This is a genomic window from Amycolatopsis mongoliensis, from assembly GCF_030285665.1.
GTDB lineage: Bacteria > Actinomycetota > Actinomycetes > Mycobacteriales > Pseudonocardiaceae > Amycolatopsis > Amycolatopsis mongoliensis.
In genome coordinates, this window is record NZ_CP127295.1 from 2640695 (window position 1) to 2860890 (window position 220196).

Annotated in this window: 232 protein-coding genes, 2 tRNA genes, 1 other RNA gene and 2 pseudogenes (2 of these 237 running past the window's edge); 115 read left to right on the forward strand and 122 right to left on the reverse strand. The window is 71.0% G+C overall.

Annotated elements, in window-relative coordinates; translation table 11 throughout:
• Window positions 1-279, reverse strand: the 5' portion of a protein-coding gene (locus QRX60_RS12790) for a MarR family winged helix-turn-helix transcriptional regulator (RefSeq protein WP_286000996.1). Its footprint begins 252 nt before the window's first position; only the first 279 of its 531 coding nucleotides appear in the window; its start codon is at window positions 277-279; its stop codon lies off the left edge, out of view.
• Window positions 280-467: 188 nt separating this feature from the next.
• On the opposite strand from QRX60_RS12790, the gene QRX60_RS12795 reads away from it, so the two are divergent.
• Window positions 468-893, forward strand: coding sequence for a PPOX class F420-dependent oxidoreductase (locus tag QRX60_RS12795; protein WP_286000997.1), 426 nt, complete (start codon window positions 468-470; stop codon window positions 891-893).
• An 83-nt stretch (window positions 894-976) separates the two neighbouring features.
• The gene (locus QRX60_RS12800; RefSeq protein ID WP_286000998.1) at window positions 977-2368 is read left to right on the forward strand and encodes an FAD-binding oxidoreductase; all 1392 of its coding nucleotides are present in this window, start codon (window positions 977-979) and stop codon (window positions 2366-2368) included.
• 52 nt (window positions 2369-2420) lie between these two features.
• On the opposite strand, the gene QRX60_RS12805 is transcribed toward QRX60_RS12800, so the two are convergent.
• The 4 genes from QRX60_RS12805 to QRX60_RS12820 form a co-directional block, all read right to left on the reverse strand.
• Window positions 2421-3128 (reverse strand): DedA family protein, encoded by a 708-nt coding sequence (locus QRX60_RS12805; RefSeq protein ID WP_286000999.1) that lies wholly within the window; start codon window positions 3126-3128, stop codon window positions 2421-2423.
• A gap of 45 nt (window positions 3129-3173) precedes the next feature.
• Window positions 3174-3551 (reverse strand): hypothetical protein, encoded by a 378-nt coding sequence (locus QRX60_RS12810; RefSeq protein ID WP_286001000.1) that lies wholly within the window; start codon window positions 3549-3551, stop codon window positions 3174-3176.
• A 23-nt stretch (window positions 3552-3574) separates the two neighbouring features.
• A complete protein-coding gene (nagA, locus tag QRX60_RS12815; protein WP_286003574.1) occupies window positions 3575-4726 on the reverse strand; it encodes an N-acetylglucosamine-6-phosphate deacetylase in 1152 nt (383 codons plus the stop codon).
• A gap of 91 nt (window positions 4727-4817) precedes the next feature.
• Window positions 4818-5390 carry an RNA polymerase sigma factor gene (locus QRX60_RS12820; protein ID WP_199191266.1) on the reverse strand — a complete coding sequence of 191 codons (573 nt, stop codon included), beginning with the start codon at window positions 5388-5390 and terminating at the stop codon, window positions 4818-4820.
• A gap of 219 nt (window positions 5391-5609) precedes the next feature.
• On the opposite strand from QRX60_RS12820, the gene QRX60_RS12825 reads away from it, so the two are divergent.
• The gene (locus tag QRX60_RS12825; RefSeq protein ID WP_286001001.1) at window positions 5610-5894 is read left to right on the forward strand and encodes a YciI family protein; all 285 of its coding nucleotides are present in this window, start codon (window positions 5610-5612) and stop codon (window positions 5892-5894) included.
• Here the strand turns inward: QRX60_RS12825 and QRX60_RS12830 are convergent.
• The 6 genes from QRX60_RS12830 to QRX60_RS12855 all read right to left on the reverse strand — a co-directional run bounded on the left by QRX60_RS12830 (window position 5889) and on the right by QRX60_RS12855 (window position 11726).
• Window positions 5889-6833 carry a PDR/VanB family oxidoreductase gene (locus tag QRX60_RS12830; protein ID WP_408630266.1) on the reverse strand — a complete coding sequence of 315 codons (945 nt, stop codon included), beginning with the start codon at window positions 6831-6833 and terminating at the stop codon, window positions 5889-5891. The genes QRX60_RS12825 and QRX60_RS12830 overlap by 6 nt on opposite strands.
• Before the next feature lie 50 nt (window positions 6834-6883).
• A complete protein-coding gene (locus QRX60_RS12835) occupies window positions 6884-7741 on the reverse strand; it encodes a metal-dependent hydrolase (RefSeq protein WP_286001003.1) in 858 nt (285 codons plus the stop codon).
• Window positions 7738-9210 (reverse strand): flavin-containing monooxygenase, encoded by a 1473-nt coding sequence (locus QRX60_RS12840; protein WP_286001004.1) that lies wholly within the window; start codon window positions 9208-9210, stop codon window positions 7738-7740. The genes QRX60_RS12835 and QRX60_RS12840 overlap by 4 nt, the downstream gene beginning before the upstream one ends.
• Before the next feature lie 81 nt (window positions 9211-9291).
• The gene (locus tag QRX60_RS12845) at window positions 9292-9765 is read right to left on the reverse strand and encodes a pyridoxamine 5'-phosphate oxidase family protein (RefSeq protein ID WP_286001005.1); all 474 of its coding nucleotides are present in this window, start codon (window positions 9763-9765) and stop codon (window positions 9292-9294) included.
• A gap of 10 nt (window positions 9766-9775) precedes the next feature.
• Entirely contained in the window at window positions 9776-10690 is a 915-nt protein-coding gene (locus tag QRX60_RS12850; protein WP_286001006.1) for an SDR family oxidoreductase, read from the reverse strand.
• Between the two features lie 130 nt (window positions 10691-10820).
• Window positions 10821-11726, reverse strand: coding sequence for an aldo/keto reductase (locus tag QRX60_RS12855; RefSeq protein WP_286001007.1), 906 nt, complete (start codon window positions 11724-11726; stop codon window positions 10821-10823).
• Window positions 11727-11789: 63 nt separating this feature from the next.
• Here QRX60_RS12855 and QRX60_RS12860 point away from each other — a divergent pair, with 63 nt between their 5' ends.
• Together QRX60_RS12860 and fbaA are read left to right on the forward strand one after the other, a co-directional pair.
• Window positions 11790-12611: an LLM class F420-dependent oxidoreductase gene (locus QRX60_RS12860; protein WP_286001008.1), complete on the forward strand. Its 822-nt coding sequence runs from the start codon at window positions 11790-11792 to the stop codon at window positions 12609-12611.
• Between the two features lie 154 nt (window positions 12612-12765).
• Window positions 12766-13797, forward strand: coding sequence for a class II fructose-bisphosphate aldolase (gene fbaA / locus QRX60_RS12865; RefSeq protein ID WP_286001009.1), 1032 nt, complete (start codon window positions 12766-12768; stop codon window positions 13795-13797).
• A gap of 48 nt (window positions 13798-13845) precedes the next feature.
• Here the strand turns inward: fbaA and QRX60_RS12870 are convergent, their stop codons facing one another.
• Together QRX60_RS12870 and QRX60_RS12875 are read right to left on the reverse strand one after the other, a co-directional pair.
• Entirely contained in the window at window positions 13846-14568 is a 723-nt protein-coding gene (locus QRX60_RS12870) for an HIRAN domain-containing protein (RefSeq protein ID WP_286001010.1), read from the reverse strand.
• A 353-nt stretch (window positions 14569-14921) separates the two neighbouring features.
• A complete protein-coding gene (locus QRX60_RS12875) occupies window positions 14922-16121 on the reverse strand; it encodes a hypothetical protein (RefSeq protein WP_286001011.1) in 1200 nt (399 codons plus the stop codon).
• A 230-nt stretch (window positions 16122-16351) separates the two neighbouring features.
• Here QRX60_RS12875 and QRX60_RS12880 point away from each other — a divergent pair, with 230 nt between their 5' ends.
• On the forward strand, window positions 16352-16762 hold the full coding sequence (locus QRX60_RS12880; RefSeq protein WP_286001012.1) for a DUF3151 domain-containing protein: 411 nt from the start codon (window positions 16352-16354) through the stop codon (window positions 16760-16762).
• A gap of 70 nt (window positions 16763-16832) precedes the next feature.
• Here the strand turns inward: QRX60_RS12880 and QRX60_RS12885 are convergent, their stop codons facing one another.
• Window positions 16833-18056 carry an alpha/beta fold hydrolase gene (locus QRX60_RS12885; protein WP_286001013.1) on the reverse strand — a complete coding sequence of 408 codons (1224 nt, stop codon included), beginning with the start codon at window positions 18054-18056 and terminating at the stop codon, window positions 16833-16835.
• 88 nt (window positions 18057-18144) lie between these two features.
• Between QRX60_RS12885 and QRX60_RS12890 the strand changes: the two genes are divergently transcribed.
• The gene (locus QRX60_RS12890; protein ID WP_286001014.1) at window positions 18145-18789 is read left to right on the forward strand and encodes a TetR/AcrR family transcriptional regulator; all 645 of its coding nucleotides are present in this window, start codon (window positions 18145-18147) and stop codon (window positions 18787-18789) included.
• Between the two features lie 6 nt (window positions 18790-18795).
• On the opposite strand, the gene QRX60_RS12895 is transcribed toward QRX60_RS12890, so the two are convergent.
• The 4 genes from QRX60_RS12895 to QRX60_RS12910 all read right to left on the reverse strand — a co-directional run bounded on the left by QRX60_RS12895 (window position 18796) and on the right by QRX60_RS12910 (window position 23435).
• Window positions 18796-19902: a GGDEF domain-containing protein gene (locus tag QRX60_RS12895; RefSeq protein ID WP_286003575.1), complete on the reverse strand. Its 1107-nt coding sequence runs from the start codon at window positions 19900-19902 to the stop codon at window positions 18796-18798.
• Between the two features lie 381 nt (window positions 19903-20283).
• The gene (locus QRX60_RS12900) at window positions 20284-21543 is read right to left on the reverse strand and encodes an MFS transporter (protein WP_286001015.1); all 1260 of its coding nucleotides are present in this window, start codon (window positions 21541-21543) and stop codon (window positions 20284-20286) included.
• 323 nt (window positions 21544-21866) lie between these two features.
• The gene (locus tag QRX60_RS12905; protein ID WP_286001016.1) at window positions 21867-23012 is read right to left on the reverse strand and encodes an LLM class flavin-dependent oxidoreductase; all 1146 of its coding nucleotides are present in this window, start codon (window positions 23010-23012) and stop codon (window positions 21867-21869) included.
• A gap of 81 nt (window positions 23013-23093) precedes the next feature.
• Complete coding sequence (locus tag QRX60_RS12910) at window positions 23094-23435, reverse strand: hypothetical protein (protein ID WP_286001017.1); 342 nt, start codon at window positions 23433-23435, stop codon at window positions 23094-23096.
• A gap of 134 nt (window positions 23436-23569) precedes the next feature.
• On the opposite strand from QRX60_RS12910, the gene QRX60_RS12915 reads away from it, so the two are divergent.
• Complete coding sequence (locus tag QRX60_RS12915; protein ID WP_286001018.1) at window positions 23570-25441, forward strand: FAD/NAD(P)-binding protein; 1872 nt, start codon at window positions 23570-23572, stop codon at window positions 25439-25441.
• A gap of 24 nt (window positions 25442-25465) precedes the next feature.
• Here the strand turns inward: QRX60_RS12915 and QRX60_RS12920 are convergent, their stop codons facing one another.
• The 8 genes from QRX60_RS12920 to QRX60_RS12955 all read right to left on the reverse strand — a co-directional run bounded on the left by QRX60_RS12920 (window position 25466) and on the right by QRX60_RS12955 (window position 34080).
• On the reverse strand, window positions 25466-26572 hold the full coding sequence (locus tag QRX60_RS12920; RefSeq protein WP_286001019.1) for a glycosyltransferase: 1107 nt from the start codon (window positions 26570-26572) through the stop codon (window positions 25466-25468).
• Window positions 26573-26588: 16 nt separating this feature from the next.
• Window positions 26589-27482: a glycosyl hydrolase family 18 protein gene (locus QRX60_RS12925; RefSeq protein ID WP_286001020.1), complete on the reverse strand. Its 894-nt coding sequence runs from the start codon at window positions 27480-27482 to the stop codon at window positions 26589-26591.
• A 69-nt stretch (window positions 27483-27551) separates the two neighbouring features.
• On the reverse strand, window positions 27552-29102 hold the full coding sequence (locus QRX60_RS12930) for an ABC transporter ATP-binding protein (RefSeq protein ID WP_286001021.1): 1551 nt from the start codon (window positions 29100-29102) through the stop codon (window positions 27552-27554).
• Entirely contained in the window at window positions 29099-29914 is an 816-nt protein-coding gene (locus tag QRX60_RS12935) for an ABC transporter permease (RefSeq protein ID WP_286001022.1), read from the reverse strand. The genes QRX60_RS12930 and QRX60_RS12935 overlap by 4 nt, the downstream gene beginning before the upstream one ends.
• Entirely contained in the window at window positions 29907-30860 is a 954-nt protein-coding gene (locus QRX60_RS12940; RefSeq protein WP_286001023.1) for an ABC transporter permease, read from the reverse strand. Before QRX60_RS12940 ends, QRX60_RS12935 begins: the two co-directional genes overlap by 8 nt.
• On the reverse strand, window positions 30857-32467 hold the full coding sequence (locus QRX60_RS12945; protein WP_286001024.1) for an ABC transporter substrate-binding protein: 1611 nt from the start codon (window positions 32465-32467) through the stop codon (window positions 30857-30859). The genes QRX60_RS12940 and QRX60_RS12945 overlap by 4 nt, the downstream gene beginning before the upstream one ends.
• Before the next feature lie 189 nt (window positions 32468-32656).
• Complete coding sequence (locus tag QRX60_RS12950; RefSeq protein WP_286001025.1) at window positions 32657-33295, reverse strand: HNH endonuclease family protein; 639 nt, start codon at window positions 33293-33295, stop codon at window positions 32657-32659.
• 140 nt (window positions 33296-33435) lie between these two features.
• Window positions 33436-34080 carry a hypothetical protein gene (locus QRX60_RS12955; protein ID WP_286003576.1) on the reverse strand — a complete coding sequence of 215 codons (645 nt, stop codon included), beginning with the start codon at window positions 34078-34080 and terminating at the stop codon, window positions 33436-33438.
• Window positions 34081-34192: 112 nt separating this feature from the next.
• Here QRX60_RS12955 and QRX60_RS12960 point away from each other — a divergent pair, with 112 nt between their 5' ends.
• A complete protein-coding gene (locus QRX60_RS12960) occupies window positions 34193-35479 on the forward strand; it encodes an adenylosuccinate synthase (RefSeq protein ID WP_286001026.1) in 1287 nt (428 codons plus the stop codon).
• A gap of 4 nt (window positions 35480-35483) precedes the next feature.
• On the opposite strand, the gene QRX60_RS12965 is transcribed toward QRX60_RS12960, so the two are convergent.
• Entirely contained in the window at window positions 35484-35981 is a 498-nt protein-coding gene (locus tag QRX60_RS12965; protein WP_286001027.1) for an OsmC family protein, read from the reverse strand.
• A 187-nt stretch (window positions 35982-36168) separates the two neighbouring features.
• Here QRX60_RS12965 and QRX60_RS12970 point away from each other — a divergent pair, with 187 nt between their 5' ends.
• Both QRX60_RS12970 and QRX60_RS12975 read left to right on the forward strand, forming a co-directional pair.
• The gene (locus QRX60_RS12970; RefSeq protein WP_286001028.1) at window positions 36169-36411 is read left to right on the forward strand and encodes a hypothetical protein; all 243 of its coding nucleotides are present in this window, start codon (window positions 36169-36171) and stop codon (window positions 36409-36411) included.
• 62 nt (window positions 36412-36473) lie between these two features.
• Entirely contained in the window at window positions 36474-37382 is a 909-nt protein-coding gene (locus QRX60_RS12975; RefSeq protein WP_286001029.1) for a TIGR03564 family F420-dependent LLM class oxidoreductase, read from the forward strand.
• Here QRX60_RS12975 and QRX60_RS12980 read toward each other — a convergent pair.
• Window positions 37363-38997 carry a Na+/H+ antiporter gene (locus QRX60_RS12980; RefSeq protein WP_286001030.1) on the reverse strand — a complete coding sequence of 545 codons (1635 nt, stop codon included), beginning with the start codon at window positions 38995-38997 and terminating at the stop codon, window positions 37363-37365. The genes QRX60_RS12975 and QRX60_RS12980 overlap by 20 nt on opposite strands.
• 149 nt (window positions 38998-39146) lie before the next feature.
• On the opposite strand from QRX60_RS12980, the gene QRX60_RS12985 reads away from it, so the two are divergent.
• Window positions 39147-40385: an MFS transporter gene (locus tag QRX60_RS12985; RefSeq protein WP_286001031.1), complete on the forward strand. Its 1239-nt coding sequence runs from the start codon at window positions 39147-39149 to the stop codon at window positions 40383-40385.
• Window positions 40386-40442: 57 nt separating this feature from the next.
• On the opposite strand, the gene QRX60_RS12990 is transcribed toward QRX60_RS12985, so the two are convergent.
• The 3 genes from QRX60_RS12990 to QRX60_RS13000 all read right to left on the reverse strand — a co-directional run bounded on the left by QRX60_RS12990 (window position 40443) and on the right by QRX60_RS13000 (window position 44154).
• Window positions 40443-41984, reverse strand: coding sequence for an amino acid permease (locus QRX60_RS12990; protein WP_286001032.1), 1542 nt, complete (start codon window positions 41982-41984; stop codon window positions 40443-40445).
• A 71-nt stretch (window positions 41985-42055) separates the two neighbouring features.
• Window positions 42056-42976, reverse strand: a complete 921-nt coding sequence (locus QRX60_RS12995) for a serine hydrolase domain-containing protein (protein WP_286001033.1) — start codon at window positions 42974-42976, stop codon at window positions 42056-42058.
• Between the two features lie 41 nt (window positions 42977-43017).
• A complete protein-coding gene (locus tag QRX60_RS13000; RefSeq protein ID WP_286001034.1) occupies window positions 43018-44154 on the reverse strand; it encodes a glycerophosphodiester phosphodiesterase in 1137 nt (378 codons plus the stop codon).
• Window positions 44155-44533: 379 nt separating this feature from the next.
• On the opposite strand from QRX60_RS13000, the gene purD reads away from it, so the two are divergent.
• From purD to QRX60_RS13045, 9 genes are all read left to right on the forward strand, one after another.
• Entirely contained in the window at window positions 44534-45808 is a 1275-nt protein-coding gene (gene purD / locus QRX60_RS13005) for a phosphoribosylamine--glycine ligase (protein ID WP_286001035.1), read from the forward strand.
• 121 nt (window positions 45809-45929) lie between these two features.
• Window positions 45930-46310, forward strand: coding sequence for a hypothetical protein (locus tag QRX60_RS13010; RefSeq protein ID WP_286001036.1), 381 nt, complete (start codon window positions 45930-45932; stop codon window positions 46308-46310).
• A 28-nt stretch (window positions 46311-46338) separates the two neighbouring features.
• Window positions 46339-46905 carry a DUF3558 domain-containing protein gene (locus QRX60_RS13015; protein WP_286003577.1) on the forward strand — a complete coding sequence of 189 codons (567 nt, stop codon included), beginning with the start codon at window positions 46339-46341 and terminating at the stop codon, window positions 46903-46905.
• A gap of 9 nt (window positions 46906-46914) precedes the next feature.
• Window positions 46915-48486: a hypothetical protein gene (locus tag QRX60_RS13020; RefSeq protein ID WP_286001037.1), complete on the forward strand. Its 1572-nt coding sequence runs from the start codon at window positions 46915-46917 to the stop codon at window positions 48484-48486.
• A 2-nt stretch (window positions 48487-48488) separates the two neighbouring features.
• Entirely contained in the window at window positions 48489-49247 is a 759-nt protein-coding gene (locus QRX60_RS13025; RefSeq protein ID WP_286001038.1) for an ESX secretion-associated protein EspG, read from the forward strand.
• Window positions 49248-49381: 134 nt separating this feature from the next.
• Window positions 49382-49693, forward strand: a complete 312-nt coding sequence (locus QRX60_RS13030) for a hypothetical protein (protein ID WP_286001039.1) — start codon at window positions 49382-49384, stop codon at window positions 49691-49693.
• Window positions 49694-49767: 74 nt separating this feature from the next.
• Window positions 49768-50847 (forward strand): transglycosylase SLT domain-containing protein, encoded by a 1080-nt coding sequence (locus QRX60_RS13035; protein WP_286001040.1) that lies wholly within the window; start codon window positions 49768-49770, stop codon window positions 50845-50847.
• Window positions 50848-50862: 15 nt separating this feature from the next.
• A complete protein-coding gene (locus tag QRX60_RS13040) occupies window positions 50863-52041 on the forward strand; it encodes a pyridoxal phosphate-dependent aminotransferase (protein ID WP_286001041.1) in 1179 nt (392 codons plus the stop codon).
• 101 nt (window positions 52042-52142) lie between these two features.
• A complete protein-coding gene (locus QRX60_RS13045) occupies window positions 52143-52334 on the forward strand; it encodes a hypothetical protein (protein WP_286001042.1) in 192 nt (63 codons plus the stop codon).
• A gap of 1 nt (window position 52335) precedes the next feature.
• On the opposite strand, the gene QRX60_RS13050 is transcribed toward QRX60_RS13045, so the two are convergent.
• From QRX60_RS13050 to QRX60_RS13065, 5 genes and pseudogenes are all read right to left on the reverse strand, one after another.
• Window positions 52336-52536, reverse strand: coding sequence for an SAM-dependent methyltransferase (locus QRX60_RS13050; protein WP_332845855.1), 201 nt, complete (start codon window positions 52534-52536; stop codon window positions 52336-52338).
• 49 nt (window positions 52537-52585) lie between these two features.
• A pseudogene (locus QRX60_RS51575) lies at window positions 52586-52690 on the reverse strand (hypothetical protein); the annotation flags it as partial.
• A gap of 49 nt (window positions 52691-52739) precedes the next feature.
• Window positions 52740-52802, reverse strand: a pseudogene (locus tag QRX60_RS13055) (hypothetical protein); the annotation flags it as partial.
• 85 nt (window positions 52803-52887) lie between these two features.
• Window positions 52888-53466: an HAD family hydrolase gene (locus QRX60_RS13060; protein WP_286003579.1), complete on the reverse strand. Its 579-nt coding sequence runs from the start codon at window positions 53464-53466 to the stop codon at window positions 52888-52890.
• Between the two features lie 17 nt (window positions 53467-53483).
• Window positions 53484-54506 (reverse strand): threonine aldolase family protein, encoded by a 1023-nt coding sequence (locus QRX60_RS13065; protein WP_286001043.1) that lies wholly within the window; start codon window positions 54504-54506, stop codon window positions 53484-53486.
• Between the two features lie 135 nt (window positions 54507-54641).
• Between QRX60_RS13065 and QRX60_RS13070 the strand changes: the two genes are divergently transcribed.
• Genes QRX60_RS13070 through QRX60_RS13085 form a run of 4 tightly spaced genes read left to right on the forward strand, consistent with a single transcriptional unit; the run spans window position 54642 to window position 56679 of the window.
• Window positions 54642-55151, forward strand: coding sequence for a SigE family RNA polymerase sigma factor (locus tag QRX60_RS13070; RefSeq protein ID WP_286001044.1), 510 nt, complete (start codon window positions 54642-54644; stop codon window positions 55149-55151).
• Complete coding sequence (locus QRX60_RS13075) at window positions 55144-55860, forward strand: hypothetical protein (protein ID WP_286001045.1); 717 nt, start codon at window positions 55144-55146, stop codon at window positions 55858-55860. Before QRX60_RS13070 ends, QRX60_RS13075 begins: the two co-directional genes overlap by 8 nt.
• 34 nt (window positions 55861-55894) lie before the next feature.
• Window positions 55895-56491: a TetR/AcrR family transcriptional regulator gene (locus tag QRX60_RS13080; protein WP_286001046.1), complete on the forward strand. Its 597-nt coding sequence runs from the start codon at window positions 55895-55897 to the stop codon at window positions 56489-56491.
• Between the two features lie 11 nt (window positions 56492-56502).
• On the forward strand, window positions 56503-56679 hold the full coding sequence (locus QRX60_RS13085; protein WP_408630230.1) for a helix-turn-helix domain-containing protein: 177 nt from the start codon (window positions 56503-56505) through the stop codon (window positions 56677-56679).
• A gap of 47 nt (window positions 56680-56726) precedes the next feature.
• Here the strand turns inward: QRX60_RS13085 and QRX60_RS13090 are convergent, their stop codons facing one another.
• Window positions 56727-57425, reverse strand: a complete 699-nt coding sequence (locus tag QRX60_RS13090) for a FadR/GntR family transcriptional regulator (protein WP_286001047.1) — start codon at window positions 57423-57425, stop codon at window positions 56727-56729.
• A gap of 171 nt (window positions 57426-57596) precedes the next feature.
• On the opposite strand from QRX60_RS13090, the gene QRX60_RS13095 reads away from it, so the two are divergent.
• Genes QRX60_RS13095 through QRX60_RS13115 form a run of 5 tightly spaced genes read left to right on the forward strand, consistent with a single transcriptional unit; the run spans window position 57597 to window position 62661 of the window.
• A complete protein-coding gene (locus tag QRX60_RS13095; RefSeq protein ID WP_286001048.1) occupies window positions 57597-58895 on the forward strand; it encodes an ABC transporter substrate-binding protein in 1299 nt (432 codons plus the stop codon).
• A 1-nt stretch (window position 58896) separates the two neighbouring features.
• The gene (locus tag QRX60_RS13100; RefSeq protein ID WP_286001049.1) at window positions 58897-59817 is read left to right on the forward strand and encodes a carbohydrate ABC transporter permease; all 921 of its coding nucleotides are present in this window, start codon (window positions 58897-58899) and stop codon (window positions 59815-59817) included.
• Window positions 59814-60635 (forward strand): carbohydrate ABC transporter permease, encoded by an 822-nt coding sequence (locus QRX60_RS13105; protein ID WP_286001050.1) that lies wholly within the window; start codon window positions 59814-59816, stop codon window positions 60633-60635. The genes QRX60_RS13100 and QRX60_RS13105 overlap by 4 nt, the downstream gene beginning before the upstream one ends.
• A gap of 14 nt (window positions 60636-60649) precedes the next feature.
• On the forward strand, window positions 60650-60928 hold the full coding sequence (locus tag QRX60_RS13110) for a hypothetical protein (protein ID WP_286001051.1): 279 nt from the start codon (window positions 60650-60652) through the stop codon (window positions 60926-60928).
• The gene (locus QRX60_RS13115; protein WP_286001052.1) at window positions 60907-62661 is read left to right on the forward strand and encodes an alpha-galactosidase; all 1755 of its coding nucleotides are present in this window, start codon (window positions 60907-60909) and stop codon (window positions 62659-62661) included. The genes QRX60_RS13110 and QRX60_RS13115 overlap by 22 nt, the downstream gene beginning before the upstream one ends.
• A gap of 8 nt (window positions 62662-62669) precedes the next feature.
• On the opposite strand, the gene QRX60_RS13120 is transcribed toward QRX60_RS13115, so the two are convergent.
• The 5 genes from QRX60_RS13120 to QRX60_RS13140 all read right to left on the reverse strand — a co-directional run bounded on the left by QRX60_RS13120 (window position 62670) and on the right by QRX60_RS13140 (window position 67430).
• Entirely contained in the window at window positions 62670-63542 is an 873-nt protein-coding gene (locus QRX60_RS13120; protein WP_286001053.1) for a hypothetical protein, read from the reverse strand.
• Window positions 63543-63595: 53 nt separating this feature from the next.
• Window positions 63596-64729: a hypothetical protein gene (locus QRX60_RS13125; protein WP_286001054.1), complete on the reverse strand. Its 1134-nt coding sequence runs from the start codon at window positions 64727-64729 to the stop codon at window positions 63596-63598.
• 175 nt (window positions 64730-64904) lie between these two features.
• Window positions 64905-65909 (reverse strand): lactonase family protein, encoded by a 1005-nt coding sequence (locus QRX60_RS13130; RefSeq protein WP_286001055.1) that lies wholly within the window; start codon window positions 65907-65909, stop codon window positions 64905-64907.
• Window positions 65902-66519 carry a bifunctional 4-hydroxy-2-oxoglutarate aldolase/2-dehydro-3-deoxy-phosphogluconate aldolase gene (locus QRX60_RS13135; RefSeq protein WP_286001056.1) on the reverse strand — a complete coding sequence of 206 codons (618 nt, stop codon included), beginning with the start codon at window positions 66517-66519 and terminating at the stop codon, window positions 65902-65904. Before QRX60_RS13135 ends, QRX60_RS13130 begins: the two co-directional genes overlap by 8 nt.
• Window positions 66516-67430, reverse strand: coding sequence for a sugar kinase (locus QRX60_RS13140; protein ID WP_286001057.1), 915 nt, complete (start codon window positions 67428-67430; stop codon window positions 66516-66518). The genes QRX60_RS13135 and QRX60_RS13140 overlap by 4 nt, the downstream gene beginning before the upstream one ends.
• Before the next feature lie 111 nt (window positions 67431-67541).
• On the opposite strand from QRX60_RS13140, the gene QRX60_RS13145 reads away from it, so the two are divergent.
• From QRX60_RS13145 to QRX60_RS13200, 12 genes are all read left to right on the forward strand, one after another.
• Entirely contained in the window at window positions 67542-69605 is a 2064-nt protein-coding gene (locus tag QRX60_RS13145; protein ID WP_286001058.1) for a hypothetical protein, read from the forward strand.
• Window positions 69606-69667: 62 nt separating this feature from the next.
• Window positions 69668-70351, forward strand: a complete 684-nt coding sequence (locus tag QRX60_RS13150) for an SDR family NAD(P)-dependent oxidoreductase (RefSeq protein WP_286001059.1) — start codon at window positions 69668-69670, stop codon at window positions 70349-70351.
• Window positions 70352-70363: 12 nt separating this feature from the next.
• Window positions 70364-71509 carry a galactonate dehydratase gene (gene dgoD / locus QRX60_RS13155; RefSeq protein WP_286001060.1) on the forward strand — a complete coding sequence of 382 codons (1146 nt, stop codon included), beginning with the start codon at window positions 70364-70366 and terminating at the stop codon, window positions 71507-71509.
• A complete protein-coding gene (locus QRX60_RS13160) occupies window positions 71503-72387 on the forward strand; it encodes a DUF4380 domain-containing protein (RefSeq protein ID WP_286001061.1) in 885 nt (294 codons plus the stop codon). Before dgoD ends, QRX60_RS13160 begins: the two co-directional genes overlap by 7 nt.
• A complete protein-coding gene (locus QRX60_RS13165) occupies window positions 72363-73694 on the forward strand; it encodes an N-acetylmuramoyl-L-alanine amidase (protein WP_286001062.1) in 1332 nt (443 codons plus the stop codon). The genes QRX60_RS13160 and QRX60_RS13165 overlap by 25 nt, the downstream gene beginning before the upstream one ends.
• Window positions 73695-73716: 22 nt before the next feature.
• Window positions 73717-75144: an adenylosuccinate lyase gene (gene purB / locus QRX60_RS13170; RefSeq protein WP_286001063.1), complete on the forward strand. Its 1428-nt coding sequence runs from the start codon at window positions 73717-73719 to the stop codon at window positions 75142-75144.
• 120 nt (window positions 75145-75264) lie between these two features.
• Entirely contained in the window at window positions 75265-76080 is an 816-nt protein-coding gene (locus tag QRX60_RS13175) for a substrate-binding periplasmic protein (RefSeq protein ID WP_286001064.1), read from the forward strand.
• 1 nt (window position 76081) lies between these two features.
• Window positions 76082-76855, forward strand: coding sequence for an ABC transporter substrate-binding protein (locus QRX60_RS13180; protein ID WP_286001065.1), 774 nt, complete (start codon window positions 76082-76084; stop codon window positions 76853-76855).
• Complete coding sequence (locus QRX60_RS13185; protein WP_286001066.1) at window positions 76852-77622, forward strand: ABC transporter substrate-binding protein; 771 nt, start codon at window positions 76852-76854, stop codon at window positions 77620-77622. Before QRX60_RS13180 ends, QRX60_RS13185 begins: the two co-directional genes overlap by 4 nt.
• Entirely contained in the window at window positions 77623-78390 is a 768-nt protein-coding gene (locus tag QRX60_RS13190) for an amino acid ABC transporter permease (RefSeq protein ID WP_286001067.1), read from the forward strand.
• On the forward strand, window positions 78387-79115 hold the full coding sequence (locus tag QRX60_RS13195) for an amino acid ABC transporter ATP-binding protein (protein WP_286001068.1): 729 nt from the start codon (window positions 78387-78389) through the stop codon (window positions 79113-79115). The genes QRX60_RS13190 and QRX60_RS13195 overlap by 4 nt, the downstream gene beginning before the upstream one ends.
• A 324-nt stretch (window positions 79116-79439) precedes the next feature.
• On the forward strand, window positions 79440-80321 hold the full coding sequence (locus QRX60_RS13200) for an MOSC domain-containing protein (RefSeq protein ID WP_286001069.1): 882 nt from the start codon (window positions 79440-79442) through the stop codon (window positions 80319-80321).
• Here the strand turns inward: QRX60_RS13200 and QRX60_RS13205 are convergent.
• Window positions 80204-81010 carry an SAM hydrolase/SAM-dependent halogenase family protein gene (locus QRX60_RS13205; RefSeq protein ID WP_286001070.1) on the reverse strand — a complete coding sequence of 269 codons (807 nt, stop codon included), beginning with the start codon at window positions 81008-81010 and terminating at the stop codon, window positions 80204-80206. The genes QRX60_RS13200 and QRX60_RS13205 overlap by 118 nt on opposite strands.
• Before the next feature lie 47 nt (window positions 81011-81057).
• Here QRX60_RS13205 and QRX60_RS13210 point away from each other — a divergent pair, with 47 nt between their 5' ends.
• From QRX60_RS13210 to QRX60_RS13220, 3 genes are all read left to right on the forward strand, one after another.
• Window positions 81058-82062: a phosphoribosylaminoimidazolesuccinocarboxamide synthase gene (locus tag QRX60_RS13210; RefSeq protein ID WP_286001071.1), complete on the forward strand. Its 1005-nt coding sequence runs from the start codon at window positions 81058-81060 to the stop codon at window positions 82060-82062.
• Window positions 81983-82447, forward strand: a complete 465-nt coding sequence (locus QRX60_RS13215; RefSeq protein WP_286001072.1) for an NADPH-dependent FMN reductase — start codon at window positions 81983-81985, stop codon at window positions 82445-82447. Before QRX60_RS13210 ends, QRX60_RS13215 begins: the two co-directional genes overlap by 80 nt.
• 74 nt (window positions 82448-82521) lie before the next feature.
• A complete protein-coding gene (locus QRX60_RS13220; protein ID WP_286001073.1) occupies window positions 82522-83217 on the forward strand; it encodes a DUF2334 domain-containing protein in 696 nt (231 codons plus the stop codon).
• On the opposite strand, the gene QRX60_RS13225 is transcribed toward QRX60_RS13220, so the two are convergent.
• Genes QRX60_RS13225 through QRX60_RS13235 form a run of 3 tightly spaced genes read right to left on the reverse strand, consistent with a single transcriptional unit; the run spans window position 83214 to window position 85595 of the window.
• Window positions 83214-83849, reverse strand: a complete 636-nt coding sequence (locus tag QRX60_RS13225) for an MBL fold metallo-hydrolase (RefSeq protein WP_286001074.1) — start codon at window positions 83847-83849, stop codon at window positions 83214-83216. The genes QRX60_RS13220 and QRX60_RS13225 overlap by 4 nt on opposite strands.
• Before the next feature lie 33 nt (window positions 83850-83882).
• The gene (locus tag QRX60_RS13230; protein ID WP_286001075.1) at window positions 83883-84653 is read right to left on the reverse strand and encodes a tyrosine-protein phosphatase; all 771 of its coding nucleotides are present in this window, start codon (window positions 84651-84653) and stop codon (window positions 83883-83885) included.
• A 3-nt stretch (window positions 84654-84656) separates the two neighbouring features.
• Entirely contained in the window at window positions 84657-85595 is a 939-nt protein-coding gene (locus QRX60_RS13235; protein ID WP_286001076.1) for an ArsR/SmtB family transcription factor, read from the reverse strand.
• A 61-nt stretch (window positions 85596-85656) separates the two neighbouring features.
• On the opposite strand from QRX60_RS13235, the gene QRX60_RS13240 reads away from it, so the two are divergent.
• Window positions 85657-86796, forward strand: coding sequence for an MFS transporter (locus tag QRX60_RS13240; RefSeq protein WP_286001077.1), 1140 nt, complete (start codon window positions 85657-85659; stop codon window positions 86794-86796).
• 34 nt (window positions 86797-86830) lie between these two features.
• Window positions 86831-88327 carry an aldehyde dehydrogenase family protein gene (locus QRX60_RS13245; RefSeq protein ID WP_286001078.1) on the forward strand — a complete coding sequence of 499 codons (1497 nt, stop codon included), beginning with the start codon at window positions 86831-86833 and terminating at the stop codon, window positions 88325-88327.
• Between the two features lie 252 nt (window positions 88328-88579).
• On the opposite strand, the gene QRX60_RS13250 is transcribed toward QRX60_RS13245, so the two are convergent.
• Window positions 88580-90151, reverse strand: coding sequence for a GMC family oxidoreductase (locus QRX60_RS13250; RefSeq protein WP_286001079.1), 1572 nt, complete (start codon window positions 90149-90151; stop codon window positions 88580-88582).
• A gap of 160 nt (window positions 90152-90311) precedes the next feature.
• On the opposite strand from QRX60_RS13250, the gene purS reads away from it, so the two are divergent.
• Window positions 90312-90551 carry a phosphoribosylformylglycinamidine synthase subunit PurS gene (gene purS / locus QRX60_RS13255; RefSeq protein ID WP_086675945.1) on the forward strand — a complete coding sequence of 80 codons (240 nt, stop codon included), beginning with the start codon at window positions 90312-90314 and terminating at the stop codon, window positions 90549-90551.
• The gene (gene purQ, locus QRX60_RS13260; protein ID WP_286001080.1) at window positions 90548-91225 is read left to right on the forward strand and encodes a phosphoribosylformylglycinamidine synthase subunit PurQ; all 678 of its coding nucleotides are present in this window, start codon (window positions 90548-90550) and stop codon (window positions 91223-91225) included. The genes purS and purQ overlap by 4 nt, the downstream gene beginning before the upstream one ends.
• 69 nt (window positions 91226-91294) lie before the next feature.
• Here the strand turns inward: purQ and QRX60_RS13265 are convergent, their stop codons facing one another.
• Together QRX60_RS13265 and QRX60_RS13270 are read right to left on the reverse strand one after the other, a co-directional pair.
• A complete protein-coding gene (locus QRX60_RS13265) occupies window positions 91295-93040 on the reverse strand; it encodes an ABC transporter ATP-binding protein (RefSeq protein ID WP_286001081.1) in 1746 nt (581 codons plus the stop codon).
• On the reverse strand, window positions 93037-94671 hold the full coding sequence (locus tag QRX60_RS13270; protein ID WP_286001082.1) for an ABC transporter ATP-binding protein: 1635 nt from the start codon (window positions 94669-94671) through the stop codon (window positions 93037-93039). Before QRX60_RS13270 ends, QRX60_RS13265 begins: the two co-directional genes overlap by 4 nt.
• 347 nt (window positions 94672-95018) lie before the next feature.
• Here QRX60_RS13270 and purL point away from each other — a divergent pair, with 347 nt between their 5' ends.
• A complete protein-coding gene (gene purL / locus QRX60_RS13275) occupies window positions 95019-97325 on the forward strand; it encodes a phosphoribosylformylglycinamidine synthase subunit PurL (protein WP_286001083.1) in 2307 nt (768 codons plus the stop codon).
• Window positions 97326-97397: 72 nt separating this feature from the next.
• On the opposite strand, the gene QRX60_RS13280 is transcribed toward purL, so the two are convergent.
• From QRX60_RS13280 to QRX60_RS13305, 6 genes are all read right to left on the reverse strand, one after another.
• Window positions 97398-98222, reverse strand: coding sequence for a pentapeptide repeat-containing protein (locus QRX60_RS13280; protein WP_286001084.1), 825 nt, complete (start codon window positions 98220-98222; stop codon window positions 97398-97400).
• Window positions 98219-99325: a pentapeptide repeat-containing protein gene (locus tag QRX60_RS13285; RefSeq protein WP_286001085.1), complete on the reverse strand. Its 1107-nt coding sequence runs from the start codon at window positions 99323-99325 to the stop codon at window positions 98219-98221. Before QRX60_RS13285 ends, QRX60_RS13280 begins: the two co-directional genes overlap by 4 nt.
• 4 nt (window positions 99326-99329) lie before the next feature.
• Window positions 99330-100253, reverse strand: coding sequence for a hypothetical protein (locus tag QRX60_RS13290; protein ID WP_286001086.1), 924 nt, complete (start codon window positions 100251-100253; stop codon window positions 99330-99332).
• Between the two features lie 172 nt (window positions 100254-100425).
• Entirely contained in the window at window positions 100426-101295 is an 870-nt protein-coding gene (locus tag QRX60_RS13295; protein WP_286001087.1) for a lysozyme, read from the reverse strand.
• Window positions 101296-101487: 192 nt separating this feature from the next.
• Window positions 101488-102288, reverse strand: a complete 801-nt coding sequence (locus QRX60_RS13300; RefSeq protein WP_286001088.1) for a lysozyme — start codon at window positions 102286-102288, stop codon at window positions 101488-101490.
• Between the two features lie 99 nt (window positions 102289-102387).
• Window positions 102388-103089 carry a type VII secretion system-associated protein gene (locus QRX60_RS13305; RefSeq protein ID WP_286001089.1) on the reverse strand — a complete coding sequence of 234 codons (702 nt, stop codon included), beginning with the start codon at window positions 103087-103089 and terminating at the stop codon, window positions 102388-102390.
• A gap of 56 nt (window positions 103090-103145) precedes the next feature.
• On the opposite strand from QRX60_RS13305, the gene QRX60_RS13310 reads away from it, so the two are divergent.
• Window positions 103146-103526: a sterol carrier family protein gene (locus QRX60_RS13310; protein WP_286001090.1), complete on the forward strand. Its 381-nt coding sequence runs from the start codon at window positions 103146-103148 to the stop codon at window positions 103524-103526.
• A 21-nt stretch (window positions 103527-103547) separates the two neighbouring features.
• On the opposite strand, the gene QRX60_RS13315 is transcribed toward QRX60_RS13310, so the two are convergent.
• A complete protein-coding gene (locus QRX60_RS13315; RefSeq protein WP_286001091.1) occupies window positions 103548-104345 on the reverse strand; it encodes an SAM-dependent methyltransferase in 798 nt (265 codons plus the stop codon).
• A 200-nt stretch (window positions 104346-104545) separates the two neighbouring features.
• Here QRX60_RS13315 and QRX60_RS13320 point away from each other — a divergent pair, with 200 nt between their 5' ends.
• The 6 genes from QRX60_RS13320 (at window position 104546) to arfB (ending at window position 109494) form a co-directional block, all read left to right on the forward strand.
• Complete coding sequence (locus QRX60_RS13320; RefSeq protein WP_286001092.1) at window positions 104546-105424, forward strand: helix-turn-helix domain-containing protein; 879 nt, start codon at window positions 104546-104548, stop codon at window positions 105422-105424.
• A gap of 317 nt (window positions 105425-105741) precedes the next feature.
• Window positions 105742-105981: a DUF397 domain-containing protein gene (locus QRX60_RS13325; protein ID WP_286001093.1), complete on the forward strand. Its 240-nt coding sequence runs from the start codon at window positions 105742-105744 to the stop codon at window positions 105979-105981.
• Window positions 105968-106273, forward strand: coding sequence for a hypothetical protein (locus tag QRX60_RS13330; protein WP_286001094.1), 306 nt, complete (start codon window positions 105968-105970; stop codon window positions 106271-106273). Before QRX60_RS13325 ends, QRX60_RS13330 begins: the two co-directional genes overlap by 14 nt.
• A gap of 117 nt (window positions 106274-106390) precedes the next feature.
• On the forward strand, window positions 106391-107917 hold the full coding sequence (gene purF, locus QRX60_RS13335; protein ID WP_286001095.1) for an amidophosphoribosyltransferase: 1527 nt from the start codon (window positions 106391-106393) through the stop codon (window positions 107915-107917).
• Window positions 107918-107957: 40 nt separating this feature from the next.
• Window positions 107958-109028, forward strand: coding sequence for a phosphoribosylformylglycinamidine cyclo-ligase (gene purM / locus QRX60_RS13340; protein WP_286001096.1), 1071 nt, complete (start codon window positions 107958-107960; stop codon window positions 109026-109028).
• Between the two features lie 49 nt (window positions 109029-109077).
• A complete protein-coding gene (arfB, locus tag QRX60_RS13345) occupies window positions 109078-109494 on the forward strand; it encodes an alternative ribosome rescue aminoacyl-tRNA hydrolase ArfB (protein ID WP_286003580.1) in 417 nt (138 codons plus the stop codon).
• Here the strand turns inward: arfB and QRX60_RS13350 are convergent.
• The 3 genes from QRX60_RS13350 to QRX60_RS13360 all read right to left on the reverse strand — a co-directional run bounded on the left by QRX60_RS13350 (window position 109491) and on the right by QRX60_RS13360 (window position 112249).
• Window positions 109491-110240, reverse strand: coding sequence for a GNAT family N-acetyltransferase (locus QRX60_RS13350; RefSeq protein ID WP_286001097.1), 750 nt, complete (start codon window positions 110238-110240; stop codon window positions 109491-109493). The two genes, arfB and QRX60_RS13350, sit on opposite strands and share 4 nt — an antisense overlap.
• Before the next feature lie 184 nt (window positions 110241-110424).
• A complete protein-coding gene (locus QRX60_RS13355) occupies window positions 110425-111081 on the reverse strand; it encodes a VanZ family protein (RefSeq protein WP_286001098.1) in 657 nt (218 codons plus the stop codon).
• A gap of 262 nt (window positions 111082-111343) precedes the next feature.
• Window positions 111344-112249, reverse strand: a complete 906-nt coding sequence (locus tag QRX60_RS13360) for a Gfo/Idh/MocA family protein (protein WP_286001099.1) — start codon at window positions 112247-112249, stop codon at window positions 111344-111346.
• Between the two features lie 66 nt (window positions 112250-112315).
• On the opposite strand from QRX60_RS13360, the gene QRX60_RS13365 reads away from it, so the two are divergent.
• Genes QRX60_RS13365 through QRX60_RS13380 form a run of 4 tightly spaced genes read left to right on the forward strand, consistent with a single transcriptional unit; the run spans window position 112316 to window position 116436 of the window.
• A complete protein-coding gene (locus QRX60_RS13365) occupies window positions 112316-112948 on the forward strand; it encodes a hypothetical protein (RefSeq protein WP_286001100.1) in 633 nt (210 codons plus the stop codon).
• The gene (locus QRX60_RS13370) at window positions 112938-114005 is read left to right on the forward strand and encodes a CbiQ family ECF transporter T component (protein WP_286001101.1); all 1068 of its coding nucleotides are present in this window, start codon (window positions 112938-112940) and stop codon (window positions 114003-114005) included. The genes QRX60_RS13365 and QRX60_RS13370 overlap by 11 nt, the downstream gene beginning before the upstream one ends.
• The gene (locus tag QRX60_RS13375; protein WP_286001102.1) at window positions 114002-115600 is read left to right on the forward strand and encodes an ABC transporter ATP-binding protein; all 1599 of its coding nucleotides are present in this window, start codon (window positions 114002-114004) and stop codon (window positions 115598-115600) included. The genes QRX60_RS13370 and QRX60_RS13375 overlap by 4 nt, the downstream gene beginning before the upstream one ends.
• Window positions 115597-116436: an ECF transporter S component gene (locus QRX60_RS13380; RefSeq protein ID WP_286001103.1), complete on the forward strand. Its 840-nt coding sequence runs from the start codon at window positions 115597-115599 to the stop codon at window positions 116434-116436. Before QRX60_RS13375 ends, QRX60_RS13380 begins: the two co-directional genes overlap by 4 nt.
• Here QRX60_RS13380 and QRX60_RS13385 read toward each other — a convergent pair.
• Window positions 116421-117275 (reverse strand): 3-hydroxybutyryl-CoA dehydrogenase, encoded by an 855-nt coding sequence (locus QRX60_RS13385; RefSeq protein WP_286001104.1) that lies wholly within the window; start codon window positions 117273-117275, stop codon window positions 116421-116423. The genes QRX60_RS13380 and QRX60_RS13385 overlap by 16 nt on opposite strands.
• 150 nt (window positions 117276-117425) lie before the next feature.
• Entirely contained in the window at window positions 117426-117614 is a 189-nt protein-coding gene (locus tag QRX60_RS13390; RefSeq protein WP_286001105.1) for a DUF3073 domain-containing protein, read from the reverse strand.
• Window positions 117615-117821: 207 nt separating this feature from the next.
• On the opposite strand from QRX60_RS13390, the gene QRX60_RS13395 reads away from it, so the two are divergent.
• The gene (locus tag QRX60_RS13395; RefSeq protein WP_286001106.1) at window positions 117822-118718 is read left to right on the forward strand and encodes a hypothetical protein; all 897 of its coding nucleotides are present in this window, start codon (window positions 117822-117824) and stop codon (window positions 118716-118718) included.
• 17 nt (window positions 118719-118735) lie between these two features.
• Here the strand turns inward: QRX60_RS13395 and QRX60_RS13400 are convergent, their stop codons facing one another.
• Genes QRX60_RS13400 through ygfZ form a run of 3 tightly spaced genes read right to left on the reverse strand, consistent with a single transcriptional unit; the run spans window position 118736 to window position 121411 of the window.
• Window positions 118736-119671 carry an asparaginase gene (locus QRX60_RS13400; protein ID WP_286001107.1) on the reverse strand — a complete coding sequence of 312 codons (936 nt, stop codon included), beginning with the start codon at window positions 119669-119671 and terminating at the stop codon, window positions 118736-118738.
• The gene (locus QRX60_RS13405) at window positions 119668-120231 is read right to left on the reverse strand and encodes an RsiG family protein (RefSeq protein WP_286001108.1); all 564 of its coding nucleotides are present in this window, start codon (window positions 120229-120231) and stop codon (window positions 119668-119670) included. The genes QRX60_RS13400 and QRX60_RS13405 overlap by 4 nt, the downstream gene beginning before the upstream one ends.
• Window positions 120232-120280: 49 nt before the next feature.
• The gene (ygfZ, locus tag QRX60_RS13410) at window positions 120281-121411 is read right to left on the reverse strand and encodes a CAF17-like 4Fe-4S cluster assembly/insertion protein YgfZ (protein WP_286001109.1); all 1131 of its coding nucleotides are present in this window, start codon (window positions 121409-121411) and stop codon (window positions 120281-120283) included.
• Window positions 121412-121442: 31 nt separating this feature from the next.
• Between ygfZ and QRX60_RS13415 the strand changes: the two genes are divergently transcribed.
• Window positions 121443-122291, forward strand: a complete 849-nt coding sequence (locus tag QRX60_RS13415) for an aminodeoxychorismate lyase (protein WP_286001110.1) — start codon at window positions 121443-121445, stop codon at window positions 122289-122291.
• Here the strand turns inward: QRX60_RS13415 and QRX60_RS13420 are convergent.
• The 9 genes from QRX60_RS13420 to QRX60_RS13460 form a co-directional block, all read right to left on the reverse strand.
• Window positions 122270-122695: a hypothetical protein gene (locus tag QRX60_RS13420; protein WP_286001111.1), complete on the reverse strand. Its 426-nt coding sequence runs from the start codon at window positions 122693-122695 to the stop codon at window positions 122270-122272. The two genes, QRX60_RS13415 and QRX60_RS13420, sit on opposite strands and share 22 nt — an antisense overlap.
• A 98-nt stretch (window positions 122696-122793) precedes the next feature.
• On the reverse strand, window positions 122794-123639 hold the full coding sequence (locus QRX60_RS13425) for a 5-oxoprolinase subunit C family protein (protein ID WP_286001112.1): 846 nt from the start codon (window positions 123637-123639) through the stop codon (window positions 122794-122796).
• Window positions 123636-124232 (reverse strand): 5-oxoprolinase subunit PxpB, encoded by a 597-nt coding sequence (pxpB, locus tag QRX60_RS13430; RefSeq protein WP_286001113.1) that lies wholly within the window; start codon window positions 124230-124232, stop codon window positions 123636-123638. The genes QRX60_RS13425 and pxpB overlap by 4 nt, the downstream gene beginning before the upstream one ends.
• A gap of 4 nt (window positions 124233-124236) precedes the next feature.
• Window positions 124237-124851, reverse strand: coding sequence for an FABP family protein (locus tag QRX60_RS13435; protein WP_286001114.1), 615 nt, complete (start codon window positions 124849-124851; stop codon window positions 124237-124239).
• A 239-nt stretch (window positions 124852-125090) separates the two neighbouring features.
• Window positions 125091-125402 (reverse strand): DUF1416 domain-containing protein, encoded by a 312-nt coding sequence (locus QRX60_RS13440; protein ID WP_199198879.1) that lies wholly within the window; start codon window positions 125400-125402, stop codon window positions 125091-125093.
• Window positions 125402-126238 carry a sulfurtransferase gene (locus QRX60_RS13445; protein WP_286001115.1) on the reverse strand — a complete coding sequence of 279 codons (837 nt, stop codon included), beginning with the start codon at window positions 126236-126238 and terminating at the stop codon, window positions 125402-125404. Before QRX60_RS13445 ends, QRX60_RS13440 begins: the two co-directional genes overlap by 1 nt.
• 31 nt (window positions 126239-126269) lie before the next feature.
• Entirely contained in the window at window positions 126270-126701 is a 432-nt protein-coding gene (locus tag QRX60_RS13450) for a DUF4395 domain-containing protein (RefSeq protein ID WP_286001116.1), read from the reverse strand.
• Window positions 126702-127031: 330 nt separating this feature from the next.
• The gene (locus tag QRX60_RS13455; protein ID WP_286001117.1) at window positions 127032-127457 is read right to left on the reverse strand and encodes a TlpA family protein disulfide reductase; all 426 of its coding nucleotides are present in this window, start codon (window positions 127455-127457) and stop codon (window positions 127032-127034) included.
• 12 nt (window positions 127458-127469) lie between these two features.
• A complete protein-coding gene (locus tag QRX60_RS13460; protein ID WP_286001118.1) occupies window positions 127470-128369 on the reverse strand; it encodes an LmeA family phospholipid-binding protein in 900 nt (299 codons plus the stop codon).
• A gap of 153 nt (window positions 128370-128522) precedes the next feature.
• On the opposite strand from QRX60_RS13460, the gene QRX60_RS13465 reads away from it, so the two are divergent.
• From QRX60_RS13465 to pstB, 6 genes are all read left to right on the forward strand, one after another.
• The gene (locus tag QRX60_RS13465; protein ID WP_286001119.1) at window positions 128523-129272 is read left to right on the forward strand and encodes a winged helix-turn-helix transcriptional regulator; all 750 of its coding nucleotides are present in this window, start codon (window positions 128523-128525) and stop codon (window positions 129270-129272) included.
• Window positions 129273-129335: 63 nt separating this feature from the next.
• Window positions 129336-130241 carry a mycothiol synthase gene (gene mshD / locus QRX60_RS13470; RefSeq protein WP_286001120.1) on the forward strand — a complete coding sequence of 302 codons (906 nt, stop codon included), beginning with the start codon at window positions 129336-129338 and terminating at the stop codon, window positions 130239-130241.
• 225 nt (window positions 130242-130466) lie between these two features.
• Window positions 130467-131597, forward strand: a complete 1131-nt coding sequence (gene pstS / locus QRX60_RS13475; RefSeq protein ID WP_286001121.1) for a phosphate ABC transporter substrate-binding protein PstS — start codon at window positions 130467-130469, stop codon at window positions 131595-131597.
• A gap of 198 nt (window positions 131598-131795) precedes the next feature.
• The gene (gene pstC, locus QRX60_RS13480; RefSeq protein ID WP_286003581.1) at window positions 131796-132716 is read left to right on the forward strand and encodes a phosphate ABC transporter permease subunit PstC; all 921 of its coding nucleotides are present in this window, start codon (window positions 131796-131798) and stop codon (window positions 132714-132716) included.
• A gap of 2 nt (window positions 132717-132718) precedes the next feature.
• Window positions 132719-133639, forward strand: a complete 921-nt coding sequence (pstA, locus tag QRX60_RS13485) for a phosphate ABC transporter permease PstA (protein ID WP_286001122.1) — start codon at window positions 132719-132721, stop codon at window positions 133637-133639.
• Between the two features lie 10 nt (window positions 133640-133649).
• Window positions 133650-134426, forward strand: coding sequence for a phosphate ABC transporter ATP-binding protein PstB (pstB, locus tag QRX60_RS13490; protein WP_286001123.1), 777 nt, complete (start codon window positions 133650-133652; stop codon window positions 134424-134426).
• A 79-nt stretch (window positions 134427-134505) separates the two neighbouring features.
• Here the strand turns inward: pstB and QRX60_RS13495 are convergent, their stop codons facing one another.
• The 12 genes from QRX60_RS13495 to QRX60_RS13550 form a co-directional block, all read right to left on the reverse strand.
• The gene (locus QRX60_RS13495; RefSeq protein ID WP_286001124.1) at window positions 134506-135069 is read right to left on the reverse strand and encodes a dihydrofolate reductase family protein; all 564 of its coding nucleotides are present in this window, start codon (window positions 135067-135069) and stop codon (window positions 134506-134508) included.
• A gap of 116 nt (window positions 135070-135185) precedes the next feature.
• A complete protein-coding gene (gene phoU, locus QRX60_RS13500; protein ID WP_286001125.1) occupies window positions 135186-135851 on the reverse strand; it encodes a phosphate signaling complex protein PhoU in 666 nt (221 codons plus the stop codon).
• 83 nt (window positions 135852-135934) lie between these two features.
• Window positions 135935-137377, reverse strand: coding sequence for an LCP family protein (locus QRX60_RS13505; RefSeq protein WP_286003582.1), 1443 nt, complete (start codon window positions 137375-137377; stop codon window positions 135935-135937).
• A gap of 1093 nt (window positions 137378-138470) precedes the next feature.
• Entirely contained in the window at window positions 138471-139160 is a 690-nt protein-coding gene (locus tag QRX60_RS13510; RefSeq protein ID WP_286003583.1) for a GGDEF domain-containing protein, read from the reverse strand.
• 120 nt (window positions 139161-139280) lie between these two features.
• On the reverse strand, window positions 139281-139844 hold the full coding sequence (gene idi, locus QRX60_RS13515; RefSeq protein ID WP_286001126.1) for an isopentenyl-diphosphate Delta-isomerase: 564 nt from the start codon (window positions 139842-139844) through the stop codon (window positions 139281-139283).
• A 74-nt stretch (window positions 139845-139918) separates the two neighbouring features.
• Window positions 139919-140752 carry an alpha/beta fold hydrolase gene (locus QRX60_RS13520; protein WP_286001127.1) on the reverse strand — a complete coding sequence of 278 codons (834 nt, stop codon included), beginning with the start codon at window positions 140750-140752 and terminating at the stop codon, window positions 139919-139921.
• 37 nt (window positions 140753-140789) lie between these two features.
• Complete coding sequence (locus tag QRX60_RS13525; protein ID WP_286001128.1) at window positions 140790-141011, reverse strand: hypothetical protein; 222 nt, start codon at window positions 141009-141011, stop codon at window positions 140790-140792.
• Window positions 141012-141021: 10 nt separating this feature from the next.
• Window positions 141022-141549 (reverse strand): cysteine hydrolase family protein, encoded by a 528-nt coding sequence (locus tag QRX60_RS13530; protein WP_286001129.1) that lies wholly within the window; start codon window positions 141547-141549, stop codon window positions 141022-141024.
• Window positions 141546-142985, reverse strand: a complete 1440-nt coding sequence (locus tag QRX60_RS13535) for a purine-cytosine permease family protein (RefSeq protein ID WP_286001130.1) — start codon at window positions 142983-142985, stop codon at window positions 141546-141548. The genes QRX60_RS13530 and QRX60_RS13535 overlap by 4 nt, the downstream gene beginning before the upstream one ends.
• Before the next feature lie 15 nt (window positions 142986-143000).
• Window positions 143001-144020 carry an ADP-ribosylglycohydrolase family protein gene (locus QRX60_RS13540; protein ID WP_286001131.1) on the reverse strand — a complete coding sequence of 340 codons (1020 nt, stop codon included), beginning with the start codon at window positions 144018-144020 and terminating at the stop codon, window positions 143001-143003.
• Entirely contained in the window at window positions 144017-144709 is a 693-nt protein-coding gene (locus QRX60_RS13545) for a GntR family transcriptional regulator (protein ID WP_286001132.1), read from the reverse strand. Before QRX60_RS13545 ends, QRX60_RS13540 begins: the two co-directional genes overlap by 4 nt.
• Before the next feature lie 32 nt (window positions 144710-144741).
• Window positions 144742-145401, reverse strand: a complete 660-nt coding sequence (locus QRX60_RS13550; protein WP_286001133.1) for a VC0807 family protein — start codon at window positions 145399-145401, stop codon at window positions 144742-144744.
• Between the two features lie 109 nt (window positions 145402-145510).
• On the opposite strand from QRX60_RS13550, the gene QRX60_RS13555 reads away from it, so the two are divergent.
• Window positions 145511-145912: a hypothetical protein gene (locus tag QRX60_RS13555; RefSeq protein ID WP_286001134.1), complete on the forward strand. Its 402-nt coding sequence runs from the start codon at window positions 145511-145513 to the stop codon at window positions 145910-145912.
• Here the strand turns inward: QRX60_RS13555 and dusB are convergent.
• Window positions 145833-146972: a tRNA dihydrouridine synthase DusB gene (gene dusB, locus QRX60_RS13560; protein ID WP_286001135.1), complete on the reverse strand. Its 1140-nt coding sequence runs from the start codon at window positions 146970-146972 to the stop codon at window positions 145833-145835. The genes QRX60_RS13555 and dusB overlap by 80 nt on opposite strands.
• A gap of 37 nt (window positions 146973-147009) precedes the next feature.
• Window positions 147010-147402 (reverse strand): hypothetical protein, encoded by a 393-nt coding sequence (locus QRX60_RS13565; RefSeq protein WP_286001136.1) that lies wholly within the window; start codon window positions 147400-147402, stop codon window positions 147010-147012.
• A gap of 94 nt (window positions 147403-147496) precedes the next feature.
• On the opposite strand from QRX60_RS13565, the gene QRX60_RS13570 reads away from it, so the two are divergent.
• The 3 genes from QRX60_RS13570 to QRX60_RS13580 all read left to right on the forward strand — a co-directional run bounded on the left by QRX60_RS13570 (window position 147497) and on the right by QRX60_RS13580 (window position 150762).
• Window positions 147497-148459, forward strand: a complete 963-nt coding sequence (locus QRX60_RS13570) for a Gfo/Idh/MocA family protein (RefSeq protein ID WP_286001137.1) — start codon at window positions 147497-147499, stop codon at window positions 148457-148459.
• A gap of 45 nt (window positions 148460-148504) precedes the next feature.
• Window positions 148505-150301: a DUF2339 domain-containing protein gene (locus QRX60_RS13575; protein WP_286001138.1), complete on the forward strand. Its 1797-nt coding sequence runs from the start codon at window positions 148505-148507 to the stop codon at window positions 150299-150301.
• Between the two features lie 68 nt (window positions 150302-150369).
• Complete coding sequence (locus tag QRX60_RS13580) at window positions 150370-150762, forward strand: pyridoxamine 5'-phosphate oxidase family protein (RefSeq protein ID WP_286001139.1); 393 nt, start codon at window positions 150370-150372, stop codon at window positions 150760-150762.
• 3 nt (window positions 150763-150765) lie between these two features.
• Here the strand turns inward: QRX60_RS13580 and QRX60_RS13585 are convergent, their stop codons facing one another.
• Window positions 150766-151377 carry a GNAT family N-acetyltransferase gene (locus tag QRX60_RS13585; protein WP_286001140.1) on the reverse strand — a complete coding sequence of 204 codons (612 nt, stop codon included), beginning with the start codon at window positions 151375-151377 and terminating at the stop codon, window positions 150766-150768.
• Window positions 151374-151898, reverse strand: a complete 525-nt coding sequence (locus QRX60_RS13590) for a DinB family protein (RefSeq protein ID WP_286001141.1) — start codon at window positions 151896-151898, stop codon at window positions 151374-151376. Before QRX60_RS13590 ends, QRX60_RS13585 begins: the two co-directional genes overlap by 4 nt.
• A gap of 56 nt (window positions 151899-151954) precedes the next feature.
• Here QRX60_RS13590 and QRX60_RS13595 point away from each other — a divergent pair, with 56 nt between their 5' ends.
• Window positions 151955-152905 carry a helix-turn-helix transcriptional regulator gene (locus QRX60_RS13595; protein ID WP_286001142.1) on the forward strand — a complete coding sequence of 317 codons (951 nt, stop codon included), beginning with the start codon at window positions 151955-151957 and terminating at the stop codon, window positions 152903-152905.
• A 41-nt stretch (window positions 152906-152946) separates the two neighbouring features.
• Entirely contained in the window at window positions 152947-153432 is a 486-nt protein-coding gene (locus QRX60_RS13600; protein ID WP_286001143.1) for a DUF6328 family protein, read from the forward strand.
• Here QRX60_RS13600 and QRX60_RS13605 read toward each other — a convergent pair.
• Window positions 153408-153800, reverse strand: a complete 393-nt coding sequence (locus QRX60_RS13605; RefSeq protein WP_286001144.1) for a VOC family protein — start codon at window positions 153798-153800, stop codon at window positions 153408-153410. The genes QRX60_RS13600 and QRX60_RS13605 overlap by 25 nt on opposite strands.
• Before the next feature lie 79 nt (window positions 153801-153879).
• Between QRX60_RS13605 and QRX60_RS13610 the strand changes: the two genes are divergently transcribed.
• Window positions 153880-155697, forward strand: a complete 1818-nt coding sequence (locus QRX60_RS13610; RefSeq protein ID WP_286001145.1) for a LamG-like jellyroll fold domain-containing protein — start codon at window positions 153880-153882, stop codon at window positions 155695-155697.
• A 101-nt stretch (window positions 155698-155798) separates the two neighbouring features.
• Window positions 155799-158003, forward strand: coding sequence for an RNA polymerase recycling motor ATPase HelR (gene helR / locus QRX60_RS13615; RefSeq protein ID WP_286001146.1), 2205 nt, complete (start codon window positions 155799-155801; stop codon window positions 158001-158003).
• Window positions 158004-158056: 53 nt separating this feature from the next.
• On the opposite strand, the gene QRX60_RS13620 is transcribed toward helR, so the two are convergent.
• Entirely contained in the window at window positions 158057-158533 is a 477-nt protein-coding gene (locus QRX60_RS13620) for an Lrp/AsnC family transcriptional regulator (RefSeq protein ID WP_286001147.1), read from the reverse strand.
• A gap of 266 nt (window positions 158534-158799) precedes the next feature.
• Here QRX60_RS13620 and QRX60_RS13625 point away from each other — a divergent pair, with 266 nt between their 5' ends.
• Window positions 158800-160338: an APC family permease gene (locus tag QRX60_RS13625; RefSeq protein WP_286001148.1), complete on the forward strand. Its 1539-nt coding sequence runs from the start codon at window positions 158800-158802 to the stop codon at window positions 160336-160338.
• Here QRX60_RS13625 and QRX60_RS13630 read toward each other — a convergent pair.
• Window positions 160335-161696 (reverse strand): FAD-dependent monooxygenase, encoded by a 1362-nt coding sequence (locus QRX60_RS13630; protein ID WP_286001149.1) that lies wholly within the window; start codon window positions 161694-161696, stop codon window positions 160335-160337. The two genes, QRX60_RS13625 and QRX60_RS13630, sit on opposite strands and share 4 nt — an antisense overlap.
• Window positions 161697-161761: 65 nt before the next feature.
• On the opposite strand from QRX60_RS13630, the gene QRX60_RS13635 reads away from it, so the two are divergent.
• Window positions 161762-162382 carry a TetR/AcrR family transcriptional regulator C-terminal domain-containing protein gene (locus QRX60_RS13635; protein ID WP_286001150.1) on the forward strand — a complete coding sequence of 207 codons (621 nt, stop codon included), beginning with the start codon at window positions 161762-161764 and terminating at the stop codon, window positions 162380-162382.
• Here the strand turns inward: QRX60_RS13635 and lysA are convergent.
• From lysA to QRX60_RS13665, 6 genes are all read right to left on the reverse strand, one after another.
• Window positions 162360-163703 carry a diaminopimelate decarboxylase gene (gene lysA, locus QRX60_RS13640; RefSeq protein WP_286001151.1) on the reverse strand — a complete coding sequence of 448 codons (1344 nt, stop codon included), beginning with the start codon at window positions 163701-163703 and terminating at the stop codon, window positions 162360-162362. The genes QRX60_RS13635 and lysA overlap by 23 nt on opposite strands.
• Before the next feature lie 177 nt (window positions 163704-163880).
• A complete protein-coding gene (locus QRX60_RS13645; protein ID WP_286001152.1) occupies window positions 163881-164036 on the reverse strand; it encodes a DUF6307 family protein in 156 nt (51 codons plus the stop codon).
• Window positions 164033-164281, reverse strand: coding sequence for an RGCVC family protein (locus tag QRX60_RS13650; RefSeq protein WP_286001153.1), 249 nt, complete (start codon window positions 164279-164281; stop codon window positions 164033-164035). Before QRX60_RS13650 ends, QRX60_RS13645 begins: the two co-directional genes overlap by 4 nt.
• Window positions 164278-165321, reverse strand: a complete 1044-nt coding sequence (locus QRX60_RS13655) for a fatty acid desaturase family protein (protein ID WP_286001154.1) — start codon at window positions 165319-165321, stop codon at window positions 164278-164280. Before QRX60_RS13655 ends, QRX60_RS13650 begins: the two co-directional genes overlap by 4 nt.
• Window positions 165322-165790: 469 nt before the next feature.
• Window positions 165791-166696 (reverse strand): dihydrodipicolinate synthase family protein, encoded by a 906-nt coding sequence (locus tag QRX60_RS13660; RefSeq protein ID WP_286001155.1) that lies wholly within the window; start codon window positions 166694-166696, stop codon window positions 165791-165793.
• On the reverse strand, window positions 166693-167397 hold the full coding sequence (locus QRX60_RS13665) for a GntR family transcriptional regulator (protein WP_286003584.1): 705 nt from the start codon (window positions 167395-167397) through the stop codon (window positions 166693-166695). The genes QRX60_RS13660 and QRX60_RS13665 overlap by 4 nt, the downstream gene beginning before the upstream one ends.
• Before the next feature lie 62 nt (window positions 167398-167459).
• Between QRX60_RS13665 and QRX60_RS13670 the strand changes: the two genes are divergently transcribed.
• The 5 genes from QRX60_RS13670 to QRX60_RS13690 all read left to right on the forward strand — a co-directional run bounded on the left by QRX60_RS13670 (window position 167460) and on the right by QRX60_RS13690 (window position 172444).
• A complete protein-coding gene (locus tag QRX60_RS13670; RefSeq protein ID WP_286001156.1) occupies window positions 167460-168686 on the forward strand; it encodes an extracellular solute-binding protein in 1227 nt (408 codons plus the stop codon).
• Complete coding sequence (locus tag QRX60_RS13675; protein WP_286001157.1) at window positions 168683-169726, forward strand: ABC transporter ATP-binding protein; 1044 nt, start codon at window positions 168683-168685, stop codon at window positions 169724-169726. The genes QRX60_RS13670 and QRX60_RS13675 overlap by 4 nt, the downstream gene beginning before the upstream one ends.
• A gap of 49 nt (window positions 169727-169775) precedes the next feature.
• Entirely contained in the window at window positions 169776-170669 is an 894-nt protein-coding gene (locus tag QRX60_RS13680) for an ABC transporter permease (protein ID WP_286001158.1), read from the forward strand.
• Window positions 170666-171493: an ABC transporter permease gene (locus QRX60_RS13685; RefSeq protein WP_286001159.1), complete on the forward strand. Its 828-nt coding sequence runs from the start codon at window positions 170666-170668 to the stop codon at window positions 171491-171493. The genes QRX60_RS13680 and QRX60_RS13685 overlap by 4 nt, the downstream gene beginning before the upstream one ends.
• 111 nt (window positions 171494-171604) lie before the next feature.
• Complete coding sequence (locus QRX60_RS13690) at window positions 171605-172444, forward strand: MerR family transcriptional regulator (protein WP_286001160.1); 840 nt, start codon at window positions 171605-171607, stop codon at window positions 172442-172444.
• On the opposite strand, the gene thrS is transcribed toward QRX60_RS13690, so the two are convergent.
• From thrS to QRX60_RS13705, 3 genes are all read right to left on the reverse strand, one after another.
• Entirely contained in the window at window positions 172434-173639 is a 1206-nt protein-coding gene (thrS, locus tag QRX60_RS13695; protein WP_286001161.1) for a threonine--tRNA ligase, read from the reverse strand. The two genes, QRX60_RS13690 and thrS, sit on opposite strands and share 11 nt — an antisense overlap.
• Window positions 173640-173771: 132 nt before the next feature.
• Window positions 173772-174239, reverse strand: coding sequence for a heme-degrading domain-containing protein (locus tag QRX60_RS13700; protein WP_286001162.1), 468 nt, complete (start codon window positions 174237-174239; stop codon window positions 173772-173774).
• Between the two features lie 25 nt (window positions 174240-174264).
• On the reverse strand, window positions 174265-174642 hold the full coding sequence (locus QRX60_RS13705) for a VOC family protein (RefSeq protein WP_286001163.1): 378 nt from the start codon (window positions 174640-174642) through the stop codon (window positions 174265-174267).
• A gap of 69 nt (window positions 174643-174711) precedes the next feature.
• Between QRX60_RS13705 and QRX60_RS13710 the strand changes: the two genes are divergently transcribed.
• Window positions 174712-176658: a phosphocholine-specific phospholipase C gene (locus tag QRX60_RS13710; RefSeq protein ID WP_286001164.1), complete on the forward strand. Its 1947-nt coding sequence runs from the start codon at window positions 174712-174714 to the stop codon at window positions 176656-176658.
• On the opposite strand, the gene QRX60_RS13715 is transcribed toward QRX60_RS13710, so the two are convergent.
• Window positions 176655-177884 carry a M20 metallopeptidase family protein gene (locus tag QRX60_RS13715; protein ID WP_286001165.1) on the reverse strand — a complete coding sequence of 410 codons (1230 nt, stop codon included), beginning with the start codon at window positions 177882-177884 and terminating at the stop codon, window positions 176655-176657. The genes QRX60_RS13710 and QRX60_RS13715 overlap by 4 nt on opposite strands.
• A gap of 77 nt (window positions 177885-177961) precedes the next feature.
• Here QRX60_RS13715 and QRX60_RS13720 point away from each other — a divergent pair, with 77 nt between their 5' ends.
• From QRX60_RS13720 to QRX60_RS13740, 5 genes are all read left to right on the forward strand, one after another.
• On the forward strand, window positions 177962-178444 hold the full coding sequence (locus tag QRX60_RS13720; RefSeq protein WP_286001166.1) for a tRNA adenosine deaminase-associated protein: 483 nt from the start codon (window positions 177962-177964) through the stop codon (window positions 178442-178444).
• Window positions 178445-178467: 23 nt separating this feature from the next.
• The gene (locus tag QRX60_RS13725; protein ID WP_286001167.1) at window positions 178468-178896 is read left to right on the forward strand and encodes a nucleoside deaminase; all 429 of its coding nucleotides are present in this window, start codon (window positions 178468-178470) and stop codon (window positions 178894-178896) included.
• A 32-nt stretch (window positions 178897-178928) separates the two neighbouring features.
• A complete protein-coding gene (locus tag QRX60_RS13730; RefSeq protein ID WP_286001168.1) occupies window positions 178929-179144 on the forward strand; it encodes a CsbD family protein in 216 nt (71 codons plus the stop codon).
• 33 nt (window positions 179145-179177) lie between these two features.
• A tRNA-Ser gene (locus QRX60_RS13735) sits at window positions 179178-179265 on the forward strand.
• Between the two features lie 82 nt (window positions 179266-179347).
• Window positions 179348-179992, forward strand: coding sequence for a class I SAM-dependent DNA methyltransferase (locus QRX60_RS13740; protein ID WP_286001169.1), 645 nt, complete (start codon window positions 179348-179350; stop codon window positions 179990-179992).
• Between the two features lie 14 nt (window positions 179993-180006).
• Here QRX60_RS13740 and QRX60_RS13745 read toward each other — a convergent pair whose 3' ends face one another.
• Window positions 180007-180507, reverse strand: coding sequence for a GNAT family N-acetyltransferase (locus tag QRX60_RS13745; protein WP_286001170.1), 501 nt, complete (start codon window positions 180505-180507; stop codon window positions 180007-180009).
• 142 nt (window positions 180508-180649) lie between these two features.
• Here QRX60_RS13745 and QRX60_RS13750 point away from each other — a divergent pair, with 142 nt between their 5' ends.
• Window positions 180650-181420 (forward strand): SDR family oxidoreductase, encoded by a 771-nt coding sequence (locus QRX60_RS13750; RefSeq protein WP_286001171.1) that lies wholly within the window; start codon window positions 180650-180652, stop codon window positions 181418-181420.
• Here QRX60_RS13750 and QRX60_RS13755 read toward each other — a convergent pair.
• From QRX60_RS13755 to QRX60_RS13765, 3 genes are read right to left on the reverse strand one after another with little or no spacing between them, the layout of a single operon-like run.
• Complete coding sequence (locus QRX60_RS13755; protein WP_286001172.1) at window positions 181413-181985, reverse strand: hypothetical protein; 573 nt, start codon at window positions 181983-181985, stop codon at window positions 181413-181415. The two genes, QRX60_RS13750 and QRX60_RS13755, sit on opposite strands and share 8 nt — an antisense overlap.
• Complete coding sequence (locus QRX60_RS13760; RefSeq protein WP_286001173.1) at window positions 181982-182350, reverse strand: hypothetical protein; 369 nt, start codon at window positions 182348-182350, stop codon at window positions 181982-181984. Before QRX60_RS13760 ends, QRX60_RS13755 begins: the two co-directional genes overlap by 4 nt.
• A 49-nt stretch (window positions 182351-182399) precedes the next feature.
• A complete protein-coding gene (locus QRX60_RS13765) occupies window positions 182400-182576 on the reverse strand; it encodes a hypothetical protein (protein ID WP_286001174.1) in 177 nt (58 codons plus the stop codon).
• Window positions 182577-182672: 96 nt separating this feature from the next.
• On the opposite strand from QRX60_RS13765, the gene QRX60_RS13770 reads away from it, so the two are divergent.
• Entirely contained in the window at window positions 182673-183590 is a 918-nt protein-coding gene (locus QRX60_RS13770; protein ID WP_286001175.1) for a TauD/TfdA dioxygenase family protein, read from the forward strand.
• Window positions 183591-183606: 16 nt separating this feature from the next.
• On the forward strand, window positions 183607-184053 hold the full coding sequence (locus QRX60_RS13775; RefSeq protein ID WP_286001176.1) for a limonene-1,2-epoxide hydrolase family protein: 447 nt from the start codon (window positions 183607-183609) through the stop codon (window positions 184051-184053).
• Between the two features lie 293 nt (window positions 184054-184346).
• Here QRX60_RS13775 and QRX60_RS13780 read toward each other — a convergent pair whose 3' ends face one another.
• Entirely contained in the window at window positions 184347-185285 is a 939-nt protein-coding gene (locus QRX60_RS13780) for a CapA family protein (protein WP_286001177.1), read from the reverse strand.
• A gap of 126 nt (window positions 185286-185411) precedes the next feature.
• On the opposite strand from QRX60_RS13780, the gene QRX60_RS13785 reads away from it, so the two are divergent.
• From QRX60_RS13785 to QRX60_RS13810, 6 genes are all read left to right on the forward strand, one after another.
• On the forward strand, window positions 185412-187889 hold the full coding sequence (locus QRX60_RS13785) for an endonuclease/exonuclease/phosphatase family protein (protein WP_286001178.1): 2478 nt from the start codon (window positions 185412-185414) through the stop codon (window positions 187887-187889).
• 133 nt (window positions 187890-188022) lie between these two features.
• Window positions 188023-188565, forward strand: a complete 543-nt coding sequence (locus tag QRX60_RS13790) for a hypothetical protein (RefSeq protein ID WP_286001179.1) — start codon at window positions 188023-188025, stop codon at window positions 188563-188565.
• A complete protein-coding gene (locus tag QRX60_RS13795; RefSeq protein ID WP_286001180.1) occupies window positions 188562-189764 on the forward strand; it encodes a putative T7SS-secreted protein in 1203 nt (400 codons plus the stop codon). The genes QRX60_RS13790 and QRX60_RS13795 overlap by 4 nt, the downstream gene beginning before the upstream one ends.
• Entirely contained in the window at window positions 189764-190339 is a 576-nt protein-coding gene (locus tag QRX60_RS13800) for a hypothetical protein (protein ID WP_286001181.1), read from the forward strand. Before QRX60_RS13795 ends, QRX60_RS13800 begins: the two co-directional genes overlap by 1 nt.
• Window positions 190336-190662, forward strand: a complete 327-nt coding sequence (locus tag QRX60_RS13805; protein WP_286001182.1) for a hypothetical protein — start codon at window positions 190336-190338, stop codon at window positions 190660-190662. The genes QRX60_RS13800 and QRX60_RS13805 overlap by 4 nt, the downstream gene beginning before the upstream one ends.
• Window positions 190659-191075 carry a YbaB/EbfC family nucleoid-associated protein gene (locus QRX60_RS13810; RefSeq protein ID WP_286001183.1) on the forward strand — a complete coding sequence of 139 codons (417 nt, stop codon included), beginning with the start codon at window positions 190659-190661 and terminating at the stop codon, window positions 191073-191075. The genes QRX60_RS13805 and QRX60_RS13810 overlap by 4 nt, the downstream gene beginning before the upstream one ends.
• Here the strand turns inward: QRX60_RS13810 and QRX60_RS13815 are convergent.
• The 6 genes from QRX60_RS13815 to QRX60_RS13840 all read right to left on the reverse strand — a co-directional run bounded on the left by QRX60_RS13815 (window position 191072) and on the right by QRX60_RS13840 (window position 196242).
• Entirely contained in the window at window positions 191072-191476 is a 405-nt protein-coding gene (locus tag QRX60_RS13815) for a hypothetical protein (RefSeq protein ID WP_286001184.1), read from the reverse strand. The two genes, QRX60_RS13810 and QRX60_RS13815, sit on opposite strands and share 4 nt — an antisense overlap.
• Window positions 191473-194202: an FtsK/SpoIIIE domain-containing protein gene (locus tag QRX60_RS13820; protein ID WP_286001185.1), complete on the reverse strand. Its 2730-nt coding sequence runs from the start codon at window positions 194200-194202 to the stop codon at window positions 191473-191475. Before QRX60_RS13820 ends, QRX60_RS13815 begins: the two co-directional genes overlap by 4 nt.
• Before the next feature lie 33 nt (window positions 194203-194235).
• Window positions 194236-194481, reverse strand: a complete 246-nt coding sequence (locus QRX60_RS13825) for a hypothetical protein (protein ID WP_286001186.1) — start codon at window positions 194479-194481, stop codon at window positions 194236-194238.
• Window positions 194482-194485: 4 nt separating this feature from the next.
• Window positions 194486-194746 (reverse strand): hypothetical protein, encoded by a 261-nt coding sequence (locus tag QRX60_RS13830; RefSeq protein ID WP_003056176.1) that lies wholly within the window; start codon window positions 194744-194746, stop codon window positions 194486-194488.
• Between the two features lie 588 nt (window positions 194747-195334).
• A tRNA-Ser gene (locus tag QRX60_RS13835) sits at window positions 195335-195419 on the reverse strand.
• A 46-nt stretch (window positions 195420-195465) separates the two neighbouring features.
• On the reverse strand, window positions 195466-196242 hold the full coding sequence (locus QRX60_RS13840; RefSeq protein ID WP_286001187.1) for a PP2C family protein-serine/threonine phosphatase: 777 nt from the start codon (window positions 196240-196242) through the stop codon (window positions 195466-195468).
• A gap of 77 nt (window positions 196243-196319) precedes the next feature.
• Between QRX60_RS13840 and QRX60_RS13845 the strand changes: the two genes are divergently transcribed.
• Window positions 196320-198014, forward strand: coding sequence for an HsdM family class I SAM-dependent methyltransferase (locus QRX60_RS13845; RefSeq protein WP_286001188.1), 1695 nt, complete (start codon window positions 196320-196322; stop codon window positions 198012-198014).
• An 8-nt stretch (window positions 198015-198022) separates the two neighbouring features.
• Window positions 198023-198913, forward strand: a complete 891-nt coding sequence (locus tag QRX60_RS13850) for a serine/threonine-protein kinase (RefSeq protein ID WP_286001189.1) — start codon at window positions 198023-198025, stop codon at window positions 198911-198913.
• Here the strand turns inward: QRX60_RS13850 and QRX60_RS13855 are convergent.
• On the reverse strand, window positions 198903-199412 hold the full coding sequence (locus tag QRX60_RS13855; protein WP_286001190.1) for a hypothetical protein: 510 nt from the start codon (window positions 199410-199412) through the stop codon (window positions 198903-198905). The genes QRX60_RS13850 and QRX60_RS13855 overlap by 11 nt on opposite strands.
• 224 nt (window positions 199413-199636) lie before the next feature.
• Here QRX60_RS13855 and QRX60_RS13860 point away from each other — a divergent pair, with 224 nt between their 5' ends.
• On the forward strand, window positions 199637-200284 hold the full coding sequence (locus tag QRX60_RS13860) for a L,D-transpeptidase (RefSeq protein ID WP_286001191.1): 648 nt from the start codon (window positions 199637-199639) through the stop codon (window positions 200282-200284).
• Between the two features lie 58 nt (window positions 200285-200342).
• Here QRX60_RS13860 and QRX60_RS13865 read toward each other — a convergent pair whose 3' ends face one another.
• Window positions 200343-201860 carry a 3-hydroxyacyl-CoA dehydrogenase gene (locus QRX60_RS13865; RefSeq protein ID WP_286001192.1) on the reverse strand — a complete coding sequence of 506 codons (1518 nt, stop codon included), beginning with the start codon at window positions 201858-201860 and terminating at the stop codon, window positions 200343-200345.
• Between the two features lie 52 nt (window positions 201861-201912).
• Between QRX60_RS13865 and QRX60_RS13870 the strand changes: the two genes are divergently transcribed.
• Window positions 201913-202503, forward strand: a complete 591-nt coding sequence (locus QRX60_RS13870; protein ID WP_286001193.1) for a TetR/AcrR family transcriptional regulator — start codon at window positions 201913-201915, stop codon at window positions 202501-202503.
• Here QRX60_RS13870 and QRX60_RS13875 read toward each other — a convergent pair.
• Window positions 202500-203171 (reverse strand): TetR/AcrR family transcriptional regulator, encoded by a 672-nt coding sequence (locus tag QRX60_RS13875; protein WP_286001194.1) that lies wholly within the window; start codon window positions 203169-203171, stop codon window positions 202500-202502. The genes QRX60_RS13870 and QRX60_RS13875 overlap by 4 nt on opposite strands.
• Window positions 203172-203298: 127 nt before the next feature.
• Between QRX60_RS13875 and QRX60_RS13880 the strand changes: the two genes are divergently transcribed.
• Entirely contained in the window at window positions 203299-203745 is a 447-nt protein-coding gene (locus QRX60_RS13880) for a nitroreductase family deazaflavin-dependent oxidoreductase (protein ID WP_286001195.1), read from the forward strand.
• Here QRX60_RS13880 and QRX60_RS13885 read toward each other — a convergent pair.
• From QRX60_RS13885 to QRX60_RS13900, 4 genes are all read right to left on the reverse strand, one after another.
• Window positions 203735-203935, reverse strand: a complete 201-nt coding sequence (locus QRX60_RS13885; RefSeq protein ID WP_286001196.1) for a hypothetical protein — start codon at window positions 203933-203935, stop codon at window positions 203735-203737. The genes QRX60_RS13880 and QRX60_RS13885 overlap by 11 nt on opposite strands.
• Window positions 203936-203944: 9 nt before the next feature.
• Window positions 203945-204610, reverse strand: a complete 666-nt coding sequence (locus QRX60_RS13890; RefSeq protein ID WP_286001197.1) for a response regulator — start codon at window positions 204608-204610, stop codon at window positions 203945-203947.
• Window positions 204607-205761, reverse strand: coding sequence for a sensor histidine kinase (locus QRX60_RS13895; RefSeq protein WP_286001198.1), 1155 nt, complete (start codon window positions 205759-205761; stop codon window positions 204607-204609). The genes QRX60_RS13890 and QRX60_RS13895 overlap by 4 nt, the downstream gene beginning before the upstream one ends.
• A gap of 635 nt (window positions 205762-206396) precedes the next feature.
• A complete protein-coding gene (locus QRX60_RS13900; RefSeq protein ID WP_286001199.1) occupies window positions 206397-207059 on the reverse strand; it encodes a hypothetical protein in 663 nt (220 codons plus the stop codon).
• A gap of 175 nt (window positions 207060-207234) precedes the next feature.
• On the opposite strand from QRX60_RS13900, the gene QRX60_RS13905 reads away from it, so the two are divergent.
• Together QRX60_RS13905 and QRX60_RS13910 are read left to right on the forward strand one after the other, a co-directional pair.
• Complete coding sequence (locus QRX60_RS13905) at window positions 207235-207984, forward strand: response regulator transcription factor (protein WP_276585749.1); 750 nt, start codon at window positions 207235-207237, stop codon at window positions 207982-207984.
• Window positions 207962-209476: a sensor histidine kinase gene (locus tag QRX60_RS13910; RefSeq protein ID WP_286001200.1), complete on the forward strand. Its 1515-nt coding sequence runs from the start codon at window positions 207962-207964 to the stop codon at window positions 209474-209476. The genes QRX60_RS13905 and QRX60_RS13910 overlap by 23 nt, the downstream gene beginning before the upstream one ends.
• On the opposite strand, the gene QRX60_RS13915 is transcribed toward QRX60_RS13910, so the two are convergent.
• Window positions 209415-210047, reverse strand: coding sequence for an O-methyltransferase (locus tag QRX60_RS13915; protein WP_286001201.1), 633 nt, complete (start codon window positions 210045-210047; stop codon window positions 209415-209417). The two genes, QRX60_RS13910 and QRX60_RS13915, sit on opposite strands and share 62 nt — an antisense overlap.
• 88 nt (window positions 210048-210135) lie before the next feature.
• Between QRX60_RS13915 and QRX60_RS13920 the strand changes: the two genes are divergently transcribed.
• The 9 genes from QRX60_RS13920 (at window position 210136) to ffs (ending at window position 219579) form a co-directional block, all read left to right on the forward strand.
• Entirely contained in the window at window positions 210136-212010 is a 1875-nt protein-coding gene (locus tag QRX60_RS13920) for a glycosyltransferase family 39 protein (protein ID WP_286001202.1), read from the forward strand.
• A 612-nt stretch (window positions 212011-212622) separates the two neighbouring features.
• The gene (locus QRX60_RS13925) at window positions 212623-213636 is read left to right on the forward strand and encodes an ABC transporter substrate-binding protein (RefSeq protein WP_286001203.1); all 1014 of its coding nucleotides are present in this window, start codon (window positions 212623-212625) and stop codon (window positions 213634-213636) included.
• Window positions 213633-214568, forward strand: a complete 936-nt coding sequence (locus tag QRX60_RS13930) for an ABC transporter permease (protein WP_286001204.1) — start codon at window positions 213633-213635, stop codon at window positions 214566-214568. Before QRX60_RS13925 ends, QRX60_RS13930 begins: the two co-directional genes overlap by 4 nt.
• Entirely contained in the window at window positions 214565-215353 is a 789-nt protein-coding gene (locus QRX60_RS13935) for an ABC transporter ATP-binding protein (protein ID WP_286001205.1), read from the forward strand. The genes QRX60_RS13930 and QRX60_RS13935 overlap by 4 nt, the downstream gene beginning before the upstream one ends.
• A gap of 25 nt (window positions 215354-215378) precedes the next feature.
• Window positions 215379-218087, forward strand: a complete 2709-nt coding sequence (locus QRX60_RS13940) for a sensor histidine kinase (RefSeq protein WP_286001206.1) — start codon at window positions 215379-215381, stop codon at window positions 218085-218087.
• Window positions 218084-218518, forward strand: a complete 435-nt coding sequence (locus QRX60_RS13945; RefSeq protein WP_043776017.1) for a roadblock/LC7 domain-containing protein — start codon at window positions 218084-218086, stop codon at window positions 218516-218518. The genes QRX60_RS13940 and QRX60_RS13945 overlap by 4 nt, the downstream gene beginning before the upstream one ends.
• A gap of 14 nt (window positions 218519-218532) precedes the next feature.
• Window positions 218533-218886, forward strand: a complete 354-nt coding sequence (locus QRX60_RS13950) for a DUF742 domain-containing protein (protein ID WP_286001207.1) — start codon at window positions 218533-218535, stop codon at window positions 218884-218886.
• Entirely contained in the window at window positions 218864-219463 is a 600-nt protein-coding gene (locus tag QRX60_RS13955; RefSeq protein ID WP_286001208.1) for a GTP-binding protein, read from the forward strand. The genes QRX60_RS13950 and QRX60_RS13955 overlap by 23 nt, the downstream gene beginning before the upstream one ends.
• Before the next feature lie 21 nt (window positions 219464-219484).
• An RNA gene (gene ffs / locus QRX60_RS13960) (signal recognition particle sRNA small type) lies at window positions 219485-219579 on the forward strand.
• A gap of 235 nt (window positions 219580-219814) precedes the next feature.
• Here ffs and QRX60_RS13965 read toward each other — a convergent pair.
• A protein-coding gene (locus QRX60_RS13965; RefSeq protein WP_286003585.1) for a spermidine synthase crosses the window boundary here: on the reverse strand, window positions 219815-220196 show its 3' end. It continues 443 nt past the right edge of the window; 382 of the gene's 825 nt are visible here — the last part of the coding sequence; the start codon falls outside the window, past its right edge; its stop codon occupies window positions 219815-219817.

The following is a 220196-nucleotide window of genomic DNA, read 5'->3' on the forward strand; positions in this document are numbered from 1 at the left end:
CTCGACCAGGCCGTGCTGGACGAGCGAGCTCGACTGCCTGCTGATCGTGGAGATCTCGGAGTGGAGCGACTCGGCGAGCCGGCTGGTGCGCTGCGGGCCCTCGTGGATGAGGGTGAAGAGGATCGCGTAGGCCGCCCGCTCGATCCCGTCCGGACCCTGCTTGGACACCTGGGACTTCGCCTTGTTGATCAGGCGGACCAGGCGGACGAGCTCGTGCCCGAGCTGGTCGGCGAGGTCCAGTTCGGCCTTCGGCCGGGTGGCGGAGCTGTTCGGTGCCATGAGGGGTCCTTCAACGGCGTTGGTTGGCGGCTGCAACTAGTTGCCTCAGGCAAGGATGTGCCTTCACTAGCGGTTGTGCAAGCGGAGGTGCGTTCGATGTGTCGGAACACACTTTAGTTGTCGTATGCAAGCAGATTTCCTTCGGGATGCTCCAGGAACAAGGGGGACGGCCACGGGTTGGTAGGGGTATGACCGACGACACAGCGTTGAAGGATTTCCTCGCCGCGCACCGCCACGGCGTCCTGGCCACGATCCGCCGCGACGGGCGGCCCCAGCTGTCCACCATCACGCACCTGTACGACGCGGAGAGCGGCACGATCACCGCGTCGATCACGGAGACGCGGGCGAAGACGAAGAACATGCGCCGCGACCCGCGCGTCACCTACCACGTGGGCAGCGAAGACGGCTGGAGCTACGTCGTCGCGGAGGGACGGGCGGAGCTGACGACGCCCGCGGCGTCCCGGGACGACGCGACGGTCGAGGCGCTCGTCGACTACTACCGCCGCGCGGCGGGCGAGCACCCCGACTGGGACGAGTACCGCGACGCGATGGTCGGCGACCAGCGGGTGCTGCTGCGGGTGCACGTGGAGAAGCTCCTGGGCCTGGTCCGCTGAGCCCACTGGTCCGCACTGCGCTGAACCGGCGATTTCGAAATAGAAGTTCCGCAGTGCGGACTAGTCGGGCTTACCATGAGGCCATGAGCGACGAAGCTTTGGTCACCCGGCTCCGCGACCTGCTCGGCAGGAGCGCCGTGCTCACCGACTCCGACGTCACCGCGTCCTACGCGCGCGACATGATGCCGCTGGCGCCCTCCGGCCGGCCGCTCGCCGTCGTGCTGCCCGCGAACGTCGAGGAGGTGCAGGCCGTCGTCAAGGCCTGCGCCGAGGCCGGGGTGCCGATCGTGCCGCGCGGGGCGGGCAGCGGCCTGTCCGGCGCCGCGAACGCCATCGACGGCTGCGTGACGCTGGCGCTGACCAAGCTGAACGAGATCGTCGAGATCGACCCGGGCAACCGGCTCGCCGTCGTGCAGCCGGGCGTCGTCAACCTCGACTTCCGCAACGCCGTCGAGAAGCACGGGCTGTTCTACCCGCCGGACCCGTCGAGCTACGACTGGTGCACGATCGGCGGCAACCTGTCGACCAACGCAGGCGGCCTCTGCTGCGTGAAGTACGGCGTCACCACGGATTCGGTGCTGGGCCTGGAGGTCGTGCTGGCCGACGGGTCCCTGCTCAAGACCGGACGGCGGACGGTCAAGGGCGTCGCCGGGTACGACCTGGCCAGGCTGTTCGTCGGCAGCGAGGGCACGCTCGGCGTCATCACGCAGGCGACGGTCCAGCTCAAGCCGCTGCCCCAGGCGCCGGCGACGTTCGTCGCGGGTTTCACGACGACCGAGGCCGCCGGGGAAGCCGTCGCGCGCGTCGTCCGCGAAGGACTCGTGCCGTCGCTGCTGGAGATCATGGACGCGTCGTCGATCAAGGCGTCGGAGGCGTACTTGAAGACGGACCTCGGCGCGGGGTCGGACTGCCAGGCGCTGCTGCTCGGCCAGTCCGACGCGGGCGGCGAGGTCGCCCGCCGCGAGCTGGCGGCCCTGGAACAGATCTGCGTCGACTGCGGCGCGGACCTGGCGTACACGACCGAGGACCTCGAAGAGGGCCGGATGCTGCTGCAGGCCCGCCGGGTGGTGCTGACGGCGCTGGAGACGTACGGCCAGTGGCTGACCGACGACGTCTGCGTCCCGCGCACGCGCATCGCCGAGCTCATCCGCGGCTGCGAAAAGATCGGCGAAGAGGTGGGCCTGCGGATCGCCGTGGTCGGCCACGCGGGCGACGGCAACATGCACCCGACGATCGTCTACCAGCCGGACGACCCGGACGAGTTCGCCCGGGCCCGGCGGGCTTTCGACGAGATCCTCGAGGTCGGGCTGTCGCTGGGCGGCACGGTGACCGGTGAGCACGGGGTCGGGAAGATCAAGCGGGAGTGGCTGGAGCGCGAGATCGGGCCGGTGGGGATGCGGGTGCACCGGCAGATCAAGGCGGCGCTGGACCCGGAGAACCTGTTCAACCCGGGCTCGATGTTCTCGATGACCTGACGGAAAAGGGCCCCACCGCCGACCGGTGGGGCCCTTTTCCGTCAGGCGAACCTCAGTCCCGCACTCGCGGGATCCGCTGGGTGACCTCGGGGTCGGTCTCGGCCGCAGGGCCGGCCTTCTTCTCGCGGCGGGCCTTCAGGTACTCGAACAGGATCGGCACCACCGACACCAGCACGATGAGCACGAAGATCGCGTCCACGTTGTTCGCGATGAACGACACGCCACCGAGCAGCGAGCCCAGCACTGTGATGCCCGCGGCCCACAGGATGCCGCCGAGCACGGTGTACGTGAAGTAGCGCTTCGGGTCCATCCGGCCGATGCCGGCGATCCACGTGATGAAGGTCCGGACGAACGGCACGAACCGGGCCAGCACGACCGCCTTCGGCCCGTGCTTCTCCAGGAACTGGTGCGTCTTGTGGACGTACTCCTGCTTGAAGATCTTGGAATCGGGCCGGTTGAACAGCTTGGGCCCGACGAAGTAGCCGATGTAGTAACCGACCACGTTGCCGAGCAGCGCCGCGACCGTCACCAGCACGCAGACCAGCCACAACGGTGCGTCGAGGGTGCCGTTCGCGATGAAGAGGCCGGCCGTGAACAGGAGCGAGTCGCCGGGCAGCACCGGGAAGATGCTGCTCTCGATGAAGATGATGAGGCAGAGCACCGCGATGACCGGCGTGGTCAGGCCGCTCAGCAGGTGCTGCGGGTCGAGCCATGACGGCAGCAGGGACATCGTGTTGACCGTGCTCTGGGCGAGAATCACCCCAAAAACGGTACAGGGTCACCCTGAGTCGTTACTGAGACCCGGTCAGACCAGCGTGAGCAGGCCCACCACGGACCCCGCGGCGAGGCCCAGCAGCACCGCCAGCAGCAGGATCCAGTACGCGGGCAGCTGGGCGGCCTGCCGCGGCGGGTCCGGCGGACGCGGGGCGAACGCCGTGGGTGCTTCGGACGCCGCGTCCAGCGCCGCGCGCTCGCGCTCCAGCGAGGCTTCCCCCGCGCCGGAGAGCAGGCCGTACGCCGACGGCAGTTCGTTGATCGCGCTGGTCGGGACGGCGTCCGTGCTCGGCTCGGTCGCGCGCCCCTGGGGCGTCGGTGAGGTCGGCGGTGACGCCTGCGGGGCGAAGACGGCTTGCGCGCGAAGGGCGTCCGCCAGCAGCTGCTCGGGGTCCTTCGGCTCGCTCATCTCCGCCCGCTTCGCTCGTCGTATCAGGTACTCAAGGTAGCCGTACCCACCTCGGCGACCCATTCACCCCGGCGCAGCACCTTCGCGGGCCGCAGGTCCTGGTCGAGGACGACGATGTCGGCCACGTACCCCTGACGCAGCATCCCGGTGCGGTCGGCGATGCCCAGCAGCTCGGCGGGCCGTTGCGACGTCGCGTGCACCGCGTCGAGGATCCCGAGTTTGGCACCCTGGATGAGGTTGCGGAAGGCGGTGTCCATCGTCAGGGTGCTGCCGGCCAGCGAGCCGTTGTCGGCGAGGGTGGCGACGCCGTCGTGCACGTCGACCTCGAGCCGGCCCAGCGTGTAGCGGCCGTCGGCGGCGTCGGTGGCCGACATCGCGTCGGTGATCAGCACCGTGCGGGTGCGGCCCGCGTGCTTCGCGGCCAGCCGCACCACGGTCGGGTGCAGGTGCACCAGGTCGCAGATGAGCTCGATCGTGATGCGCTCGTCATCGAGCAGTGCCCCGACCGGGCCGGGCTCGCGGTGGTGCAGCGGCCGCATGCCGTTGAACAGGTGGGTCGCGACGGTCGCGCCCGCGTCGATGGCCGGCAGCAGCTGCTCCTCGACGCCGTCGGTGTGCCCGATGGCGGCGATGACGCCCGATTCGGCCAGCTGCCGGACGGCCTTGACGCCGCCGTGCAGCTCGGGGGCGATGGTGACCATCCGGATCGCGCCCTGGCCGGCGCGCAGGAGCTTGTCGACCGTGCCGGTGTCCGGCTCGAGCAGCGTCTCCGGGTCGTGCGCCCCGCAGCGGGCCTTCGAGATGAACGGCCCCTCCAGGTGGATGCCCGCGATCTCGCCGTCCTGGGCGATCTCACGCAGCGCAGCGACCTGCTCACGCAGGATGTCCACCGGGTCGGACACCAGGCTGGCGAGCATGGTCGTGGTGCCGTGACGGCGGTGCGCTCGCACCGCCGTCAGGAGTTCCTCGAGATCGAGGGAGGTGAACGAAGCACCTCCCCCGCCGTGGCAGTGGGTGTCGATGAACCCGGGCACGACCAGTGCCCCGCCGACGTCGACGTACTCGCCCGACGGCGGGGTCCCGGAACCCACGCCGGCGATCCGCCCGTCGGAGACGGCTACCCAGCCGTCATCGAGTACACGGTCCGGGGCAGCGACCCGGCCGCCCATGATCACGAAATCTCCGGCGCCTCTCACGCACCCCAGCATATATTGGTCTGGACCAAGCATGGTGATACGACTCAGTGATCGGAATGGTCCACCCGGGTCACTGTGGGGCCTGCATGGCCTTTTGGAGTGCCTCGAGCGCCCGGCTGGCGGTCGACTTAACGGTACCCTTGGAAATGCCTGCGGCCTCAGAGATTTCGGCCTCGCTCAGCCCACCGTAGTAACGCAGCACCAGCACTTCGCGCTGGCGGGGCGGCAGCTTGGACAGCGCGCTGACCACCGCCTGGTGCTCGCTGGAGAGCATCGCGAGGCTCTCGGCGGACCGCGCGTTGACCGCGTGCGGCGGCACGTACTCGCGGGCGGTCTTGCGCCGGCGCAGCACGCTGCGCGACCCGTTGACCACGGCGGTGCGCAGGTAGCCGACGGCGGCCGCGGCGTCCCGGAGCCTGCCCCAGTTGCGATGCAGGCCGGTGAAGGCCTCCTGCACCACGTCTTCCGCCGTCGCGGGCTCGTCCACCAGCAGAATCGCCAGCCGGACCAGCCGCATGCGGTGCTGGCGGTAGAGGTCTTCGAGGGTCAGCGGCGTCGGCGCCTGCGCCGGTGCCGGCCCGTCCATGACCCGCAGGTGGCCGAGGGTCGCCTCGACACTGCGTTCCGCATTGCCCTCGAGCATGAACCCCTGCCTGTCCTCGACCCCGGTCCGGCCGTGCCGGTCGTCCCGGGTGGGAGCGGGCACGGTGTGCCGCGTCAGCAGGTTCACGGTATTCACAGCGCTCACACAGGTACTGACGCACGCCCAGCCTATCGGGTCGGCCTGCCGTCGCCACAGATCGGCCGCTGCGACACGGGTAGCGTCGGGCCCGTACCGCCCGCCCGACCCCGGAGAGCCCCCATGGCCTGGTTCCTCGTCGAAATCACCTACGTCCAGGAAAAGATGCCGGAGGTCCGGCCGCGGCACCGCGAGTTCCTGGGCGAGCTGGCCGAAGAGGGCCGCGTCGCGGTCGCCGGGCCGCTCGGCGACGGTACCGGCGGCATCACGCTGTACCAGGCCGACGACGAAGCGCACCTGAAGGCGACGATCGACCAGGACCCGTACCTCCTGGAGGGCGTCGTCGCGGAGCGGACGATCCGCGAGTTCAAGCCGGTCATCGGCGCCTGGGTCCCCCAGGGGTCATAGGTCGAGCACGGCGGTGCCGCGGTCGACGCAGATCCGCATGGATCCGCCGCCGGCCGCCGGCACCGCGCAGGTCCCGCAGAAACCCTGGCGGCACGAATACGGCGTGCCCGGCCGCGCCGCGAGGAGGACGTCGAGGGCGGTCCGGTCGGCCGGGACGTGCAGCACCCGTCCCGACCTGCGGAGAGTGAGCTGGAACGGCTCGCCGGAGACGATCGGCGGCGGGGCGAACCGCTCGAAGTGGACGGCTTTCGCGCCGGTCAGCCCCAGGTCGACGCGGACGCCGGCGATCATCGGCACCGGGCCGCAGCAGTACACCGAAGCGCCGTCCGGCAGCCCGTCGAGGAGCTCGGCGCCCGACGCGGGGACGCCGTACTCCGTGTCCGGGCGGATCCGGACGCGGTCGTCGTCCGCCAGTTCGCCCACGAACGGCATCGACTCGCGGCTGCGACCGGTGTAGACCAGCCGCCAGTCCGCCCCGAGGGCCGTCGCGCGGTGGACCATGGGCAGGATCGGCGTGATCCCGATGCCGCCGGCGATGAACAGGAACGGCCCGCCGCCGACGAACGGGAACGCCGTCCGCGGACCGCGTGCGGTGACCCGGGTGCCCGGCGTGAGGGCGTGGACCTCGCCGGACGCGGTGCCGATCTTCCGCACGGCGATGCGGTAACGGTCGTTTTCGCACGGATCGCCGCACAGCGAGTACTGCCTGACCAGCCCGGACGGCAGCACGAGATCGATGTGCGCGCCCGGTTGCCAGCGGGGCAGCGGGCCGCCGTCCGGAGCCTTCAACCGGAGACTGACGACTCCCTCGGCTTCGGGGCGAACGGCCTCGACCACCAGCGGCAGGTTCCGGTCGACCGCGCGCACCGGAGGCCGTCGTTTTCCGCTGAACCGGGACAACCGGCGGTAAACACCCACGACACCGACCAAAGTGGACATCAGGTGGTCGGTGCGGCCACTGCCGTCGAGCCGGGCCGGCCGGCCGAGGGTCACCCGGCCGCCCGGGCGGCGGGTGAGCTCGCCAGGTACGCCACGGCCTGCTCGGTGTTCCCGGTCTCCGTCGGGTGGTACGTCTTCCGGAAGTACGGCCGGATCTCCCGCAGCAGCTGACGCCCGGTCGGCAGCAACCCGCGCTTCGCGGCCCGCCGGTAGCCCCGCAGCGTCGCGCGGCCGGGCCGCGTCGGGTCGTTGCGCATCAGGTACCGCGTGCCGCGGGCGAAGACCCACGCCAGCACCGGCGTCACCGCCGCCATGCTGCGCACCCGCCGCGTGTACCGGCCGTCGAGGTGCATGAACAGGTCGAACGCGACCGACCGGTGCTCGACCTCCTCGGCGCCGTGCCAGCGCAGCAGGTCGAGCATCACCGGGTCGGCGCCGGCGTCCTCCAGGGGCGCGTCGAGCACCCACTGGCCGAGGAACGCGGTGTAGTGCTCGATCGCGGCGACGATCCCGAGCCGTTCGACCAGCCACTCCTCGGCGGCCGCACCGGTCAGGCCGCGGTCGCCGAGCAGCTTGCGGAACAGCCACTCCATCTGGGCGGTGTACGGCCGCACGCGCACCCCCGCGGCTTCGAGGTGGGCCGCCGCGCCGTCGTGCGCCTCGGCGTGCACCGCCTCCTGGCCGATGAAGCCGAGGACGTCCGCCTTGAGCCGCTCGTCCCGGATCAGCGGCACGGCCTGCTTGAACACCTCGACGAACCAGCGCTCGCCTTCCGGCAGCGCCAGGTGCAGGACGTTGATGGTGTGCGTGGCCTGCGGCTCGCCGGGGATCCAGTGCATCGGCAACGCCGACCAGTCGAACTTCACGTCCCGCGCGCGCAGGACGAGCTGCTCGTCTTCGCGGGTCATGACGCGCGTCCGCTGAGCTCGTAGTCGGCCGGGTCCACCTTCCGCGTCTCCAGCCAGTAGCGCCAGGTGAAGCCGGGCCAGATCGTCCGGTTCACGCCCTTCGCGTCGAGGTACCAGCTCTTGCAGCCGCCCTGCGTCCAGACGCCCTTGACCAGCTTGTCCTGGATGTCCCGCTGGAACTTCTCCTGCACCCCGGGCCGGACGTCGATCGCGGCCGCGTCGCGGGAGTCGGCGAGCTTGATCGCGTCGACGACGTACCGGGACTGCGATTCGATCATGAACACGACGGAGTTGTGGCCCAGCGCGGTGTTCGGGCCGAGCAGGAAGAACAGGTTCGGGAAGCCGGAGACGGTGATGCCCTTGTGCGTCCGCATCCCCTCGGCGGCCCACTCCTTGGCGAGGTCGCGGCCGTCGACGCCGGTGATGTCCAGGTACTCCAGCGCGTCGGTGACCTTGAACCCGGTGCCGTAGATGATCGCGTCGACCTCGTGCTCGACCCCGGCGGAGTCGACGACCGAGTGCGCCCTGACCTCCTTGATCCCGGACGTGTTCACGTCGACGTTCGGCCGGCTCAGCGCCGGGTAGTAGTCGTTGGAGATCAGGACGCGCTTGCAGCCCATCGTGTAGTCCGGCGTGACCTTCTTGCGCAGCGCGGAGTCCTTGATGCCCTTCGCGATGTTGCGCTTGGCGATCAGCTCGCCGGCCTTCATGATCGCCGGGTGGCCGTTGAAGCCGATGGCGCGCGCTTCGAGCAGCCAGTACAGCGCGTTGCGGTAGAGGCGCTGGGTGCCGGGAACGCGCTTGAACAGCGTCTGCGCCCACGACGGCATCGCGTGGTCGGGCTTCGGCATGATCCACGGCGGCGTCCGCTGGAACAGCGTCAGCTCGGCGACGTCCGGGGCGATCTTCGGGACGAACTGGACGGCGCTGGCGCCGGTGCCGACCACGGCGACGCGCTTGCCGCGCAGGTCGTATTCGTGGTTCCACTGCGCGGAGTGCCAGGTCTGGCCCTTGAACTTCCTGATCCCGGGCAGCTCGGGGACCTGCGGGATGTGCAGGCCGCCAACGCCGGAGACGAGGAACTGCGCGACGAACTCGCGGCCGTCCTTGGTCGTCGCCGTCCAGCGGCGCTCCTTCTCGTCCCAGTGGGCGCCGGTGAGCTCGACGCCGAACCGGATCTTCTCGCGCAGCCGGTACTTGTCCGCGACGCCCTTGAGGTAGTCGAAGATCTCCGGCTGCGGCGAGAACGACCGCGACCAGCCCGGGTTCTGCTCGTACGAGAACGAGTACATGTGCGACTGCACGTCGCACGCGCACCCGGGGTAGGAGTTGTCGCGCCAGGTGCCCCCCACCTCGGTGGCCTTCTCCAGGATCACGTAGTCCCGGATGCCGGCCTTTTCGAGCTGGATCGCCTGGCCGAGCCCGGAGAACCCGGTGCCCACGATCACGACCTTGAACCGCTCGGTCATCTGTCGGCCTCCGCTGCTTCGAGGATGCTGCTCAGATGACGTTACCTCAAGTAACAGTTACTTGGAAGTACTCCCTACTGGCTAGTACGCCCCGCCGAGCTTGGTGTGGTCCCAGCTGGCGATCTTCGTCGGGTGGAAGATCAGCCCGATCCGCTTGGGTGCCTGACCTGCGATGAAGGCGCTCAGCTCGGCCGGCACGGGGTCGCCGGGCTTGGCGCCCGCGTACCGCTGCATGAGCGTGATCCCCATCCGGGTGACTTCCGCGGTGTCCTCGACGAGCTGGACGTCGGCCTCGAACGAGATGCCGCGCAGCTTCTCGTAGCTGTCGCCGTCCTCGATGAGCACGGTCGCCTCCGGCAGGCGCCGGAGGTTCTTGGCCTTCTGCGACGTGCCGTACGTCCAGGTCGCGACGCCGTCCTCGTGCGGGAAGTACCAGAGCGGCGCGAGGTGCGGGCGGCCGTTGGGGCCGATGCTGGCGACGTTGATGACCTTCTGCTCGTCGAGGTACGCGCGCACCTCGTCCTCGGTCATCCGGATCTGGTCCCGACGCGACATCCGCGGCTCCTTAGGACTTGGTCGTCGCCGCGCGGCCGCCGTGCCCGGTGACCGCCGACTCGAACGCGCCGCGCGCCTCGATGTCGGCCAGCGCGGCCTTGTCCGCCGAAGGTACCCGGCTGCGGGAGCCGATTTCGATGATCGGCGGGAGGAACGCGCGGAGCAGCTTGAGCCCGCCGACCCAGCGCGGCACGTGGATGGTCCGGGCGCGCTTGAGGATGCCCGCTTCGAGGTCGTCCAGGGCGACGTCCAGCGGGTAGGTCTTGCCGATCAGGCCGGGCATCGACGAGCGGAGCTTGCCGAACACCGGGTGCGCGTCGGCGCTCTCGACGAGGTCGGTGCGGATCCACGTCGGGTGCGCGACGCCGACCTTGACGCCCAGGTGGGCGACCTCGGCGCGGAGGCTGTTGGAGAACGCCTCGACGCCGGCCTTGGCGGCGGCGTAGTTCGCCATGCCCGGCGCGTGCGTGATCGCGGCGAGGCTCGAGATGGCCAGCAGGTAGCCCTTGCGCTCGATGACGTGCGGGAGCGTGACGCGGAACGTCCGCCAGACGCCGAGCAGGTCGACCTCGATGACCTTCTCGAACGCGGCCCGGTCGACCGAGCGGACGAAGCCCGCGGTCGCGATGCCGGCGTTGGCGATGACGATGTCGATCCCGCCGAAGTGCTCTACGACGCCAGCGGTGGCGGCTTCCAGGGCGTCCCAGTTCGTGACGTCGGCTTCCCAGGCGCGTGCGTTCGGCCCGATGCGGTCGGCGACCTTCTGCTGCTCTTCGGCTTCGAGGCCGACGAGGGCGACCTTCGCGCCGCGCGCGGCGAGGCGTTCGGCCAGTCCGGCCCCGATGCCGCGGGCCGCGCCGGTGATCAGGACGACCTTGCCGTCGACCTTCTTGGTGCCGCTGAGCAGCGAAAACGGGTTGGCCACGGTGCCCTCCTGGACGTCGCACGTCGCTTCTGGAGGGCACCGTACCTCACCTTACCCGCAGTAAGCTACCCAGAAGTAGGTGTCACTTTCCCTGAGAAAGATGCGTCGTCAGGGCCTCGCGACGCATCTTTCATAGGGAAAGTGACGCTACTTCTTCGGTAGTCAGCTCGAGGCTCACTGACGCGATCAGGTCGGTGAGCTGCTCGGGTGTCCGGGCGCTGGCGATCGGCGCGGCGACCGTCGGCTGCTGCCGCAGCCAGGCGAGCGAGACCGTGGCGACCGAGACGTCGTGCGCTGCCGCCACTTCGTCGAGCTTGGCCAGCACACGCTCGCCATGGGCGTCCAAATAGGACTCCGCGCGGGCGGCGCGCGGGCTGCCGCTTTCGGCGCCCTTCGTGCGGTACTTGCCGGTGAGAAAACCCTTCGCGAGGGCGAAGTACGGCAGCGTGGCGAGGCCTTCGCGCGCGACGAGCGGGGCGAGGTCGCGCTCGTAGTCCCGCTCGACGAGGTTGTAGTGCGGCTGCAGCACGGCGTACCGCGCGAGGCCGTTCTTGTCCGAAATGGACAGTGCTTCGGCGAGCCGCTCGGCGCTGTAGTTGGACGCGCCGAGGTGGCGGACCTTGCCCGCGCGGACCAGCGCGTCGAACGCCGTCAGGGTCTCCTCGAGCGGGGTGTCCGGGTCGTCGCGGTGGGCGTAGTAGAGGTCGATGTGGTCGGTCTTGAGGCGGCGCAGCGAGTCCTCGGCCGCGGCCTGGATGTTCTTCGCGGACAGGCCCGGCCTGCCCTCCCACATGCCGACCTTGGTCGCGACGACGACGTCGTCGCGGTTGCCGCGCGCGGCGAGCCAGTTGCCCAGGATCTCCTCGGAGCCGCCGCCCCCGCCGTAGAGGTCGGCGGAGTCCACGAAGTTGCCGCCGGCCGCGGTGTAGACGTCGAGCACGGCGAAGGACTGCGGCTCGTCCGCCGTCCAGCCGAAGACGTTGCCGCCGAGGTTGAGTCCGTACACGTCGAGGTCGGTGTTGCCCAGCTTGGTCATGACTCCGACGTTAGTTCGCCGATCCCGGGAGGAAAATCGCCGTCCCGCGCGTTGGAGTGTTCCATGGCTATCGAACTGGGCAAGCTCGGAATCTGGCGGTACCACGGCAACGTCGACGCGAAGTTCGCGGCGGAGGCGGAGAAGCTCGGCTACGGGGCGATCTGGCTGGGCGGCTCGCCCGGCGGCGACCTCGCGTCCGTGGACGACCTGCTCGCGGCGACGGACTCGCTGGTCATCGCGACCGGGATCGTGAACATCTGGCAGGACGAACCGGCGTCGATCGCGAAGGCGTACGAGCGCATCGCGGGGAAGTACCCGGACCGCTTCCTGCTGGGTGTCGGTGCGGGTCACCGCGAAGCGACGAAGGAGTACAAGAAGCCGTACGCGGCTCTCGTCGACTACCTCGACGGCCTGGACGCGGCGGGTGTCCCGGTCGGCGGGCGCGCGCTGGCGGCGCTCGGCCCGAAGGTGGTCAAGCTCTCAGGCGACCGCACCGCGGGCGCCCACCCGTACCTGACGACGCCGGAGCACACCCGCGACACCCGCGAGATCCTCGGCGCGGGCAAGTTGCTGGCCCCGGAGCACAAGGTGGTCCTGTCGACCGACGTGACCGAGGCGCGCGCGATCGGCCGCAACACCGTCAAGTACTACCTCGGGCTGTCGAACTACGTCGCCAACCTGCGGAAACTCGGCTTCACGGACGCCGATCTGGAAGGTGAGGGCAGCGACCGCCTGATCGACGCGCTGGCGCTGCACGGCGACGCGGAGACGGTGGCGCGCGGGCTGTCGGCCCACCTGGAGGCGGGGGCGGACCAGGTGATCGTCCAGGTGCTCAACGAGGACCCGTGGCCGGCCTACCGCGCGCTGGCTTCCGAACTGCGGTGATCCCCGTCCGGCCGCCGGTGTTCCCGGCGGCCGGACGCACTGCCTTCTGAACCGATTCCACGTGCGGAGAAGTTTCTGTGCGGGGACCGGTGTGCGGCGGCGGTCCACCTCGTACGATGCGGTCGGGACCACCCTGTGCCAAGGAGGAGTAACGATGCCCATCGCCACCCCCGAGGTCTACGCGGAGATGCTCGACCGGGCCAAGGCGAACGAGTTCGCCTACCCGGCCATCAACGTGACCTCGTCCGAGACCGTGAACGCGGCCATCCGCGGGTTCGCCGAGGCGGAGAGCGACGGCATCATCCAGTTCTCCACCGGCGGCGCGGAGTTCGCGTCGGGCCAGAAGGTCAAGGACATGGTGACCGGCGCGACCGCGCTCGCGGAGTTCGCCCAGGTCGTGGCGGCGAAGTACGACGTCAACGTCGCGCTGCACACCGACCACTGCCCGAAGGACAAGCTGGACGGCTTCGTCCGCCCGCTGATCGAGATCTCGGCCGAGCGCGTCAAGAACGGCCAGAACCCGCTGTTCCAGTCCCACATGTGGGACGGCTCGGCGATCGACCTCGACGAGAACCTCGAAATCGCCACGGAGCTGCTCGCCAAGACGGCCGCCGCGAAGATCATCCTCGAGGTCGAGATCGGCGTCGTCGGCGGCGAAGAGGACGGCGTCGAAGCCGAGATCAACGAGAAGCTGTACACCGCCGAGGGCGACTTCCTGAAGACGATCGACGCGCTCGGTTCCGGCGAAAAGGGCCGCTACCTGCTGGCGGCGACGTTCGGCAACGTCCACGGGGTGTACAAGCCGGGCAACGTGAAGCTGCGCCCGGACGTCCTGAAGGGCGGCCAGGAGGCGGCGGCGAAGAAGCTCGGCCTGGACGCCGGCGCCAAGCCGTTCGAGCTGGTCTTCCACGGCGGCTCGGGCTCGCTCCCGGAGGAGATCCGCGAGGCGGTGTCGTACGGCGTCGTGAAGATGAACGTCGACACGGACACGCAGTACGCGTTCACGCGCCCGATCGTGGACCACTTCTTCAAGAACTACGACGGCGTCCTGAAGATCGACGGCGAGGTCGGCAACAAGAAGGTCTACGACCCGCGGTCGTACCTGAAGGCCGCTGAGGCCGGGATGGCCCAGCGCGTGGTCGAGGCCTGCCAGGCTCTCGGCTCTGCTGGGACGAAGGTCAAGTAGGTCTGGTGGAGCGAAGGGCCGCCACGGCTGTGGCGGCCCTTCGTCGTGTCACCTCTCGCCCCGCCGGCCCGCGCGTCCCGGATCCCGCGGCATCAGCAGCTCCACCTCGACACCCTTGGCGGTTCTGGTCGTGTAGGCCTCACACCGGACGACCAGGTTCTGTTCGGTGAACCGCTCGACCAACGCTCGGTACCTCTCGGTCATCGCGTAGGTGAGCTGGCCGACGCGTCGATCGCCGAGGCGGACTTCGATGGCTCGCCGGCCCCGGTACTTGCCGCTCTCGATCGTGCAGAACGCCAACGACGCCACGACCTCCCGGTACTCCTGCTTGCCCGCGGGGGCGAAGCCGCTGAGGACATCCTGGTGGTTCTCCTCCTTGGTCACCGTGCACGACCAGGCGCTCCGGAGGAGCACGTCCGAATCCGTCAGCTTCGCGACGATCGGGTCTTCGGGTTCTTTGCGGGCGCGCAACTCGTCGGGGCGGGCGACGTGGAGGTAGATGCCGTAGAACTTCGCTCCGCCACCGGTGATCCGTGCCGGGCAGGTGCCCAGCGCGCCCTCGGCGCGGAGTTTCAGCAGTTCAGGCTGGTACTCCTCCGCCCAGGTGCTGGACAGGTAGCCGACCTTGAGCGGGCGGTCGCCCAGCAGGACGTCGACCCGCACGGCGTTCCCGTCCCAAGGGTTCTCCGGCTCGGGTACCAGTACTGCCGTCGCGGGAAAGTGTTCTTCGAAGTTCGTGCCGAAGGCTTTTCCGCCGGCGACGAGGCGCAAGGCGTCCTGGTAGTGACTCTCCCCGGCAACGGCGAGCCGTCCGTCGTCCGAGAGGGGGACGAGCTCGAGGTGCGTCCGGCCGGGGCTCGGCGGTTGACCGCCGGGAGGCCGGGCCCCGACGGAGATCGGTTGCCGAGGGGGTGCCGCAGCGGCCGGCGTGCTCTGGGGCTGCGGCGCCTTGTTCCTCCGTGAGAAGGGCCACATGTCCTCATCCTCCGAGTTCGGCGCAGGTGGATCACGCGTGCCTCGGAGTCGTCGTCATCCGGCTCGGTGTTACGGAAAGCGGCGGTGGCCGGCTCCGATCGTGCCGAGCCGGAGCGCACGTCCTGAGCGCGGATGGCCGGGTGAGGTCCTCATCCGACGCCGGGTGCCCCTGCCTCGACCTGCCGCCGGGCGGTCCATCGCCGGGTCGCCGGACCCGCGGCCGCCCACAGGACGAACACCCCGCCCAGCACCACCAAAGCCGTCCAGTACGCCACCGGTGGGGCCGACTCCGTGTGCGCGTCACCCAGCACCCACGGCCGGAACTGTGACTGCACCCACAGCGCCCCGTACCCGAAGGCCGTCACGAGCAACGCCCCCGCGCCCGCCGTCAACAGCCCATGACCGCGGCCGATCGCGAACGCCAGGTCCACGGCGAGACCCACCGCCAGCAGGTAGAACGGGATCGTCGAGACCGGGAAGCCCATCCCGAGCAGCAGCGGCCACATCACGCCGCGGTAGGCGATGTACGCCAGGGCCACCGCCGAAGCCGACCAGCGGAAACCCAGCGTCTTGCGCGCCAGGACCAGGATCAGCGCCATCACGCCGATGCCCCACAGCGGGTACACCCACTCCGGGATCGGCATCGTGAAGTGCATGACCGCGGCCCGGTCGACCGGGTGCCCGATCTGGTTGGCCGCGAAGTCCAGCAGCGACGGCTCCGCCTCCGGTGCCCCGCGCTCCCACGCGCGCAGGCCGAGGATGCCGTACTCCTGCTGGCCGTTCGGGAAGAACGTGTTCTCCAGGAAGAACGCCCACAGCCCGAGCAGCACGCCGGTCCGGAACCGGCCCGGCGGCGCGTACTTCAGCCAGCCCAGCAGCACGCCCGCCTGCATGATGCCCGTGCCCAGGTAGAGCATCATGTGCGACGGGCTCCACGCGGTCAGGTCGAGGCCGTTGACGCGGTGGTTGATGACGTCCAGCGGCGCCGCGACCAGGAACGTCAGCAGCCCGATCTGCATCAGCCGCAGCGCCTTCTTGTCGGCGCCCAGGCCCGTGTAGCTGTGGATCGCCACCAGCACGACGATGATCACCGTGCCGACGGTGTTGATCAGGTGCGGCGGCGCCAGGTCGTCGCGCAGCCACATGAAGTGCCACGACATGTCCCACGACGAGCCGAGCAGCTTGAACCCGAACGCCGTCAGCCACATCCCGTAGCAGAACCGGAGCACCCAGTCCGGAGTCGGCTGCCCGGGGGCGCCACGGTGCCAGTGCCGCGTGAAGAACAGCCGTGTCTTGCCGATCGGGCTGCGCGGGATCACGTCCACCGGGACGTCGACTGCCTTGGCCATGCGGGACATCATGGCCGGTCATGGTCACGAGCGCGCAAAGACCACGAAAAACCCGGGTTCACCCCTACGGGTGGACGACTTGCTTTCGCCCGGCGCGGCTTGGCAGGGTGTGCCGCCATGATGCCGAAACGAGTTGTGGCCGCCGTCCTGATCGGCGCTCTGGTGCTGGCCGGCGGCGGGGTTCTCGCGGGCCTGTTCTTCTGATCCGGGCGCGTGGGCAGAATGGGGTCATGACGCACAACCTGCTCGGCCCCGAGCCGACGCTGCTGCCCGAGCACACCGCCGCCCAGGCCGCGCTCGACGCCGGGAACGACCCGGCCGCCGTCGCGGCCGAACACCCCGACTACAGCGAGGCGTGGGCTTCGCTGGCCGAGAAGGCCCTGGACGCGGGCGAGACCGTCGCCGCGTACGCGTACGCCCGCACCGGCTACCACCGGGGTCTCGACCAGCTGCGCCGCGCCGGCTGGAAGGGCTTCGGTCCGGTGCCGTGGGCGCACCGCCCGAACCAGGGGTTCCTGCGCGCCCTCGCCGTGCTGGGCAAGGCCGCCGGGAAGATCGGCGAGACCGAGGAGTACGACCGCTGCCGGACGTTCCTCGCCGACTCCGACCCGGCCGCCGCGGAAGCCACCGGCCTGAAGTGACCCAGGTCCGTGAATGGCACATTGAGGGACTTCAAGTCCCTCAATGTGCCATTCACGGCTTTGGCAGGCCTCAGAACAGGCCGCAGTTGGAGAAGGCCGGGAGACCCGCGAAGCGGGCCTCGAGCCAGGCGAACGCCTCCGGGTACGCCCGCACCGCGGCGAGCACGTGCGTGGGCACCAGCGTCGTGCTGAACTGCACCTTCACGCCCTTGCCGCACCACGTCCGGCCCAGCGTCCGGTCCTGCGCGTAGGGCACGACGTCGTCGAGGGCGCTGTGGACGATCAGCACCGGCGCCGCCGGCTTCAGCGCCCCGATCTTCTGCTCGGCCACCCGTGACCGGTACGGCTCTTCACCGAGGTACGCGACGAGCGAGCGGCCGTCGTTCGTCAGCGTCGACGACTGCGTGAACGCGTGCGCGGCGATCGCCTCCACCGTGCACTCGGTCCGGACCTGCTCGAACAGCTGCTTGCCGCGGGCGTTGAGCAGCGCCGGGATGTTCAGCTCCGGGTACGCGTAGTTCATGCTCACCAGCGCGAAGCCGAGAAAACCGACCGCGTAGTGGCCGTCGAGGTTCTTGGCGACCTCGCCGAGGTCCGCCGGCACCGCGCCCGCGTACGCGCCCTTCAGCTTCAGTTCGGGCGCGTAGCTCGGCTGCAGCTCCGCCGCCGCGGCCGACGCGCCGCCGCCCTGGGAGTAGCCCGCGATCGCGACCGGGCCGTCGTCCGGCAGCCCCGCCTCCTGCAGCCGCTGCGCCGCGCGGATCGCGTCGAGCACCGCGTGCCCTTCCGACGCGCGGTTGATGTACGTGTGGTCGCCCGGCGTGCCGAGTCCCTCGTAGTCGGTCACGACGACGCCGTAGCCCCGCGCCAGCAGCCCGGCGATGAACGGGCCTTCGTACTCGAAGCCGGTGGCCAGCGCTTTCGACGGCGCGCAGTCGTCGCCTTCGCCCTGCGTGCCGACGGCGTAGGAGACGATCGGGCGCACGCCGGCGCCGTGCCAGGTGGAACGCGGGGTCAGCACCGTGCCGGTGACCGCGATCGGCGAACCGTGCGTGTCGGTGCTGCGGTACATGATCCGCTGCACGCCGGCGTCGGCCTCGAGCAGCTTGACCGGGTCGATGTAGAACGTCGACGCCTCGTGCCGGATGACGTCACCGTTGCTGCCTGCCGGCAAGGGGGACGGCGGATCGTAGAAGGACGCGGCGGAGGCCTGCGGTGGGCCGAGCGTCGCCAGAACCAGAACGGAAATCGTGGCGACCGCCGCGGAGAGGGCGCGGCGAGGGAAGATACGCATGCTTGCTCCTCGTTGAGCAGGACTAGTGCGTGGGGAACACCTTTTTAGACAGAGGTGTCGGAAAAAGAATCACGTGAGGTGGACCACCATGTCAAGCCCGGCTCCGCGCGGGCGGCCGCGCAAGCTCCCGGTCGGGGAGCAGCGCGCCCGCGTGCTGCAGGCGACGGCGAGGGTCGTCGCGCAGCACGGGATGCAGGGCGCGACGATCGAGCAGATCGCGCGCGAAGCCGGCGTCTCGCGCCAAGCCGTCTACGAGCAGTTCGGCGACCGCGCGACACTGTTCGCCGAGGTCGTGGCCGAAACCGAGGAGCGCGCGTTCGCCGCGATCGCGGGGCCGTCGGTGACCGACCCGCAGCCCGGCCTGCGGGCCTGGGCACGCGCCAACTATGCCAACATGGTCACCTTCGTCGCCGACAGCCCCGAGGCCTACGGCGTGCTCCGCGCGGCCGAGCGCGTGGGCGACCCCGCTCTCACCCGGTTGAGGGAGAGGCTGGCCGTGGTCTACGCCGACGCCAGCCGCAAGCGGTGGGCCGCGCACGGCATCGACTCCGGCCGCGCCGACCGCGCGCTCGTCACGCTCTTCTTCGCGATGACGGAGTCACTGGTGCAGGCGACCTGGGACGGCGAGCCGCCGGACGAGGAAGCCCTGATCGACCTGCTCACCGAATTCACGGTCGGCGGCGTCGCCCGCCTCCAGACGAAGGCGAGCGACGTCATCGACCGGCTGCGGTAAGGGCAGCTAAGCGGCGGCCAGCGCCACTTCGACGGACCCCACCACCCGGTTGCGCCCGCCGTGCTTGGCCGCGTACACGGCTGCGTCGGCGGACGCCATCACTTCCTCGATCGACGACCCATCGAGGGGGTAGGCGGCGACGCCGATGGACGCCGTCTGCCGTTCGATGTCGACGGCGGCGCCTTCGTTGGTCTTCGTGCTGATGACCAGCTCGCTGACCCGTTGCCGGATCCGCTCCGCCGTGACGATCGCGTCCTCTTTGGAGGTCGCGGGCAGCAGCGCGACGAACTCCTCGCCGCCGAACCGACCGACCAGGTCGTGCGCCCGGGTCTCCTGCTTGACCACCGCGGCCACAGCCTTGAGCACGTCGTCCCCCGCGAGGTGCCCGTAGGTGTCGTTGATCCGCTTGAAGTGGTCGAGGTCGATCATCATGGCGCCGAAGCTGCCGTTGTCCCGCTCGGCGCGCGAGATCTCCCGTTGTGCGCCGTCCTGCCAGGTGGTGGCGTTGAGCAGCTGCGTCTTCTGGTCGGTGGTGGCCAACTCCTCGAGCCGCTTGATCAGCATGGACCGCTGCAGCACGTACAGCGGCAGGATGACCAGCACCGACAGCAGCGGCTCGTCGGTGAGCACCATGACCAGCAACCCGCCGACGCACAGGGTCGCCAGCTCCAGCAGGTTGTCGTCCATGTTCCCCAGGCAGCCCTCCACGGTGGCGTTCGCCTGGTTGGCCAGGTACAGGCCGAGGCTGGTGAGGAGGGCGTTGACGACGAAGTAGATGGCCACCGCGAGGCACACGGCCGGCACGCTGATCTGCGGTGAGACGAGCATCGCGAGCCCGGCCGTGCACGCGGACAGGCTGGCGGTGGTCGCGTTGGCCGCGACGCGGTGCGGCTGCCCGGGGCGGGTGCCCGACCAGCTCCGCAGCGCCATGTTGACGTAGAGCGACACGCTCAGCAGGGCGACCAGCTGCGCGGGCAGCAGCAACCCGGCCGGGATCAGCCAGACCGACGTCATGTTGACGTGGGAGCTTTCACTCAGGCTGCGGCGGGCCCGCTCGATGCGGCGGCTGATTTCGTTCTGCGCGACGGCGAGCGCCAGCAGCAGCGCGAACATGCCGTAGTGGTCGACTGAGGCCGGAGTCGTGAAGGCGGCGGTGACCGCCCACGCCACCGCCGCGGTGATGGCGGTCAGGGTGAGCGCGATCCAGCGTGGCGGACGCCGCCACAGCGCCCAGTCGGCAACACCAAGAATCAGGCCTTGTCCAGATCGTTCCCCCAATGTGACCATTTTTCCCCCAAGCTCTTGCGCTGTAGCGCGGTGACAACCCACTCACGGACAGTTTCAGCCCGTTTGCCTCCTGTCCACAAGGGCTTTCGGTGTGTACCTTTTTCCTGACGCCGGATGAAGGGTGACCAGCGATGCGAACCAGAGACCAGTAGCAGGGCGCACCGCAAGGTCGCGAGGTCTAGTACACCCGCGCGTGGAGCACGTGATTCAGGCGTGTTCGGCGCGCGGGGCTTCGTCGTCCACACGGGCGTCCCGGTCCGCGTTCATCGAGCGGTGCCACGCGAGCGCGAGCGGCAGCGTGAGTATCAATCCGGCAACACCGAAGATTCCGACGGTCGTCTGCGCCCCGACGAGGTCCGTCAGCACGCCGCCGATGAGCGGGCTGATGCCGAGCATCGTCGTCAAGCCCGTGTTGGACAGGCCCATCGTCTGAGCGCGGTTCTCGTCCGGCACCGCGAGCGTCAGCGAGGCCGTCGCCTGCAGCAGCGCGACCGAACCGAACGCGCCGGACAGGACGAACAGGATGATCGACACCCACGGGTTCGGCTGCGCGAAGCCGGCCAGCATGGGCACCGCGCACAGCGCCGACAGCGGCCCGATCAGCTTTGGCCGGGCTTCGGCGGACACCCACCGCGTGAAGACGAACGTGCCGATGACGCTGCCCACCGGGTCGGCCGCGAGCAGGAGCCCGACGAGCTCGGGCCCGCCGCCCGCCGACGAGACGTAGGGCGCGGCGATCCCCTCGTAGACCGGCAGCAGGCCCATCAGCCAGGTGAACAGCACGAGCGCCCGCAGCGCGGGGTTGGCGAACGCCACCCGGCTGCCGGTGCCGATCATGGCGAAGAACGGCTTCCGCTTTTCGGCGTTCGCGGCGGGCGGCCGGGCCCGCACGCCGAACCGGACGAAGCCGGCGGAGAGCAGGAACGTGGCCGCGTCGACCACCAGGGCGACGTGCGGGTCGAGCGCCAGCAGCAGCGCACCGCCGCCGGCGAAGCCGAGCAGCTGCGCCGACTGCACGGTCATGCTCCGCACGCCCATGCCGACGACGAACCGGTCGCCTTCGAGGATCTGCGGCAGCAGCGCGAGCTGCGCGGCCTTGAACGGCGGGTTCAGCAGCGAGACGCCGGCGACCAGGACGCAGACCGCCCAGAACGGCAGCGACGGGATGGCGACGAGCAGGATCAGCCCGGCGCGCGCCAGGTCGACGACGACCATCACGGTCCGGCGCGAGAACCGGTCGGCGAGGCCGGTCAGGAAGATGCCGCCGAGCAGCGACGGCGCGAAGGTCAGCGCGTAGGTGAGGCCGGTCAGCGTGGCGGAGCCGGTGACGGTGAAGACGAGGATGGACAGCGCGACTCTGGCCAGCTGGTCGCCGGCGATCGACAGCAGTTCCCCGAACCACAGCGCGCGGAATTCGGCGATTCCGAACACCTCGCGGAACGTGACGCGATCCCGCGGAGCTGCCATGCGCTTTCTCCCGACCTCTTGTGCAGACCGTGCCCGTCGCATGACCGCTGGTGACGAGAAGGCCTGTCGGTCATGAGGCCGTCACGGTACGTGAGTCCCTCAGCCAGTGTCCCGTGACTGTTGGTAAATCTCTAGGTTCTTTCGCCGGTATCGAAGGTGTCACGGAGCTTTCCTGAACGGGTCAGACGATAGCCCGCAGTGTCTGGCCGGTCGCCCAGGAGTCACCAATGGATCATTCCGCACCCGATGGCCGGAGGACCAGAGGCAAAAGTAGCCACCTCGCGTTCGCGAGGTGGCTACTCGGTTCGCGCAGGTGGCCGGGGTCAGCCGTCGACGGCCAGGGCGTCCTCCGCGGGCGCTCGCACCACCTCCGACGCACGCTCCGCGTCCCGCTTGGCCACCTCTTCCCGCACGATCGGGATGACGTACCGGCCGAAGTCGATCGTGTCGCCGAGCATGTCGTAGCCCCGCGCCGACAGGATCTCGACGCCGAGGTCGTAGTAGTCCAGCAGCGCCTGCGCGACCGTCTCCGGCGTGCCGACCAGCGCGTTCGAGTTGCCCGCGCCGCCGGTCGCGGCCGCCGTCGGGGTCCACAGCGCGCGGTCGAACCGCTCGCCCCGGGCCGCCACCGCCAGCAGCCGCTGGGAGCCCGTGTTCTCGGGCTCGGTCAGCTTGTGCCGCCGGGTCAGCGGTTGGCCACCCTTCGTCCGGTCCTTGATCGCCCCGACCGTCGCGTACGCCTTTTCCCAGGCCAGCTCCTCGGTCGGCGCGATGATCGGGCGGAACGCGACCTGGATCCGCGGCACGTCCGTGCGGCCGGCCGCCAGCGCCGCGGCCCTCACCGACTCGATCTGCTCCGCGGTCTGGGCCAGCGGCTCGCCCCAGAGGCAGTAGATGTCCGCTTCGGCGCCTCCGGCGGCGTACGCGGCGGGCGAAGAGCCGCCGAAGGAGACGCCCGGCCGAGGCTTCTGCACCGGCTTGACGTCGCTGACGTAGTCCTTGAAGCGGTAGTACTCGCCCTCGAAGTCGAAGGGCTCGTCCGAGGTCCAGGCCTTCTTGATGATCTGGATGGCTTCGCGCGTGCGCCCGTAGCGCTCGTCCTTCGTGAGGTGGTCGCCTTCGCGCTGCTGCTCGTGGTCGTTGCCGCCGGTGATGAAGTGCACCGTGAGACGGCCGTCGGAGATCTGGTCGAGCGTCGCGAACGTCTTCGCCGCGAAGGTCGGGTACGAGACGTTCGGGCGGTGCGCGAGCAGGATCTGCAGCTTGTCGAGCTTCGTGGCGACGTACGCGGCCGCCTGCGCGGGGTCGGGTGAGCCGGAACCGTAGGCGAACAGCACCCGGTCCCAGCCGAAGTCCTCGTGCGCGCGGGCCAGGCGCAGCGTGTACTCCTTGTCGAACACCCCGCCCGAGCGGGCGTGCGTCTCCGACCCGTCGTGCGTGCCTCCGATGCCCAGGAACTCCACCGGCATTCCGTCCTCCATCCCTCGCGTCGGTACTCCCAGGGCTACGCCTGGCGCGAGGCATGCGGCAACGGAGTCCGCAGGGTGGAACTAGCGCCGGTACTTTTCGATCACCTCGATCGACGCGCGGACCTGCTCGAAGGTGGGCGGGCTCGCCCGGTTGAACACGACGGTCAGGGACCGGCGCGGGACGACCACGAACTCGACGTCGACCCCGGCCGCCTCCGACGCCGCCTCGACGACGTCCCGCCAGTGCTTCGGGTCGATCCCGTCCGGATCGGCCCACTCGTGCGCGAAGATCGCCCAGTTGCCCCTGAGCAGGGTGCCGACCACGTCCTGCGCGGTGTGGACGCGATGCGGCGGGCCGATCTCATCCGTCACGTCTTCGCGGTCGTGGTGCCGCTGCGAAGGCCCGGGCGCCTGTGTGGTCAAGGGACAAATCCGCTCCTTCAGCCGGTGTGCCCCGGGGATTCGGCGCCGGTCGCCGGAGTGTTTGGTTTTATTCCCGGAATTCCGGAGTATGGGAAGGACGCCCTGGTCGGGAGCCCCGGCGTAGCTTCGGCTGCATGGCCGAGCGCGCGCCGTTCACCCTCGCCGTCGTGGGCGCCGGACCCCGGGGGGTCGGCGTCCTCGAGCGGCTCGGCGCGAACGCCGAGCTGCGGCGCGACCGCCGGCTCGAAGTGCACCTGATCGACCCGTTCCCGCCGGGACCCGGCCGCGTGTGGCGCTACGACCAGTCGCCGCTGCTGCGGATGAACTCCATGCCCGAGGACGTCACGATGTTCACCGACGACTCGGTGAAGATGGCGGGGCCGGTGCGGCCGGGGCCGACGCTGCTGGAGTGGGCGCGGAAGGTCCGTGACGGCGCCCTCGACGCCGAAGTGCCGCCCGACGTCGTCGCCGAGCTGACCGCGCTCGACAGCTTCGACTTCCCGACCCGGCGGCTGCAGAGCGCCTACCTGACCTGGGTGTACCGCAAGATCCTCGGCGACCTGCCCGAGGGCATCGACGTCGTCGAGCATGCGGCGCGAGCCGTCGGGGTCGACGGTCCTACGGTCAGCCTGTCCGACGGTACGACCGTCGCGGCGGACGCCGTCGTCTTCACCGTCGGGCACCTCGACGCCGAACCGGACGAACGGGAGCGCGAGCTCGTGACGTTCGCCGCGCGGCACGGGCTCGCCTACTACCCGGCCGGCTACACCGCCGACGTCGACTACTCCGGCATCGCGCCGGGCGAAACCGTGCTGGTGCGCGGGTTCGGCCTGGCGTTCGTCGACCTGATGCTGCTGCTGACCGAGGGGCGCGGCGGCCGGTTCGAGGACCTGCCGTGCGGCGGCCTGCGCTACCACCCGAGCGGTGCCGAGCCGGTGCTGCACGTCGGCTCGCGGCGCGGGGTGCCCTACCACGCGAAGATCGGCTACCGGCTGCGCGGGAAACCGTTGCGGCTGCCCAGGTTCTTCGACGCCTACGCCATGGACGACCTTCCCGGGGAGGCGCTCGACTTCCGCGCGGACGTCTGGCCGCTGATCGCGAAGGAGCTGGCCTGGGGCTACTACAGCGAGCTGTTCACCGGGCACCCCGACCGCGTGCGGATGGACTTCGTCGTGTTCGCGGACACCTTCGCCGACCTGCCCTGGGATTCGCCGGGCATGCGGGACCTCATCGCGCGGGCGGTGCCCGCCGAGGCCGACCGCCTCGACCTCGACCGGCTCGACCGGCCGATGGCGGGCCGCGCGTTCGGCTCGGCGGAGGAGTTCGGCAAGGAGCTGCGGGAGTACGTCGAAGCCGACCTCGCGCGCCGGGCGGACCAGGAGTTCAGCGCCGACCTGGGTGCGTTCATGGCGTTGCTCTCGGTGTACGGCCAGCTGCCGGTGCTCGTCCAAAAAGGACGGCTCGACGCCTCTTCGCAAGTGTCCGATATGGACGGCTGGTTCCACGGGTTCTTCTCGTACTACGCCAGCGGGCCGCCGCCGCGCCGGCTGGAGGAGCTGCTGGCCCTGCACCAGGTCGGCGTGGTTTCCTTCGCCGGCGCGGACATGCGGGTGACGGCGGAGCGCGACGCGTTCGTCGCGTCCAGCGCGAGCTATCCCGGAACGGTTTCGGCGCGCACGCTGGTCGAAGCGCGGCTGCCTGGCCCGAGCGTCACGCGGGCGGCGGACGGCCTGCTCCAGCAGCTGCGCGACGCGGGCGAGCTGGCCGAGGAGACGGTCGCGGACCCGGTGACGGGCGCGTTGCTGCCGTCGGGCCGGATCCACACGCGCGTGTCGGACTCCCGCCTGCTCGACGGCACCGGCCGCCCGCACCCGCACCGCTTCGCCGTGGGCCCGCACACGAGCGCCCGCTCGGCGGCGGCGTTCACCCGGCCCCGGACGAACGCGTCGAGCTTCCGCCAGAACGACGCCGTCGCGCGCGAGATCCTGGCCCTCGTGAGTGGTTAGGGCGGTTCTAACCGCCCTAACCACTCACGAGGCCCAGGCGACCACCTCGGCGAGGACTTGCTCGGGTGGGGGCATTTTCGCGATCTCGGCCGCGATGCCCCGGGCGGTGTCGCGGGGTTTCGGGTCGGTGAGCAGGTCGCGGGCCGCTGCCTCGATCGCGGGTATCCGGATCGCGTCGCCGACCAGGGACTTCGCCGCGCCGAGTGCCGAGAGCGTTTCCGCGTTCGCGAACTGGTCGGCGCCCTGCGGCAGGATCAGCTGCGGCAGCCCGGCCGCGAGTGACGCCAGCACCGTGCCCGTGCCGCCGTGGTGCACCACCAGGCCCGCGTGCTTCAAGACCTCCGCCTGCGGCACGAACCCGGCCACCTGGACGCGAGCCGGCAGCTCGCCCAACGCCGACGGGTCGCCGGGGCCGAGCGCCACCAGCACGTCCACGTCCAGGCGGGACAGCGCGCGGATCGCGCCGCGCAGGACGTCCGTCGCGCCGAAGACCACCGTGCCCAGCGTCAGGTAGACGAAGCCGTCTTCCGGGAGCGGCGGCAGCGGGACGTCGGGGTCGAACGGCGTCGGGCGCATCCGGAACACCGTCGGCACGGACGCGGTGCCCGGGTCGCGGACGCTGTCGGGCCAGACGTCGACGCAGGCGTCGCCGAAGAGCGCGTCCGCCGGGAGCTCGCCCCAGAGCGGCCGCAGCCGTTCGGCGGCCACGGCCAGGATCTCCGGCGGCATCGACCGCCCGATCACGACCGAGACGGCCGGGATGCCCGCCCGCCGCGCCGCCACCCCGGCGCCGACGTCGCTCATGTCGTAGACGACCAGGTCGGGACGCAGTTCGGGGAGCAGCGGCGTCAGGTCGCCGAGCAGCGAGTGCGGCAGCAGCTCGGCGAACATGGTGATGCCGACGTCGAGGAAACCGGCGTCCGCACCGTGCCGCTTCTGGGCTTCGGCCTCCGCCTCGCCGATGCCGATCCCGGCGCGGTGGACCTCGAAACCGAGGTCACGCACCTGGGGCACGAACGCTTCGCCGGTGCCGAAGACGACCTCGTGACCCGCTGCCGCGGCCGCGTTCGCCAAGGGCAGCAAGGGAAACAGGTGGCCGTACGCCGGGCGGCACGTGAAGAGGATCCGCACCGCCCGAGCGTACCGGTCAGCCCTTCACGACCGGAGCGATTTGCTGCGCCCACTGCTGCGGGGCCGACGTCCCGCCGGGCAGGGAGTTGAAGTACTCCCAGCCGTCGATCCCGCCGAAGTCCGCGTACTTGCCGATGAGACTCCGCACGGTCGACTGAAGTGTCGACATGGCGACATAGCCGCTGCAGTTCGCGGGGTTGGTCACGGTCCCGGCGACGACCTTGCTCGCCGGCACGACTCCGCGCTGGATGATGCCGTCGTAGCCGGAGGTGCTGCTCAGCGAGCCCCAGCCACAGTAGAACTGCGTGTTGAACCAGGAGATCTGGCTGCCGCGGTCGCGGTAGAGCGTGTCGTAGTCGAGGCCCGAGAGCCCGCCGCCGCCGCTGAGTTCGGTCGCGACCGGAGCCAACGTCACCAGGAACGAGCTGCCGAAGTCGGCGCGCAGGGCGTCGATCAGCTTGTTGAGCGCGGCGTTGGACATGTGCTCTTCGACGTCGAGGTCGATGCCGGAGAGCGAGTACGTCCGGATGAGGTTCCGCAGCAGCGGGTAGTAGGTGTCGAACTGGGTTTCGAGCCGCTGGAAGCTGCCCGCGGCCGCCCCGCCGACGAAGGCGAGGACGTGCACACCCTGGCTGCGCAGGGTCGCGAGGTCCTGCCACATCCGCGTGAACTTCGCGGCGTCGGGCGGATCGTCGTTGAGGTGCACGACGCTGTTGGCGTCGAGGTGGATGGCCCCGACGACGACGTCCGTGGCCCCGGCGTCGCGCAGAGGCAGCGGCGAGACGTAGGTGGAGCCGTTGTAGATGGTCTGGTAGTAGACGACAACCCTGCGCCCGGCGGCGGCCGAAGCCGGCACCGCACCCGAAATCATCAGCACCAAGGCCACGAAGGCCACGCCGATCCTCCGCATGGTCCAGACCATAAGTGGCGGTGAGTGGTTGGGGAAACACCCACCGTCGAACTTGTCCGGTTTCCTGTCTCAGCTGACCTCCTGCACCGAACGCCCGGGGATCGCCGCCAGCAGCTCCTTCGTGTACTCGGCTTGAGGTGCCTCCAGCACCTGCGTGGCCGGGCCCAGCTCCACCAGCGCGCCCTCGCGCATCACGCCGACCTGGTCCGCCAACTGCCGCACCACCGCCAGGTCGTGCGAGATGAACAGGTACGACAGTCCCAGTTCCGATTGCAGGTCGGCCAGCAGCCGCAGGATCTGGGCCTGCACCGAGACGTCCAGCGCGGACACCGGCTCGTCGCACACCACCAGGTCCGGCCGCAGCGCCAACGCGCGCGCGATCGCCACCCGCTGGCGCTGGCCGCCCGACAGCTCGGCCGGCTTCCGGCGCGCCACCGACGAAGGCAGCGCGACCTGCTCCAGCAGCTCCGGGACCCGGGTGCGCGGAAGACCGAACGCCCGCAACGGCTCCGCGACGACGTCCTCGATGGAGAACTTCGGGTTCAGCGACGCATACGGGTTCTGGTAGACGACCTGCATCCGTCGCCGCAGCCTGCGCAGTTCGGCGCCGGACAACGTCGTGATGTCCTGGCCGTCGAACTCCACCGAACCCGCCGACGGCGTCTCCAGCCGGAGCACCATGCGGGCCGTCGTCGACTTGCCCGAGCCCGACTCGCCCACCAGCGCCAGGGTCTGGCCGCGCGGGATGTCGAACGAGATCCCGTCGACCGCGCGGATTCCGCCGTCGAACGTCTTCGCGAGGTCCCGGACGGAAACCAGCGGCTCGGCGGCCGGGGCGGGCGGGCGTGACGCGCTGGTCATGCTCGGCGCCGCCGCGAGCAGCTGCTGCGTATACGGGTGCGTGGGCGCGCTGACGACCGACGAACCCTCTTCGACCACCGAGCCCTGCGAGAGCACCACGATCCGCGATGCGCGGTCAGCCGCGACGCCGAGGTCGTGCGTGATCAGCAGGATCGCCGTGCCCGACTCGGCGGCCAGCGACGTCAGGTGGTCGAGGATCCGGCGCTGCACCGTGACGTCCAGCGCCGACGTCGGCTCGTCCGCGATGATCAGCTTCGGCCGCCCGGCCAGCGCCGACGCGATCAGCACGCGCTGCCGGAGCCCGCCCGACAGCTGGTGCGGGTACTGCCGCGCCCTGCGCGACGGGTCAGGGACACCCGCGCGTTCGAGCAGTTCGATCGCTTGCGCCGAGGCGGTCCGCCGGTCCGCGAGCCCGTGGATCTTCAGCACCTCCGCGACCTGGTCGCCGATCCGGTGCACGGGATTCAGCGACACCGCCGGGTCCTGCGGCACCAGCGCGATCTCGCGGCCGCGCACGCCACGCCACTGCTTGTCCGACAGGGAAAGCAGGTCGCGGCCGGCGAAGGTGATCGAGCCGCCGTCGACGCGGCCGCCGCGGGGCAGCAGGCCGATGGCCGCGTGCGCCGTGGTCGACTTGCCCGAGCCCGATTCTCCGACGATGGCGACCACCTCGCCCGCGTCGATGTCCAGGCCGACGTCACGGACGGCCGGGACCTTCCGGTACGACACGGTCAGGTCCGAAATCCGCAGCAGGGTCATCGGTCTCCTCCGTCCAGCGCGCGGGACAGCCGGTTCGCGGCGAGGACCACCGCCGCGACCGTCAGCCCCGGGAACGTCGTCATCCACCAGGCCGTGGCCAGGAAGCTGCGCCCGCCCGCGACGAGCGAGCCCCACTCCGGCGTCGGCGGCGTCGCGCCGAAGCCGAGGAAGCTCAATGCCGACACCTCGAGCACGGCCGTGCCGAGGGTGAGTGTCGCCAGGGCGAGCACCGGGCCCACTGCGTTCGGCAGCACGTGCCGCAGCAGCACGCCGGACCAGCGCACTCCGCTCGCGCGCGCCGCTTCGACGAACACGCCGTTTCGCACGCGAAGCACCTCCGCGCGCATGACTCGCGCGAAGGACGCCAGGTTCGCGATGCCGACGGCGATCGCGACGTTCGTCGTGCCGAAGCCCAGCGCCGTGACCAGGGCCAGCGACAGCAGGATCGGCGGAATGGCCAGGAAAACGTCGACGACCCGCATGATCGCGGTGTCCGCCCAGCCGCCGCGGAACCCGGCCAGCAGGCCGAGCGCCGAGCCCGCGACGAGTGCCACGAGCACGGCGATCGCGGTCGCCCGCAGCGAGAGCGACGCGCCGTGGATCACGCGCGCGTAGACGTCCCGGCCGGTTTCGTCGGTGCCGAACAGGTGGTGCAGCGACGGGCCTTGAAGCCGTTCGGCCGGGACGCCGGTGATCGGGTCGTACCCGGTCAGCAGCGTCGGTACGAAGGCCGCGAGCAGCACGAACGCCAGGACCGCGACCGCGATCGTGAGTCCCGGGCGGCGGACGACCGGGGTGGCGAGGTCAACCACGGGCCACCTCCGGGGTCCGCGCGATGCGCGGGTCGAGCAGCGGGTAGAGCAGGTCGACGATCAGGTTGAGCACCACGAACACCAGCGCGGCCAGCACGATCACCGCCTGCACCACCGGGACGTCCTGCGCGGTGACGGCGGCCGCGGTGATCCGGCCGACGCCGTCGCGGGAGAACGCCGTCTCGGTGATCACCGACCCCGCGACGAGGTTGCCCGCCACCACGCCGGCGACGGTCAGCGTCGGCACGGCGGCGTTGCGCAGGAGGTGTCCGAAGTGGACTCGCCAACGGCTCGCGCCCTTGGCCGCCGCGATCTCCGCGTACGGCTCCGCCTGCTGCGTCGCGAGGCTCTTGGCCAGCACCTGCCCGATGATCGCGCCGGTCGGCAGCGCGAGGGTGATCGCGGGCAGGATGCTCGTCTCGAAGCCCTGCGTGCCCAGCGCCGGCAGCAGCCGCAGCCGGAACGAGAAGAACTGGATCAGCAGCAGCCCGACCCAGAACGGGGGCAGCGAGATCGCCAGTGACGGCAGGGAGAGCAGCGCCTGCCGCAGCCAGCGGAACCGCGTGAACGTGCCGAGGAACGCCGAGCCGCCACCGAACACCACCGCGAACAGCAGCGCCAGACCGGTCACCGCGAGCGTCGGCGGCAACGCCGTGACGACCATGTGCGTCGCGTCGTCGCCGGTCGCGACGCTGCGGCCGAAGTCGCCGTGCAGCGCCGAGACCAGCCGTTTCAGGTACTGGACCGGCAGGGCCGAGTCGAGGCCGTACTCCGCGCGGGCGGCGGCGAGCTGCTCGGGGGTCGCCGAGGAACCTGCCTCCCCGCTGGCGAGCTTCGCCGAAACGGCGTCGCCCGGCAGCAGGTAAAGGATCAGGAACGACAGCGTGAACGCCGCCCAGAGCACGAACACCGCCTGCCCGACGCGGCGGAGGAGGTAGCGCCTCACGACAGCCACGCGTCGAAGAGCTGCAGCCGCGACGACGCCTCGAAGTCGACGGCGTGCGCCTGCGAGCTCAGCGCGACGACCTGGGTCAGCTCGAACACCGGGACGGCGTAGGCGTGGTCGACGATCAGCTTCTGCACCTCGTCGGCCGACGGCTTGCGCTTGGCGTTGTCCACAGTGGACGACTGGGTGTCGAGGGCGACGTCGAGCGGGTTGCCCGGCGTCAGCTTGCTGCGGTTGCCGGCCTTGGTGGAGAACTGGCCGCGCAGGATGTCCGGGTCGGCGCGGGTCACGTTGTACCAGAGGAAGTCGTAGTTCCCGCTGAGCTGGATCTGCGTGGTCTCGGCGGTGGTGTGCTGCTCGATCCGCAGGTCGAAGCCGATCTTGCGCAGCTGCTGCTGGACCAGCTCCAGCACGCTGCGGTTCTGGTTGAACACCGGCGAGAACACGACGGACGCGCTCAGCTTCTGCCCGTTCTTGACGCGGATCCCGTCGGGCCCGGGCGCCCAGCCGTCGCCGTCGAGCAGCGCGGCCGCGCCCTTCTGGTCGTAGGCGAGCTGCTGCGAGAGGTCGTCGTAGAGCGGTGTCGCCGAGCCGAGGATGCTGGTGGCGGGCTGGTAGCTGGCCGTCAGCACGGTGTTCACGACCTCGGTGCGGTCGACGCCCTTGAGCACGGCCTGGCGCACCTTCTCGTCGGTGAGCACGCCGCGGGTGGTGTTGGCGTGCAGGTTGAACACGACGCCGGGGTTGGGCCGGATGTTCTCGCTGAAGCCGTTGCCCTTGAACTGCGGCTCGTCGACCGGCTGGATGTCGGTGGCCGCGTCGAGCTGGCCGGACGCGAGGCTGCCGGTGCGGACGCCGGGCTCCGGCACGATCTTGTAGTCGATCTTGTCGAGGTAGGCCTCGCCCTGGTGCTTGAACAGCGACGAGCCCCACGCGTAGCCCTTGCGCTTGGCCAGGACGATCTCCTGGTTCTGCTTCAGGCTTTCGAAGACGAACGGCCCGGAGCCGATCAGGCCGGTGCCCTGGCAGCGCTGCTCCGGCGTCTTCTTGAACGCCGCCGGCGCGAGGACGCCGAGCGACATCGTCGAGCTGGCCTGCAGGAACTGGGCGCTGGGCGAGGAGAACTCGATCCGTACGGTCCGCGGGTCGACGACCGTCGACGTCTTGTACGCGGCGAGGTAGCCGTAGCCGAGCTGGGCTTTCGTGCCGAGAGCTTTGATGCCGTCGAAGCTCGTCTTCACCGCGGCGGCGTCGACCGGGCTGCCGTCGGAGAACGTCGCGCCGGGACGCAGGTGGAAGGTGAACGCCGTCGAGTCGGCGTTGATCTCCCACTTCTCGGCCAGCCACGGCTTGATCTCGCCGGTCTTCGGGTCCTGGTCGGTGAGCGAGTCGACCAGCTGGCGCGCGACGTTGATGGAGGCGTTCGTCGCGGTCTGCTGCGGGTCGATGCAGTCGGGCGCGGACGAGATGCCGAGCCTGAGCGTGCCGCCGGGCTTCGGCGGGCCGGCGTCGGCGGCTTGTTCGGTGCCGGCGGCGGAGCAGGCGGTCAGCAGGACGGGCAGGGCGAGCAGGGCCGCGGCGTTGCGGGCGCGGGAAAGGGGGTACACCGGACGGCCTCCAGCGGGGAGCGGTTGCGTCTTCGATGAGCGACGCTAACCACGCGCTGAAGGCCGTCCCACAAGCTGAACCGGAGTCCCAAACCCTGGCACCGCAACGAATCCGCCTTGACTTCGCGCCGGTGCGAGTGTCGTGAGTGTTTAGGGCGGTTCTAACCGCCCTAAACACTCACGACGGGGTCAGCAGCGGCCGAGCATGTCCGTCAGGGCGGACTTCTCGGCGGTGTTGATCGTCAGCTTGAACTTGTACTTCACCGCGGTCCACATCTTCGCGTAGGTGCACCAGTAGCTGGTGAGCGGCGGCTTCCACTGGTCGGGCGACTTGTCGCCCTTCTCCTGGTTGACGTTGTCCGTCACGGCGATCAGCTGCGGGTCGGTGAGGTCGTTCGCGAACGCCTGGCGCTGCGCGGTCGTCCACGCCGACGCACCGGTGCGCCACGCGTCCGCCAGCGGCACTACGTGGTCGATGTCCACATCGGACGTCGCGGTCCAGGTCTCGCCGTCGTACGGGCTGAACCAGCTGCCGGAGGTGGCCGCGCAGTCCGACCCGGTGACGACGTTCGTGCCGTCGCGCTTGAGGACCACCTCGCGGGTGTTGCAGCTGTTGCCCTGGTCGATCCAGTGCGGGAACTTGTCCCGGCTGTAGCCGGTCTGGGAACCGTCGGCCTTGACGGTCAGGGCCGCGAGCTCGGTCTTCGCCGTCGAGGCCGACGGGATGCCCGGCGGGGTGGCGTCGGCGACGCTCACGAGCGTGCCGGAGAGCACGGCGGTGGCCGCGAGAACGGTCAAGGAATGACGAACAGCACGCCTGGTTGGCATTTTGCTGCCTCCGTGTCAGGTGCGGGGACAGCTAACCCTGATACACGGGAGTGGCGAGTGCAACACGTATAGGTGACATGTTGCTGCCCGTTGATGAACGCTGCGTTTCCGCGCGTGCACTCAAGGGTGAAAATCCCAGGTCAGGCCGGACCGCGAACCAGCCGAAGGTCTTGGGTGTGCCGGTACCAGGTCCACTTGTTCACCGCGCGCTCGTGGACGACGTCGTCGCTGACGGGCCGCGTCGGGATGCACCCGATCTGGAACGCGCGCGCGTAGAACGTCGTCGGCCGCTTGAAGATGGTCCCCTTCACGACGCGGACGGCCAGGCCCGGCCCCTCCGGGTCCGGTGTCACCTCGATCGACGACGCCGGCCCGCGCAGTGCCACCTGTTCGTCGGCGTAGGCCACGCCGCGGACCAGCCGCAGCTCCCCGCGCCCGACGAGCACGCCGCCGACGTCGTCGCGGATCAGCGGCACCGGGTCGACCTCGCCGCGCAGGGCCAGCGCGACGGCCTGCAACGGCGTCCTCGGCAGCCCCCAGAGCGCGGCGACCGCCGAGTCCGGCGAAGACGGCACGTACCCGACCGACACGCCCGAAAGCGCGTCCTTCCGCAGCAGGCGCACGACGACCGCGGCCAGGTCAGCGTCCGTGCCCGACACGACCAGGTGATCGTGTTCGCCCAGCAAGGGGTCGATTTCCGCCTTGCCGGGACGGCTGGGGACGCGGATCGACTCGACGTCGTCGACCTCTTCGAAGCCGGCCGCGGCGTCGCCACAGGCCACCACTAGTCCGCGCACCCGCAGGACCTCCGTTACAGTCATGCACCGGCATTTCGTCAGCGCCACCGGTGTCCGTCCGGGACACTTAACCTCAGTCGTCGAACACCTGGAGTGTCACATGCCGGCCATCGTGCTCATCGGTGCCCAATGGGGAGACGAAGGCAAGGGCAAAGCCACCGATCTCATGGGTGACCGCGTCCAGTGGGTCGTCCGCTACCAGGGTGGCAACAACGCCGGTCACACGGTGGTCCTGCCGAACGGCGAGAACTTCGCCCTGCACCTCATCCCGTCCGGCATCCTCACCCCGGGCGTGACGAACGTCATCGGCAACGGCGTGGTGGTCGACCCGGGCGTGCTGCTCGACGAGCTGTCCGGCCTCGAAGCGCGGGACGTCGACACGTCCAAGCTGCTGATCTCGGCCGACGCGCACTTGATCATGCCGTACCACGTGGCCATCGACAAAGTCACCGAGCGGTACCTCGGCAGCCGCAAGATCGGCACCACCGGCCGCGGCATCGGCCCGTGCTACCAGGACAAGATCGCCCGCGTCGGCGTCCGCGTGCAGGACCTGCTCGACGAGAAGATCTTCCGCCAGAAGGTCGAAGCCGCGCTGGAGTTCAAGAACCAGGTGCTGGTGAAGGTCTACAACCGCAAGGCGCTCGACGCGAACCAGGTCGCGGACGAGGTGCTCGCCGCGGGCGAGAAGTTCGCGCACCGCATCGCCGACACGCGCCTGCAGCTCAACCAGGCCCTCGAGCGCGGCGAAACCGTGCTGCTGGAGGGCTCACAGGGCACGCTGCTCGACGTCGACCACGGCACCTACCCGTTCGTGACGTCGTCGAACCCGACGTCCGGCGGCGCGAGCGCGGGCTCCGGCATCGGCCCGGGCCGGATCACCACGGTGCTCGGCATCCTCAAGGCGTACACCACCCGCGTCGGCTCGGGCCCGTTCCCGACCGAGCTGCACGACGAGTCCGGCGAGTACCTGCGCAAGCAGGGCGGCGAGTTCGGCGTCACCACCGGACGTTCGCGGCGCACCGGCTGGTTCGACGCGGTGATCGCGCGCTACGCGGTCCGCGTGAACGGCATCACCGACTACTTCCTCACCAAGCTGGACGTGCTGTCCGGGCTGGAGAAGGTGCCGGTGTGCGTCGGCTACGAGGTCGACGGGTTCCGCACGCAGGACATGCCGATGACGCAGACCGACGTGCACCACGCGATCCCGATCTACGAAGAGCACCCGGGCTGGTTCGAGGACATCTCGGGCTGCCGCACGTTCGAGGAGCTGCCGGCGAACGCGCGCGCGTACGTCGAGCGCCTGGAAGAGCTGTCGGGCGCCCGGATCTCGGCGATCGGCGTCGGCCCGGGCCGCGACCAGACGATCGTGCGGCACGAGTTCGTCTGAGGTTTCAGGTCAGCTTCGTGCTGACCGGCGTCTCGTTGCGGAACAGGTCGAGCACCGGGCAGTGCTCGTCGACCTCGCGCTTGAGGTCTTCGTAGCGCTCCCGGCTCGCCGGGCCTTCCAGCTCGACGGACACGCGCACGTCCCCGAAGCCGGGGCGGGTGTTGAAGGAGAAGCCGAAGAAGCCGTGCAGGTCGAGGTCGCCGTCGACGGTGACCTTGACGGAGTCGAGCGGAATCCCGCGCTTCGCCGCCCAGAACTGGTACGTGATCACCTGGCACGACCCGAGGGCGGCGAGCGCGAGCTCGACGGGGTTGGCGGCCTGATCGGTCCCGCCGAGCGCGGGCGGCTCGTCGACGGTGAAGCTGTGGTCCCGGACCTTGACGTGCACTTCGGTCGTGGTCCCGGGCTTGAGGGCGTTGGCCACGCTGAAGGAGACGGCGGCGTTGTGCGGGTCCGCGTCGACGGCCTTGCGGGTGCCTTCGATGACGTCGGTCAGCGACATGGGGGCTCCTCGATGATCGGTATTTCGCCACAGGGTGGGCGATTTCGTAAGCGCTCGCTCGGGTTCTCAAGTCCTGGGAGCGCGGGTGCCCGGGATGCGGAAGCACTCGACCGGGGGACGCGAGGACGGTAACGCCGGCGGTAACGGGGCGATAACGAGAGGGCAGGCACAGCAGGAGAGCCCTTTCGTGGAGGCGCACAGCGTGGAGACGTACAGCCGAGGTCCGATCGACGTGACCCGGGTCGCCGGGTTCCGCACCGGCACTGCCGATCCCGACGACCTCCGGCGCGCCGTCACCGCATCGCCCGGCTACGCGCGGGCCGCCGCCGATCAGCGGGCGGCGGTGCTCGAGCTCGTCCTGCAGACAGGCACCACCGAGCCGCGACGCCGTCTTCGCTCCCTGAAACGGCTTCTGGCTCGCCGGCGCTGACCCCGCGTTTCCCACGCGCTGGGAACGCGGAAATCGGTCGCGCCGGTCGCTAGCTTGGGATCATGACCATCGGAGTCACGCTTCCGTCCGGCGACACCGGGTCGGCGCCGAACCTCGTCGACGAACTACTCGCCCAGACCCGGCAAGCCGCCGAGGCCGGCTTGAGGTCCGTCTGGTTCTCGCAGCTCCCCCTCAGCCAGGACGCCATCGCCGTCGCCGCGCTCGCCGGGCGGGAAGTGCCCGGGATCGAGGTCGGGACCTCCGTCGTGCCGACCTACCCGCGGCACCCGCTGCTCGTCGCGAGCGCCGCGCTGACCGCGCAAGCCGCCACCGGCGGGCGGTTCACCCTCGGCATCGGGCTCGGGTCGAAGGGCTTCCTCGGCCCGGTTTACGGCGTCGAGTACCCGCCGCCGATCCGGCACCTGCGCGAGTACCTGACCGTGCTGAAACGCGTTTTCGCCGGGGAAGCCGTCGACTTCGAGGGCGAGACCGTCACCGCGAAAGTACCGGAACCGTCCACAGTGGCCGGTGGCGGCGACATCCCGGTCATCGTCGCCGCGATGGGGCCGCAGGCGCTGCGCGTCACCGGGGAGCTCGCCGACGGCACCCTGCCCTTCCTCGCCGGGCCGAGAGCGCTTTCCGAACTCATCGTCCCCGCCATCCCGGACGGCAAGCGCATCATCGCCGCCGTCCCGGCCGTCGTCACCCACGAGCCGGACGAAGTGCGGAAAAAGGCCGTCGAGCAGATGTCCTTCTACGGCCGGATCCCGTCCTACCGGAAGATCCTCGACGTCGAAGGCGTCGAGCACGCCGCCGACCTCGCGGTCATCGGCGACGAGAAGACCGTCCTCGAAGGGCTCCAGCGGTACTACGACGCCGGCGCGACGGACGTCCTCGTCTCGCAGACCGGCATCCGTTCGGCCGAAGAACGCCGACGGACCTGGGAGGTGATCAGCTCACTCGGTTCGTGAGCGTCGTCGACACCGACAGCTCCTCCAGGTCCAGCTCCCGCAGCACCTTCCGCAGGATCTCGTCGTCGAGCCGGCCCGCGCGGTTCTCCTCCAGCATCGCCTTGCGCTGGGTGATGAGCAGCTCCCGCCGGGCCTTCGCGAACTGGGCCTGGGGACTTCCGGAGCGCTCCTCGCCCGACAACGTGATCGCCGCCTTCGCGAACCGGTACCGCGTGTCGACCAGCCGTTCCAGCCGCTGCTTCAGCCGCTCGACCTTCTCGGGCGGCAGGTCCAGCGACGCGAGCCGGTCGCGGCTGATCTCCCGCAGCCGTTCGTGCGCCGCCTTCTGCGCGACTTCGCGCGCGGCCAGCTCTTCGGCTTCGTCGCGCGACGCCTCGGACGGGTCCTGCACCTTCAGCACCCGGATCAGCGGCGGCAGCGTCAGCCCCTGGACCAGCACCGTCCCGATCGCCACCGCGAACGCGAACAGCTGGATCTCTTCGCGGCCCGGGGTGCCGGCGGGCACTCCGGCGGCCGCGGCCAGCGTGACGACGCCGCGCATGCCGGTCCACGAGAGCACCGCCAGCGATCGCCACGGCGGCGCCGCGCGCCCGCGGCCGAACAGCCGCAACGTCCGCGGCAGGAACGCGAAGACGAACACCGCCGGGATCCGCACCAGCATCGTCACGAGGAGCACGACCAGCGCGACCAGCGCGAGCGTGCCGTTGTCGCGGGCCGCGTGCTGGGCGTCGTCGAGCACGAACGGCAGCTGCAGCCCCATCAGCGCGAACACCAGCGCCTCCAGCAGGACGTCGATGGACGCCCACACCGATCTGTCCTGCATGCGCGTCGCGGGGGAGGCGTAGAGCGAGCGGTTCCCCAGGTACAGCCCGGCCGCGACGACGGCGAGCACGCCGGATCCGCTGAACTCCGGGCCGAACGGGTGCAGGTGCTCGGCGGTGACGTACGCGCCGAACGGCACGATGATCCCGAACGCCGACTCCAGCAGCGGGTCGTCGAGCAGGCGCCGGACCAGCACCACGACCGCGCCGATCGCCAGGCCGACCGCGATGCCCAGCACGGTCGCCACCCCGAACACCGCGAGCCCGTGCCCGGCCGAGCCCGCGATGCCCGCGACCGCGGCGAGCGCGACCTTGTACAGCGTCAGCGCGGCGGCGTCGTTGACCAGGCTTTCCCCGGTCAGCACGGTCATCAGGCGCCGGGGCAGCCCGAGCTTGCGCCCAATCGCCACCGCCGTCACCGCGTCCGGCGGCGCCACCACCGCGCCGAGGACCAGTGCCGAGGCGAACGGCACGTCCGGCAGCAGCAGGTGCACGACGAAGGCGACGGCCACCGCGGTCACCGCGACCAGCACCACGCCGAGTGCGACGATCGGCCGCAGGTTGGTCTTGAAGTGCGTCACCGAGCTTTCGAGCGACGTCGAGTAGAGCAGCGGCGGCAGCACGACCGTGAGGATCAGTTCCGGCTCCAGCTCCAGCCGCGGCACGCCGGGGATCAGCGCGACCCCGAGCGCGACGACCACCACCAGCAAGGGCGCGGACAGGTTGTAGCGGCGGGCGAGCGCGGTCAGCGCCAGCGAGCCGGCGAGCACGCCCATCAGCGTCAGGATCTCCACGCGCGTGATCTTTGCGCAGGTGGGAGCCGTGCGCTCGGCTTCCGTTCAATGGAAGTGACCTGGATTACCCCGGGGCTGCTGTGCATACTTGTGCGCAATACGCACAGATGTGCGGATCACGTGCACCGACGCACAACCGGAGGTTCCCCATGTCCCCTGGCGCCCGCTCCTGGGTCGTGCCCCTGGCCTGGACCGCCGTCCTGCTCGACGGGTTCGACCTGGTCGTGCTCGGCTCCGTGTTGCCCGTGCTGCTGCGCGACCACGTCTGGGGCCTGACGCCCGCCGTGGCGTCGGTCGTCTCGACCGTCGGCCTGGCCGGGATGATGCTGGGCGGGCTGGCGATCGGGACCATCACCGACGTCATCGGCCGCCGGAAGTCGCTGATCATCTCCGTGACGCTGTTCTCGCTGTGCACGCTGTTGTGCGCCTTCGCGCCGTCGACGTTCGTCTTCGGCCTGCTGCGGTTCGTCGCCGGGCTCGGCCTCGGCGGCTGCCTGCCGACGGCCATCACGCTCGTCACGGAGTACGCGCGCCGCGGCAAGGCGGGCAGCGCGACGACCACGGTGATGACCGGCTACCACGTCGGCGCGGTGCTGACGGCGCTGCTGGGCATCGTGCTCATCGCGCCGCTGGGCTGGCGCGCGATGTTCGTCGCCGGGGCGATCCCCGCGGTCGTGCTGGTTCCGCTGATGCTGAAGTTCCTGCCGGAGTCCGAGTCGTTCCAACGGGTCCGCGAGACCGAGCGTTCGGCCGGGCACGCCGTCGCCGGCCTGTTCCGGGGCGGCCTGCTGCGCGCGACGATCGCGTTCTGGGTGACGTCGTTCATGGGCCTGCTGCTGGTGTACGGCCTGAACACCTGGCTGCCGGAGATCATGCGCCAGGCCGGTTACCCGCTGGGAGCCGCGCTGAGCCTGCTGCTGACGCTGAACCTCGGGGGCATCGCCGGCCTGCTCGTCGCGGGCCGGGTCGCCGACCGCGTCGGCATCCGGCCGTCGGCCATCGTCTGGTTCTGCGCGGGTGCGGTGTTCCTCGCGCTGCTGAGCGTGAAGCTGCCCGCCGCCGGGCTGTACGCGGCGGTGTTCCTGACCGGCTGCTTCGTGTTCAGCGCGCAGGTGCTGGTGTACGCCTACATCGGCCGGGTCTACCCGGACGCGATCCGCGCGACCGGCCTCGGCTGGTCGGCCGGCATCGGCCGGATCGGCGCGATCAGCGGCCCGATCCTCGGCGGCGCGCTGCTGACGGCGGGCATCGCGTACCCGTGGGGCTTCTACGCGTTCGCCGGCGTCGGCGCCCTGGGCGCGGCGGCGGTCACGGTGGTCCGCCCGGGCCGCGACGTCCGAGCCGAAGAACCCGCCCCGGCGCCGGAGTCACGCCCCGCCACCACCTAAAGCCGTGAATGTCGCATTGAGGGACTTAGAGTCCCTCAATGCGACATTCACGGACCGTCAGCCGAGTTCCTTGAGCTCCTGTTCCACGGCCTCGAGTTCCGCGGCGGTGCCCTGGACCTTGGGGCCCTTGAACCACTTCCGGGCCGAGAGCACCCACCACAAGGCCGCGCCGCCGAGGACCACCAGGAACGCGATCGGCGTGTAGTTGAACGAGTCTGCCGTCACCGGGGAAACCTGCGGCAGCATGAACAACACGAAGATCAGCGCGACCCACGTGGTCGCGACGATCCCGACCGGCTTGCCCCAGCGGCCGAGGTGCCACGGCCCGCGCTCGAAGCCGTCGCCCTGGCGGACGCGCAGGAACACCGGGATCACGTACGCCACGTACAGCCCCACCACGGCGATCGACGTCACCGCCGCGTAGGCCGTCGCGCTCCAGAGGTACGGCAGCGCCAGGACCAGTGCTCCGCCCGCACCCAGCCAGACGGCGTTGGTCGGGGTCTGCGTCCGTTTGTTGATCTTGTGCCAGAAGTTCGACCCCGGGATCGCGCCGTCGCGGGCGAACGCGTAGATCATCCGCGAGTTCGCCGTCACCGATGCCATGCCGCAGAACAGCTGCGCACCGATGCAGATCAGCAGCAGGAACTTGCCGGTGACCGCGCCGGTCGCGTCGATGAAGATCTGCGCGGGCGGGACGCCGGTGGCCGAGCCGACCGCGCCGTCGTAGTCCTGGATCGCGAACGTCAGGCCGATCAGCAGGACCCAGCCGGCGACGAGCGAGACCACGATCGACATGACGATGCCGCGCGGCCCGGCCGTCGCCGCGCTCTTCGTCTCCTCGGTCATGTGCGCCGACGCGTCGTACCCGGTCAGCGTGTACTGCGCCACCAGAAGACCCAGCGCAAAGACGTAGAACGCCGAGCCCCAGCCCGTCTGGTTCACGAAGCTGCCGAAGACGAACGACGCGTCCTGGTGCTTGGCCGGCACGAAGACCAGCACGCCGACGATCGTCAGCACGCCGATGAGGTGCCACCACACGCTGACGTTGTTGAGGATCGCCACGATCCGGACGCCGAAGGTGTTCAGCAGGCCGTGCACCACGAGGATGATCGCGAGCAGCAGGATCGTGTGGCCCGGTGTCGCGGTGAAGCCCCACTGCAGGTCGAGGAACGCGTTGAGGAAGAGCGCCGCGCCGAAGTCGATGCCCGCGGTGACGGCGATCTGCCCGACGAGGTTGAACCAGCCGGTGAACCACGACCACGCGGGGCCGTTCTTCCGCGCCAGCCGCGCCGCCCAGTAGTACAGCCCGCCCGCGGTCGGGTAGCTGGAGCAGACCTCGGCCATGCCGAGCCCGACCAGGATGACGAACACCCCGACCAGCGGCCAGCCCCAGATCATCGCGGCCGGCCCGCCCGTCTTCATGCCGAACCCGTAGAGCGTCAGGCAGCCGGACAGGATGGAGATGATGGTGAACGAGACGGCGAAGTTCGAGAACCCCGACATCGTGCGCTTGAGCTCTTGCGCGTAGCCGAGCTGGTGCAGCCGCGCGCTGTCCTCGTCGGTGTGGTCGGGGGTGGTCTGCTGGTCGGAAACGTCCATTCGGGCACCTCTTGAAAGGTATGCGGCCAGACCATTGAATTCGCCGAAAGTAGCCCCGGTGCCCGGGGGTGTCAAGCCTTCGTCAAATACTCGTCCAGCCGGCGCAGGAGAGGCCCGCCACCACGGTGATCGTTCGAGATCAGCGTCGCGGTGACGCCGGAGGACGGCTGGTGCAGGCTCACGAACGTGACGCCGTGGTCGCCGCCCTCCAGCCGGACCACGCCCGGCCGCGGCAGCCAGAAGCCGAGCCCGTAGCCGTCCGCGTGCGGCTTCAGCGCCCGGTCCACCCACTCGCGCGGCACGATCCGGCCGCCGAGCAGGGCTGGCCAGAACTTCCGGAGGTCCGGTGCGCTGCTGTAGATCCCGCCGTCGCCGAAGCCGACGACCGGCAGGCTGAACACGTTGGTGCGGCCGTCTTCCAGGTAGCCGGTGGCCGTCCGGCCGGGCAGCGCGTCCGACCGGAGGAACGCGGTGTCGGTCATCCCCGCGGGCTCGGTCACGCGGGTCCGGACGAGGTCCGGGAAAGGTGTGCCCGCGACCCGTTCGGCGATCAGGGCCAGGACGGCGAACGCGCCGTTGTTGTAGTGGAACCGCTCGCCGGGCGGGAACTGCTGCGGGAACCCGTCGAGCGCGGCGAGGTAGTCGGCCGATGTGACGAGGCCAGGTGGGGTCTCGGGCGGGTTTTCGTCGTCGCAGTAGTCGCCGATACCGGACGTGTGCGTCAGCAGGTGCTCGACGGTCACGCGGTCGTCGATCAGCGGCAGGTCCGCCCCGAGGACCTGGCGGGCCCGCGTGCCGAGCGCGAGCCGGCCCTCGGCGGCCAAGCCGATGACGACGAGTGCGGTGAACCCCTTGGTGCCGCTGGCGATCGCGAACCGCGTGTCGACGGTGTTCTCGACGCCGTGGGCGCGGTGGGCGTACCCGGACGCCTCGGCGAGCAGCGTCCGGTCGCCGCGGCTGACCAGCACCACACCGGAAAAGGGCGCTTCCATGGACCCAGCGTCCACGGAAGCGCCCTCCCGGCAAAGCGGTTTTACCGGCCCAGGAACGCGTGCAGCGACTCCAGGGCGGTGTCCGGCTGGTCGGCGAAGAAGCCGTCGACGCCGGCCTTGAAGAACGCGGCCTCTTCGGCGAAGACGTCGCCGTAGGCGTCCGGCTCGGCCGAGGAGCGCAGGTTCGCCGGCAGGAACGGGTTTTCGTTCCGGAACGTGTACGGCTGCACCTTGAGGCCGGCCTGGTGCGCGTCCGCGACGATCGCCGTCGGCTTGGTCAGGTTCCCGGCCGCGTCCAGCGGGATGATCTGCCCCTTGTCCGGCCCGAGGTACTTCGCGTACTTCGCGACGTCACGCAGCCCCTGCGGAGTCACGATGTCCTTGTACGTACGCGGGTCGCCCTTCGCGACGAAGTCCGCCGGAGCGCCCGAAGCCGACGTCAGCTGCAGCAGCGGCGTCCGGACCTGCTTGTGCAGCGCGATCAGGTTCGACACCTCGAACGACTGGATGATCGCCGGCGCGTCCGGCCGGTCGAGGCCGTTGCGCTTGAGGATCGGCACGAGCTTCGGCTCGACCGGGTTGCCGATCGACTGGAAGAAGGTCGAGTGCTTGACCTCCGGGTAGGTGCCGAGCGTCCGGTGCAGCTCCTTGCCGAGCCGGTGAGTCAGGTCGAGCACCTCCTGGAAGGAGGCGATCCGGTAGCGCCCGTTGTACAGCGTGTTGTGCGGCCGGTTCACCGGGATCCGCTCGACCGCGCGCAGCGTCTTCAGCTCGGCCAGCGTGAAGTCCTGGGTGAACCAGCCGGTCGTCGAGACGCCGTCGATCACCAGTGTCTTCTTGCGGTTCGCGAACTCCGGGTGCTTCGCGACGTCGGTGGTCCCGCTGATCTCCGGCTCGTGCCGGGCGACGAGCTGGCCGTCCTTCGTGGGCACGAGGTCGACGTCGACGTAGTCCACGCCCATCCGGTAGGCGAGCTCGTACGAGGCGAGGGTGTGCTCCGGCCGGTACCCGGGCGCGCCGCGGTGTCCGATGATCACGGGGTCATCGTGGCCCCGCCCGTGCGCGGCCGCATCGGCGGACCCGGTTTCGGACGCGTTCGCGGACCCGACGGCCAGTCCGGTGACGCTCAGCAACGCCAGTCCGGCGAGTGCCAGTACGCCGACACGTTTGCGCTTCATCTGGTGACCTCTTTTCACACAGGGTGTGCCCTGACTACCCGCGCAACCCTCATCGCCGCAAGCGTCCGGCGGACGTATCCAGGCGAACACCTCGGTAAACGGCGCGTGGACTCCTGCTCGCGCCGCGGGGAGCCGGTGCGACGCGGCCGGATCGCAGGGGCGGCGGCCCGGACGTCGTGAATGACTCATTCATGTCGTCCGACGACATGAATGAGTCATTCACGACACCCCGGCCACGCCTTCGCACGGCACACCGGCTCCCGCGAGCCCCACCCGGCCGCGGCGGGCGGCCGGTCGGTGAACCGCGACCGACCCGGGACCCGGGCCGCCGGGGACGGCGAAATGTCCGCCGCGGATCCGGCCGGATACGCTGTGCGGCGTGCGCGTACTGGTAATCGGCTCCGGCGCCCGTGAGCATGCACTCGTCCTCGCGGCGTCCGGCGACCCCGCGGTCACCGCCCTGGCCTGCGCGCCCGGCAACGCCGGGACGGCCTCGATGGCCGAGCAGCTCGGCGTGGAGGCGGCCGACCCGGAAGCGGTCGCGTCGCTCGCGAAGAGCTGGCAGGCCGACCTGGTGGTGATCGGGCCCGAGGTCCCGCTCGTCGCCGGCGTCGCCGACGCCGTCCGCAAGGCGGGCATCGCCTGCTTCGGCCCCTCGGCCGCGGCGGCCCGCATCGAAGGCTCGAAGGCGTTCGCGAAGGACGTCATGGCCGCGGCGAACGTGCCGACCGCGCGCAGTGAGGTGGTCGACAACCCGGCCCGCCTCGACGCCGCGCTCGCCCGCTTCGGCCCGACCTGGGTGGTCAAGGACGACGGCCTCGCCGCGGGCAAGGGCGTCGTCGTCACGACCGACTACGACGTGGCGCGCAAGCACGCCATCATGCTGCTCGACGGCGGCCACCCGGTCCTCCTGGAGTCCTTTTTGGACGGTCCGGAGGCGTCGCTGTTCTGCTTCGTCGACGGCCACACCGTCGTGCCGCTGCTGCCCGCGCAGGACTTCAAGCGCGTCGGCGACGGCGACGCCGGCCCGAACACCGGCGGCATGGGCGCCTACGCACCCCTGCCCTGGGCGCCCGAGAACCTGGTCGACGACCTGGTCGAGCGGGTCGTCCAGCCGGTCGCCGACGAACTGGTCGCGCGCGACGCGTCGTTCTCCGGCCTGCTCTACGCCGGGCTCGCGCTGACGTCCGACGGCCCGCAGGTCATCGAGTTCAACTGCCGCTTCGGCGACCCGGAGACGCAGGTCGTGCTGGCCCTGCTGCGCACCCCGATCGCCGGCCTGATGCACGCCACCGCCACCGGCAAGCTCGCCGAGCACCCGCCGCTGGAGTGGGCCGGCGGCGCCGCGGTCACCGTCGTGATCGCCGCCGACGGCTACCCGGGCAAGCCGCGCACCGGCGACGTCATCACCGGGGCCGAGATCGAAGGCGTCCTGCACGCCGGCACGCGCCGCCGCGACGACGGCGCCGTGGTGTCCGCCGGCGGCCGCGTGCTGTCGGTCGTCGGCACCGGCAAGACGCTCAAGTCGGCGCGCAAGCACGCGTACGAGACCGTCGAGAAGGTCCATCTCGCGGGCTCCCACCACCGCACGGACATCGCGCTGAAGGCGGCGAACGGCGAGGTCGGCGCCCCGACGGTCAAGCAGCGCGCCTGATCCGGCCGACGGGGAACCGGCGGGGGACGAACTTCGTCCAAACTCAGCCTGCTGTCACACCCGGGTTGGTAGCCTCGACGGGAGTCGGCCGGTCACTGTCCGTATGACGTCAGGGGAGAGTATGTCAGGACCCTCGTACGACCTCAGCTCGGCCGTCCCCGTGGCGCCGGCGGCCGCGGACGTCCTGGTCCACCCGGACAAGCTGCTGGACGTCGCCCGGATCGTCGAAGAGCAGGCCAACTCCCTCGAAGACCAGCTGCTGACCAAGCTCGGGCAGCTGCGGATCGACGCGCCGTCGGCCGACGTCATCAGCACCCAGTCGATCGACGCCTGGAACACCTTGATCGCCGACGGCGACCGCTCCTACGCGGGCCAGGTCCGCGAGTACGTCGCCGGGCTGAAGCGCCTGGTCTCGCAGCTGCGCGACGCCGCCAAGGACTACCAGGTCAGCGAAGACGAGAAGGCGGCGGTGTTCGGTGACCGCGGCAAGCACGGTGCGTAGTCGGAAGGTGCGCATCGTCACCGGGGGCGTGCTCGCGACGGCGGCGCTCGCCGGCTGCTCGGCGGGCACCGAGGGCACGCCCTACCCGGTCGAGACGGCCGCGACCGCGGCGTCGCAGAGCGCCAAGGCGGCCCAGCTGCCGCAGCGACCGGCCGAGCTGACCCTGCAGGGCGTCAACCTGTGCGAGGTGTTCCCGCAGGTGCAGCTCGACGCCATGAAGATCACCAGCACGCCCCGGGAAGCTCCGCCGGAGGACGGCCCGACGTGCGTGTTCGACGCGGACGGCGCCGAGCCGGTGCACGCCTTCCACGTGCGCGCCGTCTCGGCGGACCTCGAGGAGTGGATCACCGGGGCCCGCAAGAAGAACAGCATGACCACCGAGCCGAAGACCATCGGCGGTTACCCGGCGCTGACGAACTACCGCGCGGCCGGCGACCCGGCCGACTGCGAGGCGCTCGTCGGCGTCGCGAGGGGCCAGACGCTGGCCGTCCAGACCTTCGCCATCACCCGCGGCGGGCTCACGCAGCCGCAGCTGTGCGACCTGTCGGTGCACGCCGCCGACGTCGCGCTGCAGACCTTGAAAGCACGCAACTAGGGAGGGCGCGTGGAATTCTCCGAGCTCGCGGCCGGCATCCAGAACCACCGGTTCGACGGCTGGACCAACACCGCGATCGCCGACCAGATCACGCGGATGGTCAACGGTGACGGCACCGGCAGCATCGGCACCGCTGTCGACGCGCTGAAGGCCGTCGCGACCGCCCTCGCCCACACCGACCAGACGCTGCGCGCACAGCTGCTCAAGCTCGGCGTCGAGTGGCAGAGCCAGGCCGGCGGTGCGGCCAGCCAGGTGCTGACCGAGCAGGCCGGGTTCTCCCAGGACGCGACGACGAAGGTCGCGCACGCCGCGGAAATGGTGTTCGAGCAGGGCGAGTCGTTCAACCGGACCAAGTACAAGCTCCCGGACGCCGAGACCGTCCGGAAGGGCGCGGGCGGCTACACCCTCACCGACGGCCTGCTGCTCAGCCTGATCGGCTTCGAGACCGACCACGCCCGGCAGGTCGAGGCCGCGAACGACGCCAAGGAACAGGCCAAGCAGGCGCTGAACGAGTACGCGCAGGAAAGCGGCACCAACCTGCTCTCGACGCAGTCGCTGTCCGACCCCGAGTCGCTGAAGCTGGCCGCTCCGGGCGTCACGCCGGGCGTGCTGGACGTCGCGGGCGCCGCCGTCGCGGTGACGCCGGACGGCAGCGTGAAGCCGGCCTCGGACAAGGTGCGGTCGGTGCACGTCGACCCGCCGGTGGTGCAGCCGGTGTCGCACACGGTGCACGCCGACCCGCCGACCCCGGTCTACGGCGTCGCGGCGCAGCAGCCGTCCCGGCCCGCCGCGCAGCCGCCCCGCCAGACCGGCGCGGGCGCCTCGCCCGCGCAGCACACGACGCCCGCATCGACGACGCCTTCGAGCGTGAAGCCGCCGACGTCGGCGCCCGGCCCCGGCTGGGTCAACGCGCCGGGCCGCGGCCCGTCCTCCGGCGACGCTTCCCACTTCTCGCCCGGCTTGACCACCGGGGGTGGCGGCGAGCAGTTCGTCCCGCCGGGTGCGCCCGGCACGCTGCCGCCCGGTTCGTCGCCGGCGACGGCGCCGATCAAGTCGCTCGGCGGGGGTTCGTCCAGCGGCTCGACCGGCATCGACAACTCGTTCGGCGGCGCCAACCGCGGTCCCGACGGACTGCTGGCGAAGGGCCGCACGGTCGGCGCGATGCCGCAGGCCCCGCTCCCGCCCGGCCAGTTCACGGCCGAACGCGGCTTCGTGCCGAAGCCCGGCGCGACGCCGGGCGAGATCGGCGCGGGCGCGGCGGCGGTCGGCGCGGGTGCGGCCGGCGGCGCGCTCAGCGGTGATCGCGAGCGCCAGCGGCGGGAGAAGGGCCAGGCGAAGGGCCCGGTGCGGCCGCTGCCGGTCGGCGAGCTGCCCGAGGAGGAGGCCGTCGCGCTGCGGAAGTCGGAGCAGATCAGCCCGAAGCAGCAGCCCGGCGAGGCGAAGTTCCTGTCCGAGGCGGCCCCGCAGGAGGACGACGCCGAGCACGTCCGCCGCTACGGCGTCGACGACCAGGACCTGTTCGCCGACCAGCGGATGGTTTCCCCCGACGTGATCGGCGACCACGGCGGGGATGTGCGCTGACCGTGTCGCTGGTGCTGTCCGCGCGCGAGTTCGACGTGCTCTGGGAGTCGTTGGGCCTGCCGCGCCGGCACGTCGCGCTGGACGTGCCGAGCGAAGGAACCACCCGCACCGAGCGGCGGGAAGTGATCGAGGCGGCGTGGGCGTCGCTGAGCGAGCGGCGCCTGGCCCGCAACGGCCGGGTGTCGGGTGAGGTGGCGGACCAGCTGCACCTGCTGGCCCGCCCGCAGTTCGGCATCGACGTGTGGGTGTGGGCCGAGCGCGAGATCCGCGGCCGCGCGGTGAGCGTCCGCAGCCAGGCGGTCCTGGCGGTGGTGGACCACGGCGAGGTCTGGCTGATCCCGGCCACGGAGGACGGCCTCCCGGAGGCGGCGGTCTCGGTGGCGGGCGATCTCGGGCCGGGCCTCGGCCAGACGGTGAGCATCCCGTATTCGGTGCTTCGCGAGGCCGACGCGGCCGCGAAAGGCGACGCGAAGGCGCTGGTCACGTCCCTGGAGGACCGGGGCGTCGAGCTGTTCCAGGCCCAGGAGCTGTCGGGCATGCTGCTGGGCCAGGAGGCCAGGGGCCAGTTCGGCGCGGAGCGGGTGGGCCGCGACGGAGTGGTCCACCGGGCGGGCCGGGTGGTGGCGTTCTTCGACACGGACGCGGGGCGCTACCTGTTCCAGGTGGTGCGGGACCGCGACGGCCGCGAGTGGGCGACGGTGACTCCGGCGGACAACGCCCTGCTGGCGACGAGGATCCGCGAACTGATGGCGGAGGCCTGAGCCCCGCCGGGTGGAACTTGGCGGAGATCCGTACCCGCGACTCGCGCGAAGTCATAAAGTAAGCGCGGGAACCGTCCTGGTCATGACGACGTCTGATCGGGCGGACACAAGTTTTCCGAAGGGGATGACGAACCGTGCCTGTCTACGACACCGACTCGATGGCCATCGCGGCCGGCCAGGTGGAGAAGCTGAAGGACGAGTTCGAGAAGTCCAAGCAGAAGGTCACCGGCCTGGACCACGAGCACGAAAGCCCCTTCGGCGGAATGGACGACAAGGGCGAAGCGCACAGCGCGGTCGGCAAGTTCAAGGACGGCGTGCACAGCCAGTTCGATGCCGCGGGCAAGCACATGGAGGCGCTGGGGTTCGCCATGCGCAAGGCTGCCGGCCTGATCACCGAGACCGACCAGGTCGGCGCGAGCGACCTCACGCTGCACGTGGACAAGTGACGGACTGAGCAGGGGGCACGAGAGTGGGCTTGAACGGGGTCGGCGCCGGAACGCCGGACAATTGGGACGCCTTCATGAAGAAGGTCGACCAGGTCGAAAAGGTCGATCTGCAGAAAATCACCGACGCGGCGACGCAGTTCCGCGAGGCGGGCAAGAATGCGGGCGACCACACCGCTTCGTTGAAGAATTCGACGGACGCGCTCAACGGCGGCGTGTGGGCCGGCCCGGCGGCGGACCAGTTCTTCCAGTACGTCCGCCAGGTGCGTGACGCCGGTACCAAGGTGCAGACCCACCTCGAGGACGTCGCCAAGGACCTCGAGACCCTGGGGACCAACCTCGCGGAGATCAAGCGCAAGGTCTCGGACAAGCAGAACTCCGCCGAGACCGCGGTCAACAACCGCAACACCCAGGCCGAGGCCGCCATCAAGCACGCGAAGGAGCTCGCCGCGGCGGCAGCCAAGGAAGACAAGCCGGCGCCGAGCCCGTCCGCCGACGAACTCCTCGCCCAGGCGAAGACGGACATCCACACCATCACCGCGGGCTTCGACGGTGACGTCGCCGCTTTGCAGACCGAGGCCGACACGCAGATCAAGGCTTCGCAGAAGCTGATGTCCCAGCAGATCGAGGGCGGCTACGACCAGGTCCCCCTGCCGAGCAGCACCCCCGCCGCGCCGAAGAGCACCGGCGGCATCCACAGCAACGGCTCCTCCCACCACGGCGGTGGCGGCGGAGGAGGCGGTGGTGGAGGCGGTGGCGGCCTCGGCCCCAGCGGCGGACCCCCGTCCTCGCCGCCCCCGGGCAACGTCCAGCAGTGGATCCAGGAGGCCATCAAGGCCCTCCAGGCCGCCGGCGTGCCGGTGACCGACGCCGACATCCCGAACATCTGGGCGATCATCCAGCACGAGTCGGGCGGGAATCCCAACGCCATCAACAACTGGGACTCCAACGCCGCCGCCGGGCACCCGTCCAAGGGGCTCATGCAGTGCATCGACTCGACGTTCAACGCCCACAAGCTGCCCGGCCACGACAACATCTACAACCCGGTCGACAACATCATCGCGGGCGTGCGCTACTCCTACGACCGCTACGGCGGCCTCGACAACGTGCCCGGCATCAAGGCCATGGCGCACGGCGGTGCCTACCGGGGGTACTAGAACTAGCCTGGCCTCATGGTCGACCTCGGAGCCTTCGCCGGGCCCGCGCTGCGTGCCGGCGTGCCGCCCTTCCACGTCATGGACGTCCTCTCCGCGGCGGGTGCCCGGCAGCGCAGCCACGGCGACCTCGTGTCGCTCGCAGCCGGGCAGCCTTCCGTGCCCGCGCCCAAGCCCGTCCTGGAGGCCGCGGAAAAGGCCCTGCGGAGCAGCACCCTCGGCTACACCGAGCAGCTCGGCGTCCCCGAGCTGCGCGAAGCCGTCGCGGGGCACTACAACGACCGCTACGACCTCGACGTCAGCGCGCAGGACGTCGTCCTGACCACCGGGTCGTCCGGGGGTTTCCTGCTCGCCTTCCTCAGCGCCTTCGACCCCGGCGCCAAGGTCGCGATGGCCCGGCCCGGCTACCCCGCCTACCGCAACCTGCTGTCCGTCCTCGGCTGCGAGGTCGTCGAGTTCGCCGCCACCGCCGAGACGAACTTCCAGCCCACCGTCGAGCTGCTCGGCGAGCTCGGCCCGATCGACGGCCTGATCGTCGCCAGCCCCAGCAACCCGACCGGCACCGTCCTGCCGCCCGGGGAGCTCGCCGCGATCAGCGGCTGGTGCTCGTCGCACGGCGTGCAGCTGATCAGCGACGAGATCTACCACGGCATCTCCTACGGCGCCGAGCTCGACTGCGCGTGGCAGTACGGCCGCGAGCCGCTCGTGCTCGGCAGCTTCTCGAAGTACTTCGCGATGACCGGCTGGCGGCTCGGCTGGATGCTCGTGCCGCAGCGCCTGCACCGCGCGGTCGACGTCCTGACCGGCAACTTCACCATCTGCCCGCCCGCGATTTCGCAGTACGCGGCGCTCGCCGCCTTCACACCGGAGGCGTACGCGGAGGCCGACGCGCACGTCGAGCGGTACCGCGCCAACCGTGACCGGCTCTTCGCGGGCCTGAAGGGCATCGGCCTCGACAAGCTCGCCCCCGCGGACGGCGCCTTCTACGCATACGCCGACGTCAGCGCGTACACCGAGGACAGCCTGAGCTGGTGCCAGCGGCTGCTCGCCGACACGGGCCTCGCCATCACCCCTGGCATCGACTTCGACCCGGTCGACGGCGGCAAGTACGTCCGGTTCTCCTTCGCCGGCAGCGCCGAGGACATCGACGAAGGCGTCCGCCGGCTGGGTGCGTGGCTCGGCCAGGGGGAACCCTGATTCATCCCTGAACGTTGGCCGGGCGAGGGGAGTTTCACCGCCGGAGATGGCACATTGGAGTCACCGGGCCGGTGGGGCCACGGAACACTTCGGAGGAAGCCATGTTCTGGAAGATCGTCGGCGGCCTGATCGTCGCCTGGGTGGCGTTCATGGTGCTGGGCGCCGTGATCGGCTTCGTGTTCAAGGCCGTCCTGTGGATCGCCATCATCGGCGGCATCGCCTTCCTCGGCGCGGCCGGCTACCGCGCGATCAGCGGCGGCAAGAGGGACCCGAGGCGCATCAACCGCTACTGAGTCATCCCGGGATCCGCGCCACGCCGCACAGCGACGTCCGGTTGACCGGCGTCAGCGGCGTCAGGCGCGGCCCGTCCGGCCACCACAGGTGTGGCGCGGTCGGCCCGGGCTCGAGCAGGTCGAGGCCGTCGAAGAACGACGCGATCTCGGCCCGCGTCCGGTAGAGCGTGTCGAGCCCGGTGCCGCTGAACCTCTTCTGCAGTGCCGTCGCGACGCCGGCGGCTTCGGAGCCATCGTCCGGTTGTGCTGGTGCAGCAGCACGAGAGGCACGACCCCGGCGCCATCGCCCCGACGTAGGACTTGACCACCTGCTGCGCCTGCTGGAAGTCCGTGATGTGGTGGATGACCGCGCACATCACGAGCGCGATCGACCTCGTAGTTGTCCTGCCCGCCCATCAGTGCGTCGAAGACGCGGGCGATGCTCGGCCGGTCGAAGTCGACACGGGCCGACGGTCGTTCGCTCGTCATGACGGCCTACCGGGGGTCTGGGGTGCCGTGCGGCCTGAGCCACCGGGGATCACTGCCGGTAGGCGGACGTGCGGTGCGGGTGAGGTCAGCTCAGCCAGGCCTGGGCCGCGTCGGCGCCGTTCCACACCTGCGCCTTGAGCCCCGCCGCCCGTGCGCCGTCCACATTGGATGGACGGTCGTCGAAGAACAGGCAGTCGGCAGGCTCCGCGCCGAGCTCGTCGAGCAGGAGGCGGAAGATCTTCGCGTCCGGCTTGACGCACCGGACGTCGCCCGAGAAGAGCGTCACGCGGAAGTGCCGGACCCACTCCTGCGCGCGGACCCATTCCCCGAACACCGCCGGCGCGTTCGACAGCAGCGCCAGCGACGCGCCGGCTTCGGACAGCGCTTCGACCAACGCCTGCGCGGCCGGTTCGAGGTGGGCCCAGCCCTCGACGTCGATGCGGGTCAGCTCGGCCGACAGCGCTTCGTCGACGGGCACGCCCAGTGCCTTGCCGACCGTCTGCCAGTACTCGAGCGGAGTGCTCCCGGCGTCGTAGGGAAGCCGGTGGTCCCAGTACGCCTTCTCGAACTCCGGCAGCGGCGCGCCCATCGCCGCGGCCAGGTCCGGGCGGGCCTGGCTCGGCTTGCTCAGCACGTCGCCGTAGTCGAACACGATCCAGTTCACGGTGCCCCCGGTACTCGTCACGCGCCGCTCTTGATCCGGCGCAAGGCTTCTTCGACGTCGGTCGCGCTCAGGTCCCGGTGCGTGACGAACCGGACCTTGCCCGCCATCGGCACCGCCCGGATCCCGAGCGAGTCGAGCCAGGCCAGCGCGGTCGGGATGTCGGGCACCTGGGCGAGCACGATGTTGGTGTCCGGCACGTTCGTCGGCCAGCCGTGCTCGGTCAGGCCCTCCGCGAGGCGCCGGGCGTTCTCGTGCGACTCCGCCAGCTCGGGGATGCGGTCCAGCGCGACCAGGCAGGCCGCGGCCAGGACGCCGCCCTGCCGGACGCCGCCGCCGAGCATCTGCCGCATCCGGCGGGCCCGCTCGACGAACGCGACGCTGCCCGCGACGACCGAGCCGACCGGCGCGCCGAGGCCCTTGCTGAAGCAGGCCGACACGGTGTCGACGCCGACGGTCAGCGCGGCGGGCGGTACCTCCAGCGCGACCGCGGCCTGCCACAGCCGGGCGCCGTCGAGGTGCACGGTCAGGCCGGCTTCCTTCGCGACGGACAGCAGCTGGGCGTGCTCGTCGGGCGGCGTCACCGCGCCACCGGCCGCGTTGTGCGTGTTCTCGAGGCAGAGCAGAGATGTCCGTAATGTGAAATATGGCCCGGGTTGTCCGATCGCGGCCGCGAGGGCGTCGGGCGAGGGGCGGCCCGGGCCGCCGTCGTGCTCCAGGATGTCCGGCATCCCGCCGGCCAGCCACGCCGCCGAGCCCAGCTCGCTGGACAGGACGTGGGCGCCCCGCGTGGCGAGGAACCGGTCGCCGCGCTGCAGGTGGAGGCTCAGTGCGACCAGGTTCGCCATGGTCCCGCTCGGCACCCAGAGGGCGGCCGGCATGCCCAGGACGTGCGCGGCGCGTTCCTCCAGCGCCTGGACCGTCGGGTCGCGCTCGAGGACGTTGTCACCGACCTCCGCGGACGCCATCGCCGCGCGCATCGTGTCATCCGGTCGGGTGACGGTGTCGGAACGGAAGTCCAGCGGCGTCGGCGTGAAGGTCACGGAGTGATCACATCACACTGACCGGACGGGGATCAATGAGCCCTCGGGTGGTCGAACCCACTTGGTCCGTGCAACCGTGGACGCCCCTGATTCCGTCCTACCCACCGACGACAACAGAGCGGAGCACGACAGCGCGTGGACCAGCGCGACGAGGAGGAGTTCGCGGAGTACTTCGCCGCCAGGCGGGACGCCGTGCGCCGGACCGCGTACATGCTCTGCGGCGACTGGCACCGGGCGGACGACCTCGCGCAGACGGCGTTCGTCGCGCTGCACCGGAGGTGGAAGAAGATCAGGGATCGCGCGGCGACCGACGCGTACGTCCGCAAGACGCTCGTCCGGGCGTCGATCGACGAATCGCGGCGTCCGTGGCGGCGCGAGTGGCAGACCGAGACGCTGCCGGAGCCGGCCGACGACACGCCGGGCCTCGACGAGCTCGTCGCGACCAGGGAAGACCTGCTCGCGGCGCTGAAGGAAGTGCCGCCCAAGCAGCGGGCGGTGCTGGTCATGCGGTTCTTCGAAGGGCTCGACGTGGCCGGCGCGGCGACGGCGCTGGGCTGCAGCGAAGGCAACGTCAAGAGCCAGACCGCGCGCGGGCTGGCGAACCTCAAGCAGGTGCTGGAACGGGAGGTGGAGACCAATGGATGAGCAGGAGCTGCGCTCGCTGTTCTCCGCCGCGCCCGGCGACGCACCCACCTCGACGTTCACGCAGGACGACGTCGTCCGCGAGTCCCGCCGCCAGACCGTGCGGCGCCGCAACCGGATCACCGCCGGGGTGAGCGCCGCGGCGCTGGTGGTCGTCGGCTTCGGCGCATACGGAGTGCTGTCCGGGGGTACCCCCGAGTCGCTGACCTCCGCGAGCGACGGCGCCATGTCCTCGCAATCCGGGCCGGGGTCGGGGCAACCCGGGCTGAGCCCGGCACGTCCAGAGATCGGTGGGGAGTCACCGAACTTCTCGTCCGAACCACCTCGGCAGGGAGGTGACCAGGGCGGGAAGACCGGCCAGCTGGCCGAAGGCGCCTCCGGGTGCGAACAGGTGGACGGGGAGCTCGCCATTGCCCTCGCTGGCGAGCTCCCCGGCCACGTCGCCGGTACCCCGGCCGTGCCGGGCGGCGCCTGTTCGACGGTGTCGCGGTCCGCCGGGTTCCCGGTTCCGGGCGGCGAGGTGTCCGTGGCGGTGTACCCGAAGGGCATTCCCGTCGTCTTCAAGTCCCAGCCGGCCGGCACGGTCACGGCCCAGGTGGCCACCGCGTCCGGCGGGTCGCTGGTGCTGGTCAGCGTGCCCTCGTCCGGAGCGACGGCGCCTTACGCGAGTCAGGTCGACGCGTTCGCGCACGCTCTCGCGCCCCGCTTCTGAGCCCGGGTCCGCCCGGTTGGCAGAATGACCGGTCATGACCGCTGCGACCACCCCGAAAGGGGAACGACGGCGCGCCGCGCTCGTCGAGGCCGCCGCGAAGCTGCTCGTCGAGGGCGGGTTCGACGCCGTCCGGCACCGGGCGGTCGCCGAGCGCGCGGGGCTGCCGCTCGCGTCGACGACGTACTACTTCGACTCACTGGAAGAGCTGGTCACCGCCGCCGTCGAGCACCACTCGAACGCCGAGCTGGAGACGGGCCGCCGCCGGCTGGAGGAGCTGGCGACCCGCAACCGCGGCGTCCAGGCGACCGTCGAGCTGGTGCTGGAGATGCTGCTGGGGCCCGAGACCGACGACCCGGAGGCCGACGCGGAAGCGGTGCTGCTGCGGTACGAGCGGCTGGTCGCGACCGGCCGCCGTCCGTACCTGCGGCCCCTGATGCGGACGTTGTCGGCGCAGCTCAACGAGCTGCTGACGGAGATCTTCGCCCGCTCGGGCACACCCGTCAGCGAAGCGGACCTGGAACGGCTGGTGGCGCTGGTCGACGGCGCCGTCGTCAACGCCCTGATCGCGGTCGACCCGGCCCCGCGCGCGGCGGCGTCCCGGATGCTGCAGAACGCACTCGACGGCACCTGACCATTACTGTCGTGCAGGTGGATCTGAACCTGCTGACCGCCTTGGACGCGTTGCTGGAGGAGAACTCCGTGCAGGCGGCCGCCGACCGGCTGCACCTCACGCCGCCCGCGATGAGCCGCACGCTGGCGCGGATCCGGGCGACGACCGGTGACGACATCCTGGTGCGCACCGGCCGGACGATGACCTGATTCAAATGCAATCTACTTAATCGACGAGTTACCGCCGTGCACTTGTCTTACGCCTTCCGCTGCGCCTTCGCCAGGTCGTCGCGGGACTTCGTGACGAGCGCCAGCATCGCCTGCTCGGCCGCCACGGGATCGCCGGCCACGATCGCGTCGAACACCTTCCGGTGGCTCGGCACCGGGTCCTCCGCCGCCGACGCCCCGTGCACCAGCTTGTCGCGCTCGGCGAGCCCGATCGCGATGACCCGTTCCATCCGCATCAGGAAGTTGTTGTGGGTGGCGCCCATCAGCCGCCGGTGGAAGGCGAGGTCGGCCTGGACGCTCGCCTCGGCGTCGTCGGCCGCGGCCATGTCGGCCAGCGCCTCCCGCAGCGACTCGAGGTCCTCCTCGGACGCCCGCTCGGCCGCGATCCGCGCCGCCGCGGGCTCGACGACCGTGCGGACCTCGGTGAGCTCGTCGAGCAGGCCCGGGTCGTCGGCCGCCGCGGTCTGCCAGCGCATGACGTCGGTGTCGAGCATGTTCCACTTCTCGCGCGGCTGGACGAACGTGCCGCGCTTCTGCCGGGCGTCGATCATCCCCTTCGCGGCCAGCACTTTCAGCGCCTCGCGCAGCGCGGTCAGGCTGATGTCGAGCTCTTCGCGCAGCGCCGGCAGGTCCAGAACGGTGCCCTCGCCCCACTCGTCGGAGAGGATCCGGCTGGCCAGTGCCTCCACGGTCTGGCCGTGCAACCCGCGTGGCCGGTGTTCGGTCAATGGAGGGCCCTCTCAGCTGGCAGGTCGTGATGGGAGTCATCCTACGCCGCCCGCGAAGTCGTCATAAATTATGAATACATCTTGACACCGGCGGCCCCCGGTTGCACTCTTTGGCAGCAGTCACGCCCGTGCGGGCACCAAGACAGCGCATCCAGACAAAGGGGTCACGACATGACGAGTGCAGGCCTGTCCCGCCGTCGTTTCCTGCGCAACGCGAGCCTGGCCGGGCTGGGCGCCGTCGGCTCGGGCAGCTTCCTCGCCGCCTGCGCCACCTCCGCGAACTCCGGCCCGGTCAAGCAGGCCGCCGGCGCGGTCACCGTCCAGTCGAACCTGTCCTCGCCCGAGGCGAAGAAGGCGATCGAAGCGCTGGCCCAGGCGTTCGGCGCGAAGGGTGGCGCGACGGCGACCGTCAACACCGTCGCGTCGGAGACCTTCCGCACCCAGCTGCCCAGCTACCTCACCGCGGCCACCCCGCCGGACACCTACACGTGGTACCCGGGTTCGCTGCTGTCCGGCTACGCGCGCAAGGGCCTGCTGCTCGACGTCGGCGACGTCTGGCAGACCATGGGCGACTACAGCGCCGCGTTCCGCGCGCTCTCCGGCGACGGCGCCGGGCACCAGGTCTTCATCCCCACGTCCTACTACTGGTGGGGCTTCTTCTACCGGAAGTCGAACTTCGCGAAGTGGGGCGTGCAGCCGCCGACGAACTGGAGCGAGTTCCTCGCACTGTGCGAAACCCTGAAGGGCAAGGGAATCGCGCCGATCGGGCTCGGCGCGGGCGGCAACACGCCGTGGACCGCGTCCGCCTGGTTCGACTACCTGAACATCCGGATCAACGGCGCGCCCTTCCACCGCGAGCTGCTCGCGGGCAAGCAGCGCTTCGACGACCCGCGCGTCAAGAAGATCTTCGACCCGTGGCGCCAGGCCCTGCCCTACTTCGACCCGAACGGCACGGCGATCGCGTTCCAGGACGCCACGACCGTGCTGCTGCAGGGCCGCACCGGCATGGTGCTGACCGGCACGTTCTTCGCCGACGCCGCACCGAAGGACGCGCTCGACGACCTCGACTTCTTCCAGTTCCCGATCCTCGACCCGGCGGTGCCGGTGGCCGAGGAGGGCCCGACCGACGGCTTCTTCGCCAGCGCGCGCACCCCGCACGTCGCCGAGGTCAAGGAATGGTTCAAGTACGTCGCCACGGCCGAGGCGCAGGAGCTCTACATCAAGAACTCCTCCGGCACGGTGCTGCCGACCAACCCGAGCGCCAAGGACAACGGCACGCCGCTGGTCCAAAAGGGACGGAAGCTGCTCACCGACGCCAAGGAGATCACGCAGTTCTTCAACCGGGACTCCTCCGACGCGCTGCAGCCGACCGCCGACGCCGCGCTGATCCGGTTCATCCAGAAGCCGAACGAGCTCGACTCGATCCTGCGCGACTGGCAGACCGCCGCGCAGAAGGTCTGGCAGTCCTGAGATGGCGGTGCTGACCGCGAAGAGGCCCGACACGGCGTTCCTGGCCGCGAAACGCCGTCGCCGCCGGGTCTCACCCGTGCTGCTCGCGTTCGTCCTGGTGCCGCTCGTCGTCGAGGGGTTCTGGGTGTTCTGGCCCGCCCTGCAGGGTTTCTACCTGGCGCTGACGAACTGGGACGGCGTCTCGGCGCCCACGTTCGTCGGCCTGGGGAACTTCGCCGAGATGTTCTCCGACGACATCTTCAAGACCGCGGCACTGGACACGGTGATCTGGCTCGTCCTCTTCGGCGGTCTCTCGGCCGTCGGCGGGCTCGCGCTGGCGACGTTGCTGCAGAAGGAACGGCGCGGCGTCGGGTTCTACCGGGCCGCGCTGTTCACGCCGGTGGTGTTCTCGCTGGTCGCGACGTCGCTGATCTGGCAGGTGATCTACCAGCCGGACGGCGTCGTCAACAAGCTGCTCGGCGCGGTCGGGCTCGGCAGCTGGCAGCACTCGTGGCTCGCCGACCCGAAGACGGCGCTGTACGCGGTGCTCGTCCCGGCGCTGTGGCGGCAGCTCGGGTACGTCATGGTGCTGTACCTGGCCGGCCTCAAGGGCATCGACCCGGCGCTGTACGAAGCGGCCAAACTGGACGGCGCCACGGCGTGGCAGCAGTTCCGCAACGTGACGTGGCCGCAGCTGCGCAGCGTCAACTCCGTGGTCCTGTCGGTGATCATCATCGACTCGCTGCGCTCCTTCGACGTCGTGTGGTCGATGACGAAGGGTGGGCCGTACCACTCGTCCGAGCTGCTCAGCACGTACATGTATGCGACGGCGTTCCAGTCGCTGCGGCTCGGTTACGCGTCCGCGCTGGCCGTGGTGATCTTCGTGCTCGCGTTCGGCGTGATCGTGACCTACCTCGTGCGCGCTTTCCGGGAGGACTCGTGAGGAGGACGCGGACGTTCGGGTTCCACCTGCTCGCGGGCGGGCTCTCGGTGCTGTGGCTGCTGCCGATCCTGCTGGTGCTGACGACGAGCGTCCGGACGTTCTCCGACATCGCGTCGAACGGCCTCGGCGTGCTGCCCGCGTCGTTCTCGCTGGACGGCTTCGGGCAGGCGTGGGGCGAGGGTGGCGGCGGGCACGCGATGCTGAACAGCCTGCTCGTGACCATCCCGACGGTGCTGCTCGCGCTGCTGCTCAGCTCGGCGGCGGCGTTCGCGCTGAGCCGGTACGAGATCCCGTTCCGCCGCACGATCATCCTGGTGATGCTGGCGGGAAACCTGCTGCCGCCGCAGATCCTGCTCGTGCCGGTGGCGAAGCTGGCCGAACTGCTGGGCATCTACGACACGCTGACGGCGCTGATCGTCGTGCAGGTCGGGTTCGGGCTCGGGTTCTACACGTTCGTGCTGCAGGGGTTCATGCGGTCGATCCCGGGCGAGATCCAGCAGGCGGCGCTGATCGACGGCGCCGGCGTCGCGCAGATCTTCTGGCGGATCATCCTGCCGATGACCCGCCCGGCGCTGGCGGCGCTCGGCGCGCTCGCGTTCACCTGGACGTTCAACGACCTGCTGTGGTCGATCACCGTGCTGCGCACCGGGACGGTGATGCCGGTGACGCCGGCGCTGCTCGGCCTGCAGGGCCAATACGTGTCCAACTGGAACGTGGTCGCGGCCGGCTCGGTGATCGCCGCCGTGCCGACGGTCGCGGTGTTCCTGCGGTTCCAGAAGCACTTCATCTCCGGACTCGCGATCGGGGCGATCAAGTGACGTGGACAGTGTCCATGGAGTCGACTTCGTACACCGTGGCCTTGGAGCCCGGCCGGCGGTGGCTGGAGCTGGTGGCGTGGGGGCCGTCCGGGATCGAGGACGGGCCTTCGGTGTTCGCGAACGCGGGCTCGGTGCACTTCATCACCGAGGCCGACGCGGCGCCGGTGGAGTACGCGCCACGGGGCCTGCGCCCCTTTCCGGCGCCGATGTGTCCGTGCGGGGCGGTTCGTGGTGGCGCTTCGACGGCGCTTCTTCGGACGCTGACCTGCGCGTGTCCTTCGTGGACGAGCTGACCGGGCTGCGCGCGGTGCTCTGCTACCGGCCGGTGCCCGGAACGGACGTGCTCACCCGGTGGGTCGAGTTCGAGAACACGGGTGCGTCGACGCTGGAGTTCGACCGGCTGGGCTCGGCGGGCGTGTGCGTGCCGACGGTGGCCGGTGCCCGCCTGACGTACCTGACCGGCCAGTGGTCGCAGGAGTTCACGCGAAGGTCCGTTGCGCTGCCCGCGGGCGGGTTCCGGATGGAGAGCCGGTTCGGCGTGCCGGGCCACGCGCACGTGCCGTGGCTGGCCGTGCAGGACGCTTCCGGAGGGCCGGCCTTCGGCGTGTCGCTGGAGTGGCCGGGCTCGTGGTCGATCGAGGCCGATGTCGAGCCTTCGGGGCTGACGCGCATCCGGGCCGGGCGGCTGCCCTCGCCGGGGCCGGTCCTGCTGGAACCCGGTGCCTCCCTCGCGACCCCGCCGGTCGCCTTGGCGTCCAGTGTGGACGGTCTGGCGGGGCTGGCGTCGGTGTGGCACGACTACGACCGGGTGCTGGCGGGCGGGCGCTGGCGGCGCCCGCGTCCGGTGCTCTACAACTCCTGGGAAGCCACCGGGTTCGACGTCCGGAGCGCGCACCAGCTGGAGCTGGCGAAGCGGGCGGCCGACCTCGGCGTCGAGCTGTTCGTGGTGGACGACGGCTGGTTCACCGGCCGCGACGACGACACCGGCGGCCTCGGTGACTGGACCCCGGCGGAGGAGTCGTTCGGCGCGTTCGTCGACTCGGTGCGGGACCTGGGCCTGGAGTTCGGCCTGTGGGTCGAGCCGGAGGCGGTCAGCCCGAAGTCGCGGTTGTACGCTTCGCACCCGGACTGGGTGTACCGGATCGACGGGCGCCCGCTGACGCTGATCCGCAACCAACTCCTGCTGGACCTGGGCCTGCCCGAGGTCGTCGCCTTCGTCAAGTCCACACTGGACTCACTGCTTTCGGCGTACCCGATCTCGTACCTGAAGTGGGACATGAACCGCCCGCCGACCGAGCGCGGCCGCCCGGGCTCGCCGTTCGCGGACCTGGACGCCGAGCACGTGGCGGGCTACTTGTCGGTGCTGGACCACCTGCGTTCGGCGCACCCCCACGTGACGATCGAGGCGTGCGCGGGCGGCGGCGGCCGGACCGACCTGGCCACGGTGGCCCGCACGGACGTGGTGTGGCCGAGCGACAACACCGGGCCGTTGGATCGGCTGGCGATCCAGGACGGGTTCCTGCTGATGCACGCGCCGCACCTGATGAGCTCGTGGGTGACGGACTCCCCGGGGGTGTTCGACCCGCGGTCCCGGTCGCTGCGGTTCCGTTTCGTGACGGCGATGGCGGGAGTGCTCGGGATCGGCGCGGACCTTTCGCGCTGGACTGACGCCCAGCACTCCGAAGCGGCTTCGCTGGTGGCGCTGTACAAGCAGATCCGCTCAGTGGTGCACCACGGCACGGCCCGGGTCCTCCACGGCCCCGCCGAACCGACGGCGGCGACGCAGTACACGTCCGAGGACGGCGACACGGTGGTCGTGCTGGCGTGGAGCACGGGTCAGCTGACCGGGGCACCGCTGGTGCCCGGCCGATCGTCCCGGGTGCGGCTTCCGGTGTGCCCGGAGTCGTCCTATGTGGACTCTTCCGGGACGCGCTACTCGGGAGCGCACCTGAAGCACGCGGGCCTCCCGTTCGACTGGACCGCGGACCACGACGCGGACGTCGTGGTCCTGCGTCGGGAGCCGTGAAGGAGCCTTTACAGCTTTATACTGCGGCGGATCTGGTTGACGTAGGCAGGCACGACTCTCCGGATGGCTGCTTCATCGGCATCGCCGGCAAGGGCGGCGACTGCCATGCGGACTCCTGGTGTGTCAGAACCGCCGAACTGTTGTTGCAGGTACCACAGCCCCTTCGCGGCAACTCCGCCGACCCGGTCGTTCGCGAGTGCTGATTCAAACCCCGCGACTATTTGGCGTGGCTCGATTTTGAGCATGACCCGGTAGACGTCTGCCGCGTCCTTATCGCTGAGTCTGGCGGGTTTGATTGCTTGCCGGCTCAGTCGATCGTGGATCTTGTACGCCTTGGCGACGAGCAATGCCACCGGACCAGCCACGTTGACGGTGATCGCGCGGAGGTCCTGGCTCTCCAGCGCGGTGATGGTCAAGGGTGATCGATCGACTGCAGCAACTTCCAGTCCTGGCACTTTCTTGGCGGTTTTGGGGTCGTGCGGTGGAATGCGCGCGCTGCGTCTACCTTGGTTTGGTGCCAGTGTCTCGCCGACCAGCAGGTCGAGTTCGACAGGGACCGGCTCGTCCGTCCCGGTCACGACCTCGAGGCGGCGCCACAGGCCGGGCTGGTTCGCGTCCATAAGCTCGAAGCCGGCGTCGCGAAGGGCTCGTTCGATCAACGGTTCGTCGACCAGGAGCAGGGGATCGAGGCTGAGGTCGCCGTCGGACGTGAACGCGGATGTCGTCAGGGGCACATCGGGCGTACGCAGGTACACCGCCTGGGCACCGACCACGGTGACAGCAGGCAACTGGGTCGCGAGAGCGGTCAGGCCGTCCAGTAGTACCCGGCGGGCCACGACATTGAGCTGTTGATCATCGACGTTTCCTGGTTTCTTCGACATCTCTTCCCGCCTCGATAAAGGGGGACAGTAACGTGTCGCACCAGCCGGGTGCATCACCGATTCAGGCGAAGTCGCCAGCTTTCGTCGTCGGCGAGCACCGCGAGAATCGTCTCGCCCTCGGCAGGCATCCGGCCGGTGCCGGCGAGGCAGTCCAGTACGAGCTGGCTATAGCCGACCTGCGCAACACCGTCGACGATGCGGTAGCGGTCGAACACAGCGGTGTCCGGGGCTCGGAGCAGGAGCACGTCCGCGTGTTCGTCCACGCGGATCAGTCCAAGCTGTTCCTGCCATTCGTCGATTGAGTGAGGCAGGTGGTCGACGTACAGCATCAGCTGACCTCCGACCGTGCGTGGCGCGATCGTTCGGGCCGCGTACGATCCGGTCACCGCGATGTTCGAATTCCCCGACAACGGGGGTGGGACGTTTCGCAACCTGTCGAGCACGGCTACCGCTCCGCTGGGTGCGACCATCTGCTCGTGGTTTCCGGGACGTAGCAAGGTGTACGCGTCGGCTCTGGCTCGGAGGAGTTCGGGCCAGCGAACCTCGACGATGTCACGCCCTTCTCGCTGGATCAGCAACTGGTCTTCCAGCTGTCCGAGCAGCCGCGAGACCCATGGTGCGCTCACGTTCGCCTGGGTCACGATCTCGCTCGCGCGGTACGGGGGCAGGTAGTCGGCGAGGAAGCGGACGATACGGCCGGCGCGTGGCCCGGCGAGAGTCACGTTCCGCGTCGAAGATTCCTTGCTCGGTGCTCTGGAGGCCCCTTGAGTGTGGAATCGGATCGCGGGGTAGGTGATCGCCAACGACACATTCCCCGTCAGATCTAGATAAGCGATGTCGTGCTCGCGCAGTACCTCCTGCGTACGAGGGCTGAGCCAAGGTGCGATGACGAGCAATGCGACTCGGGACTGCGCTTGCCGCAGCACGGTGATCATGGGGACTGTCTTGTTCAGGACGTCGCGTGGGCTCAGCGGCTTGTTGGGCACCTCGACGAGCAGTTCGGTGTAGGGGCTGCTGTCCGGCGGCGTTATCTGAACTCTGGCGTCGAACACGGCAGAGGGCAGCGATGAACGTTCGTTTGTGAGTTGAGTCACTTTCCAGCCGTGCCCCAGCAGCTGCTCAAGCGCGGCCAGCCCGGTTGCGAGTATCTCGCTAGGGTCCTGAGCTGCACTTCTCTTCTCGATCACGAACCAAGTGTGACACGTAGTGGTCGGTAAAGCGAGGCAAAGTTGCCTCAAAGTGCCTTTTTTCTTGCTAAGGCAAGTGGCAGTTAGAGGCAAGATTAGCCCGAAGCAGCTGTTGCCTTGATTAGGCAAAGGCTCTAGAAGCGCAAGTTTGCCGCATCTTCACGCGGCGCGATCGTCAGGGCAGCGACACCGGCAGCACGAACGTCGGCGACCCCGTCGGGTAGTACCGCAGCTCCGCCTCCCCGGACGCGGTCAGCGTGAACGCCGTGACCGCGTCCTCCGACTGGGCCGCCACGTAACACGTTCCGTCCACCAGGGCGAAGTGCCGCGGGTTCGCGCCGCACGGCTGGTCCGCCACCGCCAGTGCGTCGTCCAGGGCGAACTCCGTCACGCAGTCCGGGCCGCGGTTGGACACGTACATCCGCGAGCCGGCCAGCTCCAGGTGGGCGACCAGGTTCGGGATCACCGAAGACAGCGTCGACGCCGTCGAAGCGACCACGTCGAACGCGCCCGGTGAGGTCTCGCGGACCGTAACCAAGGTCCCGGCCAGCTCGCCGACCACGTACGCCAGGTCGGTCCCCGGCCGCCGCACCAGCTGGCGCGGCCCCGTGCCCGCAGGCAGCGAAGACACCGCGAGCGGCGACAACGAACCGTCGGGAGACAGCGTGTAGCTGCGGATCTCGTCCGTCCCCAGGTCGACCGCGCTCACCACCGAACCATCGGCCGACGGGACCGCCATGTGGACGTGCGCCGCCTCCTGGCGGTCGGAAACCGGGCCACTGCCGGAGTGCTGCACCAGGGCGGTCCGCGTTTCGAGGGTGCCCGAAGACGACAGCGAGAACACCGCCAAGCTGCCGCCGGTGTAGTTGGCACACAGCAGGAACCGGCCGTCCGGGGTCACCGCCAGGTGGCACGGGTGCGCGCCGCCCGTCTCCGCCGTGCCCAGCACCGACAACGAGCCGGAGTCCGAAAGCGCCAGCGCTGTCACGGCGCCGGATGAAGTCTCGTTCGCCGCGTACAGCACCGGCAGTGACGGGTGCTTCGTCAGCCACGACGGCGACTCCAGCGGCAGCGAAGCGACTTCCGTCAGATCACCCGTGGTGGACCGGGAAAACGTCGTGATCCCGGTGCCGTTCCCCGCATCACCGGTGTAGCACCCGACGAAGACCAGCTCAGCCATGCGCGCTCCTCAACAGCGTCTCGACCCGGGCGGAGATCTCCGCGGTGGTGCCGCGGGTCAGCGCCGAGCCGACCCCGCACGCCACCGCACCCGCCGCCAGCCACTGTGGCACGTCCGCCGGCCCGATGCCGCCGGTGGGCACCAGTGGCGCCTGCGGGAGCGCCGCCCGGACATCCGAAACCCACGACGGGCTCAGCGCCGAAGCCGGGAACACCTTCACCGCGTCAGCGCCTTCCTCCAGCGCCCGCACGATTTCGGTCACCGAGCCGGCGCCGGGGAACGCCGCCGCGCCGTACCGGTGAGCGGTACGGATCACCGCCGCGTCCACCGACGGCGACACCAGGAACCGCGCGCCCGCGCGGATCGCCAGCACCGCCGACGCCTCGTCGAGCACGGTGCCGGCCCCGATCGTCGCGTCCGGGTAGGCCGCGGACAGCCCCGAGATCGCGTCCAGCGCGCCCGGGTTCGTCAGCGGCAGCTCGATCGAGCGCAGTCCGGCTTCAAGGGCCGCGCGCGCCGCCGAAACCGCCGACTCCGCGTCGTGCGTGCGCACGATCCCGACCACGCCCTGCCGCAGTGCGTTCGCGGTGATCTCCCAGCGATAGCTCATCGGTCCACCTCCGTGCCGAGCAGTGCCTTGGTGAGTTCGCCCTGGTCGGGCAGGCCTTCGAGGTCCGTCCGCGTGCCGACGACCAGCGCCGCGCTGGCCGCGCCCGCCCGCAGCGCTTCCTCCGGAGACGCGCCCCGCAGCCACGCCGAGAGGTACCCCGACGTCAGCGCGTCACCCGCCCCGACCGGATCGGCGACCTGTGTGACCAGGCTCGGCTGCGACCACGACCCGTCGGCCGTCACCGCTCGCGCGACCTTGTCCCGATGCTTGACGACGACCGTCTGCGCCCGGCCCGCGAGCAGCGTTCCCGGGGTCTGCCCGAGCAGCTCGAGCTCGTCTTCGCCGGTGAAGACCAGGTCCGCCCTGGTCAACAGCGTGCCGACCGTCTCGCGCCAACGGTCCGGATGACCGAGCTTCAGCCGGACGTTCGGGTCGAAGGACACCCAAGCGCCCGAAGCGCGAGCCAGTGTGAAGAGCGCTTCGACGGCTTCGCGCGCGTCGGACGACAGCATCGCCGTGATGCCCGAGACGTGGACGAGCCGAGCGCCGTCGAGGCCTGCTTCGCGCACGTACGCGGCTGAAAGGCGCGAAGCAGCGGAGCCGCTTCGGTGGTACTCGACTGTCTCGGTGTCCCGGATGAGGAACCCGGTGTACGCGTCCGGGTCGACTTCGACCCGCGAGACGTCGACGTCGTCCGCGCGCAGCGTCGCGAGCACGTGCGCGCCGGACGGGTCGTCGCCGACGCGGCTCAGCCAGCGGACGCGGTGGCCGAGCCGGGCCAGGCCGACGGCGACGTTGGTCTCGGCTCCGGCGACGGACGACGTGAAGGTGCGGGCGCGCCGCAGGGCGACGCCGGGCTCGGCGAGCAGCAGCCGCATCGCCTCGCCGAGAGTGACGACTTCGGTGTTCATCGAGCAGAGCATAGCGCGTGAAATCTTAATTTAGGATTTATTCTTGACGGCGACCGAGGCGCCCCGGCATGCTGCTCCCGGCCTGGCTCGACGCTGTTTCACTGGAGAAGGGTGTCCGGCACCATGTTCCCGAAGAGATCCCTAGCGGTCGTAGCTGCGGCCGCCGCCGCGCTCACCGCCATCGCGATCCCCGCGCAGGCAACACCGGCCGTGGACCAAGGCGCTCCCGACTACTACGACAGCGGGGTCGCGAAGACCCCGTACATGGGCTGGAACACCTACTACGGCCTGGGCGCGCCCAGCGAGGCGTCGGTCAAGTCCGTCGCGGACTTCCTCGTCTCCAGCGGCCTGCGCGACGCCGGCTACCGCTACGTCTGGATCGACGGCGGCTGGACCGCCCCGGACCCGCGCGACGCGCGGGGCAACCTCCTCGCGGACAGCGCGAAGTTCCCGAGTGGACTGTCCACTTTGGTCAACTACCTGCACGACCGGGGACTCAAGGCCGGCATATACACCGACGCCGGCGCCTCCGACGGCAAGAACTGCGCGGCCGGCTCCGGCGGCCACTACGAGCAGGACACCAAGCGGTTCGCGAGCTGGAAGTTCGACGCCGTCAAGGTCGACTTCCTCTGCGGCATCGCCCAGAACCTCAAGCCCGCCGAGGCGTTCACGCAGTTCAGCCAGGCCCTCGCCAAGGCGGGGCGGCCGATGGTGCTCAACGTCTGCAACCCGGTCACCGACGAGTGGGGTACCCCGCACGGGCCCGACCAGGTCGCCGGCATCGCCTACACCTACGGCCCGCTCGTCGCCGACTCGTGGCGCACCAGCACGGACATCGCGTTCGGCACCCCGTACGAGGGCATCTGGAAAGACGTCCTGCGCAACATGGACGCCAACGCCGCGCACCCCGAGGCGAACGGGCCGGGCCACTACAACGACCCCGACTACCTGATCCCGATGCGCAAGACCGAGCAGGGCACCTACGAGCTGAACGAGGAGGAGTCGACCACCCAGTTCGTCATGTGGGCGGAGACGGCCTCCCCGCTGATCCTCGGTTCCGACCCGCGCACGCTGCCCGCGTCGATGCTGAAGACGCTCAAGAACCCCGAGATCGTCGGCGTCAACCAGGACCGCCTCGGCATCCAGGGAGTCCGCGTCGCGACGACCGGCGGCACCGACACCTACAGCAAGGTCCTCTCCCAGCGGGGCGACCGGGCCGTCGTGCTGCTCAACCGCGGTGAGGCTCCGACGCAGATGACGCTGAAGTTCGCGGACGCGGGCCTCAGTGGCCGGGTGTCCGTTCGCGACCTCCGCGCCCGCGCCGACCGCGGTAGCGCCGTCGGCGAGTACACGGTCACCGTCCCCGCGCACGGCACCGCGTTCCTCCGCCTGCACGGCACCGACCTCGTCCCCGGCGATGACCTCGGCGGCCCCGCGTCCGCGAGCCCGGCGGTCGTGCGCACCGGCGGGAAGACCGTGACGTTCTTCCGCGACCCCGCCGGCAACCTCCAGCAGAACGGCCTCGACGGATCGCGTCAGGTCGGCGGCAAGTTCCTCGGCCAGCCCGCCGCCGTCGCCACGCCGACCGGCGTCGACGTCTACGTCCGCGGCCTCGACAACGCCCTCTACCGGCGCAGCTACTCGAAGCGCTGGGGCGACTGGAAGCGGCTCGGCGGGACGCTGACCGATTCGCCGTCCGTGACCAGCGACGGAACGGTCTTCGCGCGAGGTGCCGACGGTCAGGTCTGGCAGCGGACCAGCGATGGTCAGTGGTCCGGTCTCGGCGCGCCCGGCGGCGAGCCGATCTACGGCCGTCCCGGCGCGGCGACGTCCACGAGCGGCACGGTCGTCGCCGTCCGGACCGCCGACGACAGCGTCTGGGCCCGCACGAAGACCGGCGACAGCTGGTCGGACTGGACGTCCATCGGTGGCACGGTCAGCAGCAGCCCGACGCTGGTCGCCGTCGGCGCGAAGGTCGCCCTCACGGCGTCCGCGAGCGACTACTCGCTGCGGGCCAACGAGTGGTCCGGTTCCTGGGCCGGCTGGTTCAAGCGGCCGGAGTACCCGAGCGGGAGCATCGTGGGAACCCTCGGCGCGGCGTCCGACGGCGCGTCGCTGTGGTTCGCGGCCCGTGGGCCGGACGACCATGTCCACGTGACAAAGATGGGCGCGTAGCGCCTCCGTTGAGGGTGGCGGCGGGGGCATGGATGGAGAAGTTCTAGGAAAGGGAGAAGGCGATGTCCACGTGTACCGCGGTGGTGACCGGAGCGGCGTCCGGGATCGGGCTGGCGACGGCCCGGAAGCTGCTCGACGACGGCTACCGCGTGCTGGGCGTGGACATCGCCGAACTCCCCGAGGGCGTCGTCCCCGTCCGGGGCTCGGTCAGCGACGAGGCGACCTGGGAGGCCATCGGTGAGGTGGACGCCCTGGTCAGCAACGCCTACGTGCCGAGCACCGGGCCGCTGCACGAGATCGGCCGCGCCGAGTGGCAGCGGCAGCTCGACGTCAACCTGACCGGCACGTACCTGGCAGTGAAAGCCTGCTTGCCTTCCCTGCGCACCCGGCGTGGCGCGATCGTGCTCGTCTCGTCTGTGCACGCGCACTTCGGCCTGCCGGGCCACCCCGCGTACGCCGCGAGCAAGGGCGCGCTGGTCGCGCTGGCCCGGCAGCTGGCCGTCGAATACGCCCCGGACGTGCGGGTCAACTCGGTCCTGCCGGGGCCGGTGCTCACCGAGGCCTGGAACCGCATCTCGCCGGCGGACCGCGAACGCAGCGCGCGGGCGACCCCCGCGGGCCGCCTCGGCGACCCAGCCGAAGTGGCGAACGTGATCGCGTTCCTGCTCTCGGACGCCGCGTCGTTCGTCACCGGGGCCGAGCTGACCGTCGACGGCGGCTGGTCCGCCGCCAAGGATTCCGCGTAGAGGGGGACACGGGTGAAGATCACCGGGGTTGAAACGTTTCTGGTCGCGCCGCGCTGGCTGTTCCTCAAGGTCAGCACCGACGAAGGCATCAGCGGCTGGGGTGAGCCCGTGGTCGAGGGCCGCGCGCAGACCGTGCGCGCGGCCGTGCACGAGTTGTCCGAGCTGCTGATCGGCCAGGACCCGCTGCGCATCGAGGACCACTGGCAGGTGCTGCGCCGCGGCGGCTTCTACCGCGGCGGCCCGGTGCTCTCCAGCGCGCTCGCCGGCTACGACCACGCGCTGTGGGACATCGCCGGGAAGGTCCGGGACGCGCCGGTCCACGAGCTGCTCGGCGGCCCGGTCCGCGACCGCGTCCGCGTCTACAGCTGGGTCGGCGGCGACCGGCCGTCCGGCATTCGCGAAGCCGTGTCCGCCCAGGTCGAGGCCGGGTTCACGGCGGTGAAGATGAACGTCGCCGGCCCGCTGACGGCGATCGCGTCCCCCGCCGAGGCCGACGCCGCGGTGGCGCGCGCCTGGGAAGCCCGGGAGGTGCTCGGCCCGCACCGCGACCTCGCGATCGACTTCCACGGCCGCGTCTCGCCCGCGATGGCCCGGCGGCTCGTGAAGCTGCTCGAAGACGTCCAGCCGATGTTCGTCGAGGAACCGGTGCTGCCGGAGACCCAGGGCGACGCGCTGCGCTCGATCGTCGAAGCCTCGACCGTGCCGATCGCGGTCGGCGAGCGGCTCTACTCCCGCTGGGAGTTCAAGCCGGTGCTCGACGCGGGCGTCGCGGTGGTCCAGCCCGACCCGTCGCACGCCGGCGGCATCTCCGAGCTGCGGCGGATCGGCGCGCTCGCCGAGATCTACGGCGCGTCGCTGGCACCGCACTGTCCGCTCGGGCCGATCTCGCTGGCCGCGTCGCTGCAGGTCGCCTTCGCGACGCCGAACTTCCTGATCCAGGAACAGAGCGTCGGCATGCACTACCACGAGGGCCGCGAGCACGCGTACCTCGCGGACCCGTCGATCTTCGCCTTCCGGGACGGCTACGCGGCCCGCCCGCTCGGGCCCGGGCTCGGCATCGAGGTCGACGAGGCGGCCGTCCGCCGCGCCGACGAGGTCGGGCACACCTGGCGTTCGCCGGTGTGGCGCCACGACGACGGCGGTCTCGCCGAATGGTGACCTGGCTCGAACGCGGCGACCTGCGGCTCGGTCTGGTCCCGGAGCTCGGCGGCCGGCTGCTGTCGGTGCGGCACCGCGGTGTCGAACTGTTGTGGCGCAACGCCGATCTGCTCGACGACGCGCTGAACCTGCGCGCCGGCGGGGTGTTCCGGCCGAACTCGGGCCGCATGGGTGACTGGGTCAACTACGGCGGCGACAAGACCTGGCCCGCGCCGCAGGGCTGGTCGGGACCGGACGAGTGGCCCGGTCCGCCCGACCCGGTCCTCGATTCGGGCCCGTACCTGGCCTACACCGGCGACGACCTGGTCACCATGGTCAGCCGGGCGGATCCGCGCACCGGCCTGAAGTTCAGCCGCACGGTCGCCCTCACCGACGACGGCTACGAGCTGCGGCTGTCCGCTTCCAACACAGCGGATCGGCCGATCCGGTGGGCGCTGTGGAACGTGACCCAGCTGCCCGGCGGCGGGTCGATCACGGCCGGGCTCAGCCGGCCCGACGTCGTCGCGCTGGTCGCGGGCACCGGAACGCCGGAGTACACAGTGGACGGTGACCGGCTGGTCGTGCCGGCGCAGGACGTCGTGGGCAAGCTCGGCGTCCCCGGAACCGCGGGCTGGGTCACCTACGGCCCGTTGACGCTGTCGTTCGACGTCGACCCGGCGGGCGAGTACCCGGATGAGGGCTCACCGCTGGAAATCTGGCTGGAACACCCGCTTCCCGAACCGTTGGCCGCGCTGGGTGACCTGGACCCGCCCGCGCGGATCGTCGAGCTGGAGGTCCTCGGTCCCTTGACGACCCTCGAACCGGGCGAGAAGACCGGCTTGTTAATCCGTGCCGCGATCCGGGAAGATGGCGTGTGCCCTTCACCGTCCGAAGCCTGACCGCCGCGGTGTTCGCGCTGGCCGTCACCGCCGCCCTCCCCGTCACGGCCCACGCGCAGGAAGCGCCGGAGTGCCCGGCGAACCTCGACTGCCGGTTCGTCCCGGCCGCCTACGACTGGGCGAGCGCGGACCACGGCAACCCGAACAACTACGGGAACTACGACCCCGCGAACCGGCCGGCGGACGGCGACCAGATCAAGTACATCGTCATCCACGACACCGAAAGCCTGCCGAGCAGCACGGTCAGCCCGTACGACCAGGCCATCGCGACCTTCCGGAAGCCGGAAAGCGGGTCGAGCGCGCACTACGTGATCCGCTCGTCCGACGGCCAGGTGACGCAGATGGTGCCGACGAAGGACGTCGCCTGGCACGCCGGCAACTGGACGATGAACGAGCACTCGATCGGCATCGAGCACGAAGGCATCGCGACGCAGGGCGGCACCTGGTACACCGAGCAGATGTACCGCGCGTCCGCGGACCTCGTGAAGTTCCTGGCGGCGAAGTACCACATCCCGCTGGACCGCGAGCACATCCTCGGCCACGAGGACATCTCCCGCGAGCGCACGACGAACTTCGCGGCCGCGCACTGGGACCCGGGCCCGTACTGGGACTGGAACCACTACATGGACCTCCTCGGCGCGCCGGTCGAGGCGACCGGTCCCGCCGGCAGCCCGGCCGTCACGATCAAGCCGGACTACGCGGCCAACCAGCCCGAGCTGACGTCCTGCACCGGAACGACCTGCACACCGCTGCCGGCGCACGGCGCGAACTTCGTCTACCTGCACACCGCGCCCGACGCGGCCTCGCCGCTGATCACCGACCCCGTCGTGCACCCGGACGGTTCGGCGGGCACGACCGCGATCGACGACTGGAGCGACAAGGCGGTCGCGGGTCGCACCTACGCGCTCGCCGGCGAGCAGGGCGACTGGACGGCCATCTGGTACGGCGGCCAGAAGGCGTGGTTCTCGAACCCGGGCCACCACGCGACGGTTCCGGCTCGCGCCCAGCAGGTGACCGCTCTCACGTCGGCGCCGTTGTACGGGCGCGCGTTCCCCGAGCAGTCCGAGTACCCGGCGGACATCCCGTTCGACCCGATCTGGACGGTCGGTGCCATCCCGTGGACGCTGCCCGCGGGCCAGAGCTACGTCGTCACCGGCGAGTTCCGGGCGGAGAACTACTACGCGCGCTTCGACCCGGCGGGCGTGCCGGCCAACCACACCCTGGTCACCGGCGGGACGAAGTACCTCCAGCTGTCCTACAACCACCGGGTCGTCTACGTGAAGGCGTCCGACGTGCACCCCGGCTGACCAGCGCAGGTATCGTGAGGGCGTGACGGACAAGCCCCGCATTCCGAACGTGCTCGCCGCCCGCTACGCCTCGGCGGAGCTGGTCTCGCTCTGGTCGCCGGAGCAGAAGGTCGTCCTGGAGCGGCAGCTCTGGATCGCGGTCCTCAAGGCGCAGAAGGACCTCGGCGTCGAGGTGCCCGACGGCGTCGTCGAGGACTACGAGCGCGTGCTCGAGACCGTCGACCTCGAGTCGATCGCCGCCCGGGAGCGCGTCACCCGCCACGACGTCAAGGCCCGCATCGAGGAGTTCAGCGACCTCGCCGGGCAGGAGCACATCCACAAGGGCATGACCTCGCGCGACCTCACCGAGAACGTCGAGCAGCTGCAGCTGCTCCGCTCGCTGGAGCTCGTGCGCACCCGCGTCGCCGCCGTGCTGGCGCGGCTGGCCGCCCTCGCCGTCGAGCACGCCGACACCGTCATGGCCGGCCGCTCGCACAACGTCGCCGCGCAGGCCACCACCCTCGGCAAGCGGTTCGCCACTGCGGCCGACGAGCTGCTCGTCGCCTTCGAGCGGCTCGACAACCTGATCGAGCGGTACCCGCTGCGCGGCATCAAGGGGCCGGTCGGCACCGCGCAGGACATGCTCGACCTGCTCGGCGATGAGTCCACTTTGGACCAGCTCGAAGACCGCGTGATGCAGCACCTGGGCTTCAACCAGCGGTTCGTCAGCGTCGGCCAGGTGTACCCGCGCTCGCTCGACTTCGACGTGCTGTCCACCGTGGTCCAGCTCGCGGCGGCGCCGTCCAGCCTGGCCAAGACGATCCGGCTGATGGCCGGGCACGAGCTGGTCACCGAGGGCTTCAAGCCCGGCCAGGTCGGCTCGTCCGCCATGCCGCACAAGATGAACACCCGCTCGTGCGAGCGCGTGAACGGCCTGGCCGTCGTGCTGCGCGGCTACCTCTCCATGATCGGCGAGCTGGCCGGCGACCAGTGGAACGAGGGCGACGTCTCCGACTCGGTCGTCCGCCGCGTCGCGCTGCCGGACGCGTTCTTCGCGCTCGACGGCCTGCTGGAGACCTTCCTCACGGTCCTTTCCGAGTTCGGCGCCTTCCCGGCGGTGATCGAGCGTGAGCTTGATCGCTACCTGCCGTTCCTCACCACCACGAAGGTGCTCATGGCGTCGGTCCGCGCCGGCGTCGGGCGTGAGACGGCTCACGAGGCGATCAAGGAGCACTCCGTCGCCGTCGCGCTGGAGATGCGGGAAGGCCGTGCCGAGAACGACCTCCTCGACCGCTTCGCCGCCGACGAGCGCATCCCGCTCGACCGCGGTGAGCTGGACAAGCTGCTCGCCGACCGCATTTCGTTCACCGGCACGGCCGGCCGTCAGGTCGCGCAGGTGGCCGAGCGCGTGGCGCAGGTCCTCGAGCGGTTCCCCGCGGCCGCGGGCTATGCGCCGCAACCGATCCTGTGAGCTGACGCACCCGTCCACGGAATGGAACGAATCCACTCTTCCGGACGAAATCCCTAATCTCGATCGCTGACCCCGTGTTCTTCGCGCGCGACCCGCGCGCGCTCAACCATGGAAGAAGCGATGAGATCCACGCTGTCGAAAATCGCCGCGCTCGTCACCTCGGGCGCGCTGGCGCTGACCCTGACCGCTTGCGGCTCGGACAGTGGTTCGACCACCCTGCGCGTCGGCACCCTGAGCGACGCCCCGCCGTCGATCTACCTGGAGAACGGCCGCTTCACCGGCTACGACAACGAACTGCTGCGCGACATCGCGAAGCGTGAGGGCTTCGAGGTCGAGTTCGTCGGCACGGAGTTCGCCGGGCTGCTGGCGGGCGTGGCGAACGGCAAGTTCGACATCGGCAGCTCGACGATCTCCAGCACCGAGGCGCGCAAGAAGACGGTGGCCTTCTCCAACGGCTACAACACCGGTTTCACCACGATCGTGACCGCGAAGGGCGCGAACCTCAAGGGCCCGGCGGCGTTCGCGGGCAAGCGGCTCGGCGTCGTCCAGGGTTCGGTGCAGGACGAGTTCGCGGGCAGGACCGCCGGTGCGCAGGTCGTCCGGTTCCCGGACTACAACGCGGGTTTCGCGCAGCTGAAGAACGGCACGCTCGACGGCTGGGTCGTACCGCAGGACATCGGCCAGAAGTACCTCGATCAGAACCCCACGGTCCCGCTGGAGCTCGGCTACACCGTCGAAGACAAGGACACCCCGTCGGCGTTCGCGGTCGCCAAGAAGAACACCGACCTGCTGAACAAGCTCAACGACGGGCTCGCGAAGGCCGTCGCCGACGGCACGGTCGCCCGCATCTACGCGCAGTTCTACAAGAGCACGCCGCTGTCCAGGGAACTCCGGCAGGGCGGCCCGGGCCTGCCCGTCAAGAACGTCGGTGTCTGAGATGAAGAAGCTGATCGTCACCGCACTGGCCGCCGCGCTCACGTTGACCGCTTGCAGTGGTTCGGACAGCGCTTCCTCGATGCTGCGCGTCGGCACGCTGAGCGACGCGCCGCCGAACATCTTCCTCAAGGACGGCACCTACACCGGCTTCGACAACGAACTGCTCAAGGACATCGCGGCCAAGCAGAACCTGAAGCTGGAGTTCGCCGCGACCGACTTCTCCGGACTGCTCGGGCAGGTCGCGTCCGGTCGCTACGACATCGCCAGCTCGGCGATCGCGCAGACCGACGAGCGCAAGAAGACGGTCGACTTCTCCGCGGCCTACGACTTCGAGACGATGAGCATCCAGGCCGAGCAGGGCACGCCGGTCACCGACGAGAAGGGCTTGGCGGGCAAGCGCGTCGCGGTCATCCAGGCGACCGTCGGCGACCACTGGCTGACCAGCACGGTCCCGGCCGCGCAAGCGGTCCGCTTCCCCGACTATGCCGCCGCGCTGACCGCGCTGAAGACCGGCGCCGTCGACGCGTACATCCTGGACCAGAGCATCGCCGAGAAGAACGTCACCGACAACCCGGACGCGAAGCTCGTCGTCGTGAAGAGTTTCGTCAGCGACGTGCCGCACGGCTTCGCGGTGAAGAAGGGCAACGCGGATCTGCTCGGCAAGATCAACGAGGGACTGAAGAAGTCGATCGCCGACGGTACCTGGCTCAAGCTGCACCGGCAGTTCCTGCCGACCGTGCCGGTGCCGCCCGGGTTCTCCGGGGGTGGGGCGTGAAGAAGACGCTGACCACCGCCCTCGCCGCGACGCTGCTGGCCGCCCTCACCGCGTGCGGCACTTCGGGCACCGCGTCGGACACCCTGCGCGTCGGCACGCTCAGCGACTCGAAACCCAACGCCTACCAGGAAAACGGCACCTTCACCGGGTTCGACAACGAGCTGCTCAAGGCCATCGCGGAGAAGGAGGGCCTGAAGCTCGAGTTCGTCGCGACCGACTTCTCCGCGCTGCTCGGCCAGGTCGCCAACGGCACCTTCGACATCGGCAGCTCGGCCATCGCGCAGACCGATGCCCGCAAGAAGACGGTCGGCTTCTCGGCGCCGTACAACTACCAGGCCCTCGGCATCGCGGCGAGGGAGACCGCCGGCATCACCGACGAGAACTCGTTGGCCGGCAAGCGGATCGGCGTCGTCCAGGGCACCGTGTCGGACGCCTGGCTGGGGTCGAACGCGCCTGCCGCGCAGGCCGTCCGGTTCCCGAACGACGCCGCCGCGCTGAGCGCGCTCAAGTCCGGCGCGGTCGACGGTGCCGTGTTCGACCAGGCCACCGCCGAGGACTACGCGAAGAACAACCAGGGGCTCGAGGTGGCCAAGTCGATCGTCACGACCATCCCGCACGGCTTCGCGGTCAAGAAGGGCGACGACGAACTGGCGACCAAGCTCAATGACGGCATCAAGAAGGTCGTCGCCGACGGGACGTGGCTGAAGGTGCACGACCGGTTCGAACCCACCGCCCCCGTTCCTGCCGACTTCAAGCCGGGGCAGTAGATGGACCAGTTCCTCGACACCTTCCTGAACTGGGAGTACATCTGGCAGGTCTTCCCGGACCTGCTCAAAACCGGCCTGCTCAACACGCTCATCCTCGCGCTGACGTCCGGACTGATCGGCATCGTGTTCGGCATGGTGCTGGCGGTGCTGGCTCTGTCCACCAAGCGCTGGCTGCGCTGGCCCGCGCGGATCTACACGGACATCTTCCGCGGCCTGCCGGCGATCCTGACGATCCTCGTGATCGGCCAGGGCCTCGGCACGCTCGCGCGGGACGTCGTCGGCACCAATCCCTACCCGCTCGGCATCCTGGCGCTGAGCTTGATCGCGGCCGCCTACATCGGCGAGATCTTCCGGTCCGGCATCCAGAGCGTCGACCACGGGCAGCTGGAGGCCAGCCGGGCCCTGGGGATGAGCTATGGCAAGGCGATGGCGCTGGTGGTCATCCCGCAGGGCGTGCGGCGCGTGCTGCCCGCGCTGGTGAACCAGTTCATCGCGCTGATCAAGGACTCCAGCCTGGTGTACTTCCTCGGCCTGCTCTCCGAGCAGCGCGAGCTGTTCCGCATCGGGCAGGACCTCGCGGCCAACACCGGCAACCTGTCACCGCTGGTCGCCGCCGGGTTCGTCTACCTGGTCATCACCGTGCCGCTGACGCACCTGGTGAACCACATCGACAAGAAGCTCCGGACCGGCCGCAAGGTGCGCGCCGCCGAACCGGACGAGCGTGATCCGGTCGAGCTCGGCGCCGGGGGGAGGGTCGGCACGTGGTGAGTTCGTCCAGTGTGGAGCTTCGGGACATCCACGTCCGCTTCGGCACCCTGGAAGTCCTGCGCGGCGTCGACCTGAAGGTCGAGAGCGGCCGGACGACGTGCGTGATCGGACCGTCCGGCTCCGGCAAGTCGACGCTCCTGCGGTGCGTGAACCGCCTGCAGGAACCCGACTCCGGCGACCTGCTGCTCGACGGCGAGTCCGTGGTCCGAGCCGACCCGGACGCACTGCGCCGGCGCGTCGGCATGGTGTTCCAGCACTTCAACCTCTTCGGTCACCGGAGCGTGCTGGACAACATCGTGCTGCCGCTGCGGAGCGTGAAGAAGCTGAGCAAGGAGGAAGCGTCGGCGATCGCCCGCGCACGCCTAGCCGACGTCGGTCTCGCGGACAAGGCGCCGTACCGGCCGAGCGCGCTTTCGGGTGGTCAGCAGCAGCGCGTCGCGATCGCCCGGGCGCTGGCGATGGACCCCGAGGTGATGCTCTTCGACGAGGCCACCAGCGCGCTCGACCCCGAGCTGGTCAAGGGCGTGCTCGACCTCATGGCCGGGCTCGCCTCGCGGGGTCTCACGCTGATCGTCGTCACGCACGAGATGGGCTTCGCCCGGAGCGTGGCCGACGAGGTCGCGTTCATGGACGCAGGCCGCATCGTCGAGCAGGGCCCACCGGCGCAGCTGTTCGACGACCCGCAGAGCCCCCGCCTCCAGCGCTTCCTGTCCCAGGTGCTCTAGGTCGCGCGTCTGAGGTTCGTTGACAGCGGCCCGGCCCTGCGCGCCAAGGTGGCATCGGGTGCATCGGACCCGGATCTGCCGAGGGTCGCGCCGGCTGGTCGGACGACATGAATGAGTCATTCATGTCGCCGGACGAGGTGAATGGGTCATTCACTGCATCGCGGCCGGGACTGCCCGGGATGGGCTCTCATGGCGCAGGTTCCCGCCGCCCCGAACGCCAAACACCCTGCAACGCGCGACACTAGCCGGTCGTGAGTGTTTAGGGCGGTTCTAACCGCCCTAAACACTCACGACGGGTGGGGGGCGTCCGGGTAGCCTGCGGGCATGGCGAGGATCGCGCGGCTGACGTACTACCCGGTCAAAGGCTGTGCCGGCACCTCGGTGCCGGCCGCGGAGGTCGGGCCGGCCGGGCTGGCGCACGACCGCGTCTTCCAGGTCGTCGCCCCGGACGGCGACTTCCGCAGCCAGCGGCGGTACCCGGTGCTGGCGTCGGTCCGGCCGCGAGTGCTCGGCGACCGGCTCGCGCTGTCGGCGCCGGGTTTCGACGACCTCGTCGTCGACGTCCGGCGCGACGGCCCGCGGCACCCGGGTTCGACGTTCTCCTGGCAGGGCAGCGGTGTCCACCAGGGCGAGGAAGCCGCGCAGTGGTTCTCGGACCTGCTCGGCCTGCCGTCCGTCCTGATCGGGGTCGCGCCGGACCACGAGCGCGTCACCGGCGGCGAGACGCCCGGCACGGCCGCGTTCGCCGACGGGCACGCGCTGCTCGTCGCCAGCGAGTCCTCTTTGGACGGTTTGAACGCGCGCATCCTCGAACGCGGCGGCGAGCCCGTGCCGATGGACCGCTTCCGGCCCAACGTGATCGTCTCCGGCTGGGCCGAGCCGCACACCGAGGACGAGGTCCGCGCGATGACCGCCGGCACCGCGAAGTTCAGCTACGCCAAGCAGTGCGTGCGCTGCACGGTCCCGATGGTCGACCAGGAGACGGGCGAGAAGGCCGGCCCCGAGCCCATCCGCACGCTCGCGGGCTACCGCCGGCACCCGGACGGCGGCGTGATCTTCGGGATGAAGGCCGCGGTGCTGCAGCCCGGTCAGGTGGCGGTCGGCGACGAGGTGATCGTGCACTCCTGGGCGGGCCCGAGCCCGAGCACGGCCGCGGCGGAACCGCCGTTGACGGCGACGGCGAGCCGTCCGGCGGAGTCGGTGTAGAGCACGCTCGCGCCGGCGGGCACGTCGGCGAAGGTCCGCCCGATCTCGGTGATCACCGCGACCCGCTCGCTGTGCACGGCAACCGGGCCGGACAACCCCGACAGCTCCAGGTCCGCCGGGGTCGCGGCGAGCTGGACGTTGCCGAAGTGGTCGACCGTCAGCACCTCCGACACCAGCTTCCCGGGGAACGCCGCCACGAACGGTTCCGGCAGCGCGACCAGGTCGTCGACGCGGTCGCCGAAGTCCGCCGGCGCGACTCCCAGGGCGAGGTGCGCCGCCGCGGGCGCGAAGACGTCCCGCCCGTGGAAGGTCGCCGACGTGACCGGCAGCCGCAGCGACGGCTCGGCCAGCTCGTACGCCGCCCGGACCCCGCCCAGCGCGTGCGCGGCCGGCAGCAGGACACCGTTGTCCGGCCCGACCAGCAGCCCGCCGTCGGCGACGACGACCACGCCGAGCCGGTCCGTGCCCACACCCGGGTCGACGACGGCGACGTGCACCGCTTCCGGCAGGAACGGCACGGTCTGGGCCAGCGCCATGGCCCCGTGCCGGACGTCCTGGGGCGGCACCTCGTGCGTCACGTCGAGCACCCGCACGGCGGGTGCCAGCCGCGCGATCACGCCGTGGCAGGCCGCCACGAAGCCGTCGCGCAGGCCGTAGTCGGTCGTCACCGAGATCCAGTCGTACGCCATGCCAGCATCATCCATGGTGGCGGAGCGTGCCCGTTAGGGTTCAGCGCGTGACCCCCCTCCCCGCGTGCCGGGAGCTCGTCCCCGGCAAGGTTCGTGACCTCTACGAAGTCGGCGACGACCTCCTCCTGCTCGTCGCCTCCGACCGCATTTCCGCCTTCGAACAGGTCTTCCCCACCCCCGTCCCGGACAAGGGCCACGTCCTCACCTCGATGAGCGTGTTCTGGTTCGCCGAACTGGCCGACGTCCTCCCGAACCACCTGGTGGCCTTCGACGGGCCCCGGATCCCGGAAGCGGTCCGTGGCCGCGCGCTGCTGGTCGAACGGCTCGACATGCTGCCGGTCGAGGCCGTCGTCCGCGGTCACCTCACCGGCCGCGGGTACGCCGACTACCGCCGGTCCGGCTCCGTGTGCGGGGTCGCGCTGCCGGCCGGGCTGCCCGAGTCGGCCCGGCTGCCCGAGCCGATCTTCACGCCGTCCACCAAGACCCGGCCCGGCGAACCCGACGTGAACATCGACTTCGAGGCGTTCGTGGACATCGTCGGCCGCAAGCTCGCCGAGGAGGTCCGGGAGGCGTCGCTGGAGCTGTACCGCCGCGGTGCCGCGCGGGCGGCCGAGCAGGGCCTGCTGCTGGCCGACACGAAGTTCGAGTTCGGCATCGGCAGGAACGGCGGGCTCGTGCTCGCGGACGAGCTGCTGACCCCGGATTCGGCGCGCTACTGGCTCGCGGGCGCCCACCGGCCTGGCCGTCAGCGGCGGTCGTTCGACAAGCAGCAGGTGCGTGACTGGCTGGTCGGCCCGGCATCCGGCTGGGACTGCGTCTCGGCGCTGCCGCCGTTGCCGCCCGAAGTGGTGGCCGCCACGCGCGCCCGCTACCTCGAGGCATGCCACCGCATCACCGGGCGTTCCCTGGCAGACTGGCTTCGTGATCCTGCTGATCTGCGGCAGCCTGCGAGCAGGCTCCGGCAATGCGGCGGTGCTGGGGACCGTGGCGACGCTCACCTCGAGCACGACCTACACCGGCCTCGGCGACCTGCCGCACTTCAACCCGGATGACGACCGCGACCCGCTGCACCCCGCCGTCGCGGAGCTGCGCGCGGCGATCAAGGCGGCCGACGCCGTCCTGATCTGCACGCCGGAGTACGCGGGCGGCCTGCCGGGTTCGTTCAAGAACCTCCTGGACTGGACGGTCGGCGGTGGCGAGATCTACGGCAAGCCGGTGGCGTGGATCAACGCGTCGTCGGTCGCCGCGCCGACCGGCGGCCGCGACGCCCACGACTCGCTCCGCAAGGTCTTGACGTACGCGGGCGCGAAGATCGTCGACGAGGCGTGCGCACGGATCCCGGTCTCGCGAGCGGACGTCGCCGACGGCCAGGTCGCCGACCCCGATCTGCGGGGCCGGATCGCGGTGGCGGCGCAGCGCCTGCGCGAAGGCGTCTGACCCTTCCGGCAACGGTCGCCCGCCCGTCCTGCGCAGTTCACGACGACGTCAGACGCGTCCGTCCCAATGGTGGCGTGGACGCTCGCTTGCTGGTTTCGCTGTCGGGAATCACCCCGCGCACGCTGCACCGGTGCGCCGACCTCGCGGCCGAGCTCGACCGCCGCCGGGTGCCGCTCTCGGTGCTGTACGCCGCCCGCACCGGCGGAGGCCCGGTGACGGAGTGGGTGCGCACGCGCGCCCGGGCCGGCGATTCCGTGCTGCTGCACGGGTACGACCACACCGTCACGCCCACGCACCGCACGGTGTACCTGGGCAAGAAGGCGGAGTTCGCGACCCTGCCGGCGCACGAGGCGCGGCTCCGGCTGATCGCGGCGAAGGCCGCGCTGGACAACGCCGGCCTGTCCGTCGACGGCTTCGCACCACCGCGCTGGATCGCCTCCCAGGGCACGCTGCAGGCGCTCGCGGAACACGGGTTCCGCCTGTGCGCGGACCTCGGCGCGGTCCGCGACCTCGTCACGGGTGAGGTGCGCCGGGCGCGCGTGAGCGAGTTCACGAGCCAGTCGCACCGCACGGAAACGGTGCGCTGTTTCGCACTGGTGCTGGCGGCGGCGCGCGCGGCCCGCCGGGGCGGGCTGGTCCGGCTGGGGGTGGACGCCACGGACCTCACCCGCCCCGGCCTCCGCCAAGCCTTGCTCGACGCCGTCGACGTGGCGTTGGAGAACCGCGCGTACGGCGCGACGTACGGTTCGCTGCGCACGGTGGCGGCCTAGAACTTCGCGGGTTCGGCCCGCTCCAGCACCTTGACCTCGGTGCCTTCGGGCGCGAGGTTGCCGAACAGGCCGTAGTGCATGGCCGGGTTGGCCAGCACGGCTTCGTGGATCGGCACGGCGACCCGCGGCGCGACGGCCCGCAGGTAGTCGACCGCCTCGCCGGCCTTGAGCCACGGCGCGCCCGTCGGCAGGCCCAGCACGTCGATCCGCTGCTCGGGGACGAAGAACGAGTCGCCGGGGTGGAAGAACGCGCCGTCGTCGAAGACGTAGCCGATGTTCGGGATCACCGGGATGTCGGCGTGGATGACGGCGTGCTCCCCGCCGACGGCCTTGATCGAGGTGTCCCCGACGGCGAAGGCGTCCCCCACGTTGGCGACGTCGAACGGCAGGCCCAGTTTTTCGATCTCGGGAGCCGAGCCGGGATCGACGATCAGCTTCGCGTCCGGGTTGGCTTCGAGGACCTTCGGCAGCCGGTCGACGTCCAGGTGGTCGAAGTGCTGGTGCGTGATCAGCACGGCGGACAGCTCCCGCTCACCCTCGAACCCGGTGGAGAACGCGCCGGGGTCGATCAGGATCCGCTCGGAGCCGGTCTCCAGCAGCAGGCAGGCGTGTCCGAAATGGACGATACGCATCGATGTTCTCCTTCACAGGTGGTCGATTCCAGCCTAGTCCGGGTTCGTCAGCCGGCGCCGGATGTCTTCGAGGTCGCCGGAGTGCACCCCGGCCTCGAGGAGGTACCGCTCGGCGTCGAATCCTTCGAGCGTGTCCCGGATGACGGCCGCGGTCGTCGTGTTCCGCTCCGCGAGGACGGCCGCGATGGCCGGTCCCTGGTCTTCGGTGCCCATCTCGGCGAACAGCGCTTTCACCGGCTCGGCGGACAGGGCGTAGTCCGCGGCGATCGCGTCGGGTCCGACGCCGGCGAGCGCCAGCAGCAGGAGCGCGACCAGTCCGGTCCGGTCCCGCCCGGCGCCGCAGTGGAACAGGACGCCGCCGGGGGCGGACCGGGCGATCGCCGCCATGACGGCGGCGCAGCGCTCGGCCTTCCGGTCGAGGAAGAGGCGGTAGTAGAGCGGGGTCCCGTTCAGCCGCTCGCGGTTGACGTGCCGCCAGAACTCGACGTCGTCGATGTCGTCGAGGGGAACCTCCACCCGCTCGATACCCGCCGGTGTGGCGACACCGGCCGCGGCGGCGAACCGCGCCGAGCCCGCCAGCGCCGTCGGGCTGTCCGCCGTCGGCCGGATCTCGTCGGCGTTGCGCAGGTCGATGACGGTCCGGACGCCGGACTCCCGCGCCTGGGCCCAGCCGGCGTCGGTCACGAACCGGAGGTCCGCCGCCCTGAAGAAGGCGCCACGGCGAGTCGTGCGACCCGCTCTGGTCGGCAGGCCGCCGAGGTCTCTGGTGTTGTGGAAGCCGTCCCAGGTCACCGCTCTGCTCATGCGTCACAGTTTGCCGGTGAGCAGCGCGTCGCCCAGCTCGGTCCGCCGGTACAGCACCCGATGACCACGACGTTCCGACGTCAGCAACCCCGCCGCGCGCAACGTCGTGAGGTGCGCCGAAACCGTCGCCGGTGCCAAGCCGTGGCGGCGGGCCAGTTCGGTCGTCGCCGCGGGGCGGTCGAGGGTGGCCAGCAGCAGCGCCCGCGTCCGGCCGAGGACCTCGACCAGGGGTTCCGGCGGCGCCGCGGCGGACGTCCACAGCGAAGCCACGCCCCGAGCCGGGTAGAGCAGCGAGACCTGCCACGGCGGCACCGTCACGACGCCGACGTCCGGCCACGCGAACACCGCCGGGATCAGCAGCAGCCCGCGCGAATCGATCTCCAGCCGTTCGCGTGCGCGGACGTCCACCAGGACCGAAGTGTCCGACAGCCGCACGCGCGGGTGCAGCCCGGCCAGCATCGAGGCGATCCCGCCGGATCCCAGCTGCCGCGTCCGGAACGCGATGTCCGCCGCCAGCAGCTCGCGCAGGCGGGGCCACTCCGGCGCCAGGAGCACGTTCCACACCGTCTCGAGCTGGTCGGCCAGCAGGTCGCGCGCGGAAGCCGGATCGTCCGGCAGCATCGTTAGGTCGGCGTCGACCATCGCCAGCTCCAGCGCGACCTGGTGCGGTGCGGTAGCCCGGACCGCGCGCAGCTGCGCCTCCGCCGTCGTCTCCGGGCCCACGGGCGGCGGGCTCAGGAACTCGGTGATGTAGTGCCGCGCGCTCAGGACCGCGGCCAGCTCGGGCACGTCGAGGGCGGGCGCGGCGGACGCCCACGGCAGGTTCGCCGGGTGCCCGCGGACGCCGAGCAGCGTCCGGACGGCACCCAGCACCTCCTCCAGTGGGGAGATCGCGAACCGGACGCGTTGCGCGCCGGCCGCGGTCAGAACCAGCTCGATCATCGGTGATTCGCCCTCACCCGAATCAGTGTGCCTCGATTTGGCCACGGACGAGCGTGTGCGCATGTCGTTGTTCACCCATCGCGCCTACTGGCGCTGGTCGGCGGGCGTCCAGTTCGCGCGGCTCCCGGCGACCATGGCGCCGCTCGCGTTCACCCTGCTGACCACCGCGACGACCGGTTCCTACCGGCTGGGCGGCGTGCTGATGTCGGTCTACGTTGCCGCCGAAATGCTCTGCGCGGTGCCGGTCGGGCGGCTGCTCGACCGCGTCGGCCCTTCGCGCGGGCTGCCGGTGCTGCTGCTCCTGACCGCCGCCGGGTTCGCCACCCTCGCGGCGGTCGCCGACGCGCCCGGTCCCGTTCTGGTCGCGGTCGTCCTGCTCCCCGGCATCGCGGGCGGGGCGCTGTCCGGCGGCTTTCGGACGCTCCTCGCCGACACCGTCGACGACGAGCTGCTGCCGCGCGCGATCTCCGTCGACGCGATGCTCCTCGAAGGCGTGCTCATCGGCGGACCGGCGCTGGTCGCACTGCTCGACCTGGCCGGCGCGGTCGTCCCGGTCGCCGCGATGGCCGTCGCCTGCGTGGTCGCCGCCGCGCTCGTCCCGCGCCGCGCGGGTGAGCGCGAACGGATGGAATCCGGGGACGAAGCCCCGGCCGCGCGAATCGTCACCTACCTGCCGTGGCTGTGCTGCGCGTTCACGGTCGGGCTGCTGCTGTCGACGATCGAGGTCGCGCCGCTGCCGCTGGTCCAGCGGCTCGGCGCGCCCGAGACGGCCGCGCCGGTCGTGATCGCGGTGCTGAGCGGGGCGAGCATCGCGGGCAGCGCGCTCTACGCATGGCGCGGCAAGACCGGCGACCCGCGGCTGTTCCTCGCCGGGTTCGTCGTCGGCGGGCTCGCGCTCGCCGCCGACCTCGGCTGGGCCGGGCTGTTCGGGTCGGTGGCCGTCATCGGGGCGTGCACGGGACCGCTGGTGGCCGCGACCTCGGTCAACCTGCAGCGCCTGTTGCCGAAGAACCGCAGGTCGGCGGGGTTCTCACTCTCGTTCACGGTGCAAGCGGCCGGCTTCGGGCTCGGCTCGCTGGCGGTGGGCGTGCTGCCGTTGTGGCTCGCACCGTTGTTCGGTGTCTTTGCCGCGGCGATCGCCGGTGGAATGCTGGTGGCGAAGCCCGCACGAGCTATTGGCACGATGTCAGTAACGTCGTAACCTGGGCTGACCCGCTACCTCCAGGGAGACGCCGATGACTGCCGTCCAGCCGAAGCCGACGTCGGTCGGCGAGACCTTCGACTCGCTCAGCCCGGCGACCGACGAGGTGGTCGGAACCTACCCCGTGCACACCGCCGAGGACGTCCAGGCGGCCGTCGCGCGAGCGCGTGTCGCGGCGAAGTGGTGGGAAGACCTGGGCTTCGCCGGGCGCGCCGAGCGGCTCCGCGGCTGGAAGGGCGTGCTGACGCGGCGGCTCCCGCAGCTGTGCCAGGTGGTCCGCGACGAGACCGGCAAGCCGATCGCGGACGCGCAGCTCGAGAGCGTCCTGGCCATCGAGCACATCGCGTGGGCGGGCAAGCACGCGAAGAAGATCCTCGGCAAGCAGAAGCGCTCGGCCGGGCTGCTGATGTCGAACCAGGCGGCGACCGTCGAGTACCAGCCGCTGGGCGTGGTCGGCGTGATCGGCCCGTGGAACTACCCGGTGTTCACCCCGCTCGGTTCCATCGCGTACGCGCTCGCGGCAGGCAACGCCGTGGTGTTCAAGCCCAGCGAGTACACGCCGGGCGTCGGGAAGTGGCTGGTCGACGCGTTCGCCGAGATCGTGCCGGAGCAGCCGGTGCTGCAGTTGGTCACGGGCTTCGGCGAGACGGGCGCGGCGCTGGTCGGCGCGGGCGTCGACAAGATCGCGTTCACCGGCTCGACGGCGACGGGCAAGCGGATCATGGCCGCGGCCGCGGAGACGCTCACGCCGGTGGTCATCGAGGCGGGCGGCAAGGACCCGGTGCTGGTCGACGCGGACGCCGACCTCGACGCGGCGGCCGACGCGACGGTCTGGGGCGCGTTCTCGAACTCCGGCCAGACCTGCATCGGCGTCGAGCGGGTGTACGTCCACGAGAAGGTCCACGACGAGTTCGTCGCGAAGGTCGTCGAGAAGTCGAAGGACGTGCGCGCGGGCTCGGACGAGGCGGCGCAGTACGGCCCGGTGACGATGCCCTCGCAGCTGGGGGTGATCAAGCGCCACATCCAGGACGCGCTGGCCCGCGGCGGCAAGGCGGTCCTCGGCGGCGAGGAAGCGGTCGGCGACCGGTACGCGCAGCCGACGGTGCTGGTCGACGTCCCGGAGGACTCCGAGGCGGTGACCGAGGAGACGTTCGGCCCGACGGTGACGATCGCGAAGGTCCGCGACATGGACGAAGCGGTCGAGAAGGCGAACAGCACGAAGTACGGCCTGGGCTCGACGGTGTTCTCGAAGTCCCGCGGCGTGGAACTGGCCGAGAAGCTGCGCACGGGCATGACGGCGATCAACGCACCGCTGTCGTTCGCGGGTATCGCGTCCCTGCCGTTCGGCGGCGTGGGCGACTCGGGCTTCGGCCGCATCCACGGCCCGGAGGGGCTGCGCGAGTTCGCCCGCACGAAGGCGATCGCCCGCCAGCGCTTCACGGCCCCGATGACGCTGACGTCGTTCAGCCGCAAGCCTTCGACGGACGCCTTGGTGGCGAAGCTGGTGACGATCCTGCACGGCAAGCGCTGAGGAGGGCCGGGGTTGTGGACAAGTCGCGTCCACAACCCCGGAACTGTCGGTGGCCCCCGATAAACTGGATACCGGGGGACGCGGCCCGCCTTCCCCTGGCGGGCCGATTCGCGAATGGCGGCAGCGCGGATGTCGTGAATGACTCATTCCTGTCGTCCGGCGACAGGAATGAGTCATTCACAACATCGTCATCGCGAGCACCGAGCCGGCCCGGCGTTCGCCTGCGTGAGCGCCCCAGCCCGGTGCGCCGCCTCAACGCCCCCGGATCAGATCCGCCGCCTTCTCCGCCACCATGATCGTCGGCGCGTTCGTGTTCCCCCGCGGCACCACGGGCATCACCGACGCGTCCACCACCCGCAGCCCCTCGACGCCGCGCACCCGCAGTTCAGGATCGACCACCGCCTGCTCACCGGTGCCCATCGAGCACGTCCCGACCGGGTGGTACAGCGTCTGCGTGTTCTCGCGGATGTGCTCGGCCAGCTCGGCGTCGGTCAGATCGTGCCGCGTGGGCAGGAACGGCTTGTCCAGGAAGCGCTTGAGCGGGCCGGCGCGACCGATCTCGATCAGCGCCCGCAGCCCGGCGACCATCTTGTCCATGTCCGCCGACTCCGCGTAGTACGCCGGGTCGATTTCCGGTTTCCACGAAGGGTTCGCCGACTTCAGCCGCAGCCGGCCGCGGCTCGCGACGTCCACCAGCGTCGCCGCCGACGTGAACCCGGGGACCGTCGGCTCGCGCATGCCGTTGTCGTAGAACAGCGTGGGCGCGACGTGGATCTGCATGTCCGGCGCGGGAAGCCCGTCCGTGGTCGGGAAGAACGCGCCCGCCTCGCCGATGTTCGACGCCAGCGGCCCGCGCTTCGTCAGCTGGTAGCGGACCAGCCCGCGCGGCGTGGCCGCGTCGACCAGGTCGGTGGTGCCGCGCGTGGACCAGATGATCCCGCACGCGGGGTGGTCGTGCAGGTTCTCGCCGACGCCGGGCAGCGCGGCGACGACGTCGATGCCGTGCTCGCGCAGGTGCTCGGCCGGGCCGACGCCGGAGAGCATCAGCAGCTGCGGCGAGTTGACCGCGCCGCCGCTCAGAATCACCTCGGCCGATGCCCGCGCGGTCCGCTCGACGCCGCTGTCCAAATAGGACACGCCGACCGCGCGCGTGCCCTCGAAGGCGACGCGGGACGCGGGCGCGTTCGTCTTCACCGTGAGGTTCGGCCGCTCGAGCGCCGGGCGCAGGTACGCGTCGGCGGTGGACCAGCGGCGGCCCTTCTTGCAGGTGACCTGGTAGACGCCGGCGCCCTCCTGGCTCTCGCCGTTGAAGTCGTCGGTGCGCTTGAGGCCCCACGCGATCGCCGAGTCGACCCAGGCGCTCGACAGTTCGTGGGTGAACCGGCGGTCCTCGACGTGCAGCGGGCCGTCGGTGCCGTGCAGCGGCCCGTCGAGCCGCTGGTTGCCCTCGGCGCGCTTGAAGTACGGGAGGACGTCGTCCCAGCCCCAGCCTTCGGCGCCGTGGGAATCGCGCCAGCCGTCGTAGTCGGCGCGGTTGCCGCGGATGTAGATCATCGCGTTGATCGACGAGCAGCCGCCGAGCATCTTGCCACGCGGCCAGTACGCGGATTTGCCGGTGTGCTTCTGCTCGACGGTCTCGTAGTTCCAGTCCCACCGGGTCTTGAACAGCGAGGGGAACGCGGCGGGGATGTGGATTTCGTCCGCGGTGTCCTCCGCGCCCGCTTCGAGCAGCAAGACCTGGGCCGACGGATCTTCGGTGAGCCGGTTCGCCAGCACGCACCCGGCGCTCCCGGCGCCGACGATCACGTAGTCGTAGGAGTCCACGGTGCCTCCACAGCTGTTGGCGCGATGTCAACGACTCATCATGGCGCAGCGGCGCGCCGTCGGCCAGTCTAGTTTTCCCGGCGGCCCCCGCGGCCTGCCGAACTGGGTGAACTATGCTCGCGGGGTACCCACGACCTGCGTGAATAAGGAGCAGCCTGCCGTGGCCCGAGTCGTCGTCGACGTCATGCCGAAGCCCGAAATCCTCGACCCGCAGGGACAGGCCGCGCTCGGCGCCGCCGGCCGTCTCGGCTTCACCGGGATCAAGGAGATCCGCCAGGGCAAGCACTTCGAGATCGAGGTCGACGACACGGTCGACGACGCGACGCTCGAGAAGATCGCCGAGGGCTTCCTCGCGAACCCGGTCATCGAGCAGTGGACCATCACGCGGGTGGACGCGTGAGCGCGCGCATCGGCGTCATCACCTTCCCCGGCACGCTCGACGACGGCGACGCGGCCCGCGCGGTCCGCTACGCCGACGCGGAAGCGGTGCCCCTGTGGCACGCGGACGAGAACCTGCACGACGTCGACGCGGTGGTCGTCCCGGGTGGCTTCTCGTACGGCGACTACCTGCGCGCCGGCGTGATCGCCCGGTTCGCGCCGGTGATGACGCCGGTGATCGAGGCCGCCCGCGCGGGCATGCCGGTGCTCGGCATCTGCAACGGCTTCCAGATCCTGTGCGAGGCGGGGCTGCTGCCCGGCGCGATGATCCGCAACCAGGGGCTGCACTTCATCTGCCGCGACCAGTGGCTGCGCGTCGAGAACACCGACACCGCGTGGACGACCCGGTACGAGCAGGGTGCCGAGATCCTCATCCCGATGAAGAACATCGACGGCTGCTACATGGCCGAGCAGTCCACTTTGGACGAGCTCGAGGCCGAGGGGCGCGTCGTGTTCCGGTACGTGGGCGGGAACCCGAACGGGTCGCGCAACGACATCGCGGGGATCCGCAGTGAGAACGGCCGGGTCGTGGGCCTGATGCCGCACCCGGAGCACGCGATCGACGCGCTGACCGGGCCGTCGGACGACGGGCTCGGCATGTTCTACAGCGCGGTGGACGCGCTGATCAAGGCCTGAGTTTCTCAGTCTGCCGCGGCTGGTCGTGAGTGTTTAGGGCGGTTAGAACCGCCCTAAACACTCACGACGTCAGCTCGCCGCAGCCACCAGGCGGGCGTAGGACCCGCCAGCGGAGAGCAGCTGATCGTGCGGGCCCAGCTCCGTGATCCGGCCGCCCTCGACCACCGCGACGCGGTCGGCCGCCGCCGCCGTGTGCAGGCGGTGGGCGATCGCGATCACCGTGCGACCCGCCAGCACGCTGTTCAGCGACCGCTCCAGGTCGCGGGCCGAGCCCGTGTCCAGCAGCGACGTCGCCTCGTCCAGCACCAGCGTGTGCGGGTCCGCCAGCACCACGCGGGCCAGCGCCAGCTGCTGCGCGATCGCAGCCGGCACCGGGTACTCGCCCGAACCCAGCTTCGTGTCGAGCCCGTCCGGCAGCGTCTCGGCCCACTCCGCCGCGCCCGCCGACGTCAGCGCCGCCAGCAGCTCGTCGTCCGTCCAGTCGCCGCCCGCCCGGCGGGCCGGCAGCGCCAGGTTCTGCCGCAGCGTGCCCGAGAACACGTGGTGCTCCTGGGTCAGCAGCAGGACCTCGCCGCGCAGGACGTCGTCGGCCAGCGACGAGACGTCCCGGCCGCCGATCCGGACCGAACCGGACGACGGTGCCGCGATGCCCGCCAGCAGCCGGCCGAGCGTCGACTTGCCGGCGCCGGACGGGCCGACGATCGCCAGCCGTTCGCCGCGGGGGACGCGCAGGTCGATGCCGTGCAGCACCTCGCGGTCGGCCGTGTACGCGAACCGGACGCCGTGCACGTCGATGTCGCGCCCGCGCGGCACCTCGGTCACCTTCGGCGACTCCTCGAGGGACACCGAGTGGACGCCCAGGATCCGGCGCGCCGCGGCCGCCGCGACCTGCAGGTCCTCCAGCCAGAACAGCGCTTCGTTGAGCGGGCCCGACATCGCCTGCACGTACAGCAGCATCGTGGTGATCTCGCCGAGCCCGGCCCAGCCGCGCGTGTACGCGAGCAGCCCGAGCGGCAGCATCACCGCCAGCGGCAGCACGTAGCTGATCTCCAGCGACGGCAGCCACCGCAGCTGCAGCGCCCGCATCCGCCGTTCGCCGAGGATGCTGCGGTCCAGCGCGTCGTACGCGGCGCCGACCCGCCGCTCGGTCAGCCCGAGCGCCTCGACCGTGCGCGCGCCTTCCGCCGTCTCGTGGACGCTGGTGGTCAGGTCCGCCCACCGGTCGAGCATCCACTGCATCACCGACGGGATCCGCCGCTGGTACCAGACGTTCACGCTCACCAGCAGCGGCACCGCGACCAGCAGGCCCAGCGAGAGCAGCGGCGACGTCAGCACCATCGCGACGACCGTGAACACCACGGTCACCGCCGCGATCAGGATCTCCGGCGCCGCGAACCGCGCCGCGTGGTCGATCCGGCCGAGGTCGGTGGTGGCGCGGCTGAGCAGGTCGCCGGTGCCGGCCGCCTCGACCGTGCCGAGCGGCAGCTGCAGCGCCGTCCCGACGAACTCCTCGCGCGTCTCGGCCAGCACCAGCTCGCCGAACACCGCGCCGCGCATCCGCGCGATCTTCCGCGCGATCGCCTGCAGCACGAGGATCCCGACGAACACCGCCGCCAGCACGTCGACGTGGCCCGTCGTCGTGCCGGCCGCGACGTCGTCGACCAGGGCGCCCAGCAGCTGCGGCCCGGCCAGCCCGATCAGCGTCGCCACGCACAGCGCGGCGAGCAGCAGCCCGAACTCGCGTTTGTGCGCCGCCGCCGTCTTCAGCGCCCAGCGCCGGACGTCCCGCCGGGACGCCGTGGGGAGCCGTTTCACACCGTCACCACCTTCGCCGTGAAAACCTCGTCGGCCACATGTGTCCACAGTGGACTCTGGCTGAACACCACCGTCGTCTTGCCGCGGCGCAGCGCCGCGACCCGCTCGGTGATGCGTGCCTCCGTGTGCGCGTCGACCGCCGACGTCGGCTCGTCCAGCACCAGCACGTCGGCGTCGACCGCCAGCGCGCGGGCCAGGTTCAGCCGCTGCCGCTGGCCGCCGGACACCTCGCGCCCGCGCTCGCCGATCACCTCGTCGACGCCGTCGGGCAGGGCCTCGACGATGTCGTCGGCGTCGGCCGCGTACAGCGCTTCGGTGATGCTGACGCCGCTCGGCCGCGCCGGCGCCAGCTGCTCGCGCAGCACGCCCGAGAACCAGATGTCCTGGTTGTGCGCGTAGACGACCCGGCGTCGCAGCTCCGCGAGCGCGACGTGGCCCGCCCGGACGCCGCCGACCAGCACCTCCTCACCCTCGGCCGGGTCGGCGAACCGCGCCAGCCGGTCGGCCACCGCTTCGCCGTCGGCGCCGAAGTCGACGACCGTCAGCCGCCCGGCCGCGACCCGCACGCCGGACTCGGTGTCGACCAGCTCCAGCGGTCCGCCGGGCAGCCGCACCGGCGTCTCCGGGTCCGCCAGCTTCGGGCGCAGCGCCAGCAGCGCCACCACCTTCCGCGCCGCGACCAGGCCCGACGTGATCGATCCGACCGCCTCCGTCGCCGCGGAGACCGGCCAGATGAGGAACGCCGAAATACCGTAGAACGCCACCAGCTGCCCGATGTCGATCGAACCCGCGACGGCCAGCCGCGCGCCCAGCCAGGTGATCACCACGGTGACCAGGCCGGGCAGCGCGATCTCGGCCGCGGCCAGCCACGCTTCGGCCCGGCCGACCTCGATGCCGGCCCGCCGCACCCGCTGGCTCGTCTCGCGGAAGCGGGTGAAGAACCGCCGCTCGCCGCCGATGCCCCGCAGGATCCGCAGGCCCGACACGATGTCCGCGCCGAGCGCGTTGACGTCACCGCGCTTCTCGCGCTGCTTCGCCTTGCGCTTCTGCAGCGGCGCCAGCAGCGGCCCGATGCCCAGCACCGCGACCGGCACGCCGACCAGCGCGACCACGCCGAGCAGCGGGGACGTCGAGATCAGCCACACCGCGACCACGACGAACGCCAGCAGCGAGCCGAACGCCCGGCCGGTCACCTCGACGGTGTTGCCGATGTGGTTGACGTCGGTCGTGGAGATCGCGACGAGGTTGCCGGTGGTCGTCTTCTCGCGCAGGCCGGCGCCGACGCGCGTGGTGTGCGCCGAGACGGCGCGCTGCGTCGAGCCCGCGCCGTGCAGCCACAGGCCGTAGTTGAGGAAGTGCAGCCAGGTCCCGGTGAGCGTCTGCACCACCCCGAGCAGGGCGGCGGCCAGCGCCCAGCGCCAGACGGCGGCGCCGTCGTGCGCGCTGACGGCGCCGATGCCCTGGCCGATCACCAGCGGCACCAGCGCACCCGGCAGTGCCCAGACGACGCCGAGCGCGGCGGCGCCCAGCACCGTGCCGAGCCGGGCCCGGAACACGGCGAGCAGGAAGCGGCTCGCGCTCGGCCGCGCGGGCAGCCGCAGCGGCGGAAAGGGATATGTGGCGGAAAGCACGATTCCCGACGGTAAGCCGCCGACCAGCGGAAGGCGACCGAATTTCCGGCCGGTGCGAGTTCGCCGCCGCCTCCCGCCCCGCCGCATCCACCCCGCCTCCCGCCTCCCGCCTCCCGCGCCGTCGCGTCCCGCCTCCCGCGTCCCGGCGCCAGACCCAAGCGCCCCAATGTGGCGTTCGGTGCGTCCCACGCACCGAACGCCACATTGGGTGCGTGGGACGCAACCAACGCCACATTGGGGCGCGGTGGCCACCCGCGATGTCGGCTCGGTCACACCGGTTCCGGGTCCGCCCGATTCGGCGGGCCCACCGTCCGGGGCGCCGGTACCCGGCACGTATCCTGGCGGCCGTGGCGAACCCTGACACGGACACCGTGACCAGCACCGTTGACACCACCGAGCGCGCCGGGGCGACCCCGGACCACACCCAGCCCTACCGCGAGCTCGGGCTCGCCGACGACGAGTACGCCCGCATCCGGGAAATCCTCGGCCGCCGGCCCACCGACGCCGAGCTGGCCATGTACTCGGTGATGTGGAGCGAGCACTGCTCCTACAAGTCCTCCAAGAAGCACCTGCGGTACTTCGGGGAGACCGCCACCGACGAGATGAAGGCCAAGATGCTGGCCGGCATCGGCGAGAACGCGGGCGTCGTCGACATCGGCGAGGGCTGGGCGGTCACCTTCAAGGTGGAGAGCCACAACCACCCGTCCTATGTGGAGCCGTACCAGGGCGCCGCGACCGGCGTCGGCGGCATCGTCCGCGACATCATGGCCATGGGCGCGCGCCCCCTCGCGGTCTCGGACGCGCTGCGCTTCGGCCCGGCCGACGCCCCCGACACCAAGCGCGTGCTGCCCGGCGTGGTCGCCGGCGTCGGCGGCTACGGCAACTGCCTCGGCCTGCCGAACATCGGCGGCGAGCTCGTGTTCGACCCGTCCTACTCCGGGAACCCGCTGGTCAACGCGCTCTGCGTCGGCGCGATGCGCGTCGAGGACCTGCACCTGGCGTTCGCGTCCGGCACCGGCAACAAGATCATCCTGTTCGGCGCGCGCACCGGCCTCGACGGCATCGGCGGCGTTTCCGTCCTGGCGAGTGACACCTTTTCGGGTGACGAGTCGGCGTCCGGCCGCAAGAAGCTGCCGAGTGTCCAGGTCGGCGACCCGTTCACCGAGAAGGTGCTCATCGAGTGCTGCCTCGAGCTGTTCGCGCAGAAGCTGGTTGTCGGCATCCAGGACCTCGGCGGCGCCGGGCTCTCCTGCGCGACGTCGGAGCTGGCCGCGGCCGGCGACGGCGGCATGCAGATCTACCTCGATCGCGTTCCGTTGCGCGCCAGCGGGATGACCCCCGCCGAAGTCCTCTCCAGCGAGTCGCAGGAGCGCATGTGCGCGGTCGTCTCGCCGGAGAACGTCGAGGCGTTCATGGCCGTCTGCCGCAAGTGGGACGTCATCGCCACCGACATCGGCGAGGTCACCGACGGCGAGCACCTGGTGATCACCTGGCACGACGAGGTCGTCGTCGACGTCCCGGCGCACACGGTCGCCCACCAGGGCCCGGTGTACGACCGGCCGATCGAGCGTCCGTCCACTCAGGACGCCCTGATCGCGGACACGTCGGCGAAGCTCCCGCGTCCGTCCACTTCGGACGCACTGCGCGCGGACGTCCTCAAGCTGATCTCCTCGCCGAACCAGGCGTCGAAGGAATGGGTGACGTCGCAGTACGACCGGTACGTGCGCGGGAACTCCGTGCTGGCGCAGCCGTCGGACTCGGGCATGATCCGGATCGACGAGTCGACCGGCCGCGGTGTCTCGGTGGCGACGGACTGCAACAGCAAGTTCGTCTACCTCGACCCGTACCGCGGCGCGCAGCTGGCGCTGGCGGAGGCGTACCGCAACGTGGCGACGGGCGGCGCGACGCCGGTGGCGGTGTCGGACTGCCTGAACTTCGGCGCCCCGACCGACCCGGGCGTGATGTGGCAGTTCGAGCAGGCCGTGCACGGCCTCGCGGACGGCTGCGTCGAGCTCGGCATCCCGGTCACCGGCGGCAACGTCAGCTTCTTCAACCAGACCGGCGACACGGCGATCCTGCCGACGCCGGTGATCGGCGTCCTCGGCGTGATCGACGACGTGACCCGCCGCATCCCGACGGGCATCGGCGCGGAGGCCGGCGAAACCCTGCTACTGCTGGGCGAAACGCACGACGAGCTGGACGGCTCGGCGTGGGCCCGCGAGCTCCACGGCCACCTCGGCGGCGTGCCCCCGCGCGTCGACCTCGCCCGCGAGAAGCTGCTGGGCGAGATCCTGGTGGCGGGCTCGCGCGACGGCATGATCTCGGCGGCGCACGACCTTTCGGACGGCGGGCTGATCCAGACGCTGGTCGAGACCGTCCTCATCGGACAGTGCGGCGCCCGGGTGTTCCTCGACGCCGACCAGGACCCGTTCGTCCAGCTGTTCTCCGAGTCGGCGGGCCGGGTGCTGGTGGCGGTCCCGCGCACGGAGGAGCTGCGGTTCACGGAGATGTGCACCGCGCGCGGCCTCCCGTGGCGCAAGACGGGCGTGGTGGACCCGGAGTCGGGAACGCTGGAGCTGCAGGGCATCACGGAGTTCCCGCTCGACGAGCTTCGCGAAGCTTGGGAGAAGACGCTCCCGGCCCTGTTCGACTGAGCCTGGGGACAGCTGACCGGAGGGCACCGAGAACTGTCGGTGCCCTCCGCCAGCGTGGAAAACGGGGGCTGCTCAGGGCAGTTCGGTCCCCGCGGGAAAGCGCGCCTGGGTGAAATCGGGCGGCGTCGCGAAGCCGACGTCGGTGAAGGTCACCTCGTCGTGCACCGTGAAGTCCCGGAATCCCGTCCCGGAGCCGAACTTCGTCCGCACGAACTCGACGGGCCCGTGGATCTCCGCGCCGGTGAAGAACGCTGAGCCTTCGAACGAGGTGTCCGTGAACGCGGCGCCGTTGACGATCGTCGTCCCCTGCGCGCCGAGCCGGCCGACGCGCCGGCCGGCGAGGGTGAACCGGTCGAGCCGGGCACCGGAGAGATCGAGCGTGTACGCCGGCGCGTCCGGGGTGCCGACGCGCGCCAGCAGCGACTGGATCACCTGCTGGGCCGTCCGCCGGACCTGTCCTTCCCGTTCGGCCACGGCGGGTTCGTCGACGGGATCGCCGAAGTCCCCGTGGGCGAACGGCAGCCGCAGGTAGGCGCACAGCACGTCGAGCACGGTTTGCGCGTAGACGTCAGGCCGCGTCCGGGCGAGCCCGGCGAGCGCGTGGATCGCCCCGACCCGGACCTGGTCGGCCTGGTGCCCGAGCAGTTCGACCGCCTTCGCGAACCGTTCGTCGGAGATCCGGCTGCGTTCGAGCTCGTGCCGGTCCTCTTCGGTGCGCCGGCGGCGGTCGTTGAGCCACAGCCCGTACAACGCCGCGACGGCGCCCCCGGCCAGCCCCGCCGTCTTGAGTGCGTCGCCCCGGTTGGTCGCGTGCTCGGCGAGCAGCCACACCAGGACACCGGCGAACACGACGGCGCTGAGCAGAAAAGCGGCGGCCAGCGGTGAGAAGCGTTTCACGAGCCCGCCTTCGAGACGATCCGCTCTTCGCCGTCGCGCAGTTCCTCACGCGTCCAGGCGGCCGGCAGCTGAACATCCTTTTCGGACCGGACGCGGGTGTTGTACAGCGAAACCGACTCCGGCAGCGCCGCGAACCGCAGATCGGTCTGCCCTTCGAACCGGGTGCGCCGCAGGTCGAGCGAATCCGTGGCCCGCACCCCGGCGAACACCGCGGCGTTCGCGAACACGGTGTCCTTGAACGTCGTCGGCCCGGCGAACGTCGTGTTCGTGAAGTCGGCAGCCTCGGCGAACCGCGTGCCGCTGAACCATGCGCGCCCTTCGAACCGCGTGCCCTTGCAGCGGAACATGCCGACCAGCCGGCCGGAGCCCGTGCCGGCGCCTGTGAAGTACGCCTTGCCCGTGACGACGGTGCCACTGAGGCTGGTGCTGCTGTACAGGTTTGCGTAGCGCAGCAAGAGGTCGTGGACGCGGCACCCGGAGAGGTCGAAGTACTCCAGTGTCGCGCCGGTCAGGTCGAGGTCGTACCCGGAGGCGCTTTCGTCCGCGGCCGCCGGCAGGAGGCCGACCACCAGCCGCTGTGCGGTCAACCGGACCTGCAGTTCGCGCTCGTCCTCGGCCGGCCCGACCACAGCGGCGCGGTCGTGCCGGTCGAGATCGTCCCGGTACCGCGGGTGCTCGAACGGCCGCCGCAGGTACGAGCACAGCACGTCCAGCACCGTCTGCGTGTACTCCGGCCGGCTGCGCGCGAGCCCCGCCAGCGCGTGCAGCGCCCCCACGCGCACCTGGTCGGCCGCGTGCCCGAGCAGTTCGACGGCCTTCGCGAACCGCTCGTCGGCCACCCGTTCGCGGTCCTGCTCCGCGCGCCGCGACTCGAGCTCGTGCCGCTGCCGCTCGATGTCCTGGCGGCGTTCCTCGACCCGGCGGCGCCGGTCGTTCAGCCACAGCGCGTACAGCGCCACGATCGCGCCGCCGGCGAGGCCGCCGGTCTTCAGCGCGTCACTGCGGCTGGTGGCGGGGTCGGCCAGCAGCCAGCCGCCGACCCCCACCAGCAGCACCACCGAAGCGAAGAACGTCCACGCCAGCGGTGATCGCCACAGCTTCACCGGGTCAGGACACCAGCATCGTGCTGACGCAGAAGCCCTTGTCGTCGAAGTTCGTCGCGCTCAGCGTGCCCTTGACGTTCTTGCCCGCGGACGTCCCGGTGACCTGGCCCTCGACGAGGAACTCGTCGTCCGGCACCTCGCCGAGCGTCAGCTGCAGCGGCGGCTTGAGGAACGTCTTGAGCCACGAGTCGAGCAGGTCCTTCGAGTCCGAGCAGCCCAGCGCGAGCGCGCCCGCGTTGTCGCCCGCGTTCAGCTTGTCGATGAAGCCCTGCAGCACCTGCTTCGCGTCCGCGCCACCGCCCGACGACGGCTTGCTGGTCGACGTCGGGGCCTTCTTCGTGGTCGACTTCGGCGTCGACGGCTTGGCCGACGTGCTCGACGACGGCGGCGCCGCGACGTTGTTGTCGTCCTTCGACAGGAAGAAGCCGGGCGCGACGAAGCCGGTGATCCCCACGGCGGCGAGCAGGACGACCACGGCGCCGATGGCGATCCACAACCCGGTCTTGCTCTGCTTCGGCGGCGCCGGCGGCCCGCCGAAGCCCTGGCCGTAGCCCCCGGACTGGTCCCAGCCGGACATCTGGCCGCCCTGGTTCGGGTCCCAGGCCTGCTGGCCGTACTGCTGCGCGTTCGGGTCCGCCCACGCCGACTGCTGCTGCGCGTTCGGGTCGCCCCAAGCTTGCTGCTGCTGGGCGTTCGGGTCACCCCACTGCGGCTGCTGGCTCGCCGGGAACCCGCCCGACGGGTAGCCCTGCTGTTGCTGGCTCGGGTCCCAGCCCTGCGGGTACTGCTGCGTCGGGTACGGCTGTTGCTGCTGGTTGGGGTCCCACCCGCCTTGCTGCGGGTACGGCTGCTGGAAGCCACCGGACTGGGGCTGCTGGCCGTACGGGTCGGGCTGGCCGGGCTGGCCCGGCTGAGGCGGGTACGTCATCTTTCATGCCTTCCGGGCGCTGGGTGTTCGTGCGCTTCCGACGTCCGCAAGGCCCGTGTGGTTCCCCCAGGACGTGGTGAGCAGCATTCTGCAAGCTCGGACGGTACGGCATGAAACCGGCTCCCGGGCCGGACGACGCGAAGTCGTCACGAACCGGGAGCCGGGGTGTGGGTCAGCCGTTGGCGAGAGCCTGGAGCCGGTCGTAGGCACCGTTGAAGGTGTCCTGGTCGAGCGGACTCGAGGTGTACTGCCAGACGGTGTAGAAGCCCCAGTTGTAGGGCAGGGTGCCCACCGACGACGCGTACCGCGCGACCCACAGCGGGGCCGTGCTGGAGAAGTCACCGCTCACGCACTGGCTCCACCAGCTCGTCGACGTGTAGATCACCGGGTAGCGGCCGGTCTTGGCGTGGTACGTGTCGTGGAAGTCGAGGATCCACGCCGTCATCGCCGCTTTGCTCAGCCCGTAGCAGGTCGCGCCGTACGGGTTGTACTCCATGTCCAGGGCGCCCGGCAGCGTCTTGCCGTCGCCGGACCAGCCGCCGCCGTGGGCGACGAAGTAGGTCGCCTGCGCCGCACCGCTCGCGGTGTTCGGGGTCGCGAAGTGGTAGGCGCCGCGGATGAAGCCCTGGTCGTAGGAGCCGTTGTACTGCTGGGCGAAGTACGGGTTCGTGTAGCTGGTGCTCTCCGTGGCCTTCGTCCAGACGAACCGCTTGCCCTGGTTCCACCAGTTCGCCCAGTCGACGTTGCCCTGGTAGCTGGCGACGTCCATGCCGGCCACGGTCGCCAGCACCTGGCCCGGCATGGCCTGGGCGGGCTGCGGCTGCTGCGCCGCCTGCTGCGTGTCCGGGGTCGACTTGTCGCCTTCGACGCGCCGGATCTGCGACCCCAGTTCGTGGTTGTGCTGTGCGATGTCCGCGTTGATCGCGGCCACGGGGTCGACCTCGGGGGAGAAGGTCGTCGCCTGGGCCGTGCTGCCGAGCAGGAGCAGCGTGGCCGGGACGACCAGGGCGGCGAACAGCCGCCCTCTTCGGGAAGTGGACATCGTTGAATCCCTTCACAGATACCCTCGCTGAGGACGGCTTACTGCAGGTAGCCGCCCGTGCACGATTGTTGAGGACGAACTGCCGTTTGTCACTCAGTTCCGTGAAATTGGGTATACGCGTGGGTGATTTTCTCGGGAAGAAGATCATAAATTGGTGACCAGTTAACACCTATTACTCGAACGGTGGGCCGTTCAGCCCAGCGCGAGTGCGCGCAACCGGTCGGCCGTGCCGTTGAACCAGTTCTGGTCGCCCGGCAGGGATCCGCGGTCGGCGAACTGCCAGATCGTGTGGGTGCTCCAGCCGGCGGGCAGCTCGCCGATGAAGGTGTTGTAGCGGGCGATCCACAACGGGTTGCCGCCGAACCCGCCGGTGTTCGCGGTGCAGCGCTTCCACCAGCTCGTCGACGTGTAGATCGTCGGGTAGCGGCCGGTGGCCGCGCGGTAGGTCTCGGAGAAGTCGCTGATCCAGCGGACCATCCCGGCGGCGTCCTTGCCGTAGCAGGTTTCGCCGTACGGGTTGTACTCCGCGTCGAGCGCGCCGGGCAGGGTCCGGCCGTCGGGCGACCAGCCGCCGCCGTGGGCGAGGAAGTACCGCGCCTGCGACGCGCCGTCGGAGATGTCCGGCCGGGCGAAGTGGTAGGCGCCGCGGATCAGGCCGGCGTCGTAGGACCCGTTGTACTGCTGGGCGAACTGCGGGTTGACGAACCCGGTGCCCTCGGTCGCCTTGACGTAGACGAACTTCGCGCCCGTCCGCGCCGCGCCGGGCCAGTCGACCGGGCCCTGGTGGCCGCTGACGTCGTGCCCGAGCTGCTGGTCGTCGGTCGCGTACAGCACGCCGGGCACCGCGTCGACGCCTTCGACCTCGGCGATCTGCGAACCGGCGTAGTGGTCCTCGGCGCCCGCGTAGATGTCGGCGGCCGTCGCCGGCGTCTGTCCGGCGACGAGCAGAACGGCGGCGGCGAAGGGCAGCAGCGAACGTCGTTTCACCCTCATGCTCCCCACCGGTCTCGTGAGTCTTTTCCAGCCTCACCATGCACCCGAGTCGCCGGATCGGCGACTCGGGTGGTCACTCGATGGGGTTAAACCCGCAGGTCAGCGCTGTTCGTCGGCCAGCGCCTTCAGCAGGTGCTCGGCCGGGACGACGGCCGTGATGAGGTCGTGCGGGTTGATCGCGACGGGGTGCCCGCCGAGCAGGCTGACGATGTCGCGGCCGACCACGGCGCGGGCGTGCGGCCATTCGCGCGGCACCAGCGCCTTGCGCGTGTAGGCGGGGACCATGACCCGGCCGTCGGTGTTGTGGAAGCCGATCACGGTGCGCTGCACCGGCGACATCGCGTAGACGAACAGCGTCGAGTCGAGGACGACCTTCGGCAGGTCCGACGCCGGCCGGTGTTCGGTGCGGACGAGCTGCAGCAGCTGCTCGAGGTCGTTCGACGGCTCCGGGAAGCCGAGCGCCTTGGGCGAGGGCCGGTAGCGGTCGTTGGGGTGGAAGTCGGCGACGACGTCGCCCGCGCCGTTCACCGGGTAGGCGCCGACGACCGCCCACGACGGCACCGGGCCGTTCGGGTCGAAGGCCTCGTCGATGACGTAGAGCCAGCTGTCGGGGTTGGCGCGGGCGTTTGTGCGCATCTCCGCGGTGATCTCGGGCGTGCCGTGCTTGCCGGAGCGCCGGGCCTGCTGGCCGCGCCGCGCGGCGCGGTTGTGCTTGCTGTGCTTGCCGGGGCGATCGGCCCCGCTTCCGGTGGGCTGCTGCGAAACCATCCGATCTGCCTCGTCCCGCTGCGCCATCGTCATCCCCACGTTCTCGGGTGTGCCTGAAAACTCTTGGTGCGCCACTCTACTGTTTGCCCATGGCCTCTTCGCGTTCGGTCGACCCCGGACAGTTACGTGCGGCGGTGCTGGCGGTTTCCGCGTGGCTGCAAGGCGACGCGCCCGATCCGGCACGGCCGGAACTGGCCGCCGCGGTCCGGCTCAGCCTGCGCACGCTCGCGGCCGACGCGCCGGGCCGCACGGTCGAGGTCCGCGTGCCGCCGTTCGCGGCGGTGCAGTGCGTGGACGGTCCGCGGCACACCCGCGGCACCCCGCCGAACGTGATCGAGACCGACCCGCGCACGTGGCTCGAACTGGCCACGGGCCGGCTCGACTGGGCCACGGCGGTGGCGGACGGCCGGGTGTCCGCGTCGGGCACCCGGGCCGACCTTTCCCACTGGCTCCCCCTCATCCGGCTCTGACGGACGCGGGGGCAGGAGGAGCTACGGCTTGCGGCCGACGCCGCCGGCGATGGTCCGCTGCGCGACGTTGAGGTCCTTGAGCCGCGGGCCGTCCGGCCACCAGTCGGCGCACAGCGTCACGCCGGGATCGACCATTTCGAGGCCGGGGAACAGCTCCTCGATCTCCTTCTGCGTCCGGAACGTGCCGGACCCCATCGGGCTGTGCACGAAGAAGTCCTCCATGCGGCGCGCGGTCGCGGAGTCTTCGTTCTCCGGGTCGAAGAAGTGGCTGAGCCCGACGAAGGAGCCGGACGGCAGCGCGTCGACGTACTCCCGCATGATCTCGGCCGGCCGGTCGTGGTCGCCCTTGAAGTGGTGCAGCGTCCCCATCTGCAGCAGGACGAGCGGCTGCGTGAAGTCGATGTGCTCGCGGACGACCTCGTTCTCGAGGATCCGCTGCGGCTCGAAGATGTCTTCGGCGACGAAGTGGGTGTGCTCGTTCTCTTCGAGCAGCGCGCGGCCGTGCGCGAGGACCACCGGGTCGTTGTCGACGTAGACGACCCTGGTCTCCGGGTTGATCCGCTGGACGACCTGGTGGGTGTTCTCCGCCGTCGGCAGGCCGGATCCGAGGTCGAGGAACTGGGTGATGCCCGTCTGGCTGGCGAGGAAGCGGCAGACACGGATGAGGAAACCGCGGTTTTCGAACGCGAGGTCCTGCGCCTCCGGTGCGGCCTGCTGCACCTTGTGCAGGACCTCCCGGTCGATCTCGTAGTTGTCCTTCCCGAGCAGGAAGGCGTCGTACACACGCGCGATGCTCGCTCGGGTCGGGTCGACCCCCACGGGAACTCGTTCGGTCCGGGTCGCGGCGTCGGGCATGGTGAACCTCGCAAGTTCTGTGTTGAAAGTCTCGTACTCTACGTAGAGTAGGACGACACACGCATGCGGTAAACCGGGTCACCTCTTTGCGCAGGACGGCCCAACGTGTACTTTCGGTAGTCGGGCTAGAACCCCCTGGTGACGTGAGCGCGGAAGGTCCGGGAATGAACGCGGTGAACGCGTCCGCAGGCGAGCAGAACATCGGCCCCACGGCGCGCCGCATGATCCTGGGCTCGCAGCTTCGCCGACTCCGCGAAGAGGCCGGCATCACCCGCCAGCAGGCCGGATACAACATCCGCGGGTCCGAATCGAAGATCAGCCGCCTGGAACTGGGCCGGGTCGGCTTCAAGGAACGCGACGTCACCGACCTGCTGACGATGTACGGCGTCGAGGACGCGACGGAGCGCCAGACGTTCCTCGACATGGTCAAGCAGTCGAACGAGCCGGGCTGGTGGCGGCGCTTCGGCGACACGATGCCGAACTGGTTCACCGACCTCGTCGGCCTCGAAGAAGCCGCGGCCCGGATCCAGATCTGGGAGCCGCTGTACGTCTCGGGGCTGCTGCAGATCGAGGGGTACGCGCGGGCGATCTTCAGCCACGGCCGCCCGGAGATGGCCGACGAGCGCGTCGACCAGCTGGTCGCGCTGCGCATGCGGCGGCAGAAGATGTTCAGCAGGCCGGACGCGCCCCGGGTGTGGATGGTGCTCGACGAGTCCGTCCTGCACCGGCCGATCGGCGGGATGAAGGTGCTCAAGCAGCAGATCGAATACCTGCTGGAGATGAGCGCGCTGCCGCACGTGTCGGTGCAGATACTGCCGTTCTCCCGCAGCGGCCTGTCGGCGGAGCACGCGTTTTCGCTGCTGCGGTTCGGCGAGCCGGAGCTGCCGAACATCGCCTACGTCGAGTACCTGACCGGCGCGCACTACATCGAGAAGCGCGAAGAGATCGAAAAGTACAGCCGCGCGCTGGACATGCTGGCGGTCGACTCCGAGACGCCGGAGCGGAGCCGCGCTCTGCTCGCGAAGCGGCGCGCGGAGATCTGAGAACGCTCCTGGTGAACCGGTCCGCCGGCGGTGACGAGTGTCCGGCGGGTGGTCACCGGCAGTATCCGTGGCCGGTCGGCGGCCCTCGCTCATGTCCCGATGAGCGGTGACTACTCGTAGCCGTTCGCCCGTTAGGGGAGTTATCTATCACCCGATAGGTTAGCCCTGACCAGGTGATTCTTTACCGTCCGAGAACTTTGCAAGAAATTCTGCACGTGCATTTACCGTTGCAGGCACACGTGCTAACCTCCGATACGCGGGCAAATGCACATGCAGATGCGACGCCTGCAGGGTTTTCCGCATCGAGAGGTGGGACCATGGCTGAGCGATTCGAGAACGGCATACCGGCCGATCGGCTGGTCGGAGCCGAATGGCGCAAGGCGAGCTACAGCGGTGCCGTGGGCAACTGCGTCGAGGTCGCGCCGCTGACAGGTGGCGAGATCGCGATGCGCAACTCCCGGTTCCCGACCGGCCCGGCCCTCGTCTACACGCGCGCGGAGATGGCGGCGTTCCTGGCCGGCGCGAAGGACGGTGAGTTCGACGATGTCCTCAGCTGAGGCCGTCGCCCCCGTCTTCGACATCGAGACCGGACTGCAGGAGCTGGTGGCTCGCGGCTACCAGTTCGTCCACCCCGCCGACGAGCGCGGCGAGGTTCTCGCCGTTGTCGGTGTGCGGGTGCACGACGACGTGGTGGACGTGGTCCGGCTCAATTCCGAGGACGACGTCGAGGCGACCCGGATGCCCGGCACCGAAGAGAACATCTTCGAGCCGGAGCGCTGGTTGTGGCGCCGCCGCGGCGAAGGCGCCCAGGTGCTCACGGAGATCCTCTCGCTCCCGGATGCTTGCTAGACATGAAGCCTTCAGGCCCTGTCCGAAGTGGTCAGTACCACGTCGGGCAGGGCCTGACTCATGTCCGCACCGTCTACACTGAAACCGGCCTGACCACGTCTTCCCAGGAGCTCCTCGGTGGTTTCCGACCCGCAAGTCGTGTCCGACCAGCCCGAACCGGAACCCCGTGAGGAGTGTGGCGTCTTCGGCGTCTGGGCTCCCGGGGAAGAAGTCGCGAAGCTGACCTACTACGGCCTCTACGCCCTGCAGCACCGCGGGCAGGAGGCCGCCGGAATCTCCGTCTCCGACGGCTCGCAGATCGTGGTCTTCAAGGACCTCGGCCTGGTCAGCCAGGTGTTCGACGAGCAGATCCTGCAGTCGCTGCAGGGGCACATCGCCGTCGGGCACTGCCGGTACTCGACCACCGGCGCGACCATCTGGGAGAACGCCCAGCCGATCTTCCGCACCACCGAGACCGGCAGCGGCCTTTCCTTCGCGCACAACGGCAACCTCGTCAACACCGCCGAGCTGCGCGAGCGCACCATCGCCGCCGGGCTCAAGCCGCACGCGGGCCTGACCGGCTCGTCGAGCGACTCCGACCTGGTCTGCGGCCTGCTCGCGGCGAACGCCGCCGACAAGGGCATCGAAGCCGCCGCGATGGATCTGCTGCCCACGCTCAAGGGTGCCTTCTGCCTGGTCTTCGCCGACGAGAACACGCTCTACGCGGCGCGTGACCCGCACGGCGTCCACCCGTTGGTCCTCGGCCGGCTCGAGCGCGGCTGGGTCGTCTCGAGCGAGACGGCGGGCCTCGACATCGTCGGCGCGTCCTTCGTCCGCGAGGTCGAGCCCGGCGAGCTCATCGCGATCGACGCCGAGGGCCTGCGCTCCTCCCGGTTCGCGAACCCGGACCCCAAGGGCTGCGTCTTCGAGTACGTCTACCTCGCCCGCCCGGACACCACGATCGCCGGGCGCGGCGTGCACGCCACCCGCGTCGAGATCGGCCGGCGGCTCGCGATCGAGCAGCCCGTCGAGGCCGACCTGGTCATGCCGGTACCGGAGTCCGGCACGCCGGCCGCCATCGGCTACGCGCAGGGTTCCGGCATCCCCTACGGCACCGGCCTGGTGAAGAACGCCTACGTCGGGCGCACGTTCATCCAGCCGTCGCAGACCATCCGCCAGCTGGGCATCCGGCTCAAGCTGAACCCGCTGCGCGACGTCATCCGCGGCAAGCGCCTGGTCGTGGTGGACGACTCGATCGTCCGCGGCAACACCCAGCGCGCGCTCGTCCGGATGCTGCGGGAGGCCGGCGCGCTCGAGGTGCACGTCCGGATCGCGTCGCCGCCCGTGCGCTGGCCGTGCTTCTACGGCATCGACTTCGCGTCGCGGGCCGAGCTGGTCGCGAACGGCGTCGACCTCGACGGCATCCGGCGCTCGATCGGGGCCGATTCCCTGGGCTACATTTCCCTCGACGGCCTGGTCGCGGCCGCGGAGCAGCCGAAGTCGCGGCTGTGCACGGCGTGCTTCTCCGGCGAGTACCCGATCCCGCTTCCGGAGGACGCGCTGATCGGGAAGCACCTGCTGGAAAGCCTCGACGCGGTCAATGGCGCGGCGAAGCCGGTCAGCCCGGCCGGGTACGGTGCCGAAGACGCCATCCGGCGTCCCTAGCCCGTCCGGGCCAGTCCTTCCAGTTGGGAGTCCTTCAGCCGTGAGCGAGTCCACGAGCGCCACGTATGCCGCCGCCGGCGTCAGCATCGACGCCGGCGACCAAGCCGTCGAGCTGCTCAAGCCGCACGCCGAACGGGCTACGCGCCCGGAGGTGATGGGCGGCGTCGGCGGCTTCGCCGGGCTCTTCTCGCTGAGGCTCGACAAGTGGAAGGAGCCGGTGCTCGCCTCCTCCACCGACGGCGTCGGCACCAAGCTCGCCGTCGCGCAGGCCCTGGACAAGCACGACACCGTCGGCATCGACCTGGTCGCGATGGTGGTCGACGACCTGGTCGTGACCGGCGCCGAGCCGCTGTTCCTGCAGGACTACATCGCCGTCGGCAAGGTGCACCCGGAGAAGATCGCCGCGCTGGTCGGCGGCATCGCCGAAGGCTGCGTCCGGGCCGGCTGCGCGCTGCTCGGCGGCGAGACGGCCGAGCACCCGGGCCTGATGGGTGAGCACGACTACGACATGTCGGCCACCGGCGTCGGCGTGGTCGAGAGGTCCGCGCTGCTCTCGCCGGAGAAGGTCCGCCCGGGTGACGTCGTGCTGGCGCTCGGCTCGTCGGGGCTGCACTCGAACGGGTACTCCCTCGCCCGGCACGTGCTGCTGGACATCGCTCGGATGCCGCTCGAGGGACACGTCGAGGAGTTCGACCGCACCCTCGGCGAGGAGCTGCTGGAGCCGACCCGGATCTACGCGAAGGACTGCCTCGCGCTGGCCGCCGAGACCGAGGTCCGGACGTTCGCGCACATCACCGGCGGTGGCCTGGAGGCGAACCTGGCCCGCGTCATGCCGCGCGGACTGGTGGCCCGGCTCGACCGCGGCACGTGGACGCCGTCCGCGGTGTTCGCCCTGATCGGCCAGCGTGGCAAGGTCGAGCGCAGCGAGCTGGAGAAGACGTTCAACATGGGCGTCGGCATGGTCGCGATCGTCGGGCCCGAGGACGTCGACCGGGCGCTGGCCATGCTGACCGCGCGGCACCTGCCGGCGTGGGTGCTGGGCGACGTCCAGCCCGCCGACGACGTCGACGGCCCGCGCGCGGTCCTCTCGGGCGACCACCCGCGGTTCTGACAAACCGCTTGGTCCGGCTGCCACAATTGAGGGCGTGGCAGCCGAAGACGTGGTGGTCGGCTCCCGGTTCGTGATCCCGGGAGCCGAGTTGAGCGAGCGCTTTTCGCGGTCGTCCGGCCCGGGCGGGCAGGGCGTGAACACCACCGACTCACGCGTCGAGCTGTCCTTCGACGTGGCTGCGTCGCCGTCGATCCCGGAGCACTTGCGTGACCGGGTCCTGGCCGAGCTCGGCCCGCGGCTGGTCGACGGCGTCCTGACGATCGCGGCCAGCGAACACCGCTCGCAGCTGCAGAACCGGGAAGCGGCCCGCGCCCGCCTGGCGAACCTCCTGCGGGACGCGTCGGCGCCGCCGCCCGCCAAGCGGCGCCCCACGAAGCCGTCCCGCGGTTCGAAGGAGCGCCGCCTGGCGTCGAAGAAGCGCCGGAGCGACGTGAAACGAGGCCGCTCCGGCCGCTTCGACGACTAGCTCAAGGAGAGGTGCACGCACTCGCCGGCCGGCTGGTAGCCGACGCGGGCGTAGATGCGCCCGATCCCCAGGTCACCGGGGGTCAGGAACGCGGTGTGCGCGCCCTGGGCGTACGCGTCCCCGGTGAGGAAAGCCGTGAGCGCGGCGGCGAGCCCGCGTCCGCGGTGCGGGTCGAGCACGCCGATGCCGGCGATCTCCGTGGTGCCGTCGACGATTTCGAGGGCGACCCCGCCGCCGACGACCTCGCCGGTGGCCAGGTGCTCGACGAGCGCGGACGTGACCCCGGCCGCCTTGCTCTTCGCGCGTTCGACGTCCTCGTCGGTGACCTGCGCGGATTCGCCGTACGCGTGGTTCTGCGCCGCGCGCATCCGCCGGTAGTCGTCGTCGGACCCCGGTTCGCGGACGGCGTAACCGTCCGGTGCGGGGTGGCCGACGAAACCGGCCGGGGAACAGGTCATCAGCGGAACCCGGCGCTCGAGCCCGTACCCCGCCTCGACCAGCAGGTTCTCCAGGCCGGGGGCGACGTCGGTGAAGTACTCCAGCCGCGGGAGCAGGCCCCGCCGCCGGAACGCCTCGGTCAAGGCGTCGATCTCGGCCGTCGTCGGCTGCGCGCCGTCGTCCGGGATCGCGTAGTTGAGCATCGGGTGCGCCGTGCCGGGCGAGTAGGTGGCCAGGAAGGGGCCGACCTGCTCGGTGTCGCGGCCGCGCGGCGCCGTCTTGCGGACATACGTCTGGATGGCAGACATTGCTGGGTTTGAGCCTTTCGAGAGCATGACAAGGAATCCGCGGCCGCTGAACGGGCCTGCGGGCAGAACGCCGGGCGTCGGGCCTAGCGGAGGCCGACGCCGGAGGCGGCGCCAGGCATAGGCGGTCATTCCTTGACTCGAAGGGGGCTCTTCCGGGCCATCTTGGCATGGCCCGCAACCGGGTTTACTGGCGTTCCGGGTGCGCGATGGCCGCGTACCGCGTGTCCCAGACCGAGCGCGGGACCCGCATCCTGAGCGTCGGGGCCTCGCAGATCGTCCGGCGTTGTGCCGGGATGGCCACGGGCACCGGTGGCGGCGGATCGAGCGCGCGCCAGCCGCGACGGCTGAGGGCCGCGCCGAGCGTCGCGCCCGCCGTGTTCAGCAGGACGTCGTCGGTCGAGGTCACCCGGCCGGTGTGGATCAGATATTGCGTACCTTCCACCAGCACGGACGCGATCAGCGCGGCCAGCGCGATCCGCAGCAGGGTGCGCAGGCGGCGCATCCGCAAGGGCAGCAACGCCCCGAGGGGGGACAGCAGCAGGAGGTTGCCGATCACCTGCCAGAGTGATCCGTCGTCCCCGAAGGCCGCCGTGATGTCGGCGCCGGGAACGAGGTCGAGCGTGCTCTCGCCGGAGGTGCCGACGGGCATCGTGACCAGGCACAACACCAGGAAGGCGACGAGGAAGGCGGCGCTGTCGACGCCGGCTGTCGCGGTCGCGTAGCGAGCGGGAAGTCTTCGCCGCCGGCGGGCCGCGAGCAGTGGCCAGCCGAGCAGCGCGTACGGCAGCGCGATGGCCGAAACCGGAATCATCCCCCAGAAGGCGCGCAGCAGGGCTTCCATGCGCCTCCCTTCTCGAACCCCTCAAGAAAACTTCGATGCGCGGTGCCCTCCCAAGATCACCTTTGCATCGCAAGATCGACTCGGCAGTCCGAGCGGGCCGCACTATTCGGTGATCTTTCCGGTGGCGCGACGAAGGTTCCCGTGGTTCGGTCGGGAGGCGCACTGTCCACAGTGGAGGTTGTGGACAACCCTGTGGATGAATTCGGGGAGTTTGTGAGGAAGCCTTACTTCACAACGTAAACCCGCGAGGTGGGCCTGTGTACTACTCGGCCAGCTTCCGGGCCTGGTCGAGGAGGTTCTGCAGGTGCAGACCACGGCGGACGTCGCAGGGGTGCGTCGTGATGCCGCTGGCGATCATCGCCGCGAAGTCGTCCAGCAGCGCGGTGTAGGACTCCTGCGCCGAGCCCGGTTTGCGCCCGAGTGTCCGGTAGCCGTGCTGTCCCCAGACGGCGATCTCGACGACGGTCGGCTGCACCGGCAGCCGCAGCGACAGCGTCGCGGTGCTGACCACGCCGTGTTCGTGCGCCAGCATCAGGTGCCAGAGGTCGCCGGGGCTCTGCCGGGCCGCCACCACCTCGGTGATCGGGCCGAGCGCGGCGTCCAGCATGTCGAGCGCGTGCGGGCCGATGTCGAACAGGGCGCCGCCGTCTTCCTGGCGCCACGCCGAGGCGGCGTACTCGCCGCCGAGCAGGGCGCCGGACAGCCAGCGCGCGCCGCCCCCGGCCCAGCCGCCCGCCTGGGCGAGGTCGGCGAGCCACTCCTGGGTCTGCGCCGAGTACCGCAGGGTCAGCACGACGAGCGCGGCGACACCCGCGCCCGCGACGGCGTCGGCCAGCCGCTGCGCACCGGCGAGGTCGGCGGCGATCGGCTTCTCCAGGATCAGGTGCTTCCCGGCTTCGGCCGCGCGCACGGCCAGCTCGGCCTGGATCGACGGCGGAACGGCGAACGCGACCGCGTCCACCTGCTCGAACAGCTCCTCGACGCTGCTCGCGGCGGCCGCGCAGTGCGTGTCCGCAAGCGTTTGCGCGGCCTCGGGCCGCCGGGCCCAGACCGCGGTCAGCGCCGTGCCGGGGTGATCCGCCAGGCCGGGGGCGTGGATGGTCGTCGCCCACGGGCCGGCACCGATCAGGCCGATGCGCAGCTGTCCGTCCGCGATGAGCTGTCCCACGGCCCGCAGTCTAGGTGTGTCGCTCGTCGCGCCGGAACCGCGTCTGCCGCTGGTTAAGGTTCTCGCATGATCGCCGCGCGCTTCGCCCGTTTCTCCGCTGTCTGCGCCCTGCTGCTGGGCGCCTGCCTCACCGGCGCCGCGCCCGCCTCGGCGACGGGTCCCGAAGGGTCCTGCGCCGAGGGCGGCGGCGTCACGGTGGTCGTCGACTTCGGCGACCTGGGCCCCGCGTCGTCGATCCGTTGCGCCCCCGGGACACCGGCGAACGGCATCGCGGCGCTGCAGGAGGCCGGCTTCGCCGTCGCCGGCTCGCAGAAGTACGGCCTCGCCGTGGCCTGCCGGATCGACGGCAAGCCGGGTCCGGACGTCGAGTCGTGCGCCGGGATGCCGTCGGCCACGGCCTACTGGAGCTACTGGCACGCGTCGGCGGGTGGTCAGTGGGAGTCGAGCCAGGAGGGTGCCCAGACTTCGAAGCCGGTGGCGGGTGGCTTCGAAGGCTGGGCCTTCGCGCGGCCGAAGTCGGCGAACGACCTGCCGGCGCCGCCGCGCGTGGCGCCGGTGCGCCAAGCCGTAGCTCCGGCGCCCGCTCCGGCGAGCGAAGGCAGCTCGTTCCCCTGGGGCCTGGTCATCGGGGCCATCGTGATCGTGCTGGTCGGCGGCGCCGGCGTGGTCGTCGCGGTGCGCCGTCGGCGTGCGCAGTAGGGCGCTGCACCCCGGCGCCTGGTGGGTCTGGGCGCTCGCGCTGGCCGTCGCCGCCAGCCGGACGACGAACCCGCTGCTGCTCGGCCTGATCATCGCCGTCGCGGGGTTCGTCGTCGCGAACCGGCGGAGTGACGCGCCCTGGGCGCTGGCGTTCCGGCTGTACGCGTACGTCGGTGCGCTGATCGTCGCTTCGCGCGTGCTGTTCCGGATCCTGGTCGGCGGTGAGGACGGCGGGCACGTGCTCCTCGCGCTGCCGCGGATCCCGCTGACCGCCGGGCTGTCCCTGCTCGGGCCGACGTCGGCGGAGGCGCTGCTCGGCGGGTTCTACGACGGCCTCCGGCTGGCGACGATGGTCGTCTGCGTCGGTGCGGCGAACGCCCTGGCCAACCCGAAACGCCTGCTCAAGGCGGTCCCCGGCGCGCTGTACGAGGTGGGCACGGCGGTCACCGTGGCCCTGACGGTGGCCCCGCAGCTCGTCGAGAGCGTCCAGCGCGTGCGACGGGCCCGGCGGCTGCGGGCGGGGCGGACTCGCGGGCTGCGGGCGGTCAAGGGCATCGTGGTGCCGGTGCTGGAGGACGCGATGGAGCGGTCGCTGCGGCTGGCGGCCGCGATGGACTCCCGGGGCTACGGGCGCCGGGCGTACCTGAGCCCGGGGGTGCGGGTGCTGATCGCTTCCTGTGTCCTGTTCGGGTTGGCCGGCGTGTGCGTCGGCGTCTACGGCGTGCTCGACGGGACGTCGTCGTGGCTCGGCGTGCCGCTGCTGGCCGCGGGGCTGGTGGTGGCGGTCGCGGGGTTCGTCCTCGGTGGCCGGCGCGTGCGGCGGACGGCGTACCGGCCGGACCCGTGGCGGTGGCCGGAGACGCTGGTGGTGCTCGCCGGGATCGGGTCGTGCGTTTCGCTCTTCCTGTCCGCCCAGGTCGATCCGGCGAACCTGTACCCGTCGTTGAGCCCGTTGCGGTGGCCGGAGGTCTCCTTGGTGCACGTGGTGTCCCTGCTCGTCGCGGTGGTGCCCGCGTTCGTCGCGCCCCGCCCGCCCTCGTCGGAGGTCGTCCGATGATCGAGTTCTCGCGGGTCACGGTGACCTACCCGGATGCCTCGAGGCCGGTGCTTTCGGAGGTCTCGCTGCTGGTCGAGGAGGGGGAGCTGTGCCTGGTCGCGGGGCCGACCGGGGCCGGCAAGTCGACGTTCCTGGGCGCGATCAACGGGCTCGTCCCGCACTTCACCGGCGGGCGGCTGGCCGGGCGGGTGCTGGTGGACGGACTGGACACCGCGTCGTACCCGCCGCGGGAGCTGGCCGCGGTCGTCGGCGTCGTCGGGCAGGACCCGCTGGCCGGGTTCGTGACGGACACCGTCGAGGAGGAGCTGGCGTACGCGATGGAGCAGCTCGCGGTGGCGCCGGACGTCATGCGCAAGCGTGTCGAGGAAACCCTGGACCTGCTGGGGATCGCGGAGCTGCGAAACCGTCCACTTAGGACTCTGTCGGGCGGGCAGCAGCAGCGCGTCGCGATCGGCTCGGTGCTGACGGCGCACCCCTCGGTCGTCGTGCTCGACGAACCGACGTCCGCGCTGGACCCGACGGCGGCCGAGGACGTGCTGGCGGCGATCACCCGGCTGGTGCACGACCTCGGGACGACGGTGGTCGTCGCGGAGCACCGGATGGAGCGGGTGGCGCAGTACGCGGACCGGGTGCTGTACCTGCCGGGCGACGGGTCGGTGCGGTCCGGCCCGCCTTCGGAAATCCTGGCGACGTCCGAGATCGCGCCGCCGATCGCCGAGCTGGGCCGGCTCGTGGGGTGGTCGCCGCTGCCGTTGTCGGTGCGGGACGCGCGGCGGGTCGCGGGGCCCCTGCGTTCACGCCTCCGGAAATTGTCGGTGGTGGGTTCTACCCTCTCGGTGACCGGTCGAGCACTGGACGTGAGAGGGGTGGTGGTCCGTTACGGCGATGTCCTGGCGGTGCGCGGGGTGGACCTGCGCGTCGGGCAGGGGGAAGTGGTCGCACTGATGGGACGCAACGGCTCCGGCAAGTCGTCGCTTCTCTGGGCGGTGCAGGGCAGCGGACCGAGGTCGGCGGGGAAGGTCGACGTCGGGGGCGCGGATCCCGCGTCGCTCAAGCCACGAGTGGCCCGTCAGCGCGTCGGGCTGGTCCCGCAGACCCCGGCCGACCTGCTGTACCTCGATTCGGTCGACGCCGAGTGCGCACAGGCCGACACCGAATCGGAGGTCGCGGCGGGAACGGCCCGGGCCCTGCTGGACCGGCTCGCCCCCGGGATCGCCGGTGAAGCGCACCCCGGCGACCTGTCCGAAGGGCAGCGGCTGGCGCTGGTGCTGGCGGTCCAGCTGGCGTCTGCCCCGCCGGTCGTGCTCCTCGACGAGCCCACCCGCGGCCTGGACTACCACGCGAAAAGGCGCTTCGCGGCGACCCTGCGAGAGCTGGCCTCGCAGGGCCACGCGGTGCTGCTGGCCACGCACGACGTCGAGTTCGTGGCGACGGTGGCGCATCGCGTGGTGGTCATGGCCGAGGGAGAGGTGGTCGCGGACGGCCCGACGAAGGAGGTGATCGTCGCATCGCCGGCGTTCGCGCCGCAGGTGTCGAAGATCCTGGCGCCGGAGCAGTGGTTGACGGTGGACGAGGTCGCCGAGGCCCTGGCATGACCGATTTCCTCGGGCCGCCACCCCGCGCGGTCCGCATCGCTCTTCAGCCCGCGCTGGTCCTCGGGGTCGCGAGCGTCCTGGGGCTGGCAATGTTCTGCTGGCCCCTCTTCGCGCACCCCGCGCCGAGCGCGGCCGCGCACACCGCGGATGCCCCGTTCGTCTTCATGGCGACCCTGCCGGTGCTGATCCTGGTCGTCCTCGCCGAACTTTCCCGCGGCGGCATCGACGCCAAAGCGCTCGCCCTGCTGGGCGTGCTCTCGGCGGTCAACGCCGGCCTGCGGCCGCTCGGGGCCGGGACCGGGGGCATCGAGCTGGTGTTCTTCCTGCTCGTGCTCGCCGGGCGGGTGTTCGGCCCCGGCTTCGGGTTCGTGCTCGGTTCGACGTCGCTGTTCACCAGCGCGCTGCTCACCGCCGGTGTCGGGCCGTGGCTGCCGTTCCAGATGCTCGCGTCCTCGCTCATCGGGCTCGGTGCCGGGCTGCTGCCGCGGAAACCGCGCGGCAAAGCTGAGATCGCCCTGCTCGTCGGGTACGGCGTCTTCGCGGCCTACTTCTTCGGGCTCCTGATGAGCCTGTGGTCGTGGCCGTTCCTCGCCGGCACCAGCGCGCAGCTCGGGTTCGTGCCCGGCGCGCCGCTGCTGGACAACCTCCACCGGTTCGCGGTGTTCACCGTCCTGACGTCGACCCTCGGCTGGGACACCGGCCGCGCGATCACGAACGCGGTCGCGATCGTCCTGCTGGGGCCGGCCGTCCTGGCGGTGCTGAGGCGCGCCGCCAGGCGGGCGGCCTTCGACGCGCCCGCGGTCTTCGACCGGAGTCCCGGTCAGCCGTACGAGTAGAAGCCCCGGCCCGTCTTCTTGCCCAGCAGGCCCGCGTCCACCATGCGCAGCAGCAGCGGCGGCGACGAGTACAGCGGCTCCTTGAACTCCGCGTACATCGAGTCCGCGATGGCCTTGATCGTGTCCAGCCCGATCAGGTCGGACAGGCGCAGCGGGCCCATCGGGTGGGCGGTGCCCAGCTCCATGCCGCGGTCGATGTCCTCCGCCGACGCGAAGCCGGACTCGATCATCCGGATCGCCGAGAGCAGGTACGGCACCAGCAGCGAGTTCACGATGAACCCGGCGCGGTCCTGCGAACGGATGACGGTCTTGCCCAGCGCCGTCGTCGCGTGCTCCTCCGCGCGGCGGGCCGTCTCCTCGCTGGTCAGCAGCGAGGGCACCAGCTCGACCAGCGGCAGCACCGGCACCGGGTTGAAGAAGTGGATGCCGACCACCTGCTGCGGCCGGCTCGTCGCCATGCCCAGTTTCATGATCGGGATCGACGACGTGTTGGACGCGAACAGCGCGTCCTCCGCCTCGACGATCTTGTCCAGCTGGCGGAAGACGTCGACCTTCGCCTGCTCCTGCTCGAGGATCGCCTCGACGACCAGTTCGCGGTCGGCGAACTCGGCTATGTCCGTCGTGAAGCGGAGGCGGCCCAGTGCCGCGTCGGCGTCCTCGGACGAGAGCTTGCCGTTCTTGACGCCGCGTTGCAGCGACTTCTCGATCCGGGCCTTGCCGGCGTCAAGCGCCGGCTGGTTCACCTCGGTGACCACGACGTCCAATCCGGACCGGGCGTGCACCTCGGCGATGCCGGACCCCATGAGGCCCGCCCCGACGACTCCAACCCGACTTACCACCGGCTCACTCCTTCATCGCTTCGCAGCCCCGCGTGCTTTTGGCAACCGCGTGCTTTCGACAACACTGTGGACAGCATTGTGGGCAGCACGCAGCGCGCGAGGGCGATCGCCGGATGTGTCCCGGCTACGCCCTCGCGCGGTTACGCGTGCTCAACGACGGTACTCGTCATACCCGTCGTCGTACGGGTCTTGATCATCGCTGTCGGACTCCTCGTGATGACCACTCGAGGAACTACTCGACAGCTCGCGCTGCAAAGCATCGAAGTCGGTCTCGTGCGAGCTGTACTTGAGCTCGCGCGCCACCTTCGTCTGCTTGGCCTTAGCCCGGCCGCGCCCCATGGCTCGACCCCCTCGCACAGGGGCGGGGCGGCCGGGGGAATCGGCGGCCCCGCATCGTCTCGACAATTCTTTCCTGCTCACACCGTACCGTGTCCGGGGGGTTCGATGCGACGTGGCACGGTGTGCTGGTCGTGACAGTGTCCGCCGGACGCCGGTTACCGGCCGGTCGGTGGCGATCCGCGCAGGTAGGCGTGCCACGATCTACTCGTGCTCCGTCCCTTCGTGGCCTACTTGCGGGTGTACGAACCTCTGCTCGCCCTCGGTGATCCGCCGGGCGAACGGCTGCGTGCGGCCGTTGCGGCGGCCAAGCTGCAGCGGACGGACGCGGGGGCGCGCGAGCAGGCCATGTGGCTCAAGTCACAGGTCGCCGCGCCGCGGCGGCTGCTGCCCGCCGAGCTCGCCGACGGGCGTCCCGCGCCGAGCCTGCTGACCGACGTCCTGGTGCTCCCCGCCGAGGACGTGCCGGACGGCAAGGGCGAGCACGGGCCGTTCGTGTGCCCGCTGGAGCTGCGGGCCCGCTCGGCCGCCGCGCTGGTCACCTTCCTCGGCGACGCGCACCCGGCGCTGAAGAACGTCGTCCTCGACGAGGGTGGCTTCACCCAGGAGACGATCCGCGCGCGGACGAAGTCGGCGATGGTGGACCTGAGCACGTCGGCGGCGCACACGCTGTCGACGACCTGGACCGTCCCGCTGCCGTGGTTCGTGCTGATCGAGCCGGACGAGCGCCGCCTGGTGCTCGGCCGCGGCCGCGACGACCCGAAGCGCGAGGTGTCCTGGCGCACCACCCTCGCCGACGCGCAGCACCGGGCGCGTGAGGCCGGCGAGCTGCTGGAGCAGACGTTCGGCGACTCCGGGCCGGGACGCGTGCTGTACGAGACGCGGCGGTGGCTGGACAACTTCCACGCGGATTCGGTGGTCGAGCTCGACTACGGCGGGCTGGTGCAGCTGTTCGCGGACCCGATCCTGGAGTCCGACAACACCGCCGACGAGGTGCACGACATCCTGGACGCGCTGCGCTCGGGCAACGTCGAGGAGCTCGCCGAGCTGTTCTCCGACCTGCGGGAGTTCTGGGGCGACCTGGCGTCCCGCGAACGCTCGAACTGACCAGCCGGCCCGGGCTTTCAGCCGCGCAGCTCCGGGACCCGCACTTCGCCCACCGGGCGGCCGCCACCGAGTACCGAGCCGTGGGCCAGGCCCTCGAGGCCCGAAACGTCCGCACCCAGGTACCTCAGCGCCTCGACCGCCAGCGGCGCGCACGCGCGCTTGGCGCCGTCGTCGATCTTCATCGCCACCGCGAAGCCGTCCGGGAGGGCGAACGCCTGGACGCCCTCCGCACCGCCCTTGGCGATGAGACCCTCCACGGCGGACATCAGCTCCGTGTCCTCGCGGCCGGTGCCCGCCACCAGCCACGGGTGCGCCCGCATCGCCGACGCCACCGTCCGCCCGGGCCCGTCCGCGGCGAGGGCCACCCGGCCGAACGCGCGGGCCAGCGCCGTCAGGGAGAACGCGAACAGCGGCGCGCCGCAGCCGTCGACTCCCGTGTGGACGATCGGCTCGCCCGTCAGCTCCGCGACGGCCGCCGCGATCGCCTGCTGCAGCGGGTGGTCCGGGGTCTCGTAGCCGTCCGTCGGCCAGCCGGCGCGGACGCACGTCGTCAGCATCGCCGTGTGCTTGCCCGAACAGTTCATCATCACGCGCCGCGGCTCGGCGGCGTCGCGCATGCTCGGCACGTGCAGCGGGAAGTCGGGCGGGCACACGAGGTCGTCTTCTCGCAGGCCGGCGGCCTGCAGCAGCTCGAGGACCCGCTTGACGTGCCCCGGCTCACCGGAGTGCGACGCGCACGCCAGCGCGAGGTCTTCGCCGGTGAAGTCCAGGCCGGCCCGCAGCATCCCGACCGCCTGCAGCGGCTTGTTCGACGAGCGCGGGTACACCGGGGAGACCACGTCGCCGAGGGCCAGGCGTGCTTCGCCTTCGGGGCCGGTGACCACGAGCGCGCCGCGGTGGACGCTTTCGACGAAACCGGACCGGACGACTTCGGCGAGGACGGGGTTCGTCACTCGCCGCGCCCGCCCTCGTTCTCCAGCAGCTCGTCCACAGTGGCCGAACCCTGCTGGTAGCGCTTCGCGATCTCCGCGTTGAGCGTGTCCATCACGCCCTGGACCTCGCGCCGGAAGGACGACACCGACAGCTCTTCGCGGGCGTAGGTGTCCAAAGCGGAGGCGAGCTTCTCGTCCGTCAGGGACTCGACGTCGGTCAGGTCGGTGTCGCCGATCAGGGCCTCGGCGTGCCGCCGGTGCTCTCCGGCGCGCGACGGCTCGAGCTGCTGGTGGCGGCCGGACCCCGCCGCCGGGCCCAGCGCGTTGTCCGCCAGGATCGTGGCCAGCTGGTCGACGATGCTCGATTCGCCGCCGGAGCTGCGCCGCGCCTGCTCCGCGCGCACGATGTCGATCCGGGCGTGCAGCAACCGGCGCAGGTAGGACAGGTCCGTCTCTTCCTGCGCGGCTTCGTCGCGCCGCTCGCGCAGCACCTTCAGCGGCAGTTCACCCAGGCCGCTGAGGTACCCCGGGCCGAGCACGCGGTCGATTCGCCGCCTGCCGCCGGGCCGCACTTCGATCACAGCGCAGTTTATCCCGGTTGAGCGTGATCTCGCTGTCAGGGGCTTTCCTTCAGCCACGAAGTTGCGCCGCTGCCGCACGGCCCGGCGCGGGCTGCTCCGACGGGACGGAGTCGGGGTCGATCGCCGCCTGGACGAGGTTGTCCTCGGCGCCGGCCAGCAGCTCCGCGCCCACCGGCGTCGAGCGCTTGACCAGCGCCAACGCGATCGGCCCGAGCTCGTGGTGCTGGATCACCGTGCCGATCCGGCCGACGGTCCGGCCGTCGAGCAGCACCGGGTCGCCGGTTTCGGGCGTGACCTCGGGCGAACCGTCGAGGTGCAGCAGGAGCAGGTTCCGCGGCGGACGGCCCACGTTGTGGACCTTCGACACCGTCTCCTGGCCGCGGTAACAGCCCTTCGCGACGTGGGCGGCGGAGCCGACCCAGTTGACCTCGTGCGGGATCGTGCGCTCGTCGGTGTCGACGCCCAGCCGCGGCCGCAGCGACTCGACGCGCAGCGCGTCGAACACCCAGCTGCCGGCCGCGCGGGCGCCCGCGTCGGTGAGCCGCTTCCACCAGGTGGCGAGCTCGTCGCGCGGTACCGCCAGGTCGACGCTGGAGCGGCCCGGCCACGGCATCCGGCGGGCGAAGCCGCCCCCGGGCAGCGCCGTGACCGCGTACGGCTCCGGGCCGACTTCGGCGCCGACGGCGCTCAGCACGCGCTCGGCGTCCGGGCCGAGCACCGTGAGCAGTGCGAGCTCGCCGGTCGCGTCGCGGATGTCCACCTTGGACCAGAACTTCATGGCTTCGAAGTACTCGCGCAGCGTCTGGGGGCCGCCCTTGGGCAGCGCGCTGGTGACGCTCGGGCCCGGGTCGGTGTCGAGCCAGACGGTGCCGTCGAGGTGCGCGAGCACCATGTGCGCCTCGACGCGGCCCTGGCTGTCGAGCACCAGCGCCTCGGTGCCGGTCCCCTCGGCGAGCTCGGTCACGTGCTGTGAGATCACCAGGTGCAGCCACGAGAGCCGCTCTTCCCCGGTGACGGCGATGAACTCGCGGTGCGAGCGGTCGATCACGACCACACCGCGCGACGCCGTGCGCTGCTCCGCGAACGGGTCGCCCCAGTGCCAGGGGACGCCGGCTTCCGGGAAGTCGTCGGGCGGCGGGATGGATCCGGGCACGTCCAGCAGCGGCGAGCGGTACGGCATACCGCCCAGCCTAGGTGAGTACGGTGGCGGCATGCGCGTGCTCGTCTTCCTCGACGGAACCCCGGCCGATCCCGGCACCGCCCAGATCAAGGTCGACGACCTCGGCCTGATGCGCGGCGACGGCGTCTTCGAGACGATCCTGGTCGTCGACGGCAAGCCCCGTGAACTGCGCCCGCACCTCGAGCGGCTCGCCCGTTCGGCCGCCATGCTCGACCTGCCCGAGCCGGATCTCGGCGCGTGGGAACGCGTCGTCGCGCTGGTGGTCGAGAGGTGGTCCGGCAGCTCCGAAATGGCGCTGAAACTGGTGTACACCAGGGGTTCCGACGGCGACCCCGACGCCGTGCCGACCGGGTTCGCGCTCGGTTCCGAGGTCTCGTCGTCGATCTTGCGGGCCCGCGCCGAAGGCGTCGCCGCGATCACCCTCGAACGCGGTTTCCCGCCGGATCTCGCCGAGCGCGCGCCCTGGCTGCTGCTCGGCGCGAAGCCGCTGTCGTACGCCGTGAACATGGCCGCGGTGCGCGAGGCCGTCCGCCGCGGTGCCGAAGATGTGATTTTCACCGCCGCCGACGGCTCGGTGTTCGAAGGACCGACGTCGACGGTGGTGCTGGCGAAGGGCCGGACGCTCTACACGCCGCCGTCGAGCATCGGCATCCTCCCGGGCACCACGCAGGCCGCGCTGTTCCGCGGCGCCGAGAAGACGGGCTGGACGGTCAAGGTGGAGCCGCTGACCGTGCGTGACCTGGTCGAGGGTGACGGCGTCTTCATGGCCTCGAGCGTGCGCAAGCTGACCCGGGTGCACACGCTGGACGGCGAGCGGCTGCCGGACTCCTCCGCGGTGTACGGCGAGCTCGTGGCGGCCTACGAGGCCGAGTACGCCTGACCCAGGCTGATCCGGACGACGGCGGGGGCGACCTCTTCGGCGCGGTAGGCGGCGATCTTGTGGTGGCCGTCGATGATCAGCTCGCGGTCGCCGTCGGCCAGCACGACCGCGACCGGCCGGTGGCCGGTGCGGATGGCGGTCCGGTAGTAGCCGACGCGGGCTTCGTCGGCAGGCGGCCAGACGTCGGTGGGGGTGAGCAGCTGGTCGTCGGGCAGCCGTTCCGGGCCGCTCACGCGGTAGTCGCCGTCGACGAGCAGGTCGAGGACCGGGCCGAGCGTGGTGGCGAGCGGGCGGCGCAGCTGGCCGGTGGCCAGTGCGATCCGCAGCGACTGGGGCAGCTCCGCCCGCTCCCGCGTGTTCACGTCCAGGAAACCCGTGCCACCGCTGATCGTCACCTTCTCCACGCCTATGAGGACGGGCGACGGCGTGACATGGTTCCAGACCTCACGCAGACGGGTGCACGGCGTGATCTGGGTCTCACCCGCGTGGCGGTACAGGACTTTCAGGACATCCGGAACCGCACCCGAGTGCCCGGCCGGGCCTGCGCGAGCGCGCTCAGCGCACCCGCCCGCACGACGGCCGCGACGGGGTAGCCGCCGGTGGTCGGGTGGTCGGCGAGGAACACCACCGGCAGCCCGTTCGGCGGCACCTGGATCGCCCCGGTGACCACGCCTTCGCTGGGCAGTTCGCCTTCGACGGCCCGGCGCAGCGGCGGCCCGTCGAGGCGCAGGCCGACGCGGTTCGACTCGGCCGTGACCGTCCACCACGCCGACAGCCCGCCGGCCGGGTCGTCGAGCCAGTCGTCGCGGGGGCCGAGCGTCACCGGCACCACGAGTTCGGCCGGTGCCCGGACGGGGACGACGACGTCCGCGCCCGCCGGGATCCCGGGCTCGCCGAGCGGGAGCACGTCTCCGCCCTTCAGCGGTGCGGGCCCGATGCCGGACAGGACGTCGCGCGAGCGGCTGCCCAGCACCGGTTCGACGGCGATCCCGCCGGACACGGCCAGGTAGCAGCGCAACCCGGTCGAAGGAGTGCCGACCGACACCGACTGGCCGGCTCGCACCGGCACCGGAACGTGGGAGCCGAAGGACCGGCCGTCCACGGAAACCGGGACCGCCGGGCCGGTCACCGCGACCGTCGCCGACGCCGTGAGCCGCACCGAAAGACCACCGAGCAGCGCTTCGATGCCCGCGGCCGCCGAGGGGTTGCCCACCAGGCGGTTGGCCAGCCTCAGCGACACCGTGTCGAGTGCTCCGGAAGGTGTCACGCCGAGGTGCGCGTAGCCCGGCCGGCCCAGGTCCTCGACCAGCGCGTACCGCCCGGGGTCGAGGACCTCCAGGGATCTCATCGGACGGCCCGGAAGCGGACGCGGTCGCCCGGCGCGAACAGGGCGGGCGGATCGGCGTGCGGGTCGAACAACGTCGCCGAGGTGCGCCCGAGCAGCCGCCAGCCACCCGGCGACTCGCGCGGGTAGACGCCGGTGAACTCGCCCGCCAGCCCCACCGACCCGGCCGGGACGCGGGTGCGCGGGGACGCCAGCCGCGGCTGCCGCAGCCGCTCCGGAAGTCCGGTCAGGTAGCCGAACCCGGGCGCGAACCCGGTGAACGCGACCGTGTAGACGGCTTCGGTGTGCAGCTCGACAACGGCGTCTGTGGAGAGCCCGGCGTCTTCGGCGACCAGGGTGAGGTCTTCGCCGTCGTAGCGGACGTCGAGCGTGACTTCGCGCGGCTCGCCGGCGGGCGGGTGCCTCAGATCGGCGTCGTCGAGCAGGGTCTTGGCGGCGGCCACACCGCCGATCACCAGCAGGCTGCGCGCGCCGGGAACGAGGTCGACGACGCCCTCGGGGCGGGCGGCGGACACGATCGCGTGGGCCGCCCGCATCTGCTCGAGGGACTCGCAGTCCAGGAGGGCGGCGTCCTCGCCACAGCGCCGCCAGCGCACGGCGTCAGCCGACGACGCGGCGCAGCAGGGCCGAAGAGTGCGGCTGCATCTCCTGGCCCATCATGGCGCGTTCCTCGACGTAGCCGAGGGAGCCTTCGATCAGGCCGTACAGCCGCTGGGCCGCGGTGACGTCCTTCGCCGTGGCCGTGCGGATCACCGCGTCGGTGCCGAGCTCCCAGGACGTCTGGTTGCGCGGCTTGCCGTAGTACAGCTCGACGATGCCGGTGTTGTGGGTGAGCAGCAGCTCGATCGTGTCGTCCTCGTGCGGCCGCCAGAACCCGGACTCGCGGGCAGCCGGGCGGAGGACGTTGCCGTCGTCGTCCAGCAGCCACGCCCGGGACTCGTGGACGAGGAACGGCCGGCCGTCGTGCGAGATCGTCAGCTGCTGCGCGAACTTGCGCGGGCCTTCGATGGTCGGGTAGTCGACCTCGCCCTCACCACGCCAGACGCCGACGAGCGGCAGCAGCGCGAGGCAGGCTTCGTTGAGGTCCGGCCCCTCACGCAGGTTCGCGGTGTCGTTGGGGATGGGCAGGTCGTCCCACAGCGGGAGGTTGCGGGCGCGGGTGCTTTCCGCGCGCATCTCGGCTGCTGCGATGGCGTCGTCGCCGCTGGCGGTCATGGGTCAGCGCTGGTCCGCGTAAAGCCGGTAGACGACGTACACGGCGAACCAGGTGATCGCGACGCCTGCCAGCACGAGCAAGGTCGTAAACAGTGCTTCCACGCCCAGCAGGATAGTCCGCCGCCGCTCAGCCGGCCCGGCGCAGGGTCGCCGCGGTGAGCACGGTCACCGCCGGAAAGCCGTGAAGGCCTCCTTCCCGGCCATAAGAGCCGGTAAGGAGGCCTTCACGGACTACGGGATCAGGCGACCGAGATCGCCAGCTGGTGCAGGCCCGGGCCCTCGGCGGTGACCGAAGCTTCGCCGTTGCCGGTGCGGTGCAGCGCGCGCACCGTCCAGTCACCCGGTGCCGCGTAGAAGCGGAAGTCACCGTCGGCCGAGGAGACGACCTCGCCGGTGAAGTCGCCGCCGCCGTCCAGGAGCCGGACGAACGCGCCGCCGACCGGCCCGTTCGCGCCGGTCACCTTGCCGGCGAGCACGACCTGCCCGCGAGTGTCGTAGTCCGCCGGCGTGGCCTCCTGGACCGGTGCGCCGCAGCTGTCGTCAACCGCCATCACTTGGCTCCCAACTCGACCGGCACGCCGACCAGCGAGCCGTATTCCGTCCACGAACCGTCGTAGTTCTTCACGTCCTCGTAGCCCAGCAGCTCGTGCAGCGCGAACCAGGCGATGGAGGAACGCTCACCGATGCGGCAGTAGGCGATGGTGCCCTTGCCCTCGTCGATGCCCTCGTCCTTGTAGAGCTCCTTGATCTCGTCCTCGGTCTTGAAGGTGCCGTCCTCGTTGGCGACCTTCGCCCAGGGCACGTTCAGCGCGCCGGGGATGTGGCCGGGGACCTGGGACTGCTCCTGCGGCAGGTGCGCCGGGGCGAGCAGCTTGCCGGAGAACTCGTCCGGCGACCGGACGTCGACGAAGTTCTTCGCGCCGATCGACTGGACGACCTCGTCGCGGAAGGCGCGCAGCGACAGGTCCTGGTCCTGGGCCTTGTACTCGGTGGTGTCGCGCTTGACCTCGTCGGAGTTCAGCTCGCGGCCGTCGAGCTCCCACTTCTTGCGGCCGCCGTCGAGCAGTTTGACCTTGTCGTGGCCGTACAGCTTGAAGTACCAGTACGCGTACGCGGCGAACCAGTTGTTGTTGCCGCCGTAGAGGATCACGAGGTCGTCGTTCGAGATCCCCTTCTCCGACAGGAGCTTCTCGAAGCCCTCCTTGGAGACGAAGTCGCGGCGCACCCCGTCCTGCAGGTCGTTCCGCCAGTCGAACTTCACCGCGCCCCGGATGTGGCCGGCGTCGTAGGCGGTGGTGTCCTCGTCGACCTCGGCGAACACGACGCCGGGGGTGTCCAGGTTCTCCTCGGCCCACTGGGTGGTGACCAGGACGTCTTCACGGCTCATGAGAACAGAACTCTCTTTCTGGGTTGAACTTTCAGGACGCGCGGGCGGGGGTGAAGCGCTTGAGGAGCAAGAACATTTCGCAGCCGAGGCAGAAGTCGAAGGCCGCGTTGAGGAAGGCCGCGAAAAGCGCGAAGGCCGTCGCGACGATGCCGAGCGGGGTGACGTCGAGCGCGAAGCCGATCGTGCCGACGAGGGCGAACACGAACCCGACGGCCTGGGCGAACCGCAGCGGCGCCGCGTCCTCCCGCTCGTCGGTCGGCCCGAGGCGCGGGGCCACGAGCGTGCGGTACACGATCGAGTAAGGCGCCGGCTTCAGCCCGACGAACGCCCCGATGGCGAACACGACGGTCTGGATCGCCAGCAACGGCCACCACTGGGTGACCAGGACGACCGCGAGCACGATCGTGGTCAGGATGGCGGCGAACCGCGGGCCCCGCGGGTCGACGGCCGGTCCGGCGGACATGGTTCCTCCAGCTGGAGCAGAAGGGGGTGCGTGCGAACGGCACGCGTCAGCGGCATCAGGGCTGGGTGGGACCGGACGTGCTTCAGTGCCGGTCGGCGTGAGCGCGACACAGGCTGCTGCGGACGCGGCAGAGGTCGACTGCGCGTCGCTGCGTCAAGAAGGTGGTCAGCCCGGTCACGGGTGCGAGGGTACCCAGAGCTCCCTCAGAGTGGGAACCACGTTCATACCCTGGGACGCTTCCCGCCATCTGAGACGCCCCGCTCTCTGGACGCATCTTTCTCGGGGAAAGTGCGGGGTTCGTGTGCGAGTGCGAACGGGAGGGTGGGGTGGTCAGGGGGTTGGGGTGGTGAGGTGTGGCCGCAGCGCGTCCAGCAGTTCGGGGCCCTTGGGGACGCCGCCGACGCGCAGCAGCTCCCGGCCGTCCGGGGTCAGCGCGATCGTGGTCGGCGTCCGGAGCACGGCCAGCGACTGCGCGACCTCCGGCTGGTTCGTCACGTCGAGCTCGACGTGGTGCAGGCCGTCGGTCCGGTCGGCGAGGGGGCCGAGCACGGCCTTCGCGTGCCGGCACGGCGCGCAGAAGGTGGTGGAGATCTGGACCAGCGTCACGGCGGACGCCGGGTCGAGGGCGTCGGCGACGGGGCCGGGCAGCTCACGGGCGGGCTTGGCGTCCCGCACGCGGCCGTTGCGGGCCTTCAGCAGCAGGCCGGCGGCCATCCCGGCCACCAGCACCGCCACGAGCACCCACAGCCCCGTCACCGGCCCGCCTCCCTACTTGCTCAGCTCCGCGAAGGACACGTTCGCCGCTTCGCCCTTGATCGTCACCGACCCACTCTGCACGCGCACCCCGGTCGGGGTGACCGATAGCGGCAGGTCCTTCGTCTTGATCGAGGCGCTGAAGTTCGGCATCAGCGCCTTCTGCACTGCGGAGGGAACGACGGTGGTCTCCTGGTCATTCCCGAACTGCAGCCGCTTCGGGATGAAGTTGATCGCCCCGCCCTTCGCGTCGGCCTCGATCATCGCGAAGCAGAAGATTTCCAGATCCTTGCCCGCGAACTGAAGGTGTCCCGAAATGCGGACACCGGTGCTCGACTCGTCCTGGGCGGCCTGGCCCTCGGTGGTGGTCGTCGTGGTCGGCGTCGGCTCGCTCTGCCCGCTGTCGCCGTTCTCGACGTAGTCCGTGCTCGCCGGCTCGATCCGCAGGTCCTTGATCTTGTCCAGCGGCGCGACGCGCGCCAGGTCGGCGGCCTTGATGGTGACCGCGCCGGTCAGCTTGCCGATGGTGATCGCCTTCGTGTTGCCGTTCGTGAGGTCCGACAGCGGCGCGGTGACGTCCTCGAGCTCGGCGTTGAGCGCGACGTCCTGGAGCTTGTCGCCGACCGGAACACCGGCGGCGGACACCCTGATGTGACTGTAGTCACCGCCCAGCGCCTGCGTGAGGAACGGGAAGCCGTGGATCGTCACCGACGGGTCGTCGGTCAGCTGCAGCTGCGTCCGGGCCTTCTGGGAGATCATGTGCTCGGCGTACGCGGCGGCCCCGAAATCGGCGCCGACCAGCAGCAGCACCAACACGACGAGGGCGATCACCCAGCGCCGTGCCCGGCGTCCGCGGCGCCGCGCGTCCGGCCTCGGTGCGGGTCGGTCGTCCCGGGTCACGGGCCTGCTCACCATCGCGTCCGTACTCCTGTTCGTCGGGGCCACCGGAGGTTTCTCCAGGTGTGATCGATCCAGCAAGGGTTAGGTGCCCGGCCGTTCAGCCGCTATTCTCACTTAGCACCGAACAACGCCACCGTGAGGCGACGATCTGTGAAGGCGGTGCGGCTCATGAGCCTGGACCTTCTGGTGCTGACCGCGGAAGCCGACGCCACGTCGGTGCTCCCGGCGCTCGACCTGCTGCCGCACACCGTACGCGTCCGCGCTCCCGAAGTGACGGCCCTGCTCGACGCGGGCCACCGCGACGTGATCCTCCTCGACGCCCGCAGCGACCTGGCCTCGGCGAAGAGCCTCTGCCGCCTGCTCAAGGGCACCGGTGAGGACGAGGCGGCCACCCCGATCATCGCGGTCGTCGGCGAGGGCGGCCTGGTGGCGGTCAGCGCCGAGTGGCGCACCGACGACATCCTGCTGCCCACCGCGGGCCCGGCCGAGGTCGACGCGCGGCTGCGGCTGGTCACGACCCGCGACGGCGGTTCCGCCCAGGTCGACGCCGAACTGCGGGTCGGCGAGCTGGTCATCGACGAGGCGACCTACACCGCCCGCCTGCGCAAGCGCACCCTCGAACTGACCTACAAGGAGTTCGAGCTGCTCAAGTACCTCGCCCAGCACGCCGGCCGGGTGTTCACCCGCGCCCAGCTGCTGCAGGAGGTCTGGGGCTACGACTTCTTCGGCGGCACCCGCACGGTCGACGTCCACGTGCGGCGCCTGCGCGCCAAGCTCGGCCCGGAGCACGAGCAGATGATCGGCACCGTGCGCAACGTCGGCTACAAGTTCGAGCGGCCCGCCAAGGGCGGCGCGGCGCGGGCGGCCGTGCCCGCGCAGGCCGAGGCGCCGGCCGAGACCCCCGAACTCGCGCACTGACGCCACACTCCCAGGACGCGCCGACAACCGTCGCGTTGCCTCTTGCCCGGGTACGGTCACGGGGTGAGCGGAGAAGGCGAGTGGCGCCAGGAACTGGACGAGCAGCAGCTCGAGGACGTGCGCGGGCTGTTGCTGGCCGTGCGCGAGGCCGACGGGCGGCCCGAGGCCGAGCCCGAGGGGCCGCTGCCCGGCGAGTTCGACGGCGGTGAGCACCTCGTCGCCTGTGTCGAGGGCGACGTCGTCGGCTACGCCCACCTCGACACCACGGGCGACTCCTTCGGGCACCAGGTCGCCGAGCTGTTCGTGCACCCCGCCCATCGCAACCGCGGCTACGGCGCGAAGCTCCTCCAGGCCCTCGACGAGCGTGCCGCGGTCGGCTTCCGCGTCTGGGCGCACGGCGACCACCCCGCGGCGCAGCAGCTGGCCGTGCGGACCGGCCTGGAGCGCAAGCGCGAGCTGCTGATCCTGCACACCGACGTCAAGGACGCGGACTGGCCGGAGCCACGGCTGCGCGACGGCGTCTCGCTGCGGACGTTCGTGCCGGGCCAGGACGAGGACGCCGTCGTCCGGGTCAACGCGCGGGCCTTCGACTGGCACCCCGAGCAGGGCGCGCTGACCGCCGACGACATCCGCGCCGACGAGCGCCGGCCGTGGTTCGACGCCGACGGCTTCTTCCTCGCCGAGCAGGACGGCGAGGTCATCGGCTTCCACTGGACGAAGGTCCACGAGGCGACTCCGGGGCGCTTCGACGGTGAACGCGTCGGCGAGGTCTACGTCGTCGGCGTCGACCCGGCGGCGCAGGGCGGCGGGCTCGGCCGGGCGCTCACGCTCGCCGGGCTGAGGTACCTCGCGAGCCGCGGGTTGCGGCAGATCATCCTGTACGTCGAGGGCGACAACGCCCCGGCGCTGGCGGTCTACACCAAGCTCGGGTTCACGCGTCACGAAGCCGACGTCCAGTACGGTCGGTGACCACGATGGACGCCGTGCGAGCGGTCCGTCACGGTGTGCGAACGCGCAGGTCACGGCCGGGACACGGCACCCTATCGGGCTAGTAGCCCTGCTCACATCCGAGGCCTTGTTCACTTTGCGTTCATGTGATGAGGGCCGACCGTCCACCAGGGCTGCCTAATGTCCGGTTCCGGCGCGGCACCACGCCGCGACGACCCGGTCAAGCTCCTGATGGAGGAAACAGCAGTGAAGATCATGCGGCCCCTGAGCGCGGTGGGCATCGTCGCGAGCGCCGCCCTCGTGCTCGCCGCCTGTGGTTCCGACCCCGCGGCGTCCAACAGCAGCAGCTCGAACTCGGCTTCGGCGCCCGCTGCGACCGGCACGGCCGACGTGGAGTGCGGCGGCAAGACCCCGCTCTCCGCGGAAGGTTCGTCGGCCCAGAAGAACGCCATCGACATCTTCACGCAGCAGTACGGCAAGAAGTGCTCCGGCCAGCAGGTCAACTACAACCCGAGCGGTTCGGGCGCGGGCGTCAAGCAGTTCAACGCCAACCAGATCGACTTCGGCGGCTCGGACTCGCCGATCACCGGCGCGGACCTCGAGGCGGCCAAGAAGCGCTGCGCGAGCGACGCCTGGAACATCCCGATGGTCGTCGGCCCGGTGGCCGTCGCCTACAAGCTCTCCGGTGTCGACAAGCTGACGCTGACCCCGTCGGTCATCGCGAAGATCTTCAGCGGTGGCATCACCAAGTGGAACGACCCGGCCATCAAGGCGGTCAAGGGCAACGAGAGCCTGAACCTGCCGGACAAGGCCATCCAGGTCGTCTCCCGCGCCGACGAGTCGGGCACCACCGACAACTTCCAGAAGTACCTGGGCGCCGCGGCGAAGGCCGACTGGACGAAGGGTGCCGGCAAGAAGTTCAACGGTGGCGTCGGCAACGGTGCGCAGGGCTCCAACGGCGTCGCGACCGCGGTGAAGGCGTCCGACGGCGGCATCACCTACGTCGAGGGCGCGTTCGCCAAGGACGGCCTGACCCCGGCCCTGATCGACAGCGGCTCCGGCGGCGTCGAGCTCAACGCGGCGAACGTGGCGAAGTCCCTCGACTCGGCCAAGTTCCTGCACGACGGCACGAACGACCTCGCGCTCGACCTCAACGGCATCTACGCCAGCAACACCCCGGGTGCCTACCCGCTGCTGCTGACGACCTACGAGATCGTCTGCTCGAAGTACGCGAACGCGGACGTCGCGAAGGCCGTAAAGGCGTTCCTGACGGTGGCGGCCACCGACGGTCAGCAGCCGCTGTCCGCCAAGGGCTACGTGCCGATCCCGCAGTCGCTGCAGAGCAAGGTCCTGACCGCCGTCAAGGCGATCTCCTGACCCGGCATTGCGACTGACACCCGAGTGATAGAGGCTGGTCAGAAGTAGCTGATGAGCGAGTCACCCTCGACGCGAACGCCCACCGGCGACCCCGGTGGGCGTTCGTCGTCCGCCACGACGCCCCCGGAGGTCCCGATTTCGGAGCAACCAGGCTCCCCGGCGGTGCCACCACCGCCCGTGAGTGAGAAACCGAAGAAGGTGCGGCCCGGTGACCGCATCTTCCAGAACCTGACCACCGGGGCCGGGATCTTCGTCGTCGCCCTGATCGGCCTGATCGGGATCTTCCTGCTCATCCAGGCGATCCCGGCGCTGAAGGCCGACAAGGCCAACTTCCTGACCAACCACGGCTGGTCGACCAACGATCCGGCGAACATGTCGTTCGGCATCCTCGACCTGCTCGAGGTGACGGTGGCGACCTCAGTGGTGGCACTGATCATCGCGATGCCGGTCTCGCTGGGCATCGCGCTGTTCCTGACGCAGTACGCGCCGAAGAAGCTCGCGCGGCCGTTCGCGTACGTCATCGACCTGCTCGCCGCGGTGCCGTCGATCATCTTCGGCCTCTGGGGAATCCTGGTGTTCGCCCCGGCGATCGAGCCGTTCGCGCAGTGGATCAACGAGACGTTCTCGTGGTTCCCGCTGCTGGCGCCCGGCAACGTCGCGCCCAGCGTGCGCGGCACCATCTTCACCGCGGGCATCGTGCTCGCCGTGATGATCCTGCCGATCATCACGTCGCTCTCGCGCGAGGTCTTCGAGCGCACGCCGACGCCGCACATCGAGGGCGCGCTGGCGCTCGGCGCGACGCGCTGGGAAGTCATCCGCACGACGGTGCTGCCGTTCGGCAAGGCCGGCTACGTCGGCGCGTCCATGCTCGGCCTCGGCCGCGCGCTGGGCGAGACGATCGCGCTGGCCGTCATCCTCCTCATCCCGCAGGGCAAGAACTTCGACTGGAGCCTCTTCGACGGCGGCGCGACGTTCGCCTCGAAGATCGCCGCGAACTACAGCGAGTTCAACAACGAGGTCTCGGCCGGTGCGTACATCGCCGCGGGCCTGGTGCTGTTCGTGCTCACGTTCGTCGTGAACTTCTTCGCGCGGTCCATCATCGGCAAGAAGGGGGACTGAGCATGTCCACCACCTCGCTCGAAGCCCCCGCCACGACCCCGGCGTTCCAGCAGGTCAGCCTGGCGCGCAAGGTGAAGAACGGGCTGGCGACCACGCTGGTCTGGCTGTCGTTCCTGATCGCCGTCGTGCCGCTGGTGTGGGTGCTCTACACGGTGATCGCCTACGGCATCAAGCGCATCCCCTACAGCAACTGGTGGAGCCAGGACTTCGGTGACGTCCTGTCCGACGAGGTCGGCGGCGGCGTGCTGCACGCCATCGTCGGCACCCTGCTGCAGGGCTTGGTGTGCGCGATCATCGCGGTGCCGATCGGCATGCTGGTCGCGATCTACCTCGTCGAGTACGGCCGCAACGGCAAGCTCGCCAAGGCCACCACGTTCATGGTCGACATCCTGTCCGGTGTCCCGTCCATCGTGGCCGCGCTGTTCATCTACGCGCTGTGGATCACCACGCTCGGCCTGCCGCGCAGCGGTTTCGCCGTGTCGCTGGCCCTGGTGCTGCTGATGATCCCGGTGGTCGTCCGCTCGTCGGAGGAGATGCTGCGGATCGTCCCGGACGACCTGCGCGAGGCGTCGTACGCGCTGGGCGTGCCGAAGTGGAAGACGATCATGAAGATCGTGCTGCCGACGGCGATGTCCGGCATCGTCGGCGGCATCATGATGGCGCTGGCCCGCGTCATGGGCGAGACGGCGCCGCTGCTGGTCCTGGTCGGCTACTCGGCCTACACGAACTGGGACATCTTCAAGGGCGAGCAGGCGGCCCTGCCGCTGCTGATGAACAACGAGCGCGTCAGCAACCCGATGGACCCGGGCTCGGTCGGCTTCGACCGGATCTGGGGCGCGGCACTGACGCTGGTGATCATCATCGCCCTGATCAACCTCCTCGCCACCGTGTTCGCGCGCCTTGTCGCCCCGAAGAAGAAGTGAGCTGTAAGTCATGGCCAAGCGAATCGACGTCAAGGACGTGGACATCTACTACGGCAAGTTCCACGCCGTGGACGGTGTCACCCTCTCGGTGCCGCCGCGCAACGTCACCGCGTTCATCGGCCCGTCCGGGTGTGGCAAGTCGACGGTGCTGCGGACGCTGAACCGCATGCACGAGGTCATCCCCGGCGCCCGCGTCGAGGGTGAGGTCCTGCTGGACGGCGAGAACATCTACGCGTCGTCGGTCGACCCGGTCCAGGTGCGCCGCACGATCGGCATGGTGTTCCAGCGCCCCAACCCGTTCCCGACGATGTCCATCAAGGACAACGTCGTCGCGGGCCTGAAGCTGGGCGGCACCAAGGGCAAGAAGACCCTCGACGACATCGCCGAGCGCGCCCTGCGCGGCGCGAACCTGTGGAACGAGGTCAAGGACCGCCTCAACAAGCCGGGCGGCGGGTTGTCGGGCGGTCAGCAGCAGCGCCTGTGCATCGCCCGCGCGATCGCGGTCCAGCCGGACGTCCTGCTCATGGACGAGCCGTGCTCGGCCCTGGACCCGATTTCGACGCTGGCGATCGAGGACCTGATCGGCGAGCTGAAGAAGGACTACACGATCGTCATCGTGACGCACAACATGCAGCAGGCGGCGCGGGTTTCCGACCAGACGGCGTTCTTCAACCTGGCGGGCGTGGGGCAGCCGGGCCGGCTGGTGGAGCTCAACGACACGGAGAAGATCTTCTCCAACCCGGACGAGAAAGCCACGGAAGACTACATTTCGGGCCGTTTCGGCTGAGTCGTCGTTGTGGTCGAAGGCCTTTCCCGCCCGCGCTCGGGGCAGGCGGGAAAGGCCTTCTTCTTTTGTCCTTTGTGGATCATTCGGCCGGCACGTAGCGCAGTGTCAGGATTCCCGATTCCCACGCTTTGCTTTCCACGAGCCGCAATTCGGTCCGCCGTTCCGTGAACAGCGGCTGTCCCGCGCCGATCGCGGTCGGGTAGAGCTTGATCCAGTACTCGTCCACCAACCCCGCCCGGACGAACTGCTGCACGATCGACACCCCGCCGAAGAGCACCATGTCCTTGCCCGGCAATGACTTCAGCTCGGCGACTGTCGCGGCGAGGTCGGGGCCGGCGATCCGGTGCGGCGCGGCCACTTCGGTCAACGACCGCGAGAAGATCACCTGGGGCGTCGAAATCATCCACGTGGCGAAGTCGACCAGCTCGGCCGGGCTCGCCGGGTCCGCCGCCTGCGCGCGGAAGTTCTGCTCGATGCCGTGGTGGAAGGTCCGGCCCGTGAGGATCGTGTCGACCCGGGACCGCAGCTCATCGGACAGAGCGATGTTCATCGACGGGTCGGGCAGCATCCAGTCCAGTTCGCCCGCCGGGCCGGCCAGGTGGCCGTCGAGGGTGAGGTTGACGTAGGCGATGACGTTGCGCATGGCCGGCTCCTTCGTGAGTGTGCTGTCACCCGTTGAGAGACATCGGCGCGGCGAAACTCATCGGTCCCGCTGAAAAAGGCCCCTGACCAGGCGGTCAGGGGCCTTTCGGAACTTGCTCAGATGTCGTCGTCGGAGCCGTAGCCCGGCATCTTGCCGGTCACCACGAAGATCATCCGCTTCGCGACCGACACCGCGTGGTCGGCGTAGCGCTCGTAGAAGCGGCCCAGCAGCGTCACGTCGACCGCCGCGGCCACGCCGTGCGGCCACTCGCGGTCCATCAGGACCGTGAACAGGTGGCGGTGGATGTCGTCCACCTGGTCGTCGTCGGACTCGAGCGTCTTCGCCGCTTCGACGTCCTTCGACTTGATGATCTGCTCGACCTGACGGGCCAGCTTGACCGCCACCTCGCCCATCTCGGCGAAGTACGGCCGCACCGCGTCCGGCAGCACCGGGTCGGGGTGACGGCGCCGGGCGGCCTTCGCCACGTGCAGCGCCAGGTCGCCCATCCGCTCCAGGCTTTCGGCGGCGTGGATCGCCGCCAGCACGGTACGCAGATCGGTCGCCACGGGTGCCTGCAGCGCCAGCAGGGCGTACGCCTGCTCCTCGCACTGGGCGCGGGCGTCGTCGACCTTGGCGTCGTCGCTGATCACCTGCTCGGCGAGACTGAGGTCAACCTCCAGCAGTGCGCGGGTGGCGCGCTCCATGGCGTCGGCGACCTGGACCGACATGGCGGCCAGGTTGACGGCGAGCTGTTCGAGTTCGACATGGTAAGCCTCACGCATGGCCCAACCCTACGGCCAACCGTGACCAAACACCGCATCGCCGGGTGAACCGCACGTGAACCCGGTCTAACGATCCTCGCGGATCAGCCCGTGGTGCCGGATTTCTTGCTGGTGGTCGTCTTCGAAGTGGTGGTCTTCGACGACGACTTCGACGTGCTGGTCGGCGGGGCCTGCTCGCTCGCCGGGACCGGGGCGTTCGGGTCCGGGAGCGGGGTGTTGTTGCGCAGCGCGTCGAAGAGGGCCTTCGTCTTGCTGCGGACGAGGACCTCGTTGCCGCGGCTGTTGGCTTCGCCGGTCGTCGGCACGGTGAGGAACGAGATCTTCGACGGGTCCAGGCCCTTCATCGACTGCGCCAGCGTCATCATCTGCTTGACGCCGAGGTTGTCGCCGAAGGTGGCCTTCGCGAAGGCGGTGATGAAGTCGCTGAGCTTGCCGGGGTCGAGCACGACGTCGGACGACATGACCTTCTTCAGCAGCGCGCCGATGAACTCCTGCTGCCGCTTGATCCGGCCGTAGTCCGACGTCGGGTCGCCCTTGACGTGCCGTGCCCGCACGAAGTTCAGCGCCTGGTCGCCGGTGATCGTGACGTCGCCGGTCTCCAGCAGCACCTTGCCGAGGACGCTGTCGTCGATCGGGGTCTCGTTGTGCACGGTCACGCCGTGGACGGCGTCGACCATCTCCTTGAACCCGTTGAAGTCGATGCCGACGAAGTGGTTGATCCGCAGCCCGGTGATCTGCTGGATCACCTTGGTGACGCACGCCGGCCCGCCGACCGCGTACGCGGTGTTGAGCTTCGCGATCTTCTGGCCGGGGAAGACCTCGTCGGTCGTCTTGTTCTGCGCCGGGTCCCACTTCTGGCAGTCCGGCCGGTTGATCTCGAGGTCGCGCGGGAACGACGTGACGACGACCCGCTTCCGGTCGGCCGGGATGTGCGCCACCATCACGGTGTCCGAGCGGGCGCCCGGCGTGCTGTCCGCGGTGCCGACGCCTTCCTCGGCGGACGCGCCGTCGCGGGTGTCCGAGCCGACCATCAGGAAGTTCTCGTCGTTGGCCTGCGCGTCGGCGTCCTGGATGTCGGCCGAGTTCTCGTCGAGCGCGGAGACCTGCGTGAACTTGGCGTCGAAGTACGTCTGGGCGCCCCACGCGCCGCCGATGCCGAGGAACACGAGACCGGCGACGACGGCCGCGGCGATCCGGCCGAACCGGGCCGAGCGCTCGATCTTCCGCGCCTTCTTCTCCTGCAGCCGGGTCTGCGCGGCCAGCTCGGCGGCGTCGGCCTGTTCTTCGGGCGACGGCGCCGGTGCGACGACGCGCTGAAGCGCCGTACGCGTGCTCTCGATCAGCGAAGCCGGCGACAGGCGTTCACGGCGCTCGCGCCGCTTCGCCTCTTCGGCGTTCATCTCGTCGTGGGCGGCCGAGAACCGGGCGAGCGTGTGGTCGATCTTGCGGCGGTACTGCGTCGCCTCGTCGATCGCTTCCATCTCGTCGGTCATGGTCAGCGGATCGAGCTCGGCGCGCGGCGGCACCGCGCCCGGACGCGGCTTCGGGGCGTCGCCGGCGGACCGGCTCGACGCGGCCGCACCGGCCTCCGGCGCAGGTCGCTGCGGCGCGGGGGCCTCGGCCGGGTGCTTGGGCATCGGCGAGTCCGGCGTGGGCCGCTTGCGCGCGGCCGCTTCGGGGGTCGCGGGCACGGCACCCTCGGCCGTGAGCCGGCGAGGTGCGGCACCGTCGGGGGCGCCGGCCGGGCGGCGGGGCGCATCGGCGGCAGGCGGGCGCGGGGGCGCACCGTCGGCCGCGGGGCGCTGGCGAGCGGCGCTGTCGGGGCGGCGAGGCGCGGCACCCTCAGCCGTGGGGCGCCGGCGGGCGGCGGGGTCCGGGCGGCGGGGTACGGCGCCTTCGTCGGCCGTGGGGCGCTGAGGCGCGTCTTCGGGGGTCGCTGCGGGGCGGCGGGGCCGCCGGGGCGGCTGCGGCGCGGCCGACGTCTGCTGCGGGCCCGGGTTCGCAGCCGGCGGGCGGCGCTGGAGCGGGGCCTCGGGCAGCGGGGCGGCGGCGGTCGTGCGGCGCGGCTGACGCGGCCGCGGCGGCCGCGGTTGACGAGTGGCGTCCGTGGGTACTGGGTTCTCGGCGGGCGGCTGCGGTGCCCGCGAACGCGGCGGCTGCGCGCCCCGCTCCGGAGCCGGCTGAGCGGGCGGTTCGGCGGCCCGTGCCCGGCGTCCGGGCTGGTCGGCGCGGTCCTGCTGCTCGCGCGACGGGAGCGGGCGGACGCCGGTGGACTTGGCGACGACGTCCGAGACGCTGATCCCGCCCTGGTCCTCCATCGACCGGCGTCTGCCGGTGCGGGGCCGCACGGGACCGTCCGAACGGCGACCGGTTCCCGGGCTGTCGTGCTCGTCCGGCACTCGGTCTCCTTTCGCGCGATTGAAGGCGGGTTCGTGACTTGGCCGTCTTCCCCCGCGAGAGGTGATCGTTCCCCCGGAGGTTTCGTTATCGTACGGATACCCCCCGATCGTGACGACACCCTCCCGGAATTTTCTTCACCTTGAGTCGACGAACGGCCGCTGGCCGTCGACAAACGGGTGAAGGGTGCCCGCAGCTTTCCGGGGTAATGCGGGGTTTACGTTACTCAGAGTGGGTTATTAACTGCGTACTTTGCGCGTCGTGATAGGCGACTTTGTTCCGCCCGGCCCGTTTGGCCGCATAAAGCAGGTCGTCCGCGCTGCGCAGCTGGCGCTCGGGGGGCGTCGAGGTGTCCGGCCCCTCGTGGGCGAGCCCGGCGCTGATGGTCACGCGCAGCCCCGGCTGGAGTTCTGACCAGGGGTGATGGGCGACGCGCAGGCGGGCGGCGTCGACGATGCGGACCGCGTGCCGGGCGTCGACGCCGGGCAGCCACAGCACGAACTCCTCGCCGCCGTAGCGGGCGCAGAAGCCCTCCGGCGGCAGCCCCTCCTGCAGGAGATCGGCCACCCGGCGGAGGACGCGATCGCCGACGAGGTGACCGTACGTGTCGTTCACGCGCTTGAAGCGGTCGAGATCGACGAGCGCGATGCCGAGCGCCGGCCGCGGCCGGGCGGGCTGCCGATCGGTGAGCGGTCCGTACAAGCGCTCGTCGAGGTACCGGCGGTTGTAGCTCGACGTCAGCGCGTCGCGCAGGCTCCCGTCGCGGGCGATGTCCAGCGCGGAGCGAAGGTGCTGGTAGGCGCGGCGCCAGTCGCCCTGGGTGGCGAAGAGGGCCGCGACGGCCTCGTGGAGGCGCAGCAGGTCCGGCGGCTGCGGGCTCCGGCGCAGCACGCCTTCGTCCCCGGCGACCATGCCCACCTCCACCACCCATTGGTTGTCGTCGTAGTGGAGGCTGCCCTTGAGGCGCAGGTACGGACGAAGGTGAATTTCGCTCAAACGGGACTATGACAGTGACGCTCCGGAGTTGTACCGTCAGAGTCCGGAGAACGGCTCGATGCCCTTGAGCTGGGAGAACTGGTCCTTGGCCCAGTAACTCACATTAGCCGTTTCGTCGATCAGTAGCTCCTGGTAGTCAGCCCACGAGACCCAGCGCCAGTCGCCGACCTCGGCCGGGTTCGGTTCGGGCTCGGCGTCGGCCCAGGCGGCGAAGACCGGGCAGAACTCGTTCTCGACGATCCCCTGGAACGGCGGCGTCCGGTAGCGGTAGCTCGGCAGCACGCAGTGCAGCCCGGACAGCGACGGCAGCCCGATCTCGTAGGCCGCGCGCCGGCGGACGGCGTCTTCGAGGGACTCGCCGGGTGCGGGATGCCCGCAGACGCTGTTCGTCCACACCCCCGGCCAGACCTTCTTGTGCAGCGCGCGCTGGGTGATCAGCAGGGCGTTGTCACTGCGTCGCAGGACGTAGCACGAGAAGGCGAGGTGCAACCGGGTGTGCTCGTGGTGACTGGCCAGCTTCGGGCCGGTCTCGCCGGTGGGCACGCCGTCTTCGGTGACGAAGACGACCTGCTCGGTCTCGGGTTCGGTCGCGATATCCACAAGTCCAGTGAACACGACGAGCCGGAGTGCCCCGTACCGCGAGGCGGGTGGGTTACCGGCCGGGTGACGGGCCGCTACCGCGCGTCGAGGTGCTCGACGATGAGCGAAGTGACGGCTTCCGGTGCCTCTTCCGGCGCCCAGTGCGTCACGTCTTCGAGCATTTCGAACCGGAAGGGCCCGGTGACCCAGTTCGCCGTGTCGAGGGCGGCGGTCGAACCGAACGAAACGTCCTCGGTGCTCCAGATGTACAGCGTCGGCACGGAGACCTTGCCGATCTTCCCGCCCGGCCGGCCCGCGCGGTACCAGTTGAGGGCCGCGGTGAGCGCGCCCGGCTCGGACAGCCGCTGCACGTAGTCCTCGATCTTGTGCAGCGGAACCCGCCGCTCGAACATGTCCCGCAGCGCGCGGGCGTCGTTCTCCAGCATCCGGCGTTCGGTGACGCGGGTCTGCCGCCACTCGGTCATGTAGCGCGTCCGGAGGTGCTGGTCTTCGTCGGTCTTCATGGCTTCGGCGAGCGCGGCGGGGTGCGGCGTGGAGACGACGGTGAGGCTGCGCAGCCGTTCGGGGTGCGCGTCGGCGGTCCACCAGGCGACGGCCCCGCCCCAGTCGTGCCCGACGAGGTCGAACCGCGGCCAGCCCAGCGCTTCGGTGATGGCGACGACGTCTTCGACGAGGTGGTCGATCGAGTACTCGGCGGCCTGTTCGGGCCGGACACCGGGCGAGTAGCCCCGCTGGTCCGGCGCGACGGCCCGGTACCCGAGCACCCCGAGGGTGGCGACCTGGTGCTCCCACTCGGCGGCGGCCTCGGGAAAGCCGTGCAGCAGCAGCACGGGCCGCCCGTCTTCGGGCCCGGCGGCGATGGCGTCGAAGGAACCGGCCTCGGTGGGGATGCTGATGTGGTCGATCACGGGCCCGAATCTACTTCGCCCGGTTGAACGCTCGGTGTCAGCGGTCCGGGACGGTCTCCACGGTGGAGCCCGGTCCGAGCAGTCCCACACCGGCCGGCTCGACCAGTTCGCTGACTCGAACGCTGAGCCCGGACCGCCCGGCGAACGGCCGCAGGTCGACCACCTTGGCCGTGGCGTCGGCGGCGATCGGGCGGTCGCCGAGCCAGAGCTTCGCGGCGGCCTTGACCACCGCGGTCGTCAACGGATGGCGGAGGCTCACCGAGGCGAGCCTAGCCGAGCACCTCGTCCGTCGTGGCCACCTTCACCAACGGCTCGTACAGCCGCATGATGTCCAGCGCCTTCGCGTGACTTTCGTCGTTCCCGCCCGCGCACGCGTCGGACACCACGGTCACCGAAACGCCCGCGTCCGCCGCCGCCAGCGCCGTCGACAGCACGCAGCAGTCCGTCGAGACGCCCGCGAGCACCAGCCGGGCGCCGCCCACGCGCGTCGCCAAGCGCGGGGTCCACTTGCCGAACGTTGTCGCGTCCACTGTGGACGTCGGCTGGAACTCGGAGATCACCTGGTACAGCGGCGCGTCCGGCGGCTGCAACGCGAACGGCCACTGCTCGTAGTACCGCTTCCACGCCCCTTCCGGGCGCGAAGGCGCGATGAACCGCGTGAACACGACGTCGTCGCCGAACGCCGTCACCAGGCGGTGGATCGGTGCGAGCACCTCGGCGAAGCGCGGGGTGAACCATTCGCTCGCCGGGTCGGCGAACACGTTCTGCAGGTCGATGACCGCCAGGATCGATTTCACGCCGCCTCCTGCGCGCGGATGCGTTGCCGCGTCAGCAGAGTGACGGCGAACCCGAGCACCAGCGCCACCAGGACGCCGAGGTTCGCGAACGCCCACGAACCGTCGCGGCCGCCGAGCCCGAACGGTTCGAGGAGGTAGCCCTGCCACTGCAGCCATCCGGCGGCCGTGTTCGTGACCAGGCCCCAGCCGAGCGCGGTCGCCACCAGCACCAGTGCGATCGGCCCGAACCGGACGTCGCCGTAGCGGCCGGCCGGGTCGAACAGGTCGGGTTCGGCGTAGTCGCGCCGGCGCAGCAGGACGTCCGCGAGCATCACGCCGCACCACGCCGCCACCGGCACGCCCAGCGTCACCAGGAAACCCTGGAACTGGTACAGGAACTCGCCGCCGAAGAACACGATGTAGACCGTGCCGAGCACCATGATCACGCCGTCCACGAACGCCGCCACCGGCCGCCGCAGGCGCAGCCCGGCCGACAGCAGCGCCAGCCCGGACGAGTAGATGTCCAGCACCGCACCGCCGACCAGGCCGAGCACCGCGACGATCGCGAACGGCACCAGGAACCACAGCGGCAGCACCGTCGTCAGCGCGCCGATCGGGTCCTTCGCGATGGCGCCGTTCAGCTCCGTGGAGGAGCCGGCCAGCAGCAGCCCGAACACCAGCAGCACCAGCGGCGCCACCGACGCGCCGAACGTCGTCCAGCCGACCACCCCGCGGCTCGACCACGACCGCGGCAGGTAGCGCGAGTAGTCCGCGGCCGCGTTGACCCAGCCGAGGCCGAAGCCGGTCATCAGGAACACCAGCGCGCCGACCCACTGCTGCGCCGAGCCGGACGGCAGCGCGCTGACGGCGTCCCAGTGCACGTCGCCGGCGACCAGGCCGATGTAGACAACAGTGAGCACGCCGGTGATCCAGGTGATCCACGTCTGCAGCTTCATGATCGCGTCGAAGCCGAGCACGCCGGCCGCGACGGTCAGCACGGCCACGACGACCAGCGCGACCACCTTCGTCGGCGTCCCGCCGCCCCAGCCGAGCCGTTCGAAGACCGTCGACGTGGCGAGCGTCGCCAGCGCGGTGAGCACGGTTTCCCAGCCGACCGTGAGCAGCCACGAGATCGCCGACGGCAGCCGGTTGCCCCGGACGCCGAAGGCGGCGCGCGAGAGCAGCATCGTCGGCGCCGACCCGCGTTTGCCCGCGATCGCGATGAACCCGCACAGCAGGAACGAGAACAGGATGCCGGCGACGCCGGCGACCAGCGCCTGCCAGAACGAGATGCCGAAGCCGAGGGTGAACGAGCCGTAGCTCAGCCCCAGCACCGACACGTTCGCGCCGAACCACGGCCAGAACAGCTGACGCGGCCGGCCGCGGCGCTCGGCGTCGTCGATCACGTCGAGGCCGTTGGTCTCCACCTTGAGCTTGCGGGTGCCCGTTTCGGTCATGGCGCGTCCCCTGGGTCAGTAGGTGGTCCGACTTTGCCCGGTGCGGCGTCGCAGGGCGAGCAGTTCGTCGACGAGCGGCCCGAACTCGAGGCGGTTCACCGACAGCACCGTCTCGACGACGTCGGGGCGGAAGGCGCCGATGCCGTGCGCGGCGCCGAGCATCGCCCCGCAGATCGCGGCGACCGTGTCGGTGTCGCCGCCGAGCCCGGCGGCCAGGCGCAACGCCGCCGGCGGGTCGTCGCCCATGGCCTCGGCCAGCGCGAACGCGGCCACAACGGACTCCTGTGACGCCACCGACGTGCCGATCACCTTGGCGACCGCGTCGGCGACGGCGGCCGGCGCCATCCCCCGCACCCAGCCGCGGGCCCAGCCGATCCGGGCGGCGATCTCCCCGCCGGGCGCCCAGTGCCCGCGTTCCCCGCCGACGACGGCCGCGCGCTCGCCGGCGTCGAGCGCTTCGGCCAGGCTCGCGCCCTCGACCCCGGCGGACACGGTGGCGGCGACCGCGGCGGCGGAGGCGATGCCGAGGCTGGTGTTGTGGGTGACGCGCGCGGTCGCGACGACGGCGTCGACCAGCTTGTGGAGGTCGTCCGCGGGGGTCGCGATGCCGACCGGCGTGACGCGCATCGCGGCCCCGTTGGTCGTCCCGGTGCGGCCGGCCTCCTCGGCGGGGACGCCGTCCTGGAGCCGGGAGAGCGCGCGTTTCGTCGACGGGCCGAGGAGGTCCGCGGAGCCGCGCCGGATCATGTCCGCTTCCCAGATGAGCAGGGCGTCGGCGAAGACGTGCGGCTCGACGGTGCCGCGGCCGTCGATGAGCAGCCGGGCCAGCAGGACGGCCTGCTCGGTGTCGTCGGTGACCGACCCCGCGGGCATCGACGGCGCGACCGGCTGCTCGGCGACGGCGGTGAGCAGGCCGGTGACCGGCCCGTAGGCGGCGGCGATGGCGGCGCGGGACATGGACTGCGTCGGCATGCCGAGCGCGTCGCCGACGGCGAGGCCGGTGAACGCGCCGAGCGCCCGGTCCCGCGCGTTCACCGGTGTCCGAAGGTGAGGTGGAACTGGAACCGGTCCGGGTCCAGCAGGCTGACGACGCGCTCGACGAGCCGGCCTTCGACGTCGACCGAAGTGCGTTCGGCGCGGAGGAAGAGCTCGCCGACGCTGCGCCCGAGGAGTTCGGCGTCGCCAGCGTCGAGGCGTTCGGTGCTGATCCACTGGTCGCCGCCGACGGAGATCCGGCCGGCGGCTTCGAGGGTCTTGGTGAGGGAGCCGTCCCGCAGGCCGGTCTCGGGGAGGTCGGCGAGCAGGCCGGTGGCGGGGACGGTGGCGGTCTCGAGCGAGACGCCGCGGTCGTGCTCCCGCCGCAGCCGCCGCACGGCGACGTAGGTCTTCTCGCCGAACTCTTCTTCGAGGGCCCGGTCTTCGACGGTCTCGATGCCGAGGAGCTGGGTGGTGACGGGCGCCCCGGCGTCGGCGAGCGCACGGGCCCAGCCGATCCGCTGGTCGAGCTGGACGCCGTCGAAGGTGACGAACGAGCCGACGCCGGCCTGGGTGGAGATCAGCTCGAGCTGCTGGAGCTCGGAGAGGGCGCTGCGGACGGTGCCGCGGCTGACCTGGTACTGCTCGGCGAGCTGGTTCTCGCCCGGGAGACGTTCGCCGTGGGCGAGGCGACCCGAGCGGATCAGGTCGGAGAGGTCGCCGACGAGCTGCTGCCGCTTGCTGTACATGTACACACCTGTACACGCTGCGTTCGTGCTGGTCAAGCGGCGACGAGCTGCTTGACGTCGGCCTCGGCCTCGCGGGCCACCATCTCGCCGGCCGCCTTCGCGGACGCGCCGGCGACCAGCATGATCACCGCGAACGAGCCCGCGAAGAGGACCGTGCTCAGCCACACCATGGTCGAGACGGGCAGGGTGAAGGCGCCCACCACGCGGGCCGCGCTCTCCAGTACGAACCCGACACCCCAGATGTAGCTGCTGCGGCGGACGACGGTGGTGAACCGGTCGTTCTTCTGCAGGCGGTCCCAGGCGGCTTCGTGGTCGGCCTTGCCGTGGGTGAGGAACGGGCGCAGGGCCCTCGTCATGATCGGCTGCGCGGTGAAGGCGGAAATCAGGATGACGAGCCCGGTGGTCCCGCTGCCGATCGAGTCCTTGGCGATCATCATGCGGGCGTCCCCGGAGACGAAGGTCAGCACCATCCCGGCGACGTTGGTCACGAGGACGACGAGCGCGAGCCCGTTGATCGTGCGGTTCCTGGCGAACTGGAAGAGCGTCCGGGCCAGCGGGAAGACCCCGGCGAGGGCGAGCGCGGTGAAGTCGCTCGCGCCGAGCGAGTGGAGTCCGTAGTAGACGCCGAGCGGGACGGCGATCTCGATGCCGAGGGTCTTGAGCAGAGAGGCGGGTGCGCTGTCGTTCGTCATGCGAAAAGCTTGTCGCGGCGCGGGGTCCGGCAAGGATGCGATCCGCCACGACTCGGCCCTGACAAGTGTCACGGGCTCACATCGCGCGCGGCCACGTCGTCGGATCGTCATGGCAACCTTCTTGCGCATCACGATCGGCCTGCAGACCCTGGCCGTGTTCCTCGCGCCGGTCACCGCCGGCCTGCTGCTGACCACCCCGAGCGGCAAGGCCCTGCACAGCGCTTCGGCGTACACGGTGTTCGCGGTGGCGGTGGTGCACGTGCTGGCCACGGTCCTGGTGTGGCGGCCGGGCGGCGGATCACCCAGGCCGATCCGCTACGCGGTCGTGTTCTCGGCGATCACGCTGGCGCAGGTGGCGCTGGGCATCGCGCATGTGAAAACCGTGCACATCCCGCTGGGCGTCCTGATGTTCGGGTTCAGCCTGCTGCAGCTCAGCCGCCCGAGTGCATGTCTTCCGCCTCGGGGACGCAGTCGTCGTCCGGGTCGTCCAGCCAGCCGTGCGGCAGCGTGACCTTGCCCGGCGAGCCCTGGCGGCCGCGGGGGCCGTCGGCGTTGGCGGGGAACGGTGCGTCGTGGTCGAGGCGGCCGATGAGGTCGTCGAGCTCGGTCAGGCCGGACACCATCGCGAAGCCGCGGCGCAGCTCGGAGCCGACCGGGAAGTTCATGAAGTACCAGGCCATGTGCTTGCGCAGGTCGCGCAGGGCCTTGGTCTCGCCGTCGTGCTGGATGAGCAGCTCGGCGTGGCGGCGCAGGACGCGCGCCACCTCGCCGAGATTCGGCGGAGTCGGCAGCGGACGGCCCGCGAAGGCGGCTTCGAGCTCGCCGAACAGCCACGGGCGGCCGAGGCAGCCGCGGCCGACGACGACGCCGTCGCAGCCCGTCTCGTCGACCATGCGCAGGGCGTCGGCGGCGGAGAAGATGTCGCCGTTGCCGAGGACCGGGATGCTGGTGACGGCTTCCTTGAGGGCGGCGATCTTGGTCCAGTCGGCCTGGCCGGAGTAGCGCTGTGCGGCGGTACGGGCGTGCAGGCTGACGGCGGCCGCTCCCTCGGCCTCGGCGATGCGGCCGGCGTCGAGGTACGTGCGGTGGTCGTCGTCGATGCCGATGCGGAACTTGACCGTGAACGGCACGTCACCCGCGGCCTTGGCGGACTCCCGGACGATCGCTTCGAACAGCTTCCGCTTGTACGGCAGCGCCGCCCCGCCACCCTTGCGCGTCACCTTCGCGACCGGGCAGCCGAAGTTGGAGTCGATGTGGTCGGCCAGCCCCTCGCCGACGATGATCCGGACGGCTTCGGCCATGGTCTTCGGGTCGACGCCGTAGAGCTGCATGGACCGGGGCTTTTCGTCCGCCCCGAAGGTCATCATGTGCATGGTCCCGGGGTGCCGTTCGACGACGGCCCGCGCGGTGATCATTTCGCAGACGTAGATGCCGGCGCCGTACTCGGCGCACAGCTGCCGGAAGGCGACGTTGGTGATGCCGGCCATCGGAGCGAGCACCACTGGGGGATCGACCTCGTACGGGCCGATCTTCAGGGCGGGCTTGCTCAGGGTGGCGGTCACGTCCTCCATTGTCGCTTGTGGTGTCGATCACGTCGACCAGGGGCGGTCAAGCGACGAGGTCGTCCCAGCGGACCACGACCGCCGCGGCCAGGAGGCCGGCGGCGATGATCTTGAGGAGGACCAGCCCGGTGCTCACCCCGGTCAGCGACGTGAAGTCCAGCAGCACGCTCGCCACGAACGCCGCCGCGAGCACCTTCGCGCCCCATCGGCGCCGGAAGCCGAGCGCGACGACGGCCACCAGCTGGACCGCCGTCGCGAACACCGAGAGCACGAACCACGGCGACGGCTCGCCGTCGTGGGCGAGCTCGTCCGCCAGGACCCGGGTCGCGGCGATCAGGAGGACCAGCGTGCCCAGGCCGAAGACGACCAGCATCACCGGCAGGAAGATCCGGCCGGCGCCGGCGGGCGTGGCGCGTTCGGGGACGCGGCGACGGGGCACGGCGAGCCTCCGCTCGACTCGGGAATCTCCACCGTGCCCGACCGGGCGGTGCACATCCACCGTGCTTTTGCCGGCAGGCCCGTAGGGTTCCGCCATGACCGACAAGCCCCTGCGCTGGGGAATCATGGGGACCGGCGGCATCGCCGGCGCCTTCGCGGAAGACCTGAAGCTGACCGGCTCCGGCGTCGTCGCCGCGGTCGGGTCGCGCACCCCCGAAAGTGCCGGCGCTTTCGCCGAGCAGCGCGGCATCCCGGCCCGGCACGGCAGCTACGAAGCCCTCGCGAACGACCCGGACGTCGACATCGTCTACGTCGCCACCCCGCATCCCCTGCACCACGGCAACGCGCGGGTCGCGCTCGAGGCAGGCAAGCCCGTGCTGGTCGAGAAGCCGTTCACGATGAACGCCGCGGAGGCCCGCGACCTCGTCGCGCTCGCGAAGGACCGGAACCTCTTCCTCATGGAAGCGATGTGGACGCGCTTCCTGCCGCACATCCGGCACATCCGCGAGCTGCTGCCGAGCCTCGGCGACGTCGTCACCGTCACCGCCGACCACGGGCAGTGGTTCGCCGAGGACCCCGCCTTCCGGCTGTTCGCCCCCGAACTCGGCGGTGGCGCCCTGCTCGACCTGGGGATCTACCCGGTTTCGTTCGCGTCGATGGTTCTCGGCGCGCCCGACCACGTCGCCGCGATGGCGACCCCCGCGTTCACCGGCGTCGACGCGCAGACGTCCATGCTGTTCGGCTACGCGAGCGGGGCGCAGGCCGTGCTGAGCTGCACGTTGAGTGCCGTTTCGCCCACCACGGCGTCGATCGTCGGCACGGACGCGCGCATCGAGATCGAGGGGCCGTTCTACGCTCCCGCGTCCTTCACGCTCGTCCCGCGCGCGGGCGAGCGGATCCGCTACGAGTACGTCGACGAGGGCCGTGGCCTGCGGCACCAGGCCGACGAAGTGGCCCGGCTGCTGGCCGCCGGCGAGACCGAGAGCGCGCTCATGCCGCTCGGCGAAACCGTTTCGATCATGGCGACCATGGACGAGGTACTCAAGGCGGTTGAGTAGTGCTACGGATCCGCCGGAGACCCCTTGTGGGTGACTCTGTCCGGTATGACCACCGATGCGGATGTGCTCCTCCGGCTCGCCGGCGAGATCGACGACCTGGGGCGTCGTCTCGCCGTGGTGGGCGCCGAACTGCGGACCGTCCAGGCCGGGCAGCCGAAGCCGGCTGAACAGCCACGACCCCAGCCGCAGCAAGCCCAGCAGCAGCCCTGGCCCCAGCCGCCACCGCAGCAGGTGCCGCCGCCGTGGCCGCAGAACCCGTGGCAGCCGCCCCGGCAGCAGTACGTCCCGCCGCCGTCGCCCTACCTGCCTGCCCCGTCGCGTCCGACGCTGGGCGAAAAGCTCGGCAAGGAGGGCGCGGGCAGCCGCGTCCTGGCGTGGGTCGGTGGTGCCGTGACGCTGCTCGGCGTCGTCCTGCTGCTCGTGCTGGCCGTCCAGCGGGGCTGGCTCGGGCCGCTGCCGCGCGTGCTCGTCGGCGCCGCCTTCGGGCTCGCGCTGACCGGCGCCGGTGTCTGGTTGCACCGCAAGCCCGCCGGCCGCACCGGGGCGTTCGCGCTCGCCTGGACCGGCATCGCGACGCTGTACTTGGACGCCGTCGCCGCGACGTCGCTGTACGACTTCCTGCCGGTGCTCGCCGGGCTCGCCGCGGGCCTGGCGATCGCCGTCGGCGGGCTGCTCGTGGCCCTGCGCTGGGAATCGCAGCTGCTGGCTGCCGTCGTCGTCGTCGGCTGCGCGGTGTGCGCGCCGATGATCACCCGTGGGTTCGCCCCCGAGCTCGTCACCTTCCTGCTGATGGTCCAGCTGGCGACGGCGCCGGTCCAGCTGCGCCGCGACTGGTCGTCGCTGACGCTCGCCGCCGGGGTGCCGACGCTGTTCGCCTCCGTCATCAGCACCGCGGCCGGGCACGGTGGCTGGCAGAACACGGCCGCGGCGCTCGGCGCGGGGGTCGTCGGCATCGCCCTCGCGCTGATCGTGCTGCGCCGCCGCGAAAACGACCCCGCCGCGCTGTCCGTGCTGGCGACGGCGGTCGTGCCGGCGCTGGTCGCCGCGCTGCTCCTGCCGAAGGCCCAGGCCGTGCCCGTCGCGGCCGGCGCCGCGGTGGTCCTCCTGGGTGTCTGGACGGCCCGCCGCTGGTGGCCGGGGCTCGCCGGGCACCTGGCCGGGCTCGCCGGGCTGCTGGCGATCCTGCAGGCGACGGTCACGCAGTTCGACGGCCCGGCCCGCGCCGCGGTGCTGCTCGGCGAGGCGCTGCTGCTCGTCGTGGCCGCGGTGGGCGGACGCACCAGGTTCGCGCTGGGGGCCGCGCTCGGCTTCGCGACGATCGGTGGCCTGGTCGGTGTGTTCTTCGACGTCACGCCCGCTTTGCTGCTGGTGGACCGGATCCGGCCGGCGAGCGACGTCGCCGGCGCGCTCGCGGTCGCGCTGCTGCTCCTCGCGGTTTCGGTCGCGCTGCCGTGGGCGGCGGTGCGGCTGGCGGTCTTCCGCGGGCCGGCCGACGACCTGCCGATCTGGCTCGTCGCCGGGGTTTCCGCGCTGTACGGCGCCGCCGGGGTGGTGCTGTGCGGGGCGCTCCTGGCCGTTCCCGGCCGCACCGGGTTCCTGCTGGGCCACGCGCTGATCACGGTGTCCTGGACGGTCGTCGCGCTCGTGCTGCTGCTGCGCGGCATCGACGTCGTCGCGCTGCGCGTGATCGGGCTGGTCCTGGTCGGCGCGGCGGTGCTCAAGCTGGTGCTGTTCGACCTGTCGGCGCTGGACGGCCTGGCGCGGGTCGGCGCGTTCCTCGGCGCGGGGCTGGTGCTGCTCGCGGCCGGGACGCGGTACGCGCGCCGAGTCGCCTCGCACTAGCGCGGGAAGAATTGTCGGTGCCTCGTGGTTACCTGGGTCACAAGCCCGACGACCAGGGGGTAGTACCGATGGCAGAACCGAAACTCGCCGACCGCGCCGCGGAGAAGATCGGCTGGCTGACCACCGTCACGCCGAAGGGGCGGCCCGCGCCGCGGCCGGTGTGGTTCGTGCTCGAGGGCGACGACATCGTGATGTTCAGCAAGCCGGACACCGCGAAGCTCCGGCACCTCGCGGCCAACCCCGAGGTGAGTTTCCACCTCAACGGCAACGAAAGCGGCGGCGCGATCCTCGTCGTCAACGGGAAGGCGCACGTCGAGGAAGGCGCGGCGTCCGAAGCGCCGGGGTACCTCGACAAGTACGGCCCGTCCTACGGCGCCATCGGGTTCGAGACGCCGGATGCCTTCGACGCCGAGTACTCCGTCCGCATCCGCGTGGTGCCCGACCGCACCTGGGGGTGGTGAGGATCAGTCCACAGTAGACAATTCGACCCGCATGACCACGCGTCGCGGGGTGGGGTGGCCGACCTCCTCGAAACCCGCGTCGGCGAACACCTGGCGGGCGCCGACGTGCAGCTCGCCCCAGGTGATCTCCTTGCCCGGCCGGGTGATCATCGGATAGGCCTCGAGCGCGCGGGCCCCGCGTTCGCGGGCGAAGCCGATCGTGGCGCGGGCGAGCGGGTAGGTGAGGCCTCGGCCGCGGAAGCCCTTGCGGACGGCGAAGCACGTCACCGCCCAGACGCTGTCGTCGTCCTTGTCCTCGGTACGGCCGGTCCACGGGACGCGCGAGCCGCGCAGCTTGGGGTAGGCCGTCCGCGGTTCGACGGCGACCCAGCCGGCCGGCTCGCCGTCGACGTAGGCCACGAGCCCGCTCGTGGCGGCGCCCGGCTCACCGCAGGCGGTCTGGGTCCGCAGCATGGCGGTGCGCTGCTCCTGTGTGGAGTCGCGCCAGATCCAGCCGGGGGCCTTGAACCGCTGGCACTGGCAGCGGCCGGGGTAGTCGGCCGTCCCGAAGATCGCGACGAGGTCGTCCCACGACGCCTCGTTGGCGGGGACGATGGTGACGTCTCCGGGCGTCATGGCGCGTCCTCGCCCACCAGGCCGTCCACGGCTTCGCGAAGCAGGTCGGCGTGGCCGGTGTGGCGCGCGTACTCCTCGATCATGTCCGCGATGATCCGCCGCAGGTTCGGGGTTCGCCCGTCGGGCCAGGTGAAGTGGCCCGGCTGCCCGGCATCGCCCTCGGCCAGGGCGGCGGCGACCATCGCGCGGGACCGGACGACCGCCGCCTCCCAGAGGGCGTACAGCTCTTCCGGGCGGTCGACGGCGGCCGTGGACCACTCCGAGCCCGGCTCGGCGGTGTCCCACGGCGGCCCGATCGGCTCGCCGCGCAGCTTGACGGCGAACCAGTCGGCCTCGACGAAGGCGAGGTGCTTGAGCAGGCCGCCCAGCGTCATCGTGCTCGCCGCCGTGGTGGCGCGGAGCCGGTCGGCGTCCAAGCCCCCGCACTTCCAGGCGAACGTGCGCCGGATGCGCTCGAGGGTGCTCAGGAGCGTCGGGATCTCGTCTCCGTCCACCACGAGCGTCGCGTCTGTGTCGGTCATGGCCGCGAAGCTTAGGATCCTTTCCGGACGATCCACTTCCGGAATCGAGAGATCCCATGGCGGACGACACGAGCCCGACGGCGCGGGCCCTGCGCACCCTCGAACTCCTCCAAGCCTGTCCGGGCATCACCGCCGGCCGGCTCGCGGACAAGCTCGGCGTCTCCGAACGCGCCGCCCGGCGCTACGTCGGCATCCTGCGCGAAGCCGGCATCCCGGTCGTCTCCACCCGGGGGCCCTACGGCGGCTACCGGGTCGGGCGCGGCCTGCGGCTGCCGCCGCTGACCTTCAGCCCCGCCGAGGCTCTCGGCCTGGTCATGGCGGTGCTCGACGGCCACCACGACGCCGGTGATCCCGCCACCTTGGTCGGCAGCGCGCTCGGCAAGATCGTGCAGGCCCTCCCCGAGCCGGTGGCCGCGCAGGCCGAGGCCGTCCGGCGGACCGCCGCGCCCGCGCCGGACACCGCCGCCGCGCGGCCCGACCCCGGTACGACCGCCGCCCTCGTGCACGCCTGCGGGGAGCACCGGCGGGTCCGGCTCGGCTACCGCTCCGAGGCCGGCACCGAGTGGGCCGGCGAGGTCGACCCGTGGGCCGTCGTCGTCCGGCACGGGCGGTGGTACCTGCTGTGCCGCACCCACCCGAAGGGCGCGCGCCGGGCGTACCGGATCGACCGGGTCCGCAGCGTCGAAGCCGGTGACGACACCTTCGAGCCACCTGCGGACCTCGACCCGGTCGCCATGATCGAGGACCACCTCGCCGCCGGCTGGGAGTACGAGGCCGAGGTCGTCATCGACGCGCCCCTGCACCGGGTGGACCGGTGCCTGCCCCGCGCCGCCGGACGGCTCGAGGCCGTCGACGACCGGACGACGCGGCTGCTCGGCAGTACCAGCAACCCCGCGTGGTACGCCGAGCAGCTCGCGAAGATCCCGGCGCCGTACCGGATCGTGCGGTGCCCGGAGATCCGGCAGGCCGTGCGGACCCTCGGGGAGCGACTGCTCGCGGCGACCTGAACCAGCGGGTGGAGAGGGGTGCGTCCGCGTATCGTTTTCCCGTGCCCGAGCAAACCGGCGAGACCCGCGACGAGAAGCTGACGCGCAACGTCGGCGAGCTGCTGCAGGAGCTGCGGGTCGCGCAGGCGGGCGTGCAGATCCTCTTCGGGTTCCTGCTTTCGGTCGTGTTCACCGACCGGTTCCACGACGCCAGCGGGTTCGAGAAGTCACTGCACCTCTCGGCGGTCGTGCTCGCGGTGGCCGCGACGGCGTTGCTGACCGCGCCCGCCGCGTGGCACCGGCTGCTGTTCCGCACCGGCAGCCGGGACCGGATCCTGACCGTCGGCAACCGGCTCGTGCTGGTCGGGCTGGTCTGCCTGGCGCTCGCGATCACGTCCACCGTCGCGCTGATCGCGAAGGTCGTCTACGGCGGGATCGCGATGGTCGTCATGGCGGTGCTGGCCGTGCTGCTCTTCGGGCTGCTCTGGTTCGTCATGCCGTTCCGGCTGAACCCCGCCGAAGATCAGCTGACGGGACCGCCCAGGTAGAGCGTGTCCTCCTGGACGAAGCAGAGCGGGTTGCCGAACGGGTCGTCCGCGTAGAAGGACCGTTCGCCCCAGAACTGGGTTGCGATCGCGTCGTCGATCCAGCGCGGGCCGGCGGCCTGCACGCGCCGGAACGTCTCGTCGACGTCTTCGACCGCGAGGTAGACGATCCGCGGGTCCCGCTGCGGACGCGGTTCGCGGTGTTCGAGCGGCGCCTCGACGCAGGCGAGCACCACGTCACCGCAGGTGAAGTAGTGCCGGTTGACCGCGATCCGCTCGCCGGGGTGGCCGAGGACCGGTTCGTAGAACGCGACCGCCGACTCGATGTCGTCGACGGGCTGGATCATCCGGAACACCCGCGGGCCGCTCATGCGCGAACAGTACCGCTGTTCATCCGGAGTTCGGCAGCAGTTGCCGGGGCGGTCGGGCGGCGCCCGTAGCTTCCCGCCCGTGACTGACACCTCTCGCCGGACCTTCCTCCTCGGCGCGGGCGCCGCCGCCGCGGCGACCCTGCCGGCCGTCGCCGTCGCGCCGGCCGCCCAAGCCCAAGCTCAGGGCCGTCGCCCGGACCCCGAAGATCCGCGTTTCACGCTCGTGGTCATGCCGGACACGCAGTACCTGTTCGACGAGGACCGCGGTGACGCGGCCCCGCTGGACGCCTCGCTGCGGTACGTCCTCGACGAGTCGGACGACAACGTTGTCTTCCTCGCCCACCTCGGAGATCTCACCCAGAACGGCCGCGCGGACGAGTTCTCGCGGATCAGCCGGTCCTTCCAGGCCCTCGACCGCCGCCGGTTCCCGTACAGCACCCTCGCGGGCAACCACGACATCGACGGTTCGAAGGACGACCAGCGGGGCCCTTCGCCGTACCTCGACGCGTTCGGCCCGCAGCGCCAGCGCACCTCGCCGACGTTCAGGGGCGCGTCCAAGGACGGCTACAACACCTACCACGTCTTCCGCGGCGGCGGCCGCGAATGGCTGCTCCTCGCCCTGGACTGGCGTCCTTCGGCGGGCGGCCTGAACTGGGCGAAACAGGTTCTCGCGCAGCACCCGACGCTGCCCGCGATCCTCACCATCCACGAGCTGGTCTGGGCCGACGACGACCACCAGGCCCAGTTCTCGACCTTCGGCGAGCTCGTCTGGAAGGAACTGGTCGACGGCAACGACCAGATCTTCCTGACGCTGAACGGCCACTACTGGCCGACCGGGCGCGTGGTGCGCAAGAACGCCGCCGGGCACGACGTCCACGTCCACATCGCCAACTACCAGGACCGCTACTACGGCGGCAGCGCGATGGTCCGGCTCTACCAGTTCGACCTCGCGCGCGGCGTGGTCGACGTCCGGACGTTCTCGCCGTGGCTCGCCGCGCAGGACCACCTCAGCGAGATGCAGCAGGTCGAGGTCGAGCGCAGCGGCGCGGCCGACTACTTCAGCCTGGAGATCGACTTCGCCGAGCGCTTCAAGGGGTTCGCGCCGGTGCCGGTCCCGCCGGGTCGTCCGGCGAAGCAGCTGCTGGTGCCGGGAACGGTCGCCTACTGGCGCTTCGAGGGCGGTCAGGACAGCAAGCCGGTACCGGACGACGTCGTCGTGCGCGACCAGACCGGCCGGGGCAATGACCTCACCCGCGTCACCGCGCCCGGCAGCGGGCCGGATCAGCTGAAGTACGCGAACGAGTTCTCGCCGCGGCAGCCGTCGCGGGCGAGCCTGCGGTTCGACGGCGGCCGCGACCCGAGCCGCGGCGCGTACCTGCGCACGGTCGACGCGGCGCCGATGAACAAGCTGAAGTTCGAGCGCGGCTACACCGTCGAGGCGTTCTTCCGGCTGCCGGCGAACTTCAAGGACGGCCACCACGGCTGGTGCGGCCTGTTCGCCCGGGAGGGCAGCGGCGCGGCCGCGGGCAAGACCGGCGACGACCCGAAGGAATCGGCCGCCACACTGTCCCTTTCGGACGGTGGGGAGCTGCAGTGGGCGGTGTTCCCGCTGAACCAGGACCGGATCTCGACGAACTGGGGCCACGAGCTGCCGGTCGAGAGGTGGTGGCACGTCGCGGTGGTCAACGACGGGCGGCGCACGGTCGTGTACGTCGACGGCTGCCCGGTGGTGCGCAACCCGGCCACGCCGGCGATCGGGCTCGCGAACCCCGGCGGTTCGTGGCTGGTCGGTGCGTCGTCGTACGACGGGAAGGTGGACCGGAGCTTCGCCGGGCTGCTGGGCGACGTGCGGGTGGTCGACCGGCCGCTGAGCCCGCGTGAATTCATGCTGGACTGAGGCCCTTGACAGCGGGTGGACAATAAAAAATCGACGTGCCTTCCGATAAATAAAGGAAGACTCGCCGAATGTAGCTTCAGTCTAACCGCTGTGAGGGGAATTTGTCAAACCAGGGGTACGACGAGGAATTGCGGGCCGAGCGTGCGTACATCTGCGGGCTGTACGCACGCCTCGACCGCGAACGTGACGAGGCGCGCGCCCGCTACCGCCGCGCGCTCGGGGAACCGGGGACCACACTGGTGGAGCGGGACGCGGACGTGCGCGTCCGGGCCCGCGAGACGGTCCGGCTGAACGTCGCCGACAACGGGCTCTGCTTCGGCCGGCTGGACGCCCTTTCGGGCGAAACCAGCTACATCGGCCGGATCGGTCTCTTCGACGGCGAAAACGACTACGAACCCCTTCTGCTGGATTGGCGGGCTCCGGCGGCGCGGCCGTTCTACACCGCCACCGCGGCGACGCCGGAAAACATGCGCCGCCGTCGCCAGTTCCACACGCTGGGGCGCCGGGTCGCCGAATTCACCGACGAGGTGCTCGGCAGGCCGGGTGACCACGAACGCGGGGACGCGGCGTTGCTGGCCGCGGTCAACGCGCCCCGCGGCGAGGGCATGCGGGACATCGTCGCGACGATCCAGGCCGAGCAGGACGAGATCATCCGGCTCGGCCACCCGGGGGTGCTGGTCGTCGAGGGCGGGCCCGGCACCGGCAAGACCGCCGTCGCGCTGCACCGGGTCGCCTACCTGCTCTACACCCGGCGCGAGCGGATGTCGCGCAGCGGTGTGCTGGTGGTCGGGCCGAGCCCGCTGTTCCTCGACCACATCGGCCGCGTGCTGCCCTCGCTCGGCGAGTCGGACGTCGTCTTCCTGACCACCGGCGACCTCGTGCCCGGGCTGCGCGTCACCGCCGAGGACCCGCCGGAGGTGGCGAAGCTCAAGGGGTCGCTGAAGATCCTCGACGTGCTGGGCGCGGCGGTCGCCGACCGGCAGAAGGTGCCCGACGAGCCGGTGCCGGTCGAGCTGGCCGACGTCACCGTGGCGCTCGACGCCGGCATCGCGGAGGAGGCCCGGCTCGAAGCGCGCCGGTCCGGGCTGCCGCACAACGAGGCCGGCGCGGTCTTCCGCGAGCACGTCGTGGCGCTCCTCGCCGAGCGGGCCGTGGCCCGGATCGGCGAGGGCTGGCTGACCCCGGAGGACCGCGGGGCGTGGGCCGACCTGCGTGCCGACGTGCTCGACGAGCTGGCCGAGCACGAAGGCCTCGACGCCGCGCTCGGCGCGTTGTGGCCGGAGCTGACGCCGGAGACGCTGCTGGCGCCGCTGTACATGTCGCCGCGCCGGCTCGAGGCCGCCGGTGCCGATCCGGCCCTGTTCCGCGCGGACGGCGCGGCCTGGACGGTGTCGGACGTGCCGCTGCTCGACGAGCTGGTCGACCTGCTCGGCCGGGACGACGCGGCCGAACGGGCCGCCGCGCGCCGCCGGGCGGAGGCGGACGCGGAGTACGCCGAAGGCGTCATGGACCTCATCAAGCTGGACCGGGAGGAACTGGACGAGGACCTCGGCCTGGTCGCCACCGACCTGCTCTACGCCGAAGACCTGGCCGACCGGTTCGTCGAGCACGACACCCGCGACCTCGCCGAGCGCGCGGCCGCCGACCGCGACTGGACGTACGGGCACGTCGTCGTCGACGAAGCGCAGGAACTGTCCGAAATGGACTGGCGGGTGCTGATGCGGCGGTGCCCGAGCCGCTCGTTCACGGTCGTCGGCGACCTGGCGCAACGCCGCAGCGCGGCCGGGGCGACGGCGTGGGGTCCGGTGCTGGCGCCGTACGTCGCCGACCGGTGGCTGTACCGGGAGCTGACCGTGAACTACCGGACGCCGGCGGAGATCATGACCGTCGCCGGGGCGCTGCTCGCGGAGTTCGCGCCGGACGCGCGCCCGCCGGAATCCGTGCGGGCGAGCGGGGTCCGGCCGTGGTCCAGACATGTCGCGGAGGACGGGCTTTCGGACGCCATCGACGATTTCGACCGCGCCGAAGCCGAGCGCGAGGGCACCAGCGTCGTCATCGGGCCGCCCGGCGTGCCTGGCACGGTCCCGGCGTCGGCGACCAAGGGCCTGGAGTTCGACGCGGTCCTCGTCGTCGAGCCGGAGCGGATCCTGGCCGAGGGCGCGCGCGGCGCGGCCGAGCTGTACGTCGCGCTCACCCGTGCCACGCAGCGCCTCGGGGTGCTGCACCGGGATCCGCTCCCGGCGGCGCTGGCCGGGCTCGCCGAAAGGGGCGTGCCCGCGCGGGCCGGCCACCGGCGGTTCCTGTAGCGGCTCGTGAGTGAGAAACAGTGTTCAAACGCTGTTTCCCACTCACGACGGGCCTACGCCGTGAGCCGGCCCCAGGCGTAGTTCTGCTTGGCCAGCTTCAGGTAGACGAACAGCTCGGTCCCGGACACGCCGTCGATCTTGCGGATCTCCTCGCCCAGCACTTCGAGCATGTGGTCGTCGTCCCGGCAGACGAGTTCTGCCAGCAGGTCGTAGCGCCCGGCGCACAACACGACGTAGTGCACGTGCGACAGCTCGGACAGCTTGTCCGCGACCGAGCGCGGATCAGCGCCGTCGACGCTGATCCCGACCATCGCCTGTCTGGTCAGATCGACGTTGGCCGGGTCGGTCACCGCGACGATCTGCATGAGGTCGTCGCGCAGCAGCCGTTGGACACGCTGGCGGACGGCACCCTCCGAAAGCCCGACGGCCTTGGCGAGCGCGGTGAACGACGCCCGGCCGTCCTGCTGCAGCAGGGCGATCAGCGATCTGTCCGTGTTGTCCAGTCCGCGCGCACGTGAATCTTCACCCATGCCGTCCCTCCCTGTGTTTCGGCATGTGATTTGTCAAGTGCGCAGCGTATCGAGACCTGACCAGAAAGCGAGACCCCCGCGCCAGCTTCACGTGATCCGGCGCCAGGATCGTGATTCGCCGAGGAATCGGTGGCTGTGGAGGAAACTCACGAGTCATTCCGAGGCGGCCACTGTGCGCCCGCGCACAGCCGCACGCGCTCGCGGGGCGTCGCCGGGTACCGTCTGGCGGCTCTGCCCTCTTCCGCAACCCCTGGAGGACCAACGCAATGCCGGAGGCCGTGGCACTCGGCGCCGCCCCCGCCGTCCCGGAGAAGGGACTGCGCGGGGGTGCGCTGGGCATGGTGTCGTCGATGGTCATCGGGATGTCGTCGACCGCGCCGGCGTACTCGATCGCGGCCACGCTCGGGCTGATCGTGCTGGCCGGCACCGGGTTCAAGGCGGCCGCGTTCGTCCTGGTGTCCTTCGTGCCGGTGCTGTTCGTCGCGGTCGCGTTCCGGGAGCTGAACGCCGTGGAACCCGACTGCGGCACCAACTTCACGTGGGCCACGCGGGCGTTCGGCCCGCACGCCGGGTGGTTCACCGGCTGGGTCGTCACGGTCGCCCAGCTGCTGGTGATGAGCAGCCAGTCCGCGCTCACCGGCCGGTACACGCTGCTGCTGTTCGGCGCCTCGGAGGCGGCGGGCAACCGGTGGGTCACGACGGCGATCGGGGCCGCGTGGCTGCTCGCGCTGTGCTGGCTCTGCCACCGCGGCATCGAGGTGTCCGCGCGGGCGCAGTGGATCCTGCTCGGCGTGGAGCTCGCCGTCCTCGTGCTGTTCTCCGTCGTCGCGCTGGCCCGCGTCTTCGAGGGCACGGCCGGGCCGCAGGCTTCGGTGCCGAGGCTGGACTGGCTGTGGCCGGGCGGGGTCGGCGCCGGCACCGCGGTTTCGGCGGTGCTGCTGGCCGTGTTCATCTACTGGGGCTGGGAAAGCTCGCTGTCGGTGAACGAGGAGTCCGCCGACCCGCGGCACGCACCGGGCCGCGCCGCCGTGCTCTCGACCGCGCTGCTGGTGCTGAACTACCTGCTCGTCACGGTCGCCGCGCTGGCCTTCGCGGGGGTCGGCGCCTCCGGAATCGGGCTGGGGAACGCGGCCAACTCCGACGACGTCCTCGCCGGGCTGGGCGACGCGGTGTTCGGCGACGGCGCGGGCGGAAAGGTGCTGGGCGTGCTGCTGATCGTCTCGGTGCTGACCAGCGGCGCGGCCACCAGCCAGGCGACGATCATGCCCGCGGCGCGCACGACGTTGTCGATGGCCAGCCACGGCGCGCTGCCGCGGGTCTTCGGCCGCGTGCACCCGCGGTTCCGGACGCCGTCGGTGGCGACCTGGACGTTCGGGCTCGTGTCGCTGGCGGTGTACGTGCTCCTCGCGCTGGTCAGCGACAACGTGCTGGCGGACTCGGTCGACGCGGTCGGGCTGACCATCGCGATCGAGTACGCGATGACGGCGCTGGCCTGCGTCCGGGTGTTCCGCCGGACGCTGTTGGCGAGCGTGCGCAACTTCGTGCTGCGCGGGGTGCTGCCGTTCACCGGCGGGGTGTTCTTCCTGGCCGTGCTGGTGTTCGCGCTGGTGGAGTACGCGAAGCCGGACGCGGGCGAGACGACCGTGTTCGGCGTCGGCGGGGTCGCGGTGATCGGTGTGGTGTCGATCGTGCTCGGGGTGCCGCTGATGGTCGCCGTGCACCACGCCTGCCGCGACTTCTTCGCCGGCCGCCGCCTGCCGCGCGGGGTGGTGCGGCGCGGCGGCGACGGCATCGAACCGGTCTAGAACCACGTGTCGAGGGCGACGTCGAGCGGGCCTTCGCCGGCCCAGGCGATGACGCCGTCGGGCCGGAGCAGCAGCGGGCCGGTGTTCGTCACCCGGACGACGTCGACGCGGGGGTCCGCCGGGTGCCCGGTCGTCAGCAGGAGGCCACGGCCGGTGCAGGTGTGCTCGTGGAGCCTGCTTTTGCGCCCTTCGGCGTCGACGAGTTCGAGGTCCGGGCAGTGCTCGCCGACTGGCGCCGAGGCGGGGTAAGGGAAGTCGTAGCGGATCCCGGTCCCGGCCAGGAGGTCCGCGAAGTACTTGTTCGCTTCGGGCAGGTCCATCAGCTCCGCGACGATCTCGCGCAGCGCGTCGACGTGCGCGCCGGGTGCCAGCAGCGCGGACTGCGCCCTCGTGTTGCGTAGCACCGCTTCGCCCGCTGGGTGCCTTTCACGCGTGTACGTGTCGAGGAACGCTTCGGGCTTGTCGCCGCGAAGGACGGCGCCGAGTTTCCAGCCGAGGTTGGCCGCGTCGAGCAGGCCGAGGTTGAGACCCTGGCCACCGCTCGGCGAGTGCACGTGCGCGGCGTCACCGGCGAGGAAGACGCGGCCGTGGCGGTAGTCGCCGACCTGGCGGGCCTGGTCACCGAACCGCCGTTCCTCGCGGAACTCCTCGACGACGACGTCCGTGCCGGTGATCCGCCGGACTCTCGCGGCGAAGCCGGCCGCGCCGGCCGGCTCCGGGTTCGACGCGGGTTCGGTGATCCCCACCATGCTGCCGCCGCGCAGGAAAGTGCCACCGGCGTACCGCCCGGGCGGCGGGACGTCGCCGGCGAACCGCGCCTGCCCGGCGACCGTGCGCAGCAGCGCCGGCGTGCCGGGGAAGGCGAAGCCGGCCAGCTTGCGGACGGTGCTGCGGCCGCCGTCGCAGCCGACCGCGTACCGGGCGCGCCAGGTCCGCCCGGCGGTCACCGTGACACCGTCCACATCGGACTCGCAGGCGGTGACCTCGTGCCCGCGCAGCACCCGGATGCCTTCGGCGTGCTCCGCGAGGACGCGTTCCAGCTCCGGCTGCCAGATGTTCGTGCGGGGCCGGCTCGCGTCCGGGGTGATCTTGAAGATGTTCGCGAAGTGGCCGCGGGTGCTGCCGTGGTCGCGGGCGAGGTCCTTCGTGCCTTCGACGTCGGCTTCGGCGAGCCGGTCGCCGAGACCGCGTCGCCGGAGCGCCTCGGTCGCGAGCGCGCCCAGGCCGCGTGACTTCGGTTCTCCGGACGGGGTCGTGCGGCGTTCCAGGACCAGGGGTTCGGCGCCGGCCAGCTTGAGCTCGGCCGCGAGGAACAGGCCCACCGGGCCCGCGCCCACGACGATGACGTCGGCATCCATCCTTCCTCCTTAACTTGTTAAGGGGCTGAGAATGTCCTTAACAAGTTAAGGCGTCAAGGAGGAGCATGCCGCTGGAAGCCGGCGACGCCGTGCGTGTCGCGCTGGACCTGCTGGAAGACGAGGGCCTGGACAAGCTGACCGTGCGGCGGCTCGCCACCGAGCTGGGTGTCAAGGCACCCGCGTTGTACTGGCACTTCCGGAGCAAGCGTGCGCTGCTCGACCACCTGACGGACGCGATCGTGGCGCCGGTCGTCGCCGGGCTGCCCGACGGTGGGCCCTGGCTGAAGTGGCTCGAAGACGCGGGATTCGCGCTGCACACGGCACTGCTCGCCCACCGCGACGGCGCCCGCGTCGCGCTGGGGGCCGATCTCATCGTGGCCCGCGCGCTCGGCGAGCTCGCCGAGCGCGCGGTCGGGGTGCTGCACGACGCGGGCTTCCCGGTCGGCGAGGCCACCCGCGCGGCCGGGGTGCTGGTGCACTTCGTGCTCGGCCGGGCCGTCGAGGACCAGACGCGGCTGCCGCCCGACGAGGAGGCGGCGGTGATCGCGGCCGAGGCGTTCCCGTTCCCGCTGATGGCCCGTGGCCTGCGGGAACGAGCGGGTTCGGCCGTCGAGGACGATTTCCGGTACGCGCTCGGCGTGCTGCTCGCCGGGTTGGCGGTGGCTAACCGAGGTCGCGGCGGCTGAGGTCCTCCTCGGTCTCGCGGCGCACGAGCAGCGTCGCGACGCCGTTGCGGACGCCGACCAGCGGCGGCCGTCCGACCTGGTTGTAGTTCGACGCCAGCGAGTGGTGGTACGCGCCGGTGCACGGCACGGCCAGCAGGTCACCGGGGTGCAGGTCGCCGGGCAGGCTGATGCCGTCGGCGAGGACGTCGCCGGATTCGCAGTGCCTGCCGACGACGGTCACCGGGATGCGCCGCTCCTTCGACCGGCGGCCGACCAGGCGCGTCGTGTAGCGGGCGCCGTAGAGCGACGGCCGCGCGTTGTCGCTCATCCCGCCGTCGACCGCGACGAACGTGCGGCTGCCGCGCTTGACCGCGCAGACGCGGTACACCGTGATCCCGGCCGGCCCGACGAGTGCCCGGCCCGGCTCGATCGTCAAGCGCGGCAACGGGAAGCCGTGCGCCGCGCATTCGTAGGCGAGTGCCACGCGCAGCCGACGTGAGTAGCCGCCGAGGTCGAACGCGGGTTCGCCGCCGACGTACGGCACCGCGTGCCCGCCGCCGAGGTCGAGCTCCCGCAGCGTGACGCCGTGGGTGTCGCGGACCCGGACGAGCACTTCGGTCATCCGGCGCGCGGCGGCCTCGTAGCGGTCGACGCGGGACACCTGCGAGCCGATGTGGCAGTGCAGCCCGGCCAGCCGCAGCCCGGGCTGGGCGAGCACGGCCCCGACGGCGGCGTCGACGTTGTCGGGAACGCCGTCGAGCAGCGAGAAGCCGAACTTCTGGCCCTCGGTGCCGGTGCTGATGGCCGCGTGCGCGCCTGCCGCCACGCCCGGAGTCACGCGGATCATCACCTGCTGCGCGCCGGGGGCGAGTGCGCCGAGCTGCTCGATCTCGTCGAGCGAGTCGACCACGATCCGCCGGACGCCGTACTCGAGAGCGGCCTTCAGGTCTTCGGGCGTCTTCGCGTTGCCGTGCAGCAGCATGCGCTCCGCCGGGAAGCCGACTCCGCGGGCGACGGCGATCTCGCCGGCGGAGCAGGTGTCGAGCGACAAGCCCTCTTCGGCGACCCAACGCAGTACGGACCGCGTGCACAGCGCCTTGCTCGCGTACGCGACTTCGACGTCCGGCAGCGCGCGGCGGTACTCACGCGCGGTGTCGCGGACCTGCTGTTCGTCGATGAGGTAGGACGGCGTCCCGAAGCGGGCGGCGAGGTGGCTGACCCTCGCGCCGGCGAAGAGGAGTTCGCCGTCTTCGCCGAGTCGGGTGCTTCGCGGCCAGACTCCTGGCTCGAGGTGATCGGCGGCTTCGCAGCCGAGGCTGGGAAGAAGCTCGCTGAGCGTCACGGGTGCCTCCGGGCATCACGGCGGATCGGACCCGGTCAGGACACCGCCCTTCGCGCGTCCGATGATCGCTCGTGAATGCCGTCCTGACGGACTCCGGCCGCTCGCTGACGCCTTGTTAACGCGCGAGTAACTTCGGCCACACCTCGCTTGACCTGCGCAGAGCCGCACGGACGGACGTCAGCGGACGGGCTCCGGGACCGTGTCGAGCTCGTGCACCATGCGCACGGCCAGGGCGAGCGCCTTCGCGTCGCCGAGCTTGGTGTCCTCCATGACGATCTTCTTCACGCGGTCGATGCGCAGCTGGTAGCGGGTGGGGGAGGTCGGTGCGGTCATCGTTCGGTCCTCTTCTGCTCTTCGAAGGCTGTGGTCGTGTGGCTCTTGTGGCCCCGGGGACCTTCCGGGCTCTGGTGGTCCTGCACGGTGCCGCACACGCAGCCGCGCTCGGCCGCCTGGCCGGCCGTGGTGGCCGCGCAGTAGCGGCGCGCGATGGCGTCGTGCGTGCCGAGCGGGTGCGGGCAGCTCGGGCACTGCGTGCCGGAGCGGGGTACTTCGGGCGCGTCCGGTGCCGGGGTCGTCACGCCGTCGCCTCGGCCGAGCGCCGTCGCAGCGGTTCGCCCGCTTCGTGGAGGTGCTGCAGCACGTACCCGTAGGAGCGCGCCCACCCGCACTGGGCGTAGGAAATCCCGCGCCGGGCGCAGAAGTCCTGCACGATCACCTGGGCGTGCTTGAGGTTCGGCCGGGCCATGCTCGGGAACAGGTGGTGCTCGATCTGGTAGTTCAGGCCGCCGAGGGCGAAGTCGACCACCCGGCCGCCACGCACGTTGCGCGAGGTCAGCACCTGCTTGCGCAGGAAGTCCAGCTTGTGCCCGGCCGACAGCATCTCCATGCCCTTGTGGTTGGGCGCGAACGAGCAGCCCATGTACAGGCCCCACAGGAACTGGTGCACCAAGATGAAGATGATCCCGGTGAGCGGCGAGAGCACGATGAACACCGCGGCGAGGTAGGCGACGAGGTGCGCGATCAGGAGCGTGGACTCGAGCTTGCGCTTGCGGATGTCCTTGCGCAGCACCGCTTTCACGCTCGAAACGTGCAGGTTGAGACCTTCGAGCAGCAGCAGCGGGAAGAACAGGAACGCCTGGTACTTCGCCATCCAGCGCAGGAAGCCGCGCTTGCGGGAGCTCTGCGCCTTGCTGAACGCGAGCGCCGCGATGTCGACGTCCGGGTCCTCGTCCTCGTTGTTCGGGTTGGCGTGGTGCCGGGAGTGCGTGCCCATCCACCAGCCGTAGCTCAGCCCGGTGAGTCCACCGTGGACGAACCCGGTCGCGTCGTTAGCCTTGCGGCTGCTGAAGATCTGCTTGTGCCCGGCGTCGTGCCCGATGAACGACAGCTGCGCGAACATCATCGCGAAGAACGCCGCGAGGAACAGCTGCCACCACGAGTCGCCGAGGAAGACGAACGCGACCCAGCCCCCGCCGAAAGCGGCGAGGTTGAGCCCGATCCGCACGGCGTAGTGCCGGCGGCGTCGCTGGAGGAGGCCGGCGGCCTTGATCAGCCGCGACAGCTCGGCGAAATCGCTGCCCGCCGTCGCGGGGGTATCCGGAATTTGGGTTGAAGTCATCGGCGTCACCGCTCTGGGCTAAGTCGTTGAAGGCTTGTCCAGCAACGGTTTCCGGCCCCGACGGGTCCGGGTCCGGTCCGGGAAAAGGGCACTGGGGCCTGGTCGCGGTGGTACCGCGTCCTCCCCCAAGCCTCTCACCCCACCGGCTCGATGGCAATTCCCCGGAGGTTGCCGCGGAGGTGTACAGTCAGCCACATCGGGATGAAGGTGATCTACCACACACCCGTGACCTTCCGGCCGGATCGCTCCGACCGGGGACAGGAGCCGAGTCCGGGTCCGGAACCCGCTCGTACGCAACCGTGTCGGCCGATAGGCCGGCGAGCAGCCTCCCGTAGCCGCGCAGAGCGGCACCCGGGGTGCCCAGTTGGGTTGCTACAGCTTGTTCTTCCGGTGGGCTCCGGTCAGGCGGCTCGTCGGCGAGCCGGGATTCGGCGTCACCGCGCTCCGGCGCGCCGACGAGCCGCCATTTTCACGAAAGCCCCCAGGACGAGAGCAGCCCGAAGAGCCGTTCGCGTTCGGCTCCCGTCAGCAGCCGGCTCGGCGGCCGGACGTCGGGACGGCACAGGCCGAGCTGGCCGAGCGCGTCCTTGACGACGCTGACGTTGTTGGCGCTCCCGTTCGCCGCGCGCAGCTCCTCGAACGGCCGGATCCGCTCCCAGACGGTCATCGCGGCTGGATAGTCCCCTGTGGACAGTGCGCGGAACATCTCCAGCGAGATCGCGGGATCGACGTTCACCAGGCCCGAGGTGAAGCCGGTGGCGCCGACGGCGAAGTACCCGGGCGCCGAAAGCTCGGCGAGACCGGCGATCCACACGAACCGCTCGAAACCCGCGTCCCGCGCGACCGAGCCGAACCGCACCGGGTCCGGCACCGCGTACTTCACGCCGATGACGTTCGGCGCCGCCTCGCCCAGCGCGTGCAGCTGCTCGCCGCCGATCGCCGGGTTGCGGACGTAGAGCACGACGCCGAGTTCGGGCACCGCGGCCGCGATCGCGGCGTGGTAGTCGACCCAGCCGTCGCCGGAGATGTACGGGTGCACGGGCTGGTGGATCATGATCATGTCGGCGCCGGCGTCCCGCGCGTGCGCGGCGGCCCGCGTCGCCGACGCGACGTCGTGGCCGATCCCGGCGAGCACGCTGCCCCGGCCGGCCACGGCCTCGACGGTGACTTCCAGGCACTGCCGGGCTTCGGCCGCGTCCAGCGCGTAGAACTCGCCGGTGTTCCCGTTCGGCGTAACGACTTCGACGCCGCCGGTGATCAGCCGGTCGACGAGTTTCGCGTACGTCTGGCCGTCGACGGCGCCCTCGGCGTCGAACGGCGTGACCGGGATGGCCACCACCCCGGACAGCCGCCGCCTCTGCTGCTCGAACGTCATCGGGCCCCTTTCGGATCGCCGGTCTCTGCGGTGCGCTCGCCCGGGAGCCCGAAGGCGATCCGGTCGATGAAATCCGTGATGTGCTTGCGAAGCAGGTGTTCGGCCTGCCGGGCGTTCCCGCTCTCGGCGGCGGTCAGGATCGCGCGGTGTTCGCCCGCTTCACCCTGCCACGTCGGGCTGATGCCCCAGCCGGTGGCGGTGATCAGCGCGGCCTGGTCGCGCAGGCCGTCGAGGATCTCGATCAGCAGCGGATTCCCGCACCCGGAGTAGAGCGCGCGGTGGAACAGCCGGTTGGTCAGGCTGGCCTTGGCGCGGTCGGCGGCTGCGCTGCCGGTGTCGACCTCGGCCAGGACCTGCCGCGCCTCGCCGAAGTCCGCACCGCGCTCGACAGCGCGTCGGACGGCTTCGGGCTCGAGGAGCGCGCGCAAGTCGTAGACCGCGTACGCGCTCTCGGCGTCCATGACCCGGACCGCGGCCCCCTTGTACGTGCTCATCGTGACCAAACCGGAACCGGCCAGGATTCGCAGCGCTTCGCGCACCGGGGTCTTCGACACCCCCAGCAGGGCGCCCACCTCGGCCTCGACGAGCGTTTCGCCCGGTTCGAACTCCCCGCTCAAGATCGATTCCTTGATGGCGTCACGCACGAAATCCGTGCGCGAGACGGGCGGCGGCGGCCTCCGGGCCGAAGCAGAGCTCGCCACTGGCATGTCCGATCTGATATACGATGCGACATACAACATTATCACGGACCCAGGGAGCAGCCATGCAGCGTCGCACCGGCTTCCGATTCCGACGAGTGCTCCTGGCGGCCGGCCTCGCCGCCGGACTGGCGGCCTGTGGCGCGCCCGGCGGCGACGGCGGTCAGGCGGCGGATCCCCAGGCCGTCCCCGACAAGCCGAGCAAGCCCGTCGACCTGAACATCCTCGACGTCGCGGGCAACCTGCAGCTCACCAAGCAGATGATCGAGAACTTCAAGGCCGCACACCCGGAAGTGCTCTCGAAGGTCACGTACTCGACGGCGCCCGCGCCGAGCATGGCGGGCAAGCTGAAAGCCGAACAGGACGGCGGCGTCGCCCAGACGCACCTGGTTCTCAGCGGCACGGACGGCCTGTCCGCCGGCATCGCGAACGGCACCCTGACGAAGGTCCTCCCGGACTTTTCGAGCCGGTTCCCGAACCTGATGCAGAACTACCTCGAGCCCGCGGCCAAGATGCAGGAGCTGGCCAACGGCTACGGCGTCGAGGTCGTCTACTACCCGTCCGGCCCGCTGCTGGAGTTCAACCCGGGAGCGGTGCCGGCGGCGCCGACGTCCCCGCAGGAGCTGCTCGACTGGGCCAAGGCGCACCCGGAGAAGTTCCAGTACGCACAGCCGTCGAACTCCGGCCCGGGCCGGACGTTCCTGATGGGCCTGCCGTACCTGCTCGGCGACAAGGACCCGAAGGACCCGGACAAGGGCTGGGACAAGACCTGGGCGTTCCTGCAGGAGCTGGGCAAGTACGTGAAGTACTACCCGTCCGGCACCACCGAGACGATGAAGAACCTCGCGTCCGGTGCGGTGGACATGGTCATGTCGACGACCGGCTGGGACATCAACCCGCGCAAGCTCGGCACGGTGCCCAACACGGTGAAGACCGCGATCATGCAGCCGATGCACTGGGTCACCGACGCCCAGTACGCCCTGATCCCCAAGGGCCTCTCGCCCGACCAGGAGTCGGCGATCCTGCAGCTGGTCGCGTGGATGCTGAAGCCGGACCAGCAGGCGATCGCCTACGACGACGGCTACTTCTACCCCGGCCCGGCGGTCAAGGACGTCACGCTGCAGATGGCGCCGCAGAAGAGCCAGGACACGATCAAGCAGTTCGGGCGCCCGGAGTACGAGCAGTGGATCGCGCAGTACCCCAAGGAGACCTCGCTGCCGGCCGAGCAGCAGGTCAAGGCGTTCGACAAGTGGAACCAGCTGGTCGGCGGCTCGAAGGTCGGCAAGAAGTGACGTTCGAGCAGCTCCGGCTGGACGGCGTGTCCCGGAGCTTCGGCACCGCGAACGCCCTGAGCGGCCTCGACCTCGCCATCGCGCGCGGCGAGTTCGTGGCCCTGCTCGGCCCGTCCGGCTGCGGCAAGTCGACCGCGCTGAACTGCCTGGCCGGCCTGCTGCCCCTGACCGGCGGCAGCATCTGGCTCGACGACGCCCGCATCGACGGGCAGCCCCCGGAGCAGCGCGGGTTCGGGATGGTCTTCCAGAACTACGCGCTGTTCCCGCACATGACGGTCCGCGCCAACGTCGGCTTCGGCCTCAAGATGCGCAAGGTCGCCCGCGCCGACGCCCGCCGGCGGGTCGACGAGGCGTTGCGTCTGGTGCAGCTCACCGACCACGCGGCGAAGTTCCCCGCGCAGCTCTCCGGCGGGCAGCAGCAGCGCGTCGCCATCGCCCGGGCCGTGGTGCTGGAGCCCCCGGTCGTCCTGATGGACGAGCCGCTGTCCAACCTGGACGCCAAGCTCCGCCTCGAGATGCGGATGGAGATCCGCCGCCTCCACCAGACGCTCGGCTTGACCACGGTCTACGTCACCCACGACCAGGAGGAAGCCCTGTCCCTGGCCGACCGCCTGGTGGTCCTGCGCGACGGCGAGGTGCAGCAGATCGGCACCCCCGAGGAGGTCTACGCCCAGCCGGTGAACAGCTACGTCGCGTCGTTCATGGGCTACCGCAACCTCCTGGACGTGACGGTCACCGGAGCCGCCGGTTCCTCGGTCACCGTGGAAGGCGCGGGAGCCCGGCTGACGGGCCGCGGCTCACTCGCGGAGGGCCCGGCGAAGGTCGCGATCCGCCCCGAGGACTTCGTGGTCGGCGACGGCGCGGAGAACGCCCTCGACGTGACGGTCGAGATCGTCGAATACCACGGCCGCGAGCTGTCGGTCTCGGCTCGGCTGGCGAGCGGGGTGCCGGTCTACTTCCGGACCGACAAGCGCCTCGCCCCCGGCGACACGGCGCAGATCGGCGTGCCGGCCGAGCGGGTCCTGGTGTTCGAGCCATGACCGCCGCGACGATGGGCGTCCCGCCCGAACCCGTTCCGGTGGCCGCGTCATGACCGCCGTCGCGAGTGCTCGCCCGGCCCTGCGCCACCGCCTGGCCGAGCGCGGCATCGACCGCACCCTGCTCCTGCTCGTGCCCGGCCTGCTGGTCACCGCCTGCCTGTTCCTCTACCCCTTCCTCTACGGCCTCCAGTTGTCCTTCGCCCCACGCCGGGGCGGCGTCTTCGCCAACTACGCGCGCTTCTTCGGCGACCCCTACCTCCGCGACACCATCTGGACGACGCTCGGCATCGCGCTGCCCGCGACGTTCATCAACGTGCTCGCCAGCATCCCGATCGCGTACGTGATGCGCGGCCGCGTCCGCGGCAAGCGCCTCCTGACGACGATCCTCGTCGTGCCGATCACGCTCGGCACGGTGCTCACCGCGCAGGGCCTGATCATGTACGGCGGGCCGGCGGGCTGGCTGAACAAGGTGCTCACCGTCCTCGGCATCACCGACGAACCGCTCCCGCTGATCCACAACTACACCGGCGTGCTGCTCTCCCTGGTGATCACCGGCTTCCCGTTCTCCTTCCTGCTGACGTTGTCCTATCTCTCGGGCATCGACCCCTCCTTGGAGAAGGCGGCCGCGACCCTCGGCGCGAACTGGGCCCAGCGCTTCCGGCGCATCACACTGCCTCTGCTGGCCCCCGGCCTGGCGATCACCTTCTGCCTCTCGTTCGTGATGGCGTTCTCGGTCTTCCCCTCGGCGCAGCTCGTCGGCGACCCCGCGAACGAGACCCGCGTCATCTCGATCGCGGCCTACCACGCCGCGTTCGAGGAGTACGACTACTCGATGGGCTCGGCCGTCGCGATGCTCATGGCGGTGGTCATGCTGATCGTGATCGGCCTGGTCATGGCGTGGCGCGGCACGCTGTACCGCGGAGCGACCGGAGGCAAGGGATGACCGGTTGGGTCGCGCGTCCCGGACGTTGGGTCGTCTGGGCCATCGTCGTGTTCTTCTTCGTCAACCTCGCCGGTGTGGTGCTCTCGGTGGTCGTCGACTCGTTCGGCAAGCAGTGGTTCGGCACCTGGCTCCCGGACGGCTTCACCACCCACTGGTACGCCGACGCCTGGCGTGAGTTCGGCCTGTCCGACGTCCTCCTCGCCACGGCGATCGTCGCGCTGGTGGTGATCGCCGTGTCGGTGGCGGTCGGCGTCCCGGCCGCCTACGCGCTGGCCCGCCGCTCGTTCCCCGGCAAGCGCCTGGTGATGCTGCTGTTCGTGCTGCCGATCCTGATCCCTCCCATCACCTACGGCATCCCGCTGGCCACCGTGCTCTACAAGTTCCACCTGGCCGGCACGATCACCGGCGTCATCCTGGCGAACCTGGTGCCCTCGGTGCCGTTCGTCGTGCTGACCATGACGCCGTTCATCGAGCAGATCGACCCGAAGATCGAAGCCGCCGCGCGCATGTCCGGCGCACGCACGATCTCGGTGTTCACCCGGATCCTGGGCCCGCTGCTGCTGCCGGGGATCCTGGCCGCCTCGATCCTCGTGCTGGTCCGGACGGTCGGCATGTTCGAGCTGACGTTCCTCACCGCCGGCCCGGACTCGACGACCCTCGTCGTGGCGCTCTACAACTCCGTGTTCGCCGCGGGCATCCGGGCCAACCAGTCGGTCGACGCCATGGCGACCATCTACACCGCTTCCATGCTCGTGCTCCTTCTCGTCGCGCTGCGGTTCGTGAACCCGACCCAGCTGGTCACCCGGATCCGGGAGGAGACCTAGTCCGTTCGCTCACGTGATCGACTTTACCGCGCGAAGTCGAACAGGTGATCGACACGATCGGGCGAACCTGACCCTTGCGCCTCCCCCGAGGGGAGGTGCCACGCTGGCGGCATGCGGTACTCGATCGGCGAGCTGGCGCGCCGGACCGGCCTGACGGTCAAGGCCGTCCGGTTCTACTCCGACCGCGGTCTCCTGCCGCCGTCCGGGCGCAACGCCGCAGGTCAACGCCGTTACGACGACGCCGCACGCAGCCGGCTCGACCTCATCCGCACCCTCCGGGACCTCGGCGTCGGCCTCGCCACGATCCGGCGGGTCGTCGACGGCGAAGCGACCGTCGCCGACGTCGCGGCGCAGCACGCCGAGGCCCTGGAGGTGCAGATCCGCGTGCTGCGTGTGCGCCAAGCGGTGCTGACGGCCGTGGCGAAACGCAGTTCGACCCCGGAGGAGACGACCATCGTGCACGAACTGGCCCGGCTGTCCGAAGAGGAACGACGTCGCCTGGTGGCCGGCTTCCTCGCCGACGCCCTGGGTGGCCGGCCCGACCTCGCGGGCATCGCGCGCACCCTGACCCCCGAACTGCCGGAGGACGCGAGCCCCGAGCAGCTCGAAGCCTGGATCGAGCTGGCCGAACTGGTGCAGGACGAAGAGTTCCGCGCGATCCTGCGTCGGCTCGCGGAGCAGCACGAAGGCGGCTTGCGCCGCGACCTCGCCGCCGAGGTGCGCGACGCCGTCACACCGGCCCTCGAAGCCGGAATCGCCCCGGACTCGCCGGCGGCCGGGGCGATCGTCGACGGTCTCGGCCGCGATCCCGCTCGGCTGCGGGAATGGCTGGCCCTCGTCGACGATCCCCGGCGTGAGCGCTACCTGCGGCTGCTCGCGGTGGTCAACGGCTGGGCCGCCCCGGAAAGCCTGGCGCCGGCGTTCGGCTGGCTGGCCGCGGCTACGGCTTGACCTCCGCCCTGATCTCCGCCAGTGCCTCGTCGACCGGCTGCGCGTCGACCCGGCGTCCGTCGCGCAGCCGCAGGGAAAGCTGCCCCGCGGCGACTTCCTGCGGGCCGAGCACGGCCTGGTACGGCACCAGCCGCCCGTCCCGGATCCGCGCACCGAGGCTGCCTTCCTGCGCGATCTCGACGCGCAGGTCGTCGCATCGGTCCAGGATCCCCTGTGCATAGGGCAATTCGGCCGAGGACAACGGCAACAGCTGCAGCTGCACCGGCGCCAGCCAGGCCGGGAACGCACCGCCGTGGACCTCGACGAGCTGCGCCACCGCGCGTTCGACGCTGCCGATGATGCTGCGGTGCACCATGGCCGGCCGGTGCTTCGCCGCGTCCGCGCCGACGTACTCGAGGCCGAACTGCTCGGGCTGGTGGAAATCGATCTGCACGGTGGAAAGGGTCGATTCGCGGCCCGCGCTGTCGACGATCTGGACGTCGATCTTCGGCCCGTAGAACGCCGCCTCGCCCTCCACGGCGTCGTAGGGGAGCCCGTCGAGGACCGAACGCAGGATGCCGACGGCGCGGTCCCAGTCGCCGTCGACGTACTTCCCGCCGGGGCCGGGAAGCGAAAGCCGGTAGCGCGCCGGGCTGATGCCGAGCGCGTCGTAAGCCCGCCGGATCATGGCCAGCGCCGCGGCTGCCTCGGCTTCGACCTGCTCGGGGGTGCAGAAGATGTGCGCGTCGTTGAGCTGGATCGCGCGCACCCGGCTCAGCCCGCCGAGCACGCCGGAGAGCTCGCTGCGGTACATCCCGCCGATCTCGGCGATGCGTAGCGGGAGTTCGCGGTAGCTGTGGCCGCGTGCCCGGTAGATCAGCGCGTGGTGCGGGCAGAGGCTCGGCCGCAGCACGAGCTGCTCACCGCCGACGTCCATGGGCGGGTACATGTCGTCGCGGTAGTGCGACCAGTGCCCGGAGATCTCGTACAGCTCCCGTTTGCCGAGCACCGGCGAGTGGACGTGCCGGTACCCCGCGCGCCGTTCGAGGCCGCGGACGTACTCCTCGAGGCTGTGGCGGATGATCGCGCCGTCGGGCAGCCAGTAGGGCAGGCCGGCGCCGATGAGCGGGTCGGTGTCGAACAGGCCGAGCTCGCGGCCGAGCTTGCGGTGGTCGGGCATCGTGGACTCCTCGTGGACGACGAGGTGGCCGACCACAAGACGAAAAGCCCGGGGCGACCGCCCCGGGCTTTTCGTGAGAATGCTTCAGCGCGCCGGGACACTTTCCGGCGTCGTCGTGTTCGCTGCGCGCTTCATGTCTTCAACGGTAGTCAGGCCCGCCAGCCGTTTTCAGGAAGCCAGGAACAGCTCGAGCTGCTCGACGACGAAAGCGTGGTCCTCGGCCTGCGGAAGCCCGGACACGCCGACCGTGCCGACCGGGCCGACCCCGCGGACGATCACCGGGAACACGCCGCCGTGGGCCGCGTACTCGTCCGGGTCCAGGCGCGAGTCCTCTTCGAACGAGCCGCCCTTCGCGCGGAACTGCGTGCCGACCAGGAAGGAGCTGTGGCCGTAGCGGTCCACGACGCGGCTCTTGCGGTCGATCCACGCGTCGTTGTCGGCCGATGTGCCCGGCAGGGCGGCGTGGAAGAGCCGCTGGCCGTTGCGGCGGACCGAGATCGTCACCGGCAGCCCGCGCTTCCGCGCCGCGGCCAGCAGCCGGTCGCCGAGGGCCAGGGCCGTCTCGTTGTCGAACTTCGTGAACTGGAGGCGTTCTTCCTGGTCAGCGAGCTGGGCGAGGCGATCGTCGTCGGTCATCCGCCTATTAAATCAACACTGTTGTTTAATTGCCAGTGAACTCGGTCAGGGACAGCACGTTGCCGTCCGGATCGCGGAACCAGGCGATCCGCCCGCCGGGCGTGGTCCAGATTTTGTCGGTGTCCTGTGGCAGCGTGTCGAACGTGAGGAACTCCACGCCACGGCCCCGCAGCCCGGCCACCGCCGCCCGGATGTCGGCGACCGCCCAGCCGAGCACCGTGAACGGCTGCGGCGTGAACTCGGCGACGGCGGTGACGCGGAGCATGGTCGCGCCACTGCGGAACACGCACGCGAAGGGGGTCTGCTCGATGAACTCGAGCCCGGCGACATCCGTGTAGAAGACGCGGGAGCGCTCCAGGTCGGTCGACGGTGCGAAGGCGACCAGATCCGCTGAACCGAGCATGGGTACCACCTCTCTCGGCGGAGAACGTACCCCTCGCCAGGCCGCGGACGTGGGGATGAGGAGGCAGGTATGGGCCGGATCCGGCGGCGCACGGTGCTCGGCGGCGCGGCCGCGGCCACCGTCGCCGGCTCGCTGGCGGCCGCGTGCGCCGCTCCGGCACGGAAGGGGACGATCGACGACGTCCGCCACGTCGTCGTGCTGATGCAGGAGAACCGGTCGTTCGACCACTACTACGGCACGATGGCCGGCGTGCGCGGCTTCGGTGACCGCGCGGCGCTGCGGGACGTCTTCCGCCAGCGCGGCAAAGGGGCGCCGGTGCTGCCGTTCCGGATCGACACGTCCGTTGTGGACGGCCAGGACCTCGGCGAGCTGCCGCACGACTGGAACAGCACGCACCGCGCGTGGAACGGCGGCGCGTACGACGCCTGGGTCGCCGCGAAGAGCCCGATGACGATGGGGTACTTCACCCGCGACGACATCCCGTTCCAGCGCGCGCTGGCCGGTGCCTTCACGCTGTGCGACCACTACTTCTGCTCGATCCAGGGCCCGACGCAGCCGAACCGGCTGTTCCACTGGACCGGCACGATCGACCCGGACGGCGTCGCCGGCGGCCCGGTCACGCACAACTTCCCGGACTACGAGCCGTCGTTCCGCTGGACCACCTATCCGGAGCGCCTCGAGTCCGCCGGGATCACGTGGCGGATCTACGCGAACGACGAGGAGCGCGGCGTCCCCGAGCACTTCGTCGGCGACTACGGCGACAACCCGCTGTGGCTGTTCCGGAACTTCCACGACGCGCTGTACTCGATGGACCCGGTGAAGCGCCGGCTGGCCGAGCGCGCGAACCTGCGCACGAAGCTCCTGCCGGATTCGGGCAAGGGCAAGGACCTCGACCACGTGCTGGCCGAGTTCCTCGCCGACTGCGCGGCCGGGACGCTGCCCGCGGTGTCGTGGGTCGTGGCCCCGTACGGCTACTGCGAGCACCCCGCCGCCCGGCCGGTCGACGGCGCCGCCTACCTCCAGCGGATGCTGAAAGCGTTGTGGGACAAGCCGGAACTGTGGGAATCGACCGTCGTCTTCATCAACTACGACGAAAACGACGGCTTCTTCGACCACGTCGTCCCGCCGACGCCGCCACCCGGGACCCCGGGCGAGTACCTGCCGGGCAACCGCCCGGAGAAGGGCGGTGCGTCCGGCGCTCCGATGCCGATCGGGCTGGGGCCGCGCGTGCCGATGACCGTCGTCTCGCCGTGGAGCCGCGGTGGCTGGGTGAACTCGCAGGTCTTCGACCACACGTCGGTGCTGCGCTTCCTCGAGACGTGGACCGGGGTGCGCGAGCCGAACATCTCGGCCTGGCGCCGCGCCATCTGCGGCGATCTGACCAGCTGTTTCGACTTCCGCGCGCACGACACGACGATCCCGCTGCTGCCGGACGCGGACGCGTTGCGCGCCGAAGCCGACCGGACACAGTCCCGGCTGCCGAAGCCCGGGCTGGGGCCGGGTGCCCTGGTGCAGGATCCCGGCACGGCGAAGGCGCGCCCGCTGCCGTACCAGCCGGTCGCCTGGGCCACGGCCGGCCCGGGCGCGCTGGAGCTGCACCTGGCCAACCACGGGACGCAGACGCTGCAGCTGGCCGCGTACGCCTACCACGCGGGCGGAACGTCACAACGCTTCGACGTCGGCCCGAAGAGCGAGCTGACGGGCGAAATCCCGTACGCCGAGTCGTACGACATCGCCATCCACGGCCCGAACGGGTTCGTCGTCGAGGCTTCCGGCAAAGCGGGCCTCGACGCCTCCGTCACGTTCACGTCGGCGCCCGCGCTGCGCGTCACGGTGACCAACAGCGGGCCGGCGCCGGTCGCGCTGAACGGCGTCACGATCGCACCGAAAACCTCGCACGACTTCCCGGTGCCGGCGAAGAACGGCTGGTACGACGTCACGTTCGAGGCGCCGGGGTGGCGTCGCCGCTTCGCCGGGCACCTCGAGGACGGCCGCCCGTCGCGGACCGGGCCCTAACGCAGGGCGTCCAGCGCGAACGCGGCGAGCATCGCGACGCCGCTCGGCATCGCGTCCTCGTCGAAGAGCACGCGGTTGGAGTGGTTCGCGGCCGCCTCGGCGGGGTCGACGCCGGGCGGGCACGCGCCGAGGAACGCGTACGCGCCCTGAACGCGTTGCAGGACGTAGGAAAAGTCCTCGGCGCCCATCAGCGGGTCCGCCATCAGTTCGACGTTCTCCAGGCCGAGCACGGCCTCCCCGAGGGTGAGGACTTCGGCGGCGACGCGGTCGTCGTTGACCGTCACCGGGTAGCCCGGCTCGACGTCGGCGACGACGCGGCAGCCGTACGCCGCGCCGACCTGTTCGCACACCTTCGGCAGCTCGGCGCGGACCAGCGCGCGCGTCTGCTCGGACAGCGTGCGGATCGTGCCCTCCAGCTCGGCGGTCTCCGGGATGATGTTCGTCGTCGTGCCGGCCTGGATCCGCGTCACCGACAGCACCGCGGGGTCGAACACGCTGACCCGGCGCGTGATCATCGTGTGCAGCGCGCCGACCATCGCCGCGGCCGCCGGCACCGGGTCGATCGTGTGCTGCGGCGCCGAGCCGTGGCCGCCCTTGCCGGTCACGAGCACCGAGAACGAGTCCGCCGATGCCATCTGCGGGCCCGGCCGGATCGACAGCAGCCCGCTGCGGAGGTTGGCGAGGATGTGGATGCCGAACGCGCGCTCGACCCGCGTCCCGGCGGCGTCGAGCACGCCTTCGTGGATCATGAACCGGGCACCGTGGTGCCCCTCCTCGCCCGGCTGGAACATGAACACGACCGACCCGGCCAGCTGGTCCCGGCGCTCGGCGAGCAGCCGCGCCGCCGAGGCCAGCATCGCGACGTGCGTGTCGTGCCCGCACGCGTGCATCGACTCCGCGTCCTCGGAGGCGAAGCCGAGGCCGGTGTCTTCGGTCAGCGGCAGGGCGTCCATGTCGCCGCGCAGCAGCACCGCGGGGCCGGGCCGGGCGCCGCGCAGGACGGCCGTCAGCGACGTCGTGGCCTTGCCTTCGGTGATCTCCAGCGGCAGGCCGGCGAGCGCTTCGCGGATCGCCGCCTGGGTGCGCGGGAGGTGGAGCCCCTGTTCCGGGTGGCGGTGCACGGCGCGCCGGAGCGCGACGGTGCGGTCTTGCAGCGCCCGCGCGTCGTCGAGGAGGCTGGCGAACGGCGTACCGGGCAGGGTGGGCAGGTCAGTGGGGCCGGTCATGGTCCCGATAGTGCCCCATGCGGCGCTTCGGGCGCACCGTGCGTGCGTTCGGTCGAGCAGCGGAATACGGTGTGCGCATGGCGGTGGATGAGCCGGTCACGGGCTTCGCGGTAGCCGTGGTCCGGGAAGACGGTCGGTGGCGGTGCAGTGCGCTCGACCCGGGGGCGCTGACCGAGCTGGACGCAGCGATCACTGAACTGGGCAAACTACGTTCCACCGGTGCGTCCTTCGGGCTGCTGGCGGTCGACGACGAGTTCTTCGTCATCGTCCGGCCGAGCCCGCGAGGCCCGTCGTTGCTGCTCTCGGACGCGGCGGCGGCACTGGACTACGACATCGCGGCGGACGTCCTCGACGTCCTGCGCGTCGATCCACCGGACGAGGAGGACGACTCCGTCTGGCCCGAGGGCGACCTGTCGATCCTCGAGGATCTCGGGCTGCCCGGGCCGGAGCTGGAGGTCATCGTCGGCGAGGTCGACCTGTACCCGGACGAGCAGCTGCAGATGGTCGCGCAGCGGTGCGGGTTCGGCGGCGAGTTCGCCAAGCTCCTGGACGAGCTCTGAGACGGCCGTCCGACACCGAAGCCGTGGAGGCGGCGCTGGAAGCGGCGCGCGCCCCCGGCTCGGACGTGCCGATCGGCGCGGTGGTCTTCGCCCCCGACGGCAAGCCCCTGGCGGCGGCGCGCAACGCGCGTGTCGAGCTGGGTGACCCGACGGCGCACGCGGAGATCCTCGCGCTGCGGGCGGCGGCGGGCGTGGTGGGCGACGGCTGGCGCCTGGAGGGCTGCACGCTGGCGGTGACGCTGGAGCCGTGCACGATGTGCGCCGGAGCCCTGGTGCTGGCCCGGATCTCGCGGCTGGTGTTCGGAGCGTGGGAGCCGAAGACGGGCGCGGTGGGTTCGTTGTGGGACGTCGTGCGTGACCGCCGTCTCAACCACCGCCCGGAGGTCCACGGCGGCGTGCTCGCCGAGGAGTGCGCCGGGTTGCTGGAGACGTACTTCGCCACGCGACGCTGATTCGGCTCGCCGTCGGCGGGTACCCCTTCGCCATGACTGTGAAGGACAAGATCCAGCAGACAGTGGGCGGCGCGCGTTCGAAGCTCGGCAAGGCGACGGGCAACCGGCGCCTGGAGGCCGCGGGCCGTATGCAGCGCCGCCGCGCCCAGGTCGCCGAGGTGGCCCACGACCTCCGTTCGAAGGCACGTGGTCTGGCCCGAGATATGCAGGTCAGGCGCCGGGCCGACCGCCCCGGCGACCCCTGGTGAGGCACGTGGGCACGCTCCGGTATTGTTCTCGGCGGTGGCGTGTCCGAGCGGCCGAAGGAGCACGACTCGAAATCGTGTGACGGCTAATCCCCGTCCGTGGGTTCAAATCCCACCGCCACCGCTCTCGAACCGCCCGGCGACCCTCATGGGGTTGCCGGGCGTTTTGCTGTGCCGTCTCGGATGTCTCTCGCTAGGGTGCCTCCGTGCAGCAGCCAGCCGATCTCCTGACGGTCCGCGAGTCCTACGACCGGGTCGCCGATGTCTACGTGGAGCTTGGCGTGGGCCGGTTGGAGGAGGTGCCGTGGCTGCGGGCCGCGCTTGCCGCCTTCGCCGAGTCCGTCCGCGGGCTGGGCCCGGTCCTGGACGTCGGCTGCGGCCCCGGCACCGTCACCGCGCACCTGACCGGCTTGGGGCTGGACGCCTCGGGTGTCGACCTGTCGCCGCGCATGGTCGAGCACGCCCAGCGGCTGCACCCCGAATTGCGGTTTTCGGTCGCTTCGGCCACTGAACTCGAGTTGGTTCCGGCGTCGCTCGGTGGCGTGCTCGGCTGGTGGTCGTTGTTCAACCTTCCGCGCGCGGCGCTGCCCGGCGTGCTGCGAACCTTCGCCGAGGCGCTCGTGCCCGGGGGCCAAGCTCTGATCGGCACGCACGTCGGCGACGGCGACGTGCCGCGGACCCAGGGCTACGGCGGTCTGCCGGTGTCCTGGACGACGCACCTGTACCAGCCCGAAGAGCTGGCCGGAATGCTGGCCGACGCCGGTCTCGAGGTGGTCGCCGACCTGAGGATGCCTGCCCGGCTGAAGCAGCGCCCGCAGGTGTTGCTCGCCGCACGGCGCCCGGCGGCCTGATGCCGTGCGGGGTGTCACCCCGGCCACACGCCGAGCCACTGCTTGGCGCCGTACGCCTCGAACCGCTCCACCTCGGTGAAGCCCAGCTTCTCGGCGAGGCGCATCGAGGGTGCGTTGGCGGTCTGGGTGCACAGCGCCACGGGCTTGCCGGGATGCGCGCCGGCGAACCAGCCGAGTGCCGCTGCGCACGCTTCGGCCGCGTACCCGTGCCCCCACGCCTCCGGCAGGAACAGGTAGCCGAGCTCCGTTTCCGCGACGCCGTCGCGCGGATCGAGCGTGATCATCCCGATCATCGCGCCGTCGAGCTCGACCACGAAGAACCCGGGGCGGCGGCCGGGCAGCTCGGGAGTCGTGCGCTCGAGCTCGTCGCGCGGTCGGGAGCCGCCGATGTAGGTGCCCACCTCCGGTGAGGCGAACAGGTCGATGAACGCGGCCCGGTCTCGCGCCTCGGACTCGCGGAGCACGAGGCGTTCGGTCCTGATCGGAGCGGGCGGCCAGGCGGCGGGTCCGGACATGACCGGCAACTTATCGCAGACCCGGCCGGGCAGATGCCCCTTCCACGCCCGCCACAGCCGGCTGATCTCGGCCGCCGCTTGACTTGAAGGGCTCTTGAAGTGTGACCGTGGTCGGCACAGGCTGAGCACCAAGGAGCACACCATGAAGGTCCTCGTCACCGGGGCCACCGGCAACACCGGCCGCCACGTCGTCCGTGGCCTGCTCGACCTCCCCGCGGACGTCCGGGTTCTCGTCCGCGACCCGGCGAAGGCCCCCGGCGGTGTCGAAGTCGTCCAGGGCGACATCACCGATCCGGCCGAGGCCGCCGAAGGGGTTGATGCCGTTTACTTCGTCTGGCCCTTCTACTCCGCCGAAGGTATCGACAAAGCCGTAAAGCCGTTCAAGGACAAGAAGATCGTCTACGTCTCATCGGTGGCCGCGGAAGACGGCGGGTTCTGGGGTGAAGTCGAGGAATCCGTGAAAGCCGTGACCCACGACTGGACTTTCCTCCGCATCACCGGCCTCGCCACCAACACCCTCGGCTGGGTACCGCAAGCGAAAACCGGCAAGGTGCGGGCGCCGTACGGGCAAGCCAAGCGGTCCCTCGTCCACGAAAAGGACGTCGCCGACATGGCTGTCAAAGCTTTCACCGAAAACCACGGCAAGCAGATCTACCTCGTCACCGGTCCCGAAGCCCTCAGTCAGGCCCGGCAAGCGGAAATCATCGGGCAAGCGATGCGAACGCCCGTCCGCTGGGAAGAACAGCCGCTCGACGAAGCAGCAGCGCAGCTGGGCGAGGAATTCGCGAAGAGCGCCCTGCCCTACTGGGCCTCCCTCGTCGACGATCCGGAGCCCGTCTCCCCGGACGTCGCGAAAGTCACCGGGCATCCCGCCCGGCCCTTCGACGACTGGGCGCGGGAACGGTTCAGCTGAGCTCGACCGCCGGTGCCGTCAGCGGCTCCAGCTCCGCCACCAGCGAAGACAGCGAAGCGATCTTCGCGGAAACCGTCCGGACCACCGCCGCGCACGCCGTGCTGACCGTGCTCACCACCTCGGCCGACCGGTCGTCCGCCAGGACCGCCGCGACGGCCGCCGAGGCCGAGTCCGCGAGAGCGCACACCTCCGTGGACGCCGAGACCGCCAGCTCGTCCAGCTGGGCGGCGATCCGGACGCCCACCGCGGCCGTCGTGGCCGCCGCGCGGGCCGCCGCGGCGTACTGACCGTCCACTGTGTCCGCCCAGATGCCGAACGTCTCCGCGCTGCCGCCGGTTTCGGCGTGCTCGACGCCGTTGCGGAACTCCGCGGAAGCCGACTTCACCAGCAAAGCGCCCGCGTCGACCGCCGAAGCGGACGAGCTGATCGACGACGGTGAGCAGTCCAGGTGCCGCAGCGCCGCGACCGGATCCGGGGCGCCGATGCGGCCGGCCGCCGCACGCAGGGGAGCCAGCCGGCCGGCCGCCGCTGTCAACGCCGGGTGTTCGAACACCGGAGACGTCACGGAGCCACCGCGATCCGCCCCCGGAAGCCGGTGCTCCGGGGGCTCTCGGCCGCCATGCGCAGCCGGCCGGCCAGGTCGGACGTCGCGTCGCCGAGGACGCGCGCGTCCGCTTCGCGGGCCGCGAGGGCGGCCGCCCAGCGCGCCGCCAGCTCGCGGGCCTGGGCCGAGATGCCGAACGGCGTCGAATCGACGCGGGCTTCGGCGAACCTCCCCGCCGCCTTGTCGTCGGTGGCCGCGGCCTGGTCGAGCAGGTCCGCGGCAGTGCGCAGCCGGTCAGGCCTCTTCGGGGGGTTCCGGGTGGCGAAGCCCCCGGGGCGAAGCCCGGGTGTGTCACTGTCGATCCGCGAGCCTCTGCCTTCCGGCATGGGGACCTCCGTCGTCAAGGGCGCTCACTCGATCGTGGAAGATCTTGCCTCATGCTCCCGAGCCGCCCGCATCGCGGTGACCAGCGGCGTTGACCGCGTTCCACCAAGTGGACGTCTTGACCGCGGGCCGGACCAAGGTCGACCATGAGCACATGCCCGCCACCTCGGAAAGCACCCCGATCCGGTGGTACGGCCGCGCCTCCGAGCGGTCGGTCGGAGAAGGCACCGTGGAGCTCCTGCTGCGCCGCGGCCGCCTGGGCTCGCCCCCTGCCTGACGCGAGCCCGGCGTCCGAATCCTTCCGAAAACCCTTGGAGCACAACCATGTCCGTAGACCTGCCTGCCCGGGTTCAGCTGCGGGAGGCCCGCACCCCCGCCGACGGCCTCCTCGAGGGCCCGCGCGTCCTGCACGAGCCGCGGAAAGAGTACGAGCGCTTCACCCTCCGCCCCCTCAGCCGGGTGATCGGCGCCGAGATCGACGGCGTCGACCTCGCCCGGCCGCTCACCGCCGAGCTGCGCGAAGAACTCACCAGCGCCCTGCTCGAGTGGAAGGTGATCTTCTTCCGCGACCAGGAGATCACCTCCGCGCAGCAGCGCGCGTTCGCCGCGAACTGGGGCGAGCTGGAGACCAACCCGTTCATCCCGAAGGGCGACGACGACGCCGTCACGCGCTTCGAGCGCACCGCCGCCATGCCCGGCTACGAGAACATCTGGCACGTCGACGTCACCTGGCGGCCCAACCCGGCACTCGGCTCGGTGCTGCGGCTGATCGAGGTGCCGCCCGTCGGTGGCGACACGATGTGGGCCGACATGGCCGCCGCCTACGACAACCTGCCCGAAGACGTCCGCACCCGCATCGACGGGCTCACCGCGGTGCACGACTACCTCCCCGGCTTCGACCGGTTCTCCGACCCCGCGCTCCTGGCGCAGTGGCAGGACCGCTTCCCGCCGGTCGAACACCCGGTGGTCCGGACGCACCCGGAGACCGGGCGGCGCACCCTGTTCGTCAACCAGGCGTTCACGACGCACATCGTCGGGCTCGACCGGGCCGAGAGCGACCGGCTGCTGCGGTACCTGTTCCTGCAGGCTCACACGCCCGAGTTCCAGGTCCGGTTCAGCTGGCGGCCGAACTCGGTGGCCTTCTGGGACAACCGCGCGACGCAGCACTACGCGGTCAACGACTACCACCCGCACGTCCGGATCGCGGAGCGCGTCGCCATCGCGGGCGACCGGCCGTACTGACCTCTAGCCTGGGCGCATGACCGATGAACCCCAGGCAGTGGTGACCGGTTTCCTCCAGGCCCTCGAAGACCTCGACATCGACCGAGCGCTGACGTTCGCGGCGAGCGACATCGTGTACCAGAACGTGCCGTTGCCGCCCGCCCGCGGCCTCGCGGCGGTCGAGAAGCAGCTGCGTCTGCTGGCCCGGTTCGGCTCCGGGTTCGAAGCGCGCACGCACCACATCGCCGCGGACGGCAACGTCGTGCTCACCGAACGCACCGACGTGCTGCGCCGCGGCGCGTGGGAAGCGGAGTTCTGGGTGTGCGGCACGTTCGAGGTCGAAGGCGGCCGGATCGTGCTGTGGCGCGACTACTTCGACTGGACGACGGTCCTGGCCGCGAGCGCGAAGGGTGCCGGGCGGGTCGCGCTCGCCGGCGCGCGCACGCTTTTCGGCCGCTACAAGGCGAAGCAGGCGGTGCGCTAGACCCGGTGTTCGCCGCGGTCGTGGTCCCGAAGGTCCACGACCGCGGCTATCCCCAGCACCAGCACGAACACGCAACTGAGAACAATCAGCCCCCACATGATGGTTCTCCCTCCCCCACGTGTTCGTGCTGGTCGAGAGCTGTCGAGGAGTGGTCTGTGCCACTTTTCCGGCGGCTCACGCAGACCGTACCGCCGCTTCACGCGGGTTGTTCCGGGTCTTAGGGAGCATTTAAGGCAGATGCGCCGGATGGGTGACAGCGGCGCCGCGCCCGGTGACGGTCCGCGCGCGATCAGTTACGCACCAACGCCTACCGAGGCGATTCCGTCCCGGATGGTCACGGTCGTCGAGCGCCGCGCCGAGAGATCCGCGACGTACCGCAGCACCTTGCCCGCTTCGTCCCCGGCGAGCGGTACGCACTCGTTGTCGGCGTTGCGCCGCACCGGGATCAGCTCGAGCCGGGGTTCGTCGCCGAACATGCAGCCGGCCAGCAGCCCGTCGACGTGGCGCCCGCGCATCGCCGGCCAGTCGAAGACGAGGTTGCCGAGGCTGTAGAGGATCGGTCGGCCCCGGTGGACCTCGACGGCCTGGATCGTGTGCGGCCCGTGCCCGGCGACCAGGTCGGCGCCGGCGTCGATCGCCGCGCGGCCGTAGGCGACCTGGTACTCGGTGAGTTCGGCGCCCGGCAAGCCCCAGTGCATCGAGACGACGACGTGGTCATGGGCGGCCTTGGCCTGCTTCACGTCGGCGACGAGCCGGTCGAGGTGCTCGGGGAGGGGTGTCGTACGCACCAGCGGCGGGCGGCCCGGGATCTCCGCGACGCGGGGATCGGGCTGGTAAGCCGTGGTCGCAAACGCTTGCGCGACGCCGGGAAACTCCAGATGCGCACCGTAGGGGCGAAGTGACGTGTACGCGAGGAAGGCGACCTTCTCGCCGGACCGTTCGAGCACCGCGGGTGTGTGCGCGGCGTCGAGGGTCGGGCCGGCACCGCAGTGCGCGATCCCGGCGCGGTCGAGGACCGGGAGGGTCGCCGGCGCGGTGAGGTCGTTGGCGCACGAGACGACGTCGATGCCGCCCGACGTCAGCGCCTCCGCCATCACCGCGTCGAGAGGGCCTTCGAGATTGACGAACCGGAGGCCGGCGCCCTTGAGCAGCGGCTCCAGCCGCTCGAACGCCGTCGACGGCGTCTTGCGGCCTTGAACGTTGACGTCTCCGCCGAGTACCAGCGTGATCACGAAACCTGCTCTGCCGATCGAGTGACGACGAAAGTAGTTGTTACGAATCGTTGCATCTTTGTCTTCCTCCTCCTCATCTGTTCGGGGGACTATGCCACGACTGTTCAAGCACAAAGGGGACTCAGGGTGATCAAGACCCACAGAGCCAAGACCGCGCTGACGGTGGCCGTCGCGTCCGGCTTGGTGCTCGGCGGAGTGGCCGCACCGGCCGCGCTCGCGGCACCCAGCGCCGACGCGGTCATCGCCGAGGTCTACGGCGGTGGCGGCAACTCCGGCGCCACGTTGACCAACGACTTCGTCGAGCTCGCCAACCACGGTACTGCGGCGACGAGCGTCGACGGTTTCAGCGTCCAGTACCTGCCCGGCTCGCCGAGCGCGTCCAGCACCTGGCAGGTGACGCAGCTGGCCGGCAGCGTCGCGCCGGGCGGGCGCTACCTCGTGGCGGAGGGCAAGGGCAGCGGCGGCACGGTCGCGCTGCCGGCGCCGGACGCGACCGGCGCGATCGCCATGTCCGCGACCGCGGGCACGGTCGCCCTCGTCTCCGGCACCACCGCGTTGACCTGCAAGACCGCCGCGGACTGCGCTGCCGACACCCGGATCAAGGACCTGGTCGGGTTCGGCACGGCGACCGTGCGCGAAGGCGCTCCGACGGCCGCGCCGGCCAACTCGACGTCCGTCGCGCGCGCCGCCTCGCTGGCCGACACCGACGACAACGCGGCCGACTTCACCGTCGGCGACCCGTCCCCGACGAACACCAAGGGCGAGACGACCGGCGGCGGGGGCCCCGGCGAGCCCGGCACCCCGGCGAAGATCCACGAAATCCAGGGCACCACGCGCATTTCGCCGTTCAAGGACCAGAAGGTCAGCGGCGTCACCGGGGTCGTCACCGCGACCCGGACGTTCGGCTCGTCGCGCGGGTTCTGGCTCACCGACCCGAACCCGGACAACGACCCGCGCACCAGCGAGGGTCTGTTCGTGTACACCGGCTCGACGAGCCCGGCCGTCGCGGTCGGCGACGCGGTGACCGCGGCCGGCACCGTCCGCGAGTTCTACCCGGACGCGCCGGCGACGTCGAACTACCAGTCGCTCACCGAGCTGGGCAGTGCACAGTGGACGGTCGACTCGCACGGGAACGCCCTGCCGGCGCCGACCGTGCTGAACCCCGACACCGTGCCGACGACGTACGCGCCGTCGCCCGGCGGGAACATCGAGCCGCTGACGCTGGAGCCGGCGAAGTACGCGCTGGACTTCTGGGAGGCGCACGAGAGCGAGATCGTGAGCGTCACCGACGCCCGCGTCGTCGGCCCGTCGAACTCGTTCAACGAGCTGTACGTGACGTCCAAGCCGGACCAGCACGAGTCCGTCCGCGGCGGCAGCGTCTACCTGGGCTACGACCAGCTGAACAGCGGCGTCATGAAGGTGTCGTCGCTGATCCCGTTCGACCAGCGGCCGTTCCCGAAGCTCAACGTCGGTGACGTGCTGACCGGCACCACGTCCGGCCCGGTCGAGTACAGCAACTTCGGCGGCTACACGCTGTTCGCCAGCGTGCTCGGCACCGAAAAGGACAACGGGCTGCAGGCCGAGACCACGCGCAAGCAGCGCTCCGGCGAGCTCGCGGTCGCGACGTACAACGTCGAGAACCTGGCGCCGGGCGACCCGCAGGCGAAGTACGACCGGCTCGGCGAGGCGATCGTGACGCACCTGGCGACGCCGGACATCGTGAACCTGGAGGAGATCCAGGACAACACGGGCGCGACCGACGACGGCACCGTCGCGGCGGACCAGACGCTGCAGAAGTTCACCGACGCCATCGTCGCCAAGGGCGGCCCGCGCTACCAGTGGCGCTCGATCGACCCGGTGAACGACCAGGACGGCGGCCAGCCGGGCGGCAACATCCGGGTGGCGTTCCTGTTCAACCCGGCTCGGGTGTCCTTTGTGGATCGTCCGGGTGGGACGTCGACGACGCCGGTCGGTGTCACGAAGGACCACGGGAAGACGCACCTGACGGCGTCGCCCGGTCGCGTCGACCCGGCGAACGAAGCGTGGGAGGACAGCCGCAAGCCGCTCGCCGGCGAGTTCGTCTTCAAGGGCCGCACGGTGTTCGTCATCGCCAACCACTTCAACTCCAAGGGCGGCGACCAGCCGACGCACGGCCGCAACCAGCCGCCGGTGCGCAGTTCCGAGGTGCAGCGGGCGAAGCAGGCGACGGTGCTGAGGGGGTTCGTCGATTCGTTGCTGGCGGCCGATCGCAACGCGAACATCGTGGTGGCGGGCGACCTGAACGACTACCCGTTCTCGCCGGCGGTCCAGACGCTCACCGCCGGTGGCGCGCTGAAGGACCTGATCGCGTCGGTGCCCGAGGCCGAGCGGTACAGCTACGTGTTCGAGGGGCAGTCGCAGGTGCTGGACCACATCCTGGCGTCGAAGGCGCCGCGCGGGGTGGACTACGACGTCGTCCACATCAACGCGGAGTTCGCCGACCAGGCGAGCGACCACGACCCGCAGGTGATCCGGTTCCGGCCGAGTGCCGGCAACGCGATCCAGGACGGGATCAACGACCTGCTCGACTACCTCGAGCAGCTGCTGGGGAAGTACTTCCCGTAAGCCTGCTCGCCGAGGCCACCACCGGGCGCCCGCCCGGTGGTGGCCTTTTTTGTTGCCACACCATCGGGTGATGGGGAAACCGCATCGCGGGTGCTGCCGTCTTTACTGGTGACGAGACCACAGGGGAGGTGGCGTGGACGGGTACGCGGTGAAGGTCGACGAGCTGGGCAAGCTCATCGACGACCTCGACACGGCGGCGGGCAGGATGGCCGACGCCAACCGGAAGCTCGGCGGTGGCGGGGCGTTCGGGTCGCTGGGGACGGCGGAGCTGGGGCAGGCAGGGGTCGAGTTCGAGGAGGCCTGGGGGTACGGGATCGGGCGGCTCGGCGAGGCGGCTTCGGACATCACTGAGCGGCTCAAGCAGGCGAAGCAGAAGTACGAGCGGATCGAGGCCGAGTTCGGTGACGAGCTGGCGAAGTTCGGCTCGGCGGTGCTGGGTGGGGACGGCAAGGCCGGCGGTGCGGTGCCGGGCGGCGGTGACCTGGGTGGTCGTGGGGATCCGGCGGATGGTGGCGTCGGTGACTTGGGCGGGGGTGATGGCAAGGTCGGTGGTGGGGTGACTGGTGGGGTGCCGGGCATCGACGATCTGGCTGAGCGCGGCGAGTCCGGCGGCGGGATGGTCGGCGGCGGCGCGACCGGCGGCATCACCGACATCCTGAGCGGTCTCGACCGGTGAGCGCTCAGAACTTCCCGGCCCTGGGCTTCGACCCGGCGCCCGGCGACCTCGACGGCGTCACCGACCTGGCCGGCAAGTACCGGGCGGTGAGCAGCGACCTGACCGAAGCCGACGACTCGCTGCGGCAGATAGTCCGTAAGCAGGGCATCTGGCAGGGCGAGGCGAGCGACGCGTTCGCCCGGCGCATCGGCCCGCTGCCGCAGTACCTCGAGGATGCGGCGAAGTCGATGGGCCGAGCCGCGGACGCGCTCGAAGGCTGGTCCCGCGACCTCGGTGACCTGCAAAAACGCGCAGCCGACCTGGAGGCGCGCGCGGAGGCGGCCGCCAAGGCCGCGGAGCAGGCGCGCGCGAACCCGGACCTCGGGCTCGCCAACCGGACGTTCCCGGACCAGCCGTCGCTGCAGATCGCCCAGCGCCTGCTGGACGACGCGGGCCGGCAGCTCCAGTCCGCCATCGACGGCTGCCAGAACGTCCAAGACGCCGCGAAGCAGCTCCAGCAGGAGCACGCCGAGTCAGCCGGACGCGTCGCGGAGGCGCTGCGGAAGGCGAAGGAGCTGGCCCCGGACGAACCGGACGTCCTCGACGAGCTGGCCGACGCGGTCGGCGGGGTATTGGCCGACCTGGGCAACACCCTGGCCGACTCGGTCGATCAGGCGTGGGACTTCGTCCAGGACCACGCGGAGGTCCTGTCGAAGGTCTCCGACGTGGTCGGTGACATCGGCAACGGCCTCGGCGTCCTCAGCGATGTCCTGCCCTCGCCGGCCGGTGAGCTCACGAGCCTCGTCGCCACCACTTTCGGCTTGGGTGCCCTTGGTGGTCACGCGGTCGCCAAGGCGGCCGGAGCCGACGTGGCACCCGAGACCTTGAGCTTCGACGTGGCGGGGGTGGTCACTTCGATCGCCGGGATCAACCCCATGATGCCGGACACCGTGATCAAGGTCGCGACCTACGGTGCGCTGGCCGGCCAGCTGGGAGCCGAAGCCGCGAAGGGCGCGGACTTCGAGAGCCCGCTGGACGACTTCAAGAACTACTGGGTCCCCAAGGACGCCGGCCAATGGGCCGTGACGGGCTCGTCGGTCGTCGTCGGGCCGGCGGCCTGGGCGGCGGTGGCGCTCGGCAATGCGGCCGACGCGGGAATGCAGGCCGACAACGCGCCGGAGCGCCGGCGTGAGCGGGCGGAAGACGAGGTGTGGAACTGATGCCTCTGCAGATCGACCTGCCGCCCGGGTTCGCCGGCATGCCGGTGGGCGCCGACGACAAGATGAACCGCGGCCACGCGTGGACCGTGGCCGAGAACTCGGCCGCCGGCGCTGGGACGTCCATCGAGGAGTTCGGCAGCTACCTGATGGCGCTGGTGCCGGCCATGCAGGCCAACGGCATCCGCGTCTTCGGCAAGTTCGCCGTCGGCCGGCGCAAGGGCGACGTCGCGACCCTGACCCTGGGCGTGGCGCAGTGGCCGGACACCGCGCCCGGGAGCCGGGACGCCGTGGTAGCGGCGATGGCCGAGCAGTACCGGAGCCGGCACAAGCGGGCGGTGGTGCACCCCGTGCGGCTGCCGATCGGCCCGGCGATCGTCGCGATCAGCGGCGGTGAGTTCCACCTGCCGGAAGGCGACGTTCGCGCCCAGATCAAGGCGGAGTACCAGATCCCGCTCCCCGACGGCCGGTCGGTGGTGATCTTGTCGGTGGTCGCGGAATCGGACGACGCCTGGCCCGCGATCGCGGAAGCGACGGCGAGGGTGGCTTGGAGCCTTCGCAGCGGAGAAACGCCGTGATCAGCACGGTGGCCAGTTCGACCAAGTTCTCGGCTGGCGAGGTGATCTTCGCTGTCCTGATGGGCGTGGTGATCATCGGCGGTCTGACGTTGACCATCGTCCGCGCACGTCGTTCGATGAAGCCGCGTGACCAGCAGATGGCGGTGCTGGCCGCGGAACTCGACGGCCGGCGGCAGGTGTACTTCCGGAAGATGGAAATCGGCTTGGCCCAGGAGGATCTCCTCCGTGTCGCCCGTAGCCGGGGCTACTCACTGATCGACCACCGCGTCGGGAAGTACTACGAGTTCGTCTACACACCGCACCAGCCGGGGAGACTGGCATGAGCGACAACGCGCAGCTCATCGAGGAAATGCGCTGGCAGCTCAGGCAGATCGAGGACCGCAAGGCGGAGAACCAGCGCCTCCTCGCGGGCATCGCCGGGAGCAACCACACGACCGTGGTCTCACCGGACCGGGCGGTCACGGTTCTCGCCGGGCCCGGCGGGGTCATCAGCGAAGTGCGGCTCGCGCCGGAAGCCATGCGTTCCGACGCCGTCACGCTGAGCCGGACCATCACCGCCGCCATCCGCGAGGCGGTCGCCGCCTCCGGACGGCTTGCCGCACCGCCGGCCGCGGGAGCACCGCGCCCAATCGCACCACCACGCCCGGCGCCGCAGCCCGAGCGTGCACCCGCCCCACCCCCACGCAGGCAAGCTCCCACCGACGACGAGCCCTACGACACGGTGTTCGACGTCTAGGCCGGCGGCTGCTCGCCGCGCTTCGACGCCGCCCGCTTGGCGCGCCACCCCAGGCCCAGCACCGCCTGGACCAGCTCCTGGTAACTGGGCTTGACCTCCTCGAGGTACCGCTCCAGATACGCCGGGCGCGCGGTCAAGACCGGGCGGGGCTCGTCGCCCGGGTCCAGCCAGAGCAGGCCCTGGATGTTGTGGAGCGCCATCTTCCACCAGCGCGTCGCGCGCTCGGCCGCCCGGGCCTCGCGCTCTTTCGCCGTCTCGATGGCGGTTTCGGCTTCCTCGATCTCTCCCGTCAGCTCCTCGGCGCGGGCCAGTTCCCACGCGCGCAGGTTCTCCGCCGAGCCCCGGGAGAGGGCGATGATTTCCTTGTACCGCATGGCCGCGGTGGCACCGTCGTCGGTCATCGGTCGTTCTCCGGGCGCTGGAACGGGATGATCACTTCAGGGGCGCCGTGGGTCGTGCGGTCGAAGAACAACGCGCGGCCCGGGCGCGGGGACCAGTGCACCACCTGGCCCGCCGCGAACGGCGACAGCTCGTTGCCCTGGACGTCGAGCGCCGCCCACGTGCCGATGTCGTCGGTGCCCGCGAAGCCCAGGGTGTCCTTGAGCCGGGCGATGCTGCGCCACCAGCCGATCGTGTGGATGCCGTGGCCCGGCCCGTGCTTGAGCAGCACGCGCAGGTGGTCGAGGCCGCTCTTCAGCTGCCCGACGGCCTTCGCTTCCAAGGCCGGCAGCGCCGCGTCGACCCCGTACAGGAGCAGGATCTTCGCGCCGCCGGACATCGAGCCGGTCATCGACTCCAGCACGCCGGTCAGGTCGTCCACCAGCGTGGCCGCGTGGCCGTCGGCGCGCAGCCGCTCGGTCAGCTCCAGTGCCGCCGGGGCGCAGGCCTCGATCGGGCAGCTCAGCACGAACTCGACCTCGCCGGGCTCGTACTGCCGCGACAGCGAGCGCGCCGCCGAGTCCATGATGGACAGTGCTTCGGCGGTCGCCGACCCGAGCACCGCAACGTTGCGGCCCGGTGCCCGCGGCAGCTCCACGCTGCACGCGGCCTCGGCGACGTCGATCGACTGTCCCAGCAGCGCCCGCGGCCGCGAGTTCGGCTTGAGGTCCAGGTACGCCGAGAACTGTTCCAGCACCGGCGAATGCGCGCCGTCGAACAGGCGCGGCCGCGGGAACCGGCCCTGGTACTCCTCCCACAACCGGTGCTGCAGCCGGACGAACACGTTCTTGCTGCTCGCGTCCGGGATGTGGGCCAGCTGGTTGCCGTGCGCGACGCCGGAGTCGTGGTTGATCACCCCGTGCCACTTCGGGGCCGACACCGCCGCGTTGTTCGTCTCGGCCAGCACGCGCCGCGCCTTCGGCATCGCGATGCGCAGCGTGCACTGCTCGAACACCGCCGGCTTGCCCCAGAACGCCTCGATGCCGGCGACGTCCTGGCTGGCCAGCACCAGGTGGATGCCCTGCGACCGGCCGCGCCGCGCGATGTCCTCCAGCAGCTGCGTGGCCGTGGCCGTCACCTGGTCGCGGCCTGCGAACAGGTACTGGAACTCGTCGATCACCGCGACGATCCGCGGCCAGTGCCCGCCGGGGTCGGCTTCGCGGAGGTCGGCGAGGTTCGTGACCTCGTGCTCCTTAGCGGCCGCCGACCGGCGTCGCAGCTCGTCGGCCAGGAACCGCAGCAGCGCCAGGCCGAACTCCCGGTCGGTGTTGACGTTGACGCCGACGAGCCGCGCGTGCGGCAGCCAGCTCGCGTCCTTGCGCCCCGGCGCCAGCCCGGCGAACGAGACGCCTTCCTTGAAGTCCAGCAGGTACAGCGCCAGCTCGTTCGGGTTGTACCGGGCCGCGAGACTGCCGAGCAGCGCGTACAGGAAGTTCGTCTTGCCCGAACCGGACGGCCCGCCGATCAGGGCGTGCGGGCTCGCGTCGCCGATGACGACCTCGACCGGCTCGCCCTCGAAGAACCCGACCGGCGCGCGCAGCTCCCGCGCGGAGCTTTCGTGCCCGATCTCGGCCGGCAGCAGGTCGTCGAACGACCGCGGCCCGCCCTGCTTGGCGATCAGCGCCGCGGCGATCCGGTCGGCGGCGCGGATGACCTGCCCGGACGGCATCGGCGGATCGAGGTCGACGACCAGGTCGGTGCCGGTCATGCTGCTGATCGCGTGCCGGTCGTCGATGAGGCTCAGCGTCTCGACCGAGGCGCTCACGGCGGTCGGCACGTCGATCATGATCAGGCAGATCCCCGCGGCCAGCGCCCCGCTCGCGACGCGCTTGAGGTCGCGGGCGCGCTCCGGTTCCAAGGTCTCGCCGTTGCCGTAGAGCACGACGATGCGGAACGGCTCGACCCGCTCCTGCCGGTCGACGCGCAGCTCCCGCAGCGATGTGTGGCCTGCCTGCATCCCGGTCGCGTGGATGCGGCGGATGTGCCCGGCCAGCTCGTCGAGGAGGTCCTCGAGTCGGCCCGGGTCGTACAGCGAAAGCGCGCTCGTGCGGCTCAGCGGGTAGAGGTCGGGCAGGATCGCGGTCAGCTGCCCGATGTCCCACAGGTGCACGCGCACCGCGCCGGGCTCGAACGTCGAGAGCACGCGGATCAGCAGGTTCTGCACGATGCCGTCGATGGTGGGCCGCGTCTTCGGCGCCGACGTGATCGCCAGGTGCGACTCGTCGAGCAGCGGGACGGCGACGTCGAACGTGCGGGTGGCGTCGCCGCCGGCCGCCGTCGCGGAGCCGACCCGCCACAGGCCGGGCGAAGTGATGCCGGCGTTGTGACCGACGCGGCCGAGCCAGTCACCCGGCGGCAGCCCGGCCGGGCCGGGTGCGTTCTGCGAGACGAGTTCGCGCAGGACCGCGGGTCCCTGACCCCAGTCGGTGTAGAAAGCGCTTCGCACACTGCCGAGCGCGCCGAACACCTCGTGCGCGGCGGGGTGCCGGGACCACTCGTTCTGCTGCTCGGCACTGGCGTGGTTCATGCCGACGCGGACGATGTCGCGCTCCAGCTCGAGTTTGGCGAGATCGGCCTCCGCGGCTTGGCGCGCCCCGGCCGCCGCGCCCAGGACCAGTCCGATCTGGTGGCGGACCCGGTCGAGTGCGGTTTCGACGCGGTTGCGTTGCTCGGCTGACTTGTTGGCCATCGGCGTCCCCAAGAAAAGGTGTCCCCAAAAGGATTACAGGCGCGACCGGTATCCGCTCACCAGATCTTCGGCAGCGGCCAGGCGGACGAGGAGCTGGTCCAGCCCCTCGCCGGCCTGCGCGTACTGCGAAGGAAGCCAGGGATCGGCCTTGGCCTGGGCGTCCACGAGAGCTTGCCGGGCCTCTCCGAGCAGGCTTGTGGCCCGCTCGGAGTGGGCGCGCGCGTCGGCGAGCCCGGCCACGGCGGCGGTGAGCAGCTGGTGGAGTTCGGCAAGCGACATCCGGCTAGAGCCGCGCCGAGTAGGAGTCGGCGGAGGAAATGCTTGCTTGGACCGTGCTCTGCAAGCCGTTGATGCCTTGCAGAGCCTCCGCCAGCAACCCGTGTGCCTGGCTCACTTCGTGCTGGCTGCTGCCTTGCGTCGCTTGTGCGAGCGACTGCTGGGCTTCTTCGAGAGACTGCGCTGCCTGTTGCAGGGCGGCGATGCTCGCGGACGCCTTTTCGTTGGCGAGCGCGATGCCAGCGCGGATCTCTTCGACTCCGGCCATCGGGCCTCTACTCCTCGAAATTTCGTCGGTCGTACGGGGGCGAATCCATTGAAACAGATCCAACGACTCAGCGTGATCATCTGACTGTGCGGAGTGATCACGGGCCCGGAATCAGCAAGGCCCCGGACGTGGGACGTCCGGGGCCGGGCCGATCACGGTGCGTACCGGGGTTGACCCGGCACGTATCTCGCACACTGAAGTCGCTGGCCAGCGCTACCCCAGGTCAGAGCGGTTTTCGTGCCACTGCTGGCCTTTCTGGAAGCGTCGTGCTCGGGTTGGGGTGAGACTAGCGCGACCGGAGCAACGGGCTGCGCTCAGCCCTGCTCGTAACTCCCTGTGGACGAGCAGATTTGTCCAGCAATCGCTCGAAAGACATTTCACATTCCGGGCGGCCGCGAGCATCGCGGCCGCATCCGCACAGGCAGGTGCTCGTGCGGATGCCCCGGCCCGCGCCGTCCGCCCGCCGCGGGACCGGGTCGCGCAGTGCGTTCCGGCCCGGATTCGGGGCAGGCCACGGGTTTCCGGGCCGCGAACGACGAAACGCCGGGCGGTCCGTGAAGACTGCTCGGCGTTTCGCCTGTTCAAGTGCGGAGGATACAGGATTCGAACCTGCGAGGGCGTGAACCCAACACGCTTTCCAAGCGTGCGCCTTAGGCCGCTCGGCCAATCCTCCGCAGGAGACGATACCGGATGCTCGTCCCCGGTCTTGAAGGTGGGTCTCAGCCGTCGGCGGGCCGCGGTGCGGCCCCGGGTGCCGCGACGACGTCGGCCACCACGCAGGTGATGTTGTCCGGGCCGCCGCCTTCGTTGGCCAGGCGGATCAGCTCGGGGATCACGTCGGCCGGTTCCCGGATCGCCGCCAGGACGTCGCGCAGGGTGGCTTCGCTGACCGGGCCGCTCAGGCCGTCCGAACAGAGCAGGTAGCGGTCGCCCGGCTTCGCCTTGAACGTCCAGATGTCGGGGTCGCTGGAGCCCGTCGTCTGCAGGGCCTTCATCAGCAGCGAACGCCGCGGGTGCGAGTCCGCGTCCTCGGCCGCGACCCGGCCGTCCTCGACCAGTGCCTGCACGAGCGTGTGGTCGCGGGTCAGCCGCCGCAGGCCGCCTTCGCGCAGCAGGTAGCCGCGGGAGTCGCCGACGTGGGCCGCCGCGAACTCCACGCCGTCGAACATCAGCACCGTCAGCGTCGTGCCCATGCCTTCGGTCGTCGGCTCCTGCGAGGCGACCTCCGTCAGCCGCGCGTCGATCGACTTGACCACGCCGGCCAGCGTCGCCGCCAGGTCGACGCCCGTGAGGTCGATCCGGCGCAGGTCGACGTCGAGCTCGCGCAGCACGTCGACCGCGGTCGCGCTGGCGACCTCGCCGTGCGGCTGGCCGCCGATGCCGTCGGCGACGGCGAGCAGGCTCGAACTCGCGTACAGCGAGTCCTCGTTGACCTGGCGGCGCCGGCCGACGTCCGACCCCGCGGCGTACCGGAGGACGTACCGATCGTGTGTCATGCCCCCATGAAAGCATTGGTTGACTGAGTTCACAAGCAACTCGGCTGAATGGAGCACTCTCCGATAGAGTTGCCGTCATGGACGACGACGCCACGGTCAGCGCGGCCGACATCGCGCGGCTCGCCGGGGTCGGCCGGGCCGCGGTGAGCAACTGGCGCCGTCGCTATCCGGACTTCCCGCCGCCCGTCGGCGGCACGGCGTCGAGCCCGTTGTTCGGCCTGTCCGCCGTCGCCGGCTGGTTCCGCGCCCGAGGCAAGAAGTTCGAGCTGTCCGCCGGTGAACGCGCCTGGCAGCGCCTGCGCGCCCTGGGCGACGACCTCGACCTCGCCGAGCGCGTGAGCCGCGCGGGCGCCTTTTTCGCCTTCCAGGCCGGGATCGCCGACACCTTCGACAGCAAGCTCGACGACCCCGAGCTGCTCACCCTGCTCAGCGAGATGACGCACCGGGCCGGGCCGGTCGAGTCGTTCGAACTGTTGTGCCGCCGGTACTTCGAAGCGCATTCGCGGCGGTTGTCGGCCACCCCGGAGCCGGTCGCCGAGCTGATGGCTCGGCTCACCGGCCCGGTCTCGGCGATCCTCGACCCCGCCTGCGGCTTCGGCGCGCTCGCGCTGGCGAGCGGCGCGAAAACCGTGCTGGGCCAGGACAGTGACCCGATGACGGCGTCGATCGCGACGCTGCGGCTGCGGCTGCGCGGCATCGAGGCCGAGGTCCACGCGGTCGACGCGCTGCGCGAAGACGCCTTCTCGGGCCGGACCGCCGAAGCCGTGCTGTGCGACCCGCCGTTCAACGAACGGGCCTGGGGGCACGACGAACTCGTCGGCGACGCGCGCTGGGAGTACGGCCTGCCGCCGCGCGGCGAGCCCGAGCTCGCCTGGGTGCAGCACTGCCTCGCCCACGTCGAACCCGGTGGCACGGTGGCGATCCTGATGCCGGGCGCGGCGGCCGGGCGGCGCAGCGGGAAGCGGATCCGCGGCAACCTGTTGCGCGCGGGCGCGGTCCGCGCGGTCGTCACGCTGACGCCGGCCGGCCCCGACCTCTGGCTGCTGCGGCGGCCGGTGCCCGGGCAGCGCCCGCCGTCCACCGTGCTGCTGGCGGAGGCGGGCGACGATCTGTCCACAGTGGATGAAATGTGGCGGGAGTTCCGCGCGCACCCCGAGTCCGGCGTCCGGATCATCGACCTGCTCGACGACGACGTCGACCTGACCCCCGCCCGGCGTCGCGGCCGGGACGAGGACCCCGGCCAGGCTTTCCAGGCCGTGCGGGGCCGCTTCGCCGAACTGGCGCCGCGGCTGCCCCCGCTCGAAGCCGTCGATACCGAACCGGCGTTCACCACGATCGGCGAGCTGGTCAAGGCCGGCGTGGTCGAGGTCAGGCACGCGGCCCGCGCCGACGCCGAGCACCCCACGGCCGAGGCGGGTGACGTCGTCGCGTCCGTGACCGGGATCGCGTATGTCCACAGTGGACCAGCGGCGCCGGTCGGCGCCGGCCTCACCGTGTACCGCGTGGACCCGGACCGGCTGGACGCGGACTTCCTGGCCGGCTGCCTGCGCGCGGCCGACCTGCCCGCCGCGTCCGCCTCGACCCGGATCGACGGGAGGCGGGTGCGGATTCCGCGGTGCCCGATCGCCGTCCAGCGCGAATACGGCCTGGTCTTCCGGCGGCTGGCGGAATTCGACGCCGTCCTGCGCGAGACGGCGGAAACGGGCCGTGAGCTGGTCCGGCTAGGCTTCGCTGGACTTGTCGAAGGACGGCTCCGCCCGGGAGGCGGTTAGGGGAACGGATGCTGATCGCCGACCGCTACGAGCTCGACGAGCTGCCGCTCGGGCGCGGCGGGATGGGCGCGGTGCACGGCGGGCACGACCGCAGGCTGGGCCGGCGCGTGGCGATCAAGCTGCTCAGGCTGCCGGGCCGCGACGAAGAACTCGAAGCCCGCTTCGCCCGCGAAGCACGGATCCTGGCGACGCTCGACCACCCCGGCGTGCCGACGCTGTACGACTACGGCACCCACGACGACCGGTTGTTCCAGGTCATGCAGTTCGTCGACGGCGTGACGGTCGCCGACCTGCTCGCCGAGCACGGGCCGCTGCCGGTGCCGTGGGCCGCGGCGATCGCGGCGCAGGCGTGCGCGGTGCTGACCGCCGCCCACGCGCTCGCGGTGTGCCACCGCGACCTCAAGCCGTCCAACCTGATGCTCGGGCCGGACGGTGGCGTCAAGGTGATGGACTTCGGGCTCGCGGTGCTCCGCGAAGCCGACGCCGCGCAGTTCACGCGGGCCGGGCAGCTGCTGGGGACGCCGTCGTACATGGCGCCCGAGCAGATCCAGCGGGGCGGCGCCGAACCGCGGAGCGATCTCTACGCGCTGGGGTGCGTGCTGCACGAAATGCTCACCGGGCGGCGGCTCTTCGACGGGCCCACCGCGTACGCCGTGTTCGAGCGGCAGGTCAAGGAACTGCCGCCGCCGGTGCCGGGGGTTCCGAAGCAGCTCAACGCCCTGCTCGCCGAGATGCTGGCGAAGGACCCGGAAGCGCGGCCGCCCGGGGCGGCCGCGCTGTACGAGCGGCTCGACGCGTTAGTCGGCGGGCTGCCACCGCTGCCCGGGTTCCTGGTGCCGCCGTCCGTGCCCAGTCCGGGCCGGATGTACGCCCGGGTGCTGGGGCGCGTCAGCGGCTGAGCGCCGCCGCCCGCTGGTCGGCGAGCGGCAGGCCGCGCCGCTGGATGCGGCGGTACGTCGTCGCGTTCTGCACCGCGATGCTGACGCCCAGGGTGAGCGCGATCGACGCCGAGGTCAGCGGACCGGCGACGCCGAGCGCGGTGCCCAGCGCGACCAGCCCGACCCGCACCGCGATGGTCAGCAGCCACAGCCCGACGGTGACGGCCGAGCCCTTCTGGAACGTCGTGCCGTCGCGCTCGGTGAGCGTCGTCGTGGTGCTGCGCAGGACCCCGAGCCCGGCGAGGACGACGAGGTCGGCGCCGAGCAGCCCGAGTTCGGCGGGCGACGCACCGGGCAGGGCCTTCGCGGCGAGGTAGCCGCCGACGGCGACCAGGATCAGCGGCATCATGACCAGGGTCTTGCGGTTGAGCAGCGTGCCGCGGACCTGCTTGTAGACGACCTTGTAGAGGACGGTGGCGGCGATGACCACGTAGAGCAGGGCGTTCGCTGCGCTGGGCATTTCGGGGCTCCTTGGTTTCGAAGGTGCTCCCAGCTTCGGCGAACGGCGGCCCGGTTTCGTCGGCGTGGGGATCGGGCCCGGGTGGAACCCGGGATCAACCCGGAGGTGGAGGCGCTGCCCGGCCGGACTGCCCAAATCGTGACCTTCCCGGACGAACCTCGAACGGGTGACCGCCGTCTTTACGGGTGTCCACAAGCGATGATCGAGTATGGGGGTAACGGATCGTGAAGAGGCTTCTGGCGGGAGCGGCCGCGCTGGCCACCGCGTTCGTGCTGGCTGCCTGCTCCGGGGGCGGGGCGGCGTCCGGGGGGCCGAACGCGGGCGGCGGGGCCGTCGCCGCGGCCGGGACGGGCGGCGGGACGCCGACCACCTCGGGCACCACCGCGGCCCCCACCACGACCAGCGCCACGCCGACGCCGACGCCGTCGACCACGAAGCCGGCGCCGACCAGCACCACGGCCAAGCCGAAGCCCAAGCCCAAGCCGGCCGCTCCGGCGGCCAACCCCGGCGTCCCGTGCGCCGCCGCGGCCGCCGCGTCGGGCACCGCCGCCTGCGTCGACATCTCCGCGCACAAGGCGTGGATCCTGCAGGGCGGCAAGGTCGTCTACGGGCCGGTGCCGATGCTGCCGGGCCGCAAGGGCTACGCGACGCCGACCGGCACCTTCCACGTGCTGTCGAAGGAAAAGGTGCACCTGTCGAAGGAGTTCGACAACGCGCCGATGCCGAACTCGGTGTTCTTCTACCCGGGCGACGCCTTCCACACGGGCAGCCTCTCGGTGTACTCGCACGGCTGCATCCACCTGTCGGCGGGCGCGTCGCTGAAGTTCTTCAACACCCTGCACGTCGGTGACGTCGTCCAGGTGGTGCCGTAACCGGGTCCAGGTCGAAACGCGGGCCGTCTCCGAATCCCTCGGAGACGGCCCGTTTTCGTCAGGAGCGCAGGTCCGCCGGCGTGGTTCCGGCCGACGTCAGCGGCAGCCCCAGCGCCACCCGCTCGGTCAACCACGGGCTCGGCCGGTACCGCGGGTCCCCGGTGGTCGCGGCCAGGCCGCGCAGTATCCGCAGCACGATGTCGCCGCCCACCAGGTCTCCCCAGGTCAGCGGGCCACGCGGGTACCCGAGACCCAGCCGGACCGCCGTGTCGATGTCCTCCGGGGACGCCAAGCCCTGGCCAGCGATGAAGCACGCCGTGTTGACGATGGACGCCAGGAGGCGCTGGGCGATCGGGGCCGGGCCGTCGCGGACCACCGTCACCGGGCGGCCGGTCGCCGCCAGGGCGCCCCAGGCCGCGCGGCCCGCCGCCGGGTCGAGGCCCGGGTGGACCGCCATCGTCAGGCGCCGCTCGTAGCCACCCAGGGGATCCACGCCGGCGACGCGGTCCAGCGGCAGCCCGGCACGCGCGCCCGCGTCCACTGTGGACTCGCCGTAGAGCGGGACGAGCAGGACCGCGTCCGGGTACGCGTCCGACACCACCTGCACCCCGGCCGCCGACAGCACCCGGCCCAGGTGCTCGTCCGCCGCGAACACCGGGCTCGACGGCTTCGGCGGCGCCGCCGGCTCGTCGGTGACCTGCTGCTTCCCCTCGGCGTACGAGTAGAAGCCCGAGCCGTTCTTGCGCCCGAACAACCCGGCGGCGACCCGCGGCCGGGTCAGCCACGACGGCCGCAGCCGCGGTTCGCCGTGGAAGCCGCCCCAGATGCTTTCCAGCACCGCGTGCGACACGTCGAGGCCGGTCAGGTCGAGCAGCTCGAACGGCCCGAGCTTCAGCCCGAGCACGTCCCGCGCGACGCGGTCGACGTCGGCGGGCTCGGCCAGCGCCTCGGCGAGGATCTGCAGCGCCTCGGTGTTCAGGCCGCGCCCGGCGTGGTTGACCAGGAAGCCCGGCGCGTCCTTCGCCAGCACCGGCTCGTGGCCCCAGCTCCTGACCAGTTCGAGCGCCTCGGCGGGCAGCCAGTCGTGGGTGCGCGTGCCCGGGATCACCTCGACCAGGCGCATCAGCGGCACCGGGTTGAAGAAGTGCAGGCCGATCAGCCTGCCCGGGTCGGCCAGCTCGGCGGCGATCTCGGTGACCGACAGCGAGCTGGTGTTCGTCGCGAAGATCGTCTCCTGTGGACAGACGCGCTCGAGGCTCGCGAACAGGGCCCGCTTCGTCCCGAGGTCCTCCCGGACGGCCTCGACGACGAGGTCGACGCCGTCCGCGGGCGCGTCGGGGGCGTCCACCGCGACCAGCCGGTCCTTGACCGCCTGCGGGTCTTCGAGCTTGCCCTTGGCGGCCAGCTTGCCGACCATCTCGCCGACGTACTCGATCGCCTCGGTGACGGCCTCGCGCCGGACGTCGGCCAGCTCGACGGTCACCCCCGCGGTCGCGGCCAGCTGGACGATCCCGCGGCCCATCACCCCGGTCCCGATCACCCGGATCCTGCCGACCTTCCCGGCCCACCCCGTCACGTCGTGCCCGCCTTCCCGCCGATGTCGTCGGGCCGACGGTACCGTCTCGGCCGTGACGGGGAAGCGGCTGACGCGGGCGGAAAGCCGCGAACGGACGAAGGACCGGCTGCTCGCGGCGGCCGCCGAGCTGTTCGCCGAACGCGGGGTCAACGGCACGTCGGTCGAGCAGATCGCCGAACGCGCCGGGTACACGCGCGGGGCGTTCTACGGCAACTTCGAGGACAAGCACGAGCTGGTCGTGGCCTTGCTGGCCCGGCGCCGGGAGCAGGAAGCCGTCGAAGTCGCGGCGCTGGAAGGCGACGTCATGACGCGGCTCAAGGAATGGCACGCGGAACGCGCCGAGCACCTGCCCGGGTGGTTCGCCCTGCGCACCGAGCTGACGCTGTACGCGCTGCGCAACCCCGGGGCCCGGCCGTCGGCGGGGGAGAACGAGCGGGCCGCGCGCGAGCTGATCGAGGCGGGTGTGCGGGCGACGTTCGCCGCTCGCGGTGTCGAGCCGCCCGCCGACCCGGCGTTCCTCGCGCTGATCATCCACGCGCTGGAGGACGGCCTGCTCCGGCAGCGGTACCTGAGCCCGGAAGGGACGAGCGACACCGTGATCGCCGACGCCGTCGAGCTGCTGCTGCGCACCTGGCTGCGTTAAAGGCCGACGAACTCGGCCATCCGCATCGCCGAGTGCGTGAAGAACGCGTCGGCCGGGTCGACGCTGCCGACGTACTGGCCGAACAGGTCGAAGTTGATCGCCCCGAACAGCTGGGTCCACGCCATGATCAGCCGGGTGACGGTTTCCGGTCCGGCGACGATCCCGAGGACTTTCGTGAGCGTCTCGGCCTGGGCGCGCAGTTCGGGCGCGACGTCGCCGTCGACCGCTCGCAGCTCGGTGTGCGTGAGCACCTTGACCAGGGCGAGCGCGACCCGGGACGCGGGGGCGACGGTGTCCTGCGGGGCCTGGTAGCCGGGGATCGGTGAGCCGTAGATCAGCGCGTACTCGTGCGGGTGCGCGCGGGCCCAGTCGCGCGTCGCGTGCCAGATCGCGAGCCACCGGTCGCGGGGGGCGCCCTTGCCGGGGTCGGCCGCCTCGGCCGCCTCGCCGATCGCGTTGTAGGCGTCGACGATCAGGTCGGTCAGCAGCCGGTCGCGGCTGGGGAAGTACCGGTACAGCGCGGACGACACCATGCCCAGCTCCCGCGCCACCGCGCGCAGCGAAAGCCCGTGCGCGCCGACCTCGGCGAGCTGGCGGCGGGCCTCGTCCTTGATCTCCTGGGTGAGCTCGGCGCGAGCACGCTCGCGCGCGGTCCGGGTCGCGGTCATGAGGGTCAGTGTGCCATGACGAGAGCGGCGCACAAAATCGAGAGCACTGCTCTTGACAGTGCCCCACGAGTGGGTGTTCACTGCTCTTAACCGAGAGCACTGCTCTCCCAAACTTCCGGAGGACACCATGACCGCCGCCCGCTACATCGAGCCGAAGAAGGCCACCAACGTCTTCAACGAGGCCGTCGCGAAGCTGACCCGGATGGGCTTCAGCGTGTGGGGCAGCCGGGTGCTGACCGTCGTCGGGCGCAAGAGCGGCGAGCCGCGGTCGGTGCCGGTGAACCTGCTGACCGTCGACGGCGTGCGCTACCTCGTCGCCCCGCGCGGCGAGACGCAGTGGGTGCGCAACCTGCGGGCCGCCGGCCAGGGCACGCTGCGCGTCGGGCGCCGCGTCGAGGAGTTCACCTTCCGCGAGCTGGCCGACGACGAGAAGCCGGGCATCCTGCGCGCCTACCTCAAGCGCTGGAAGTTCGAGGTCGGCGTGTTCTTCGACGGCGTCGACGCCAAGGCCTCGGACGAGAAGCTGCGCGAGATCGCGCCGGGCTACCCGATCTTCGAGATCTTCACGAAGTAGGTTTGCGCCGCTTGGTCAGGTTCGCCGCGACCAGGACCACGCCGGCGAGGAACGCGACGAGCCCGATCAGGAACCACAGCTTCTGGCCGGTCATGAAGCTGCCGGTGATGACCCCGATGCCCTGCAGCACCCAGACGGCGCCGACGAGCACGAGCACGACCCCGACCGCGAAGGTGATCCAGCGCCTCATCCGGCCAGTCTAGGCAGGTCTGTCGCCCGGGACGAGTCCGTGGCGGTAGGCGTAGACGACGGCGTGCACGCGGTCGGGCAGGCCGAGCTTGCTCAGCACCCGCGACACGTGCGTCTTGACCGTCTCCTCGCCGACGTGCAGCTGCCGCGCGATCTCGGCGTTGCTGCAGGCGTTGGCGATCAGCAGCAGGACCTCCCGTTCGCGGGAGGTGAGCCGGGCCAGCTCGGGTGGTTCGGCGGCCGCGGGTTCGAGCACCGACGCGAACTTCGCGACCAGCCGCCGGGTCACCGACGGGTCGATCAGCGCGTCCCCGCGCGCGGCCACCCGCATCGCGGCGACCAGCTCTTCCGGCGCCAGGCTCTTCAGCAGGAACCCGCTCGCCCCGGCGCGCAGCGCGCGGTAGACGTACTCGTCGGCGTCGTAGGTCGTGAGCACGAGGACACGGGTGTCGTTGCCCGGCGCGGCGAGGATCGCCTCGGTCGCGGCGAGGCCGTCGAGGCGGGGCATCCGGACGTCGAGGACCGCGACGTCCGGACGCAGGCGCGCGGTCTCGGCGACGGCTTCGCGGCCGTCGGACGCCTCCCCGACGCAGGTGAAGTCGGGCTGGGTGTCGAGCAGCGCGCGCATCCCGGAACGGAACATCGCGTGGTCGTCGGCCAGCAGGACGCGGATCATGTGCTCTCCACCGGGAAGGTCGTGCGCAGCTGCCAGTGCTCGCCGGTCTCGCCGTAGGAGACCTGGCCGCCGAACAGGGTGACGCGCTGGCGGATCCCCGCCAGGCCGCGGTGCGCGTGCTCGTTCTGGCTCGTGCGGCCGGGGCGCAGTCCGTTCGTCACCGTGAGCACGACCTCGGTGCGGCCGTGGTTCAGCTCGACGTCGACCGGGCCTTCGCCGTGGCGCAGGGCGTTGGTCAGGGCTTCCTGGGCGATCCGGTACAGGGCGACGTCGAGCGAGCCGGGGAGCTCGCGGGGTTCGCCGCGCAGGGTCAGCCGGGTCGGCAGGCCGGCGGCGCGGACGGTCTCGACCAGCTCGTCGAGGTTGTCCAGGCCGGGCTGTTCGGCGTTGGTTTCGGCGTGCAGGAGGTCGAGCAGCCGGCGCAGGTCGGCCATCGCCGAGCGGCTGGCGGACTCGACCGCGCCGAGCGACTTCCGCACGGGCGAGTCGCCGTCGGGCAGGCCGAGCCGGGCCGCGCCGGCGTGCACGCCGATGGCGCTGACGTGGTGGGAGATGACGTCGTGCAGGTCGCGCGCGATGGTCGTGCGCTCCTCGGTGACGGCCCTTCGCACGGCTTCTTCTTCGTGCTGGCGGCGTTCGTCGGCTTCGCGCTCGAGATCGGCGATGTAGGCGCGCCGGGCGGTGGTGTACCGGCCGACCAGCCACGGCAGGAGCGCGCTGACGCTGACGCTGATGGCGGCCAGCCGCCAGTCGGCGGCGGTGCGCCCGCCGCCTTCGATGCACCCGGCGGTGACGCCGGCGAGCAGGGCGAGGAGCGCGAGGACGGCGGGTTTCGGCCGCAGCCAGGCGCCCGCCCGGTAGCCGGCGATGAGGATGCCGGAGTTGTTCCCGACGACGTAGCCCTGGCAGGTGCACAGCAGCAGTGGCGAACCGGCGAAGAGGAGGGCGTGCGCGAGCGCGACCCAGCCGGAGTACCGGGCGGGACCGGCGAGGGCGGCGTTGACGGCGATCCCGCCGAGCAGGACCGCCCAGGCACGCCAGCCGGCTTCGCCGATCGGGCCACGGAGGGCGAAGAGGGCACCGTCACAGACGACACAGACCAGCGCGACCAGCACCGACTGGCGTCGCAGGGATCCACTGATGTCGTGCACACCCGCAACTCTGCCCTAGCCGGCGGCCGGAATGGGCGGGAACGCCCCGATGCGGCGGGAGGGGGACGCGGCACCGGGGCGCTCCCTGGAAGGGAGGGTCAGTGAGCAGGCGCGGCCGAGCCAGGGACGGGCGCGCGGCCTGCGGCGAGCGCCGCTGGCCAGTGGGTGGCTGCCCGGGCTTGCGGCGAGCGCCGGTCGCCAGTAGGTGGCTGCCCGGGCTTGCGACGAGCGCCGTTGGCCAGTGGGTGGCTGCCGGGCTTCGCCCGCGGGCCGCCGCCCGTGCGCTGGCGCCCGGGGCCGGCGGCGAGCGCCGCTGGCCTGAGGGCGAGCGCCGGTGGCCAGTCGGCGACCGTCCGGGCTTGCGGCGAGGACCGGTAACCAGCGAGCGGGCGCGGCCGGGCTGCGGCGAGCGCGGGTGGCCGCCCGGCCTTCGGTCTCTGCCGGGGGCCGAACGCCCCAATGTGGCGTTGGGTGCGTGGGACGCACCGAACGCCACATTGGGTGCGCTGGACGCACCGAACGCCACATTGGGGCGCTTGGGGCGGGCGGAGTCCGGGCCGCGAGCCGAGGCTGCGAGCCTGGGGCTGCGAACCGGGCCGCGGTGAGCCGGGGCGGTGAGCCGAGGCGCCGGGTGCTCAGTTCGTCGGGCGGGCCGAGTAGGTGCCGCCGCCGTTGCGGCGCTGGCCCGGCTGGCGCTGGCCGTCGAAGGCCTGGCCCAGCGAGGTCGCTGTTGCCGTCTGGCCCTCCACCTTCGCCACCACCGTCACGTTCGTGTCGCCCTGCTTCACGTCGCCCGTCTTCTGGGTCGATCCGTCGAGCGTGTACGTCTGCTTGTACCCGTCCTTGCTCGTCAGCGTCACCGACGTCGCGCTCAGCGCCGTGACGTCGCCGGTCTGGAGGCGCTCGGTCGTGTAGCCGCCGTTGCCGTTCGACACCACGAAGTCGCCGTGGAGTGCCTCGCGCAGCGCCATCATCCCGCCGCCGAAGCCGCCTCCCGGCATGCCCTGGCCCTGGCCGGGGAACCGGCCGCCGCCCGGGCCGCCGAATCCTCCCGGGCCCTGCTGGGCGGAGTTGTCGGCGCTGCTGGTGCCCGCCCAGATCGCCGCGCCGCCGCCGGCCGCGATCACCACCGCGATACCGGCCGCGATCGCCGTCTTCTTGCCGGACCAGCCCTTCTTCGGTGCGGCCGGGGCCGGGTCACCCCAGTTCGCCGGGGCCGGTTCGCCCCAGGCCGGGGTGCTCGCGGCGGGTGCCGGGCCGCCCTCGGGCGGCGTGTTCGGCGTCGGCTCGGTCGTCATCGTGTCCTCCGGTCGTACCCACACTGGTCCTGGCCAGGTTCACCGCCGAGGCTGTGTTTGAGCTGTGCGAGGCGTCAGCACGCGCTGTGGCTCCCTTACCCGAACGAACTACTCTCACAGGAAACGCACAGCGACGTCACAGTGAGCACTGAAGACCCGCCGAGAAGATGGCACCATGACCGCTATGAACGCCACGTCACCCGGCCCCGGCAAGGCCGACCTGCGCCGCGCCGACGGGAGCCCCGTGCGGGTCCTCGTCGTCGACGACGAGGCGACGCTGGCCGAGCTCGTGTCGATGGCCCTGCGCATGGAGGGCTGGGAGGTGCGCAGCGCGGGTGACGGCACGGAAGCCGTCCGGATCGCGCGCGACTTCCGGCCCGACGCCGTCGTCCTCGACGTCATGCTCCCCGACTTCAGCGGCCTCGAGGTGCTGCGGCGGATGCGCTCCGAGGCGCCGCACCTGCCGGTGCTCTTCCTGACGGCGAAGGACGCGGTCGAGGACCGCATCGCCGGGCTCACCGCGGGCGGCGACGACTACGTCACCAAGCCCTTCAGCCTCGAAGAGGTCGCGCTGCGCCTGCGCGCGCTGCTGCGCCGGGCCGGCGGGGTGACCGGTGCGAGCGGGTCGCAGCTGGTCGTCGGCGACCTCACCCTCGACGAGGACAGCCGCGAGGTGCACCGCGGCGGCGACCTGGTGCCGCTGACCGCGACCGAGTTCGAGCTCCTGCGCTACCTCATGCGCAACCCCAAGCGGGTGCTGTCGAAGGCCCAGATCCTGGACCGCGTGTGGAGCTACGACTTCGGCGGCCAGGCCAACATCGTCGAGCTCTACATCTCCTACCTGCGCAAGAAGATCGACGCCGACCGCGAGCCGATGATCCACACCATGCGGGGCGCCGGGTATGTCCTCAAGCCAGCGGGCTGAGCGGCGGCGGTTCCGGGTGCAGCGGCCCTGGTCGCTGCGGCGGCGGCTGATCGTCCAGCTCGCCGCCCTGCTCGCGCTGGTGTGCCTGGTCGTCGGCGTGGTCACGGAGTTCGCGCTGAGCGAGTTCCTCGTCGGCCAGCAGGACAAGCGGCTGGCCGCGGCGACCGAGCGCGCGTCGCAGCCGGGGAACCGGCCGCCCTGGACGTACGGCGAGTCGCCGCCACCGCCCGACCCGCTGCGCGTCCTCGGCCAGGGCGAAGGCACGCTCGCCGTGGTCCAGGCCGGTTCGACGGCCACGGCCGGGGTGCTCGACTCGAGCGCGGCCGGGACGTCGAAGCGCAAGGCGCCGTTCAAGGGCATCCCCAAGGAGCAGGTGCTGACGCTGCTCTCGGTGCCGTCCGACGGGAAGCAGCGCAGCATCGACCTCGGCGGCAGTCTCGGCGAGTACCGCGTCGTCTCGACCGTGGCGCCCAACGGGGAGAAGACCGTCATCGGCCTGCCGCTGAAGGACGTCAACGAGACGCTCTGGCGGCTGGGGTTCATCCTCGGCGCCGTCGCGCTCGCCGGGATCCTCGTGGCCGGCGCGGTCGGCGCGGCGACGATCCGGCGCACGATGAAACCGCTCGACCGGCTGGCCGCGACGGCGACGCGCGTCTCCGAACTGCCGCTGGACCGCGGCGAAGTCGCGCTGTCGGAACGGGTCCCGGACACCGACACCGACCCGAACACCGAGGTCGGCAAGGTCGGCTCGGCGCTGAACCGGATGCTGCAGCACGTCGCGAACGCGCTCACCGCGCGGCACGCGAGCGAGAACCGCGTCCGCCAGTTCGTCGCGGACGCGAGCCACGAGCTGCGGACGCCGTTGGCGGCGATCCGCGGGTACGCAGAGCTGACCCGGCGCAGCGGCGAGCAGGTGCCGCCGGACGTCGCGTTCGCGATGAGCCGCGTCGAGTCCGAGTCGCGCCGGATGACGACGCTGGTGGAGGACCTGCTGCTGCTCGCGCGCCTCGACTCCGGGCGCCCGGTGGTGCACGAGTGGGTCGACCTGTGCCGGCTGGTGGCCGACGCCGTCGCGGACGCGCACGTCGCGGGCCCGGGCCACAAGTGGCTGATGGACGTCCCGGGCGAGCCGATCGGCGTCCTCGGCGACGCGGGCCAGCTGCACCAGGTGGTGATCAACGTGCTGGCCAACGCCCGCACACACACCCCGGCGGGCACGACCGTGACGACCACACTGTCCACTTCGGACGGAGTGGTCCGGCTGCGCGTGGCCGACGACGGCCCGGGCATCCCGCCGGACGTCCTCCCGGACGTCTTCGAGCGCTTCGCCCGCGGCGACAACTCGCGCTCACGGGCGGCGGGGAGCACTGGGCTCGGGCTGGCGATCGTCGCCGCGGTCGTCGGGGCGCACGGCGGCCGGGTCGGGGTGATCAGCCGGCCAGGCCGGACGGAGTTCGAGATGACCTTCGCGCAGGCCCCGGCGCCGGAGTGACGTACCGGGCCACGACCGTGGCGAGGCCGGGGGCCAGCCGCAGTTCGGTCGCCAGCAGGTCCGGGTGCCGCAACCAGTGCAGCCGCGCTTCGTCGGGCTCGCCGCGGAACTTCGGCGGCCACGACGACATCGGGGTGAAGTCGTCCACGACCAGGCAGCCCTGCGGCCGGAGCCAGTCGCGCGGCTCCAGCGGTGGTTCCGCGCCCTTGCCCTGACCGCCGCCGTCCAGCACCAGCAGGTCGAACGGGGCCGCCGCGGCCAGGTCCGTCCAGTCGCCGTGCCGGAGCGTCACGTTCGGGACCCCGGCGAACAGCTCCGCCGCGGCCGCGTGCCGGCCGGGGTCCTGCTCGACGCTGGTCAGCGTGGTCCCCGGGCCGGCCCCGGCGGCGAGCCAGGCGAGGCCGACCCCGAAGCCGGTTCCGGTCTCGCCGATCGTGCCCCCCGCGACGCCGCCGGCGAGCACCCGCAGGAGCCTGCCCTGGGCGGGGTGGCAGGACCGGCCGAACCCGGCGCGCCCGGCGGCTCGCGCCGCGCGGCGCACCAGCTCGGGTTCGTCTGCGTACTCCGCCATGACTCCCTCACCCGGTCGAGGCCGATGCACAGCGCGCTCACAGCTTCGGCACAAGTTCACCACATGCGGCCTCGACACGGTGAGGCTCATGACGACCACGCTGTCGGCGCCCGAACACGCCCAGCCCGCTCCCGAAGCCGCCCGGAAACCGCGGTGGGTCACGCCTTCCGTCGCGGGGCTGCTGCTCGGCACCGGCCTGCTCTACCTGTGGGACCTGGCGAAGACGGGCTGGGCCAACGACTTCTACGCGATGGCCGCCCAGGCCGGCACGTGGAGCTGGAAGGCACTGTTCTTCGGTTCGCTCGACCCGGGCAACGTCGTCACCGTCGACAAGCCGCCGTTCTCCCTGTGGATCATGGGGCTCTCCGGCCGGCTCTTCGGCTTCTCGAGCTGGAGCCTGCTCGTGCCGGACGCGCTCGCCGGCGTCGCCTCGGTGGGCCTGCTCTACCTCGCCGTGCGGCGGCTGTCCGGCCCGGGCGCCGGCCTGCTCGCCGGGGCCGGGCTCGCGCTGACGCCGGTCGCCGCGCTCATGTTCCGCTACGACAACCCCGACGCCTTCCTCGTGCTGCTGCTCGTCGCCGGCGCGTACTGTGTCGTGCGCGCGCTGGAGCACGCGAGCACGAAGTGGCTGCTGCTCGCCGGCGTCGCGGTCGGGTTCGGCTTCCTCGACAAGATGCTGCAGGCGTTCCTCGTCCTGCCCGCGTTCGTGCTGGCGTACGCGGTGGCGGCGCCGACGTCGCTCGGACGCCGGATATGGCAGCTGTTCGCCGCGGCCGGCGCCGTGCTCGTGTCCGCGGGATGGTGGATCGTGGTCGTCGCGCTGTGGCCGGTCGCGGACCGGCCGTACATCAGCGGCTCCACCGACAACACCGTGCTGGAACTGGCTTTCGGCTACAACGGCCTCGGCCGGATCTTCGGCGAAGGCCGAGGAGGTGGCGGTGGCGGGACCTTCACGCCGCCCGCCGGGGTCGAACTCCCCGCGGGCGGGCGCGGCTTCGGTGGCGAGACCGGGCTGACGCGGTTGTTCAGCGGCGAGTTCGGCGGGGAAGCGTCGTGGCTGCTGCCCGCCGCGGTGCTCGGTCTGGTCGCCGGGCTGTGGTTCACCCGGCGCGCGCCCCGCACCGACCGGACGCGCGCGGCACTGCTGCTGTGGGGCGGCTGGCTGGTCGTCACCACGCTGGTGTTCAGCTACATGAGCGGCATCATCCACCCGTACTACACGGTCGCGCTGGCGCCGGGAATCGCGGCCACGCTGGGCATCTCCGCGCGTGAGCTGTGGCGGGGCCGGGCGAACTTCGCGGCCCGCACCGTGCTGGCCGTGCTGCTCGCGGTCACCGCGGTCTGGGGCTTCGTGCTGCTCGCGCGGACGCCGGACTGGCAGCCGTGGATCCGCTACACGCTGCTCGTGCTCGGCGCGGCCGGCGTCTCGGCGCTGCTCTTCGGTGCCGACCGGCTCCGGCGGACCGGCCCGGCGGTGGCCGTCCTGGGCCTGTGCGGCGCGCTGCTCGGGACGGCGTCCTTCACCCTGGCCACGGCGGCGACCGCGCACTCCGGCGGTACCCCGTCGTCCGGCCCGGCTGTCGCGAGTGGACGTGGGTTCGGCCCCGGCCGGTTCGAGGAGGGGCAGGCCGACACCGCGGTGATCGACCTGCTGAAGACCACGACGACGAAGTGGGCGGCGGCGCAGAGCGGTGCGATGCAGTCGGCCGGGCTGGCGTTGTCGAGCGGACGGCCGGTGCTCGCGATCGGCGGTTTCAGCGGCAGCGACCCGGCGCCGACGCTGGCGCAGTTCCAGCAGTACGTCGCCGACGGCGACATCCACTACTACGTCGCCGGCGGCCGCGGCGGCTTCGGCGGTGGCCGCGGTACCTCGGGGGAAATCCAGACCTGGGTCGAGCAGAACTTCGCGTCGCAGACCGCCGGGAGCACGACCGTTTACGACCTGACGAAATCTATCAGTTGATCGAAATTTGGCGCATTGTTTCAGGCGTGTTAACAGTCGAGGAATCATTCGCGGATTCGAGGCCGGTGCGGTACCGGCGGAGGCGTACACCTGTTCGATCACCCTCCCGGTGATCGGCGCATTGCGAACGATTGTTCGGTTCCGGTGCATAGCGCTCGGTGATGATCACCGCGTGCCGTAACGACGAGGGACTACAGCCCGTGCAGCTGCACGGGCCGCGGCCGGGATCTTGGCCGGGCGGCCGACAGAAACACTGCCGAACTTGATCTCCATGAGCGCGGATGTTGCTGGTTGACACGGTTGATGGTCACTCGTTCGGATGCACTGCCAGGGCGTTGTGGTGATCTTGTGCTACTCGCTAGGCTCTCCGCCGGGAGAGGGACAAGGGGTGGCTGACCCAGTGCGCTGAGTACTGGGTTTTTGGGATGCTCCCGGTCTTGTTCTCTCGCCATGACCCGATCAGGTGCGGCTGGAAGAGAGCAGTGATGACCGTGCGCGGTGGCGCAGCTCGGCCAGACCCGCCTCCTCGTTGTAACCACCCGTAGTACCGAGCACCGCAATTCCCCCTTTGGTACGGCACCACTCCACTTCCCCCGCAACTTGGAGTTCGTTGTGATTTCCCGTTCCCGCCCCCGTCTGCTGACGGTGCTCCTGACCTTGCTGACCCTCGCCGGGGTCACCGCGCTTTCGGGCTGCAGTGACAGTTCCGCCACCGGCACCGGCGGCAAGATCACCCTCGGGTTCAGCGCCTGGCCGGGCTGGTTCCCCTGGCAGGTGGCGCAGGAACAGGGCCTGTTCGCCAAGAACGGCGTGAACGTCGACCTGAAGTACTTCGACAACTACACCGACAGCATCAACGCGCTGTCCAGCGGGGCCATCGACGCGAACAGCCAGACCCTCAATGACACGCTCTCCTCGGCGTCCGGCGGCGCCAAGCTGTCGATCGTGCTGGTGAACGACAACTCCACCGGCAACGACAAGATCATCGCGCGGGACGGGATCAACGCCATCGCCGACCTGAAGGGCAAGAAGGTCGCGGTCGAGCAGGGGACGGTCGACCACTACCTGCTGCTGCTCGCGCTGCAGGAGGCGAAGCTGACCGAAAAGGACATCGAGCTGGTCAACCTGCCGACCGACGCCGCGGCGGCCGCGTTCGTCGCCGGCCAGGTCGACGCGGTGGGCGCGTTCGCGCCGTTCACCTCGAAGGCGCTGGAGCGTCAGGGCAGCCGCGCGATCTCGACGTCGGCGGAGTTCCCCGGCGCCATCCCGGACCACCTCGTCACGTCGCAGAAGCTGGTCAAGGAACACCCGAAGGACGTCCAGGCACTGGTGAACACCTGGTTCGAGACGCTCACCTGGATCAAGAACAACAAGGACGCGGCCGTCGGGATCATGGCCAAGCGCGGCGGCGTCTCCGACGCGGACTACAAGACCTACGACGCCGGCACCACGATCTTCACGCGCCAGCAGAACCTCGACGCGTTCACGCCCGGGGTCACCGCGCAGCACCTCGACTTCCAGGCGAACAAGATCGTCGACTTCATCGTGAACACCGGGCTCGCCCAGCAGCGGCCGTCGCTGGACGGGCTGTTCGACGACCAGTTCGTGAAGGCCGCCCCGCAGTGACCGGTCCGACCCAGCGCACCACGGCGTCCGGCTCCCCGGCCGACGAACTCGCGGCCGAGGAGCTGGAGGCCGAGCAGCGGCTCGCCGAACGGCAGGAGTCCGGCCGCCCGGCCTGGGCTCCGCTGCCGCGCCGCACCACGCCGAAGGTCGCGTCGGCCCTGTCTTCGCTGCGCACGCCGATTTCCGCGTCGGCGCGCTGGACGCTGGCGGTGCTGTCGTTCGCCACCCCGCTCCTCGCCTGGATCGTGCTGAGCGTCAGCGGGGCCGTCGACTCGACGTTCCTGCCGTCCCCGGCCGCGGTGGTCAAGGCAGGCGTCGACATGGCGAGCACCGGTGAGCTCTTCGACGACCTCTGGGCGACGACCCAGCGGGTGCTCGAAGGCTTCGGCCTCGCCATCCTGGTCTCGGTGCCGCTCGGCATCCTGATGGGCAGCTTCACCGCCGGGCAGGCGTTCTTCGAGCCGCTGATCGGGCTGCTGCGCTACCTGCCGGCGAGCGCGTTCATCCCGCTGCTGATCATCTGGCTCGGCATCGGCGAGCCGTCGAAGATCGCCATCCTCTTCATCGGGACGGTCTTCTTCAACACGCTGATGACCGCCGACGTCGTCCGCGGTGTGCCGGGCGAGCTCCTCGACGTCTCCTACACCCTCGGCGCGCGCCGGGGCGAGGTGCTGCGCAAGATCGTCGTGCCGCACTCGCTGCCGGGCATGATCGACGCGATCCGCGTCAACGCCGCCGCGGCGTGGAACTTCGTGGTCGTCGCCGAATTGATCAACTCGCAGGCCGGCCTCGGCCACCGGATCGTGCTGGCCCAACGGTTCCTGCGGACGGACACGATCTTCGCCGTGCTCGTGGTCATCGGGATCGGCGGGCTGGTCATCGACGTCCTGCTGCGCACGCTGCGCACGCGGGTCGGGAAGTGGGCGGCATGACGCTGGAACTGCGGAACGTCGCGAAGGACTACACCGTCCGCGGCGAGGTCACCCGCGCGCTCGACGGCGTCGACCTCGAGGTGCTGCGGGGCGAGTTCGTCTGCGTCGTCGGCGCGAGCGGCTCGGGCAAGTCGACGCTGCTGTCGCTGGTGGCCGGGCTCAGCCGGCCGACCGAGGGCGAGATCGTGCTCGACGGCGTCCCGGTGACCGGCCCCGGCCCGGACCGCGGGCTCGTCTTCCAGGCCGGCGCGCTGTACCCGTGGCGCACCGTCGAGAAGAACGTCGCGTTCGGGCTCGAGCTGCTGCCGGTCGACGCGGCCGAGCGCGCCAAGCGCGTCGACTGGTACCTCGCCGAGACCGGGCTCCACGCCGTGCGCAAGTCGCTGCCGAAACAGCTGTCCGGCGGCCAGAAACAGCGCGTCGCGATCGCTCGGGCGCTGGCGTGCGAGCCGGATGTCCTGCTGCTGGACGAACCCTTCGGCGCCTTGGACGTCCAGACCAAAGAGGACATGCAGGTGCTCATCCGCCAGGTGTGGGCCGACACCGGTACCACCGTGCTGATGGTCACCCACGACGTCGAGGAAGCGGTGTTCCTGGGCGGCCGGGTGGTGGTGCTCGCCTCCGACCCGGGCCGGATCGCCGCCGACGTCGAGGTGACGCTGCCCGCCGAGCGGGACCTGGCGGTGAAGCGCGAACCGCGGTTCCTCGCGCTGCGCGCCCGGATCGAGGACCTCGTCCGGGAGCAGCACCGCGGCCACGTGAGCAGGGTGGCCGCGGTCGAGTGAGTACGGAAGACGGGAAGGTGGCGGGATGAGGCACGGCGGGGCGACCGCGGAACGGGCCGGCGGTGGGGGGATCCTCGCCCGGCTCGGCATTCGCGGCAAGCTGAACCTGCTGCTCCTGCCCCCGCTGGTCGCGGTGGTGCTGGTGTCGGTGCCGTTCGTGCTGACCCAGGCGAACAGCGCCGTGGCCGCGACGCAGTCGGCGACGGTGGCGCGGCACACCCAGCAGCTCGGCGGCCTGGTCTGGCAGCTGCAGCGCGAACGGCTGCTCACCGGCGCGTACGTCGCGACGCCGTCGATGTCGCCCGACCAGATGCTCCAGCAGCAGAAGGCGGTGAACGCGGCGGTCGGGACCGTGCGGTCGTCGCTGGGGTCCGACGCGCCGGACGAGCTGTCCGCGGCGCTGACCCGGATCGGCTCGCTCGACGAGCTCCGGCAGAACGCCGAGCGGCGCGGTGTCGCGCTCGACAGCGTCGCCCGCACCTACCACGCGGTGATCGGCGCGGTAATCGATTCACTGCGGCTGGTCCCGCAGCTCACCAGTGACGCCGAGGGCACGCGGGAGCTGACCGCGCTGGAGGCGCTGCTGCGCGCGAACGAGGAGAACTCGTTGCGCGGTATGGCGTTGATCGTGACGGCGGTGTCGCCCGAAGCCGGCCGGTCCATCCTGGACGACGCGACCCAGCAGGCGCCGATCTTCACCGACCGGTTCGTCCAGCAGGCCGACGACGAGGAGGACGGCGACCAGGCCGCCCTGGTCGTCAACGTCGAGGCGAGCGACGCCGGCCGGCGGATCGAAGAACTCGCCGCCCAGATCGGCAACCCGCGGGACCCGGCGGCCACCTCCCGGTACGTCACGGACGTCCTCACCGCGTCGGAAAGCCAGGCGGGACAACGGAAACTGGTCCAGGAGCGGGTCACCGGCGAGATCGCCGACGCGGCGAACGGCCGGGCCGACGCCGGCACGCGGCTGGCGTGGCTGGTCGGCGTCGGCGCGGGCCTGCTGTTCCTGCTGGTCGCCTTCCTCGCCGTCGCGGTGTCCCGCTCGATCGCCCGGCCGCTGCGGCGGCTGACCACCGCGGCGACGTCGGTCGCCGACCTCGCCGGCACCGAGCTCGTCCGCGTGACCGACACCGAGGAGGCCGAAGCGCAGGTCCCGCGGCTGGCCACCATCGACGTCGTCTCGAGCGACGAGCTCGGCAAGCTGGCCGCGGCGTTCAACCGGGTCCAGACCACCGCGGCCGAGCTGGTCGAACGGCAGGCGCTCACCCGGCGCAACACCAGCCTGATGTTCGCGAACGTCGCCAAGCGCACGCAGAACCTCGTCGGCCGCCAGCTCGCGCTGATCGACGAGGTCGAGCGCAACGAGCAGGACACCCGGCTGCTGGCCAGCCTCTACCGGCTCGACCACCTCTCCACCCGCCTGCGCCGCAACGCGGACAACCTGCTCGTGGTGTCCGGCACTCGCGACGAGACGCGCATCGCCGGCCCGATCGAGCTGGCCACGGCCCTGCGCTCCGCGCTCGCCGAGATCGAGGACTACCAGCGCGTCAAGCTCGGGGTCGTCGCGGAGATCCTGCTGTCCTCGGCGCTCGGCGCCGACCTGGTGCTCGTGTTCGCCGAGCTGCTGGAGAACGCGACGTCGTTCTCGCCGCCGGGTTCGATGGTCGAGGTCGACACGATGTTCCTCGCCGGCGGCTCCTGCCTGGTGAGCATCGTCGACCACGGCATCGGCATGACCGCGGAGAAGCTCGCCGAGGAGAACCAGCGGCTCGTCGAGCGCGAACGCCTCGAGCTCGCGCCGACCAGCGTGCTCGGCCTGTTCGTGGTCGGCCGCCTGGCGCGGCGCCACGACCTGGGCGTCGAACTGCTCGCGACGCCGACCACCGGCGGCGTGACCGCGCGGCTGACCATCCCGCCGTCGCTGTTCAGCCACCGCTCCGGGCTGCTCCCGAAGGCCGAGCCGGCGCCGGTGATCCCGGCGCAGGCCGCGCTTCCCGTCCCGCCGACGGCGCGCCCCGCGGAAGCCGCGGCCGTCGCGTCTTCGGTGTCTACTTTGGACGTTCTGCGTCCGGTCGAGCCGCTGCCGGCGCCGGCGATCCCGGCACTGCTCGGCATCCCCCACGGCAACGGCTTCCGCTGGTTCAACCAGCTGGAACCGGTCTGGCCGGACGCCGAACCCGCCGAGGAACCCGCGGCCGAACCGGATGCCGAGACGCGCGGCGGCCTGCGCCGTCGCGTCCGCGGCGCCCAGTTGCCCAGCCCGGGCACGTCGGCGCCGGTCGCCGACGGCAAGCCGCGCCACGACCCCGAAGCGACCAAGTCCGCCATGGACGGGTTCCAGAGCGCTTTCGCGAAGGCCGCCGAGGTCGGCGCGATGGACACCGACCCGCCGCCCCCGCCGCCGACCGTCGTCACGGAACCCGTGTCACTCCCGGTGCGGGTCCCGGCCACGCCGTCGGCGGGGATCCCGGTCGCCCCGCAGTCCCGGGACGGCCTGGTCCGCCGGGTCCCCGGCGCCCAGCTCGCCCCGGGTCTGCGCCAGCAGGCCGCCGCGGGCAGGCCGGCCGCCCGAGCCGTCGTGAACCGCAGCAGGCGGGACCCGGCGGCCGAGCGAGCGGCGTTCGACGCGTTCGCCGCCGGCCTCGCCAAGGCGGACGTGGTTACGGCAGACAGCCCGCCGCAAGGCGTGGTCGCCGGTCGTGTGATGGAACGAGGAGAAGAGAGCAGGAAATGAGCATCCCCGCACCTGGCGTCAGCGTCGAAGCCCAGAACTTCAACTGGCTGGTGAGCCGCTTCGCGCAGCACACCGCGGGCGCGATCGCCGCCATCGCGGTCTCCGCCGACGGCTTGCTGATCGCGATGTCGTCGGAGCTCGAGCGGTCCAACGCCGACCGCCTCGCCGCGATCTCCTCGGCCATGCTCGGCCTCGCCCACGGCGTCTCCGAAAGCCACCCGCTCGGCTCGCCCGACAAGGTGATCATCGAGCTGGAGCACGGGTACCTGCTGGTCTGCACCATCAGCATCGGCTGCTCGCTGGGCGTCCTGGCCAACAAGCAGGCCAGCCTCGGCACGATCGCCTACGAGATGGCGATGTTCGCCAACCGCGCCACCGAAGTCCTCACGCCCGGCTTGATCGAGGAGCTCAAGAACACCGTCGGCAGTTAGGGAGGCTCGTCGCGATGACCGAAGAACCGGACATCTCGCTGCTGCGGCCCTACCTGATGACCTCGGGGCGTGCCCAGCCGGTCGACCAGAGCCTCGAGATCGAGGCGCAGGTCATGACATCCCGCCTCGGGGCGGCGTCGCACCCGAAGCTCACGTTCGAACGGCAGGAGATCGTCTCCCTCTGCCGGAGCACCATGTCGGTCGCCGAGGTGGCCGCCATGCTGGGCCTGCACATCGGCGTCGCCCGGGTCCTGGTGGCCGACCTCGCCGAGCTGGGCTACGTCGTCGTCCGGCGGCCGGCGAACCACAACTCGCACGACCTCGGCATGATCGAAAGGGTCATTCGTGGACTCGAAGCCATTCACTGAACCGGGGGTCCGCCCCCCGGCCCCGGTCAAGATCGTCATCGCGGGCGGCTTCGGCGTGGGAAAGACGACGGCGGTGTCGTCCATCTCGGAGATCAAGCCGCTGACGACGGAAGCGGCGATCACGTCGGTGGCGGCGAACGTCGACCGCACGGGCCACGTCCCGGCCAAGACCACGACGACGGTCGCCCTGGACTTCGGCTGCATCACGATCGACGAAGAGGTGAAGCTGTACCTGTTCGGCACGCCCGGCCAGGACCGCTTCGGCTTCATGTGGCAGGACCTGGTCCACGGCGCACTGGGAGCGCTGGTCATCGTGGACACCCGCCGCATGGACGACTGCTACCCGGCGGTCGACTACTTCGAGAACGCGGGCCTGCCGTTCGTGGTGGCGGTGAACATGTTCGACGGAGCCCTGGGGCACAACCTCGAGGACATCCGCTGGGCGCTGGCGGTCAGCGAGGACGTCCCGCTGATCACCTTCGACGCGCGGCAGAAGCTTTCGGTGCGGGACGCCCTGCTGGCGGTCCTGCACAACACGTTCAAGAAGGCCCGCGCCCAGGCGGGCGCGGGGGCCTGATCCCGGCCCGCTACACTTGACCTCGGACCCCGCGCGGCGTCCACCCTGTGAACCTCCCCAGGGCCGGAAGGCAGCAAGGATAAGCAGGCTCTGACGGGTGCGCGGGGTCCCCTTCTTTTCGGGCTCCGGCTCTCGGGGCTTCGCCCCTTCGCCGGGCCCTTCACTTCGTCCTTTCACCCGGGGGCCGAGCCCCCGGACCCCCACGGTGCCTCTGGCGCCGGTCGGGTGGTCTGCCGTGGCCTTCCTTGCCGGTCTGCTGTCTGCCGTGGCCTTCCTTGCGGGTTGCGGGGTCTGCCGTGGCTGGTCGTGAGTGTTTAGGGCGGTTCTAACCGCCCTAAACACTCACGACCTCTAGAACAGGCCCAGTACGTCTTCCGGGGGCTGGGGGGATGGGGGGTGGTCCTCGTCCGTTAGCGGGGTTGCCCGGCCTGCCAGTTTGCGCAGCTCCGCTCCGTGGACGCACCTTGCCGGGAAGCTCGCCGACGCTGTTCGGCGGGCGATCTCCGCCGTGGGGAGGTCGCTTGCCGAGGCTGCGAACACCAGGTTGCCGAAACGGCGGCCCTTCAGCACCGCCGGGTCCGCCAGCAGCAGGACCTCGGGGAACACCGTCAGCAGCGTCGCCAGGAAGCGGCGGGCGAACGGGAGGCCCGAGCCGTCCGTGATGTTGGCCAGGTAGATCCCCTCCGGACGCAGGATCGTCGCGATCGCCCGTGTTGCCTCCAGGGTCGCCAGG

What these genes read in the sequence shown, in the direction of transcription:
- QRX60_RS12795 (WP_286000997.1), top strand. Translation starts at nt 468, where the DNA reads ATGACCGACGACACAGCGTTGAAGGATTTCCTCGCCGCGCACCGCCAC.
- QRX60_RS12800 (WP_286000998.1), top strand. Translation starts at nt 977, where the DNA reads ATGAGCGACGAAGCTTTGGTCACCCGGCTCCGCGACCTGCTCGGCAGG.
- QRX60_RS12810 (WP_286001000.1), bottom strand. Translation starts at nt 3,551, where the DNA reads ATGAGCGAGCCGAAGGACCCCGAGCAGCTGCTGGCGGACGCCCTTCGC.
- QRX60_RS12820 (WP_199191266.1), bottom strand. Translation starts at nt 5,390, where the DNA reads ATGCTCGAGGGCAATGCGGAACGCAGTGTCGAGGCGACCCTCGGCCAC.
- QRX60_RS12825 (WP_286001001.1), top strand. Translation starts at nt 5,610, where the DNA reads ATGGCCTGGTTCCTCGTCGAAATCACCTACGTCCAGGAAAAGATGCCG.
- QRX60_RS12830 (WP_408630266.1), bottom strand. Translation starts at nt 6,833, where the DNA reads ATGTCCACTTTGGTCGGTGTCGTGGGTGTTTACCGCCGGTTGTCCCGG.
- QRX60_RS12835 (WP_286001003.1), bottom strand. Translation starts at nt 7,741, where the DNA reads ATGACCCGCGAAGACGAGCAGCTCGTCCTGCGCGCGCGGGACGTGAAG.
- QRX60_RS12840 (WP_286001004.1), bottom strand. Translation starts at nt 9,210, where the DNA reads ATGACCGAGCGGTTCAAGGTCGTGATCGTGGGCACCGGGTTCTCCGGG.
- QRX60_RS12845 (WP_286001005.1), bottom strand. Translation starts at nt 9,765, where the DNA reads ATGTCGCGTCGGGACCAGATCCGGATGACCGAGGACGAGGTGCGCGCG.
- QRX60_RS12855 (WP_286001007.1), bottom strand. Translation starts at nt 11,726, where the DNA reads ATGACCAAGCTGGGCAACACCGACCTCGACGTGTACGGACTCAACCTC.
- QRX60_RS12860 (WP_286001008.1), top strand. Translation starts at nt 11,790, where the DNA reads ATGGCTATCGAACTGGGCAAGCTCGGAATCTGGCGGTACCACGGCAAC.
- fbaA (WP_286001009.1), top strand. Translation starts at nt 12,766, where the DNA reads ATGCCCATCGCCACCCCCGAGGTCTACGCGGAGATGCTCGACCGGGCC.
- QRX60_RS12875 (WP_286001011.1), bottom strand. Translation starts at nt 16,121, where the DNA reads ATGGCCAAGGCAGTCGACGTCCCGGTGGACGTGATCCCGCGCAGCCCG.
- QRX60_RS12880 (WP_286001012.1), top strand. Translation starts at nt 16,352, where the DNA reads ATGACGCACAACCTGCTCGGCCCCGAGCCGACGCTGCTGCCCGAGCAC.
- QRX60_RS12885 (WP_286001013.1), bottom strand. Translation starts at nt 18,056, where the DNA reads ATGCGTATCTTCCCTCGCCGCGCCCTCTCCGCGGCGGTCGCCACGATT.
- QRX60_RS12890 (WP_286001014.1), top strand. Translation starts at nt 18,145, where the DNA reads ATGTCAAGCCCGGCTCCGCGCGGGCGGCCGCGCAAGCTCCCGGTCGGG.
- QRX60_RS12895 (WP_286003575.1), bottom strand. Translation starts at nt 19,902, where the DNA reads ATGTTCGCGCTGCTGCTGGCGCTCGCCGTCGCGCAGAACGAAATCAGC.
- QRX60_RS12900 (WP_286001015.1), bottom strand. Translation starts at nt 21,543, where the DNA reads ATGGCAGCTCCGCGGGATCGCGTCACGTTCCGCGAGGTGTTCGGAATC.
- QRX60_RS12905 (WP_286001016.1), bottom strand. Translation starts at nt 23,012, where the DNA reads ATGCCGGTGGAGTTCCTGGGCATCGGAGGCACGCACGACGGGTCGGAG.
- QRX60_RS12915 (WP_286001018.1), top strand. Translation starts at nt 23,570, where the DNA reads ATGGCCGAGCGCGCGCCGTTCACCCTCGCCGTCGTGGGCGCCGGACCC.
- QRX60_RS12925 (WP_286001020.1), bottom strand. Translation starts at nt 27,482, where the DNA reads ATGCGGAGGATCGGCGTGGCCTTCGTGGCCTTGGTGCTGATGATTTCG.
- QRX60_RS12930 (WP_286001021.1), bottom strand. Translation starts at nt 29,102, where the DNA reads ATGACCCTGCTGCGGATTTCGGACCTGACCGTGTCGTACCGGAAGGTC.
- QRX60_RS12950 (WP_286001025.1), bottom strand. Translation starts at nt 33,295, where the DNA reads ATGCCAACCAGGCGTGCTGTTCGTCATTCCTTGACCGTTCTCGCGGCC.
- QRX60_RS12960 (WP_286001026.1), top strand. Translation starts at nt 34,193, where the DNA reads ATGCCGGCCATCGTGCTCATCGGTGCCCAATGGGGAGACGAAGGCAAG.
- QRX60_RS12965 (WP_286001027.1), bottom strand. Translation starts at nt 35,981, where the DNA reads ATGTCGCTGACCGACGTCATCGAAGGCACCCGCAAGGCCGTCGACGCG.
- QRX60_RS12975 (WP_286001029.1), top strand. Translation starts at nt 36,474, where the DNA reads ATGACCATCGGAGTCACGCTTCCGTCCGGCGACACCGGGTCGGCGCCG.
- QRX60_RS12985 (WP_286001031.1), top strand. Translation starts at nt 39,147, where the DNA reads ATGTCCCCTGGCGCCCGCTCCTGGGTCGTGCCCCTGGCCTGGACCGCC.
- QRX60_RS12990 (WP_286001032.1), bottom strand. Translation starts at nt 41,984, where the DNA reads ATGGACGTTTCCGACCAGCAGACCACCCCCGACCACACCGACGAGGAC.
- QRX60_RS12995 (WP_286001033.1), bottom strand. Translation starts at nt 42,976, where the DNA reads ATGGAAGCGCCCTTTTCCGGTGTGGTGCTGGTCAGCCGCGGCGACCGG.
- QRX60_RS13000 (WP_286001034.1), bottom strand. Translation starts at nt 44,154, where the DNA reads ATGAAGCGCAAACGTGTCGGCGTACTGGCACTCGCCGGACTGGCGTTG.
- QRX60_RS13010 (WP_286001036.1), top strand. Translation starts at nt 45,930, where the DNA reads ATGTCAGGACCCTCGTACGACCTCAGCTCGGCCGTCCCCGTGGCGCCG.
- QRX60_RS13035 (WP_286001040.1), top strand. Translation starts at nt 49,768, where the DNA reads ATGAAGAAGGTCGACCAGGTCGAAAAGGTCGATCTGCAGAAAATCACC.
- QRX60_RS13040 (WP_286001041.1), top strand. Translation starts at nt 50,863, where the DNA reads ATGGTCGACCTCGGAGCCTTCGCCGGGCCCGCGCTGCGTGCCGGCGTG.
- QRX60_RS13045 (WP_286001042.1), top strand. Translation starts at nt 52,143, where the DNA reads ATGTTCTGGAAGATCGTCGGCGGCCTGATCGTCGCCTGGGTGGCGTTC.
- QRX60_RS13075 (WP_286001045.1), top strand. Translation starts at nt 55,144, where the DNA reads ATGGATGAGCAGGAGCTGCGCTCGCTGTTCTCCGCCGCGCCCGGCGAC.
- QRX60_RS13080 (WP_286001046.1), top strand. Translation starts at nt 55,895, where the DNA reads ATGACCGCTGCGACCACCCCGAAAGGGGAACGACGGCGCGCCGCGCTC.
- QRX60_RS13095 (WP_286001048.1), top strand. Translation starts at nt 57,597, where the DNA reads ATGACGAGTGCAGGCCTGTCCCGCCGTCGTTTCCTGCGCAACGCGAGC.
- QRX60_RS13100 (WP_286001049.1), top strand. Translation starts at nt 58,897, where the DNA reads ATGGCGGTGCTGACCGCGAAGAGGCCCGACACGGCGTTCCTGGCCGCG.
- QRX60_RS13110 (WP_286001051.1), top strand. Translation starts at nt 60,650, where the DNA reads ATGGAGTCGACTTCGTACACCGTGGCCTTGGAGCCCGGCCGGCGGTGG.
- QRX60_RS13120 (WP_286001053.1), bottom strand. Translation starts at nt 63,542, where the DNA reads ATGTCGAAGAAACCAGGAAACGTCGATGATCAACAGCTCAATGTCGTG.
- QRX60_RS13130 (WP_286001055.1), bottom strand. Translation starts at nt 65,909, where the DNA reads ATGGCTGAGCTGGTCTTCGTCGGGTGCTACACCGGTGATGCGGGGAAC.
- QRX60_RS13135 (WP_286001056.1), bottom strand. Translation starts at nt 66,519, where the DNA reads ATGAGCTATCGCTGGGAGATCACCGCGAACGCACTGCGGCAGGGCGTG.
- QRX60_RS13140 (WP_286001057.1), bottom strand. Translation starts at nt 67,430, where the DNA reads ATGAACACCGAAGTCGTCACTCTCGGCGAGGCGATGCGGCTGCTGCTC.
- QRX60_RS13150 (WP_286001059.1), top strand. Translation starts at nt 69,668, where the DNA reads ATGTCCACGTGTACCGCGGTGGTGACCGGAGCGGCGTCCGGGATCGGG.
- QRX60_RS13160 (WP_286001061.1), top strand. Translation starts at nt 71,503, where the DNA reads ATGGTGACCTGGCTCGAACGCGGCGACCTGCGGCTCGGTCTGGTCCCG.
- QRX60_RS13175 (WP_286001064.1), top strand. Translation starts at nt 75,265, where the DNA reads ATGAGATCCACGCTGTCGAAAATCGCCGCGCTCGTCACCTCGGGCGCG.
- QRX60_RS13180 (WP_286001065.1), top strand. Translation starts at nt 76,082, where the DNA reads ATGAAGAAGCTGATCGTCACCGCACTGGCCGCCGCGCTCACGTTGACC.
- QRX60_RS13190 (WP_286001067.1), top strand. Translation starts at nt 77,623, where the DNA reads ATGGACCAGTTCCTCGACACCTTCCTGAACTGGGAGTACATCTGGCAG.
- QRX60_RS13200 (WP_286001069.1), top strand. Translation starts at nt 79,440, where the DNA reads ATGGCGAGGATCGCGCGGCTGACGTACTACCCGGTCAAAGGCTGTGCC.
- QRX60_RS13205 (WP_286001070.1), bottom strand. Translation starts at nt 81,010, where the DNA reads ATGGCGTACGACTGGATCTCGGTGACGACCGACTACGGCCTGCGCGAC.
- QRX60_RS13225 (WP_286001074.1), bottom strand. Translation starts at nt 83,849, where the DNA reads ATGCGTATCGTCCATTTCGGACACGCCTGCCTGCTGCTGGAGACCGGC.
- QRX60_RS13230 (WP_286001075.1), bottom strand. Translation starts at nt 84,653, where the DNA reads ATGAGCAGAGCGGTGACCTGGGACGGCTTCCACAACACCAGAGACCTC.
- QRX60_RS13235 (WP_286001076.1), bottom strand. Translation starts at nt 85,595, where the DNA reads ATGATCGAGCTGGTTCTGACCGCGGCCGGCGCGCAACGCGTCCGGTTC.
- QRX60_RS13240 (WP_286001077.1), top strand. Translation starts at nt 85,657, where the DNA reads ATGTCGTTGTTCACCCATCGCGCCTACTGGCGCTGGTCGGCGGGCGTC.
- QRX60_RS13245 (WP_286001078.1), top strand. Translation starts at nt 86,831, where the DNA reads ATGACTGCCGTCCAGCCGAAGCCGACGTCGGTCGGCGAGACCTTCGAC.
- QRX60_RS13290 (WP_286001086.1), bottom strand. Translation starts at nt 100,253, where the DNA reads ATGACGTACCCGCCTCAGCCGGGCCAGCCCGGCCAGCCCGACCCGTAC.
- QRX60_RS13295 (WP_286001087.1), bottom strand. Translation starts at nt 101,295, where the DNA reads ATGTCCACTTCCCGAAGAGGGCGGCTGTTCGCCGCCCTGGTCGTCCCG.
- QRX60_RS13300 (WP_286001088.1), bottom strand. Translation starts at nt 102,288, where the DNA reads ATGAGGGTGAAACGACGTTCGCTGCTGCCCTTCGCCGCCGCCGTTCTG.
- QRX60_RS13305 (WP_286001089.1), bottom strand. Translation starts at nt 103,089, where the DNA reads ATGACGATGGCGCAGCGGGACGAGGCAGATCGGATGGTTTCGCAGCAG.
- QRX60_RS13310 (WP_286001090.1), top strand. Translation starts at nt 103,146, where the DNA reads ATGGCCTCTTCGCGTTCGGTCGACCCCGGACAGTTACGTGCGGCGGTG.
- QRX60_RS13320 (WP_286001092.1), top strand. Translation starts at nt 104,546, where the DNA reads ATGAACGCGGTGAACGCGTCCGCAGGCGAGCAGAACATCGGCCCCACG.
- QRX60_RS13325 (WP_286001093.1), top strand. Translation starts at nt 105,742, where the DNA reads ATGGCTGAGCGATTCGAGAACGGCATACCGGCCGATCGGCTGGTCGGA.
- QRX60_RS13330 (WP_286001094.1), top strand. Translation starts at nt 105,968, where the DNA reads ATGTCCTCAGCTGAGGCCGTCGCCCCCGTCTTCGACATCGAGACCGGA.
- QRX60_RS13350 (WP_286001097.1), bottom strand. Translation starts at nt 110,240, where the DNA reads ATGTCTGCCATCCAGACGTATGTCCGCAAGACGGCGCCGCGCGGCCGC.
- QRX60_RS13355 (WP_286001098.1), bottom strand. Translation starts at nt 111,081, where the DNA reads ATGGAAGCCCTGCTGCGCGCCTTCTGGGGGATGATTCCGGTTTCGGCC.
- QRX60_RS13365 (WP_286001100.1), top strand. Translation starts at nt 112,316, where the DNA reads ATGATCGCCGCGCGCTTCGCCCGTTTCTCCGCTGTCTGCGCCCTGCTG.
- QRX60_RS13375 (WP_286001102.1), top strand. Translation starts at nt 114,002, where the DNA reads ATGATCGAGTTCTCGCGGGTCACGGTGACCTACCCGGATGCCTCGAGG.
- QRX60_RS13380 (WP_286001103.1), top strand. Translation starts at nt 115,597, where the DNA reads ATGACCGATTTCCTCGGGCCGCCACCCCGCGCGGTCCGCATCGCTCTT.
- QRX60_RS13390 (WP_286001105.1), bottom strand. Translation starts at nt 117,614, where the DNA reads ATGGGGCGCGGCCGGGCTAAGGCCAAGCAGACGAAGGTGGCGCGCGAG.
- ygfZ (WP_286001109.1), bottom strand. Translation starts at nt 121,411, where the DNA reads ATGCCGTACCGCTCGCCGCTGCTGGACGTGCCCGGATCCATCCCGCCG.
- QRX60_RS13415 (WP_286001110.1), top strand. Translation starts at nt 121,443, where the DNA reads ATGCGCGTGCTCGTCTTCCTCGACGGAACCCCGGCCGATCCCGGCACC.
- QRX60_RS13425 (WP_286001112.1), bottom strand. Translation starts at nt 123,639, where the DNA reads ATGAGATCCCTGGAGGTCCTCGACCCCGGGCGGTACGCGCTGGTCGAG.
- QRX60_RS13435 (WP_286001114.1), bottom strand. Translation starts at nt 124,851, where the DNA reads ATGACCGCCAGCGGCGACGACGCCATCGCAGCAGCCGAGATGCGCGCG.
- QRX60_RS13440 (WP_199198879.1), bottom strand. Translation starts at nt 125,402, where the DNA reads ATGGCGGTTGACGACAGCTGCGGCGCACCGGTCCAGGAGGCCACGCCG.
- QRX60_RS13445 (WP_286001115.1), bottom strand. Translation starts at nt 126,238, where the DNA reads ATGAGCCGTGAAGACGTCCTGGTCACCACCCAGTGGGCCGAGGAGAAC.
- QRX60_RS13450 (WP_286001116.1), bottom strand. Translation starts at nt 126,701, where the DNA reads ATGTCCGCCGGACCGGCCGTCGACCCGCGGGGCCCGCGGTTCGCCGCC.
- QRX60_RS13460 (WP_286001118.1), bottom strand. Translation starts at nt 128,369, where the DNA reads ATGGTGAGCAGGCCCGTGACCCGGGACGACCGACCCGCACCGAGGCCG.
- QRX60_RS13465 (WP_286001119.1), top strand. Translation starts at nt 128,523, where the DNA reads ATGAGCCTGGACCTTCTGGTGCTGACCGCGGAAGCCGACGCCACGTCG.
- pstA (WP_286001122.1), top strand. Translation starts at nt 132,719, where the DNA reads ATGTCCACCACCTCGCTCGAAGCCCCCGCCACGACCCCGGCGTTCCAG.
- pstB (WP_286001123.1), top strand. Translation starts at nt 133,650, where the DNA reads ATGGCCAAGCGAATCGACGTCAAGGACGTGGACATCTACTACGGCAAG.
- QRX60_RS13495 (WP_286001124.1), bottom strand. Translation starts at nt 135,069, where the DNA reads ATGCGCAACGTCATCGCCTACGTCAACCTCACCCTCGACGGCCACCTG.
- phoU (WP_286001125.1), bottom strand. Translation starts at nt 135,851, where the DNA reads ATGCGTGAGGCTTACCATGTCGAACTCGAACAGCTCGCCGTCAACCTG.
- QRX60_RS13510 (WP_286003583.1), bottom strand. Translation starts at nt 139,160, where the DNA reads ATGGTCGCCGGGGACGAAGGCGTGCTGCGCCGGAGCCCGCAGCCGCCG.
- QRX60_RS13535 (WP_286001130.1), bottom strand. Translation starts at nt 142,985, where the DNA reads ATGACCGAAACGGGCACCCGCAAGCTCAAGGTGGAGACCAACGGCCTC.
- QRX60_RS13545 (WP_286001132.1), bottom strand. Translation starts at nt 144,709, where the DNA reads ATGTACAGCAAGCGGCAGCAGCTCGTCGGCGACCTCTCCGACCTGATC.
- QRX60_RS13550 (WP_286001133.1), bottom strand. Translation starts at nt 145,401, where the DNA reads ATGACGAACGACAGCGCACCCGCCTCTCTGCTCAAGACCCTCGGCATC.
- QRX60_RS13555 (WP_286001134.1), top strand. Translation starts at nt 145,511, where the DNA reads ATGGCAACCTTCTTGCGCATCACGATCGGCCTGCAGACCCTGGCCGTG.
- dusB (WP_286001135.1), bottom strand. Translation starts at nt 146,972, where the DNA reads ATGGAGGACGTGACCGCCACCCTGAGCAAGCCCGCCCTGAAGATCGGC.
- QRX60_RS13570 (WP_286001137.1), top strand. Translation starts at nt 147,497, where the DNA reads ATGACCGACAAGCCCCTGCGCTGGGGAATCATGGGGACCGGCGGCATC.
- QRX60_RS13575 (WP_286001138.1), top strand. Translation starts at nt 148,505, where the DNA reads ATGACCACCGATGCGGATGTGCTCCTCCGGCTCGCCGGCGAGATCGAC.
- QRX60_RS13580 (WP_286001139.1), top strand. Translation starts at nt 150,370, where the DNA reads ATGGCAGAACCGAAACTCGCCGACCGCGCCGCGGAGAAGATCGGCTGG.
- QRX60_RS13585 (WP_286001140.1), bottom strand. Translation starts at nt 151,377, where the DNA reads ATGACGCCCGGAGACGTCACCATCGTCCCCGCCAACGAGGCGTCGTGG.
- QRX60_RS13590 (WP_286001141.1), bottom strand. Translation starts at nt 151,898, where the DNA reads ATGACCGACACAGACGCGACGCTCGTGGTGGACGGAGACGAGATCCCG.
- QRX60_RS13595 (WP_286001142.1), top strand. Translation starts at nt 151,955, where the DNA reads ATGGCGGACGACACGAGCCCGACGGCGCGGGCCCTGCGCACCCTCGAA.
- QRX60_RS13605 (WP_286001144.1), bottom strand. Translation starts at nt 153,800, where the DNA reads ATGAGCGGCCCGCGGGTGTTCCGGATGATCCAGCCCGTCGACGACATC.
- QRX60_RS13620 (WP_286001147.1), bottom strand. Translation starts at nt 158,533, where the DNA reads ATGGGTGAAGATTCACGTGCGCGCGGACTGGACAACACGGACAGATCG.
- QRX60_RS13625 (WP_286001148.1), top strand. Translation starts at nt 158,800, where the DNA reads ATGCCGGAGGCCGTGGCACTCGGCGCCGCCCCCGCCGTCCCGGAGAAG.
- QRX60_RS13630 (WP_286001149.1), bottom strand. Translation starts at nt 161,696, where the DNA reads ATGGATGCCGACGTCATCGTCGTGGGCGCGGGCCCGGTGGGCCTGTTC.
- QRX60_RS13635 (WP_286001150.1), top strand. Translation starts at nt 161,762, where the DNA reads ATGCCGCTGGAAGCCGGCGACGCCGTGCGTGTCGCGCTGGACCTGCTG.
- QRX60_RS13645 (WP_286001152.1), bottom strand. Translation starts at nt 164,036, where the DNA reads ATGACCGCACCGACCTCCCCCACCCGCTACCAGCTGCGCATCGACCGC.
- QRX60_RS13655 (WP_286001154.1), bottom strand. Translation starts at nt 165,321, where the DNA reads ATGACTTCAACCCAAATTCCGGATACCCCCGCGACGGCGGGCAGCGAT.
- QRX60_RS13660 (WP_286001155.1), bottom strand. Translation starts at nt 166,696, where the DNA reads ATGACGTTCGAGCAGCAGAGGCGGCGGCTGTCCGGGGTGGTGGCCATC.
- QRX60_RS13670 (WP_286001156.1), top strand. Translation starts at nt 167,460, where the DNA reads ATGCAGCGTCGCACCGGCTTCCGATTCCGACGAGTGCTCCTGGCGGCC.
- QRX60_RS13680 (WP_286001158.1), top strand. Translation starts at nt 169,776, where the DNA reads ATGACCGCCGTCGCGAGTGCTCGCCCGGCCCTGCGCCACCGCCTGGCC.
- QRX60_RS13685 (WP_286001159.1), top strand. Translation starts at nt 170,666, where the DNA reads ATGACCGGTTGGGTCGCGCGTCCCGGACGTTGGGTCGTCTGGGCCATC.
- QRX60_RS13690 (WP_286001160.1), top strand. Translation starts at nt 171,605, where the DNA reads ATGCGGTACTCGATCGGCGAGCTGGCGCGCCGGACCGGCCTGACGGTC.
- QRX60_RS13700 (WP_286001162.1), bottom strand. Translation starts at nt 174,239, where the DNA reads ATGACCGACGACGATCGCCTCGCCCAGCTCGCTGACCAGGAAGAACGC.
- QRX60_RS13705 (WP_286001163.1), bottom strand. Translation starts at nt 174,642, where the DNA reads ATGCTCGGTTCAGCGGATCTGGTCGCCTTCGCACCGTCGACCGACCTG.
- QRX60_RS13710 (WP_286001164.1), top strand. Translation starts at nt 174,712, where the DNA reads ATGGGCCGGATCCGGCGGCGCACGGTGCTCGGCGGCGCGGCCGCGGCC.
- QRX60_RS13715 (WP_286001165.1), bottom strand. Translation starts at nt 177,884, where the DNA reads ATGACCGGCCCCACTGACCTGCCCACCCTGCCCGGTACGCCGTTCGCC.
- QRX60_RS13720 (WP_286001166.1), top strand. Translation starts at nt 177,962, where the DNA reads ATGGCGGTGGATGAGCCGGTCACGGGCTTCGCGGTAGCCGTGGTCCGG.
- QRX60_RS13730 (WP_286001168.1), top strand. Translation starts at nt 178,929, where the DNA reads ATGACTGTGAAGGACAAGATCCAGCAGACAGTGGGCGGCGCGCGTTCG.
- QRX60_RS13745 (WP_286001170.1), bottom strand. Translation starts at nt 180,507, where the DNA reads ATGTCCGGACCCGCCGCCTGGCCGCCCGCTCCGATCAGGACCGAACGC.
- QRX60_RS13750 (WP_286001171.1), top strand. Translation starts at nt 180,650, where the DNA reads ATGAAGGTCCTCGTCACCGGGGCCACCGGCAACACCGGCCGCCACGTC.
- QRX60_RS13760 (WP_286001173.1), bottom strand. Translation starts at nt 182,350, where the DNA reads ATGCCGGAAGGCAGAGGCTCGCGGATCGACAGTGACACACCCGGGCTT.
- QRX60_RS13770 (WP_286001175.1), top strand. Translation starts at nt 182,673, where the DNA reads ATGTCCGTAGACCTGCCTGCCCGGGTTCAGCTGCGGGAGGCCCGCACC.
- QRX60_RS13775 (WP_286001176.1), top strand. Translation starts at nt 183,607, where the DNA reads ATGACCGATGAACCCCAGGCAGTGGTGACCGGTTTCCTCCAGGCCCTC.
- QRX60_RS13800 (WP_286001181.1), top strand. Translation starts at nt 189,764, where the DNA reads ATGCCTCTGCAGATCGACCTGCCGCCCGGGTTCGCCGGCATGCCGGTG.
- QRX60_RS13810 (WP_286001183.1), top strand. Translation starts at nt 190,659, where the DNA reads ATGAGCGACAACGCGCAGCTCATCGAGGAAATGCGCTGGCAGCTCAGG.
- QRX60_RS13815 (WP_286001184.1), bottom strand. Translation starts at nt 191,476, where the DNA reads ATGACCGACGACGGTGCCACCGCGGCCATGCGGTACAAGGAAATCATC.
- QRX60_RS13820 (WP_286001185.1), bottom strand. Translation starts at nt 194,202, where the DNA reads ATGGCCAACAAGTCAGCCGAGCAACGCAACCGCGTCGAAACCGCACTC.
- QRX60_RS13825 (WP_286001186.1), bottom strand. Translation starts at nt 194,481, where the DNA reads ATGTCGCTTGCCGAACTCCACCAGCTGCTCACCGCCGCCGTGGCCGGG.
- QRX60_RS13830 (WP_003056176.1), bottom strand. Translation starts at nt 194,746, where the DNA reads ATGGCCGGAGTCGAAGAGATCCGCGCTGGCATCGCGCTCGCCAACGAA.
- QRX60_RS13840 (WP_286001187.1), bottom strand. Translation starts at nt 196,242, where the DNA reads ATGACACACGATCGGTACGTCCTCCGGTACGCCGCGGGGTCGGACGTC.
- QRX60_RS13845 (WP_286001188.1), top strand. Translation starts at nt 196,320, where the DNA reads ATGGACGACGACGCCACGGTCAGCGCGGCCGACATCGCGCGGCTCGCC.
- QRX60_RS13850 (WP_286001189.1), top strand. Translation starts at nt 198,023, where the DNA reads ATGCTGATCGCCGACCGCTACGAGCTCGACGAGCTGCCGCTCGGGCGC.
- QRX60_RS13855 (WP_286001190.1), bottom strand. Translation starts at nt 199,412, where the DNA reads ATGCCCAGCGCAGCGAACGCCCTGCTCTACGTGGTCATCGCCGCCACC.
- QRX60_RS13875 (WP_286001194.1), bottom strand. Translation starts at nt 203,171, where the DNA reads ATGACCGCGACCCGGACCGCGCGCGAGCGTGCTCGCGCCGAGCTCACC.
- QRX60_RS13880 (WP_286001195.1), top strand. Translation starts at nt 203,299, where the DNA reads ATGACCGCCGCCCGCTACATCGAGCCGAAGAAGGCCACCAACGTCTTC.
- QRX60_RS13885 (WP_286001196.1), bottom strand. Translation starts at nt 203,935, where the DNA reads ATGAGGCGCTGGATCACCTTCGCGGTCGGGGTCGTGCTCGTGCTCGTC.
- QRX60_RS13890 (WP_286001197.1), bottom strand. Translation starts at nt 204,610, where the DNA reads ATGATCCGCGTCCTGCTGGCCGACGACCACGCGATGTTCCGTTCCGGG.
- QRX60_RS13900 (WP_286001199.1), bottom strand. Translation starts at nt 207,059, where the DNA reads ATGACGACCGAGCCGACGCCGAACACGCCGCCCGAGGGCGGCCCGGCA.
- QRX60_RS13905 (WP_276585749.1), top strand. Translation starts at nt 207,235, where the DNA reads ATGACCGCTATGAACGCCACGTCACCCGGCCCCGGCAAGGCCGACCTG.
- QRX60_RS13910 (WP_286001200.1), top strand. Translation starts at nt 207,962, where the DNA reads ATGTCCTCAAGCCAGCGGGCTGAGCGGCGGCGGTTCCGGGTGCAGCGG.
- QRX60_RS13915 (WP_286001201.1), bottom strand. Translation starts at nt 210,047, where the DNA reads ATGGCGGAGTACGCAGACGAACCCGAGCTGGTGCGCCGCGCGGCGCGA.
- QRX60_RS13920 (WP_286001202.1), top strand. Translation starts at nt 210,136, where the DNA reads ATGACGACCACGCTGTCGGCGCCCGAACACGCCCAGCCCGCTCCCGAA.
- QRX60_RS13935 (WP_286001205.1), top strand. Translation starts at nt 214,565, where the DNA reads ATGACGCTGGAACTGCGGAACGTCGCGAAGGACTACACCGTCCGCGGC.
- QRX60_RS13940 (WP_286001206.1), top strand. Translation starts at nt 215,379, where the DNA reads ATGAGGCACGGCGGGGCGACCGCGGAACGGGCCGGCGGTGGGGGGATC.
- QRX60_RS13945 (WP_043776017.1), top strand. Translation starts at nt 218,084, where the DNA reads ATGAGCATCCCCGCACCTGGCGTCAGCGTCGAAGCCCAGAACTTCAAC.
- QRX60_RS13950 (WP_286001207.1), top strand. Translation starts at nt 218,533, where the DNA reads ATGACCGAAGAACCGGACATCTCGCTGCTGCGGCCCTACCTGATGACC.